The following is a 227699-nucleotide window of genomic DNA, read 5'->3' on the forward strand; positions in this document are numbered from 1 at the left end:
TCAGGTGCGGGCTCGAACGATCAAGGAGACAAGCGCTTGCAAGGCACTGTCGGTTCCCGCGCTTTCCAGAACGCGCGGCAGCACAAGAAGCTGAAGAAACAGGCCGAAGGGCTGTTGCCGACGGCTGTCGCGGCCTACCGACAGGGCAGGCATGCGGACGCCCAGGCGCTTTGTCGGCGCATTCTCCAGGACCTGCCCGACTATTTCGACGGCCTGCATCTGCTCGGGGTCTCCCAGCTCGATTGCGGGCGCTTCGAGGAGGCCGGGCAAGCGCTCGAGCGTGCCGTCGCCGTTGATCCCCGTTCGGCGGACGCGCATTCCAACCTTGGTTTCGCATTCTTCAAGCTGAGACGTTACGACGAGGCGCGCCGCGTCCAAGAGAAGGCGCTCGCGCTCAAGCCGAACTTTCCGACGGCGCAGACCAATCTCGGCAACACGCTGATGCAGCTCGGCCTGTGGGAGCAGGCGATCGCGGCGCATGAGCGCGCGATCCGGATGAAGCCCGACTATGCCGATGCTTACTGCAATCGCGGCATGGCCGAGCTGATGCTCAAGCGATACGAGCAAGCGGCGCAAAGCTTCGATCGGGCTCTTTCATTCCAGCCCCGTCACCTCGAGGCGATGGCCGGCAAGGGGCTCGCCTGTATCGAGCTGCAACATTTCGAACAGGCCGAGGCGCTGCTGAGTGCGGCGCTTGCGCTCAAGCCCGACCTGCCGGGGGTCCTGGCTTATCGCGGGCGCATCCATTTTCAGTTCGGACGCTACGCCGATTCGGTCGCCGATTTCGATGCCGCACTCGCGCTGTCTCCAGAACTGGAAGTGGCGTGGCGCTGGAAGGCCCAGGCCGCGATGCTCTCCGGCAACCAGGCCCAGGCGATGCTGGCCTGCAAACGGCTGCTCGATCAAAATCCGCATTCGGCGATCGGGCTCACGCTTCTTGGCGCCAGCCTGACGCAGCAGGGCGAGATCGCTGCGGCGATCGCGCATTTCGACAGTGCGATCGAGGTGCAGCCCGACCACGAGGATGCGATCACGAAGAAGATCTTCGCCCTGGATTTTCTGCCCGGGGTGGACTTCGCCCTGCAGCAGGCGGCCCGCAAATATTGGTGGGATGCGATCGGGGCCGGGCTGCAAACGCGCAAACCTGCGGCCCGGTCGCTTGATCCGGACCGGCGCGTCGTGGTCGGTTATGTCTCGTCGGATTTCCGCGGTCACTCGGTGGCATTCTGTGTGCTGCCCGTGCTGCGCCACCATGATCACACAAAGTTCGAGGTGGTCTGCTATTCCTGCTCGCTGCTGCAGGATGCCTTCACCGATGTGTTCCGGTCGCACGCCGATCGTTGGGTGGATGCCTCCAGGATGTCCGACGATGAGCTCGCCGATCGTATCGCGGCCGATGGCGTCGATATCCTCGTCGACCTCTCAGGCCACACCGCGGGCAACCGGCTCACCGTCTTCGCCAGGAAGCCGGCGCCCATCCAGGTGACGGCCTGGGGCAGCGGTAGCGGCACGGGCCTGCCGACCATCGATTATTTCTTTGCCGATCCCGTCATTATCCCCGAAGCAGCGCGGCCGCTGTTCGCGGAGAAGATCCATGATTTGCCGGCGGTGATCACCATGGAGCCGGTCACCGGGTTTCGCCCGGTCCCGCCGCCGATGCTTCGCAACGGCCATGTCACGTTCGGCGTGTTCAACCGGATCGACAAGATCTCAGATGATGCACTCAGACTCTGGTCCGCCTTGATGCGTCTCGTTCCCGGCTCGAAGATCATCGTCAAGAACAGCGCGCTTGACGATCGTCTGCTGCGCGACGCGCTCGCCGGCCGTTTCGTGGCGCACGGCATCGCCGATGGCGACTTCACCTTCATGGGTACGACCGCGCGCAACGAGCATCTGAGAGCTTTCGAGCAGGTCGACATCTCGCTCGATCCGTTTCCGCAGAACGGCGGCATCAGCACCTGGGAGTCGCTCCATATGGGCGTTCCGGTCGTCGCCAAGCTCGGACATGCCGCCTCGTCACGCGTCGCCGGCGCCTTGCTTGAGGCCATCGGCCTGCAGGACTGGGTCGCCGAAGACGATGACGCCTATCTCGCGATCGCACAGCGATTTGCCGCCCAGCCGTTGCATCTGGAAAAGCTGCGCGCCGAGCTGCCGGGCATGATTGCACGCTCGGCTGCCGGCGATGTCGAGGCCTATACCCACAGGGTGGAGCAAGGCTATCGGCAGTTCTGGCGGAATTATTGCGCGGCCGGCTCAGCTGCCTGACAGCCTCGCCGCACCGATGATGCGCCCGTCCGGCGCTTCAAGGAGGACGGCGACATCCTCACCTTCCGGGAATTTTTCCCGCAGGGTGAGTGGCGATCCCTGCCAGTCGCCGATGCCGCGGACCGAGCGCACGACATTCGCCTCTTCAAGCGTTCGTCCACCGTTTTCGCCGCGCCGGATCGCGGTGGTGTGGGCGTGATCGAAGCCAATCAACAACAGCCTGCCGCGGCCCTGGCCGGCGCCGACGTCGATGGAAAGTCCGTCCGTGTGCTTCGCCAGGCTCAACGTCGCGGCGGTCGTGCTCTTCTGCCGCGCCGCGTCGATGGCCGAACCGACGTCCTGGCGTTGCGAGCCGACATGGCTGGACGCGCCGTCGACCACGATCTCCGGCGTGTAGGAGCCGTCGCCGAAACGATGCCCATAACGGTCCTGCCGCGAGGTTGCCTCGGGCAGCGAGAACGGGTCCTTCCAGCCCAGCCGGTCCCAATAGGTGACATGGAAGGCGAGCGGCAGCACGTCGGTGCGGTCGCGCGCCAGCTCGTTGAGATAGGCGTTGGCGGGCGGGCAGGACGAGCAGCCCTGCGAGGTGAAGAGCTCGACCACCACGGGGCGCTCGGCCGCGCCGGCGGCGGAGACGGTGAGGCCCAGCAACGCCAATCCGGCGAGATGACGATAGAACATGATGCCCTCCAAGGCGTCCGGTTGATGTGAATTTTTCTCTGCCTCGGGTCTTCGCGTCCCCGGGCCCCTCGTTACGCCGGGGCGGGAACACAAGGCCGTGAGGGCCTGCGGGCGGGGCTCAGCGCCTCTGGCATGCCCGAACCGAAGGACAATTGGCAGGAGCGAACATTGCAGTACCTGCTGATCTCACCTAGAGTCGGGCCGCTTCTTACGGGGATATTAGGGACCTTTATGGCGGGACCGGCTGGTCCGGCGCCGTCGTCCGCATGGCGGCCTCGGCGGGGAAGCGGGGCGAAATCAGGACCAGTTCGTTGAGCGCCGATTCATGACCCAGGCCACGCCAACGGATTTTTCGTCCGATAACCGCGAACGAACAATTCTTACCACCGACATCGTGGGGTCCACCGCGCTGACGCGCCGCTATCCCAATGACATGATGGGGGCGATGGATCTGCACGACCAGATCCTGAATGCCGCGATCCGGCGCCACGCCGGCGATCCCTTCAGGAGCACGGGCGACGGTGTGCTCGCTTCATTCGACCGTCCGCTCGATGCGGTATTGGCTGCGATCGAGGCCCAGCGTGAGATGCGCCATGCCAAATGGGGTCCAACGGGCCGGCTTCAGGTCCGTTTCGGCATCCACACCGGCCTCACGCGCGCGCGCGGCGAGACCGATTTCTTCGGTCCAGCACTGCCGACCGCGACGCGGCTTCAGAGCGCCGCCAACGCCGACCAGATCCTGATTTCGGATACCACGGTGCGGCGCCTGGCGAGCGACCTGCTGCTGACCCCGTTCCAGCTGTCCGACCTTGGTGAACACCATTTCAAGGGCATCGAGCCAATCCGGGTCCACCAGGTCAGCGCGGCCGATCTGCCCAACACCTTTCCGCCGATCGGGGGGAAACGCGAGACCGCGAGCGGCAACCTGCCGGCCAATCTCTCGTCCTTCCTGGGGCGCGAGCGCGAGCTTGACGAGCTTGCCGCGCTGGCGCTGGAAGCGCGGCTGCTCACCCTGGTCGGCCCGGGGGGCATCGGCAAGACTAGGCTTGCGATCGAATTTGCCCGCTCGCTCGAGCCGTCCTTCTCGGGCGGCGCCTGGCTCGTCGATCTGACAGCGCTTGAGCGTGACGGCGATGTGTGGCCCGCGATTGCGGAAGCCCTGCTGCTTCCGCCGTCACCCGGCGTGCAGCCGCGCGTCCAGGTGCTGGAGCGCCTGCAAAGTGCGCGCGCGGTCCTGGTGATGGACAATTGTGAGCACGTCCTCGACCCGATCGCGGATGCGGTCACCGAGCTCGGCTCGGCCTGCGGCGAGGTGTTCCTGGTCAACACCAGTCGCGGCACGCTCGGGATCGAGGGCGAGGCGGTCTATGAGGTCACCTCGCTCGATTCGCGCGCGCAGGACCGCTTCGGGCAGTCGGCGCCGGTGCGGCTGTTCATCGAGCGTGGCAGGCTCGCCAACCATCGCTTCCAGCCGAGCCCCGATGACATCGCCCGGATCGTGCGCATCTGCGCCGGCGTCGATTGCATTCCGCTGGCGATCGAGATCGCGGCTGCGCAACTGCGCCAGCGCAATCTCGAGAGCATCGAAGGCGGCATCAACAAGCCGCTCGACCTCAGCGCCGGCGGCTTCCGCCGGCGCGTCGGCCGCCACCGCACGCTGCGCAACACGCTCGAATGGTCCTACGAGCTCTCAGATCCGAACAGCCGCCAGGTGCTGCAGCGCCTCTCGGTGCTGTCAGGCTCGTTCCACGAGGAGCAGGCGCTGGCGATCTGCGCCGGCGACATGGGAAGCGAGTTCGACGTGCTACGCGGCATCGACGAGTTGATCGAGACCTCGCTGCTCGGCCGTGACGCCGCCAACCTGCAGCGGCTGCGCATGTTGCAGACGGTGCAGGCATTCGGCCGCGAGAAGCTCGAGGAGACCGGGCTGCTGGAGACCGTGGAGATGCGGCATGCCGAGGTCTATGCCGCGCGCGCCAAGAAGCTCGGCATGCAGCTTGCGACCATGCATGAGAGCAAGGCGGCGAATGCGATCTATGACGACATGCCAAACTTGCGTGCCGGCTTCGATCGCGCGATCGCGCGCGACCTGAAGCTTGCCGCCGATCTCGCCGCGCCCCTGTTCCTGTTCAACTATTGGCACCGTGGCGCCGAGACCGGCAACTGGTATGAGCGCATCATGGCGCGGCCCGGCGCCGACAAGCTCGCGCAGGCGCCGGTCCTGCTCGCGGCCGCGGCCGGACATGCCTTTCATGACGAAGGCGACCAGGCCAAGGCCAATGCCTTCATCGCCCGGGGCCAGCAGGCCGAGGCCGCCGGCATGGACTCAAGCAAGGGATGGCTGTCCCATGTGCTGGGCCAGATGGCCCAATGGTCCGGCGATCCCAAGGCCTGCGGCAAGAACCTCGCCGCTGCGATCGAGCGGGCGCATGCGACCGCCAACGTCCCCTGCGAGGTGATGTCGCTCTGCATGATTGCCAACCTCAAGGCGCGAACCAGCGATCCGGAAGGTGCTGCGGAAGCTGTCCGCCGGGTCAGTGAAATGGGGCAGGGGCAGGCGGTGCTGCCGCCGACCCTGATGGGCTACATCCATTATGCCCGCGGCGGCATTGCCGAGGACCCCAAGATGGCCATCGATGAGTACGAGACCACGGCCGAATGGGCCAAGATGGCAGGCAACCATCTGGGCGCGCAGCGGGTCAAGCAGTTGATCGCCGACCTCAAGGCGGCCCATGCGCCGCCGGAGGAGGCCTTCGATATCCATATCCATTCCCTGATGGAGCTGCCGAGCCACGGCACCACCTTCTACACCTGGCTCACCATCCGCTCCCTGGTCCTGCCGCTGGCAGCGCTCGGCGCTTATGAGGAATTGGCCGTTCTGGCGGGCGCACTGAAGGCCTCGCCCCTGAAACTCGACCGCGCGGCGCGCGAGGCCGTCACAAAAGCACGAGACAACCTGGGAGAAGCTTTGTTTGAAACTGCAGCCGAACGTGGATCAACCTTTGACCCGACGGAAGCGCGCAGGTACACCATAGAAGCATGGCGGCGCATGACCGCCAACCGGGGGAAAGCGGACGCGGCGGACACGTGAGGTGCTCGTCCGTCCCGAGGAGGAGGTATGGACGACACACCTTCGCAAAACTGTGGGGCGCAAAGCCCTTCAGCAAAAAATACTGCATCTCCAGATCCTTCGCCGAGCCAGCTCGTCGACGCCATCATTGAAGACTTTCCCGACCATAGGCCGGGCACGCGGCCGATCCACACCATCGGGATCGGTGTTGGTGGCTATTTCGAAGCTTCAGACATCGCGCGAAACTATTGTCGCGCCGAGCATTTTGGCGGGCAGCGGGTCGATGTATCGGTGCGTTTTTCCAACGGCTCGGGCAGCCCCGTCCAGCACGACGGATGGAATGACGTCCGTGGCATGGCGACCCGCTTTCATCTGAAGAATGAGGCGGCGACCGACCTGATCGCCATGACGCTCAACGGTTTCTTTGTCCGAACGACAAGGGAGTTCATCGACTTCACCACGGCGGCGCGGCAGCAGCCGGTCAAGAAGGAGACGCCGTGGCAAAAGATCTGGGATATGCTTCAGCTGAAGCAGCCGCTGCGTGATCCCTATCCCGGGCAAAAGGAAAGCGGCGATGCCGGCACGCTGGAATATGCCAATGCGCATCCTTTCGCTCAACTCGCGGTGTTTCAGGCGGGATCGATCGGGGCCCCGGTCAGCTACGTCCGGGCCGCCTATCACGCCGTTCATACCTTTATCGTGACCGGGGAGGATGGGGTACGTCGTCCCGTCCGTTTTGCCTGGAAGCCGGTCGCGGGTGTGTGCAACACCGATCCCGATGCGCCGCCGGAGGACGACTATCTGCAGGGGGAGCTCCGCGAGCGCTTGGCGCGATGGCCGGCGCGGTTTCTGTTGATGATGACCATTGGCGAAAGCGGCGATGCACTTGACGACCCCACAGTGCCATGGCCGGCCAAGCGCGTGCGCGTTGTGATGGGTACGCTGATCCTGGACACCGTCCCGGCGGACCAGCAGGCGGCTGCCGAGCACATCAGCTTCAATCCATGGCGCCTGGTGGACGGCATCGAACCGTCCAATGACCCCATCCTGCTCGCCCGCCGTGACGCCTACGAGGACTCGCGCAAGCGGCGCGGCGGCACCGCATGTCCTTTCAACCGGAGCGGAACGTAATGGCCGGGCTTGCCGATCGGTTTGAGCAATTTGTGAAGAAGCTTCCGGAAACGAAAATCATGAAGTTCGTGGCGGGGAGGATTCTTGTGCCCATTTGGGCCTCGCGCACGCCGGTGAAGCCCCAGCCGGGCGGCCCGCATTATTCGGTGCAGTCGGGCGACAACGTCCAGCGCATGATGAATCTGATCATGCCGCTGAAGGACAAGTCGGCGGTCGGCCGCGCCGAAGCCGCGCTCGCGATCGCCCAGAACAAGGACGAGATCTATGCCGGTCTCGACAATGTCGGCACGGTCCACTTCGCGCGTTTTGTCATCGTCGGCGAAAACATCTGTATGTTCTCCGTCTATGACGGCGACTTCACCAACTACATCCGCGATTTCATCGCCACCATCGGCTGCGTGTTCGATGCGGTCGTCAAACTGGTCGAAGGCGGCGATGCCGTCATTCCCTCCGAGACCCATGTCGAGAAGTTCATCGACTGGGTGCACGCCCATGACCTCTACCAGGTCTCGGACCAGGCAACCGACCTGTTCCGCGACATCGAGGCGGTCAATGGTGAGACGGCTATCACCAGGGATTTGAGGCTGTTGCCGCGGGACTTGATCCTGCAGCTTCACGTCAACCCCAATGTTTCACTTGGCTCCGGCTACCGCGCCTATCCCGGCTATTCGGTAGCCGAGGTGCGCAAGCAATTTGGAATCGGATGGTGAGCGCCATGGTCGACGTCGCTGACGTGCAGGGAAATATCCTGCAGGGCTATCGCCATCCGCGCGTGCGGCACCTCATTCTCTCGGTCGGCGATGCCGCTGAGGCGCGCGCCTGGCTCGGCGCCACTGTGTCGGGTGCCGGTGGCGTGCCGCAGGTGACGTCGCAGGCGCCCTGGGACGAAAAGCCGTCCACCTGTTTCAACATCGGCCTGACCTTCGAGGGCCTGCGGGCGCTCGGTACGGCCAGCCAATCGCTTGCGAGCTTTCCGACCGAGTTCGTCGAGGGCATGACTGCGCGGGCGCTGAAGCTCGGTGACATCGGGGACAGTGCGCCGGAGCGATGGCCGGCGCCCTTCGACAAACCACGCGACATTCACGTGATCGTCTCGGTCCACGCCAAGGAGGTGGCTGACCTCGACCGCGTACAGCGCCAGGCACTGCAGAACGCACGTACCTTCCGCCTGCTCGGCGTGCGCGAGGGGTTCAACTTCCACGGCGACTATGTGCATTTCGGCTATCACGACAACATCTCGCAACCGCGATTTGCCGAAATCCATGATCCCGAGGATTACCCGGATCCGCAGGAGATGGCACCGCTCGGCACGGTGCTGCTGGGCTATCCAAACAATTTCGAGGGTCTGCTCTGGCACGTGCCCGACCCGGTCGAGCTCGGACACAACGGGACGTTCAACGCCTTCCGCATATTGGCGCAGGACGTGGTGGGCTTCGAAAACTATCTGACCGAGGCGGCGAAATATCTCCTCACGCAGGCAGGCGTCGACGAGCTGCTGCCGCCGGGCGCCGAGACGAAGATCGGTGCGGGGCTGTCGCGCGAGGCTGCGCTTCGCGAGATCGTCGCGGCGCAGATGTGCGGCCGCTGGCGCAACGGCGTGCCGCTCGCGGTATCGCCGGATACGCCGGACCCGGCGACGCCGATCCCCGAGAAGCAGCTCAACAACTTCGATTATGCAGCGAACTCCAGCTGTCCTTACAGCTCGCACATCCGCCGCACCAACCCGCGCGATGCCCAGATCGTGCAGCGGGTCGCCAACAATAGCCGACGCCTGGTCCGGCGCGGCATCCCCTATGGGCCGCCTTATGATCCCGCCAAGCCGGACGGGGTTGAAGCGCCCGAGCGCGGTCTGCTCGGCAATTTCATCGGTGCGAGCCTCGGCGCCCAGTTCGAGGCGATGTGCACCGATTGGGTCAATGTCGGGCTTCAGGATCCGCGTGTGACCGGCTCCAATGATCCGCTGATCGGCGCCAACGCGCCCGAGACCGGCTGGTTCGACGTCGTGCTCAAATCGGGCCGCACCTTCAGGCTGCGCAGCCTGCCGCGCTTCGTTCGCAGCAGGGGCGGGGCTTATACCTTCCTGCCGAGCGTCTCGGCGATCCGCTACCTCGGCTCGCTCGGCAAATAGGGCGTGATCCCGAAAAGTGTGACGCGGTTTTCCGAAATGATCATGCCCAATCAAAAGGCTAAAGCGTGATGAGCCCAAGCCCATCGTGCTTGAAAGGCGCACGCAAGGACGCGATCGGGAGGTAGCGGAATCGGGCAGAAACTGCCTTCCGCTTGCGCAACTCCAGCTCCTTTTGCCTAAATTCCGCGCCAATTCACGGACAACGCAGGCTGTTCGAATCGCAGGGGAATTTCCTGATTCGAGGCTGTAATCGTTTGAATCAAATCGTGTCCGGTTAACACCTTCAGCATTCGCCACATTTGTGACGACGTGCTAGGAAGCCATCGGGGTTGGTTCGGGCGACGTACCATTGGGGGTTGAACGTATGAGTTCCAGGGGGACCGCATCAGAGATGAAAATCGCAGCCAAGCGCGGGCTTCGTGTCGGCGTCGTTGGCGCCGGCGTGATGGGGACCAATCACGCCCGCGTACTCGCCGGCCTGCCGGACACCAGCCTGGTCGGCGTGGTCGATCCCTTGCCGGCACATCGTTCGCGCGCCACTGATCTCACCAATTGCCGAACCTTCGCCGGCCTTGACGAGCTGGTCGCCGAAGGCGTCGACGCCGTCACCATCGCGGCCCCGACCCATATGCATCACGAGATCGCGCTCGCCTGCATCAACAAGAAGATTCATGTCCTGGTGGAGAAACCGATTGCCTCGACCGTCGAGGAGGGCCGGGAGATCGTTGCCGCCGCGGAGGCCGCCGGCGTCACGCTGATGGTCGGCCATGTCGAGCGCTTTAACCCGGCGGTCGCCGCGATCAAGCAGGCGATCTCGGGCGAGGATATTCTCTCCATCGGCATCACCCGGGTCGGCCCGTTCCCGCCGCGCATGTCCAATGTCGGCGTGGTCATCGATCTGGCCGTGCACGACATCGACCTGATCCGCTGGTTCACCGAGTCGGATATCGTGGAGGTGCAGCCGCAGCTCTCAAGCGCCGTGGCCGAGCGCGAGGACATCGCGCTGCTGCAGTTCCGCACCGCTTCCGGCGTGCTTGCGCACATCAACACCAACTGGCTGACGCCGTTCAAGGCGCGCAACGTCACGGTCGCGACCCGCGGCAAATATGTGATGGGCGATCTGCTCACCCGCCAGGTCACCGAATGTTTCGGCTTCAAGCCCGACGGCAGCTACTCGATGCGTCATCTGCCGGTCGGCCATGACGAGCCGCTGCGCGCCGAGCTGATCGCCTTCCTGCAGGCGGTGCGCTCCGGCGGCACGCCCGCGGTCAGCGGCGACGAAGGCGTCGCCAGCCTCGAGATCGCCACGCGCTGCCTCGAAACGTCCGCCAAGCCCGCCGCCGCGGCGACCGCCCGCAAGGGGCCGCGCCGCGTCGCCGGTTAATTCACTCATGTGTCCACAATCGCTGCAAGGCTCCATGAACCAGCATCTGCGTCCGCAACCCATTCCCTTCATCGATGTCGGCGCCCAGCGTGCAAGGCTCGGCAAGTCGATCGACGAGGCGGTCTCCCGCGTGCTCACGCATTGCCAGTTCCTTGGAGGCCCCGAGGTGACCGAGCTCGAATCACAGCTCGCCGCCTTCTCCGGCGCCAAGCATGTGGTGAGCTGCTCGAGCGGCACGGATGCGCTTCTGATGGTGCTGATGGCCGGGAATATCGGCCCGGGCGATGCCGTGCTCTGCCCGTCCTTCACCTTCTGCGCCACCGGCGAGGCCGTGGCACTGACCGGCGCCACGCCGGTTCTCGTCGATGTCGACGAGGACAGCTTCAACATGGATGCGGTGTCGCTATCGCGCGGCATTGCGGTCGCAAAGCGGCGCGGGCTGAAGCCGAAGGTGGTGATCCCGGTCGATCTGTTCGGCCAAAGCGCCGACCACGATGCGATTGCCGAGGTTGCCGCAAGCGAGCGCCTGTTCGTGCTCGATGACGCCGCGCAGGGTTTTGGCGCGAGTTACAAGGGCCGCCGGCTCGGCTCGATCGGGCATGCGACCGCGACGAGCTTCTTCCCCGCCAAGCCGCTCGGCTGCTTCGGCGATGGCGGCGCCATTTTCACCGATGACGACGAGCTTGCCGTGGCGCTGCGCAGCGTCCGCGTGCACGGGCAGGGCAGCGACAAATACGACAATGTGCGGCTCGGCCTGACCGCGCGGCTTGACACCATGCAGGCGGCGATCCTGATCGAGAAGCTCAGGATATTCGAGGACGAGATCGCCTCCCGCAATGAGGTCGCCGAGCGTTATGCGCGCGGACTGGGCAACGTCGTCAAGGTGCCGCACTTGAAGCCCGGCTGCGGCTCGGTCTGGGCGCAATACACCATCCGCCTGCCCAAGGGTACCGATCGCGACGCGTTCGCGGCCGCGCTGAAGGCGCAGGGCGTGCCGACGGCGATCTATTATCCGAAGTCGATCCACCAGCAGACCGCCTACCGCCATTTCCCGGTAGCCGACGGCGGCCTGCCGGTCAGCGAGGCGCTGTCCGCCGACGTCATCAGCCTGCCGATGCATGCCTATCTGGACGAAGCGACCCAGGACCGCGTCATCGCCGCCGTGCGCGGCGCACTTTCGGCGTAATTCGGTCGCGCCACGGGTTCACCTCTCCCGACGGGTCTCCCCGGGGAGAGGTGAAGCGCGTTCTTCGCTTCAAACCGACGCTCACTTCCTTTAGAAGCGGCGCATGCTTGGGCGCATTTTCACGGTCGGTGGCTATACCCTGCTTTCGCGGCTGACGGGGTTCGCGCGCGATATCATGCTCGCGGCGATCCTCGGTGCGGGGCCGGTGGCGGACGCGTTTTTCGTCGCATTCCGCCTGCCCAATCACTTCCGCGCCATCTTTGCCGAGGGCGCTTTCAACGCCGCCTTCGTCCCGGCCTACGCCCATGTCCATGGCGGGCGGGGTGAGGCGTCGGCCAAGCTGTTTTCCGACCGCGTGTTCACGCTCTTGTTCCTGTCGCAGGTGATCCTGCTCGTGCTCGCCTGGGCTTTCATGCCGCAGGCCATGACGTTGCTCGCGCCGGGCTTCACCCATGATGAAGCGCAGCGCAACCTCGCGATCGAGCTCACGCGTATCACCTTCCCGTATCTGCTGCTGATCACGCTGGTGACGCTCTATGGCGGCATGCTCAATGTCATGCACCGCTATGCCAGCGCGGCCGGCGCCTCGATCTTGCTCAACATCTCGATGATGGCGACGCTCGCCATCGCGGCGTTCTTCCCCACCGTCGGCCACGCCGCCGCCTGGGGCGTTTTGATCTCGGGTTTCCTGCAATATTTCCTGCTGGCCGGCGATCTCGCCACCCATGGCGGCCTGCCGCGCTTTGCGCCGCTCAAGTTGGATGAGGACATCCGCGCCTTTTTCCGCGCGCTGGGTCCGGCCACGCTCGGCTCGATGGGCACGCAGGTCGCGATGTTCGCCGACACCATCATCGCGACCTTTCTGCCGGCCGGCGCGCTGTCGGCGCTCTATTATGCCGACCGGCTCAACCAGCTTCCGATCGGCGTGATCGGTATCGCCGTCGGCACTGTGCTGTTACCGGAAATGTCGCGACGGATCACGGCGAACGATCATGAAGGCGCCATGGCACAGCAACGCCGCGCCTTCGATTATACGTTGCTGTTTGCGGTGCCCTTCGTTGCCGCCTTCCTCGCGGTGCCTGATGTGATCACGCGCGCGATGTTTGCCCGCGGCGCCTTCACGAAGACAGACGCCGCCGCAGCCGGCGCCACGCTTGCGGCCTATGCGGTCGGTCTCATTCCCTTCGTACTGATCCGCAGCGCGGTCGCGACCTTCTACGCACGCAAGGACACCGCAACGCCGGTCAAGGCATCTCTCACCGGGATTGCCGCCAACGTGGCGCTCAAGCTCCTCCTGATGGGATCGCTCGCTCAGATCGGGCTCGCGCTCGCCACCGCCATCGGCGCCTGGATCAATCTGCTGCTGGTGCTCGGCTTCGCGGTACGGGCGGGCTATCTCGAGCTCAACCGTGCATTCATCGGGGCGCTGGCGAAGTTCGCGCTAAGCGGGGTCGTGCTTGCCGCCGTACTGTGGCTGACGGCCAAATTTGCTGCAGCGCATCTTGCCGGTCTCACGGCCTACCGTGATGAAATTGTGCTCGTGATCCTGGTGGTTGTCGGGGCCATGATCTACGCCGGATCGGTCCTGCTCTTGTTCGGCCCGAAATGGCTCAAGTCACTGGTGCGCTAGCCAGGGCTAAAGGCGTTTGCGCAATCCCGTAATCCGCTGCAATATGCCTCCAATTCACAAGAAGAGTTGGAGATAAGATGGCTGCTCCTATCAAGTTCGGCGTTGGTCAGAGTGTCCTGCGCAAGGAGGATGACGCGCTGATCCGCGGCAAGGGCCGCTATACCGATGATCACGCGCCGCAGGCCTCGCTGCACGCGCTGGTTTTGCGCTCGCCGCACGCGCATGCCAAATTCACCATCGATGCGAGCAAGGCCCTTGCGTTGCCCGGCGTGGCGCTGATCCTGACAGCTGAGGATGTAAAGGATCTCGGCGGCCTGCCGTGCCTGTTCAATTTCGAGGTCGATCCCTTCACCGGCCCGCCTTACCCGATCCTGGCCAAGGACGAGGTGCGTCACGTGGGCGATGCGGTTGCTTTCGTCGTCGCCGACTCCATCGATCACGCACGCGACGCGATCGAGGCCATCGAGGTCAACTGGACGCCGCTGCCCGCGGTGTCTGGCGTTGCCAATGCGGTCAAGCCCGGCGCGCCGCAGGTATGGCCGGACAAGCCCGGCAATATCCTGTTCGACGTGCCGATCGGCGACAAAAAGGCGACTGATGAGGCCTTTGCGAAAGCGCATGCGGTTGCGGAAATCTCCATCGTCAATCCGCGCGTGGTGGCAAGCTTCATGGAAACGCGCGCGGCGATCTGCGAATACGACGCCAAGCGCGACCATCTGACGCTGACTGCCGGCAGCCAGGGCAGCCATCGTCTGCGCGACATCCTGTGCCAGAATATCCTCGACATTCCCGTCGAGAAGATGCGGGTGATCTGTCCCGATGTCGGCGGCGGTTTCGGCACCAAGCTGTTTCCCTATCGCGAATATGCGCTGCTCGCGGTCGCTTCGCGAAAACTGAAGAAGACGGTGCGCTGGGCTGCCGACCGCTCCGAGCATTTCATGGGCGACGCGCAGGGCCGCGACAATGTCACGACCGCGAAGATGGCGCTTGCCGAGGACGGCAAATTCCTCGCCATGGACGTCGACCTGATGGGCGACATGGGCGCCTATCTCTCGACCTTTGCACCCTATATTCCGCATGGCGGCGCCGGCATGTTGCCGGGCCTCTATGACATCCAGACCTTCCACTGCCGGGTCCGCACCGTCTTCACCCATACCGTACCGGTCGATGCCTATCGCGGCGCCGGACGGCCGGAAGCTGCCTATGTCATCGAGCGCCTGGTCGATGCCTGCGCGCGCAAACTCGGCATGACGCCGGATGCGATCCGCAAGAAGAACTTCATCCAGCCGCGGCAGCTGCCTTATAAGACCGTCACCGGCAAGGTCTATGATTCAGGTGATTTCGCCGCGCACATGAAGCGGGCGATGGAAGTCGCGAACTGGAAGGAGTTTCCCAAGCGCGTGAAGGCCGCCAAGAAAGATGGTCTCGTGCGCGGCATTGGCATGTCGAGCTATGTCGAGATCTGTGGCACCATGGGCGACGAGACCGCCAATGTACGGCTTGATCCCAATGGCGACATCACGGTTCTGATCGGCACGCAGTCGAGTGGGCAGGGCCATCAGACCGCCTATGCCCAGATCGTCGCCGAGCAATTCGGTGTGCCGCCGGAGCGCGTGCACGTTCACCAGGGCGACACCGACGAGATCGCAACCGGGCTTGGCACCGGCGGCTCGGCCTCGATCCCGACCGGCGGCGTTTCGGTGCAGCGTGCCACGGCCGAACTCGGCAAGAAATTGAAGGAGCTTGCCGCGGAGGCGCTGGAGACCAGCGCGGCCGATCTCGAGATCACAGGCGGTGTCGTACGCATCGCCGGCACCGACCGCACCATCAGCTTTGCCGATCTTGCCAAGCGCCAGGGCACCGATCCCTCGAAGCTGAAGGGCGCCGCGACCTTCAACAGCGCCGACGGCACCTATCCCAACGGCACGCATATCGCGGAGGTCGAGATCGATCCCGCGACCGGCATCGTCAAGATCGTGAACTATGTGATCGTCGATGATTTCGGCGTGACCCTCAATCCGCTCTTGCTTGCAGGGCAAGTGCATGGCGGGGTGATGCAGGGCATCGGACAGGCCTTGATGGAGCGGGTGGTCTATAGCCCGACCGACGGCCAGCTGATCACCGGCACCTACATGGACTACGCGCTGCCGCGCGCCGCCGACGGCGTCTCCTTCCACTTCGAGACCCACAACGTCCCCTGCAAGACCAATCCGCTGGGGGTGAAGGGCGCGGGCGAGGCGGGCGCGATCGGCTCCTGTCCCGCCGTGGTGAACGCCATCGTCGAGGGGCTGTGGCGCGAGTACAAGATCGAGCATGTCGACATGCCGGCGACACCGGAGCGGATCTGGATCGCCATTCGCGAGCATCAGCGCCGGCACAGCCTGTGACATCCAAAATTTGCCGCGGGAATGATGTCTTGTCCACGGGGTTCCAAGAAGGGCCATCAGAACGGTCAAGTTTGAAATTCAGGGGAACAGGATGAAGCGAAGTATTGTGGTTGCTGGCGCGCTGGTGCTTGGTCTTGGTGCCGTCATGGCCGAGCCGGACCAGGTCAAGGACACCCAAACGATGATGAAGGGCAATGGCAAGAATGCCGGTGCGCTTGCTGCGATGGTCAAGGGCGAGAAGCCCTACGACCAGGCGACCGTGGATGCGGCGATCAAGCAGTTCGCCGACACCGCAGCCAAGCTGCCGACACTGTTCCCGGCGAGCATCAAGGGCAAGCCGTTCGACGGCGACTACAGCCCTTCGTCCAAGATCTGGGAAGACAAGGCAGGCTTCGATGAGCACATCGCAAGCTTTGCCAAGGTGATTGGTGACGCCAAGGGCAAGATCACCGATCTCGACACGCTGAAAGCGCAGCTTTCCGTCATCGGCAAGCAATGCGGGGGTTGCCACGAGACCTTCCGAATCAAGAAGACCTGATCTGCGCTATCTACGCATCTCGAGCAAAGGGCGGATGCCGATACATCCGCCCTTTTTGTTTGCTGATTGCAGAATATTCCGTTGGTCATACCCCGCGAATGCGGGGTGTCCAGTTTTCCAGAGGCGTTTGGGCTGAAGCTCTGCCGCCGCTGGAATACATCATCGTCCGCTTTTGCGGACGATGACAGTGGAGGGAAGGCGCAGCCGGATTGGCGTATGCTTACTTCGTCACTTGCCCGCGGATTTCGCCGCCCGGATTGGCCGCGGTGTGGACATTGACGTAATACTTGCCGGACTCGAGGTCGGCGGCCTGGGCATCGGTCAGCGTAGCGCTGCCCTCAGCGGGGCTCGCCGTGGCGTTGGGGATCGCAACCGCGACGCCCGCATTCTTGCCGCTCTCGGCAGGTCCGTGGAAATGCGCCGCCGTCGCGGGCCCGCTCAAGCCCGAATAGGTGAGCTTCCAGGAGAGCTTCTTGGTGCCGGGATCGTAATCGATGTCGGCTGTGCCCGATCCTGTGCTCGCATTCGGGGGCACCTCGTTCTTGCCGTCCAGCGTCGCCTTGAACTTCTCGGCGCTGGCAGGGCCAGCGAGCAGCGCCACCGCTCCGAACGCAAGCGCAGCAAACATCGTCTTGGACATGGCTTTCTCTCCCTGTTCATATCGCCACGATTCCACAACAATGGATTTTGCGGGTTATTCCCGAAAATCCGGCAGTCGCGTGTCAAAACTTGGCACAAATTGATGACTGGAGGAACGGCGGCCGCGGTCATAAGGTTGCGATTGGCCATGATGGAACGTTGAATGCCGCGTCGGATTTTGCCTGCCGCCCTTGTTGCCGCCGCAGCCGGGATCGGCCTCTACTGGTGGTTGACGGCCGCCGTGCCGCTGGCGGGGGCGGTCACGGCGCCGGCTTTCACGCCCGACATCGCAAACGGCGAGGTCATCTTCAATGCCGGCGGTTGCGCCTCCTGCCATGCCGTCCCCAACCAGCCCGACCGGTTGAAGCTCGGCGGCGGGCTTGCGATCCCGTCGCCCTTCGGCACCTTCTACGCGCCGAACATCTCACCCGATCCGACCGACGGCATCGGGCGATGGAGCGAGGCCGATTTTATCACCGCGGTGATGCGGGGTGTGTCTCCGGCGGGCTCGCATTTTTTTCCCGCGTTTCCCTACACCTCCTACGCGCATGCGCAGCCGAAAGACGTGCGCGATCTCTTTGCCTATCTGAAGACGCTCCCGCCGGTGCCTGGCAAGGTGCGCGATCATGATGTGCCGTTTCCCTTCAACATCCGCCGCAACGTCGGCATCTGGAAATTGCTGTTCTTCGACGACAAGCCTTTCGTTCCGGATCTCTCGCGCTCTGCGGCGTGGAATCGCGGTGCCTATCTCGTCAACAGCTTCGGGCATTGCGCCGAATGCCACAGCCCGCGCAATTTTCTCGGCGGCATCATCGCCGCACAGCGCTTTGCCGGCGGGCCGAATCCGGAAGGCGAGGGCTGGGTGCCCAACATCACCGAAAAGGGTCTCTCCGACTGGAGCGAGAAGGACATCGCCTATTTTCTCGAGACGGGGCAAACGCCCGACGGCGACAGTGCCGGCGGCGCGATGACGCGCGTGATCAAGAACACGTCGCAATTGCCCGAAGCCGACCGCACAGCGATCGCCACCTACATCAAGTCGCTGCCGCCGGTCGAAGGCCCGCCGCGACCGCCGAAGAAGAAAAAGGAAGGCGAGGGGTAAAGGTAGAGACGGGGCGCGGAGAGGGAGACCTAAAGCTTGTCGACTGCTTTAAAGCTGCCGTCGGGTTGGATCACGGTCAGGAACACGCCAGGCGGCTGGTCGTGCGCGCTGTTGCCGAAAGCAACGATGTCGCCGCCGATGTCGAACCGGCCGACCTCATTGATGATCCGCAGCATCTCCGCGCGGGTCGGATTTGGGCCGGCTCTCTCGAGCGCGGCGGCGGCGAGGCGCCCTGACAGATATCCTTCGAGCGACACGAAATCCGGTGTCAGGCTGGGATCGAGCGCCTTTTCCGCCGCCTGGTAGTCGGCGACCAGCTTCAAATGCGTATTCCAGGGAAACGGTACCACTTCGGAGACGACCACGCCGCTGCCGTCGGGCCCGAGCTCCCTGGCAAGCGCGGTGGCGCCGACAAAGGAGATGGCGACAAAGGTCGGGTTGAAGCGGCTGCGGCGCGCGAGCTTGATGAACTCGGCGCAGGGGCCATAGGTGCCGACCATGACTACAGCCTGCGGCTCGGCGCGCCGGATCGACTTGAAGGCCGCGCCGACCGCGCGCGTGTTGCGCTCGAACGTGCCTTCCGCCGCGAGCTCCAGACCGCGTCGCGCCAGCGCCGCCTTGACACCGGCAAGGCCGTCGCGGCCGAACGAGTCGTCCTGGTAGAAGATGGCGATGTCCTTCAGATGCAGGTCCTCGGTCAGGTGCTTGATCCAGGCCTCGGCCTCGGCACTGTAGCTCGCGCGGATATTGACCACGTTCTGGAATTCGGAGGCGCGCAGGAACTCGGCGCCTGTGAACGGACCGATGAACGGCACGTTCTTCTCCGCCGCGATCGGCACGGTCGCGATCGATGTCGGGGTGCCGACCGCGCCGATCAGCGCGAACACCTTGTCCTCCTCGATCAGCTTCACCGTTGCCATCACCGAGCGGTCCGGATCATAACCGTCGTCACGGCTGATCAGCTCGAGCCGGCGGCCGTGTACGCCGCCCTTGGCATTGATCTCGGCAAAGGCCGCCAGGATGCCCTGCCGCATGCCTTGGCCCAGCGCCGAGGATGGGCCGCCGAGCGCGGCCGCCTGGCCAAACAGGATGGTGTCGGCCGAAACGCCTACCTCGTCCGCGCTGGCGCGCGGTGGCGGGCTCGCGCCGAAGGCGAGCGCAAAGGCAGCAAGGATCGAGACTATCGATGACCGCATGGCAGGACTTGATGGCAGGACTTGATGGCAGGACTTGATGGCAGGACTTGCAGGATGAAATGCAACAGGCCTTCATGGTATCCGCAGCGGATGAAAACCTTGCTAATTCAAGCCGCTTTGTCGACCCGTACGATTGCGGACAAAGCAGGGCAGATTGTCGGCTCTACTACCGCAGATCGTTAACTACGCCGGTTGGCGCGCAGCGGTATTTGTTTGATTTTTGCGAGTTCTTAACCGCGCCCGGTTCCGATCGATGCTGGACGGATATGTAAGCCGTTTTGGGGACCTCATTTTGCGTGCGGGCGTACACAGCGGAGTTGGCGAGCAGGCGGGCATCGGGCGCGCAAGCGCCCTGGTCGAGCGTCGCCGCGCGCCGGTGTCGCGCCTGGAACTGTATCGTCCCGCGCTGATCGCCGCCTGCATTGGCACGCTGTTGTCGCTGGCCGGCGCCATTGCGGTCGGTCAGTGGGAGAACAGGCTCTCGCGTGCCGAGTTCGAGGGCCTTGCCGAGAACCAGGCCATCACCATCCAGAACGGCATCAACGAATATGTGGGACGGCTGATCACGCTGCGCACCCTGTTCGAATCCGCCAACGAGGACATCACTCGCAGCGAATACGAGACCTTCAGCCAGCGCCTGTTCCAGGGGCATCCGGGATTGTTGCGGGTCGCCTGGGTGCCACGGGTCACTCACAAGGAGCGCGCCGAATACGAGGCCGCGGCGATCGCGGATGGTCTCTCGGGCTATCAGATCAAGACCTTTGCCGACGGCGCGGCGGCGCCGCTCGCCGACGTCTATTTCCCCGTCTATTTCTCCACGGAGTCGAAGACCTCTGTCGTCTACGGGCTGGACTATTGGAGCTTCGCGGAACGCCGCGCCATGCTCGAGCGCGCGCGCGACGACAACAAGGTCGTGGTGTTGCGCACCAAGCTCTACGAATCTCGCAACGGCGCCATTCCATATGGGGTGATGGTCGCGGTGCCGGTCTATGCCAAGGGCACCTCGCGCACAAGCGTTGCGGATCGTCGGCGTAATCTGAACGGCTTTGTGGTCGGAATTTTCGACCTGCCGCCATTGGTGCAGGCGATCCGCGCCAACAGCCGGGTCCCTTCCGCCATCGCCATCGACGTCTATCCGCCGCGGCCCGCGGACGGATCCGGCGTCGAGCCGGACTTCTCGAGCGCGCCGCGAGCGACCATCGCCAGGCGGCAGGGCGCGCCCATTTGGTCGACCGCGCTGAAGATCGGCGACACCTCATGGTTGCTGCAGGCCTCGCCCGCATCCGGCGGCCTGCACATGGACCATCACTACCGCGCGCTGGCGCTGCTCGCCGCCGGCATCGTCACCACGCTCTTCCTTGCGATCTATCTCGGGCTCTCCAGCCAAAACTCGCTGCAGCTGTCGCTTGCCAACCGCCGCGTGCTGGAGCTTGCCCAGACCGATCTGCTGACCGGCTTGCCGAACCGCGGCTTCTTCCTGGAGCAGCTGCAGGAGATCAATGCAGGCGCCGGGAGCGCCGGCTATGCCGTGCTGCTGCTCGACCTCGACCGCTTCAAGAACGTCAACGATTCCCTGGGCCACGCGGCGGGTGATGCGCTGTTGCGCCTGGTGGCGCTGCGGCTGCGATCGACGCTGCGCGAAAGCGATGTGCTGGCGCGGCTGGGCGGCGACGAATTTGCAGTGATCCTGACCGGCGGCGCCGGCCAGCGCGTGCTGGCAAGCGATCTTGCGCGGCGGATTTCCAAGCTGATCGCCGAGCCCTTCCAGCTGCTCGGCCACCGGGTCGAGATCGGCACCAGCATCGGCATAGCGCTGGCGCCGGAGCACGGCTTCAACCAGGAGCAGCTTCTGAAGAAGGCGGACCTTGCGCTCTACCGGTCCAAGTCGGCGGGCCGCAACTGCTACACGGTCTATGACGAGGCGATGTCGGCGGAACTAGAGGCGCGCAACACGCTGGAGAGCGATCTGCGCAACGCCATCGCCAGCTGCCAGTTCGAAGTGCATTACCAGCCGTTCTACGATGCCGAGACCTGCCACCGCCGCGGCGTGGAAGCGCTGGTGCGCTGGCGCCATCCGGTCAAGGGCCTGATCCCACCCGACCAGTTCATTCCGCTTGCGGAATCCACCGGCCTTATCGTGCCGCTCGGGGAGTGGGTGATTGCGCGCGCCTGCGAGGACGCGACCGCCTGGCCCGACGACGTCAAGGTCGCCGTGAACCTGTCGCCGGTTCAGTTCAAGCAGGCCGAACTGTTCGACGTGATCCAGCAAAGCTTGAAGAAATCGGGGCTCAAGCCGCAGCGGCTCGAGATCGAGATCACGGAATCGGTGCTGCTCGAGCAGGCCGTCGAGAACCACAGCTTTATCGACAGGCTCAAGGGCATCGGCATTTCGCTCGCGCTCGATGATTTCGGCACCGGCTATTCGTCGCTGCGCTCGCTGACGGCGTTCCCGTTCGACAAGATCAAGATCGACAAGTCCTTTATCGCCAATCTGAGCAAGCGCCAGGATTCTTCCGCGATCATCTCCTCCGTAGTGACGCTGGCGCGCGGGCTCGACATGTCGATCACGGCCGAAGGCGTCGAGACCACCGAGCAGCTCGACCACCTGCGCTCGCTCGGGGTGAATTTCGCGCAAGGCTATCTGCTCGGACGGCCGATGCCCGCGAGCCAGCTCGAGGCGCATTTTGCGATCAGTTACGCGCGGCGGGATGCGGCCTGAATCGACATCTCGCCAGCGGGAGAGGTGAGCCGAAACAGCTCGGCTCGACTGGATCCGCCAGCGAGCTAACCCACCCCGAACGCCTTGAAGGTGATGATCGTGTGGGTGTCCTGGATGCCGGGGAGCGTCTGCACCCGTTCGTTCACGAAATGGCCGATGTCGGTGTCCTTGTCGACATAGAACTTGACCAGGAGGTCGTAATCGCCCGCTGTGGAATAGATCTCGGAGGCGATCTCGGCCTCGGCAAGCGCGTTGGCCACCGTGTAGGACTGGCCGAGCTTGCACTTGATCTGGACGAAGAACGGAACCATCGCGAGCATCTCCTTGACAAAGTTCGCCCCATTATAGCGCCTTGCGGAGGCATGAGGGCAGCCTTTCGCCCGCCAAAGGGCCAGATTTGGGCCCGTCTGGCAAGCAAACTTGCTGCAATCCGGCGGTCGCGCTATCACACATCATGGCCACGCCTGTCGCGCTTACCATCGCAGGCTCCGACTCAAGCGGTGGCGCAGGCATCCAGGCCGACCTCAAGACCTTTGCCGCGCTCTCCGTCTACGGCGCCTCCGCCATCACTGCGCTGACCGCGCAGAACACGCGCGGGGTGAGCGCGATCTACCCCGTGCCGCCCGACTTCGTCACCGCGCAGCTCGATGCGGTGTTCGCTGACCTCAGCGTCGGCGCGGTCAAGACCGGGCTGCTGGGCGGGCGCGCGACCATCGAGGCGATCGCCGCCGCCTTCGGGCGCTGGTCGCCGCTTTTTGTCGTGATCGATCCGGTGATGGTGGCGACCTCGGGTGATCGGCTGCTGCCCGCCGACGCGGTCGATGCGCTGCGCACGAAGCTCATTCCGCTCGCCTCGATCATCACCCCCAATTTGCCCGAGGCTGCCGTGCTGTTGAGCGAGCCGCTCGCCACAAGCGATGCGGCAATCGAAAGCCAGGGCCGGCGGCTGCTCTCGCTCGGTTGCCCCCATGTGCTGATCAAGGGCGGCCACGGGCACGGCAGCGAAAGTATCGATTATCTCATCAGCGCAAGCAGCACCCTGCCGCTCGCAAGCCCGCGCCTCGAAACCCGCAACACCCACGGCACCGGCTGCTCGTTGTCCGCGGCGGTCGTTGCGGGCCTTGCGAAGGGCGAGGACCTAGAGACCGCGGTCCGCAACGCCAAGCGCTTCATCAGCGAAGCCATCGCCTCTGCCGACCGCTTTGCAGTCGGGCATGGCCACGGGCCGGTGCATCACTTCCACCGATATTATTGAGAGTGGGACCTCTGACGAAAAAAACGCCGACAGCCCTCAACGAGCTGCCGGCGTGCGAAACTCTTAAAAATGGCGCGTACGCCGGTTATGTCGTCCCGCGCCGCAGCATCCTCCTAGCTCCGGCGGGCGCGGCGGCATAGTTCCCAAATGGGAAGTGGCGCCTTATGAACAAGGCCTTCACGCCAGCATGTCCCGCACCATCGGCGCCACTTTGGTCGCATAAAGCTCGATGCTGTGCATCAGCTTCTCGTGCGGCAGGGGACCTGCCGAGTATTTCAGGTGGAAGCGGGCGAGGCCGAGCGCCTTGGCGGTTGCGGCGATCTTGCGCGCCACCGTCTCGGGTGAGCCGACATAGAGCGAGCCGTGATCGGCCTCGCGCAAAAACTCCTCACGCCCCATCGGCGGCCAGCCGCGTTCCTTGCCGATGCGATCGCGCATGATCTTGTAATCGGGCCACAGCTCCTCGCGCGCCTGGTTGTCGCTGTCGGCGACATAGCCCGGTGAATGCACACCGATCGGCTTCACGCTGCGGCCGAATTCGCGGAGCGCGCGGTGATAGAGCTCGACATAGGGCGCGAACCGCTTCGGGTCGCCTCCGATGATCGCGAGCATCAAGGGCAGGTCATGATGCGCCGCGCGCACCACCGATTCCGGGCTGCCGCCGACGCCGATCCAGGTCTTCAGCGGAGGGTGCTCGACCGGCGGATAGACCAGCTGGTTCTTAAGCGGCGGGCGCAGCTTGCCCTGCCAGGTCACCGGCTCCTGCTTCAGGAGTGCTGCGAACAGATCGAGCTTCTCCTCGAACAGCTGCTCGTATTGCCGGAGGTCGAAGCCGAACAGCGGAAAGGATTCGGTGAACGAGCCGCGCCCGAGGATCACCTCCGCGCGGCCGTTCGATGCCGCATCAAGCGTAGAGAAGCGCTGGAATACGCGGATGGGATCGTCAGAGCTCAGCACCGTGACCGCGGAGCCGAGTCTGATGCTTTTGGTGCGAGCGGCGATGGCGGCAAGCGCCACCTCGGGCGCCGAGATCGCGAAGTCGGCGCGGTGATGCTCGCCAAGCCCGATGAAGTCGATGCCGAGTTCGTCGGCGAGCACGGCTTCCTCGATCACATTGCGGATCGCCTGCGCATGCGACACCGGCGCGCCATCCGCGCCACGCATGACGTCGCCGAAAGTATCCAAACCAAATTCGATGGGAGGCATTTCACTCGTCTCTCTGACCGATCCCGGGCGCGATTGCCGCGTCCTGCTCGGTTATGAACCAGAGTTACTTAACGACTATGCCTCGACGGGTAAGGGCGCTCGCGCGAAACGCTCAGTTTCCGTTTTTTGCCTTTCGCGAGAGAGACTGCACGTCGCCGTTGCGTCGCGCCGCCGGCTCAGCCGTGCACGGCCTGCAGCAGATCGGAGATGCGGTAGGGCTTGGCAAAGACGCAGACGTCGGACGGCAGGGTCGCGCGGCCGGCGCCGGAGACGACGATGATCCGCAAATGCGGGCAGCATTGCCGCGCGAAGGTCGCAAGATCGATGCCGTTGCCTTGGCCCGCAAGCTCGACGTCAGTCACCATCAGCGTGAGCTCGATACCGGCGCGCGCAATGACGAGCTCGGCCGCCTCAGCGCTCTCGCACTGAATCACGTCCAGGTTTTCCTGCTTCAATGCGTCGCTTAATACCTCGCGCTGAAGTGGATCATCCTCGACCACCAGCGCCAGCGACGGAACGTCCAGATGCATCGCGGCCTCCGCTATTCACCTGGGTTAATGCGGTGAGGCCTGCGTGGTTCGCGCGTGCCGACCTGGGGCGCGCTGTGTTCATGTGTATACAGAGCCCGTAGGCCCGCGCGAGCATGTCCGCTGAAGTTGATCAGAGTTCGCTGCTTTCACCCTCGGTCGCCTGGGCAGCGATCGCGGCTTCGACGTCGGCCGCCATGTCAAGCAGCCGCCGCGACAGCCGCGCGAACAGCTCGCGTTTGCCATAGTCCGTTGCAAGCTTGCTGATGAGGTCGCACTCGGCTGCATCGACGCGCAGCTTTTCCAATTTTGCTTTCATGTCTCTCATCATATCATTACTGCACGTGCCGCGCGGCGAGAGTGTTCAGAAGTGTACACTCGCTGCTTTGCACAGGCGATTTGGGTGTGTTGGCACCGCTCGTCTGTACCATCGAACGCGCGTGTGCGGGAACATTTGCCGTTGTCCCGCGTCATCTGGTTTCCAAGAGGAAACCATTCGGAGGAGGACATCATGGGTTTTGGAAGAGGTGCCTTGCTGTGGTTGCTGGGCGTGCCGCTGCCGATCATCCTGCTGCTGGCGCTGTTCTGGCATCACTAAAGCAAGCGAGTTCTGAGAGCGCCGCGAAAAGCGGCGCTTCTCTTGTGTGGGAACAATAGCCCTTGTCGGACATTCTTCCCGCACCACGGTTTGGAGGAGAGGAACAGATGCGGAAGTATTTATTTGCTGCAGCGATGATCGGCGCGCTTGCGACGCCCGCCCTTGCGGACGATGTTGGCGTGCATGTCGGTCCCGTCGGCGCGGGAGTCACAGTTGGCGAAGCCCCGCACGAGCGCGACCACACCACCGTGGTCAAGGAGCGCGAGCCGCGTGATGACCGGACCACGGTGATCAAGAAGCAGGACGAGTTCGGCAATCGCAGCAAGACCGTCATCCATCACGACAACGACTAGTCGCAAGGAGGCTCTGGTCGCGTTGTGCACCGGAGCCTTCTCTTTTTGATTTACGATATTTTGGAGCTCTTGAATGAATGCTCTGACAAATGAGAGGTCATCTGTATCGGCGGCCATTCGGCGCGCGATGGAGGCTTTCGAGCTGGTGCGGGATCGCAGCCCGGCAGAGGTCACGCGTGCGCGGGGGGCGTTGACGCGGCATATCGAGCAGCTGTTCGCGTCCGGCCAGACCGACGAAGAGCGTCTTGCCGTTGCCGGTCTCGTCTATCTCAGGTCGCTGCCGGCCGCGGAGCCTGTGTGAGCGGTGGCGCGTCGTCCGTCGCGGGCGGAGCAGGTCAGCCCGGCGTTCCGAAGGCCCCGCTCGCGGCGAACCGCTTGATGGCATCAGGGCCCAGCTTGAGCAGCGAAGCGAGAATGTCGTTGCCGTGCTGGCCAATCGCTGGCACCTCGCGTCGCATGGCGGTGAGGCCGCCGGACATCTGCCAGGGCGCGTTGACGCCGATGAACTCTCCGGCGCCGTCGGCGAGCGCGGCGAAGGCGCCTCGTTGCATGAGGTGCGGATCGGTCAGCGCCGCACCGGGATCGCGATAGTCAGCGGCCGGCACGCCCGCGCGCGCAAGCGCGGCTAGGCATTCCGCCGATGTATGGCGCTCCGTCCATTTCTCCACGATCTGCATCATGGCGTTCCAGTTGGCGCCGCGCGCGGGCACGCTGGCAAAGCGCGGATCCTGGGTCAGCTCGCTCTGTCCCGTCACCTCGCAGAGGGCTGAGAAATTGCGCGAGGTCACCGGTGCGATCAGGATGTCGCCGTCCTGGGTACGCACAGGACCGTAAGCTGGGCGCGGCGCTTCCACCGGACATTGCGCTTCCTGCAGCTCATAGACCAGGAGGTTGAGCATGCAGTCCATCAGAGCCACGTCGATGCGCTGGCCCTTGCCGTACTTGGCGCGCTGGACCAGCGCGGTCTGGATCGCCGCATAGCCGAAAATGCCGCCGAGCACGTCGGCGACGAACACCGCGCCCGCCGCGGGGCGGTCGCGATCGCCGGCATAGCGCATCAGCGCGCGGTCAAAGCCGCTTTCGGCATGCACGATCATGGCATAGGCCGCGCGCTCGGCGCTGGGGCCGGACTGGCCATAGCCGGAGATCGAGCAATAGACCAGCCGAGGATTGATCTCGCGCAGGGCGTCGTAGCCAAGGCCCAGGCGATCCATCACACCGGGGCGGAAATTCTCGACCACGATATCGGTCTGCTCGACCATCTGGTGGACGAGCTTGATTGCCTCGGTGCTTTTCAGATCGAGCGCCAGGCTCCGCTTGCCCGCATTGAGCTGGCCGAAATAGGTGCTGTGCCCCTCGCGGCAGGGGGCGCGGAGCCGCATGTCGTCGCCTTCGGGCGGCTCGATCTTGATGACGTCGGCACCGCCATCGGCGAGCAGCCGCGCGCAATAGGGTCCGGCCAGCATGATGGAGAAATCCAGCACCCGCAGGCCTTCGAGCGGCGCCGTTTTCGCTTCCGTTTCCGCCATCGCAGTAACTCCTATCTCGGTAAGCCAAGCCCGCGCTGCGCGATCAGGCTGCGCTGGATTTCATTGGTGCCGATGCTGATCACCCACATCAGGGAATGGCGCAGGTTCTGCTCGAACCGGCCATTGTCGATCGCGCCCGGCATCTGTTCGGAAAGGCAGGCGCGCATGCCGAGAATGTCGAGCGCGGTCTCGCCAAAACGCTCCATCAGCTCGCCGGAAAACACCTTGCTGATGGCGCCATATTCCGGCGGGGTGACGCCGTTGGCGGCGAGCTCGGCGCAATGCATCATCAATTGGCGGCCGACCTCGATCTCGGCTGCAAGCTGCGCCATCCGCTCGCGAACCAGCGGATCGTCGCAAAGCGGAGCGCGATCTTCCGCTTCCGCCATGACGTGCCGGCGCAATTGTTCGAAGGCGTGCGCGACCTTCAGCACGATGCCGCCGCCGACCAGGCCGCGCTCGAAGGCAAGCGCGCCCGTCAGCACCTTCCATCCGCCGTTGACCTCGCCGACCAGGTGATCGAGGGGAATGCGGACATTGTCGTAGAAGATGTTGGCAAACGTGCCGTCATACATCGTCACGGCCGGGCGGATGGTGATGCCGGGCGTCTCCATCGGCACGATGAACATGCTGATTCCAGCATGCGCCGGCTTGGCCGTGCTATCGGTGCGTGCGGCGAGAAACATGTATTTGCCCCACCAGGTCGTGGTCCAGATCTTCTGGCCGTTGATCACCCAATGGTTGCCATCCCTGACCGCGCGGGTCTTCAGCGCCGCGAGGTCGGAGCCCGCCTGCGGCTCGCTATAGCCCATGCCGTGCATGGCCTCGCCGCGCAGGATTTCCGGCAGATATCTGCGCTGCTGTTCGGCCGTCCCGAACATCAGCAGCGCATTGGCCTGGATGGCGGCGCCGATGCGCGGCGCTTCGGCACGCTCCATCGTCTCGATAAGGGCGATCTGTTCCAGCGGCGAGCGGGCCTGGCCATTGAATTCCCTCGGCCAGCCGAGGCCGATCCACCCCGTTTGGCCGATGTCGCGGGCGAATTCCGCATCGAACTCGCGCTTGGAAAAAGGCTTTGCGTCGAACGCCGCCTTGCGTTCGCCAGACCAGTTAGTGGCGAGCCAGGCCTCCACCTCCTGGCGCAGGGCATTCGCGGCTTCGCCCAGATCATATTGCGGCAGAGGTGCGCCGCCGCGATCGAACAGAAACGCAGCGATGCCACGTCGCGCCTGGGCCGCGCCGCCAAGCGCGACGGTGTCGAGATGGACGCGCTTGAAATGTGCGGGCGCCTCGTGCTCCTCGGCATAGCCGATCGCGCCAAACGTATGCTGGGTCTCCAGCACAACGCGCCGCAGCGCATCGCTCGCAAACGCGATGGCGCAATTTGCGAAATAGCGCCAGTTGGCATCGCTGCAGTCGTGCAGATGACCTGCGTGATCAATAGTCAGCCGCACGCCTTCGAGCGCGATCAGGCCATCGGCGAGCTTGTGCTGGATGGCCTGGAATCTGCCGATCTTCTGGCCGAACTGCTCGCGCTCTCGGGCGTAATCGACCGCGAGCTCGAAAGCTCGCCGGGCGGCACCATGCGCACGTGCAGCAAGCGCAAGCTTGGCCTTGAGCAGGAGGTCCAAGACCGAGACTTGCTTGAGCTGAACCACGACCGCTGGCACTGCATCGAGCCTGATCTCGTACAAACCCCAGGCGCCCATTGCCCGGGTCGGGACCGTTTCGACGCCGACTGCCTTCAACTCGATGACTGCAAGCTCGTGGTCCCCGATAGCCACGACCAGATGTGTGCAGCTCGCCGCAACCTCGACAAAGCGGAGCGTTCCGCTGGCGCGATCGTCGGCGATGCGCAGCGAGCCGGTGCCGCGATCGGGATCGCACGCACCGAAAGAGAAGCAGATCATGGCGGCGCCGGCATGCAGCCGTCCGAGCAGGTCGCGGGTGCCGTCCACCTCGCAATCTGCCAGGGCCAGATTGGCCAGCGCGGCCGACCACATCGGGCCAGGGCAGGCAGCGCGGCCGAGCTCGTCCATCACGATAAGGATTTCGCGCAGGGCGCCTTCGCTGAAATCATGGCCCAATGCCGCCACGCCCTGGCCGACGAGCCTGGTCCAGATCGCGGATACCTGCTCCGGCGCGGCGGTACGATTTGCCGCCTCATCGGCCCGCCAATGTTCGCCAAGGAAGCCGCGTAGGGAATCCCGGAGCATCTCCCTGACGTCGTCGCCGGGAAGCTCATCCATCGCGGTCACGCCTGCCCAAATTTCGGCCGACGCTTTTCCTTGAACGCAGTCGTCGCCTCCTTGTGATCGGCGGTCTCGAAGGTGACCTGCTCCAGCGCCATGGAGGCTTCGAGCAGCATGTTCACCCGGTCCTTGACGATCTGGTTGATGGACAGCTTGGTCCAGCGGATGGCCCAGGTCGGGCCGTGGGCGAGCTCGAGCGCGATCTCGCGCGCCTTCTTCAGCACCTCCGCGCGGGACACGACATGGTTGACGAGGCCGAGCCGTTCGGCCTCGCGGCCGTTCAGCAGTGTGCCGCGCATCAGGAATTCCTTGGCCTTGTTGATGCCGACCAGGAGGGGCCAGATCACAGTGCCGCCATCTCCAGCCACCAGGCCCACCCGGGAGACGTGGGTGTCGCCGATACGGGCATCCTCGGCCATCACCGAGATGTCGCTGAGCAGCGCATGCGTTGCCGCGAGCCCGATGGCATCGCCATTGATCGCGGCAATGATCGGCTTGTCGAGCTCGAGCTGGCGGGTGACGGCGCGGCGGCTGATCATGGGATCGTGCACCTCGCCCTCTTCGAGGACGTCGCCGCCCGGCCGCTCCGACATTGCCTTCACGTCGCCGCCGACGCTGAAATAGTCGCCGGCGCCGGTGAGCACGACGGCGTTGACGGCATGGTCGTCGCCGAGATCGTCCCAGATCGTCCGCAGCTCGCGGATCAGCTTCTGATTGATGGCGTTGCGCGCCTGCGGCCGGTTCAGGGTGACGGTCGCGACTTTGTCGGCGACTTCGACCGTCAGGCATTCGTATTTGGCGTATCGGGACATTGTTTCCTCCATATTGTTCGTTGGATTTATCGGGTTCTCAAGGGCTAACGGCGCATGCCGGGCCGCATTTCCGCGAGCGCCACATGCAGCGACATGGCGCCGGGATCCTGCTCCAGCATCCGCTGCACGGCTTCCAGATGCACGCGCATCGACCGTGTCGCGGCCGAGACGTTGCGCTCGCGCAAGGCGGCGACGAACTGCCGCCGCCGCTCGACCAGCCGCGCCATGGCGACGCCGCTGGAGGCGACCTTGGCATAGACGAAGCGCATATGGATCTCGGTGACGGAGTCCATGATCATGGCGATCACCTTGTTTCCGGTCGCCGCCGCCAGGTGCCTGTAGAAATCGCGCGAGCATTCGACGCGGTCGAGCAGGCGGCCCTCGCGGGTGGCAAGGTCGGTGCGTTCGATATTGTCGTCCAGCGCGTCGAAATGGGCCTGCCGCCCGTTGGCGCAGGCGAGCCGGACCGCAAGGTCCAGCACGTGGACGCGGGCCTCGGAGAGCTCGCGCACCGAGATGGTGCCGAGGCTCAGCATGTCCTGCATCACCACGTTCATGCGGCTGGTGTCGCCCTCGCGCACGAAGGCGCCCCCCTTGACGCCCTTCCGCAGCCGCAGCACGCCGGCCATCTCGAGACTCCGCAGTGCCTCGCGCAGCACGTTGCGGCTGACACCGAGCTGCTGCGCCAGATCGCGTTCGGCCGGCAGCTTGTCGCCGGGCTTGAGCACGCCGAGCGCGAGCTGCTCGCGGATGCGGTCGCAGATCTCCTCGAATGCACGGCGGGTGTGAATGGGACGGAAGGTCGGCGCGGCCGGCGTCCCGGCGGCGCGATGGTCGGTGGCTCGCTCGCGCCGGCCGGAGGATGTCTGCCGGGGGCGGCCTGGAGGGCGGGGGCTTGACTTGGTCGTCATGCAGGTGATTATTAAATGGATCACCCATTAAATGGAAGTCCTTTTTTGGGGTTGACCCAACGAACAAAGGGCCTTCGAGGCAAAAAGGGGAGTTGCGATGAGCTTCACCGAAGAGCAAGCGGCCTTTCGCGACAGCGTCAGGCGAATGGCGGCAAAGCACGTAGCGCCGATCGCAGCCGAGATCGACGAGACCGATCGCTTCCCGCTGGAGATCGTGAAGCTGTTCGGCGAGATGGGGCTGATGCAGCTCTGGGTGCCCGAGCGCTATGGCGGCCCGAACGGCAACCTCACCATGGCCTGCATCGCGCGCGAGGAGATATCGAAGGTCTCACCCGCCTGTGCCTCGATCGCGGCCCTCAACACCATGTTCATCATGCCGTTACTGCATTTCGGCTCCGAGGCGCAGCGCGAGAAATACCTGCCGATCGTTGCCAGGGGCGGCGTGGTGACTGCGATCGCGATTTCGGAGCCGCAGGCTGGATCAGACGTCAGCGCCATCAACACCCGTGCGAAGAAGGACGGCGACAGCTATGTGCTGAACGGCCGCAAGCAATGGTGCAGCTACGGCGTGGTCGCCGACTATATCGTGGTGATGGCGCGCACCAGCGACAGGCCAGGCGCTGACGGCATCAGCGCCTTCATCGTCGAGCCGAAGACAATGGAAGGCATCAGCTTCGGCCGCCACGAGCGCAAGATGGGCTTTCGCGGTGCGCCCAACACGCCGATCTTTCTCGACAATGTCCGCGTGCCCGCCGAGAACCTGGTGGGCGAGGAGGGCAAGGGCTTCCGCGCCTCGATGCGGGCGCTCGACCTCAACCGTCCCACCATCGGCGCCCAGTCGGTCGGGCTCGCGCAGGGCGCGCTGGATGCGTGCCTTGCCTATGCCAAGGAGCGCAGGCAGTTCAAGCAGTCGATCTCGGAATTCCAGGGCGTGCAGTTCATGCTCGCCGACATGGCGGTGCAGATCGAGGCGGCGCGCGCACTCGTTTATGAATGCGCCCGCGCCGGCGATGCCGGCGACTGGAAGCGGCTGAACCTGCTGGCGAGCATGGCGAAATGCTTCGGCAGTGACATGGCGATGAAGGTCACGACCGATGCTGTGCAAATCTTCGGCGGCTATGGCTACACCATGGACTATCCGGTCGAGCGCATGATGCGCGACGCCAAACTCACCCAGATTTTCGAAGGCACCAACCAGATCCAGCGCGTGGTGATCGCGCGCGAGCTGCTCAGATAAAACACAAAAACGAGAAAACGGAGGAAACATTGCGTAGTCGAATGATCACTTGCGCCTGTTTTGCATCGGCGCTTGCCGCTTTCCTTGGCGCCACATCCGCCCTTGCGCAAAAAGCCTACGATCCCGGCGCCGGCGACACCGAGATCAAGCTCGGCCAGTCGACGCCGCTGAGCGGCCCCGCGTCGGCTTTCGGTGCCGGCGCTGGCAGGGCCGTGGTCGGGTTCTTCGACATGGTGAACGAGCGGGGCGGCATCAATGGCCGCAAGATCGCCTTCACCCAGCTCGACAATGCCTACAGCGCACCGAAAGCGATCGAGCAGTCGCGCAAGCTGGTCGAGGATATCGGGGTGCTGGCCGAAGTCGGCACGATCGGGACGGTGCCGAATGTCGCGATCCAGAAATATCTCAATTCCAAGCAGGTGCCGCAGCTGTTCATCACCGCCGGCGGACGCCGCTTCAATGACCCCAAGACGTTCCCGTGGACGGTGCCGCTCTATCCCGACTTCGAGACCGAGGGCCGTGTCGTTGCGAAATATATCCTCATGAGCAAGCCGGAGGCGAAGATCGGCGTGCTCTACCAGAACGACGATTTCGGCAAGGATTATGTCAGGGGATTGCGCGCTGGCCTGGGCGAGCGGGCCGGGCAGATCATTGCCGAGACATCCTATGAGCTCACGCAGCCCACGATCGACTCGCAGATCGTGCAGCTCAAGGCGGCCGGGGTCGATACACTGATCGAGCAATCTTCCGCCAAGGCGACGGCGCAGGCGATCCGCAAGGTCCATGAGCTGAACTGGAGCCCGCTCCATATCATCGGCGGCTCCACGGCTTCAGTCGAGACCGTGCTGAAGCCAGCTGGGCTCGAGGCCTCCAAGGGCGTCGTGACGACGCTGTTCCTCAAGCAGCCCGGCGATCCCGCCTGGGCCGATGATTCCGAGGTCAAGGCCTACAAGAGCTTCCTCGCGAAATACGCTGCGTCGACCAACCCGGACGACTATTCCGTTCTGGTCGCCTACATGAACGTCAATGCACTCGCGCTGGTCCTGAAGAAGTGCGGCGACAAGCTCACGCGCGAAAATCTGGTTCACCAGGCCACGTCGCTGCATGGCGAGCGGCTGCCGCTGATGCTTCCGGGGTTGTCGATCGGCATGAAGCCTGACGACTACACACCGTTCCGGACGCTGCGCATCGCAACATTCAACGGCGAAAGCTGGACGCTGACCGGGGATCCCGTGACGGCGGAGTAGGGAAGCGCAGTGGCCCGAATGAGCGTGGCGATATCCGGGTTAAAGCAAAGCTCGGGCGAAATGCGCCGCGAGGATGAGAGCGTGTGCTCAAAACTCGCGACGTTGCGGATGAAAATTTCAGCAACGCGCTTGTGCTTATCGGCCCGCATTTCCACGGGAATGCCCCGCGTGTCGCCTGATTGTCGCATGGCCCTGCTATCGCCACTTGAAGACGTGGGACACCCGATTCGAAAAATGCGGCGAATGAGGCTGCGGGGTTGGGTCCACGAGTATTATTGCTCGTCATCGCATTGTCACGGGAATCTGTTAGGGGCGCGTCCATGGGAAGTGATGTCGCAAGTGAAGAGAGCGCAGAGCGGCGCTTTCGCACTTTGTTCATCTCCGATGTTCATCTCGGAGCCCGCGGCTCGCAGGCCGAAAAGCTGCTCGATTTTCTTCGTAGCCATGACGCCGACACCATCTATCTGGTGGGCGACATTGTTGACGGCTGGGCGCTGAAGTCGGGCTGGTACTGGCCGCAGTCGCATAACGACTTCGTGCAGAAGATGCTGCGCAAGGCGCGCAAGGGCGCCAAGGTCATCTACATCCCCGGCAACCACGACGAGTTCCTGCGCAAATATTACGGCACGCATTTCGGCGGCATCGACGTGGTCGAGAATGCGGTCCACACCGGCGCCGACGGTAAACGGTACCTCGTGATCCACGGCGATATCTTCGACCTCGTGGTGCAGAACGCGCGCTGGCTCGCGCATCTCGGCGACAAGGCCTATGACTTCGCGATCCAGATGAACCGCCTCGTCAACTTCTTCCGCCGTATGTTTGGCGTGCCCTATTGGTCGCTGTCGCAATGGGCGAAGCAGAAGGTCAAAAAGGCGGTGAACTATATCGGCGCGTTCGAGACCGCGCTCGTCGCCGAAGCGCGCCGCCACAGCGCCGAAGGCGTGATTTGCGGCCACATCCACTATGCGGTGATCCGCGACGAGCAGGGCATCCGCTACATGAATTGCGGCGACTGGGTGGAGAGCTGCACCGCGCTTGCCGAGCATGAGGACGGCCGGTTCGAAATCATCACCTGGACCGATCTGGCCAGCCACACAGCGCCGGTGCCGCGGATCGCGGCTCGCGCCGCGTAGGCGACAAGGAGAGCCATGCGCATCCTGGTCGCGACCGATGCATGGCACCCGCAAGTCAACGGGGTCGTGCGCACCCTGACCATGATGGCGGAAGCGGTCGAGGCGCTGGGCGCGCAGGTTTCATTCCTCACGCCGGAATCCTTCCGCACCGTGGGCCTGCCAAGCTACCGCGATCTTCGCGTGGCTTTGCCGCGTCCGGCGCGGATCGCCGAGCTTATCGAAGCGCAGGCGCCTGACACCATCCATATCGCCACCGAAGGGCCGATCGGCCTCTTGGTGCGGCGCTATTGCCGCAAACACGAGCTGCCGTTCACGACCAGCTTTCACACCCGCTTTCCGGATTACGTCTCGGCACGGGCGCCGGTACCGGAATCCTGGGTCTGGAGCACGCTGCGCTGGTTCCATGGTCCGAGCGAAGCCGTGATGGCGGCGACGCCGGCTTTGGCCAATGAGCTGCGCGAGCGCGGCTTCCGCAATGTCGTGCTGTGGCCTCGCGGGGTCGATACAAAACTGTTTCATCCTCGCGACGTCGATCTGTGCCAGCCACGACCGGTGTTCCTGTGCGTCGGACGCGTTGCCGTGGAGAAGAACCTCGAGGCGTTTCTGGATCTCGATCTGCCCGGCACGAAAGTCATCGTCGGCGATGGGCCGGCGCGGACAGCGCTGCAGCAGGACTATCCTGATGCCGTCTTTCTGGGCGCCCTGCAGGGAGAGCGGCTGGCCGAGGTCTATGCCTCGGCCGATGTATTCGTGTTTCCCTCCCGCACCGACACCTTCGGGCTGGTGCTTTTGGAGGCGCTGGCGAGCGGGCTGCCGATTGCGGCTTTTCCGGTCAGCGGTCCCGTGGACGTGATCGGCGACGCCCCGGTCGGGGTCTTGAGCGAGGATTTGCGCGCCGCCTGCCTGGCCGCTCTCAACATTCCGCGAGGGACATGCATCGAATTCGCCGCAAAATACACCTGGGAGGCCTCGGGCCGCGCGTTCCTCGACAATATGGCCCTGATTCGGAGGGTCGACAGGCCCGAGGAGGCGTTGGAACTGGCAACCGACCATCCGCGCTTTGTGGTTTGAGGCGGCGACTTGCGGGCGGGGTGCGCGTCGCAGTAAAATGTAGTGATGACCCATATGCCCTCGACCCTTCCGGTCAGCGCCGCCGATGTCGATGCGGCCGCTGCCGTCGTTGCGCCGTTTGCGGTGCGTACGCCACTCCTGTCCGCTCCCGTGCTCAACGAGCGGATCGGAACACGAGTTTTCCTGAAGCCGGAAATGCTGCAGCGGACCGGCTCGTTCAAGTTTCGCGGCGCCTTCAACAAGCTCTCGTCGATCCCGCAAGACAAGCGCGGCGGCGGCGTGGTTGCTTTTTCCTCCGGCAACCACGCGCAAGGTGTCGCAGCTGCGGCAAAGATACTGCACATGCAGGCGACCATCGTGATGCCGCAGGACGCCCCGGTCTCCAAGCGCGAGCGGACCAAGTCCTATGGTGCCGAGGTCGTGCTCTACGACCGCGACCGCGAGGATCGCGAGGCGATTGCGCGAGAGATCGCCGAGAAGCGCGGCGCGACGCTGGTCAAGCCCTATGACGATCCGTTCGTGATCGCTGGCCAAGGCACCGCCGGCCGCGAGATTGCCGAAGACATGGCGGCGCTTGGCCTCAAGCCCGACGTCGTGGTGGCGCCGGCCTCTGGCGGCGGGCTGATCGCGGGCGTTGCGACCGCGGTGAAGGCGCGCTTTCCCTCCACCGAGGTGATCGTTGCCGAACCCGAGGCCTTCGACGATCACTCGCTGTCGCTGCGCGCGGGCAAGCGCGAGCGGCATCACGGCTCGGGCCGCACCATCTGCGACGCGCTGATGGCGGCGATCCCGGGCGAGCTGACCTTTGCGATCAACAGCCAGCTGTTGTCGCGCGGCGTCGTCGCCTCCGATGCCGAGGTTGGTGCGGCGGTGGCGTTCGCGTTCAACGAACTGAAGCTGGTGGTCGAGCCGGGCGGCGCCGTGGGCCTGGCTGCGTTGCTCGCGGGCCGCATCGACACCAGGGACAAGACCATCGTGGTCGTGCTCTCCGGCGGCAATGTCGACGCCGATCTGTTCGCCAAGCTCGTCGCTTGAGCGAGGCACAATGAAAACGGGGCAGAGCCTGTACTCTGCCCTGATGCTATCCCACAACCGTTTGCGAGCGCGGCCGAGGCTTACGAGAAGAACGCGATTTTCTCGGCCTGGCTCATGCGGCGGATCGGCGCCAAGGGATCGGACGGCGCCTTGGGCCGCTGCAGGATGCCGCTGGCGATGAGGGTCGAGCCGAGCGAGGGCTCGGGCGCAACCGGCGGTGCCGGCTCCCGCAGGATTTGCGGTTGCAGGTAGGGGGACGCCAGCTCCCGCTGCGGAGGCGGCGGAGGTGCGACCTCAAGCCGCGGCGCTGGCGTCGGCTCGGGCACGCGGGCGGCGACTGGTTCGACAACCGGCGGCAGCGTGGTGTGAGGCTCTGCGACCTCCTCGGGGAGAAAATCGTCGATCGAATCGTCGGCCGCCGCCATCTCCATGGCGACCATCTCCAGCACTGCCTCGTCCTGGGCGAGCTCATCGGCAACGTCTTGAGCGAGGTCGCTTTGGCCAAGGTCCTGGGCTCCAGTGGCCTGTGCGCTCATCCTATCGGGCTCGATCGCCATCGCGGCAGCGAGTTCGGCCTCGGGCGCTACAGGCTCGGCCTCGGGCACCGCCGTCTCGACGGGCAACTCCGGCTCGACGAAAGCGGTCTCGACGGGCGCCTCATCGATAACGGGCGCTTTCGCCTCAGGCATCCGTATCTCGGCGGGCTGCGCCATCGGTGTTGCGGCTGGCGCGACCACGGTCTCTGCAGTGGCCGTTACGCTTGCCTCCGTATTCGCCGTTCCATTGACCCCGACCGCAGCCTCCTTGCCGTCGGCAAGCTCGTCGAGCTTGTGACGGAGCAGATCGAAAGCCGTGTCAAGCGCAGCACTGCCGTCAGTCTTGGCGATCTCCGTGCAGCTCGCCTCGATCGCGGTGAGTTGCGAATCGATCAGGTCGCAGATGCGGCCGTCGGCGCCGATCTCGCGCCAGCGCCAGGAGATCTCCTTGATGATGCGCGCGCCCTTGTGGATCGGCGCCAGCTTCTGGTCGAGTTCAAGGCCCGTGAAAGCGGCGGCGGCCTTCGTGGCCGCTTCTTCGATCGCGCTGCGGATGGCGGCAAGGGCCTCGAGCAGTCCGTCATCGCGGGGCTGCTCCTGCTTCTGAGCGGCCATCGCCTGCTCGATTCGCGCCACCGCATCGAGCACCATGCTGGTATCAGCATTGCGGTTGCGCTTGGCATATTCGCCGAGAAACCAGCGTCCGCGCGCGGTTTCCATGAAGGCTTCTCGGATCGCGTCGTAATCCTGCTCGCTCGGCAGAGCCGCGCGGGCGGAAATCGGCGAGAGGGCGAATACTTCATCGGCCATGACAAACTCGTTCGCGCAAATCAGCGCGCGTTGAGGTAACGATGACCATGATATCGACTGAATCGCAATTGAATTGATGCCGCCCGAATCACAAATCCCCATCGCTTCGAAGCTGGAGGCCCGGCGATTCGCCCTGCCGCTGGCGTTTTTCTACGGCACGCTGTTCGGATTATCAGGCACGCAGCTGCCGTTCTTCCCGGTCTGGCTGCGCGCCATCGGCATCGATCCGTCCTGGATCGGCATCATCAGCGCCGTTCCGGCGGTGACGCGCTTCACCACCTTGCCATTCGTCACCGGCTTTGCGGAGCGCCGTCAGGCGCTACGCGGCGCGCTGATCGTGACGACCGCTCTGAGCGCTCTCGGCTTTGCGCTGGTCGGCCTGCAGCACAAGGCGATCGCGCTGTTCCTCGCCTATATCGTGACCGCCTGCGTGTGGACGCCAACGGTGCCGCTGACCGACGCCTATGCGCTGCGCGGCGTCCTCCGGTACGGTATCAATTACGGCCCCGCCAGGCTGTGGGGATCGGCCGCATTCGTGCTGGGCGCGCTGGCTTGCGGGCTTCTGATCGACGTGATCGATCCTCGCCATCTGATCTGGATCATCGTCGGCGCGGCGGCGACTGGCGCGGCTGCAAGCTTCATGTTGAAGCCTCTGGAAGCGCTTACGCCCGCTGCTGTGACCGCTCGCCGCGACGATCGGCTGCTGCGCAACACGGCGTTTCTTCTCATCATCGCGGCTTCCGCGCTCGTGCAGGGCAGCCACGCCGCCTACTACACCTTCTCTGCCATCAATTGGCAGGCCCATGGGCTTGGCGGTCTCACCATCGCCGGGCTTTGGGCGCTTGGCGTGGTCGCCGAGATCATCGTGTTTGCGACCTCACCGCGCTTTACGCTCTGCCCTTCGACCCTGGTCGTGATCGGCGCGCTGAGTGCCGTGGCGCGCTGGAGCGTGACGGCCCAGGATCCGGATGTTGGGTTGCTTGCAGTGGTCCAGCTCGGCCACGGCCTGAGCTTCGGCCTGACCCAGGTCGGTACCATGGAACTGCTGGTGCGGCATGTCCCGGCGCACATGATGGCGCGGGGGCAGGGCTATTTCACCGCCTGCAGCGGCATCATCGGCTCATGCGCCGCTGTCGTGTGCGGTGCGATTTATGCTCGCTACGGGCAGGGCGTGTATAATCTGATGGCGGCGATGGCGGGCTCCGGCGCACTCCTGATGTGGCTCGCGCGGCACCAACTCGCGCATCAACCCCACAGCGCTGCGTCGGGAAGATAGACGCGCGCCTCGTCATAATGCAGGCCGTGGTCGCGATCGCGTGCCAGCAGGAGCGGGCCATCGAGATCGACAAAGCGCGCCTGCGGGGTCAGCAGCATGGCGGGCGCCATCGACAACGAGGTGGCGACCATGCAGCCGATCATGATGTCAAAGCCAAGCGCTTGCGCGGCGTCCGCAAGCACGAGCGCCTCCGTCAGTCCGCCTGTCTTGTCGAGCTTGATGTTGACGGCATCGTAGCGGTCACGCAGTGCGGCGAGCGATGCCAGGCCATGCACGCTCTCATCGGCGCAGACGCTGATCGGCCGGCGGACCTGCGCCAGCATCTCGTCTTCGCCCGCGGGCAGCGGCTGCTCGACCAGGGTAACCCCGGCCGCGGCGCAGGCGGCAAGATTTGGTGCGAGGTTGGACGGCGTCCACGCCTCGTTGGCATCGACGATCAGCTCGGTGTGCGGCGCGGCCTTCCTTACGGCTGCAATCCGTTCCGGGTCGCCTTCGCCGCCGAGCTTGATCTTGAGCAGTGGCCGGTGCGCGGCCTTGGCTGTGGCAGCCGCCATGGCTTCATGCGAACCCAGCGAGATGGTATAGGCCGTGGTGCAGGGCTTCGGCTCGCGCCTGCCAAGCACCTCCCAGGCGCGCAGCCCGGCCCGTTTGGCCTCAAGGTCAACCAGGGCGCAGTCCAGCGCGTTGCGGGCTGCGCCGGGCGGCATGGCGGCCTGCAGCGCCTGCCTGTCGAGCCCCTCCGCCACCGCATCCTGCATGGCCAAGATGGCGGCAAGCGTTGCTTCAGGTGTCTCGCCATAGCGGGGGTAGGGGACACATTCGCCACGGCCCAGGGAAATGCGATGGAACCCAGCGTGGCTTATTTCCGCCACAACCGTCAACGCCTCTGTCTTGGCGCCACGGCTGATGGTGAAGGACCCCGCGATTGGGAAGCGCTCGATGCGCGCGGCCAGCGTTTGAGATTCGGCGGAAGTCATTTGAATATATGATGATTTCTGAACCGGTCGGGTGTGTGTTGTGACCAAATATGGCTGGTCGGGGGCGTCCTCGACAAGGCGATCGCTAAAAATGTTGGCATTTTCGTTTACCGGTTCCATGCATAAAGGCGGCAGGAGCACGCCGATTTGAACGCCGACCCGACATTGGAGCGGATCACCCGCGGCAATGCGCTTGCGCTTTGCGCCGCCGGCTCCTGGACCGCGGGTTTCGCGCCGCGCCTGGAAAGGCTGGTGACAGATGCCGAAAAGCTCGCCGGCAGCGGGCCCAACATCTCAATCGATGTCTCGCAGGTCTCCAGGCTCGACACGTTCGGGGCCTGGCTGATCGAGCGGCTGCGCCGCAGCCTGGCCCAGGCCGGGATGGAAACCAAGATCGCGGGCCTGTCCGTGAACTATGCCAGCCTGGTCGAGGAGGTGCGGCGGGTGAAGGCTGCGCCCGACGCCGAGACGACGGCGGTGACGATCTCGGGCATGCTCGCCCAGATCGGGAAAACCGTGGCTGGCGTCAGCGGCACCATGATCGGGCTGATCGACATGCTGGGCGCGGTGCTCGTCGCCACCGGCCGCGTCCTCATCCATCCGCGCAGCTTCCGCCTGACCTCGACCGTGCATCATCTGGAACAGGTGTGCTGGCGCGCCGTGCCGATCATCGTGCTGATCACCTTCCTGATCGGCTGCATCATCTCGCAGCAGGGCATCTTTCATTTCCGCCGCTTCGGCGCCGACATCTTCGTCGTCGACATGCTCGGCGTGCTGGTGTTGCGCGAGATCGGCGTGCTGCTGGTCGCGATCATGGTCGCGGGCCGCTCCGGCAGCGCCTACGCCGCCGAGCTCGGATCGATGAAGATGCGCGAAGAAATCGACGCGCTGCGCACGATGGGCTTCGATCCGATCGAGGTGCTGATATTGCCGCGCATGCTGGCTCTGGTGATTGCGCTGCCGATCCTGGCGTTCCTTGGGGCCATGGCCGCACTCTATGGCGGCGGCCTCGTCGCCTGGCTCTATGGCGGCGTCGATCCCGAAGCATTCCTGCTGCGCCTGCGCGACGCGATCTCTATCGATCATTTCATCGTGGGCATCGTGAAGGCACCGGTCATGGCGGCGGTGATCGGCATCGTCGCCTGCGTCGAGGGGCTTGCCGTGCAGGGCTCGGCTGAATCGCTCGGACAGCACACCACGGCCTCGGTGGTGAAGGGGATCTTCTTCGTCATCGTCATGGATGGCGTGTTCGCGATCTTCTTCGCCTCGATCGGGATGTGACGATGACGCAGCCCGCTCCTTCGCCAACGCCTGCGCCTGCGCCCGTCGAGGCGATCATCCGCGTCCGCGACATCACGGTGCAGTTCGGCGCCACGCGTGTGCTCGACGGACTCAATCTCGACGTCAAGCGCGGCGAGATCCTCGGCTTCGTCGGCCCCTCCGGTGCGGGCAAATCGGTGCTGACCCGCACCATCATTGGCCTGGTGCCCAAGGTCAGCGGGCATATCGAAGTGTTCGGCGTCGACCTCGATGCGGCAAGCGCCTCGGCGCGACGGGCAGTCGAGCGCCGCTGGGGCATCCTGTTCCAGCAGGGCGCGCTGTTCTCCTCGCTCACGGTGCGGCAGAACATCCAGTTTCCGGTGCGCGAATATCTGAAGGTCTCGCAGCGGCTGCTCGACGAGATCATGGTCGCCAAGCTCGGCATGGTCGGGTTGCGACCCGAGGTCGCCGATCGCTTTCCCTCGGAACTGTCGGGCGGCATGATCAAGCGCGTGGCGCTCGCACGGGCGCTCGCTCTCGATCCGGAACTCGTGTTCTTGGACGAGCCGACCTCGGGATTGGATCCGATCGGCGCCGGCGATTTTGACGAGCTTGTCCGCACCCTGCAACGCACTTTGGGGCTGACCGTTTTCATGGTAACGCACGATCTGGACAGCCTTTACACGGCTTGTGACCGGATTGCCGTTCTAGGGAACGGTAAGATCATTGCAGCCGGATCGATGGCCGATATGCAGGCCTCGCAACATCCCTGGCTGCGGCAATATTTCCACGGCAAGCGTGCACGCGCTGTCATGGGATAGTCGGAAGCATACCGGAGTTGGTTTGATGGAGACGAGGGCGAATTACGTCCTGATCGGGGCGTTCACGCTGGCCGTAATCGCGGCAGCGTTCGGCTTCGTCCTGTGGTTTCAGAGCCTGCACACCACCAAGGCGCGAGGTCCCCTGCGCATCATTTTCGAGGGCCCCGCGGCAGGCCTGCGCAACGGCGGCAGTGTGAATTTCAACGGTATCCGAGTGGGCGAGGTGATCTCGGTCAAGCTCGACAATCCGCGCCGCGTGGTGGCGCTGGCCATGGTCGAGAACTCGGCTCCCCTTCGGAAAGACACCCTCGTCGGGCTCGAATTCCAGGGCTTGACTGGCGTCGCCGCCATCTCGCTCAAGGGTGGCGACGAGGCCGCGCCGCCGGTGCCTTTGGACGAGGACGGCGTGCCCACCCTGACCGCCGATCCGAACCGGCTGCAGGACGTGACGGAGGCGATCCGCGGCACCTTGCAGAACATCAACCGGGTGGTTGCCGACAATCAGGAGTCGGTGAAGAACTCGCTGCATAATCTCGAGACCTTCACGGCTTCGCTCGCGCGCAACTCCGAACGGCTCGACAATGTGATGTCGCGGGTCGACGGCGTCATGGGCAAGGCCGACAATCTGATGGTCGGCCTCAACACGCTTGCCGGCGGCAAGGATGGCGGGGAGCTCTTCCAAACGGTGAAGTCAATCCGGGAGCTTGCGGAAGATTTCGACAAGCGCTCGGGCAGCTTAATGACCGACGGCCGCAAGACGCTCTCCGACATCAGCCGCGCCGTGAACAATTTCGACCGCAACCCGACCCGCGTCCTGTTCGGCGCCAGCAACAGCTCGCAAGCCGCGCCACCTCCGCCCCCGCCGCCCGCCGCTCCGGCGGCGACCGAGAGGAAGCGACAGTAGCGGGCAAATATGAGGGGCGAATAGCGAAGCAGGGAAATTGCGAGTGCTGCTCGCTGCGCTTGCGATCACCAAAACAAAACGGAGGCCGAGCGGCCTCCGTTTCCATTCACTACGGGCTATTCGCTATTCGCCGGTCATCCCAGCCGTCCCGCCGCATGCGCGAGCAGGGTGTAGACCAGGCCCGTCTCCGAGACGAGGTGGCCGCGCAGCGCCTGCGGGTTGCGGTCCTCACGGGCGACGTCGTCAAGCAGCCGCTCGAACTCGGCGATATAGCGGTCGACCGTCTGCTTGAAGGCGCGGTCGGCGCGGTACTTGCGGGCAACCTCATCGAAGGCCTTCTGGCCGGCCGGTGTGTAGAGGCGCTTGGCGAAGGCCTTGTTCTCGCCGCGCTGGTAACGGTCCCACATCTCGCCGGCGAGGCTGCGGTCCATCAGGCGTCCGATGTCGAGCGACAGCGACTCCAGCGGGTTGCCGCCGCCGCCCTGGGCAGGCTGCTGTGGCGGCGCGGTGCGGCCGCGCGGCGTCTCCCGAGCCGGGCCGGCGGCGGCGCCGGCGTCGGCACGGTTCAACAGGTCGGAGAGCCAGCCGTCGCGGCCCTGGTCCGTGCTCGCCGGGCTGACCGGCGGGGCCTCGGTGCGGCGCGAGGAGGGCGTGCCGAGATCCGGCGGCGGCAGCGTCGAGGCACTGCCCACGTCGCGCATCCGCGTCTCGTTGCGACCGTTGACGGCCGCGGCCATCACCGGCTCGTCCTGGCGCTGCTGCGCGATCGCGCGGCCCTGGCCGACGACATCGAGACCGCGGCCGTGCTGGGCGACGATGCGGTTCAGCTCCGCCAGCGCCTCGATCTGGTCCACGATCACCTTGCGCATCTGCGCGGTGCTTTCGGCGGCCTCCTGCGGCATTTCGAGCACGCCGCGGCGCAGCTCGTTGCGGGTGGTCTCGAGCTCGTGGTGCATCTCGGCCGCCATCTGCTTCATGCTGGAAACGAGATTGGCGAACTTGTCAGCGGATTGCTTGAACATCGTATCCGCCTCTTCCGTCGTCGTCCGGTAGATGTCGTGCATGGCCTCGATGGTCTGCCGTTGCTCTTCCTCCGACGCTGTGCGCACCGCGTCGAACTGCCGCGTAATGGCAGCCGAGCCTGCGCCCGCGGTCTCCGCGACGACCCGCGCGATGTCGCGCGCCCGCTCTTCGGCGGCGGCGAGCGATTCATCGAGCAGGTTGGTGAAGCGCGACAGCCGCTGGTCGAGGTCGGTGGTGCGCAGGTCGATGGTGGTGACGAGCGATTCCAGCGTTGCCTTACGTTCGGCGACGGACGTGGTCGTGTTGCGGTTGGCCTGCTCGACCACGGCTGCTGCCTCCATCAGCGCCCGGCCATGGGCATCGAACTGGCCGGACAGCTCGCCGAGATTGTGCAGCGCCTTCGTCGTCTTGTCGTTGAAGACGTTGAGCTGGTCCTCGAGCGTCTGCGTCGCCGCGCCGTTGCGCGAGGTGACATCGTTCATGGCCGAGACGAAGTCGGCCACGCGCGTCACCAGTGCGCGTTCCAGCGAGTTGAGGTTGTCGTGGGCACCGGTGAGCACCTCCTGCAGCAGGATGTTGCCCTCGCGCAGCCGTTCGAACAGGGCCACCGTGTCGCTACGCAGGATCTTGCTGGTCTCCTGCATTTCGGTGACCGCCGCAACGGAGACCTGGCGCGACTGCTCGATCGCCGCCCGCGAGGCCTGCTCCAGGTCCTTCAGCGACTTGTTGATGGAGTTGGTCGCCATCTCGCCAGCCGCCGTGATGGTGCGCGCCACATCATTGCCGTTGCCCGTCATCGATTGCGAGAAGCTCTGGCCGCGGGTCTCGATCGACTTCAACGCATCCGTGGTGGCGCGGTCGATATCGAGCGTCAGCTGGTTGGTCTTGCCCGCCAGCGCATCGACCAGCACGCCGCGCTTGGCGTCGATCATCTGCGACAGGCGCTCGGCCTGTTGCTGGACGTAGCTCACGATCTCGTCGGTCTTGCCGGTCATCGCCGAGCCGAACGAGGAACTGGCGCCGAGCACGGAACGCTCGATGTCGGCGGCAGTCGACTTGATCCGAGCCGCAACTTCGTTGGAGACGCCGATCAGCGAGTTCTGGGCGCTGAACGTGCTGGTCTGGATGCTGTCGGTGCTGCTGGCGGTGGCGGCAACCAGCGAGCGCTCGATCTCCGATGAAATCGTTTTGATCTGGCTTGCCGCATCCGCCGAGGTCGCGGCGAGTGAGCCGTGCGCCTCGCGCGCGCTGTTGAGGATGGATGCCGCCGTATCGGCGCCGACCGCGGAGAGGGTGCGCTCCACGTCGGCGGCGAGCGACTTGACGTGATTGGCGGCTTCCGAAGAAGCCGTCACCAGCGTGGCCTGCGCCTCGCGCGCGCCGCCGGTGATGGTCTCGACGGTCATGCTTCCCGCAGCGCTCAGCGTGCGGTGCACGTCGGCGGCCAGCGATTTCACATGGCTCGCCGCCTCCGACGAGGTCGCGATGAGTGAGGCCTGTGCGTCGCGGGCACCGACGGTGATGGTTTCGACGGCCGTGCTTCCCGCTGCGGTCAGTGCGCGCTGCACGTCGGCCGCGAGCGACTTCACATGGCTTGCCGCCTCCGACGAGGCCGCGATGAGTGTGGCCTGTGCGTCGCGAGCGCCGCCAGTGATGGTCTCGGCCGTCGTGGTTCCGGCGATGGACAGCGAGCGCTGCACGTCGGCGGTCAGCGACTTGACGTGATTGGCGGATTCCGAGGAGGTCGCGACCAGCGTGGCCTGGGCTTCGCGGGCACCGGTGGTGATGGACTCGGCGGTGGTGGCGCCGGCCATGGTGAGCGCGCGCTGCATCTCGGCCGCCATCACCTTCATCTGGTTGGCGATTTCCGACGACGCGTTCATCAGCGTGCCATGCGCCTCGCGGGCGCCGGACGTGATCGATTCGGCCGTCGTGGTGCCGGCCAGCGACAGCGAACGCTGCACGTCGACGGCGAGCGACTTGACCTGGTTGGTCGAGTCTGCGGAAGCGTTGACCAGCGTGCTCTGGACTTCGCGCGCGCCGGCGAGAATGGAGGCGGCGGTCGCGGAACCCGCGGCCGACAGCGCCCGCTCCACGTCCATCGAAAGGGTCTTGATCTGGTTGGCCGCATCGCTCGATGCCGTCACCAGCGTCGACTGTGCCTCGCGGGCGCTGTTGAGGATCGCACTGGCTGAACCGGTGCCGACTGCGGTCAGGGCGCGCTCGACCTCAGAGGAGGTCAGCTTGAGCTGCGCGCCCACGTCCGAGGATACGGTGAGCAGCGACTGCTGGGCGGTGCGGGCACCGGTCTGGATGGTTTCGCTGGTGTTGACGACGAGGTTGGTCAGCGAGCGTTCGGCGTCCTCGACATGCGACTTGATGCTGGTCGACAGCAGCTCCGCGCGCGCCATCAGGTCTTCGCTGGCCTGGCGGCCGCTGCTTTCGATGCGGCCGGCCACGGCTTCCACGCGCGAGCCGAGCAGGTCCTCGAACTGCGCGACGCGCTGGTCTATATCGCTCGCGATACCGCCGACCCTGGTCTCGATGCTCTGGTGGATATCCTGGAAACGTGCGGTGACGGTGTCGGTGAGCGCTGCGCTACGGCCGTTGATGGTCTCGGAGACGCCGACGATGCGGCGGTCGATGGCGTCCATCGCCTGCGCCGTACCCTCGGTGAGCGAGGAGGTGAGGTTGGTGAGGCGCGAATCGATGGAGTGAATGATCTGCGCCGCGCCGTCGGACATCGACGAGGAGAGCAGGCCGATGCGGCTGTCGATGGTCTCTGTGACCGACTTGGCGCGCGTATCGAACGATTGCTCGAGCATCTGGAGCCGGCCGTCGACGGATTCGTCGAACGACTTCACCCGGCCGTCCAGCGCGGTGTCGAGGTTGGTGATGCGGCCGTCCAGCGCACTGTGCAGGGTCGCGATCTTGTTCTCAAGCGAGCTGTCGAGGGTCGAGATCTTGCTGTCGAGCGAGATGTCGAGATTGGCGACGCGCTCCTGCATGCCGGTTTCGAACTGGGCCAGCCGCTGATCCATCGCGCCCGTGATGCTGTCGCCGCTTGCGGTGACGCGGCTGTCGAAATTCTCGACATAGTTCTTCAGCGAGGTGGAGATGTCCTGGGTGCGCTCGCCCATCCGCTCGACGATCTCGCCGCCGAAGGTTTTGACGGTGCGGTCGAACTCCGAGATGTGGCGGGTGATCAGCGCGCCGAGTGTGCCCGAATCGCGGGCGAACTTCTCGACCAGCTCCGAGCCCTGGTTGCGCACCAGCTCGTCGAAGGCGTTGATCTGGAGCGACAGCGTGTCGTGCGTGCTCTCGGTCTGGGTCACCACCTTGGTGACCAGCGCGTTGACGGTCGCATCCAGCGCTTCGCTCGCCTTGTCGCCGCTGGTCAGCACCTGGTTGGCGAGCCGGTTGCCGGCCTCGTCGATCTTGGTGACGAGATCGTTGCTGCGCAGCTCGAGCTCGAGCAGCAGGGAGTCGCCGGAGTTTTTCAGGGAATCGTGCACCTGCTCGGTGCGCTCCGAAATACCTTCCACGACGGCCGATGAACGCTGCTCGAACTCGGCCGTGATGCGGTCGATGCGCTCGTTGAGCATGTCGTGGACGCGGTCGGCGAGGTCGACGAACTCGTCGTGCACGTGGCCGGTCTTGAAGTTGAGGCTCGTGGTTAGCCGCTCGCTCGCATCGAGCACGGCACGGGTGGTCTCCGCGCTTGCTTCCTCGAGACGGTCGAGCAGATCGCCGCCGCGCTCGCCGAGCGCGAGGATCATGTTGTCGCCGGCATTGCTGAGCGCAGCGGTGATATGGGCGCCGCGCTCTTCCAGCGCGCCGGTGATGCTCTTGGCGACCTCGTCGACGCGCGAGGCGATCGCGTCCGAGATCAGCGCGATGTCGTGGCGCAGATCGATCTGTACGCCGGAAATGGCGCTGCGCACCTGCTCGGCCTGGCCGACCAGGTTGTCGCGCTGATGGGCGATATCCTGCAGCAACGCCCGAATCCGCACCTCGTTGTCGGAATAGGCGCGCTCGATCGCGGCGACCTCGTTGGCGACGAGGGTTTCAAGCTCGCCGGCGCGCGCGACCGCGCGTTCGATGCCGTCTCCCATGGCGGCGACTTCGCGGCGGATTGCTTGGCCGACGGTAACCATGGAATCGCTTGCGGTGCCCTCGGGCTCCGAGAAGCGGATCGCGACCTGCGCCATCGATTGCGCGATCATGCGCAATTCCTGGCCGCGCCAGGCGAGGTTTGCGAGGAAATAGATCAAAAGCACTGGCGCGAAGAACACGGCGGCAAGGCCGGCGAGCGCCACGACGCCGCTGACGCCCTGGCCCATCGCCGCGTGCAACGAGGGCAGGAAGGCAAAGGTCAGAAGTCCACAGCCAACCACCCAGACGCCGGCGAAGATGCTTGCGATGGTGTAGGCGCTGCGGGCCGGCCGGCCTCTCTGAATTGCCTGCAGAGCCTGACCAATGGCTTCGCGGTCGTCGTTGGCGGGACGACGCGTCTGCCTGATCTCGTCGATCGACTCGAAGGCCGGGCCGTCATTGTTCGGGCGCACCTCGAAGCTCGGCTCATTGAACGATGTCGTCGGGTTCACCGGAAGCGGCGGCACATCATCGCGCGCCGCGCTGCGGGGACTTTCGGAAGCGGGATCGTTGATATTCAAAGCTTCCTGAATGGCAGAAAGCGCGACTTCTGTAGGGTCTTTGACCTTCTTGGGGTTGTTCGCCATGTTGAGTCTGAGCCCTCTTTGTACTCACGCAATCACCGAGCCTGCTGTGAGCGCCCCGCAGACTCGAGAGTCGGTATTATGCTTCGCGTGGCGTCAAAACGCGGCCAGCACCGGCTTGTCCACGACATTGCCAACATCCTATTGGTTGAACGGACCGAAAGGAATGGCTCCAATTAATACAATCTTAATCATCGTTAACAGCATTTCGCCGTAACGGCTTAGAAATCCACGAACTTCCAACAAGCCTTTTGTGAATTGGGCGACTCTTCGTCAAAATGAAGGCAGCACTGCGGCGAGTGCCGAAAGCCCCCGTTAAACACTCCCATGATTGGTTTGCCTCGAGCCTTGGTTCCCGGCCGCGCCTGGCAAGGCTGTAAGGTTTTGCCATGCCATCACCGCCGCTCCTCGACCGGATTTCGTCAACGCCGCTCGTTCCCGGCGAGGCGCCGATCGACGTCGAGCATCTTGCGCGCATGACGCTTGGCGATGGTGCGCTCCGGCGCGAGGTCCTGGCGATGTTCCTCAGGCAGACCGGTGACCTGCTGGGCCGGCTCGCCGCGCACCCGCGCGAGGGCGCGGCCCTGGCGCACACATTGAAAGGCTCGGCGCGCGCGGTCGGCGCATTCGGCATCGCGGCCTGTGCAGAGTCCCTGGAACGTTCCATCCGCCAGGGTGTGGACCCGTCAACGGCATTGGCCGAGCTTGCGGCCGCGGTCGCCGAGGCCCACGCCTCGATTGAGGTCATTTTAGCCCAGCCCTGAGCTAGCGCGGGGCGGAACGACCCGTTATAGGACAGCCCGGACCCTATCAATTCCGCATTCCGGCAGCACGAGCGATCATGGCCAAAATCCACTTTGTCGACCATCACGGCGAAACCCGCACTGTTGAAATCGAGAACGGCGCAACCGTCATGGAAGCGGCCATCCGCAACGCCATTCCGGGCATCGAGGCCGAATGCGGCGGGGCCTGCGCCTGCGCCACCTGCCATGTCTATGTCGACGAATCCTGGCGCGAGAAGGTCGGTCCGCCCTCGCCGATGGAGGAGGACATGCTGGATTTTGGCTTCGACGTGCGGCCGAATTCGCGCCTGTCCTGCCAGATCAAGGTCACCGACGAGCTCGACGGTCTGACGGTCTCGACACCCGAGCGGCAGGCGTAACCCCCGGAAACACCCGGACTTAAGCTTACCTCGCGAATCACTCACGCTGCCGGTCTCCCGGCGGGCGCCTGCGCTCCCCATATCGGGGGTAAGGGCATCCCTGCCTTGCGACGGAGGGTGTCATGAGCGACCGCGACCTCGAGGCCCGTTTCGGCGCCGGCAATTACGCGCCGCTTCCCGTCACCATCGTGCGCGGCGACGGCGTCCATTTGTGGGACGATCAGGGCCGGCGCTACATCGACATGATGGGCGCCTATTCTGCCGTCAGCTTCGGTCATTGCCATCCGCGCCTGATCGAGGCGCTCGCCGCGCAGGCACGACGGCTCGATACCATCTCCCGCGCTTACTTCAGTGATCGGCTCGGCCCGTTCCTGGCACGTGCCTGCGAGCTGACCGGCATGGACGCTGCGCTGCCCATGAACAGCGGGGCGGAGGCGGTCGAGACCGCGCTCAAGGCCGCGCGCAAATGGGCCTACAAGGTCAAGGGCGTTGCCGCCGACCGCGCGGAGATCATCGCCTGCGAGGGCAACTTCCATGGCCGCACCATCACCATCACCGGCTTCTCGTCGGTTGCGCAATACCGCGACGGCTTTGGGCCGTTCGCTCCAGGCTTCAGGCTCGTCCCCTTTGCCGATACCGCCGCGCTTGAGGCTGCGATCACGCCTGACACTGCGGCCTTCCTGGTCGAACCTGTGCAGGGCGAGGCCGGCATCATCGTCCCGCCGAAGGGCTATCTTGCCGAGGCGGCGCGGATCTGCCGTGAGCACAACGTGCTGCTGATCGCGGACGAAGTGCAGAGCGGCCTTGGCCGCACCGGAAAGCTGTTGGCCTGCGAGCATGAGGGCGTCATCCCGGACGGGCTGACGCTGGGCAAGGCGCTCGGCGGCGGGTTGCTGCCGGTCTCGATGTTCCTGGCGCGCCACGAGGTGATGGACGTGTTCAAGCCCGGCGATCACGGCAGCACCTTCGGTGGCAATCCGATCGCCGCAGCCGTCGGCCTTGCCGCGCTGGACACGCTGGTCGAGGAGAGGCTGAGCGAACGCGCGGCGCAGACTGGCACCCATCTGCTGCAGCGTCTGCGCGGCATCAACAATCCGCTCATTCGCGAGGTCCGGGGCATCGGCCTGTTCGCGGGTGTCGAGCTTGATCCGGCACGTGCAAACGCCGGCGCGGTGGTGCGTCGGCTGATCGATGTCGGCGTGCTCACCAAGGACACCCATCGCAACACCATTCGCTTCGCGCCGCCCTTGATCATCAGCGAAAGCGAGGTCGACTGGGCGATCGACCGTTTCGCCGAGGTGATTGATGCAACGATGTCGGCTTCGCCCGAGCCGATTACGGAATCGTCCAGCTAGGTTTCCTGCTCGTTCGCCATCGGTACTCATCGTCCCTCGTCCGGCAAGGCGAACACCGCGCAGGGCGAGGCGATGCCGCGCAAGGCATGCGCACCAAGCGGTATCAGGCCGGGATCGGCATGGGCGGCGACCACTCCCGAAATCAACACCGAGCGGTTCAACGGTTTGCACAAGCCTTCGAGCCGGCTGACAAGATTGACGGCAGGCCCGATTGCGGTGAAGTCCAGCCGATCGGCCGCGCCGATATTGCCCCAGAAGATGTCGCCGGCATGCAGCGCCGCACCGAAGCCGAGCGGCTGCAGTCCCTGTTGTTGCCGGATCGTGTTGAGATGCGCCATGCCGGCGCGAGCCGCTTTCACCGCATGCAGCGCGGCACGGCAGGCATCGCCCGGGCTGTCGTCGGTCACCGGGAAGATCGCGAGCATCCCGTCGCCGATGAACTTCAATACCTCTCCGCCGAAGGCATGGGTCGCCCCGGCGATGCGGTCGAACCAGGCGTTGAGAGTTGCGACCACCGTCGCTGCAGATGCCGCTTCCGACAGCTCGGTGAAGCCGCGGAGATCGGCAAACAACAGCGCCGCCTGGATGGTCTCGCCGAAATCGCGGCGCAGCGGCCCTGACAGGACCCGCGCGGCGCTGCGCTTGCCGAGATACGCATTGAGCGCAGCGCTCATCATGGCGCGTGCCGACAGCGCTGCGAGCGGTGCGGCAGCAAAGCGCGCGGCCTGTGCGAGCTGATCGATCTCGGCCCGAGAGAATGGCCGCGCACCGATCCAGCCAAACGCGGCCGCGCTCAGGCCGCTTCCGAATGCGTGCTCGTGGACCTGTCCGTTGCCGATCTCCGCAAGCCAGCTATGGCCGGCCGGATCCAGCCCATTCGCCCGTGGTTCTGTCGACGGCAGAAGGCCAAAGCCGAGCGCCTCGATCACGTCGGCGGACGCTGCCCGCCAGAGCCAGGTGCGGCGGGCGACGATCGGATCCGGCACGTCGATCGTCAGCGCGCCGCCGGCGAGGGGCAGGCCGTCCCCGACGAGGCGCCTGGCGAGCTCGGCCAGGAATCGATCGTGACTGGCGGTTGCGCTGGCCTCGTCGACAAGCCAGGAGAGAGTCGCTGGCAGTTGCATGGCGGCAATCATGGGTTCGCACGGTTCCGTTGTCTATCTGCGCGCGTTTTGCACGTTAACGCGCGCGCCGCGATATGCTTTGATGGTCGACGGCCGGCTGCCAAGCACCGGCTTGCCAATCGAGGAGAGCGGCGATGAATGAATCGCTCGTGGTCCGGCGCGAGACGCAAATTGCAGCGCCCCCCGCCACCGTTTTCGCGTTCCTGACCGATCCGGACAAGATCCTGCGCTGGATGGGGACTGAGGCGGCAACCGAACCGCATCCAGGCGGGCTTTACCTGATCAGGGGCGTCGGCGGCACGCATAACCGCACGGCGCGCGGAGCGTTTCGCGAAGTTGTTCCGGTTCATCGTCTGGCCTACACGTTCGGCTGGGACGGCGACGACATCGTGCCGCCAGGCTCCGGTCTGATCGAGATCGACTTGATCGATCGGGACGGTGGCACGCTCGTGCGCATGACCCATAGCGGCTTGCCCAATGCCGAGCAGCGCGCCGGGCATGCGCGCGGCTGGGCGCATTATTTCGACCGGCTGGCGACAGCCGCCTCGGGCGGCAATCCCGGCAAGGATTTGGGACCGCAGCGCCCCGTCTGACGTCGCTCGCGATTGGATCGGAGCCGGTCATCCGATATCGAACTTCACTCCTTGGGCGAGCGGCAGGTCACGGCCGTAGTTGATGGTGCTGGTGACGCGCCGCATATAGGCCTTCCAGGAATCCGAGCCGGCCTCGCGGCCACCGCCGGTCTCCTTCTCGCCGCCAAATGCCCCGCCGATCTCGGCGCCCGACGGGCCGATGTTGACATTGGCGATGCCGCAATCCGATCCGGCGGCGGAAGTGAATTTTTCCACCTCGCGCATGTCCATGGAGAAGATCGAGGACGACAGGCCCTGTCGCACGCCATTGTGGAGAGCGAGCGCCTCGTCGAACTCGGTGTATTTCATCACATAGAGGATCGGTGCGAAGGTTTCCTCCAGCACCGGCCCGGTCTGATCAGGCATTTCGACCAGGGCAGGGCGCACATAGAAGGCGGAGGCGTGGCCCGCGACCTCGACGCGCTCGCCGCCGCTGACCTTGCCGCCGTGTTTCTCCGCGTCCGCAAGCGTCGCCTGCATCCTGCGGAAGGCGGCCTCGTCGATCAGCGGGCCGACCAGGTTGCCCGCATCGTCGAGCGGATTGCCGACGCGCAAACTGGCATAGGCCTGCTTGAGCTGCTTGATCAGCGCATCATGCACGCTGGCATGCACGATCAGGCGCCGCAGCGAGGTGCAGCGCTGGCCCGCGGTGCCGGCAGCGGCGAAGGTGATGGCGCGCAGCGCGAGCGCGAGATCGGCGGAGGGGCAGACGATCGAAGCGTTGTTGCCGCCGAGCTCGAGAATGGCGCGCGCAAAACGCTGCGCGAGCTTGGGACCGACCACCCGGCCCATCGCGGTCGAACCGGTTGCCGACACCAGCGGCACGCGCACATCGTCGACCAGCTGCTCGCCGACCTCGCGCCCGCCGATCACCAGCGTCGACAGACTGGCCGGCGCCTCGCCAAATCGCTGCGCCACCCGTTCGACCAGCGCCTGGACGGCGAGCGCGGTGAGCGGGGTCTTTTCCGAGGGCTTCCAGATCACCGGATTGCCGCAGACGAGCGCAAGTGCTGCGTTCCAGGCCCACACCGCGACGGGGAAATTGAAGGCGGTGATGATGCCGACGGGTCCTAACGGATACCACTGCTCCATCATGCGATGATTGGCGCGTTCGCTGGCGATTGTCAGTCCATAGAGCTGGCGGGACAGGCCGACGGCGAAGTCGCAGATGTCGATCATCTCCTGCACTTCGCCGAGCCCTTCGCTGACGATCTTGCCGGCTTCGATGGTCACGAGCTCGCCTAGCGCGGATTTTGCCGCACGCAATTCCTCGCCAAGCAAGCGCACGAACTCTCCGCGGCGTGGGGCCGGAACGGCGCGCCATTGAGCGAACGCCTTATCGGCGCGGGCCACCGCATCCGTGATGGCAGCGCCGTCCATGTCCGCGACATGGGCGATGATCTCGCCGGTCAGCGGCGAGCGCACCGCGCGGGCGCCGCGCGTGAAGCGATCGCTGCCGACGCCAAGCGTTGCGAGAAGGGATGTGGTACGGGCGGCGAGCGTCATGGCGAGGTCCTCAGCTTGTTCGTGTCGGCAGCGTGACGCCGGGGAGCAGCCAGCGCTTGAAGTTCTGGATTATCTCACCCGTCAGCGGCGTCGGCTTGCGCGTCGCTTCGTCAAGCAGCACGCTTACGGAACGGGCGGACGCGACGCACTGGCCGGCCGAGAACACGACCTGGTCGAAGCTCACCGAAGTGCGGCCGAATTTCGAGACCCCGAGCCCGAGCTCGATCGTGCCCGGCCAGCGCAGCTCGGCACGGAAGTGGATGTCGAGGCGGACCATGATCCAGGCAAACCCCTCCGGCATCAGCCCGTAGGAACGGTCCTTCATCAGAGTGACGCGGCCGGTCTCGAAATAGGTCGCATAAACCGCGTTGTTGACATGGTGGTTGGGGTCGAGGTCGGCAAAGCGCACATTGTCGGTCAGCCGGTAGGGAAAATCCTCCAGGAGGGGTGTGGAATCGAGGCGGGCGGGTGCGTTCACCGTGTGATCTCCGTCGTTTTGCGTCCCTTACAGCCGAGTTATCGCAGCCTCGCAAGTGGGTTGCGGACAGGTGGGGGCGGCCTTTATGTTTGGCCAGACAAGCCCAGCCCCATCCTGCCGGCGACAGAGTTTCCCGGTCGGGTCCAACCGATAAAGAAGCGATATGAGCGACGCGATCAAAACTGACGTGCTGATCATTGGCGCAGGTCCCTGCGGACTGTTCGCCGTGTTCGAACTGGGCCTTTTGGACATGAAGGCGCACCTGATCGACATTCTCGACAAGGTCGGCGGCCAGTGCGCCGAACTCTATCCGGAGAAGCCGATCTACGACATTCCGGGCATTCCGACCGTCAGCGGGCAGGGGCTCACGGACGCGCTGATGGAGCAGATCAAGCCGTTCCATCCGACCTTCCATCTCGGCGAGATGGTCGAGAAGGTCGAGAGGATCGGCGACCCCGGCTTCCGCGTCACCACCGACGACGGCAAAGTGTTCGAGTGCAAGGTGGTGGTGATCGCCGCCGGCGGTGGTTCGTTCCAGCCCAAGCGCCCGCCGGTGCCGGGCATCGAGGCCTATGAAGGCAGCTCGGTGTTCTATTCCGTGCGCAAGATGGAGCAGTTCCGCGACAAGGAGCTGCTGATCGTCGGCGGCGGCGATTCCGCGCTCGACTGGACGCTCAACTTGCATCCGCTCGCCAAGCGCGTCACGCTGCTGCACCGTCGCGACGATTTCCGCGCCGCGCCCCACAGCGTGGAGCAGATGCGCGCGCTGGTCGCCTCTGGCAAGATGGACCTCAAGATCGGCCAGGTCACCGAGCTCGCGGGCGCGAGCGGCAAGCTTGCGGGCGCCACTATCAAGCACAATGACAACTCGGTCACCAAGATCGACTGCGACACCATGCTGCCGTTCTTCGGGCTGACCATGAAGCTCGGCCCGGTCGCCGAATGGGGCATTGAGCTTGAGAACAATCTGGTTCCGGTCGAGACCAGCGCGTTCGAGACTAGCGTGCCCGGCATTTTCGCCATCGGCGACATCAACACCTATCCCGGCAAGCTGAAGCTTATTCTCTGCGGCTTCCACGAGGGCGCGCTGATGGCGCAGAAGGCTCACCGCTACGTCTATCCGGAGAAGCGCCTCGTGTTCCAGTATACGACGTCGTCCTCCAGCCTGCAGAAGAAGCTCGGAGTGAGCTAATTCCCTGAGCAATGTGGCCCGCCGCTCGCCTCGTACATTACGTGATGGAAAGGTTCGGGCGAGGGCACTGGAACCATCCTCGAAATGGCCGTAGTCTGCGGTGATTGAGGGCAGCCATTCAATTTGACGTGGTCAAGGTGACGATGATGCGGAAATTCTCGTTCGAAGTTCGGCGATTGCTGCCGCTGATGGTGGGGCTCACCATCTGGGCAGCTGCCGCCTGGCCTGCAGCAGCCGAGCCCTCGGCAGCAGGCATGTGGCAGAAGATCGAGGACGGCGAGCCCGTGCTTTACATCCTTGTCGTCGATCACAACGGGACCTTCGAAGGCGTGATGGCGAAGCTGTTTCCCAAGCCAGATGAGACGGGCGTTCCGATCTGTGCGAAATGCACCGACGACCGCAAGAACATGCCCTGGCTCGGCATCTCGTTCATCCGCGACATGAAGCGCAACGGTCTGAAATACGAGAACGGCAATGTCCTCGATCCGCGCGACGGCAAGATCTACAGCGCCAAGATGACCTTGAGCCCGGATGGCCAAACGCTGACATTGCGCGGCTATATCGGCATCTCGCTGCTCGGCCGCGACGAGACCTGGAACCGGCTGCCGGACAGCGCCATCGCCCAGATCGATCCCGCCATCATCACCAAATACCTGCCCGCCCAGGCCGCCGCGATGAAGCCGCTCGCCCCGGCGGCGGTGCCCGCCATGCAGAAGAAGCCGGCACCGGCGCACTAGCTCCTCTATTCGGTTTTCAAACAGCCAGGCATTCCGCTGTCATCGCCCGCGAAGGCTGGCGATCCAGTATTCCAGAAGCGTCTCAACGGGAACTCTGACGTCTCTGGACGAGAGAGACATGATTCCGCATTCTCGCGACGTATCCGCCCGAGCTTTGCATCTCCATTACCCTCGAAAATTCAGAGGGCACAGGGAAGGCCGGGTGGCCGCTGCACCCGGGGCTCCCGCGCAAAAGGAATTTGCGCGAGCGCGAAAACCACAGGTACAGGCGGTGACAACCGGCCTTCCCTGCGCAATGGTTTACGGCTTATACGCGTTCTCCTCGGTGAACCTTTCCGTTTGCCACCGTCGCCCGCGTGATGCGCAAGCATCATCGCGAACTTGAGCGCCGGACTTTGGGGCGCCAGGACCACGCGACTTCGCCGTCCGCAATCAGCGCCGCTCGTCAGTCAGCACGATCACGTCCATCGCATTCCGCTCCACGTTCGTGACGACGCGTACGCCCCTGATCGGAGCGGAACGACGCAAGTAATCATTATTTTCTTAAAAAACGAAAGAGAAATATTTTTTATCTGAAGACTGGACAACCCAAATCGGCTTGAACGGCCTTGCGAAATCGGGTTTTGCGCGCAAGCGTTTTTGTAGGGCCAGAGGCGGTTCGGAGGGCTGGCAGGGAGCGAAACCGGCCGATCGCGCTCGACAGGCAAATCAAAAAAATTTGGGAGCACCGATGAGTTTCAGCGTTCGCGCCGGTCTTACGGATGAGTTCGGCATCTCAAACCAGCCGAAGACAGGAGGCCCAAATGCCGTCAGTGACAGGCAAGAACATGGTCGTAATCGGTGGCAGCCGCGGCGTCGGGCGGCGGATCGTGGAAGAGGGGCGCCGCAATGGCGCGGATGTGCTCGCGGTGGCGCGAGGTGAGGAGCGGCTCCGCCAGCTCGCCCGGGAAGTCGCGGGCACGCGAATTTTGGCGCTTGACGCAACCGATGAGGGCGCGCCTGCCCGCGTGTTCGATGTCCTCAGGCCCGACATCCTGGTTCTGTGCGGCGGGGCGTTTCCGCCGGCCGCGCCGCTCCATGAGCAGAGCTGGCAGCAGTTTGCCGTCAACTGGGACTGCGACGTCAAGATCGCCTTTCACTTCCTCAAGGCGGCGTTGTCGCAGCCGCTGCCGAAGGGCGCCTCTGTGATCCTGATCTCCAGCGGCGCGGCGCTTGCAGGCTCGCCGATTTCCGGCGGCTATGCCGGCGCCAAGCGCACGCAGCTTTTCATGGCAAACTACAGCCAGAAGGAATCCGATCGTCTTGGCCTTGGCCTGAACGTCATGGCGCTGGCGCCGCGCATGATGCCGGACACCGAGCTCGGAAGCCACGCGGTCGCAGGCTATTCCCGTTATCTCGGCGTATCCGCCTCCGACTTCGTCAAGGGCATGGCGTCGCCGCCGACCGCGACCGATGTCGCAAACGCGGTCCTCGAGCTTGCGACACAGCCGGACCAGTTCAAGGGCAAGGTCTTCATCGTCTCGGCAAAGGGCCTCGAGCCTGCGCCGCCGTAGTGACGCGGTTGAGGCGGATCGCAGGAGGAGCTAATGTCGAGTGTGATGAGCACGGCTGAAACCTCGCGCGAGGAGCGGGCTCGGGCGGTTGCAAGCCAGTCGTTTGCGAAGCTTGCGGAGCCGTTCCGCCACGAGATCAAACTGCATTGCTACCGCATGCTGGGATCGTTGCACGAGGCTGAGGACGCCGTGCAGGAGAGCTATTTGCGCGCCTGGCGCAGCTTCGACGGTTTCGAGGGTCGCGGCTCGTTCCGTGCGTGGCTGTACCAGATCGCCACCAATGCCTGCCTCAATGCACTTGCGAGCCGCAAGAACAGGCGGCGCTTTCTACCCGACCAGCGCGCGCCTGCAACCACCGACATGCCCGACGGCATGCCGGCACCCGACATCGCGTGGCTCGAACCTTACCCGGACTCGTATCTGGAAGGCATTGCCGACGACGCGCCAAACCCGGAGGCGCGCTATGCTTCGCGGGAGGCGGTGCAACTCGCCTTTGTCGCGGCGATCCAACAGCTGCCGCCGCGACAGCGCGCCGCACTGATCTTGTGCGACGTCCTCGGCTGGTCCGCCGTCGAAGCCGCGACGCTGCTCGGGGGATCGACGCCCTCCATCAACAGCGCGCTGCAGCGGGCGCGCGAAAGGCTCGCAAGAACCTATCCCGACGGCCGGCCGCCCGTCGCACCTTCACCTGACGCCGCGCAGCAAAGGCTGCTCGACCGTTATGTGCAGGCCTGGGAGCGCTTCGATCTTGATGGCTTCGTGGCCCTCCTCAAGGAGGACGCGACCTACACCATGCCGCCGCTGCAGCAATGGTATGCGGGGCGGCAGGCGATCAGACGCTTCTTCGGCTGGGCATGGAAAAGCTACCACGGCTGTCGCCTGGTCCCGACGGCGGCCAACGGACAGCCCGCCTATGCGGCCTATACCCGCACCGACGCGGACGGACCATGGGCCGCGCATTCCATCCACGTGCTCTCGCTGGAGCACGCGGCGATTTCGCGGCTGACGCTCTTTTTCAAACCGGACGGCCCGCGCCTGTTTCGGTCGTTCGGGCTTCCGCTCGTGCTGACAGACCCTGGAATCGCCGAGCCACGTCGGTGACGCTACGCAGCGAACGGGGAACGGACTGAACGGATCGGGAGCGCGTAGTCATAAATACGCGATGCCCGCTTTTTCTTGCTTATGATGGACGCGACTGCAAGTCTGGCGGATCTCCGCGAATGGGCGCTCAGGCGACCTTGCTTTTGGCAGTCTCGCACGTCTGCTCTCGGGGTCCCACAAGCGGACAAGTCGCGCGATGACACCGACGCCCTCTCTTGGTGCGCTCAGTTCGCTTCCCTAACCGGCGGCGGCGTCCAAGTGCCATCCATCGCTTCGCGCTTCGGCGAGTAGAGCCGCATGGCGAGGTTGAACTCGCTGGTCGGCGCCGGAAGCCAGTTGCTCTCCTTGTCCGCGCTGGGCGTTTCGTTCTGGATGTAGATGTCGAGCGACCCGTCGGCGTTGAACTTGAGCTTGTCACGGTCCCCGAGCGCAAAGCGATTGAGCGCGTTTGGTGCCTGAAACCCGTCCTTATCGTAGAGCGTGACCGACCAGAAGGCGTCAGCATGCGGCAGCTTGCCCTTGTCGAAGTGCAATATGTAGCGGTTGGCTCCGCTGTAAGGCTTGCCCTCGCCATCCACGAACGAGGCCGGATAGATTGCGTCTTCGGGTAAGTTTACGCCCAGCCCAATCAATGTCGCCATTCCCCGAAGCTTGTAAGCGGTCCCATAAGTGCCGACAGTGCTGGTCTGATAGAACCAGCCATTGACGTGGAGGCCGATACCGGCACCGCTCTTACCAGACTGCTCCAAATCAATAAGTGCATCCCTAGCAGCAGCGTTGATCGTCTGGACGAGCGCCGGATCAAGCTTCGAGGCATCGAAAGCCTTACCCGGCTCAAGGCCAATCTGCTTCATGCGGAATAGTATTGGATAGTCATTCGAGTGCGGTGGGTTTTTCATCGCCAGTTCAGCGAACCGGCTCAGCACCGTAACGCCATCCATGCGGTTCACTTGAACAAGCGGAGGTGTCTTGTTGTCGATAGTCGGGTTTGTCGGAGCACTTGTTGGCGAGGTATAGCTCTTTCCCCATCGGCTGAGCGGCGTAAGCTTGTAGCCGTCCTGCACCTTGTGAACATTCTCGTAGTCGGCAGGCCCGTTGGTCTGCGTCCGCCCAAGTATCCAAATCGTCTGTGTGGGAGCCACGATTTTGGTCATGCCATCGGGGAGCGACCCGCTCCAGCCCGGACCTACAAGAGCGAAATCGCCCGCCTTCGTTCCGGTCGTGCGCGAACCTACGACACTGAAAACATCGGTCCACATGTCGAGCATTGGAAGCAGATAGTAGCGCCCCGCTGTATCCGGCACTGATAACACAATGGGTTCGCGTCCAAGATCAAGCCAAGCCGGTGAGTAGAGCGTGTCGAAATTGTAGCGCACGACATCGCGGTCCTCGGCGCGAGGATAGTTGCGCGCGTGAGCGAATTGATTGATGGGCGCACGTAACGGGATGGTTTTGGCGTCTGGCACGTTCGTCGACTGACGCATGGACACTTCCATGGTAACAATCGGATACGCGTAGACGTACGCGTCGCGAGCTATTTCGTAGGCTTGCTCGTTTGACAGCGCCTGCGCACCCGCTGGAGCGGCGGTCATCAACCCGCAGGTCAGAAAGACGAGAACGGCTCTCTTCATGATTTTACTCCCGGTACTATGTCCTAGCAGGGTAGTCCCGCATGCTGACAGGTCAATGTCCGGGTTGGGTCGCCGATTAGATTTGCTCACGTTGAGTTCTCCGCATTTTGAGCCCAAGCGGTCGTTATGGGCGAGCGGATTGAGACATCGTGGTTGTCGCCTGTTGCTCGCTCAGGAGCGAGCTGCCGATTGCCGGCCGCTGTCCGGGTTTGATGCTGATCAGGTTCAGCAGCGTCGCGCTCACGATCATCGCTACGATGCCAGCGACACTCAACGCGATCTGCATCGCAAGCCCGTTCGAGATGTCGAGCAGGGCCGTGTGGCTGGCGAACGCCAGCAAGACGCCAAGGCAATAGATCGGCAGGGAGTTCTGGCCACAGCGGATCGCGCCGCGCATCACGGGCGTCTTCAGTGCTCGCCAGTTGCGAGGAAGCAACCATGCCGCCAGAACAGCTATGGCCAGAAAATGCAGCAGTCGCAACGGGTCGAGATTCGACTTGTCGAATGAGTGAAGCACCAGCGTTTGCGGGATCAGCGTCTCCAGCGGCTTGATGCGCCAGCTCAGTGCGGTGACCAGGGCAAACAGCAGATAGAGGAGGGCAAGGACAAGCGCGGTGCGTGACCTCACCCACGGCTGGACTCTGTTGCCCTCGATCATCCACCACGCGCCAAGCACAACCAGCAACTGCCAGGCCATCGGATTGAAGGCCCAGTGACTGTTCGGCCACGCCGGGACAGTCCAGCCGAAGACGTGCACCAGCACATAGAGCGTGAGCGAGGCGCCAAGTGTCAGGTTGGGCACCCGCAGCAGCAGCCACAGCAGCGGCGCGAATGACAGGTGAAGAAGCACGAAGATGGGTAGGACGTCGGTGTTGACCGGCCGGTATTGCAGGATCGCCGCGCGTGCGAGCGTGGCGCCCGGCTGATCCAGCAGAATGCGCGTATTGCTCGCGTCGGCGGAAGGACCGCTGCCTACGAGGTGAATCAAGATGGCGCTGGCGAGCGTCAGCAGCAGAAATGCGACATAAATATTCCAGCTTCGTCGCAGCGTGCGGCCAATTACGCCGGTCCAGCCCTCGCAGCGCCATGCCTTGCCATAGGCCAGCGCGCAGGTGACGCCTGAGACAAACATGAATATCTCTGCGGCATCGCTGAAACCGTAGTTCCGCAGTGTCAGCCAGCTGCCGATATTGTTGGGAATATGGTCAAGAAATATCCACCACAATGCGATGCCCCGGCAGGCATCTATTCGCAGGTCGCGGCCCCAGTCTTTCAGCTCGGGCAGCTCGTCGACGAATGGCTCGGGGGTAGAGCTTCGATCATGCATCGCTTACCCCAACCGGCTAGCCGGATCTGGTGCTTACGGCACCACCGATCATTGCAAATTCTTAGTTGAAGCAAAGGCTCGCGAACGTGAAGTGGTTCACCTTCCATGTGCGGCACAGCGCCGCTACGGGAATTCTGCCGTGGTAACCTGATCTTCCATGATAGGTTCGCGCCGCACCCGACCACCGCTTTCTTCGGTGCAGCTCAAAGTCAACTCGCCTGCCGAGGCAATGTGGACGAGTTCGCCAAGGGGGCGACCGTGACCATGAGCGTCAACGGCAGCGAGGTCGCCGAAGGCGAACTGCCAAAAACCATTCCGGTTCAGATTTCAATGGGCGAGAGGCTGGACATTGGCGAGGATATCGGTCCGCCGGTGGCCTTCACTGCAAGCCGCCATTCCCATTAACCGGCAATATCGAGAAAGTCAGGGTGGACCTGAGCGACAATTATGTCGACCGCATCCTGAAGGGCGAAAGGCCAGCGGACATGCCGGTCGAGCAGCCGACCGGTTTCCAGCTCTGCATCAATCTCGTAACCGCAAAGGCGCTCGGGCTTACCATTCCCCCCACGCTGGTCGCCAGTGCCGACGAAGTGATCGAGTGATTGCTCGGTGACGGCCGAAGACGGGACCCAAAGCGGTCCTCAACCACAGCGCCACGGTGCGCGCTTGTATCTCCTACCAGTACCGGAACCACGCCGGAAGCGTCACCTCTTGATTCCCATAGCGTATCACCGGCACCGGAGGCGGGCCGTATGGATCGATCCGGTCGTCCTCAGGTCGGTAACGATATCGTGGAACAATATAAGAATCCCAGTAAGGCCTTACCACGGGCACCGGCACGACAAGCCTCTCCCGTGGTGCACGAACGACTCTGGCCTCTTGCGCATGGGCTGCGCCACTAAACGTCCCCAAGTTGCCCAGCACCAGGGTCGTTCCGAGAGCGAACGCTACGGTCATTATCCTCATGCCTCGGCCTCCTTGCCGCAGACGTAGGTCAATGAGCACCTACTCATGATCGTTCCGGCCGCGGGGGACCATCGCATCAATGGACAGCTCGCTCGCCGCTAAACGACTCATAGCACGGCAAGCTATTCGTTTTCTACTTCCTTGAACGACCGCCCCCGTCCCATCCGCGAAGCCGCGACAGGGTCCTTTTGCGCTCGGCCGTGCTCTGGGCGAATTCGCAGAACCAACAACCCGTGACGACGCACTCGAACCGGAATAGCATCCGCGCATTGGAGGCGATCATGTTCAACCCAACTCAAATTGTCATCCAAGCGTTCGTCGAGCAACTTAAAGGCAAGTACGGCCAAATCTACGGAATCCTCGAGCCGGCCTATCCGGACATCATTAGTTTCGTCGGGCGCCTCGCGTTGGAGAATATCGCCAATAGCGATGCGGCCTACCACGACATGAACCACACCATCATGGTAACGTTGGTCGGTCAGGAGATTTTGCTGGGGAAACATACGAGCGAAGGCGGCGTTAGGCCGCGCGACTGGCTCCATTTCATGATTTCGCTTTTATGCCACGACATCGGCTATGTGCGAGGGGTGTGTCGGGGCGACGGAAATGGGCTTTATGTCTGTAATGAAAACGGTGATCTCGTGCAGATATCTGCTGGGGCCACGGACGCATCCTTGACCCCCTATCACGTCACGCGATCCAAGCTCTTTGTTCGTGAACGTTTCGGCAAGGTGAGCTTGACCCACATCGATACGGAAGAAATCGAGGCAAACATCGAGCACACCCGCTTCCCGGTACCGGCGGACGAGGAGTATACCAACACGACAGACTATCCCGGCTTGCTGCGCGCCGCGGATTTGATCGGTCAACTGGCCGACATTGACTATTTGCGCAAGACCTCGGCCTTGTTCACCGAATTTCGGGAGACCGGTGAGTGCGGGAGACTCGGATATCAAACCCCCGATGATCTACGCGCAGCATACCCTGCCTTCTTCTGGAAGGCCGTCTGCCCGTATGTCGGCGACGCACTTCGATATCTGCGGGTCACGCAGGAAGGCAAGCAATGGATCGCGAACCTCTATGCGCACGTGTTCTCGGAAGAACACCGTGGAGCCATTACCGGGGCATAGCCGGATGGCCCAGCTGGCGGGGGCGGTGGGTCTCCAGCGTCGAGATCCACACTTATATATTTATATTCTACGGTTCAGCGCTACACGCGCGGCAAAACCGACTAATTGATAGATTGCATCGGCGCTAACCGGCTTCGACCATCTGCATCCGAGATGTCCGACCAATGACGACGGCCGTTGCGCGCACGGGAGGATACGATGGAGCTCAGCGCAGATTTTTCGACGATGCTGGACCGCATTCTCAATACGGCGGCGGATAATCTCAGGATCGCAAAGATTCTAGTTCAAATGGGGCTCGATCCCAACAACATCACCTCCGACGCACTGTTCAATCGGCTGGGCGAAATCGGGCTGGCCAACATCACGCTCGCCAACATGTTCGCCTTGGTCGGCGCCATCTTCTTTGTTGCCACCTTTCTTATCCAGACAATGGTGCCACTGCGTATCGCGAACATGGTAGGCTGCACATTCTTCGCAACCTTTGGCGCCCTCTCAGGAAACGTCGCCACCTTTCTCCTTTATCTGCTGTTGCTGCCGATCAACGCCGTGCGACTCCGTCAAATGCTCAAGCTCGTTAAAAAGGCGCGTAACGCGACGCAGGGCGACATGTCGATGGAATGGCTCAAACCGTTCATGACCGAGCGCAGATATCGCCGGGGCGACAGATTGTTCAGGAAGGGCGATGCGGCTTCCGAAATGTTCCTCACCGTCACGGGAAAGTTTCTGGTCAAGGAAATCAACGTCGAGCTTCCGCCAGGACGTCTGATGGGAGAGCTCGGCTTTCTGACGCCGAATAACCAACGCACCGGGACGGTCGAGTGCATCGAGGACGGGCAAGTCCTGACCATAACTTATGAGAGGCTGCTTGAAATCTACTTTCAAGATCCGCAATTCGGCTACTACTTCCTCGTCCTGACCAGTCAGCGCCTCTTGGAAAACATCGCGCGACTCGAAGAAATCATCGCGCAACAAAAGGCCGGAGGGCAGACCGCAGCCTCAACTGGCATCGCTTGAACAGGGCCCAAAGCAGTCAACGATGTCGGGCACGACTGCGACTTGGCGGGGAGGGCAGGTTCTGCGCCCCAACCGGACGTGCCACCAGGCGGCTTTCACCCTGAGCGACCGCGCGGACCTGCGCGCGGCGTGCCGCGTCTCACCACCGCCAGCCCTGTTGCACCGGACGATAGTACTGACCGGCGGGCTGGCGCATATTGCCGGCTTGGGGGGCCGGATTGGGCTGGAAAAAGAAGCCAAAGCCGTTGTCGCCCCAGGAGTTGGCGCTCGCAACGGGGACTTCGACCGTAGGCCGGCGCGTAATAAAGCCGCCCTGGGGCTGGTTGCTCAGCACCGCAACGAACTCGGTGCGATAGTTGGTCTCGCTGCTCAGCGGCTCGTCCGAGACGATGATCGAGGATCGCGGCAAAACGGTCGGAGCGATGCGGTCGAGCACATCGTGCGGGATGGTGATGCGGTCGAGCGCGTCCTTTGCGTCGTCGCCGTTGTCGATCGTGACCGCAGTCCAGCGCAGGCTCGCGCCATCGGGCGCCATTGCCGTGAACACATGCGTGCCGATCGGCTTGTCGGGATCGCGGATTGTGACCGGAACCTCGATGGTTGCATCGAACACCTCGCCCCCGTCCGGCCACGGCTTGTGCGTGTCGCGCCGCACATAAAGTTTCTTCGTCGCGCGACTGATGTAGACCGAGACCGGCTCGAGCGCGAGTTTCGCAGCGCTCGCTGCCTTGGCGGTGTCGACCTTTCTGACCTGGGCCGCCTTGGCCGCATCCTTCGCGGCGGTGGCGGCGTCGAGTTTCGACTTCGCATCGGCCTTGGCGGTGTCGAGCTGGGCTCCCGCATCCGCGGCCTTGGGGGCGGCCTTCTGCTTAAGGTCCTCAGCCTTCGCCCTCGCCTGGTCCGTCTTCGCGGCGGCGAGCGCCTTGTCGGCGAACGCGAGCTCGGCGTCGGCGCGGCTCTTGAGCAATTCCAGCTTGCGCAGCGACGCCGTGAGCGATGTTGTCTCGCGCGTCGCTGTCGCGGCGGCCTTCTTCGCTTCGTCGGCCGTCCTGGCGGCGTCTTCGGCGTCGCGGGCGAGCGTCTCGGCGCGCGCCGGAGCAGCCGCGAGGGCCTCCGCGTTCGGCACGAACAGCGCCGGGTGGGAGAACTCGACCGGGGCCGCGTCGTTCGGTGCGATGATCACCCGCATCCCGATCCGTGTCTTGTCGAACAGGTCCTCCGCAAAGCCGTAGGGCATCCGTACGCAGCCGTGCGAGGCCGCATACCCGGGCAGCGGCCCGCCATGCAGCGCGATGCCGTTCCAGGTGAGGCGCTGCATGTTCGGCATCCAGGCATCGTCATAGAGGGTCGAGTGGTGATCCTTGTCCTTTTCGATGACGGCGAAGACGCCGGCTGGCGTCTCGCGTCCGGTGATCCCCGTCGACACCGGTGCGCGCAGGATCCAGCCGTCGGCGTCGTAGAACGTGACCTTCTGGGTCTTGATCGACACGATCGCCATGATCGGCTCGCCCGCTTCGCGCGGCGCTGTCGCCTCGATGGTGGCTGCGGGGCGCGCCTGCCGCGCCGCGGCACTGGTGGTCAGCGCCGTCAGCGCGGCCATCGCCGCGAGTGTCACGACGGCGGGCGACTGCAGCCTTTGCCGCATCGCCGCGGTGGGGTGCGCCATTGTCAATCGATTTGCCATGCCATGCCCTAGCTCAAATGCCTGTCCGCGCTTGCGTCGATCAAGTGCCAGATCGCAATTGACGGATTACTAACCGCCGCCGTCATCCGCGCTGCCAGATTCGATCCTGGGAACCATTATGCGCACATTTTGATGCAAATTTCTCATATACGACAGCCGGCGCAAGAGGAAGGTTATCGCGGCTGAAATTGGCCCGCAGCGCCGCCGCCCGGCGCGACAGCTCCCCTTGCAATGATCCAGAGCGAATCAGCCTTATTTTGCGGCTTTGCGCAGATGCGGCTAAATGCGTCACATGAATGAGTTTGCCCAGGCGCTCGATACGGCTGTCAGCCTTATTTGCCATCTTGACGCGGAACTGCGGGAGATCGTCTTTCTCTCGCTTGGCGTAAGCTTGACGGCAGCCCTCCTTGCCTTCGTGGTCGGGGCGCCTCTTGGTACTGCGCTGGCCATCTATCGCATCCGCGGCAAGAGTATGCTGATCGTAGTCGCGAACGCACTCCTTGGACTGCCACCCGTCGTGGTCGGGCTGGCCGTCTATTTGCTGCTATCCCGGTCGGGCCCGCTGGGATCGCTCGGAATTCTCTTCACGCCGACGGCTATGATCGTTGCGCAAGCCATTCTCGGTGTCCCAATCGTCGTTGCGCTCGTTCATCGAATTATGGTGGATGTATGGGCCAGCTACGGTGACGCGCTGCTGGTCGATGGAGCTTCGCGCCTGCGTGCGAGCTGGCCGCTCATGTGTATCGGGCGCGAGGGGTTGCTCACTGCGTTTCTGGCTGCGTTTGGCAGGGCAATCGCGGAGGTGGGTGCGATCATCGTCGTTGGCGGCAACATTCGCGGCTATACCCGCACCATGACCACCGCCATCGCGTTGGAGACAAGCAAGGGAGATTTGAGTTTCGCGCTTGCTCTGGGCATCATTCTCGTGATTCTCTCGATGACCGTGAGCGCGGTGAGCTTTCTCCTGGGGCGCGTCCTGACCGGTCGCTGAAACAGAGAATAATGCAAGGGAGGTCGCTCACATGAAGCGCTTGTTCAGTTCATTTTGCGTATTGGCAACGATTGCAGTTGCCTCGCTGAGCGCACAGGGCTGGGCGCAGAACCAGTCGCAGAACCAGTCGCAGAACCAGTCGATCGTCGTTGCTTCGACGACGTCAACGCAGGACAGCGGCCTATTCGGCTACCTGCTCCCGATCGTCAGGCAAAAGACGGGAATCGAGGTGAAGGTACTTGCTCAAGGTACCGGCCAGGCGCTCGACACGGCGCGTCGTGGCGATGCCGACGTGGTCTTCGTTCACGCCAAATCGGCCGAGGAAAAGTTTCTCGCGGAAGGCTTTGGCGTGAAGCGCTATCCCGTGATGTACAATGATTTCGTGGTTGTGGGGCCGAAGGAGGATCCGGCCGGAATCAAGGGCAAGGACGTCTTGACGGCCCTGCAAACGATAAAGACCAAGGCTGCGCCTTTCGTCTCACGCGGTGACCGTTCCGGTACCCACATTGCCGAGCTTAAGCTTTGGAATGAAGCTGGCATCGACATCGCGAAAGACCACGGCTCCTGGTACAAAGAGATCGGTCAAGGAATGGGGCCCGCATTGAATATGGCGTCGGCTTCGAATGCTTACGTGCTGACCGATCGCGGCACGTGGCTGGCGTTCCAAAACCGCGGCGACCTCGCCATTCTGGTTGAAGGCGACAAGCGCCTGTTCAATCAATACGGCGTGATGCTGGTGAATCCCGCCAAGCATCCGACAGTCAAGGCCGACGCTGGCCAGCGCTTCATTGACTGGCTGGTTTCGCCGGAGGGACAGAGCGTGATTGCCGGTTACAAGATCAATGGCCAACAGCTCTTCTACCCCAATGCGAACGATCCCAACGCCTGAAGACGCTCACGGTCTTCCGTGGCCCTGCAGGATTTTTTTCCCGGTCGTACTTGTGCTGATCGCGGCAGCCCCGCCGGTGATGACACAGGAGAGCTGGCTGAACAAGTGCGGGCGCGGATGCATGGCCGGGACGGGCCCGGCCATGCCGACGTGATGCCTGGCGTGCGTCTTACTGCGACAGCTTCACGAAATCCGGGAACTTCAGCTTCCCTTCCGCGATCGGCTGTGGCCAGACCGTGACCTGCTTCTCGTTCTGCCACTGGAACACGAGGCCGGTGACGAAGCCAGGGCCCGACTTGATGCCGTGGGTGAACTCGTCGTCCTTGCCGTAGAACTGGATGCGGCCGATGGTGCCTTCGAAATTGGTCTTCTCCATCTCCGCGACCATCTTGTCGGGATCGGTTGAGCCGGCGCGCTGGATGGCCTCGGCGATGATGTAGACGTCGTCATAGGAGGTGTATCCGGTATAGGCGGGCGGGGTGCCGAATTTCGCCTTGAAGGCGGCTGCGAAGGGTTTGGTCTTCGGGGTCACCGCGACGTCGGGCGTTGCGACCGCAAGCGACGGCACGCCGTCGGCGGCGCCATTGGTGTCCTTCCAGAAGGTCGGGCTCAAGGCCTGCGCGCTGATGCCGAACAGCGCGACCGGCACCTGCTGGTTCTTCCATTGCACCGTCGGCTGCACCCCGACATGGGAGATGCCGGTGACGATCACGTCCGGCTTCTTGGCTTCGATATTGTTGAAGATCGGCGTGAAGTCGGTGGTATCAGGCGAGAAGCGGACGTGGTCAAGCACCTTCAGGCCCGCTTTCGGCAGGCAGGCCTCGTAGCCGATATCGAGCGGCTTGGTCCAGGCGGCGTCCTCGCTCATGATCGCAACCGTCTTGAACTTGAGGCTATCGACGAGCAGATCCTTGGTCGCATCACACACGAGCTGCGCCTGCGCCGCCGAGGTCAGGTAGCCGTGGAAAGTATATTTGTTCTTCTCGTAGTCGTTGTGGATTGCCTTGGTGATCTCGTTTGACGCCGCGCCGGGCGTGATCAGCGGCATCTTCAGCCGCGCCGCCCACGGCTCGAGCGCCAGCACCACCTCGCTGATGTAGCTTGCGATGACGGCGGAGACCTTGTCCTCGCTCACCGCGCGCTGGAACGCGCGCACGGAGTCGGCGGACGAGCTCTTGTTGTCATAGGTGACGATCTCGATCTTGCGCCCCAGGATGCCGCCCTTGGCGTTGATCTCGTCGGCCGCGATCTGCGCGCCGCCGGGCGTCGCCTGGCCCGCGATCGACTGCACTTCCGCGATCACGCCGATCTTGATCGGATCGCCTGATTGGGCGTGGGCGGTGGTTGCGAGGAGGCCCGCGGTGATGGCGGCGAGGCCGGTGGCGGACCACCTCAACTGGCGATGATGGTTCATCTCTTTTTCTTCTCCCTGACGATTCTTGCTTGTTATGGTCACTTACTTGTTATGGTCGCACCGCCGGCAAGCGGCTGCGCTCGAGGCAGACTACGCAATGCGACCGTCGCTTGGGAAGCTGCACCTTTGTCGCTAGCGGGCCTTTCAGGTATGCGTGGGCCGGATGGGGGCTTCGGGAGAGGTAGGCGGGAACGGCCTGGTCCATCGCCTCGACGGCAACAGGCTTGATCGCGCTCCGTAAGTGAGTAAGACACCAGTCGATAGCAGTCGCGAGGCAGTCGGGCCGCTAGGCAGTGCTGCGCGCAGGGCAAAAGAAGGGACGTCGCCTCATGGCAAAAACGACGGCGGAGCTCGAGACGCTCCTGATGCAGCGTTCGCTCACGGATCCCGAGCTTGTGGCCGCTGTTGACGCGGCGCCGGACTTCCGGATCCTGCCTGAGGCAACTGTGATCAAGGTCGGCGGACAGAGCGTGATCGACCGCGGCCGCACCGCGGTCTATCCGCTGGTCGAGGAGATTGTCGCGGCCCGCAACGCCCACAAGCTTTTGATCGGGACGGGAGCTGGCACAAGAGCGCGGCATCTCTATTCGATCGCGGCCGGGCTTCGCCTGCCGGCCGGCGTGTTGTCGCAGCTCGGCGCCTCGGTTGCCGATCAAAACGCGGCGATGCTGGGACAACTGCTTGCCAAGCACGGCATCTCCGCGGTCAGCGGCGCCGGTCTCTCGGCCGTGCCGCTCTACCTTGCCGAGGTGAACGCGGTCATCTTCAGCGGCATGCCGCCCTATAGCCTCTGGATGCGTCCCGCGCCCGAGGGCGTGATCCCGCCCTACCGCACCGACGCCGGATGCTTCCTGGTTGCCGAGCAGTTCGGCTGCAAGGCAATGATCTATGTGAAGGACGAAAACGGCCTCTACAGCGCGAACCCGAAGACATCGAAGGGCGCCACCTTCATCCCGAAGATCTCGGTGGCGGAGATGAAGGCGAGGGGGCTGCAGGACTCCATCCTCGAATTCCCGGTGCTCGATCTGCTGGCGTCCGCCCGCTACGTCCGCGAGGTGCAGGTCATCAATGGTCTCGTCCCTGGCAACCTGACGCGTGCGCTCGCCGGCGAGCATGTCGGCACCATCATCACTGCGAGCTGAAGGGAGCAACCAATGGATGACATCAGCCAGATCAAGCATGTCGCTTCGCCGCTCGCACGCCAGACTCTGCTCGACGGTAATCTCACCCGCCCGGTCGCCGGCGGCCGCCCGATAGCACTGCTTCCCTGGGTGCAGGTGATCAAGATCGGCGGCCGCTCCATCATGGATCGCGGCCATGAGGCGATCCTGCCGCTTGTGGACGAATTGCGGACGCTCCTTCCGGAGCATCGCCTGCTCATCCTGACCGGCGCCGGCGTCCGCGCCCGCCATCTCTACAGCGTCGGTCTCGACCTCGGCCTGCCGGTCGGCTCGCTTGCGCCGCTTGCCGCAAGCGAGGCTGGCCAGAACGGCCATATCCTTGCGTATCTGCTTGCGCCCGAAGGCGTCTCTTATGTCGAGCACTCCACCATCGCGAGCCAACTCGCCATTCACCTGTCCGCGGCGCGTGCGGTCGTGGGCAGCGCCTTTCCGCCGTATCACCATCACGAATTCCCGACCTCGCGGCTGCCGCTGCACCGGGCCGATACCGGCGCGTTTCTGGTCGCCGACGCGCTGGGCGCTGCGGGATTGACGATCGTGGAGGACGTGGATGGCGTGTACACCGCCGATCCTAACGGGCCCGACGGGAAAAAGGCGCAGCTGCTTCGCGAGACGAGCGCGGCCGAGCTTGCCAAGCACAAGGGTACGCTGCCGTTCGATCCTGCGCTCCTCGAGGTCATGGCCAACGCGCAGCACATCGCGCGCGTGCAGGTCGTGAACGGGCTGGTCCGGGGCCGGCTTACGGCAGCGCTGCGCGGCCAGCATGTCGGCTCGATCATTCATACCGGCGCGCGTCCGGCCTGAGTGCTTCAAACAGCAATGGACCGCCTGCGGTAGCGGCGGCCGTTCGTCCTTCGAGACGGGGCCGGGCCACGCTTTCAGAAGTTCAATGCGGCCAAGATCGGAAGTTGCGCGCGCAGGGCCAGTTTCGCGCTTCAGTATTTGATCTTTGCTCCGGCGCCGTGCGGTGCACAATTTAGGTGCTCAGAGTGCCTCAAGGTCAAGACAGCCTCGATAGTAAGCTTGTGAAGCATCAGGTTGGGGTATTTCAAGCGCACTACCAGGAAGCAGTTGTCCGTGGCGATCAGCTTCTCAAAATCACAACTCAGCAAGAGCTCTGCATTTGCGGTCTTCTGATTTAGAAAGTAATCTCCAGTTGCATCACTATAGCTGTTGCCGCTGAAAACTCCTGACAAGAGCATGCAACCAGTTCTTAAAACAACTGAGTCTATCTCTGCGGCGTATCGGGTAGTTGATGATTTTTTGCCGAGCAATCTGGCTCAAGATCTTCGCAGTAGCGTAGATACACACTTCGCAGAGCCTTACAAACACCAGGCAGATACGCATCAAGTCTGGAATTATTGGTTTGTCCCCAATAGGTATACTTATTTGCGAACATCGCCTGAGAGAATATTGGGCCACGCCAACGTCCAACGTTTCCTCGAAACGCTCCGTAGTTGGTCGCTCGGCGCGCTCGGACTCGGGCAAATCTCCTGGCCCTTTCTCAGTCTCTACGTCCCTGGCTGCCACCAGGGCCTGCACAACGATGCTGGTAACGGCCGCTTTGCTTTTGTGTATTCGCTTACGCTTGATGCACGCCGTACTTTGGGAGGGAGTACGATTTTTCTTAAGGATGCCGACTTCATCCGCAGTCGCCTACGCGTGCCGTCGAGCAGCGAGCATCTGTGTCAATCGATTGAACCTCGGTTCAATAGATTGATCGTTTTTGACGATCGCCTGGTGCATGGGGTCGAGCGCGTCGAGGGCTCGATGGATCCGTCTCACGGGCGGCTTGTGCTGCATGGCCATATTAGAGAGAGCGGTCCGACTGCATCGGGCGGGCTGTCAATAGGTCTCCTGTCTCAAGGTATTCGAGACGCCGTAAGCGACTTTCTTGACGAGAACCTCGCCAGCGCCAGCGTATGCCATGGGCCCCTTGTCGTCCGCTTCGAGATATCGACGTCCGGCACTGTTACCGACTGTCGAACGGTGCTTGACCGTGTCATTTACGAGAACGAGGCAATAGCCGACCGGGCACCTCTCCAAGCTAGCCTCGTCAATCGTCTTGAGCGCCAAACATTTCCGCGGGCATCAAGCCCGACTATCGTCACTCTACCAGTAACGTTTGGCGGACCGCTTTCGACCTGATTGTGCCGCGCGAACGCTGCTCCGCTTGATCATCAGTAGGCGCCGTATACGTAGTAAGCTTCGTATATATTCCAAAAATCCGTCGACATCGTCTCGTGACAATCAGGTGAGCTCCAATTGTCAGCTTCAAAGGTGTCGAGATCCTTTTTGCCAATGGTGAGAGTACAGGTCACCGAAACGGGATTGATGCCATAAATGTCCGCTCCCATGGTGATCCTGACTTCAGGATTCTTTTGCACGGCCATTTTGAAATCGTCCCATTTTAGCTCCGTGCGTGTTTTTTTGCATTTTTCATCGTTGTTGGCGCATACGACCGCCCGCGGCAGAAATAATACTTCGTGGGTGACAGCGCTTCCCGCCATCAGTGCAAAAGGGCCGGCATCCCCTTTCTTTTCAGATTTGAATTTACCTCCTACCACCTGAGTATCGACGTAATCGTGTGCGGCATATTGGTATTCGTTGCCATCGATTACAAATCGCAACCATTCGTGACGAACGGCTGCATTGTAGCCGGTCGGCGCGCTGTTGACGTAACTCAAGACTGCACCAAACAGGACAAAGTTTTGGCCACGGAAGAACTGATTCCAAGTTGGCGTACTAGCGATGTCAACCTGTTCAGTCGCGAACAGCACGACACTGGGGCCGCGAAAATAGTCTCTGAGCTGCGCGAGTAATCCGATGGAAGAGAGAATAAACGCGACAAGCGCTAAAACGTCTGTAGTGCGTTTGACCTGAAGCGGCCCTAACCTCCAGGTCGGCTCAGATTGCGATGGTCCTTCAGGCACAGCAGGCAAGTTCACTTACTAAGGAGGTGGCCCAACCGGCGGACTTCGCGGTTCGTCCATCGCAACATGCTGTTTAACGACTGTTCCAGAAATTGCGTGTCCAGAAAAGTCACCAGGCACAAGTTCGCTCCCCAAGAGCGATTGCAATATCGCTAGCCTATGCGGTGCCGTTTCGTGCACTGGCTCAGTGGGAGTCGACGTGTTCTCGGATGCTCGGACCGAGGAACCAAAAAAACCCAACCCGGCTGGAATAAGCAGGACACGCATAAGAGCTCTTTTGATGCGTCTCGCGGCCATGTTGACCTCCAAGAGTTCGGTAAAACAAATGCAATGATGAAATACGTAACGACGCCAACTTGGCGTCGGCAGACAGCCTGTGGTTGCGGAGGATTGTCCTCAATAAAGAACCTGTCAAGCCGGAAAATCGCAGCTGCTTGACGTTGTACCGAGCGTTGAATTTTTCGGAGGCTATGGTCTGCCAGTTTTGCGTGCAACTTGGAGTGCTGCTTGCTATCGTGGTGTCTACGCCAACGTGGAAGAAGATAATGCGGCTAATTTGCTATCCTACAAAGGACGAGCAACCCAACATCGTGCCTGCTCCGAGAGAGCGAGATTGGATGGAGCGGACGCGTGATCGGTTTGCTTATCGATGTTTGCCGCTCAATGTCGCCAACGAGTATGGCTGGCTGCTGCTTAACACCCACCCGTTCGTAGCGGAGTGGAGCGGCGGCGATGAGATTGGCGCGGTATCCATCAGAAGTTTGGAGCCGCGAGCCCGGACGATTGCTGTCAGTCATTTTGGGCAAGGAGTTTTGACCTTTTCTGTGGATGCTTTATTCCAGACTGAGCCTGGTTATGACCTCGTCGCCACCGGGCCGTTGAACTCGCCCAAGGACGCGATACAGCCGCTGACCGGCGTTGTAGAATGCGATTGGTGCCCGTTTACGTTCACAATGAACTGGATTTTTACGCGAAAACGCGCGCCCATAACATTTGAACGCGACGAGCCCTTCTGCATGATCTTTCCGGTCCAAAGGGGATTTTTGGAAACAGTTGAGCCAGAGTTTCGCTCTTTGGAGAGAGACCCTGAACTCGCTAGGAACTACAAGGTTTATGCACAGAGCCGCCTTGAGTTTAATCGAACTCTGAATGTGCCGGGTTCGGATGCCCAAATAAAAAAATGGCAGAAATTTTATTTTCGCGGTTTGGCGCCGGGTAAAGCGGCTCCTCCTGACCATCGCGTGCGGGTCAGATTGAAAGAGTTCCTGACAAAGGCGGACTAGATCATGATCCGGAAAAGTGTGTAGCGGCTTTCCGGAAAGATCATGCTCAATCAAAGACCTAAAGCGCGATCACGATTCAACCAAATCTCATCACGCTTTAGGACTCTCCAAGCATCCTGTCACCTGAAAGTATGCGCGGAGCTCGGCAGGTCCTATCCAGTGGCCGCGTTCGACGCGCCGCCCGCACGTGTGGGCGCCGCTTCTCGTGCCACCGCCTACCTCCAGGGCAAGCGCGGGTGGGGCGTACTGGGGCTTTGGAGATGCGGCCGCTGCGGCGCACCGACGAACCGGAAGGCGCGTCAATCGGCTGGAGCGGGCGATGCATAGAGCCGCAGTAACGCCGCCGTTGCCGCCTCGGCCCGCCGTGTGATCTCGCGCGGGCTCGGACGGTCACTGACGCCGAGCAGCAGGTGCGTCATCAGGGTTCCCCACAACAGCCCCGCAAAATGCTCGGCCATCTCGATAGGCTCGCCGTCGAGCAGGGCCGTTGCACGGGCGTGGGTCATGAGCTCGCGCAAGGCGGTGCGGCTTGCCGCGATGCCGATATCGCTGAGCGCCCTGGCGACGTCAGGCGCGCGGACCGCTTCAGTGATTGCAAGCCGGAACACGGCGATGACGGTGGGATCGCTGATCTCCCGCAGGAGATTGCTTCCGAATGCAGTCAGCGCCAGCGCCAGCATCTCGCGGTCGCGCGGCTCCGGCACATCGCCCGGCAAGTGAAATCGTTTTGCCCGCTCGGCGATGCAGGCGGCCAGGATCTGCTGCTTGCTGCCGAAATGCGTATAGAGCTCGCGCTTGGATGCTTTGGCGCGCGTTGCGATCTCGAGCGTGGAGGTCTCGGCGAAGCCCTGCTCCATGAACGCGGAAAATGCCGCCTCCAGGATGCGCTGGCGCACCGGAACATCGCCGGCCTCATCGGCGCGCGACTTCACAACTTGTTTAACCGCCATCGGTCACCTTGACTTGGTACCAATAGGTACCACACATTGCCTCCAGTTTGGTACCACACGGTATCATCCAATCCCAGAGGTATAGCCATGACGAAACCCATCCTCGTCACATCCGCCGCCGGCGGCAGGCAAGGCAAGACCGGCAGGCATCTGTCCGAGATGCTGCTGGCGCGCGGCGTTCCCGTGCGTGCCTTTGTTCATACGATCGACGAACGGTCGGAGCGCCTGCATGCCCTTGGCGCCGAAATCGTGCAGGGCGATTTTCTCGACATCCGTTCGGTCCAGCGCGCCGTACAGGGGACCTCGGCCATCTATTTCGCCTATCCCGTGCAGGACGGTCTTCTCGACGCGACCGCAGCGATGGCGCTGGCTGGCCGCGAGGCCGGCGTATCGCGGCTGGTCAATCTGGTGATGCTGCAATCCTCGCCCGATGCACCGACGCCGCGGATGCGGCAGAACTATCTGTCCGAGCAGGTCTTCGAATGGGCTGGCATCGGTGCGGCCCATATTCGGGCGACGATCTTCTATGAAAATGTCGCCGCGCTGGTCCGTCAAAGCCTGCCGGCGCAAGGTGCGGTCCGGTTACCGTGGGGTGGAGAGAATACCGTGCTGCCACTGGTCGCCGGCGAAGATGTTGCCCGCGTTGCTGCAGGCCTTTTGGCCGGCGGCGAACTCAAGACCGGCACCGCCTATCCGCTGATCGGTGCGACACTGTCGCTGAAGGAGATCGTCGCCACGTTTGCGCTCGTGCTCGGCCGCGATGTGCGGTACGAGGAGATCTCCGACGACGAATGGCGCCAGGTCGCACGGGCGCGCGACTACAATCCCCACGCAATCGAGCACCTGTCATCGCTGTGGCGGGCGATCCGGAGCGCTGCGATCGACCCGAAAGATCCTCGTTATGCGGTCTCCAGCACCCTCGAAACGATCGGAGGCGCCGCACCGAAAACGTTCGAGGCCTTCGTACGCGAAAGGCGGGGCGAATTGGGTGCGCCTAAAGCATGATCCGGAAAAGTGTGTAGCGGTTTTCCGAAAAGATCATGCTCAATCGAAGACCTAAAGCGCTATGACGATTCAACCAAATCTCATCGCGCTTTAGCGCTTTATAGGCGCGAAGACGCGCCACCCAATGCGGCGGTCATCGCTGCTGCGGCGTCGGCGCGATCGGCGAGGCTGGCTCCGACATAACGTCCGGCACCGCGGCGTCCAACTGCAGCACGGCGGCGGCCGCCGGCAGCACGGCGTCGGCCATCGCAGCATGGCCCTCGGCGGAGGGATGGACGGCGCCGCCATAGACTGCCGACAGCACGCCCCAGGTGGCGTCATGGATGTCGGAGGGCTGCATTGAGGATGGCAATCCTTGCGGATAGGTCATGGCCGCGAAATAGCTGTCATTGGCGTCGCGGATCCAGCGCGCGCGCGGCAGATAGGGCCGGTATTCGGCCGCGCTGCGGCCGCACAGCATCGGCTGGCTCGCGGAGTTGACGATGTCTGGGTCGAAGCTCTTGCCCTCAGGCGAGAAGCACTGGCGGTCGAACTCCGGATCGTTGGCGCCGCGGGCGCAAAAGCCGTGATCGGCGAAAGCCGGCTGGTGCGCGTCGACGAAGCTCATGCGGTCCGAGGCCGGGTCGCGGCAGAGAATGCCGGACTGGCAGGTCGCGAGCGCCTTCAACTGCGGCAGGAATTCGCGATCGACATAGGCCGTGACATTGGCGAGGCGCTGCGGATCGGCGCTGAAGGAGGGATGGATGTCGAAGCCTGCGCGTCCTCCGGGGCAGGGCGCGCCGCCCTGGTAGAGCGCCGGATTGGCGTAGGCCGTGTAGACGACATGTGACAGATCACCGCCAAGCAGCGGCTTCAACGCGTCGCGCAGCTTGCGAAAGCCCTGCGGCAGGTCGCGCGTCAAGGCATCGCGCGATTCGTCGACGGTCGCCATCACACCGGAACGGCGGAATAGCGTGCGCTCGGTCACGGTGTCGACGATGACGTCGGCGACGAGGCCGGAGAAATAGATGTCGTTGGCGCCGATCGAAAGCAGCACAAGGTCGAGCTTGCGGTCGGGCTGGCGGCGCCTGGCCGCGGCGAGCGCGTCTTTCAATTCCGAAAGCTGGCCGTTGACGCCGACCTGGCAGGTCGTGGCCGATTTGTTTGGCGGACATTCTCGGGCGCGCTGGCTGCCGAACAGGCCGTCGGCGATGGTCGCGCCCGTACAGGCGAGCGGCAGATAGGTCACCGCGATATGAGGATAATCGACGGCGAGCGCGAGCGCCGTGCGGGTCTGGTAGCTGTAGAGCGAGCGATGGCAGGCCGCGTTGAGCCAGACTGCGGCGTAGCGCTGCCAGTTCTGCAGGCTGTCTGGCGCCTCGCAGGCGCGCCCGCCTTTGTAGCCGGCGCGGCTTGGCCGGTAATATTGCGCGGCCGCCGTGCCGAGATAATAGCGGAAGCAGAAGCCCTCATCGCTGAGCGCGATCGGGCGGTCCGGGTTGCCCTCGCCGGAGGCAATGCTGTCGCCGAGGCCTGCGATGAGAATGTCGCGCACCTGGATTTCTGTCGAAATCCGCTGCGGCGTGTCCGGGCCGCTGGTGACATCCACCGTCGCGACCGTCTGCTTGCCATAGCGGACGCGCAGGTTCACGGGCTCCGCGCAGTCGAAGGTCGATTGCTGCGGGCCGTCGCCATCGTCGAACGACCACGCGCAGGTGGCACCGACCGGGACAGCGCCGGTGAGCCGCACCGTGATCGCGTGGTCGATCGGCGTGAGGTAGCTTTCCTTGACATTGTCGCGGTTGCAGGGCTCGCTGACGCGTCCCTGATTGTCGATGCAGAGCCGATTGACCATGTTGCGCGCCCAGCCGCGGCCGTCGCTCTGTACCTCGAGTACGTCCTCGGCGGACAGGATGCTGCGGTTGCGCATCGCCTCGACATGCAGCTGGAAGTCGCGCTCCTCGCGGAACAGGCGGAAGCGGTTGCGCACCTCCCAGGAGATCTGCATCGGCGCATCGGCGGCAATGCCTTGCGCCGCCGCGCGCCTGGCTTGCGGAATGACAAGAGCACCTGCGATCAGCGCTCCCAGGAGGACGGCGCGGAGAGAAAAAGGAACCATGACGCGTTTGACGGCAGAGTTGGGGCAGAAATAAGAGAGCCGGCCCGAGAAGCTCTACATGACCGACAGCCCCGGATGAAGCTGCGGATTCTCCCAGCGCGCGGCTAGTCCCGCGATCACCCCCGGAACTTCATTCGAGTCACCCGCTGCGGAACGGGCGTGATCGTTGCGGCCGGCGGCGGCGGAACCGGCGTCGCAACCCGCGTCGAAGAGCCGCCGTTCAGCTTGCGCCGCTCTTGCCAGGGCTGCACCACGTTCATCCAGAGCTCGCGCGCTCCCATGATCGAAATCGCGGTGCCGAAGGGAATCACGAAATAGAGAACGCGGAATACCAGGAGCGTTGCCAGGAGCTGCTCCCGCCCGAACTGCGGCAGCGCCACCAGCATGGCGGCGTCGAACACGCCGATCGAGCCGGGCGCGTGGCTGGCGAAGCCGAGCAGTGTCGCCAGGATGAAGACCACCGCCAGCGACATGAAGTCGATATGGGGCTGCGCCGGCATCAGCAAATACATCGCGGTGGCGCAGAAGGAGAGGTCGACCACGCCGATCAGGATCTGCAGCAGCGTGAAGCGGGCCGAGGGCAGCACCACCTTCCAGCCGTTCTGCCCGAGCTCGCGCCGGTTCGCGCCGAGCGACAGCCATGCCAGATAGGCCAAGATGCCGGCGACGCCGCCGACGCCGATCAGGCGGTTGATCGCCTCCGGCAGCTGGTCCATGGCGGAGGCGGCGCCCGGGTGCAGGATCATGCCGATCCCGAGCACGAAGATATTCCCCAGCCAGAAGGTCAGGCCGGACAGGAAGCAGATCTTGGCGACGTCGATGGCATTGAGGCCATAATCCGAATAGATCCGGAAACGAATGGCACCACCGGTAAAGACCGTGGCGCCGATATTGTGGCCGATGGAATAGCTGGTGAAGGAGGACAGCGCTGCGATGCGATAGGGCACATGTTTCTTGGCAATCGTTCGCAGCGCAAAAAAGTCGTAGAAGGTCAGTGTGCAGAACGCGCCGACGACGCAGAGCGCGGCGAGCGCGATATGTCCGGTCGGGATCTCGGTCAGCGCGGTGAGGATCACCGCCGCGTCCACGCCCTTCAGCGTCCGGATCAGGGTCGTGACCGCAAAGGCAATGATAAAGAGGCTTGCCGCGATCCCGAGCCGTTTCCAGCCAATCCATTTCTTGAAGCCGTGCGAGAGCCCGGTCAGCAGTCCTTGCATTCATCCTCCCGGCAGGGCGGCACAGATTGGAAGCTTAAAGTCCAAAGCCCGTCCAAACCACCACTTGAAACCATCGTTGATCGAAGGGGATCAGTTCCCATAAGGCAAAAAGCGTCCGTTGTGCAGTCCTTGACAACGGCCCGCTGGCCCCCGAGGCCACTGGCACCAAGACTGGTAAATATGTCGGAAGGGCGGACTTTCGAGGCCCGCGTCGAGGCGTCACAGACCCCTATGCGCTGCTTGAATAGCAGGGTCCAGCGTTTCGTCATCCTTTCGCGGGGCCGGTTGCTTTTTCACGGTCCCAGGAACGACCGCAGCGGCCACCGGTTAGCCCGGCGTTGATGCCAGGGACATCGCGCGCACGGGGGAACACGGGTGTCCTCCAGACAGAAAAAGGATCCATGCAATGGGACTGTTCACCAAAGACATCAAGACCATGAACGACCTGTTCGTGCATCAATTGCAGGACATCTATTATGCCGAGCAGCAGCTCGTAAAGGCGCTGCCGAAGATGGCGGAAAAGGCCACGGAACCCCAACTGAAACAGGGCTTTCTCACCCATCTGGACGAAACCAGAACCCACGTGAAGCGGCTCGAGCAGGTGTTCCAGATGCATGGCGTCGCGGTGAAGGCGATCGACTGCCCGGCGATCGATGGCATTATCGAGGAAGCCAATGAAACGGTCGGCGAGGTCGCCGACAAGGCGGTTCTGGATGCCGCCCTGATCAACGCGGCGCAGGCCGCCGAGCATTATGAGATCGCGCGTTATGGCAGTCTGGTCGCCTGGGCCAGGCAGCTCGGACGCACCGATTGCGCGAGCGTGCTGCAGAAGACCCTCGATGAGGAGAAGGCGACCGACAAGAAGCTGACCGCGCTTGCCGAGAGCCGCGTCAATCTTCGCGCCGCAAGCTAACACCCGGAAAACCACGGGTTGAGACAAAACGTCGCGCATCATGCTTGCGCGACGTTTTCGTTTCAGCAACGCGCATGACGGGCCCGTCACATAGTCTGGTTGCGCATGTCGAACGCCAGTGCCACGAGCGCGAAGATGGCGATGGTGACGGCAAAGGCGAGGCTCGCGGTGACTGGGCCGGCGAGGGTCGAAACGACCCCAACCCCAATGACGGGCAGGGCGTTGCCGATAAAGGCGCAGATCAGGTAGCTCGAAACGAGTTCGGCTCGACGGTCCGGCGGCGCGATCTGATTGGCGACCTGCAAGCTGCCTCGATAGCCGAGACCGGAGGCGACCGCGCAGATGGCAGTGGCGATGATCAGAATCGCGAGCGACTTCTCGAGTTGAGCAGCGACCAGAGTGGCAACGCTTGGCAGCATCAGCGCCAGCGCCGCCAGCATCGCGGTTCGGCTCGCAATCCGTTGGGTGGCGATAATCGCGCCGGCGACGACGATGGCCAGCTCCAGGAACACCGCACCAGCGATGGCATGATTGGTGATATGGAGCTGATTGGCGAGCAGAGTCGGCGCAAGCGCGGCGTAGAAGCCGACCAGCGCCATCGAGCCGAAGCCGGTGACTGCCGGAGCGACAAATTTGGCCCGGATCTCCGGAGGCACCAAGACGCGTGGCCTGATCGAGATATCCTTCATCGACCAGTGCGGCCGCGCTACTGTCTCGGGCGCCAGCCACATCACCACCGTGACAGCGACAAGAGCAACGAGATACACAACGAAAGGTAACCGCAGCGGCCATTTCGCGTATTCAGCGAGCAGACCCGCACCCAGTGCGCCAATGCCGAGGCCGACGAAGTTCGACGCCGTCGCGATCACGGTTGCGCGCGCCTTGCTTTCTTCCCTGATCAGCTCTGCGAGCCACGCAGTTCCGGTTCCGGCACCGATTCCGATCGCAAGGCCGCTCATGATGCGCCCGCAATAAAGCCATGCGATGCCGCGCGCGAACAGGAACACCATCGCGCTGATGATCGCCAGCGCCATGCCGGTCATCGCCATCGGCCGCCGGCCGACCTGGTCGGAAAGGCGGCCAAACAGCAGAAGCGCGCAGAGATTCCCGATCACATAGGCCGCATAGATCAGCGTGAGGGAGATCTGTGAGAAGCCGAACGCCTGCTTGTACATGATGTAGAGCGGCGTCACGACCGTGCTGCCGGCAAACAGCGCGCCGATCATGGCGGCGACCGCGACGATCGCTCCAGCGCGCTGCAACTTCAGCCCTGCATAGGCCGGGTGGGAACGAGAGAGGCCGCTTGATGTCATGGCAAGGCTCCTCGACTGCAGAACTCCGCGGCGGTGTGGCGCGTTCCAGCGCAGAGGCCTGCAAGGTCCGAGCAGCCACAATCGCGCATCATGCCGGCGCTGTCTCGTGAATACGGAAACACTTCGACCGCAAGCGAATCATCACGGTGAACCGGAGCCTATAGGCGGGCGGCGTTCATCGTCGTGATCTGGCGCCGGACCGCGGCCCTGATGGGATTGCCGCCCGCATCTGCGATCAGTCGCATCCCGTCCCTGCCGTCAATCACTCGTTCACCACTGACGGAGCGACAGAGGGCCAATTAACCAGATCGTACCAACCACTGCCCTTGTTAGGATGAAACACGGGCGTGGGCATTCTTATGTACAAAGTATTAACCTGCCTTGGCTTCGAGCATGACTGGAAACTGGTCGTGCTTGCCGGCATCGTTTGCTTTCTTGCGAGCGCAGTTGCGCTCAGTCTGTTTCAGCGGGCCAGGGCTTCGCAGGGGCGTTCGCGCTTCACCTGGATGGCGCTGCAGGCGGCTGTCAGCGGCTGTGGCATCTGGGCGACCCATTTCATCGCCATACTGGCCTACGATCCCGGCATCGGAGCGGGCTATAGCATCCTCGTGACGGTGCTGTCGCTGGTGTTCGCGATCCTGATCACCGCTCTGGGCTTTGGTGTCGCGCTCTCGGCGCCGCAGCGCTCGCGTGCCGCGATCGGCGGCGCCGTCGTCGGCCTCGGTGTCGCCGCCATGCATTACACCGGCATGACGGCGCTGGAGCTGCCGGCCCGCATTGCGTGGGACCTCCCGACTGTCGTGGCGTCGGTCGTGATCGGCAGCGCTCTTGGTGCGCTTGCGCTTCTGGTCGCGCTTGGACGTGAAACCAATTGGCGCGGCCCGCTTGCCACGGTGCTGTTCACGCTGGCCATCGTCTCGCATCATTTCACCGCCATGGGCGCGGTCACGTTGATTCCTGACCCGACGCTGGCGAGCGACGGCCTTGATATTTCACCGACCACATTGTCGTTCCTGGTCGCCGGCGCGGCCTTCATCATCCTCGGCGTTGCGTTGATGGCGGCTTCGATGGACCGCCGCGCCAAGCGGGCGCTCGGCCGGCAGAAGGTGCTGCTGGATGCGGCGCTGGAAAACATGTCGCAGGGCCTGTGCATGTTCGACGCCTACGGCCGCATCCTGCTGTACAACGAGCACTATCTGCGGATGATGGGACGAAGCGACATCGAGCTGGAGGGGCGTCTGCTCCGTGATGTCCTGCACGAGCTCCGGGCGTCCGACCGCTGGGACGGCGATCCGGACGAGTTTGTCGCCAATATGATCGCCGAAGCGCGCGAGGGGCGCAGCACCACCAAAGTGGTTGAGCAGGCGGGGCGCTCGATCCGGATCGTGCATCAGCCGATGCAGGGCGGCGGCGGCTGGGTTGCCACCTTCGAGGACATCACCGAATGGCAGCGCGCGCAGGCGCAGATCACGCACATGGCCTGCCACGATGCGCTCACCAACCTGCCGAACCGGACGCTGTTCCGCGAGCAGCTCGAGCAGGCGCTGCGGCTTGCCAAGCGCGGCGACAAGCTCGCGGTGCTCTGCCTCGATCTCGATCATTTCAAGGACATCAATGACTCGCTCGGCCATCCGATCGGCGACGCGCTGCTGATGGAGGTCGGGCGCAGGCTCTCCGATTGCATCGGCGAGGACGACACCGTGGCGCGGCTCGGAGGCGACGAGTTCGCCATCGTGCAGCTCTGCGGCACCGAGGAGTCCAATCCGGCGGTGCGGCTTGCGAGCCGCATCGTCGAGGCGATCGCGGAGCCATATCACGTCGGCGGCCACCAGCTCGTGATCGGCGTCAGCGTCGGCATTTCGCTGGCGCCCGACGACGGCAGGAATCCGGATGAACTGCTCAAGAATGCCGACCTTGCGCTCTACCGCGCCAAGGCCGACGGCCGCGGCACCTACCGCTTCTTCGAGACCGGCATGGACGCCCGCGCCCAGGCGCGGCGCCTCCTGGAATTGGACATGCGCGCGGCGCTGCCGCGCGGCGAGTTCGAGGTGCACTACCAGCCGATCCGCGACGTTGCGGAGGAGAGGATCGTGGCCTGCGAAGCGCTGGTGCGCTGGCGTCATCCGTTACGCGGGCTCATTCCACCCGGAAACTTCATTCCGCTGGCGGAAGAAACCGGCCTGATCGTCGCGATCGGGGAGTGGGTGCTGCGCACCGCCTGCCACGATGCCGCGACCTGGCCTGAGGATATCGGGGTCGCGGTCAACCTGTCGCCGGTGCAATTCAAGAGCCCCAATCTGGTGGCGCAAGTCATGTGTGCGTTGGCGCAATCGGGCCTGCCGGCTGACCGGCTCGAGCTCGAGATCACCGAGTCGGTGCTGCTGCAGAACAGTGAGGCGACGCTTGCCATGCTGCACGCGCTGCGCGGCAACGGAGTGCGCATCTCACTGGATGATTTCGGCACGGGCTATTCGTCGCTCAGCTATCTGCGCAGCTTCCCCTTCGACAAGATCAAGATCGACCGCTCCTTTGTCGAGGACGTCACCTCGCGCGACGACTCGCTTGCCATCGTCCGGGCGGTCACCGGGCTTGGCCGCAGCCTCGGGATTGCGACCACGGCCGAAGGTGTCGAGACGCCGGCGCAGCTCGAGATGTTGCGCCGCGAGGGCTGCACCCAGGCGCAAGGCTATCTGTTCAGCCAGCCGCGCCCGGTAGCGGAAGTGAGGAAGCTGTTCACACAGCGCCAAAGCGCGGTGGCTTGACTCTTTGATTGAGCATGATCTTCTCGGAAAACCGCTACACACTTTTCCGGATCATGCCTTAAATCCGGCGCAGCGCGAAATGGGCGCCGCAAAACGCCATCACGGCGCCGAGGCACAGTGCGGCAAGGCCGGCCAGCACGCCGGACAGGGTCGGCACCGTGCTCGGTCCCGACGCGGCTTGTCCGGCCCCCGCCAGCACCAGCACGCCGATCGCGATCAGGAATTGCCGCATCCGCTGCGGGATCTGCCCGGAGACGGCACCGTGCATCAGGGTTGCGGTGAAATAGCCGCCGGAAAAGCCGACTGTCGCAATCAGCCACCAGGCGATCGCGGCACCGGCCGGCATGAATGTGCCGCTGCCCGATCGCCACAGACCGCCGAGGTCAAGCCCGTAGCGCGCGCCGAGCATGTGCACGGCCAGCGCCAGCAGCAGGCCGGTAACGATCGCGCCGGCCAGCACCAGGTGGCGGGGAAAAGTGGTCGCTTCGCTCATGCCCCGTTTGTAGGATGAAGCGCGCCTGCGCCGCAAGGCGACGCGACGGTTTCTCCAGAGAAGAAGGTCTCGCCATTTTGCAGGAAGGCGCAAGCGAAGCTGCGCACGACACGTCGCCGATCAGCTACGCCTACAGGGCGTCGCTGATCGGGGCCGCGCACCGGTTCGAGCTCACCGATGCCGGACTGGCCTGGCATCTGGCGCGCCGCTCGGCCGTGTGGGCCTATGCCGACATCGCCGCGATCCGGCTGTCGTTTCGCCCCGTTTCGATGCAGGCGCATCGCTTCCGGGCCGATATCCGCCATGTCGATGGCGGGCGCATCACCATCCTCTCGACGAGCTGGCAGACCGCGGCCCTGATGGCGCCGCAGGACAACAGTTTTCGCGTGTTCATCAGCTCGTTGCATGCGCGGATGAAGGAGGCCGGAAGCGGCGCCGTGCTGACCGGCGGCCTGTCGCGCCGGACGTATATCGCTGCGCTTGCTTTGGTGGCGCTGCTTGCGGTCGCGATGAGCGGACTTCTGATCCGTGCCCTCGCCACACAGCAATTCGCCGGAGCCGCCTTCATGCTGGGCTTTGCCGCGCTGTTTAGCTGGCAGGTCGGCGGCTTCATCCGCCGCAACCAGCCGCTCGCCTATACGTTCGAGAGCATTCCGACGAAGCTCTTGCCATGACATCGTGCAACGAGCACTACGCGTCGGCGGAACTAACGGTTCGATAGGAAGCCATGACTGAGGACGAAGTCCGCAACGAGCACCTAAAGCTGGTCGCAAACTGGTTGAATACACTTGCGACAGGCGTCATGACGGCAGGGGTATTCGTGCCGGCGGCCCAGGAAATATTCAATATTCTGCCCGCGGCCACGGATAACGGCCTGGTGGTCGGCATAGGCATGGTTTGCTTTGCGCTGGCCTTCGGCATACATATAGTTGCGCACTTGTTCCTTGGAGGTCTCCGATGACCACCAGCCAATTGATTGCTTTACTGTTCCCTGTGGCCGGCACTGCGACCGCGATCGGGGCGGGGCTGCTTGCCAAATGGATCTGGGTGGATCGGCCGAGGCGGCTGGAGGCTCAGCACGTCCTTGCCGAGGGCGATGCCAGGACTGTCAAGGTGGAACAATCGTTGATCAGAAAGCTGCGTGAGACGGATGTTCTGGTCAATGAGTATCGCGTCATCCTTCAACGGGCACCGGCGCGGAATGCGCGAGCAGACGCTACCGGCCCGACATCCGAATCGAGCCCAACCGGACCTGCAGCTCCGGCCGGGCCGAGGCGCAAGAGCCGCCACCGAAAAAGCTAGCAGCGCCCATAATCGAGACAGGCAAGACCTGACGAGCCAAAGGCCGGGGCCGCGCCTCGCGTGCGCGCCGAACGGCACTTGTGGCGGCGACCACTATTCCGTCGTGTCAAAATCCTCTTCGCGCGCATTGAGGATGCCTGACAGCATCTGCAGTCCCGTCTCCAACTGGTGCATGGTTGGCGCGCCGAGAGCGAGCCGCACCGCATTGGGCGCGTGCCCGGCGGCTACCGCAAAGGTCGTCGACGGCGTCAGCGCGATGTCGCGTCTGGCTGCGGCGCCGACGAAGGCCAGCGAGCGCCAGTGGGAGGGAAGCGTCAGCCACAGATGATAGGCCTTGCTGTTGGCCTGGAGTTCGAAGCCGTCGAGGTATTTTGCCGCAAGCTGCTGGCGTCGCGCGGCATCGAGCCGCTTGAGCTTTGACAATTCATGAGCTGTGCCGTCGGCCATCAGCCGCTGGCCGGCCGCCAGCGCATAGCCCGACGCGGTCCATCCTCCCGAGCGCACCGCGGCCATCACGCTTTCGCGCAGGCGCTGCGGCATCACGATGAAGCCGCATGCCAGTCCCGGCGCGATTTTCTTGGAGAGAGAATCCAGCACCACGCAGAGGTCGGGCGCTTCGGCCGCAAGCGGCGCCTCGTCCTCGAGAAAGCCGTAAACCGCATCCTCGACCACTGTCAGGCCGAGCCTTTCGACCACGCGCAACAGGTCGGCGCGGCGCGCCGGCGGCATGGTGATGCCGAGCGGGTTCTGCATCACGGGCTGAATGTAGAGCGCCGACAGCCGCCCCTCGCGATGGGCCTTCTGCACGGCGTCGGGTCGCACGCCGTGCTCGTCCATCGCAAGCGGCACCAGCGTTATGCCAAGCCGCGCGGCGATGCCCTTGACGAAGGGATAGGTCAATGCCTCCACGCCGCAGCGTCCGCCGGTCGGCACCACGGCCGCAAGCGCGGCTGCGATGCATTGCCGGCCATTGGCGGTGAAGACGATCTGCTCCGCGCCCGGCGTCCAGCCCTTGCGCGCAAGATACGCCGCCGAGGCCGCGCGCGCGGCCGAGGTCCCGATGCTGGCGACCGGCCGGAGCGCGGCCTCGAGCGCGTCGGGGAGAAAAAGGCCCTGCAGGCTTTTTGCGATCATCGCCGATTGCACTGGCAGCATCGGGTAGTTGAACTCGAGATCGATGCGGGCACCGTGCGGCTCGGCCGGCACCGTGACGCCGCGGCGCGCGTCGCCGGAGACGAAGGTGCCGCGCCCGACCTCGCCAATCGCGAGTCCGCGGCGCAACAGCTCGGTGTAGACCCGGCTCGCGGTCGACACCGCGATGTTGCGCTCATAGGCGAAGTCGCGCTGCGGGGGCAGGCGGTCGCCTGCCTTCAAGGCGCCGGAAGCGATATCGGCGGCGATAGCATCGGCAAGCTTCAGATAATCAGATCGCGACATCATTGCACCGAGAGCAATGTTTTACTTGAACCGATACATTTACGAGATAATTAGAACAGCATCAAGCCGCGTTTGCACTGAGCTGCGCCCATAAAGCGCTCCGAAGCAATCCAGGGGTCGCCAGCGCCGTTATCACGGCCGTTGGCGTCGACGGTTTCGCTCGGCCTCCCGCGGCTGAAACAGCTGGAGAAGAACGATGTCGATGATGTCCAGAGCCGCAACCGAACCGCAAACTGCGGGGGCCTTCGCCGGGGCGCTGCGCTGGATCGCCGGCCTGGGGCGCGCGCTGATCCAGCATTGGTATCGCCGCGCCGCGATCAAATTGCTGAGCGAGCTCGACGACCGCGCGCTGGGCGACATCGGCCTGCGGCGCTGCCACATCGAGGCGGCGGTGCGGGGCGAGGTGAGGCGGCCGCGAGTCTAAAGCGCGATGAGATCTGGTTGAATCGTGATCGCGCTTTAGGTCTTTGATTGAGCATGATCTTTCCGGAAAACCGCTACATACTTTGCCGGATCATGCTCCAGGACAACGATCTGCTTGCAGCGTGCTTTGGGGCGGTCGTTCGCATCACCCGATCACGCCCAGGCCAGGCTGCAGGCAATAGCGCATTCATCGTCATCCCTGGTGTGGCCGGATAAGCGCTTACGATCTCGTCCGCCGGTCTCGCGCCGGTGACGGAAGTCCAGTCGCGGCAGGCGTCCAAGCATGTATTTCGCAAGCTCGGTGGCGTGACCGATGGTTTGCTTCATGACGAAGATGATGGTTGCGGCGCGGCTCAACAGGCCGAGCAGGAGGATCACCGAGAAGATATCGATGTAGGCCAACACGTCGCCGATCAGCATCAGCTCGGGCGGGATCGGGATGCTGTGCGCGTAAGCCAGGACGAGGACGAGGACGGGGATGAAGGCGATGATCCGCCGCAGCGTCAGCCGGTCGAGCCAAGCGGCAAATTGCACGACCAGAACGTCCCACAGCGTGTCGGATAGCTGAAGCGGTATTTCATACGTCAACTTTCGCCACCAGCTTTTCACGCGCTTGCCTCTATCCTTGAAAAGCTCAATGGCGCACCACAAGCACCGAGCATTTGGCGTAGCGCACGACATGGCCGGCGTTGGAGCCCAGGAAGTAGGTCCGCATCGCAGGGCGGTGCGAGGTCATCACGATCAGGTCGGCGTGGATGTTGGCGGCTTCCTCGAGGATCTCGTGATAGATGCCGCCCTGCCGGACCACGCTCGAGATCCGCTGTGCCTCGATGCCGGATTCGCGCGCCACGATGACGAGCGCCTCTTCCGAGGTCTGGCGCTGCTGGGTGTCGAAATCCGCGGGCACATATTCGGCGAGCATCACCGGTGTCATCGGCAGCACGTTGAGCAGCCGCACGCTGCCCTGCCAGGTATTCGCCAGCGTCGCCGCGGTCGCAATCGCCGGCTTCGCCAGATCGGTGTCGGCGAGATCGATGGGCACGAGGATGGACTTGAACATCTGCGCCTCCCCTGAACGCAAGGGAGACTAGCACGAAATATGGCGCCAACGCGTTCAGCTTTGTCATGAGGGCGACTTGCGTCGCGCTCTAGTCGCTGGAGGCCTGCTTCAGCAATTTCGGGCTGACGAAAAGCAAGAGCTTGCCGCGGCGAAAGGCCACATCGTCCCAATCGTCGATTGCGAAGTCGAGCACGGCAAGGCCCGAGGTCGGCAGGTTGTCGGTGAGCGCCTTGCGCGCCGCCGCATCGCCACTGCCGGCGAGCGCCAGCGCGAGCTCGTGCATGCCGGGATTGTGCCCGACCAGCAATAGCCGCTTCGGATCGCTGACCGATGCCATGCGGATGGAGGTCAGGAGCTGGGCTGGATCGGCGCCGTAAAGTTCCTCCACCTGCTCGACCTGGGGCTTTGGCACGACACCCTTCATGGCGGCCCAGGCGAGGTCCCAGGTCTGCAATGTACGCGCCGCCGGCGACACCAGGACGCAATTGGGGAAGGGGGGATTGCGGCTGATCCAGCCGCCGATCTCGGCGGCATCCCGCAAGCCTCGCTCGTCCAGGCGGCGGTCCCGGTCCCGGCCCGAGGGCGCATCGGTCTCGGTCTTGGCGTGACGCAACAGCATCAGACGGCGCATGGGCAAAATCTCGATTCGCTTCGGCCGGTAATCTACCGCCCGTCAGTCCAAGCATGAAGTTGAAAATTGGACACTGGTTTTTGCGAAAAGATCATGCTCGATCAAGAGCCTAAAGCGCAATTGTGCAGTTGCGGTTCAACTTTGCCCAGGCGACCTTTAAGACAGGATGACAAGCCGGCCAAGGGCCCGTATGAAATCAAGGGTACTTCACAAGGTACTTCAGAAAACGACATGAGCGAGACCTCCACTCCATCAGCGGAAGAGCTCGAGGTGGCCGCTGTGCGCGCGCGCACGCGGCTCTCCTTCGACCTCGATGTCGACGTCTGCGTCATCGGCGCCGGCCTTGCCGGCCTGACGGTCGCGCTGGAATGCGCCCGGCTGGGAGCGAGCGTCGCGGTGCTCGAGGGACGTCAGATCGGCTGGAACGCCTCCGGCCATCAGCTCGGAACCGTCATGCCGGGATTTTCCTTGGGCCTCGATGATCTGATTGCCCGAGTTGGCCTTGAGAGCGCGCGCGAGCTGTGGGCCTTGTCCAGGGAGGGCGCCGAGTTCGTCCGCGGCAATGCCCGCGAAGAGCTGATGCCGGGCATCTCGTTGAGCGAGGGCGCGCTCGAGGTGTCCAACGTCGATGCCGGCGACCAGTTGATCAGGCGGTTGCAGATGCTGGCCGAGGATTTTGAGACGGAAGTTGAAGGCTGGCAGGTCGACCGGGTGCGTCAAACGCTCGTCACCGACCGTTACTTCCATGGCATCTATTATCCGAAAGCGTTTCAGCTCGACGGTCGCAAATATCTGTTCGGACTAGCCTCGGCTGCCAGGCGCGTCGGCGCGCGCATCTTCGAGGACACGCCGGTCGTCAGCGTCGATTCCTCCGGCATCCGCAAGCGCATCGTGACGCCCTCCGCGCGGCTCCGCGCCGCCCATGTCGTGCTGGCCGGCAATGTCCATCTGGGGGCGCCGGCACGGCGGCTGTGGGAAACGCTGCTGCCGGTCTGGCGCTATGCCGCCGTGACGGTGCCGCTCGGCAACCGCCTGGACGAGGTGATCGGCTTCAAGGGATCAGTGAGCGATAGTGACGGCATCGATCATTTCCGCATCGTCGAGGGCAACAGATTGATGTGGGCGAGTCCCGAAACCACCTGGGCGATGCGGCCGCAACTGTTCGCCGGCGCGATCCAGCGCCGGATCCGCACCATATTTCCCAAGCTCGGAACCGTTGAGATCACGGAGACCTGGGGCGGGGCGGTCGGCCAGACGGTGCATGGCATGCCGCAGATCGGCCAGCTTCGCAAAGGCCTTTGGGTTGCAAGCGGGTTCGGCCGGCAAGGCCTCAATACCTCCGCCATGGCCGGCCAGCTGATCGCGCGCGGGATCCTGTGGGGCGATGAGCGCTGGCGGCTGTTCTCACCCTTCGAGCTGGTTTATGCCGGCGGTGCAAGCGGTCGGGTCGCGGGCTTTTTCGTCGGGCTGTGGGGACGCGGCAGTTCCGCCGCCGCCGGCATGCTCGCCCGCCAGCGGGAACGCACCCGCGTCCAGGAAGGTCTGCGCGAGGCGCGGATCGCCGAAGCCAACCGCGTGGCCGCACTGCGCGCGCCGGTGCGCCGGCCACCGCCGCCTGGCGCGCCGCGTCCGGTCCGGCCGCAGCCGCCTCCCGCCCAGCCCGACCGGAAGGAGGGTGAGGGCGGCTAGCCTGCGGGCGCAGGGACAGCGCTCGCATGAATGTGAGAATTTTTGGTGCCTTGAGGTGTAACGTCTCGGGTTGAGGCCCGTATTTCACGGCGAACGATCGGCCACTTGCGCTTGAAGGAGACGATGATGACTGACCGCCGCCTTGTGCTTGCTTCCATCGCCGGCCTGTTCGGCCTTTCCGCGCTCCGCTGGCTCAAGGGATCGCCGGCACACGCCGCGGAGAAGTTCGAGATCGAGAAGACCGAGGCGGAGTGGCGCGCCCAGCTCACCCCGCAGCAGTATGAGATCCTGCGCAACCAGGGGACCGAGCGTCCCTGGACAAGCCCGCTGTTGAAGGAGCACCGCAAGGGAGTCTTCGCCTGCGCCGGCTGCGACCTGCCGCTGTTCTCCTCCGAGACCAAGTTCGAGAGCGGCACGGGCTGGCCGAGCTTCTACAAGCCGCTCGACAACGCCGTCGGCACCACCGAGGACCGCACCTTCGGCATGGCGCGGACGGAGGTGCATTGCCGCCGCTGCGGCGGCCATCTCGGCCACGTCTTCGACGACGGACCCAAGCCCACCGGCCTGCGCTACTGCATGGACGGCTTTGCGCTGAATTTTCATCCCGGCAATTCGTCTGCAAGCTGACCAAGAAATAGTCTGACGGAATTCCTCGCCTGGCCCGTTCAAGGGAGGCGAATGTCTGTTGGCCCGGTCCCGCCCGCCGAAGCGGGGCGGGCAACCCTTCGCTCGAAAAGATTGCCGGGTGCCCGGCAATTGTTGCCCCGCCCGGCAATTTAGTGCCGGTCTGCGGACGCCTGACTTTTGCCTAAGCCTCTGATGCGAGGTGATTTTTCCCTTTGGCACAACGCTTGCGATTGGCTCCACGAGCTGCAGCGTGGCGCGCGCCTCGCTGGCAGAAGCGAAAGTGGAGCAATGGTATGGGTATCTTCGACGCACTGAACACCGCGGTCGGCGGCCTGCAGGCGCAATCGTTTGCGCTGCAGAACATTTCCGGCAACATCGCGAACGCCTCGACCGTCGGCTACAAGGGCATCGGTACTTCCTTCGAAGATCTCGTTCCGGACTCCACCACGCCGAACAAGCAGGTGGCCGGCGGCGTCACCGCCTTCGCACAGCAGACGATTACGACCCAGGGCACGGTGTCGTCCTCAACCGTCGCCACCAACATGGCGATCAACGGCGACGGCTTCTTCTCGGTGCAGAAGCCGACCTCCATCACCGACAACCAGCCGGTGTTTTCCGGCACCACCGACTACACGCGGCGCGGCGACTTCCAGGTCAATTCCAACGGCAACCTGGTCAACGGCGCCGGCTATTACCTGATGGGCGTGACCGTCGACCCCACCACCGGTAACCCGACCGGCAACGTGCCGCAGGTGCTGCAGTTCCAGAACAACTTCATCCCGGCGCAGGCGACCACTGCCGTTCAATATGCGGCGAACCTGCCGACGCAGCCCAAGACCGCCGCAAGCACGTCGGCGGCGACCGGCACGATCACCGCGGCCGGCGGCCTCAACCCCGCGGACTTCAGCAGCAACCCACTTGCGATCGGAACGACGTCTTATCTCGACAACACCACGACTGGCACCCCCGTTAACAACAAGCTCGGCGCGGCGATCACGAGTGCGACGTTGTTGTCCGGCGCTGCCGGCACCGACTCGATCGGCACCGACTTCGCCGCGGGCGACACCATTACCGTCGATGGCCAGACCATCACCTTCATGGCGTCGGGCGCGAGCGGCAACAACCAGATCAACGTCACCGACAGCGTCGGTACGCTCCTGGGCAAGATCGGCGCGATCACCGGTGTGACCCCGACCATCAGCTCGACGGGCGCGATCACGCTGCACACAGGAACCTCGCAGAGTCTGAGCGCCAGCAGCAGCAATACGACTGCCTTCAGTGCGCTCGGGCTCACCTCTGGGCTGAGCCAGACGCGCACGCCCTCGTCAGGCAACGGCGCCGTCGTCGCCAACGACATGACCGCCTTCACCAATGAATCGATCTCGGGTGGTGCGGTGACGGCCTATAACGCGGCCGGCACGCCGATCAATCTGCAGCTGCGCTGGGTCAAGACCGACAGCGCCTCGCTTGGCGGCGCTCATCAGGACACCTGGAACCTCTTCTACCAGACCTCGACGACCGCCTCCGGCGGCCAGACCGCCTGGGTCAACGCCGGCACGAATTTCACCTTCGCCTCGGACGGGTCGCTATCCTCGCCGACCGGATCGGCGCTCACCATCCCGAACGTCAGCGTCGACAACCTGTCGCTCGGAAACCTGACCATCAACATCTCGAGTGGCGCGCTCACGCAATTTGCGAGCACCAGCGGCGCGGCGACCATCAACCAGATCCAGCAGAACGGCTTCGCCGCCGGCCAGCTGCAGTCGGTCGCGATCAACAACAGCGGCATCGTGGTCGGCACCTTCTCCAACGGCCAGAATATCGATCTCGCCCAGGTGACGCTGTCGCATTTCAACGGCACCAACTACCTCAAGGCGCTCGACGGCGGTGCCTATCAGGCAACCACGGAATCGGGCGCGGCGATCATCGGCGCCTCGGGCACGATCTCCGGCTCCTCGCTGGAAGGATCGAACACCGACATCGCCGACGAGTTCACCAAGCTGATCGTGACCCAGCAGGCCTACTCGGCGAACACCAAGGTGATCACGACAGCCAACAGCATGGTTCAGGACCTCCTGAACGTGCTGCGGTGATGAAGGACCGGCAACTCTCATGAGTGGCTCAAGGCAGGAAAATTGAAATGGGTTTGAGTTCGGCCCTTGCCACTGCGCTGGCTGGATTGCGCACCAATCAGGCGTCGTTGTCGATCATCTCTTCCAATATCGCCAACGCGCAGACGCCCGGCTATGTCACGCAGAGCCCGACCCAGGTCGAAGTCGCGAGTGGCGGCGACGGCTCGACCGTCCAGACAACAGGCGTCAACCGTCAGCTGGATCTGTTCATTCAGAACCAGCTGCGCACCGAGACCTCGGGCTCCGGTTATGCCAACCAGATGGCCAATATCCTGAGCCAGCTGCAGAGCGTCTATGGCACACCCGGCGGCGACGGCACGCTGGAAACGGCCCTGAGCAATTTCACCACCGCGCTGCAGTCGCTATCGAGCAACCCCGGCAACCAGTCGTCACAAAACGTGGCGTTGTCGGCGGCGCAATCGCTTGCCGCGCAGCTCAACTCGACGACGCAGGGCATCCAGGAGCTTCGCACCAATGTCGATCAGGACCTCGGCAATCTGTCGGCGCAGGCCAACACCGATCTTACCCAGATCGCCAATATCAATACCAAGCTGCAGGGGCTGAGCCCGACCGATCCGCAGGCCGCGACCTTGATGGACCAGCGCGATAGCGCCATCAATGATATCTCGAAGATGATGGATGTTCGTGTCGTTACGGACTCCTCGAACCAGGTCAACCTGTTCACCAATTCCGGCGTCCAGCTGGTCGGCGGCGGTCTTGCATCGACCTTCATCTACAATACGCAGGGCACGCTCAACGCCGATTCGCAGTACAACACCGATCCGACCAAGTCCGGGGTCGGCGGTCTCTACATCAAGCTGCCGAACGGCGCGCAGATCGATGCGGTCGCCAACAACGTCTTCAGCTCGGGCCAGATCGCCGCCGACCTCAAGCTGCGCGACCAGACGCTGGTGCAGGCGCAGACGCAGGTCGACCAGCTTGCGGCCTCGATGTCGAGCGCGCTGTCGGATGTGACGACTGCCGGGACCGCGGTGTCAGGTCCGCCGGCCGGTTTTTCCGTCGGCACCTCGAACGTCCTGCCGGGCAACACGATCAACCTGACCTACACTGACGGCAGCAACGTCCAGCACAACATCCAGATCGTTAACGTTACCGATCCGTCAGCGCTGCCGCTGCGGAACGCCGCCAATGCCAATCCACAACAGATCGGGATCAATTTCTCCTCGACCACGCCGTCCATCGTTACGCAGCTGAGCACGGCCCTTGCCGGCACGGGCCTCGCCTTCTCGAGCTCCGGCTCCACGCTGACCATCCAGGGATCGGGGAGCGCCACGGTCAATTCCGCCTCGACCACGACGACGACGCAGACGCTTGCCAGCGGCAATCCACAGCTGCCGCTGTTCACCGACGGCACCTCGCTCTACACCGGCGCGATTACCGGTACGGGTTCGGAGATGACGGGGCTTGCGGGGCGCATCACGGTCAATGCCGCGCTGATCGCCGACCCCTCCAAAATGAGCGCCTATTCAACGTCGACGGCGGCCGGCGACAACACGCGGTCGAGCTTCATGTTCTCGCAGCTCACCACCGCAACCTTCAGCTATTCGGCGTCGACCGGGCTCGGTTCGCCGGCGCAGCCGCTCAAGGGTACGATCTCGAGCTATCTGCAGCAATTCGTCAGCCTGCAGGGCAATGCCTCGACGCTCGCCACCCAATTGCAGCAGGGCCAGAGCGTCGTGGTCTCGACGCTGCAGGAGAAATTCGACTCCACCGCCGCGGTCAACATCGACACCGAAATGTCGAACCTGATCCAGGTGCAAAACACCTATGCCGCCAATGCTCACATCATGTCGGTCGTGCAAAGCATGATGCAGACCTTGCTGCAAGCCAACACGTAAGGGCGTAAAATATGTCGATCAGCAGTATCAATTACGGCTCGTCTGTGCTGGGCCAGTCAATCCAGAACATCAACCAGCAGCTCACCAACCTCTCGACCCAGCTGTCGACCGGCGTGAAGGCGACCAACTACGCCGGGATGGGGACGAACGAAGGCTTTGCGATCGCGGCGCGCTCGCAGCTTTCGAACATCACCGCCTACGGCGACACGATGACGAACGTCACCACCATCATCAACGCGGCGAACGCTGCGCTGCAGTCGCTGTCCGACACGGTCAGCGAAGTGCAGAGCGAGGCATCCGCATCGCCGCAGAACCTGACCAGCACGGGCCAGACCATCGGGCAGCAGAATGCCGCCTCGCAACTCTCCGCGATGGTCGGCATGCTCAACACCCAGGTCGGCGACCGCTACATTTTTTCCGGCAACGCGATCAGCACGCCGGCCGTGGCATCGGCCGACGATATTCTCAACGGCAGCGGCACCCAGGCCGGACTGAAGCAGGTGATTGCCGAGCGTCTGCAGGCCGATCTCGGCAGCGGTAGCCCGCCGACGGGGCGCCTCGTTCTGTCACAGCCGACGACAACCTCGGTGCAGGTTGCGGAGGACGTCGCGGGCTCGCCGTTCGGGCTCAAGCTCGCCTCGGTCTCCTCGTCCAATGCCTCGGGCGCCTCGCCGCCCGATATCGCCGTGGCGGGCCCTTCCGGCTCGCCGGCGGCGATCACGGTCGACTTGTCGGGTGGCAACCCGAGCCCCGGCGACCAGGTCACCTTCAAGTTCAGCCTGCCTGACGGCACCAGCCAGTCCGTGACTCTGACCGCAACCAACACCACGCCGCCGCCGTCTGGCAGCTTCGCCATCGACCCCGCGTCGTCAGCGAATACGGCATCCAACCTGAATACCGCGCTCAACACCGCGATCACGACGATTGCCAATACCTCGCTCGTCGCGGCCTCGGCGGTCGCGGCGGGAAACAATTTCTTCAACACGACGACCGTGGTCGGCAATGCCGTCAACAACCAGGCCGGAACGCCTGCGCCGATCACCGGCGCCACCGCGCTCTCCGGCACTGCCGGCACCGATTCGCTGGCGTCGGGCTTCTCGGCCGGCGACACCATCACCGTGAATGGCCAGACCATCACCTTCGTCGCGTCGGGGGCAAGCGGCAACAACCAGATCAACGTCACCGACAATGTACAGACATTGCTCACCAAGATCGACGCGCTCACCGGCACCTCGACGCCATCGACCGTCAACGGCGGCGTCGTTACTTTGAACGGCAACAGTGCTTCGCCGTCGCTGACGGTGACAAGCTCGAACACGGCCGCGTTCGCGGCGCTCGGCTTTTCTGGCGGCACCGCGACCGCAGGGCCGCTGCGGGTCTCGGGCTCGCCGCCTACCAGCCTCACCAGCGGCGCAGCGAATACGGTCTCCTGGTACACCGGCAATTCGGGACCCGGGACCGCGCGTTCGACCGCAACCGTGCGCGTCGATAACTCGCAGACCGTTCAGTTCGGCGCGCAGGCCAATGAGCTCGCGATCCGCAACGCGCTGCAGCAGATCGCGGTCTATGCCGCCGTCGTCGTCAACCCGCCCGGGAGCAGCAATGCGGGGGCACAGGCCTCGGCGCTGAGCCAGCGAGTTGCCGCCAACCTGACCCCGCAGCCGGGCCAGCAGGCCATCTCGGACATCCAGACCGAGTTCGCGACGGCGCAGAACACGATGAAGGACGTCCAGGCGCGCCAGACCCAGTCTCAGGCCGCGTTGCAGAACCTGATCTCCGGCACCGAGGGAATCTCGCAGGACCAGGTGGCGAGCGAGATACTGGCGCTGCAGACCAGCCTGCAGGCGTCCTACCAGACGACCGCGATGCTGTCGCAGCTCAGCCTGGTGAAGTTCCTGCCGGTGGCCTAAGGCGCTGCCGCGATTCAGGCTTTTGGCCACGCACGATCCGGCGCTTTCGGGAGCCGGATCGTGCTGCAAGTGTTAAGGGGGCAGGGGGCAGTTAGGTTTTCATTAACCACGTCTCTTTACTGTTCGGTCAGAAGTGCGGGCCAACCGCCGCTTCGGAGGCGCTGATGACCGATCAAATAAACCTCGTGGTTGCCACCCCCTGCTTCGGCGGCCAGGTCTCGAGCATCTACGCAAGCTCGATCTTCGCTCTGCAGCGCGCGCTGCGTGGCATGTCCAATGTTGGGCTTACAGTCCATATGCGCGACGGCGATGCCCTGATCACCCGCGCCCGCGCCAATTTGGTCACGCTGTTCCTCGACGATCCCGCCGCGACCCATCTTCTTTTCATCGACGCCGACATTGGCTTCACGCCCGAGCAGGTGTTCAGGCTGGTCGAATCCGGCGCCGATGTGGTCGCCGGCGTCTATCCGATCAAGAAGGTCAATTGGGACAAGGCGAAACGGGCGATGGAAGGGGAGCGGCCGAACCTCGCCGCCGCATCGCTCGACTATGTGCTCGAGATCGATGATCCTGATCACGTCAGGGTGGTCAATGGCTTCACCCGCATCCGCTATGCCGGCACCGGCTTCCTGATGATCCGGCGCCAGGTGCTGGAGACGATGTGCCGGCACTACGCATCGCTGCAATTCTTGCGCGAGCATTCGCATGATGCGCTCGCCGGCAGCCCGAACCGGTTCGCGCTGTTCGAATGCATGATCGATCCCGCCACCGGCACCTATCTCTCGGAGGACTTCGCATTCTGCAAGCGCTGGACCGATCTCGGCGGCGAGATCTGGGCCGACCTGCAGAGCCGGCTCGATCATGTCGGGCCCTCGGTGTTCCGCGGAGAAGTCGCCTCCCAATTCGCGGCGGCGCCGGTGGCGGCCGCGGCGGACGCAGCCTGAAGAGCGCGTCGATGACGCGGGCGGTGCTCAAGATGCCGACGGCCGAGGCGTTCGGGCTCGACCCCTTCCGGGACCATGTCGCACGCGGCATGCGCGATCTGTTCCGGCCGCTGGACGATCTCCTGGTCTCCGGCGGCGACCCGCGCCTCGCGCTCGATCCCGAAAGCCGGCTCAACGAATATGGCTGCGGCCCGCGGCCCGCGCCTGACGAATTCAGCTTCGCATCGAGCACGGCATCGGTGATCTCCGAACGGGCCTATGAGCGCGCCGGGCGGGCGCGCGATGAGATGATGCGCGCGGCGATCTCACTCGGGCTCGATGAGGCGTTCGAGGCGCGGTTCGAGGCCATGCGCGATGAGCTGAAGGAGCGGCTCACGCTTGCCCAGGATGTTGGCGTCGTCTTTGCGCCCTCGGGTACCGATGCTCAGCTTCAGGCGCTGTTCGTGGCGCAGGCACGACTGGGGGGCCGGCTCACCACAATTCTGGTCGGATCGGACCAGACCGGCAGCGGCGCGGCCTATACCGCGCGCGGCCGCCATTTCAACATGCTGACGGCCGCGGGCTGCGCGGTTCGCAAGGACCAGCCGGTCGCGGGCCTGGCCGGCGAGGCCATCGCGGTGCCGCTGATCGATCCGCATGGCGCGGTGAGGCGCCCGGAGAACGTCGATGCCGCTGTGCTCGACGCGCTCGCCGGCGCGACGGCGCGCGGGGCGGCCGTACTGCTCCAGGTGATGGATTCATCGAAGCTCGGCTGGCGCGCGCCTGGCGATGCCTGCCTTGCCGAAATCGCGCGGCGATGGCCCGATCAGGTGCAGATCGTCGTCGATGCCTGCCAGATGCGGCTTGGACGCGGCCGGCTCAGAGCCTATCTCGAGCGTGGCTACATGGTGCTGATCACCGGCTCGAAATATTTCGGCGGCCCGGCCTTTGCGGGCGCGCTGCTGTTGCCCGGTGCCGTGTCGCACCTCTTTCTCAAGAAAGGCGTGCAGCTTGCCCCGGGGCTTGCGGATTACACCAGCCGTAGCGATTGGCCGAAGGCGTACAAGGCCCTGCGCGGCCGGCTCGCGAGCCGCGCCAATCTCGGCCAGTGGCTGCGCTGGGAAGCCGCGCTCGAGGAGATGACCGCCTATTGCGCCGTGCCGGCTGCGTTCCGCAGTCACGCCGTCAGGGAGCTGGGCCGCGGCGTCGAAGATCTGATCAAGCTCTCGCCATCGCTTCAGGCGGTGCCGCGTCCCGTGCAGCCGCCGATAGCGGACGAGGAATTTTCGGACGCGACGATCTTTCCATTCACCTTGCACGGGCCGCGCGGCCCGATTGGCGCGGAAACGTGCAGGGCGCTTTACCACGCGTTGAACCGCGACGTGAGCAAGCTGATTGCGAGCAGCCCGGCCGATCGCGATGTTGCCGCGCGTCGCTGTCTGATCGGCCAGCCCGTGAAACTGGAGCGTGCGGGCGCGGAGCCTATCGCCGCGCTGCGGCTCTGCATCGGCGCACGCCTGATCACCGAAGCCTGGTCCTGCGACGCGGCCGCCGCCCAACACAACCTCGAACATACGATCGATCGCATCGCCGACGTCGTCGCCAAGATCGAGCTTCTGCTGGCTGCAGCCGGCGCGGAATTCGTGGAGTCCCGAGATGAAGTCCAGCCTGCTTGAAATCTCCGATGCTGCGCGTCACGGCTGCGCCGATCGCATTGGCATTGCCAAGCTTGCCAAGCTCGCTTTCGACGGCAAGGACATCCGCTCGATCTGGCGGGGGCTGATGGCAAAGTTGCTGGACGGTACCGGCGATGCAGGCGAGGGGATCGATCTGTCGCTGCTTGCGCAGCTGCTCGGCGACAAGCCGGCGGGGCTTGCGATCCAGCACGAGGTCCTGCTCAGGCATCAATTGTTCCGCGCGCCCTGCGCATCGAAATCGCCGCATCTGCGCGTGCTCGCGCTCGCGGGTGCGACCGACATGGGCAGCAACACGCCGATCGAGTTCCTGCTCGAGGACTCCGGCATCGAGCTGATGGTGCTCTATGTGATTCCGGAGGCCGAGCTGCCGGTGCCGCTGCCGGATCATGACATTGCAATCGTGATTGCATCCGACTCCGAGGATTGCCGCGAAGCATTGCGAAAGATCGATGCAGTCGCGGCACGCTGGCCGCGGCCGTTGCTCAACCCGCCGGAGCGCGTCGGCAATCTCGACCGCGACAAGCTGCACCGGCTGCTGACCGGGATCGAGGGCCTCGTCATTCCCGCAACCGTCGATGCGGACCGCGCGCAATTGCTGAACGCCGCGCAGTCGCCCGCCGCGCTTGGCAGCCTTGCGCCGGAGCTCGCCTTTCCCCTGATCATCAGGCCGCGCGGATCGCATGCCGGCGTCGGCCTTGCCAAGGTCGACGATGGCGCGGCGCTGAAGCTGTATCTCGAGGGCCGCGAGGAGCAGGCCTTCTTCATCTCCCGGTTCGTCGACTATGCGAGCGAGGACAAGCAGTTCCGCAAATACCGCGTCGTCTTCGTCGACGGGCATCCCTATGCCTGCCACATGGCGATCGCGGACCGCTGGGACATCTGGTATCTCAACGCGGGGATGTCGGCGAGCGTCGCCAAGCGCCTGGAGGAGGAGACCTTCATGCGCACCTTCGACATCGGCTTCGGCCGTCGCCATCAATCGGCGCTTTCGGACGTGGCCAAGCATGTCGGCCTCGACTACTTCATCATCGACTGCGCAGAGACCAGCGACGGATCGCTTCTGATCTTCGAGGCCGACAATACCGCTGTCGTGCACAACATGGATCCGCCCGCCGTCTTCCCCTACAAGCCGCAGCAGATGCGCAAGATCTTCGCGGCTTTTTCCGCGATGCTGGAGCGGCGGGTCGCAGTGGAACGGGAGCGCGCCGCATGACCAGGCTATTGAGGGAAACGCCGCTTCGCGCCGAGGCGAGCGAGACGCTCGACCCGCAGAACTGGGACGAGCTGCGCGCGCTAGGTCATCGCATGCTCGATGACATGATCGATTACATCGCCTCCGTCCGCGACCGCCCGGTGTGGCAGCCGATTCCGGACCGGGTGCGCGCGCGCTTTCGCGAGCAGCTGCCGCGCGAGGCGTCGGATCTCGGCGAGGTCTATCGCACTTTCGCCGATTTCGTCGCTCCTTACGCGACCGGAAATGTGCATCCGGGCTTCATGGGCTGGGTCCATGGCGGCGGCTCCGCCGTCGGCATGCTGGCGGAGATGCTGGCGGCCGGGCTCAACGCCAATCTCGGCGGCCGCGATCACGTTCCGATCGAGGTTGAGCGGCAGATCGTGCAATGGATGCGCGAGATGTTCGCTTTTCCCGATACTGCGAGCGGGATTTTTGTCACCGGCACATCGATGGCCAATCTCATGGCGGTGCTGGTGGCGCGGACCGCTGTGCTCGGCAAGCTGGCGCGGCAGCACGGCATTGGCAATGACGGCGCGCTGCTGACGGCCTACACGTCGAAGGCGGCGCATGGCTGCATCAGCAAGGCGATGGACATCGCCGGTTTCGGCAGCGACGCGCTGCGTTGCATCGGCGTCGATCAGGCGCATCGGATCGATGTGCGCGCTCTGCGCGACCAGATCGCCAGGGATCGCGAGATCGGCTTCAAGCCATTCCTGGTGGTCGGCTCCGCCGGCACCGTCGATATCGGGGCGATCGATGCGCTCGGGGAGCTTGCCGCGCTGTGCGCGGAGGAGAACATCTGGTTCCATGTCGACGGTGCCTTCGGCGCGCTCGGCATCCTTTCGCCGGCACTGGCGCCGCTGCTCGCCGGCATCGAGCGCGCCGATTCCATCGCGCTGGATTTTCACAAATGGGGGCAGGTGCCCTATGACGCCGGCTTTCTCATGGTCCGCGACGGCGAGCGTCATCGCGAGGCCTTTGCGGCACCCGCAGCCTATTTGCGGCGGGAGACCAGAGGGCTTGCGGCCGGATCGCCCTGGCCCTGCGACATGGGTCCGGATCTGTCGCGCGGCTTCCGTGCACTGAAGACCTGGTTCACGCTGAAGACTTACGGCACCGACAAGCTCGGGGCGATCATTACAAGGAGCTGTGCGCTCGCCGGATATCTGGAGGCGCGCATTCTGGCCGAGCCGCGGCTCGAACTGCTCGCGCCGGTCAATCTCAACATCGTCTGCTTTCGCTACGCTTGCGAGGACGCCGACAAGGTGAACGGCCAGATCGTCGTCGACATTCAGGAATCGGGCATCGCGGCGCCGTCGACCACGGTTATCGACGGCCGGCTGGCGATCCGTGCCGCCATTGTCAACCATCGTACCGACGTCTGCGACATCGACGCGATGATCGCGGCGGTGCTGGAATTTGGCGCGCAGCGCTCGAGTCGTCGCGACAGGCTGCCGGACATCGAGGCGCCGCCGCTGGCGCTCTGAGGACACCGCTCAGCTTCAAACGCGCAGGCGCGACCCGCGTGCACCGACGTTTGATCGGTCGCACGCGGGTCGTCGTCTTGCTGTCGAATGCAACGGGGTAGTTTAGGCGGCCGAGGAGACGCCCGGCTTGTTGGCGTTCATCGCCTGGATCTGGTCGAGCAGCTCCCGTTCGTAAGCGATGAGCTTCCTGGCCTGCTTCAGTGCCAGGTAAAGCTCCCCGCTCAGGATGTGGTTGTTGATGCCCTCGATGATCGGCCATGCGTTCGGCACTGCGGTGACGAAGTCGCGCAGCAGGTTGAAATAGGTGCCGTGATTGTTCTGCTCCGGCGAAATGTACATCAGCTGCACCGCCAGATAGATCAGCTTGGCCGGCGTATCGGCGATCTCCGGCGTCAGGATGTCCTTCTCGCGCAGGATCGGCACGTTGTCGCCGTCGATCAGGAACCGGGCACGCTGATCGGTGTTGGTGATGACGCAGGAGCCGATGATGATTCGCTCGTGCGGCTTGAGTTCGACCTTCAGAGCCATATTGTCCTCCGTTGCCGCTTCTAACGCCGGCGATCAACCACTGCGAAACAAGAGCGGTGACCCATAATGCGCCGGCGCGCGACGGTGCTCTGCCCCCGGGCGTTATCCTTTACGATCATGGTTAACGACCGGTAAACGTCGCGGGTCCTCGCACCGATTATCCTGCAATAGCAAAGGCATTTATGCGCGGTCCGGCCGCGTCGCTGCGTAGTCGGGGAGATAGCCGGGCCGTCTTCGGCGGCTGCAATCACCTCCGCTTCACCCTTTGTTAGCCAGTTCGATTCACCTTCCGCGGGTGCCCGATCAGGAAGATCGGGTCAGTATCGAGTTCACACCAGAAAGGTATGAAACAATGTCGTCTATCGTTCTTTCCGCCTCCGTCCGTCAGAACCTGCTCTCGCTGCAGTCGACCGCTACGCTGCTCGCCACCACCCAGAACGACCTCGCCACCGGCAACAAGGTCAACTCCGCTCTCGACAACCCGACCAACTACTTCACCGCACAGTCGCTGAACAACCGTTCCAGCGATATCAGCAACCTGCTCGACAGCATCGGCAACGGCGTTCAGGTGCTGCAGGCCGCCAACACCGGCATCACATCGCTGCAGAGCCTCGTCGACAGCGCCAAGTCGATCGCCAACCAGGTGCTGCAGAGCCCGGTCGGCTACTCCACCAAATCCAACGTCACCTCGGCCACGGTGACTGGCGCGACCTCGACCAACCTGTTGAACTTCGCGCAGGGCCAGCTCACCGGCGCCGCCGTCAAGAACGACAATACCGGCACTGCTGCGGCGATCACCGGTTCGACGCTGCTGTCGGGCACCGCGGGCACCGGCTCGAACGACCTCGCCACCGGGCTCACCACCGCCGACTCACTGGTCGTCAACGGCGTCACCTTCGGCTTCGTGGCCGGCACCTCCAGCTCCGGCACCTCGATCGGCATCGGCGATACCGTGGCGCATCTGTTGTCCACGGTCGATGCCGCGGCCGGCGTCACCTCCAGCATCTCCGGGGGGGCCATCACGTTCTCGGCTGCGGGCAGCACGAGCGGCGTGACCATCGGCGGCAGTGCGGCCGCTCTGACCGACCTCGGCTTTACGGCAACCGGCAACGGGCTCGAGGGCGAGACGCTCAGCATCGCTGCGACTGGCGGCGGTACCGCGACCGCGATCACCTTCGGCGTGCTGTCAGGGCAGGTCGCGACGCTGAACCAGCTCAACACGGCGCTGGCAGCGAACAACCTGCAAGCCACCGTCGATTCGAGCGGTCACATCAACATCTCGACCACGAACGATGCCGCGTCCTCCACCATCGGCGCGATCACCGGCACCGCGACCGCCGCTAGCCAGGCGTTCAACGGCCTGACCGCAGCGGCATCCGTTGCCGATCCGAACTCGCAGTCGCAGCGCGCAGGCCTGGTGGCGCAGTACAACAACGTGCTGTCGCAGATCAACTCGACCGCGCAGGATGCCTCCTTCAACGGCGTCAACCTGCTGAACGGCGACACGCTGAAGCTCGTGTTCGACGAGACCGGCAAGTCGACGCTGAGCATCACCGGCGTGACGTTCAACACCACAGGCCTTGGCCTGTCGACGCTGACCGCGGGCACCGACTTCCTCGACAACAGCTCAGCCAACAGCGTTCTGACCACGTTGAACACTGCCTCGACCACGCTGCGGTCGGAAGCTTCGACACTGGGTTCGAACCTCTCGATCGTGCAGATCCGTGAGGACTTCAACAAGAACCTGATCAACGTGCTGCAGACCGGTTCGTCGAACCTGACACTCGCCGACACCAACGAGCTCGCGGCCGACAGCCAGGCGCTGTCGACCCGCCAGTCCATCGCGGTCCAGGCGCTGTCGCTCGCCAACCAGTCGCAGGCAAGCGTGCTGCAGCTGCTGCGCTGATACGGAACGGAACGAAAGACGACGCGCGAACGGCGGGGGCAACCCCGCCGTTTTCGTTTTTGGCCACCTTTCTTGATGCTCAAGCGCGGTAGGGAGCCGTTAACCGAACAATTTAAACAGCCATTAACCATAATTTAAGCGTGTCTTCCTAGAAATAGGCCACCTAACTAGGAAGGCTAAACACAATGTCCGGTATCGTTCTTTCGGCATCGGTTCGTCAGAACCTGCTTGCGTTGCAATCGACGGCTTCGCTCCTTGCGAAGACCCAAAATGATTTGGCCACCGGCAACAAGGTCAATTCGGCGCTCGACAATCCAACCGAATATTTCACGGCGGCGTCGCTCAACAACCGAGCCGGCGACATCTCGAACCTGCTCGACGGTATCAGTAACGGCGTGCAGGTGCTGCAGGCGGCCAACACCGGCCTGACCTCGCTGCAGCAATTGGTTGACAACGCCAAGTCGATCGCCAACCAGGTGTTGCAGACGACGACGGGTTACGACACCAAGTCCAACGTCACCACGACCCCGCTGACCGGCGCGACCTCGACTAACCTGCTGGGCGCGGCGACGCTGCCAATCACGGGCAGCACGGTCAACACCGACAACGCGACCCCGGGCGCGATCACCGGTACGACCTTGCTCTCGGGCACGGGCAGCTCGACATCGAATGACCTCGCCAGCGGCATCACCACCGGCGACACCCTGGTGGTCAACGGCACGACCTTTACGTTCACGACCGGCACCTCCAGCTCCGGCACCTCGATCGGCATCGGCGATACCGTGTCGCACATGCTTGCTGCGATCGACAGCGTTTCCGGTGCTTCCGCCACCATCTCCAACGGCGCAATCACGCTCACGCCTTCGCCCGCAGGACTCACGCTATCAGGCACTGCCTTGGCCAAGCTTGGACTTCCTCTCGAAGGTGACGGTCTTGTCAACCAGACCCTGACGATCCAGCCGACGGGCGGCGGCACGACCACCAACCTGACCTTCGGCTTCGGCAACGGTCAGATCTCGACACTCAACCAGCTCAACGCAGCGCTGGCGCCCAACAATCTGCAAGCCAGCATCAGCCCGACCGGCGCGATCACCCTGCAAACCACCAACGCTTCGGCGTCCTCGACGATCGCCACGATCACCAGTTCGTCGGCAGCGTTCACCGGTCTGACGGCAGGTGCGCCAGTGGCTGATCCGGACGCGCAGGCGACCCGCGCCAGCCTGGTCAACCAGTACAACAACCTGCTTGCGCAGATTAACACCACCGCGCAGGATTCCTCGTTCAACGGCATCAATCTCCTGAACGGTGATACGCTGAACCTGGTGTTCAACGAGACCGGGCGCTCCACGCTGAGCATCCAGGGCGTCATCTTCAACGACGCCGGCATTGGGCTTTCGCAGCTGAGCGTCGGCACCGACTTCCTCGACAGCAATTCGGCCACCAAGGTGCTCAACACGCTCAATGCCGCGAGCGATACGCTGCGCGCGGAATCCTCGGCGCTGGGCTCGAATCTTTCGATCGTGCAGATCCGCCAGGACTTCAACAAGAATCTGGTCAACGTGCTGCAGACCGGCGCTTCGAACCTGATCCTTGCGGATACGAACGAGGAAGCCGCCAACAGCCAGGCGCTCTCGACTCGCCAATCGATCGCGGTCAACGCACTCGCGCTCGCCAACCAGTCGCAGGCCAGCGTGCTGCAGCTGCTGCGCTAAGCCAACGGCAAGCAAAACGGCAAAGCGGCGGAGCGAGAGCTCCGCCGCTTTTTTCGTTTGGCGTTATCATCGCTGCATCGCGCCGCGTCGATCGTTACAACGAGCATCGACTTGTTTTCAGTCCGGTGGGTACATCTACGGGAGAGCGCGCTAACCATATTTTAAAGGCAACCTCATACAAAAACGTGGCAATCCTCCACGTAGCGTCATTAGCGTAAGTACAGAGGTTCTGGATGTCGTCTCATGCTGCTCAAGCCTACGCACGCACCTCGCAAGCGACGGCTTCACCGAGAGAGATAGAAGCGCAGGCGCTCTTGAAGGCGGCAAGGCAGTTGCAGGAAGTACAGGCCAACTGGAAGGGCGCGGACAAGAACCTCTACAACGCCCTCTTGTTCAATCGTCGGTTGTGGTCGATCTTCATGACCGCGGCCGAGGACAACGGCAATCAGAACACGCTCGAGGTCCGTCAGAACATCGCCAATATCGGCCTGTTCGTGCTGAAGCAGACCATCGAGATCCAGATGGATCCGGATCCCAAGAAGCTCAAGTCGCTGATCGACATCAACTGCAACATCGCCGCCGGCCTGTCCGGTCGCGCCTGACGACGCCGGTCAGGCGTTGCGGTCGGTCGAAGTGGAGTGGGGCTGGTCGGCCTTGGCGAGATCGAGCGCGTGAAAATAGGCCCGGCGCCGCAGCGTGGCGTCGTCTGGGAATTGCTCCATGACCTGACCGGTCCAGCTCTTGACGACCTGGAACACCAGCGTCGCCGCGTCACGATCGAAATAGGCCTGGCGGCTCAGGTCGCTGCCGTTCAGGCTTGAGGGATCGTTGCGAACGGGCGCGCTCGCATCAGCCGGCGTTACGCTCTGGCTGGCCGGCAGGTCGGTCGCCACGCCGTTGCTTGCCGCCTGGGTCTGCGGTGCAATGGCGGGCGCTGGAGCCGGTACCCCGACCGGCCTGATGCTGAAATCCGTACTCATGGCAGCCTCCTGGTGCCGCGTACCCCTCTACGAAACCAAATTCCCATCCATTCCCAAGGGCAATATTGCTCTTGAGGTTTAAATGTCTTGTTAGGGAATATGGTGAACGCGCAGCTTGGCGGACCGCGAGGATTTAAGGTGAATTGTCGGTAAAGCCGCGCAGCCGCCCCCCGAGGGGCGGCCCCAAAGCCGATGCGCTACAGCGAGCGGCTGATCGACAGCGGCCGCAGATGGCGCGCGGTCGGCGTGGCGCGGCGTCCCTGGGCGGTATAGGTGCTCGGGATATTGCGGCGCTGCATCTCGGCATTGACCCCGCGCACGACGTTCTCCGACACCGCATGCGCGGTCGCCAGCACCGTGAGATTGACCTGCAGCATGGCGCGGAAGGTGTCGTGATGGCGGTGCAGCGCGGTGAGCAGCTCCGGCTCCGCGCGCGACAGGAATTTCTGGCTCGCTTTCAGGCTGCCGACCGTCTTGACATAGCGGCGGGACAATTCCGCCTTCTTCTGCTCGAAGCTCATCGCCTGGCGCAATTGCCCGGCGCGCACGAGCTCGGTCTCGCTCTCGACCACTGAGAGCAGCGTGCTCATCACCTCCATCAGCTCTTCGGCGAGCTTGCGCGCTTCCTCGGGGCTCGTCGCCGCGACATAAGGTGAGGGTGTGTCCTTGCGCACCTGTGCGTTCATCCCGTGTACTCCTTGGTTTACTGGCTTGTACTCTTGCTCGCATTGTTCGTCGTAGCTGCGCTCGCAGGATCTCCGCTTGCAGTCCTGGCCTGCTGCATGATCAACGTGCGGTAGACTTCGTTGGCGATGCCGACGCCGCCGGCTTTCGCAAAGGACCTGGAATATTGCTCGGTCAGCATCGAGCGCCACACGCCGGTGCCGACGGTGTCGCCGAACGGGCCTTCGCCCTTCAGCCCGCTGGTCATCTGCGAGAACATCGAGTTCAGGAACATGGCCTCGAAGTCGGTCGCCGTCGCTTTTGCCTTGGCCTGCGCCCGCGGCGGGACCTGCTGTAGCGCGGCCGCGAAATCGAGGTCGGGCCGGCCATTGATGGCGGTGGGGACGAAGTTACCGCTTTTGCCCGCGTAGGCAGAGGCGGCGGCCGATGAGGCGATGGTGCTGATCTGCATCACATCACCTCGATGTCGGCCTGGATCGCGCCTGCAGCCTTGATTGCCTGCAGGATGCCGATCAGATCGCGCGGCCCGATCCCGAGCCCGTTGAGCCCGTCGACCAGCTGCTGCAGCGACACGCCGTCCTTGACGACGGCGAATTTCTTGCCGTCCTCGGAGACGCCGACGCTGGTGCGCGGCGTCACCACGGTACGGCCGCGCGAGAACGAATTGGGCTGGCTGACCTGCGGTGACTCCGAGATCGTCACCGTGAGATTGCCTTGCGCGACCGCAACCGTGTTCACGCGGACGTCGCGGCCCATCACGATGATGCCGCTGCGCTCGTCGATGACGATCTTGGCGGCCTGATCCGGGTCGACCTGCAACTGCTCGATCTCGGTCAGGAAGGCAACCACGTTGCCCTTGAACTCCGGCGGGATTGTCAGCTGCACGGTGGAGGGATCGATCGGCTCGGCGCATTTGACGCCGAGGAAATCGTTCACGGCAGCTGCGATGCGCTTTGCCGTGGTGAAATCGGCGTTGCGCAGCGCGAGCCGTACATTGGGCAGGCGATTGAGCGCGAACTCGATCTCGCGCTCGATGATGGCGCCGTTGGCGATGCGCCCGACGGTCGGCACGCCCTGAGTGATCTTTGCGGCCTGGCCTTCCGCCTGGAAGCCGGTGATGGCGAGCGAGCCCTGCGCCACCGCATAGACGTTGCCGTCGGCGCCGAGCAGCGGCGTGACGAGGAGGGTGCCGCCTTGCAGGTTCTTCGCATCGCCCAGCGCCGAGACGGTGACGTCCATGCGCGTGCCTTGCGTGGCAAAGGGCGGCAGGTTGCCGGTCACCATGACGGCGGCGACGTTACCGGTGCGGATGGTGGCGCCGCGAATGTTGACGCCCATGCGCTCGAGCATCGCCTGCAGCGATTGCTTGGTGAAGGGGATATTGTTCAAGGTGTCGCCGGTGCCGTTGAGGCCGACGACGAGGCCGTAGCCGATCAACTGGTTCTGCCGCACACCCTCGATATTGGCGAGGTCCTTGATCCGCGAGGTCGCGGAGGCGGAGACGACGGATGTTAGCAACGCCAATGAGGCGGCGCAGGCCACCATCAGGAATCGTGACAGACGGACGCTTCGCATCCTCATGCTCCCCTGGAACGCGATTTCATGGACAGCTCCGCCACTCCCATGACTTTGCGGTCCGGCCTTATCCATGCGAGCGGCGTGCCACGCCTCTTTTCGATGGTTAAATAATTGTTTTTATTGATGCATTGTCGTGGTCGTCCGTGTCGGACGAGGCGCGCCATGTAGTGCGAAAGTGCCGCCCCGGCAGATTTTGCCGAGCCGTTTACGCCCCATTAACCATAACGGGCGAAGCTGCGCGCACACCTTGGCGGGGGCTGAACATGCGGATCTATGGACCGAACGGCACGACGCTGGGCACGCCCGCGTCGGCCGTGCGCAGGACTTCTGGTGGCGGCTTTGCGCTGCCGGAGGACGAACCCGCAACCACGCAGGAGACGCGCGGGGCGGTCGCGCCGCGCGCTGCGGCGAACATCGACGCGTTGCTCGCGCTGCAGGGCATCGAGGAAGACCCGGCCGAGCGGCGCAAGCGCTCGGTGCAGCGGGGCAAGGGCGCGCTCGACGTGCTCGACGATCTCAAGCTCCGCCTGCTCGCCGGCACCATCGACCAGCCCACCGTGAGCCGCCTGCGCGCTGCGGCCGCGAGCCTGAAATCCTTGTCCGGCGATCCCCACCTCGATGCCGTGCTGTCCGAGATCGAACTGCGTGTCGAGGTCGAACTGGCCAAGGCCGGGCAGCACTGAGCTCTCTCTGACGTCTGCATGACAGCGGAGTAGGGGCATGGCAGCCCAGCCGCAGCCCACATGAGCGAAGCGACATGCGGGAACTTCCCACGCGTCAGTTGCTCCGGATGTGGTTCCGCTCATCCGGGGCAGGCGCCCGGCGGCGGGGCGTGTCAGCGGAGTACCGGCGTCCCCCACGCCGCTTTTGCCGGTTGCCGGCGCTTCGTAGCGGCGTTGGGCGGCGAGCACGTCCTTCATATCCCACTCGGCAGTCGCGCAGGGGATTGTCGGTGGCGCCGGTTCGCTGGAGGTGGCGCCAGGGGTCAGGCTGGTGACGACGCCGAACTTCCCGGCGCAGGACAAGGCCGAGGCCGGGGGGCGTTCCTCGATCGCCTGAGGCAGGAGAGGGAGCTGAACTGGACCTTGCTGTCGCCCTCGGCGCTGATCGACTTCGGGAACCGGACCGGCTAGTTCCGCCTCGGAACGGACCGGCTGCCGGTCGATTCGGCCGGCAAGAGCTGGACCTCGTTTGCGGTCGCGATGGCCGACGAAATCGAGCGTCCCGCCCATATCCGCAGGCGCTTTACCGTCGGCTATTAACCGCTGAGTGCGATTCCCGCCCCGCAGGCGATAGATTTGTCTGTGCAAGGGCTTGGCTAACGGGTAGGGCTGGCCACTGGAATATTGTCTGTCACAGGACGCCGCTATATAAGGCCCCGCGCGAGCGGAACTTCCGCCTCGCGTGGCGCCGCAAGGGCGCGGCACCTTCAGGTGAAAGATGGGCTGGCCTTGGAAAAGCTGAAGAACTACAGACCTTCCGAAAAAGAGCCTTTTATGAACGAGCGGCAGCGCGACTATTTTCGTGCCAAGCTTTTGTCCTGGAAGGACGAGATCCTCAGGGAATCGAAGCTGACGTTGCAAGCCTTGCAAGAGGAAAACGTCAATCATCCCGATCTCGCCGACCGTGCGTCCTCCGAAACTGACCGTGCCATCGAACTGCGTGCCCGCGACCGCCAGCGCAAGCTGATCTCCAAGATCGACGCCGCGCTCCAGCGAATCGAGGACAACACGTACGGCTATTGCGAGGAGACCGGCGAGCCGATCTCGCTGAAGCGGCTGGAAGCCCGCCCGATCGCGACGCTGTCGGTGGAAGCGCAGGAGCGCCACGAGAAGCGCGAAAAGGTCTATCGGGACGAGTAGGGCGCTGGTGATTGCGTCTACCCGCGGCTCTCTCGAGGGAACCGCGGCCTTGCGAAGCGTGACGCGGCGTTTGCCCGTCACGTGAGCGCGCATGATTTTTTGCTTTGAAAACAATTCCTTTCCTCGCAGATTTGAATCTTTAAGGTCGGCTTGAAACTCCGCCTTAGCCGTTGCCCTGGCGCCACGGTTGAGCTGCGGATGAAAGGGGCTTCCCGTATGGACAGAATTCTCAAGGCCGCCCAGGCGATCGCGACCGCGCGCCGCACCAAGGAGCGGCTCGCTCCGCTCGCGCCCGAGGTCGCGCCTCGGGATGAAGCCGAGGGCTACCAGGTGCAGCGCGCGCTGCGGGACCTCTTGCTGCCGCAGTTTGGCGCGCTGGTCGGCTACAAGATCGGCTGCACCTCCAATGTGATGCAGCAATATCTGAACATCCCGCATCCATGCGGTGGCTCGGTGTTCGAGCGCGGCGTGCACCAGAGCGGGGTGAAGCTCGCAGCATCCGATTTCGTGCACGTCGGCGTCGAATGCGAGATCGCGGTAAGGCTGGCGCGGGATCTTTCGCCGGGCGAGGCGCCCTTTACGGCCGCCTGGGTGGGGGAGGCGATCGAGGCCTATCTGCCGGCGATCGAGATCGTCGACGACCGCTATGTGCAATGGGAAACCCTGGGCGCGCCGACGCTTGTGGCCGATGACTTCTTCGCGGCCGCTTGCGTGCTCGGTCCGGCGGTAGCTCGCCGCGAGGCGCCCGATGTGCGCGAGGTCGCCGGCCGCGCCCTGATCAACGGCGCCGAAGTGGGGGCCGGAACCGGCGCCGACGTGCTTGGCCATCCCCACAATGCGCTGGCCTGGCTCGCCAATCATCTGGCCTCCGAGGGCAAGGGTCTGCACAAGGGCCAGCTCGTGCTGACCGGGAGCCTCGTGAAGACGGTGTGGCTCAATCCCGGAGACAAGGTGACAATGGAACTCGCCGGACTGGGGACGGTGGAGGCTGAGTTTACGTGAGGTGAAGGGGAGCCTAAGGCGCGATGACGATTCAACCAAATCTCATCGTGCTTTAGGCCGGGGCCACATCGAGGCCGGGGCTATCATCGCGCGCATTCCCACCATCGAGCGTGTTCCCCATATTCGCATCCAACTCCGAACCATCACCAGGCACACCCCTCTCATTCCCGCGGCGCTACGCGCCCGGGTGATTCCGGAAGATGTGTCCCTCGACAGCATCGAGGGCGCAGGGAAGACCGGGTGCCCGCCAGGCACCCGCGGCTCCCGCGCAGAAAAAGGTTGCGCGAGCGCGCGGCAGCAACAGGTGTCGGCGGCATCACGCCGGCCTTCCCTGCGCAGTGGGTTACGGCTTATACGGGCTCTCCTCGGTGAACCAATGCTTGTTTGCCACCGTCGCCTCGCATGCGCCTTTGGAGCAAATACGAGACTTGACGCCAGCGTCGGGGCGCCAGGACCACACGACTTCGCCGTCCGCAATCCCTGCCGCTCGTCAGTCAGCACGATCACGTCCACCGCATTCCGCTCCACGTTCGTGACGACGCGTACGCCCCTGATCGGAGCGGAATGAAGGGATCATACAGCCGATGACGGTTTCGGAAAAGCGGAATATTTTTCGGAGCCCGGATTGACAGGGTTTTGCGATCGGCGCCCGACAGGCAAATCAGTTTGTCTCCAGCCGAACCGAAGTTACGGCGTGTACTCATAAATCAGGGTACAGCTGATGTCCGTTTAGTCCCCAACAGCGGCGCGAGAGCAGACACTCCGGGACCGCCGCTTTGGGCCCAAGAGGCGACATCCGTCTCACTCGATCACCTCGTCGGCGCTTGTCAGAAGCGAAGTCGGGATCGAAATGCCAATCATTTTTGCAGCCTTAAGGTTGATGGTGAGCTTGAAGCGGGATGGTTGCTCGACCGGAAGGTCGGCCGGCTTCGCGCCTTTGAGAATCTTGTCGACATAACCAACGGCGCGCCGAAAGTAGTCGGGAAAGTCGGGGCCATAGCTTAGCAAGGCACCAAACGGCACCATCTCGGCGACGCTAACAAAGGTCGGCAGCTTTTTCGCCAGCACGAACGCGCCGATGCGAGCCCTTTCGTTAAACATCAAGGGCCCCCCTCCCGTGATCAGGGCTTCACTGCCCGCGGCTGCGAGCCCGGCGAGCGCGCTGTCGATTGCCGCCGGCGAAGATGCTTCCGCAATGCGCAGCTCCAGACCCAATTCTTTTGCGGCCGCCAGCGACGACGAGATGACACGCGCCGCCGACAGATCTTTCGGATCGATCATCAACGTGACACGCGACACGCCCGGGACTGCCTCCTTCAGGAGGGCCAGTCGCTTTCCTGAAAGGTCCAGCCCCATCAGCGAGAGGCCGCTGACGTTGCCGCCGGGGTGCGCCAGACTGTCCGCAAGACCTGCCGTGACAGGATCAGTCGCAAGTACGACCACGATGGGAATGGTTCGACTTGCTCTTCGTAGCTCCTTCGCCCCCAATTCGGTCACCGAAACGATCACGTCGAGCCTGCTGTCGACAAGCTCCTGCGCCAGCGATCGAAACCGCTCCGCCTGCTCCGCGGGAAAACGGTGCTCCAGGATGATGGTCTTGCCCTCGACATAACCGAGATCGCTGAAGGCCTTTTTCACGACGCTGAGATAGACATCTTCCTCTTCGGCGCTGCCGGCATGCCAGAGCACACCGACGCGTGGAATTGTCGCCGTTCGCTGGGCCCAGGACACGACAGGCGATATCGCCGCGGTGCCGGCCACAAGAGCAAGGAAATCTCGCCGCCTCATTCTGCCCTCCGGGTGACGAAAGCGCATATTATCCTTGGAGGCGGGAAGTTCGAAGAGCTAAAAGAGCTGATGACGTCGCAACAGGGGTCATTCGCGCCAGTTTCGGTCGCTCGCCGCGTGTCTGCTTATGCTCCAACAGCGGCGGAATAGCAGACATCCCTCAACCGCCGCTTTGAGCCAACGACCGACATATGGACGCATCTCGGCAAAACCCGTTGGTCGTGCCGTCTGATCCGTTGTACAAGTATGCGGCCGCTAGGATTGCGAGCGATGGTGCAGGAGGGGCCAGTCCGGGTCGAGCGCAGGTTGGCGGCGATATTGGCCGCCGACGTGGCTGACTACTCGCGGCTCATGCACAATGACGAAGAGGCTACGCATGCCAAACTGACAGCGCTCCTCGCGGACCCTGTTGCCCCGGCAATCGCCGATCACGGCGGCCGCATCGTGAAGAACACCGGAGACGGGTTCTTGGCGGAGTTTCCGAGCGCGGTCGAGGCAGTTCGAGCTGCTATGCAGTTCCAGACTTGCATCGACGACCTTACAATCGGCGATGTCGAAGACAGGCGCATTGCTTTCCGCGTGGGCATCAATATCGGCGACGTAATTGTCGAGCCGCATGACATCTTTGGCGACGGCGTTAACATTGCTTCCCGGCTCGAGGGCATCGCCGAACCGGGCGGCGTCTGTATTTCGTCTGCGACCTACGATCAAGTCCGAGGCAAGGTCGGGATCGAGTTCGCTGATCTTGGCGAGCAGAACCTCAAGAACATCGACCGCCCGGTGCGGGCCTATGCCTTGGTCCGGGATGAACCCAGCCCGGCGACACACCCTGAGCGGGGCCGGCCAGGGGCGTCTTCAGCGCCTCCTCTTTCCATCGTTGTGCTGCCTTTCGCCAACCTCAGCGGTGATCCAGAGCAAGACTACTTCGTCGATGGTGTGACCGAGAGCCTAACCACCGACCTGTCGCGTATTTCCGGTTCATTCGTAATTGGCCGACACACTGCATTCACCTATAAGGGCAAGCCCGTCGACCCCAACAAGGTCGGGCGGGAGTTGAACATCCGCTACGTACTCGAGGGATCGGTCCAGCGTAGCGGCAACCGGCTTCGGGTGAACGCGCAACTTGTCGATGCCCAAAGCGGCCAACAGCTTTGGGCCGAGCGTTTCGAGAAGCCCGTCACCGATCTTTTCGAAATGCAGGACGAAATCGTATCGAGGCTCGCCCGCACACTAGGCGCCGAACTCATTATGGCTGAGGCACAACGGGCCGAACGTTCGCTTCATCCCGATGCGACGGATCTGAACTTTCAAGGTCTCGCCTGCGCATACAAGGGGGGGACCCCGGAGGACATGGCTCAAGCGCGCGGCTTTTTCGCACGTGCCCTAGCAATTGATCCCCGAAGCGTCGCAGCGCTAGTCGGCATGGCAATTGTTGATTTGACAATCGGGGCCTCCCTCCTAACTGACGACCGTGCCGCATCGCTTTTGGCAGCCGAAACAAATGCGATCAAAGCGCTTTCATTGGCCCCGGACCACGCGCCGGCCCACAGGGTCTTGGGTGGAGTCTACATATTTACAAACCGTGCCGCCCAAGGAATCGCGGAATGCGAGCGGGCATTAGCTCTGGATCGCAATTTGGCCGACGCTCATACCGCTATTGGTATCGCCAAATATTTTATGGGTCGCGCCGCCGAGACCGAAGGCCATGTCCTCGAGGCTCTCCGTCTCTCCCCCCGTGACGTCTTTGCCCACCGCTGGATGCAAATTGTAGGCATGGCCAAGCTACACCTCGGTGCTGATGCCGAAGCTGTCGCTTGGCTACGACGAGGCATTGAGACCAACCGCAACTTTCCTGCCACCCACCTTTGGCTCGCTGCCGCCTTTGCCTTGCTCGGCGAACTGGATGAGGCGCGAACCGCTGCAAAGGTGGGACTTGCGCTCGATCCAAGGTTTACCATCCGCCGCTTGCTTGTCTCCCAATCAAGCGACAACCCGACTCATCTCGCTGGACGAGAGCGCGTTTGCGCGGGCATGCGCCTAGCCGGAGTGCCGGAGGGATGACGTGCGCATTGGGTCAAAACGCGAAAAACTCAGCGTGAGCAAATCTGGTCGGCTATGCCCCACTAAGCAGACATCAAAGAGAGGTGTCGCCACTTCGCCAATGGGCCAATTGCTGGCTCTTGCAACGCACCAAAAGATTCGGTCTCTGCAATAAACGGATGCGGCTTTATGTCCCTGCATGGCGGCAATTGATCTGCATCAATACACTTCAAAGGCGTCAGCCTCTACTTGCTGCGCTCCAATTGAGGAGTAGTGACAGCGATTGCCTCTGAGCAATTTACAGCAAACCAGGATGTCAGCTGACGATACGCCTTTAGCCTCCAACAAAAAAACTTCCAGCGGTCATTTCTGTCCAGGCAGAGGGAATCGCTTTGGGTTTTCAGTGAGGAGGGTATCTCATGAAATTCAAGCGAACTGGTATCAGCATCCTTAGGGCCGCGTGCGTCGCCGTGGCCGCGATGGTCATCGCGCAGGTAGGCCAAGCTCAGGATGCCAAAGTGAAGAGTGCAATGGACCTTTTGGAATCAATGGCGTCCAAACTCGGTCCGCCAAAGATTGAAGGAACTGACGCGGTCGCTGGCAAGAACGTACCTGCAATATATTTTGGCTCAACCAAGATGAACAACAATTTCGATTTGGTTGATCAAGTCGTGAACCAAGCTCAGGGCACGGCGACAATCTTCGTAAAGAACGGCGACGAGTATGTGCGCGTAGCCACCAATGTGAAGAAGGCCGACGGCTCACGCGCAATCGGGACTATTCTGGACCCAATGGGCAAAGCCATCGCGTCCATTAGAAAGGACGAGCCGTTCTATGGAGAGGCGGACATTCTCGGCCAACCGTACATTACCGGCTACAAGCCGATACGGGATTCGTCGAAGAAAGTGATCGGAATTTACTACGTGGGCTATCTGAAGTAGTCCGCGAGACCGTACCTCAATAAAGAGCCTTCTTGGTCAAGGGAAGGGTCGTCAGTGCACCGCCCCGCCGATCCTTTCCTGTAAGACAATGCTGAACCCGTCGGATTTTCGTAGGCGTCTTCAAATGTGACCGCCGGTGCCAATATACGGCCCTGCTGCTCGGAACTACATCCCTTCCGTTGGAAGGTCCGGCGGGACCTTCACCCGAGGCGACGGATGCCAGCCAGCGCCTATTCGTCTGGACGCGCTGGTGTCAATTTCAATTTTTCGCTCTCGGCTCATCGGCGACACCTCATTGGAAGCCGCTCAGTGCCGCATAGCGAACCAGGTTTGCCCGGTGAGTTCTTCCGGTTTGGGACCCGATTGCGGACTAAAGGCTGACTTGAACGCAAGCGACCCGGCAGTATCATTTTGGTCGCATTATTCGTCGACCCTATTTGAAACGGAGGTCGTAATGGATACGAAGGCTGTCCTCTTCGGGCTCGCATTTGCGGTGTCAGTTACGGCTGCTTCGCCGGGATTTTCCCAGCAGGCTCCGCCACCCTCGGAAAGGGCAAAGCAGACTGAAGCGTTAGTCAACAGGGCCGCAGCACTGGTCGATAAGAATGGCAAAGCAGCATTTTCCGAGTTCAGAAAGAAAGACAGCGAGTGGTTTCATGACGACGCTTATTTGTTCTCATACGACATGAACGCGAACGTTTTGCTCAATCCCGCATTTCCGAAACGCGAAGGAACGAACGTTCACGGTCAAAGAGATGCCAAAGGAAAGCTATTCCACGACGAGATTATCAAGACGGCCGAAACGATGGGATCGGGATGGGTCGACTACATGTTTCCAAAACCCGGACAAGCAGAGCCGTCGCAGAAATGGACGTTCGTGAGGAAGGTTACCATTGATGGAACGCCGGGCCTCATAGGCTCGGGCTTTTATCCGGAATAGTCCGAGGCTGTCCGCGAAACATCAGGGCCGCCGCTTGTCGTAGCGGCCTCTCCTCTATTTCGTCCCGGCAGGTTCGGATTATGGTGTGACGGCTATTGCGTCCCTATTTCTCCGGCAATAACGGGTCCGAACAGTTCGCCGTGTTCGCCATTGAATCGTGACATTTGCATCTGCTCGACAGGAAAATAGTCGGTCGGGCTTGTGTTGATCTTGATGCCGGGCAACAGCAACCCAAGTTCGAAGTCCTCGAGGTTGGCGGCCTGTCTCATGACGTTCTCGCGGGTGAGTTCGTCGCCACATTGCTTGAGCACCTGAACCATGGTTTGTGCTGTCAAATAGCCATAGACACTGAACGTGCTTGTCTTATCTCCTTCAGGGAAATACTTGTCCATGAACGAAGCCCACTCCTTGATCGAGGGATCGTCCTTCCAGGTTGGATCAGTGGGGTCTTTGAGATAGTTGGTCGACAGGATACCCTTGGCGTTCTCAAGTCCCGCGGGCTTGAGCACGGAGCCCACCGAGTTCGAAATGCTGGCCAGGAACTGAACCGGCTTCCACCCGATCTCGGCCGCCTTCCTGATCGCCTGTGCGGCGAATTTCGGGGAGCTCTCGTTGAAAAAAATGTCGGCGCCCGTCGTTTTGAGCGTAACGATCTGCGAATCGACAGTCGGTTGCGACGGATCGTAGGGGATTTCTGCCACGATCATGCGCTTCGCGGCCTCGGCACCAAGGCCATCTTTGAGGCCTTTCACGTAGTCGCGACCCGAATCGTCGTTCTGGTAAAGAATGCCGATCTTGCCCTGCGGCAGGTTTTGCAGGATGTATTTTGCATAGATCCGCCCCTCGGTCTGATAGGTCGGCTGCCAGCCCATAGTCCACGGGAAATTCTTGCGATCGCCGAACTGGGTGGCGCCGGTGGCGACGAAGAGCTGGGGCACCTTCTTTTGATTCATGTATTGCCGAATGGCATTGTTGGTCGGTGTGCCAAGGCTTTGGAAGATGAGCAGCACTTCATCGTTCTCCACGAGTTTGCGTGCTTGCTCGACAGTCTTGGGTGGGCTGAAGGCGTCGTCGTAGGTAATAAAGTTGATCTTTCTTCCGTTGATCCCGCCCTCGGCGTTGACCTTGTTAAAAAAAGCGGCCTCCGTCCGACCTATCAGCGCATAGGCCGACAACGGCCCGCTGTAGGGCATGATGTTGCCGATCTTGATCTCGTAGTCGGTGGCGCCGGGGTCGTATTTCTTCTCTGCCGCCGCAGGGTTTGCGCCCACGCAAAGGGCGAACAGAGATGCCAGTAGAATGCCCCACGTCCGCGACATGTCGACCTCCCTGTGCCGTCGGCTTGCTGCCGATCGTACCGCAGTCTAGGGGGTAGGCGCCGAACTTGTCCAGCTGGCGATGTCGGCTCATGGCCCCTCGGACGAATTGCCTTCAGCGATCGCGAACGTCCGCGTCACCCTTATCCTCCCCGGTCGTCATAGGGATTGTAGCCACTGGCATTGTCGCTTGTTGCCGTCCGCGCCGCCTTGCCAAGATGATCCTTGAGCTTGGCGAGCGCGTCGGGGGACCATTGGTGGACATCGGTCACGGCGACCCATGCATCGATATAATGCTCCGGCGCGTAGACGTGGCCATAACCCATCGGCGTGCTGGTCGCGACCGCCATATCGAGGGCAAGCTGGAGCATGGTGACGACGGGATACCAGTGCAGCTCCGGTGAAACATCCGGACCGCGCGGCGCATTCATCCAGGGCGGGCGCCGGTAGGCATCGCGGTAGTCGAAGAGCACGATCGGGTCACTCGCATATTGCAGATAGACGACGCGCATGGCTCCCCATGGCGCACCAGCTGATACCGTCGGCCCGTTCTGGTTCATGAAACGCACGAAGCGGCCGTCGCGAAATTCGGGCAGCCACGCCGGAGAGCCTGCATTGCGGTTTGCGGTGATCGAGCGCCAGATGTGGCTCTCGAACGGCGGCCCGCTCCACAGTGCTCCGGCGATCGGATCACCGATCATCTCGAACAGCTCCGCGGATTGCTCCGAGTTCATGGCTCCGAGGCTCAGGCCGTGCACATAAAGCCTGGGGCGCCGGTCTTTCGGCAAGGTCGTCCAATAGCCGTAGATCTCCGCGAACAACGCTCGTGCGGCCGCCGCACCATATTCCGGCTGAAACAGCAGCGACAGCGGACTGTTGAGATAGGAATACTGCACCGCCACGCTGGCGACGTCGCCATCGAGGAGATATTCGACCGTGCCCATGGCCGCGGGGTCGATCCAGCCGGTGCCGGTCGGGGTGATCACGATGAGGGTGGAGCGCTCAAAGCCCCCCTGGCGCTTGAGTTCGTCCAGCGCCAGCTTTGCACGTCCGCGCGCCGTATCCGCACCGCGCAGACCCACATACACCCTGATAGGATCGCGTGCGGGGCGCCCTGTGAACGCGCCGATCTCCGCGGCGGACGGTCCCGACACCACGAATTCGCGACCGGCGCGGCCGAGTTCATCCCACCTCACCAGCGATGCCGTGCTTCCGGTTTTGCCGGGGGCGATCGGTTGTGGCCGCTCAGGCTCATGCAAGGCATCAAATTCGCGGAAGGAGGAATCGAGCGCGTTGAACGCCGTGCGGATCAGGAAATTATTGGCGATCGACCAGAACAGCAGTGCAGCCAGAAGCAGGCCGGCGGCATTCGCAACCTTTGGCGGAATGACGCGCCGGATCTGCGTGGCGAGGAAATGGCTTACAAGGCTGAACAGCCGACCCAATGCCAGCAGCGCGAAGAAGGTGAGCAACGCGATCGCACTGGTCTTGAGGGGGTGAGCCGTTTCCACCGGCTCCATCTTCATGGCAGCGCGGATTGAATTCTGCCATTCCGCCGCCCGCCACAGGAACACAATGACGACGACCAGGCAGCCGAGCGCGACCACCATGTTGGTGGCGAAACGAAGTCGTGGCGGCGGCTCGGGCAGCTCGAGATAGTGCCAAAGCCAACGCCAGAGCACGCCGGCGCCATAGCCGATGGCAAAGCAGGCGCCTGCGAGCGCGCCTTGCGTGAGATAGCTTCGCGGAACAAGCGTCGGCGTGAGCGCTGCCGCGAAAAATAGTGCTCCGAGAAACAATCCGACGCCGGACAGCGACTGCATCAGCCGCCCGATGATCCCAGCCGAATATCTCGCGACGACCACTGTCCGACTTTCCCAAAAAAAGCCAATCGACCAACAGAAAGCGCCCGGTCGCAGTCTCCAGTCAAGTGAGGTGACCCAACTATCGCTGCCCCACTTTCAAGTGCGAGAATAGCATCGCTGGTTCCGCATGAACATCGGCATTCTCCGCGCGTTCTGGCTGCCGCACGCGCGCGCATCGTTGCGCATGCAACCCGGGTGGCGCTATAAAGAGCCGATGTCCCGCGACTTTCACCTTCATCGTGTTCCCGTCGACGTTCTCGATTATGAGATTGCGCAGGAGCAGGCCAGTGCGCTTGGGCGGATGGGGCGCGCCCTGGAGACGGCGCTCGCCAAACTGCGGGAGTTCGATGCCGCCCATCCGCGTCCCGACGCGCTGGCGTCAACGCAGCAGGTGCGGCGCACCCTCGTGGCGGAGGCCGGCCAGGCGCTCTGGATGTTCGTGGTGCAGCGAGAGGCGTGTGGTCTGCGCGACAGCCGTACCATCATGCGCGAGTACCAGGTGCCGGGCGAGGTTCAGCTGTGCATGGGAGCAGTCGTCGCCACACCAACGCGGACCGCGACATGACTGGCTGAGTTTCACGACCCAATGATATCGATTTCACCTGGCACAAGGCAACCAGCCGCGCCGGGATTGAGAGTTGGCATCTCATCGATTGGCACATGCCGTGACGTGCTGACCACTCTGGGTCCTTGATCGGTGTTGATCTCGTGGCGAATCAGATGTTCGAGAAAGAGCAGGAATTTCTCGGCCAGCATCTGACTTAGCTCCTCGCTTGGATTCATCGTTGATGCTGCGCACGGTATTCTTCGGGGCTGCTTCTTCCAAGCCAAAAGCGATTTCGAAAGTAATGGCAGAGCACCAGCAAATTGCATCCGTAGCGGTTCCGATCGTTTCCGTCATCGTGGAGCAACGGACCAAAGCAAATGTCCAGCCAGCAAATGCACAGACGGCTCGCAACCGGGTCGGTCGAGCGCGTGAGCAAGAGCCGGTCGGCTGGCGACATGAAAAGGCCCGCTCGAAAGCGGGCCTCATCATCACGCCAGGCTGCAGCCTGTAGCGGCCTGTATGGAGCTATTCCGTCCAACTATGCGATATGCTGCAGTCTGGCGTGAGACATTGCATCCTGGTTCTCTGCCCATTTATGACCGTCGTCCGAATCGCCAGGCGGTTGGTTCCGGCGATCAGGCCGGCCCGGAATCCGTCCCGGAATCCGGCCCGAAATCCACGCCCGCGAATCGCCGCGCCATGAAACCGGCCGTCATTAAATCGAGCGGTGTGAGAACCGCCTCTGCCAAAGCCGCTGTGGAAACCACCACCAAAGCCGCTGTGGAAACCACCACCAAAGCCGCTACCCATGCCGCCGTGCATGCCCCCACCGCCACCGCCCCCACCGCGCGCCGACACAACGTCGGGTGCAAGCATTCCAAGCGCCGCAGTCGCCAACAACGCGATCGTGACTTTACGGAACATGACTAACTCCTCTGATAGCTAGACAGAGCCCAAGTTCGCGCTAACGGCCGAGGCCATGGATCAACGCCGCCACCTATGCGGCCTTGAGGGCCCGGAAGATCGACAGTGGGTAAACCTTCTTTCTTGGAAGGTTTACCTTGAACAGCTATCTCCCCCTCCTGATGATCTTGACGTTTTACCGGTTTCATTGACAAGGGGTTTAGCGAAATAGGATCAGCGGAGCCGCGAGATCATTGAGATATCGACGGCATACGACTTGGCGATCTCGGCCAGCGTCTCACCGGCGGCGCGGCGAACGGGCCGGGTGCCCTAAGCTTCCTTGCGATCGTGTTTACCGATTACGCAACGCCATCCCGCGAGACGCTCGGCCGGATGCTGCCCCATCCACGCGGCGAGCTGCGGTGCGCCAATCAGGCAGGACTGCATCGAGACGTCGGCGAAGTCCGAAGTGGTGACGATCTGCTCGTGGCAACTTGCCGGAGAGGAGAGGCTGCAGAGCAAGGCGACGATCTCGATCACGACAGGCCCCCTTCGCTGCGATGGGCATTGTCGCCGCTGATCGCATCAGTTCCCGTTGCCTTGTCCTGCTGCTCGCTCGCAGGATCAGCCGGCGGATAGATACTGTCATATAGCGCGAGGGCCTCACGAATGAGCCTCATACTCTCGCGCTCGGCCTTAGGGATAAATCGAATGACTTCACCCATGTTCGCTCCAATACCTGGCTCAAAGCAAGCCAACGCCTCACTGCTCGTGTTGATATCGGAGGATGGTTTTTCCATCCGTGATAGAAATCACGCGCCTTACAGTGGCAGCCACCGCATCTGGGGCCGTTTCAATTAGCCGGCGCCAATGGCGACAGCATGCGTGGGACTCCCTTGCGCGCGCCTTATGGGCGTGCTCGGGTGTCCCACATCTGGCAAACACATGGGCGCCATCGGCCGTTGCTACTCGTCATCTGTGAAAAGCCAAGAGGGACACCATGGCCGACCAACTTGAGGAACTGAAAAAGGCGCGCGAAGTCCTGATCAGGGAGCGTCGCACTAGGACTGCAACCATCGTAAGCACCAAGGGCTCGATCGGTGATCCGGCCTTGGATGCGTTCATCAAGGTTCAGGAGGCTATCGAGGCGGTCAATCGCGCGATCGATGAGCTGGATGAAGCTGAAGAGGAGTACGAAGAGGAGGACGTGGACGATTGAAAAAGCCGCTCGAAACTAGCGTTTTTTTGCCGCGTCAAAAAGGCCCGCTCGAAAGCGGGCCTCACCGTCGAAACGACTAGGCGGAGCGCCTCCCAAGTGCAAGGGATCGCCGGCCCATTTTCAACGATTTGCCGGGGTCTCCCGCCCGAAAAGCAGGCCCGGCGATGGCGTGAGCTCGGTCACAGATTGCCGTGGACCGCCGGCGTATGCCGATATCCACGTAGCGACAAAACAAAAGGGAGAGGATCATGGGCAAGCATGAAGAGAAGCTGCAGCAGAAATCCCCGGCGAAGCCTGTGGAGCTGAATGAAGAACAATTGAAAGAGGTTTCGGGCGGTTCAATCACCAGGAAGATCGACAAAGCGTCACCAGCCTTTTTCCAGATGGCGTGCTCGGGAACGTCATTCTGATTTGCGCACCGTCTCCATCGCGCATCCGGGCCTCCGTTTTCAATCGGCCATCCTTCATCTGTTCTTTTGCGCATGTTCGCGCATCGTTCACGCCAAACTTGCGGGAACTTGCAGGGTGGGAAATTGCAAAAGCCCTTATTTCATAGGCTTTTCTAGGTTTCTGCATCATACGATACGGCCTCCGGCAGGGGAGCTGCCGGAGGCCGCGTAGTACATCGCTGGCCGCGCCTAGGTTCGCGGGGTCGCGATGTGGGAGCTCGTTGAAGGTGAGGGGAGTTGTGGGGTTTCGGTTTCCTCGTCCTTCGTGAAATTCTTGTCTCGCTCGGGGCTGCCCCTCTCTGGCCCTCCCCCGCAAGGGGGAGTGAAACCTCGGGATAGACAGCTCGTTCGCCTCACGCATCCGGCGCCATCGGCTCACGCCTTGCCGCCGGCGCTCATACGTCCGCTAGAACGGTAGCAGGATATCCATGACCTGTTGCCCGTAGGGTGGTTGCTGAATGTCGGAGATCTGGCCTCTGCCTCCGTAGGAGATGCGGGCCTGGGCGATCTTCGAGGAGTCGATGGTGTTGTCGCTCTGGATGTCCTCAGGCCGTACGATACCGGCGACGATCAGTTCGCGTATCTCGTAATTGACCCGGATCTCCTGTTTGCCTTCGACCACGAGGTTGCCGTTCGGCAGGACCTGCGTGACCACGGCCGCGACGTTGGTCTGCAAAGTTTCCTGGCGTTGGATTGAGCCCTTGCCGTCGAATGTCGATGTGCCATCCGCCGTCAGAAGGCGTCCGGGCAGCACCTTCTGAGCCTGAGCGCCGAGCGTCTTGGAGCCGATGAAGTCGGTGACCCCGGAATCTACCGTATTGGTGCGATTTTGCTGGGTCTCGTTGTTGAAGTTCGCAGTGTCGGTGATGTTGACCGTCACCGTCAGGAGGTCGCCGACCTGATGGGCGCGCTGGTCCTTGAAGAAGGAGCGCGAGCCGTTGCGCCACAGCGAATTCGGATTGTACGACACGGCTTCCGGCTTGGGCATCGGCATCGACACCGGCTTGTAGCCCGGCTGCGCGGTCGGATTCTCGATCGCGTTCAGCTTCGGCGTCTCGCCAATCTGTGACAGACGGTCGATCGCCGAGCAACCGGTCACGGCCGAGAAGATCGAGAGCAGCGCAACCGTGCGCAGCAGGCGCGCGCGGCTCGACTTCAGGCGCGATTCCGACGGTGATACGGCGAGGGGATGGGCACCGGACTTGGACATGAACTTTACTCTGGCTTGACGGGGGCTTGCGGATTGTTGGAGCCGTCGGCGACGGATACGGGCGCGGAGGAGATGGATGACTGATCCTTTGGCGGGATCGCCGAGGTGTCGGAGACGTAGACCGGCGCCGGCGTCGCCACCTGGATGGTGACCTGGCCGCGGCCGGAGACGACGCCGGTGACGGTGCGCTTGGACTGGGCGTTGAGCACGCTCACCACGTCGCCCTCGGTGCCGGAGTCCAGCGCCTTGCCGCGGGTGGTCAGGTAGATGCCGTCGGTCTGGTAGATGACGGTCACGGTCTGGTCGCGCTGCACGAGGTCGGGGCGCACCAGATCGGCGACGCGCAACGGACGGCCGGCGCGCATGCCGTGGCGCATCTGCATGCCGACCGCCTGGTCGCGCACCGCGGCGTCGCTGCCGACTTCGGCCCGCGGCCGCCGCTCGATCATGATGTCGGAAGATTTCAGCAGCTCCGTACGCTCGACATCGCGGGTCAGGACGGCTGCCTGCACCGTCTCGATCGCGGTGCCGGTGTAACGCAGTTGCGTCGGCGTGCTTGAGCCGTTGGCGATCTCGAAGGTCACATCGAAGCGGCCAGAGCGCTGGTCGACACGGACCGAGGTCGGCTGCATGTCGCCGGTGTTGTTCGCCTCCAGATGCAGGTCCTGCAGGTCGCGGTCGAAGCCGAGCGCGAGATTGTCGGCGTCGCCGAGCCCGCTACGATGCTCCAGCGCCTTCGCGACCGCCGCCTGGATGTCCTTGGCCGCGATGTTGCGCGCAAGCCGCGTCACCGCGACCTCCTTGATGTCCTTGGCGTTGACGCCGATCACCTGGTGGGCGCGGAGCGTCGTGAGCACCTGGGCGGTCGGGATCGCGCCGGTGGTGCCAAGATCGGGCGCCCGGTACACCGCGATCTGCGCGGCCGAACCGGCATTGTCGATGAGGTCGCCGATCCGCACCACGTCGGAGGCGACTGTGACGGTCGCGTGCAGCACCGGCGTCCTGATGGTGTCGTCGAGCGGATCGGCATGCGCCGCCGCAAGGCTGCCGAACAGCGTGGTTGTGAGTAGGAGGGCGCGAAATCTCATGGCTCAATCTCCCCTTACCTGAACAGTGCCGAAGTCGATTGCATCATCTGGTCGGCCGCGCTCACCACCTTGGCATTCATCTCATAGGCGCGCTGCGCGGCGATCAGGTCGCTCATCTCGGAAACCACGTCGACATTGGCCTGCTCGAGGCTTCCTTGCGTGATGGTGCCGTAGCCTTCGGCGCTGGCGAGACCATCCTGCGGCGCGCCCGAGGAGGGCGTGTCGGTGAACTGGTTGTTGCCGACCGGCTGCAGGCCGGCCTTGTTGATGAAACGGGTCAGCGCAAGCTGGCCGATGATCTGCGAGGTGGTCGAGCCCGGCAGCGTCACCGAGACCTGTCCTTGCGTGTTGACGGTGATGCCGCTCGCATTGTTCGGGATCGTGATGCTCGGCTGCACAGGGTTGCCGGCCGCGGTGACGATGCGGCCCTGGTTGTCCATCTGGAAGGTGCCGTCGCGGGTGTACTGGAAGGTGCCGTCCGGCATCTGGACTTTGAAGAAGCCTTCGCCCGTGATCGCGAGGTCGAGGTCGTTGCCGGTCTGCGACAGCGTGCCCTGCGTCATCGAGCGCGGCGTGCCGACGGTCTTGACGCCGCCGCCGAGATCGATGCCGACCGGCAGGATGGTGCCCTGGTCGGAGGACTGCGCGCCGACGCGGCGGATGTGCTGGTAGATCAGGTCCTGGAACGCCGCCGTCTGCTTCTTGAAGCCGGTGGTGCGCAGGTTGGCGATGTTGTTGGAGATGACCTGGACGTTCAGCTCCTGTGCCGCCATCCCGGTCGCTGCGGTATGAAGTGCCTGCATGTTATTCGTCCTTCAAAAAACGATTAGGTCGGGATTTCGGCGAGCTGGTTGATGGCGTTCTTGTGCAGATCGCTCTGCTGCTGCAGCATGTTGGCGATCTGGCTGTAGGTGCGCGAGACCTCGATCATGCGGCTCATCTCGGCGACCGAATTGACGTTGGATTTCTCGACATAGCCCTGCCTGACGGTTGCCTTGAGGTCGGGCTGCGCCGCGGCGCCGTCGCCGGCGGTGTAGAGGTTGTTGCCCTGCTTCTGCAGCGATTGCCCATCGGTGAAGCTGACCAGCCGCAGCTTGCCGCGGATGCTATCGGTGTGCGCATTGCCCTCGACCACCGTGATGGTGCCGTCGGGGGAAATGTTGATGTCGTGATCCGTCGGCTGGAAGATGATCGGGCCGGCATTGCCGAGCACGACGTCGCCGCCGACCGTCGTCAGCTGGCCCTGGCCGTTGAGCTGAAGGTTGCCGTCGCGGGTGTAGCGCTCGCCGCCGGCGGCCTGCACCGCAAGGTAAGCGTCGCCGTCGATGGCGACGTCGAGCGGGTTGCCGGTCTGCTGCAGCGGGCCCTGGCTGAGGTCGCGATAGGTGCCGCGGTCCTGCACATAGGAGACCTTGCGGTCGCTGCCGACGAAATTGTCCTCATGCGCGCCCGAGGTCAGAAACTCCTCGAACAGCGACTGGTCAGCCTTGTAGCCCGTTGTGTTGACGTTCGCGATGTTGTTGGCGATCACCCCGAGCTGGCGCTCGAGCGTCGTCTGCCGCGAAAGTCCGATGAGAAGCGCGTTCTCCACCGGTGGTTCTCCCCTTCATGACCGATTCCGATGAGGGCAGCTCTCCCAAGCCGTGACCTTTTCGGATCCTGCGAGCCCATCGCCGTTCTCCCAAACCGCGGTGCGCTCGCCAGTCATTCAGCGAAAGCCGTGCCAACTCGGAAAATGCTGGTGTTTGAATGGCTTAGATATTTAGCGGGGCGCAAACCACGCGGCAGAAAGGTCTTGTTGACCATGTTTGCCCGGCAAGATTTTCCTACCTCTGGCGCAAAAGAAAGGAACCGTTAACCATTCTTACCTAGCGTCAACCTCGTGAAGAGAGCGCGTGGTTTTGCGCTGGGGGCATCTGGTACCGCGTAGTTGAAAGCCTGCCTGGCTCAAGATCGGGCTCGTCCCCGATTTTAAGTGGATGAAGTGGCGGCCATGGCAGAGAACGAACAGGCGGAAGGCGCGGGATCGACGGACGCGCCGCGCGGCAACAAGTTCAAGCTCATTGTCATCGCGGTCGGCGTGCTCGCAGTGCTGGGCGTCGGCGGCGCCGGCTATTTCCTCTTCTTCGGCCATCATGGCGGCGAGGAGAAGAAGGCGGAGGCCGCACCGCCAAAGCCGCCTGTCTTCGTCGAGGTGCCGGACATGCTGGTCAACCTGTCGGGCCAGCCCGGCGAACGCGTGCAGTATCTGCGCGTGAAGGTCGTGCTCGAGGTGAAGGAGGAGAAGCAGGCCGAGGCGATCAAGCCCTCGATGCCGCGCGTCACCGACATCTTCCAGACCTATATCCGCGAGTTGCGCTCTTCCGACCTCTCCGGCTCCGCCGGCCTGTTCCGGCTGAAGGAAGAGTTGACGCGCAGGGTCAACATGGCGACGGCACCGACCCCGGTGGCCGCCGTCCTGTTCAAGGAAATCGTGGTTCAATAAGGCAGCATCGGATCATACGACAATGGCGGGCAACGATCCGGTCGACCAGGATGCAATAGCAGCGCAGTGGGAAGCCTCGCTCGATTCCGAGGATCCCGCTGCCGCAGCCGAAGCCGCAAGTGCCAACGAGCTCACGGAGTCGATGGCGCTGCAATGGGCGGCGATGGTGGAGGACGGCAGCCGCGACTTCGGCGGCGGCAAGAGCGGCGGCGAGCGGGTCCTCTCCCAGGAGGAAATCGACAACCTGCTCGGCTTCACCGCCGGCGAGGTCAATCTCGACGACCACTCCGGCATCCGCGCCATCATCGATTCGGCGATGGTGTCCTACGAGCGTCTGCCGATGCTCGAGATCGTCTTCGACCGCCTGGTGCGGCTGATGACGACCTCGCTGCGCAATTTCACCAGTGACAACGTCGAAGTCTCGCTCGACCGCATCACCTCGGTACGCTTCGGCGACTACATGAACTCGATTCCTCTGCCGGCCGTGCTCTGCGTCTTCAAGGCGGAGGAGTGGGAGAATTTTGGACTTGCGACCGTCGACTCCAGCCTGATCTACTCCATCATTGACGTGCTGCTCGGCGGCCGGCGCGGCAACTCCGTGCTGCGCGTCGAGGGCCGGCCCTACACCACGATCGAGACCAACCTCGTCAAGCGCCTGATCGAGGTCGTGCTGGCGGATGCCGAACAGGCGTTCCGGCCGCTGTCGCCGGTCACCTTCTCGATCGACCGGCTCGAGACCAACCCGCGCTTTGCGGCGATCAGTCGTCCTGCCAATGCCGCGATCCTGGTGCGGCTGCGCATCGACATGGAAGACCGCGGCGGCAATGTCGAGCTGCTGCTGCCCTATGCGACCATCGAGCCGATCCGGCCGGTGCTGTTGCAGATGTTCATGGGCGAAAAATTCGGCCGCGATCCGATCTGGGAAGGGCATTTCGCCACCGAGATCGCGCAGGCCGAGATCGCGGTCGATGCCGTGCTCTATGAAGCCAATATTCCCCTGAAGCAGCTGATGGCGCTGAAGGTTGGCGACACGCTGCCGCTCGACATGCGCGCGGACGCAACGGTTGCCGTTCGCTGCGGCAACGTCATGCTGACCGAGGGCCGGATGGGCCGGGTGGGCGACCGTGTCGCCATCCGTGTCACCCGTCCTTTGCGCAAACCCTCTACCACGCTCGCGATGTTCGAGAAGGCGGACGAGGCGAACAAGTTGATGGAGGCCCAATGAACCCCTTGCTAGGATTTTTGATCGAGAGCCTGGTGGCGGTGCTGCTTCTGGTCACCATTGGCTACTGCATGCTGCTGAACAAGCGGCTGCAGCGGCTGAAGGCGGACGAGCATTCGCTGAAGGCCGTCATCGGCGAGCTCGTCACCGCGACCGAAATCGCCGAGCGCGCGATCGGCGGCCTCAAGCACACCGTGCGCGACGTCAACGAAAACCTCGGCTCCCAGCTCGGCGCCGCGCATGAAATCTCCGATCTCCTGAAGAAGCAGCTCGGCGAAGCCGATCACGTGGTGCGGCGGCTCTCCAAGATCGCGATCGCCGCGCGCTCGCCCGTCGACGAGCCCGTCGTCGCGCCGCCGCCGGTCATGGCACCGCCGGTCGCAGCCGCGCCGGTGGCGCCGCCGGCTCCGGTCGCGCCGGCGAAGATCTCCAGCGCCAAGGCGGTCGCCGCGGCGGCACAAGCCTTTAGTGAACGTAGAAGGTCTGGCGGTCTCGCGGCATGAAATCCTATCGTAACATCCGCGTCATTCCGGTCGTCGTGATCGCCGTCGCGTCGCTTGCGGTCCTGAAAGTGGCGGGCCTGCTGATCGATGGCGGCTATGTGTTCGACTATCAGTCGCAAGACACCAAGCCTGCCTCATGGGCGCAACAAAACCTCAACTTTCCCGGTGCGATCCCGAAGGACAGCGCCGCGAACAGGGACGCTGACATCACGGGGTCGGTGGAGAAGCCGAAAGAAGAGAAGAAGGCGGAGGCACCAAAGCCTGCTGCGCCGGAGACCAAGCCCGACGCCATCGTCTACCATCCGGAGGACGCGCAGCCGGCGGTCTCTGCTTCCGAGCGCGCCATTCTCGAGCGGCTGCAGGCACGCCGGCAGGAGCTCGATGCGCGCGCGCGCGAGATCGACATCCGCGAGAATCTCCTGAAGGCCGCGGAGAAGCGCATCGAATCCAGGATCGAGGAGATGAAGGCGACCGAATCGCGCATTTCGGCGGCCAACGAACAGAAAGCCGAGGCCGATTCTGCGCGCTTCAAGGGCATCGTCACCATGTATGAGAGCATGAAGCCGAAGGACGCGGCGAAAGTGTTCGACCGGCTGGAGATGCCTGTGCTGATCGAGATCGCCTCGCAGATCGCACCGCGCAAGATGTCGGACATTCTGGGCCTGATGCAGCCCGAGAGCGCCGAGCGGCTCACGGTCGAGCTCGCGCGCCGCGCCAGCGGCGACAAGGCTTCGGCCAGCGCCGAACTGCCCAAGATCGAGGGCAAGGTGCTGCCGCAAAGGACCAACTGAGGCGTCATGTTTAGCAAGGCCTTAATCGGCGGATTCTAGATTGAGAAGCCGGCGAGGGCGTATCCGCTTTTTGAGCGAACTTGAAAGACGAGCAAGTCATGGCGCGAACAGCCACCGACAAATTCTGGTCGCTCGTCCGCGCGTGCGCGCGGAGCCTGCGCCGTGACGTGACGCTGGCCTGCGTCGGCCTGCTGCTCGTCGCGCTGCCGGCGGCGGCGCAATCCGACCCGGTCAAGGGCGAGGCGACCTTCTCCGCCGCCGACGGCTATGCGCGACTTGTTTTCAAGTTCGCCGAGGATGTCGGCACCGAGGTGACGACCGCCGGCTCGATCGTGGTGGTCCGCTTCGAACGGCCCGTGGATGTCCCCGTCGAGAAGCTGGTCGATGCGATGCCCGATTATGTCTCCATGGTCCGGCGCGATCCCGACGGCACCGCGATCCGGCTGTCGCTTGCGCGCAAGGTCACCCTCAACACCATGACGGCGGGCGAGCGGGTGTTCGTCGACTTCCTGCCCGACAGCTGGACCGGGGCGCCGCCGAGCCTGCCGCTCGACGTGGTGCGCGAGCTCGCCGAGCGGGCGCGGGTGGCCGAAAAGGCGCTGCGCCAGCAGCGCGCCGAGGCGCTCGCCAAGAAGCGCCCGCCGATCCGCGTGCGCGCACTGGTGCAGCCGACCTTCACCCGCTTTGTGTTCGAGATGCCCGACGGCGTTGGCGCCTCCTCGGTGCTGAACGACCAGAAGCTGACGCTGTTCTTCACGACCCTGCTGAATTTCGATCTGGCCGACGCCAAGGTCGCGGCACCCCCGAACGTCGCCTCCATCAGCCAGAAAGTAGAGAACGACACGACCCAGGTCGAGATCACGCTGATCGGCGATGTCGACGTGCACTCCTTCCGCGAGGACAAGAACTACAACATCGACGTCGCCTTCCAGCAGCAGGACAAGCCCAAGGCGCAAGTGCAATTGTCGCCGGCCGGCCTGCGTACGCCGCCGGAGCTGCAGGCGCCCGCGGCCGCGTCGCCCGCTGCTGCCGAAGCCAAGCCGCCGCATGCAGGCGAGGCGGCACCTGCAAAGACCGAGCCGGCCGCAAAGACCGAAACCAGGAGCGAGGCGGCTCCCTCAAAGCCCGAGATGGGAAGCGGGCAGGCCGCAGCGCCGCCGAAGATGGAGGCCAAAGCCGACATCAAGTCCGAGCCGGCGGCCAAGCTGCAAGCGGCCACGGAGGCGAAGCAACCGCCTGCGGCAGAGGTGGCCAAGGTATCGACGCCTGCCGCGGCACCGCCGCCGGCCGTCGCCGTTGCCGAGAAACAGGTCGAGAAAGCCCAAGCCAAGGAGGGGCCGCCGGCCGGCAAGGAGGCCGCCAGGACCGCGCCGGTGGTCGCAAAGAATGTGGCCGATCCCTCGGCCATGCCCGCGCCTCAAGCCGCGACGGCGGAGGTCGCGAACAAGCCGGCTGACCCAGCGACGCAGGATAAAGCCCCGCCCGTCAAGCTCGAAGCCATCAGGGACTCCGAAGGCCTGCGCCTCACCTTCACCTTTGCCAAGGCCACGCCCGCGGCGTCGTTTCGGCGCGGCGACACGGTTTGGCTGGTGTTCGATTCCAAACAGACCATCGACGTCGAGCCGATCCGCGCCAAGGGCGGCGCCATTGTCGGCGACGTCAGCCGGATGCTGACCGACAACGGGCAGGCGATCCGTATCCGCATCAACCGGCCGCAGATGCATACGCTCTCGAGCGACGAATTCGCCGCCGGCAGCCGCTGGACGCTGAGCTTCGCCGACAAGGTGCTGGCGCCGGCGCAGCCGTTGATGGTGTTGCGCAACATCACCGACCCCGCGCACGCCAATATTGCCGTGAGCTTCGCGGGCGGCGGCGAGCTGCACCGCATCACCGATCCCGATGCCGGCGACACCCTGCTTGTGGTGACCGGCTTGACGCCGGTCCGGGGGCTGATCAAGCGCCAGGACTTCGTCGATTTCACCATGCTCGACACCGCGCATGGCGTCGTGGTCCGTCCGAATTCGGACAGCGTCGCGGTCGAGGTGGCGCCCGACAAGGTGATCGTCGGCAAACCTGGGGGGCTGACGATCTCTTCCGTCGACGCCTCGTCGGAACGGGCGCCGACCGCGGTGCGACCGGTGTTCGACATCGACGAGTGGAACAAGAACCAGGCCGGCGATTTCATCGAACGGCGGGACGCGCTGATCGCCGCTGCCGGCGCCGCCGAGCCCGAGAACCGCGCGCAAGCGCGTCTTGCACTGGCGCGCTTCTACGTGGCGCGTGGCCTTTATGCGGAGGCTGCCGGCGAGGCGGCTTACTCGCTCGCCGATCCCGCGCCCAAGACGGACGAACCCGTCGTCCGGATGGTCCATGCCATCGCCTCCATCCTGATCGGCCAGCCGGAGCGTGCGCTGAAGGATCTCGCAAGCCCCGCGGTCGGCAACAATTACGATTCGCAATTGTGGAAGGGACTCGCTTATGCACGGCAGGGCAAATGGGCTGACGCGCGCGAGAAGCTGAAAAATGTCGAGTTCGCAATCGCCTCGCTCCCGGTCGAGCTGCAGCGCCTGGTCACCATGGACTCCTTGCTCGCCTGCCTCGAAGTGCGCGACTTCGCAGGCGCTGCCAAGCGCCGCAGCGAGCTCGAAGTGGTCGGCGTGTCCGACGAGATGAAGCCGATGGCCTCGGTGCTGTACGGCCGGCTCGCCGAGGCTCTCGGCCAGGAGAAGGACGCGCTCGACGACTATCGCTTCGCGATCGACTCAGCCGACCGCGAGGCCGCGGCCGAAGGCACGCTGCGCCAGGTCGCGCTGCTGCAGAAGCGCAACGAGATCAACCCGCCTGAGGTGCTGAAGCAGCTGGAGACGCTGGCCATCACCTGGCGCGGTGACGCAACCGAGGTCCGGACGCTGGTGATGCTCGCCAAGATCTACAGCGACAACGCCCGCTACGGCGATTCGCTGGCGGCTGCGCGCATGGCGACCAGGCTCGAGCCGAACTCCGACCCCTCGCGCCAGGCGCAGGATGCGGCGCGGGCGCTGTTCTCCGACATCTTCCTCACCGCCAAGGGCGACGAGATGCCGCCGATCGACGCGCTGGGGCTGTTCTACGAGTTCCGCGAGCTGACCCCGATCGGCCGCCGTGGCGACGAGATGATCCGCCGCCTTGCCGACCGGCTGGTCGCGGTCGATCTGTTGGACCAGGCCGCGGAGCTTCTGCAATACCAGGTCGACAAGCGCCTCGAAGGCGCGGCGCGCGCGCAGGTCGCGGCCAAGCTCGCCATGGTGTATCTGACCAACCGCAAACCGGACAAGGCGATCATGGCGCTCAATTCGACCCGCATCGCCGATCTCAACGGCGAATTGCGGGCGCAGCGCCTGTTGCTGGAGGCGCGGGCGCAGAGCGACATCGGCCGTCACGACCTCGCGGTCGATATCATCAGCAATATCGGCGGGCGTGAATCGATCCGCCTGCGCTCGGACATCTACTGGGCGGCGCGGCGCTGGCGCGAAGCGTCCGAGCAGATCGAGCTCTATTACGGCGACCGCTACAAGGACTTCAAGCCGCTCAATCCGGTGGAGAAGGCGGACATCATCCGCGCCGTGGTCGGCTACGCGCTGGCCGAGGACGCCATTGGGTTGGCGCGCTTCCGCGAGAAATATTTGCCGCTGATGAGCGGGGAGCCCGACAAGATCGCGTTCGACACCGCAAGCAAGCCGGCCGCCTCCAACAGCGCCGAGTTCACCGAGATCGCCAAGATGGCGGCGAGCGTCGACACAATGGACGGCTTCCTCCGCGACATGAAGAGCCGCTTCCCCGACGCCACCGCCTGGACACCGCCCGGTCAGAAGGATCCGGCGGCGACCGGCTCGCTGCCGAAAATCGAGGGCGTGAAGCGGGTGAGCGCGAATTAGCGAGACGTGAGCTGCGTCAGGCGAGCTGGTCGAGCTGCGCCTTGGCGTCCCTCAGAACCGGCATGTCGAAGCCTTCGGTGAACTGACCATACACCGACACGAAGAGGTCGCGAGCTGCCCTGCACTTGCCTTGGTCGCGCCATAGGCGGGCGAGGCTGGTCGCAGCGCGCAGCCGAAACGTCTTCGCGCTCTGGCGCTCCGCCACAGCGAGTGCTCGATGATAATTCTGCTCCGCAGCCGCCTGATCGCCTCGCGCATTCATCATGTCGCCTCGCAGCCGATGCAGCTCGGCCTCACCGGACCGCTCCTGGGTCGTCTCGATGAGCTGCGCAGCCTCGGCGAGGCAATTCTGCCCCTCCTGCAGATTCCCGACCCTGGCATGAGCCTCGGCGAGAAAGCATAGCGCGCGCGGCGTGTGCACGACAGCTCCGGCACCACGAAGCACCGAGAGCCCCCTCGCGAGCAACGCGAGGCCGTCCTGCGCCTGTCCAAGTGCTGTCAATGAGCGACCATGTTGGAGGAGTCCGAGGCCCAACCAGAGCGGAAAACCGTGCTCGTTCGAGAGAGACACCAGTTCTTCCGCGTGCCGCCCTGCGTCATGCGGCAAGCCGGCGGCCGCCTCCACCGCACACACCTTGCTCAAGACAAAGGCCACAGTGAACGGATGGTCGAGCGAACGGGCTTCCGACAATGCCTCGTCTGCGTGCGTGCGGCCCTGATCGATGTGGCCTAGAAGCGCCAACGTCACCGCCAAGTGACCCTGGCTCGCCGCGCGCGGATCGGCCACCGCTATGGCGGCGCAAATCGCACGAGCGGCCGGATCTCTCAAGCCATCACATAGCTCGAGAAGGTCGCGCGCCGTCGCAAACTCCCCGCGATAGTGGCAACTGGCGCCGTGGATATAGTGACCCAGCAGCAGAGTGGCTTGATCTTTTCTTGTCTCGCCCAATTTCTCCATCTGCTCGGCAAGCGACACCGCCAGCTCGTGCTCGGCACGAACCGAATGGAAGCCCCATTGGGAATAGAGCAGCGGAGCGAGACGATCCGGTCGATCGAACCTCTCGGCGAGCGCCCGCGCCCTGACAAGGGTATCGGCCACCGCCGGCGCCGAATATCCCCTGGCTGCCATCAGGGCCCGCCCCAGGGCAATCTGCAGGTCGAGCTCATGCTGCACAGGCCGCGACTCCTCGGGCATGTTCGCCAGCAGTTCGAGACCCTTCTGCAACTGCGCTACCGCTTCCGTCATCGCCGACCGCGCGACCGCCTGCTGGCCGGCCTTGAGTCGGTAGTCGATCGCCTTCTCGTTGAAACCGGCCTCGGCACAATGATGAGCCATGAGTTGGGGCTGAGCAGCCACGATTTCAGGGAACTGGCTCTCAAGCGTCGTCGCAACGCGCGCATGGATCTGTTGGCGTCGACCGCGCAGCATGGTGCTGTACGCTGCGTCCTGTACCAGCGCGTGCTTGAAGGTGTACTCCGCATCAGGCGGGGTGCCCCGCTGGAAGACCAGTTCAGCGCTTACGAGCTGCGCCAGGGCCCCGTCCACCTGTTGCTGCGGCATGGCGGCGACCGCGCTGATCAGCTCATGCGAGAACGACCGCCCAAGGGCAGCTCCGATCTGCGCCATCTCGCGCACGGGCGCCAGGCGATCGAGCCGTGCGAGGAGCGAGGCATGGAGCGAGGTAGGGATGGCAAGCCGAGGCACGGGCCCCCTCGCATCAAAGCGGTCGCCAGCGTCGGCCAGCATGCCGCTCTCGATCACCGCTTTGGTCAATTCCTCGATGAACAGCGGTATGCCATCGGTCCGATCGATGATTCCTTCGGCGATCTCCTGCGGCAACGCCTTGCCGCCGGTCACCCGCATGATCATCTCGGCGCGCTGTCGATGGGGCAGCCGACTGAGACTGATCAATGTCACGTGCGAGCGCCCGATCCAGGTTGGCGTGAACTCTGGCCGGAAAGTGATGATCAGCAAGACCCCGAGGGTCGCAACGCGGTCGACGATGCGGTCCAACAGGTCGAGCGAGGTGGGGTCGATCCAGTGCACATCCTCGAACACCATCAGCACGGGCCGGCGCGCCGCCAGTCCCTCGAGCTGGGCCAGGAGGACCTGAAGCGTCTTCTCCTTGCGTTTCTGCGGTGTGAGGCTGAGAGGTGAATAGCCATTGCCGATCGGCACGGACAGCAGGTCCGCGATCAGAGGAACGGCCTCGGTGAGGTCAGCGTTTGCCTCAGCGAGCAACGCCTCGAGCTTGTTCAATCGTTGCCGGTCCGTATCGTCGCGCCGGAATCCCGCTGCCCGCTCGAGCTGAGAAATGGTCGGGAAAAGTGCGCTGTCCTGGTGATGCGGCGAGCAGAAGCGGCGCAAGCGGATGTGTGGATCATCGCTCAGCCGCTCCAGTGCGGTCTCGGCTAGGCGCGATTTGCCGATGCCGGGCTCACCCGATATCAGCACGACCAAGCCATGGCCGCGCTTTATCTGCTGCCAGCGGCGCATCAGCAGCTCGATCTCCTCATCACGGCCGAGCAGTGGCGTTCTGGCTACGCGCAAGGCCTCGAAGCGGCTATCGACTGCGTTCGCACCGATGACTCGCCAGACCGGCACCGGGTCGCTGAAGCCCGTGATGGACACGCTCCCGAGAGCGAGATACTCGAAGAGTCCACCGACGAGGCGGCGGGTGCTGCCATCGATGACCACCGTATCCGGCTCGGCCAGCGCCTGCAGCCGCGAGGCCAGATTGGGGGTCTCACCGACCACCCCATGTTCCTGCGATGCGCCATCCCCGATGAGATCGCCGACGATCACCAAGCCGGTGGCAATGCCAACTCGCACTCGTAGTCTTGCCTCCGGGCCGACATCGAGTCCTTCCACGGCCGCAACCAATGTCAGCCCGGCGCATACCGCACGCTCGGCATCATCTTCATCGGCCCGTGGATAGCCGAAATATGCGAGCACGCCGTCGCCCATGTATCTGGCAACGAACCCGCCAGATTTCTCGATTTGCTCGGCACAGCAGCGGTGGTACTTGCCAATGATTTCCCGCAAGTCCTCAGCATCGAGCCGTGTCGAGAGCGCCGTCGAGCCCACGAGATCGGCGAACATGACAGTGAGTTGACGTCTCTCGGCCGCGGTCCAAGGCGTACGCAGGGGTCTCGCTCCGGCCTCATCGAGTTCGGCGATCGCCCGCAACATCTTCTTGCGATGGCCGAGCGAGACGCCGATTTTTTCGAGATCGTAGTCGGTCAGATCGCGCAGAACGCTTGGATCAATATCGTTATCGGCAAAGCGCTGCGCGTATTGCCCCAGGCCAAGGGTGTTGAGCCAGTCCGCAATCTGCTGCATTGGCTCCCTCGACTGTCTGATTGACGGTCGGCCGAATTCTGGACTCGGACGAAGCAACGTTATCCGGATCTTTTCAGCATAGCATGCTTTGGTTCGCGGCATTCGGCCGCGGCCGGCCCTCGATCTTAACCAAAATGGTGCAACAGTACAGGCGCCGGCTACCAACCCGCGCAAGGCACGATGAGAACAACTCGATTGCTACCCTACCGGTTTGGGAGCGTTGCGGTAACGGGCCCGGTCGGCCGCGTCCAGCTTGGCTGTCGCCCGGTTTTGGCTCTGATCGAGTTCAGCAGCATCGCGGCGAGGATCATCAACAGGATTCCACCAAGACTGAGTGCAGTCTGCATCGCAAGCCCATCCGAGATGTCGAGCAGCGCTACTTGGCTGGCGAGCGCCAGCAGAACGCCGAGGCAATAAATTGGCAGCGAGTTCTCGCCACAGCGCATCGCGCCGCGCATGACTGGCGTCATCAGCCCTCGCCAATTGGGAGGCAAAAAACATATGGCTAAGATCGCAAGAGCAAAGAAATGCAGCAGTCGCAGCGGACCGAGATTCGATTTGTCCAACGGGAAAAGCAGGTGAGCCAGAGCCTGCGGGACCAGCGGTTCCAGCAGCTTGATGCGCCAACTCAGCGTGACGACCAGGCTGAAGACCAGATAGAGCACGGCAAGTAACAGCGCGGTACGCGAGGTCACCCACGGCCGGAATCTCTTGCCCTCGATTACCCACCAGGCGCCCAGCACAGTCAGAAGCTGCCAGGCCAGTGGATTGAAAAACCAGACATTGTTCGGCCAAGCCGGGACGGTCCAGCCAAAGACGTTCACGAGTGCATAAAGCAACAGCGAGGCACCAAGCGTCACGTTCGGCACGCGCAGCAGCAGCCATAGCAGCGGCGCGAACAAAACATGATAGATCACGAAAATCGGCAAGATATCGGTGTTGACGGGGCGGTATTGCAGGACCGCCGCGCGCGCGAGCGCCGCGCCCGGATCTTCCAGCAGAATGCGCGTATTGCTCTCATCGGCAAGATAGTCGCCGCCTGCGAGGTAAACCATGATGGTACAGGCGAGCGTGAGCACCAGAAATGCGGCATAAATGTCCCAGCCTCGCCATAGCGAGCGCCTGATCACGCTGCTCCAGCCCTCGCAGCGACGTGCCCTACCGTAGGCTAGCGCGCAGGTCACACCCGAGATGAACATGAACACTTCCGCGGCATCGCTGAAACCGTAGTTTCGCAGCGTCAGCCAGCTTCCGATGTTGTTGGGGATATGGTCGAGGAAGATCCACCATAGCGCGATGCCACGGCAGGCATCGATACGCAGGTCGCGGTCTGATCCGTTGAGCTGCGGTAGCTGCTCGCGGACCAGTGGCTTCGGGGGGGTAATTCGATCATGCATCTGGTTGCCTGTCGCGCGTGCGAGCGCGCCCTCGGTCGGATACTGGTCGGTGAGAAATTGGTTCGGAGCACCTCTTGTATTTCAAGTTGCCCACGATGCTCCGGGAGTGTGCTGGGTCGCGGATCGCCGATGCTGTCACGAGGCCCGGCTACCGAATGGCTGGGGCTGCTTCCGTCACGGTGCCTTCGCGCAAACTGCCATCCCAATCACGGGGTACGGCAGGATTGCCGGCATCCCAATTCGTTTCCAAAATTTCATCGCTAGCAACCGAGAGCCGAAGCTGTTTCCGCATTTCGGCGAGGCGGGCACGGCAATATTCGCGGTAAAGCAGGTCGAAAATGGTGGACATGATCGAACCCTCGCTTGAAATCACCCCTCAGCGTCTCATGTGATCGTTTTCTGCAATTTCGTCCGCGGCCGAAAATGAAAAGTGCCGGGGCAGTTTGCTTTGACCAAATTTATCTGACCAAATCTGATTGCTGTCTTGAACTCAAAGTACCGAACGGCGTCGGTTCGAAGGATCGGACATCGAAGCGCTGCAAATCAATCACGCCGCGCATAGTTGAGTGAAAACGACTTTAAATTATGTAGTAAGGCTGTACCTGCACTCGCGGCCACAGCGCTAAAACCGATGCATGTCAGCAACTAAAAATAGATTGATCATGGCTATCTCCTCTTTAGCGAGATATTTGCGCCATGACGTAACGAATTTCCCCTGATTTTCTCGCCGGCACGTGAGCCAATTCACATGTCTCATCGATAATCACGAGTGAGACTAGCAGGCGGACGGTATAGTTTCTTGGACTACTGCGCACCGCATAACGGAAGGTCCGTGCGCAAATTGCAAACGACAGATATCGGCGGTAGCCGTTCGGAGATTTTATCCGATTGCTTTAGGAAAGGCTGGGAGATTCCGCATGTCAGCGGGTGCAGCCGATTTCATATCTCTTCGATTTTCGACGCGCGAGCTCCCGGAGCGGATGCGCATCCCAATGTGGCGCGAGGAGTTTGGGCGAGGCATAGTCCACGCCGATATCGAGCCCTTATCGGACGTTCCGTTTCAGGCCGAAGCGACACTACACGCACTTGAAGGCTTGCGCACGCTCGCATTGAAGGGTTCGGCGATGTGCTTCAAGCGCTCGCAAACGAATATCGTTGATGGTGATGACTCGATCGGTCTCATCGTCAGCTGTTCCAGCAGGGCTCGGCTGTCGCAGTGCGGCCAGGAGATCGAGCTCAGCGCCGGCGATGCAATCGCGATTCTGCATTCAGAGCCCGTCACTGTCACCTATCTAGGAGGATTGCAATTTGGTCTGGCCGTGCCGCGCGACGCGCTTACGCCGCGCGTGTTGAATGTTGACAGCCACACCATGCGGCCGATTTCTCGCCGAACCGAGGCGCTCCGACTTCTCATGACTTATCTGAAGTCGGCACTGAAGGAGGGCGCTCTGGCTGCCCCCAACCTACGTGATGCGGTCGTCAGTCACATCCATGATCTCGCGGCGCTCGCAATCAGCGAGCGAGCTCCCTTGGGTGAGAGCAATGCGAGCGCTGTAGTGGCTGCGCGCCACGCCGCGGCCCTCGACCATATCGCGGTACACTTCCAGAACCCGGAGCTCAGCCTGGAGGTAGTAGCCGATAGCCAGGGTATCTCGCCTCGTTATCTGCAGCGGCTGATGGCGTCATCCGGAACGTCGTTCACGGGGTGCGTGAATGAGTTACGGTTGCAACGGGCCTTCACGTTGCTGATCGAGCCCCGCGGCGGCGCGCGCCGAATTTCCGACATCGCGCTGGAAGTCGGATTTTCGGATATTTCGCATTTCAACCGACTATTCCGGGCCCGCTTCGGCTACTCGCCGCGTCACGTGCGCAGCGCCGGAAACGGTAGCTGCGACGCGGACCCCAATCCGTAAGTGCCGCGAGCGGTACGCGAGAGCTTCAAACCTTGATTTAACCGGACAAGACGGGCCTCTTGGGCGATTCTGCGCCGCGGCTCGATGTCGAAAGCACCGCTTGCGCGTAAGAGCGGGAGTGCGAGAACAGGCGCCGTCCTCTCGACAGCGGCGCCCGTCCGCGGCAATTTGCCGGCATCAAGCCGGAAGGAAGCTGCCGCCATGACCAAGCCTGTGAAAACCGAAGCCGAACTCGTCGCCATGGCCGTGGCGGAATTGAAGGTTCACGCCGATTGCCCCGACGGGATGGCGATTAGCGTCATCAAGAGCGACGACTCCTGGGAGTTCCGCGCTTCGGCCGATGCGGCGACAGTGGCAAAGCCCGGCTATCCCGAATGCGTCGCCATGCTGGTGCAGATCGGGGATCACCTGAGCAAGCAATATGATTTGAAGCAGTAGCCTCTTCGTCATTGCGAGGAGCGAAGCGACGACGGGGTCCGCCGCGAAGTCTGGATCGCGTCGCTTCGCTCGCAATGACGAGTTGGCACATCGCGCGATAATTGCTGCGAAGATTCCTGTAGGGAGGCGAAAGCTCTTAAGCTATCATCCGCTGCGGGAACTGCCTTCCATCGATCGCGGCGCCGGGCAACGGCCGTCAACGGGAGGGTGATCAATGACGACTGCTCGCGATGGTGAGGAGCTCACGCGCGTCGGGGCGGGCACGGTGATGGGCGCCTTGATGCGCTGCTACTGGATGCCAGCCTTGATGTCGTCGGAGCTCAGGCCGGATGGTCCGCCGGTGCGGTTGATGCTGCTTGGCGAGAGGCTGATTGCGTTTCGCGACAGTGCGGGCAAGGTCGGCGTGATGGATCACCGCTGCCCCCACCGCTGCGCCTCGCTGTTTCTCGGGCGCAACGAGGAGGGGGGCTTACGCTGCATCTATCACGGCTGGAAGTTCGACGTCGAAGGCAACTGCATGGACATGCCGAGCGTGCCTCCGCCGGATTTCAAGCAGAAGGTCAAGGCAAAGGCCTATCGCACGATCGAGCGCGCCGGTGTTGTCTGGGTCTATATGGGCAGCGCCAGCGAGGCGCCGCCGCTGCCGGGCTTCGAAATTCTCGATTTGCCGGAGGACGAGATCCGCGTCAGCTTCATCCAGCGCGACTGCAATTATCTGCAGGCGCTGGAGGGTGAGATCGACACCTCGCATTTCGGCTTCCTGCACGCGGGCCATGTCGATGCCGATGAACTCGCCGCCGACGAGCCGCTGCGCTACACCGTCACCGACCGCGCGCCGCGCTATCATCTGCGCGAGGCGCCCTGGGGCACGCAGTATGCAGGCTACCGGCCCGCGAGCGCCGGGGGCACCTATTGGCGCTTTGCCAACTTCCTGTTTCCGTTCTGGACCCAGGCGCCGAACGGCGAGTTCGACAGCCATATGCATGCGCGCGCATGGGTGCCGCTCGACGACACTCACACCATGTATGTGTTCCTGTTCTGGAAGCGTGCGGTCTCGGCGATGTCGCTGCCGCAGCCGGCCTACAAGGACGGCACGCCGATCGGAGGCACGAGCCGTGGCAACCGCCTGCTGCCCAATTCGTCAGACTGGCTCGGCCGCTTCCGGATGGAGGCCAACGCAGGCAACGACTGGAACATTGATCGCGAAGCGCAGGCCAACGGCACCATCTACAGCGGCATCGACGGCATTCATTTGCAGGACCAGGCGATCACCGAGAGCATGGGCCCGATCGTCGATCACGAATGGGAGCATTTGGCGCCGTCCGACCAGATGATCACGCGCACCCGCCGCCGCCTCCTGCTCGCCGCCCGCGCCCTGCGCGACACCGGCGCGATGCCACCGGGCGCGGAAGATGCCAGCATGTACCGTGGCGCCCGCAGCGGCTATTTCGTCAGCGACGATGCCGGCGATTGGCAGACGGTCTATGCCAACAGGCTGGCGGAAGCGGTGCATGCGCCGGCCGCAATGCGGGCAGCCGAGTGAGCGCCGCGTAAGGTGGGTAGAGCGAAGCCCACCATTGTCATAGCGCGTGAGGCGATGGGTTTCGCGGGGGTTCGCCTCGCTCACCCGCCCCCGTAACTCTGCACAAGACTGCCTGCAACCAGTGACCAGCCGTCGACCAACACGAAGAAAATCAGCTTGAATGGCAGCGAGATCGTGGCCGGTGGCAGCATCATCATGCCCATCGACATCAGGATCGAGGCGACCACGAGGTCGATGATCAGGAAGGGCAGGAACAGCAAGAACCCGATCTCGAAGGCGCGCCTCAATTCGGAGATCATGAAGGCCGGCACCAGGATGCGCAGCGACATCTCGTCGGGCGTTGCCGGCGGCGGCTCGCCGGAGAGATCCATGAACAGCCGCAGGTCCTTCTCGCGCACGTTCTTCTGCATGAAGGCGCGCAAGGGTACGGAAGCGCGCTGCAGCGCCTCCTCAGCCGATATCTCGTTGTTGATGAGGGGGCGGATGCCGTCATCATAGGATTTCTGCAGCACGGGCCCCATCACGAAGGCGGTCAGAAACACCGCCAGCGCAATGATGACGGTGTTCGGCGGCGCGGTGGCCGTACCCATCGCGGTGCGCAAGAGCGACAGCACCACGACGATGCGGGTGAACGACGTCATCATGATCAGGATCGACGGTGCGATCGACAGCACCGTCAAAAGCGCGATCAGCTGGATCGCGCGCTCGGTGACCCCGCCATTGGCGGGGCCGAGATTGATGCTGATGTCCTGGGCGAACGCCGCCGTGGCCAGTGAGCCGGCGGCGATCAGGACAGCAATGAACAAAACTCTACGCGGAAGGCTGGCGGGTCTCACGAAGACGACGACTTCGGACGGCCCAGCAGTGACGCCATCTCGTCTTCGAGATTCTCAAAGTTGCTCTTCGGCGAGGCGGGGGCAGGCGACGGCACCGCAATCGGCGGCTCGCTGCGTGGCGTGGCCGCGCGCTCGCGGATCGGCGGCGGCTCGGGCGCAACTGGTGGTGCAGTGTCGGCGGGCGCGGGGCTAGCCGGACGGCGCAGGGCAGCTTCCAGCCGTTGGGCCATCTCGGCGAGGTTCTGGTCCGCGCTCTGCGCGGGCGTCGGCACCGGTGGGGCTGGCGGCGGCGGTGGAGGTGGCGGAGACGCGGCGCGTTCGCTCGGGCGCAACGGCGCCGGCTTCGCCGCCTCGGCGGCCGGGCGCGCGGGGCGCGGCGGCGGAGGTGGCATTATCGGTTCGCCGCGCGACGGCATGCGGGGAAGCACGGGCTCCGGCCGCTGCTCCAGTCTCGGCTCCGGCCTTGCTTCGGGTCTTGGTTCAGGCCTTGGCTCGGTCCTTGGCTCGGTCCTCTCCAGACGGGCGCCAAGCGACTCGGGCGCAAAGCCGGTCAGCGACTCGCTGCGGCGTTCACTGGGCTGCGGCACCGGCCGCCGCAACTCATCGGCGAATGACGGACGATTCGGACGCGGTGGCGGCTCCGGCATCAACGGCGGCGGCTCGTGATGGTCGAACGAATCGGCGCGGGCCGCCTCCGACTCATTCCAGGCGGTGTCGGGTAGTGGCGATGTTCGCGTCGGCTCGAGGGGAGCGACCGCCGGCGATATTCCGGGACGCTGCGGCAGCTGTTCACGCGCCGGGCTCGCACGCACGATGTTGGATTCGACCACGATGTCGCTCGGGCCGCCGATCATCAAAAGGTGCTCGATATTGTCACGCCGGACCAGGACCAGACGTCGCCTGCCGTCCACCGCGGCGGCATCGATCACGGCAAGGCGCGGCATCCGCCCGCGATTCGTGTTGGCACCCAGCCGATTGCTTGCGAATCGACGCACCAGCCAGGCGGCCAGCGCAATCAGCGCCAGCACGGCCAGAAATGCGAAGATAAACGTCACTACCATGGTCAGTCCCCGGCAAATCGCGCTTTCATCAAGCCTTTCGTAAGACCGCTTTGACCGAAGCAGCGAACGACGCCTGAGATCGAACCGTTAACCCTTTACGGCAAAAGCTGCCGCCCCGCATCCTTAATAACCCATGAATCGGTCGAACCAAAACGACTTCTTGGAGCGCGTAAGGGCGCGTGTGGAGGCGGTTAATGCAGCCTATGTGGCGAAATTGCGCTGCCCCGCATGCCCCGCATGCGCTGCGCTGCGAAAGTCCGTCCGATTACGGATAGCGATTTTAACCAGCTGTTAACCATACACGCGGCAAATTCTACCTACCTTTCGGAACCCTCCGGAGGCGCGAAACGGAGCGGCCTCGATGTCAATCAACGATCTTCCGGCCCTGTCGGTGTTGCGCACCAAGATGCGTTGGCACCAGGAGCGGCAGAGCGTTCTGTCGGAGAACGTCGCCAATTCGGATACGCCGAGCTTCAGGCCGCGCGACCTGGTCGCGCCCAAGTTCGACCAGAGTGGCGGTGTCACGGGCGCCATGGGGGCGCTGCCAATGTTGCGCACCAGCGCCGCCCATATCGCGCCCGCAGGCGGCAGCGGGGACAGCTTTGACCAGAACAAGAAGGCCGGCTTCGAGACGCGGCCCGCCGGCAATGCCGTGAACATCGAGGACGAGATGCTCAAGGTCTCGGCCAACCAGATGGATTACGCCGCAGTGACCCAGCTCTACTCGAAGAGCCTGCAGCTCATAAAGACCGCCATAGGCAAGAGTTGACGGCCGAAAGATTTAAGGAAAGGGACGGCGCAAAATGGCCAGTGACGGAAGTGACTTCGCCCGCTCGATGGGGATTGCGACCTCCGGGCTGCGGGCCCAGGCCGGCCGCATGCGGGTGATCTCGGAAAACATCGCCAACGCCGATTCCACTGCATCCAGCGCCGGCGGCGATCCCTATCGCCGCAAGGTGCCGACGTTTTCGTCCACGCTCGATCGTGCGCTTGACGCCAAGGTGGTGAGCCTCGGGCAGATCAAGCCGGACCAGTCGGATTTTCGCGTCAAGTACGAGCCCAGTAACCCGGCGGCGGATGCCTCCGGGAACGTCAAGTACCCCAATGTGAACCCGTTGGTTGAGATGACCGACCTGCGCGATGCGCAGCGGTCCTACGAAGCGAACCTGAACGTCATAACCGCCACACGCCGGATGATCCAGCGTACGCTGGACATCCTCAAGGCATAATAAGAAGGAAAAGTAACATGGCGTCACCCACTGTTGCTGCGAACGCCTACGCCAATCTCGCCCGCGTCCTTGAATCCGGCGGAGCCAGCAAGGGCAATGCGAACCTCGGCCGCATCATGGAAACCGGCGGTGCCAGCGCGGGCGCCGACGGCAACGGTCCCTCGTTCAGCACCGTGCTCAAGGATGCGATCGGCAGTGTCTTGGAAGCCGGCCGCAAGTCCGACGCCCAGACGGTCGCCATGGCCAACGGCAAGGCCAACGTGATGGACGTGGTCACCGCGGTGGCCGAAACCGACGTCGCGGTGTCGACGCTGGTCTCGGTGCGCGACAAGGTGATCCAGGCCTACGAAGACATCATGAAGATGACGATCTGATTCGTCGCGGGACGTCATTCCGGGCGGTGCGCAGCACCGAACCCGGAACCTCAGGATTCCGGGTTCGCGCGTCGCGCGCCCCGGAATGACGACAGGCGAGTATGGGGCAATCACGATGACCGGTGCTGAAACTCTCGACGTGGCGCGCGATGCGATCTGGACCATTGTGATTGTGTCGGCGCCGATGATGGTGGTCGGGCTCGTGGTCGGCGTGGTGGTGTCGCTGTTCCAGGCGTTGACCCAGATCCAGGAGCAGACGCTGGTGTTCGTGCCGAAGATCATCTCCATCTTCATCACGCTGCTGCTGGCGCTGCCGTTCATGGCGGACGCGCTGCACAGCCACATGATGCGGATCTCGTCGCGAATCATCGGCGGGTGAGGCAAAATGCGTAAATCATGCGCATCGACATCTCCTGGCTGCCGGCGCTCGCCGCCGCCTTCATGCTGGTCTTCGCCCGCGTCGCCGCCATGGTCATGCTGTTGCCTGCGCTGGGCGAGCAGAACATCCCGGTGCGCATCAAGCTTGCAGCCGCCGTGCTCCTGACCCTGATCATCCTGCCGCTGCACCAGCGCGATTTTCACATCGACATGCAATCGCTCTCCTCGCTGATCGTCTTGATGGTGCAGGAGATCCTGATCGGCATCGTGCTCGGCGCGACCGCGCGCGTCACGATGTCGGCGCTGCAGGTCGCAGGCAGCATCATCGCCCAGCAGATGGGGCTCGGCTTCGTCACCTCGGTCGATCCGACGCAGGGCGAGCAGGGGCTCCTGGTCGGCAACTTCCTGACCATGCTCGGCGTCACCCTGCTGTTCGCAACCGACAGCCATCACCTGCTGATCGCCGCCTTGAACGACAGCTACAAGATCTTCGCGCCGGGCGAGGCGATTGCGACCGGGGATATCGCCTCGCTCGCCACCCAGGCCTTTGCCGCCGCCTTCAGGCTCGGGCTGCAGCTCGCCGCGCCGTTTCTGGTGTTCGGCCTCGTCTTCAACATCGGCCTCGGGGTGCTGGCGCGGCTGATGCCGCAGATGCAGGTCTATTTCGTCGGCGTGCCGCTCTCGATTCTCGCGGGCTTCCTGATCTTCGCCCTGGTGCTGACGGCGCTGATGGGGACCTTCCTCGCCTATTTCGACGGCGTGGTGCACCAGATGCTGTCGCTGAAGTGAGGGGCGATCGATGGCCGAAGAGAGCGACACATCGGACAAAACAGAAGACCCGACGCAGAAACGGCTCGACCAGGCGGTCGAGCACGGCGACGTCGTCAAGAGCCAGGAGCTCAACACCTGGTTCGTGATCGCGGCCGCGACGCTCGTGATGTCGACCTTCTCGGAGTCGATCGGCAGCCACATCATGGCGCCGTTGCGCAACCTGATCGCCAAGTCCTGGACGATTCCTGTCGACGGCCCGGCGCTGCTGGGGCTTGTGAAGAGCCTTGAATTCATGCTGATCGGCGTCCTCGGCCTGCCGCTTGGGCTGCTTGCCTTCGCCGCCATCGGCGGCAACATGCTCCAGCACCGCCTGGTGTTCTCGGGCGAGCCGCTCAAGCCGAAACTGTCCAAAATCTCGCCGGCCTCCGGCTTCAAGCGCCTGTTCGGCAAGCAGGCGGCGGCCAATTTCGCCAAGGGCCTGTTCAAGCTGATCGCGCTCGGCGTCGTCATGGCCATGATTCTGTGGCCGGAACGGATGCGGCTGCAATCGATCGTTCACCTCGATCCCGAGCAGCTCCTGGACATGGTGCGCTCGATCACGATGCATCTGATGGGCGCAGTGGTGGCGATGCTCGCCATTGTCGGGATCGCCGACTACCTGTTCCAGTACCGGCAATGGTACGAGCGGCAGAAAATGTCGCTGCAGGAGATCAAGGAGGAGCACAAGCAGTCCGAAGGCGATCCCCATATCAAGGGCCGCATCCGGCAGCTGCGGGTCGCCCGCATGAAGAAGCGCATGATGACGGCGGTGCCCAAGGCCTCCGTGATCATCACCAATCCGACCCACTATTCGGTGGCGTTGCAATATAATCGCGGCATGTCGGCGCCGATCTGCGTCGCCAAGGGCGTCGATCACCTCGCCTTCAAGATCAGGGAAATCGCCAAGCAGCACGACATTCCGATTGTCGAGAACGTGCCCCTGGCCCGCGCGCTGTATGCCACCGTCGAGGTCGATGCGGAAATCCCGGTCGAGCACTATCAGGCGGTCGCTGAGATCATCGGCTATGTCATGGGCCTGCGGCGGACCTTGAGCGGCCGGCGCCCATGAGCCGGAAAATAGCGGGGAACTACTGGAAAACGGCCCAAAACCAGCCCTTTGCGGCTTGACGGGCTTGCGTTTAGCCTGCCGATTCAGGCACTTGAAGAATCGGGCGCAGGAGTAGCGCCGCGATTCCGTTAGGCCGCATCATTTGCCATGACCGCTGAATTCGAAAAAGGTGCGCCGGGCGAGGCCGTCAAGCTGCACGAGCCGGCGCGACGCAGCGGCAGCATCCTGCTGGTGCTGCTGGTCGCCGGACTGCTGGTGGCGATCGCGGTCGCGCTGATGACCCTGGGGCGCGTCCAGGCCCAGCCCTATATTCTCGGGCTGCTGGCGCTGCTCGCCATGCTCGGGCTATTCAGCCTGTTCGCTCTCGCAGCCGGCATCATCCGCTTCGCCGATCGCTCGGTCGACGACCCAGTGATGAGCCGGATTGCCGATCATGCTTTCGACGGGCTCGCGGTAACCGACGCGCGCGGGCATGTGGTCTATTTCAATGCCGCCTATCTGTCGCTGACGGGTGCCACCAGCGCGCAGGATGTACGCCCCGTGGAGCGCGTCTTCATCGGCAATCCCGACGTTTCGGAAGCGGTATTCCGCCTCCTGAAGGCCGCACGGGAAGGCAAGCGCCAGCAGGAGGAGGTCCGCATCGCCGGCACCGACGGCGGCCGTGGCCGGTGGCTGCGCATGCGGGTGCGTCCGCTCGGCTCGCGCAAGCGCGAGGCGCGCTATGCGGTGTGGTCGGTTTCCGACATCACCCGCGACCGCGAGCGGCAGGAGGACGTGTTCAAGGAGCTGCAGCATGCGATCGAGTATCTCGATCATGCCCCGTGCGGCTTCTTCTCGGTCAATGCGACCGGCGAACTCGCCTATGTCAACGCGACCCTTGCGAACTGGCTGGACTATGACCTTGCCGAGATCGGCTCCGGCGGGCTGCGGCTCACCGACATCGTCTCAGGCGACGGCGCGTCGCTTCTGACCTCGATCGTGGCGGTGCCCGGCGAGGTCAAAACCGAGGTGTTCGACATCGATCTCAAGAGTCGCGCCGGCAAGACCATGCCGGTGCGGCTCTATCACAAGCTCGCGTTCGGCGCCGACGGCACGGCGGGCTCGTCGCGCACGCTTGTCATCAGCCGCGCCCGCGACGAGCGCGCCGATCCCGAACGCGCCGCCGAAGTGCGCTTCATGCGCTTCTTCGACCACACGCCGATGGCGATCGCCACGGTCGACCGCGGCGGTCATGTGGTGCGGGCCAACGCGCGCTTTGCAAAGCTCGCGCAAGGCCTCGGCCTCGACGGCCTTGTCGGCAAGCTGATCTTCCGCGCCGTCAATGCCCGCGACCGCAACCTTCTGATCGCCGCGATCAACCAGGCCGCCGAAGGCCAGGGTGACATCGCGCCCGTCGAGGTGATGCTGGAGGGCGCCAAGGAGCGCTGGGGCCAGTTCTTCGTCACAGCGGTCGAGGAGGGCGAGCGCGAGACCGAGGCCGGCATCGTCTACATGCTCGAGACCACCGAGCGCCGCGCGCTGGAAAACCAGATCAACCAGTCGCAGAAGATGGACATGGTCGGCCAATTGGCCGGCGGCATCGCGCACGATTTCAACAACGTGCTCTCCGCCATCATGATGGCGAACGACTTCCTGCTGAACGCGCACAAGCCGACCGATCCGTCGTTCCAGGACATCATGCAGATCAAGCAGAATGCGACCCGCGCCGCAACGCTGGTGCGGCAGCTGCTCGCCTTCTCGCGCCGCCAGACGCTGCGGCCACAGGTGCTCCATCTCGGCGACGCGCTCTCCGACCTCACCATGCTGTTGCGCCGGCTGATCGGCGAGAAGGTGAAGCTCGATCTCATGCACGGACGCGACCTCTGGCCGGTCAAGGTCGACGTCTCGCAATTCGAGCAGGTGATCGTCAATCTCGCGGTCAACGCGCGTGATGCCATGCCCGACGGCGGCAAGCTCTCGGTGAAGACCGGCAATGTGACGGCGGAGGACGCCGCCCAACTCGCCTTCAAGGGCATGCCGGCCGCCGACTATGTGCGGATCGATGTCGGCGACTCCGGCACCGGCATCCCCGCCGATATCCGCGACAAGATCTTCGAGCCGTTCTTCTCGACCAAGGAGGTCGGAAAGGGCACGGGGCTCGGGCTCTCCACGGTCTACGGCATCGTCAAACAGACCGGCGGGTTCATCTATGTGGATTCGGAGGAGGGCAAGGGCACCACCTTCTCGATCTTCCTGCCGCGCCATCATGTCGAGAAGGAGGTGCAAGCCGAGACGCACGCGGAGGCAGCCGGCGCCAATGGCGCGGCCAGGGAACAGGCCTCAGAGCCCGCCAAGCCGCGCGCCGATCTCACCGGACACGGCACCATCCTCCTGGTCGAGGACGAGGAGGGCCTGCGCTCGCTCAATGCGCGCGGCTTGCGCTCGCGCGGCTACAGCGTGATCGAGGCCTCGAACGGCGTCGAGGCGATGGAGGTGATGGAAGAGAACAATGGCGACGTCGATCTCGTGGTCTCCGACGTGGTGATGCCGGAGATGGACGGGCCGACGCTTCTGAAAGTGATGCGCGAGCGCAATCCGGGCGTAAAGATCATCTTCGTGTCCGGCTACGCGGAGGATGCTTTCGAGAAGAGCCTGCCGGAGAACCAGCAATTCGCCTTCCTGCCCAAGCCGTTCACCCTGAGCCAGCTGGTCGCCGCGGTAAAGGAGACCATGGTGCCGCAGTAGGCTCTGTCATTCCGGGATGGTACGAAGCACCAGACCCGGAATCTCCAGGCTCCGGGCTCGGTGTTACCGCACCGCTTGGGATGACGGAGGACAGCCAGATCCATCCCCCGCGACCGAGCGCCGCAGCCCTTAACCATGGAACCCGCTTCACTTTTAGGCAAGTCCGCCCATCTTAGGGTCGCTGCCCCCTTCAGGGGTTTGGGAAACAACATGAATTTCGTCAAACCAATGCGTAAGGCGATGCAGGCGGTCGCGATTCTGCTGGCGCTGGCGATCCCGACGCTATCGGTGGTCACGCCGGCCGACGCCCGCATCGGCGGCGGCTTTTCGTCGGGCTCGCGCGGCTCGCGCTCCTTCTCCACGCCGCCGAGCACCTCGACCGCGCCAGGCACCGCCTCGCCGTTCAGCCGCAGCTTCACTCAACCCTCCAGCCCGTCTTATGGGCCGGGAACGAGCGGCGGCTTCTTCAACCGCTCCGGCGGAGGCCTGTTGCGCGGGCTGGCCGCAGGCTTCATCGGCGCCGGCCTGTTCGGCCTGTTGTTCGGTGGTGGCCTGTTCTCAGGCCTCGGCGGTTTCTCCTCGCTGCTTGGTCTGTTGCTGCAGATCGTGCTGATCGTGTTCCTCGCACGCTGGGCGATGTCCTGGTGGCAGCGTCGTAATATGGGTCAGCCGGCCTATGCGGGCGCTGGTCCCACGACGGCATCGAATTTGCGCACCGGTATGGGTGGCTTCGGCTTTGGAACTGGCACCGCCAGCACGCCGCTACAGATCCAGCCCGCAGATTACGAGGCATTCGAGCGGCTGCTTACCGAGACGCAAGCCGCGTGGTCGGACGAGGACATGGCGCGCCTTAGCCGGGTCGCGACGCCGGAGATGGTCGCCTTCTTCGAGCGCGACATGGCCGACAACCGTGCCCGCAACCAGATCAACAAGGTCTCCGGCACCAAGCTCCTGCAGGGCGACCTGTCGGAAGCCTGGCGCGAGGGCGACACCGACTACGCGAGCGTGGCGATGCGCTTCTCCATGATAGACCGCATGCTCGATCGCGCGACCGGCCGGCTGGTCGGCGGCAGCGAGCAGCCGCAGGAGGCGGTCGAGGTCTGGACCTTCGTCCGCCCGCACGGCGGCGAGTGGATACTCTCGGCGATTCAGCAGAGCAACTGATCCTCGCATAACAGAAAGTTCCGGGGCGCCGCGGCTGACACCGCGGCGCCTTTCGCTTGTTGCGGGCCCGCCTTGTTTTGCGGGCAACCCTTGCGCGTGCCCATGCTATTGCTCGAGGGCCGAACCCGATCCCATCGCGCGCGTTATCGGACGTTTGCTCTTTAGGGGGAGACATTGCATGCGCTACGAACTCTACTACTGGGGCGAGATTCAGGGCCGCGGCGAATATGTTCGGCTGGCGCTGGAAGACGCCGGCGCCGACTATGTCGACGTCGCGCGCAAGGCGAACGGCACGGGCGCGATGATGAAGCTGATGGAGCAGAAGCGCGGCACGCCGCCCTTTGCCCCGCCGTTCCTGAAAGCGGGAAAGCTTCTGATCGGTCAGACCGCCAACATCCTGCTTTATCTCGGCGCGCGCCATGGGCTTGCGCCGAAGACGGAAGGCGGCAGGCTCTGGCTGCACCAGCTGCAGCTGACCATCACTGACTTCGTGCTCGAAGTGCACGACACTCATCACCCGCTGGGGCCCTCGCTCTATTACGAGGATCAGCGCGCGCCCGCGAAGAAGCGCACTGAAGAGTTCTGGAACGAGCGGGTGCCGAAATATCTCGGCTATTTCGAGGACATCGTGACGGCGAACGGCGCTGCCTACGTCACCGGCCGCAGGGCGACCTATGTCGACCTTTCGCTGTTCCAGCTCGTCGAGGGCCTGCGCTATGGCTTTCCCAAGCGGATGAAGGCATTCGAGGCGGATATCCCGCGGCTGGTCGCGTTACGCGACCGCGTCGCGGAGCGGCCCAACATCAAGGCCTATCTCGCAAGCGACCGCCGCATCCCCTTCAACGAAAGCGGTATCTTCCGGCATTACAGGGAGCTTGATGGTTAGTTGGTGCTGTCATTCCGGGGCGCGCGTCAGCGCGAACCCGGAATCTCGCGCCGCATCCTCGAGATTCCGGGTTCGCCCGCTGGTTGCGGGCGCCCCGGAATGACGGCTACCTGTTCCTGCCATCAACGGGCGTCATCACGAGCTTTGACAGCTCGATGCCGTCGATGCAGCTGACATTGAGCGCGACGACCTCGGCGCCGTCGGGCCTCTTGCCGCGCGCGAACACGGCGACGCCGCAGTCGGCGCAGAGCTGGTGTTTGATGGCGCGCTGGTTGAACAGATACTCCTTCAGGACATCGCCGCCGGCGCGAAGCTGAAAGCTCGTCGGGGCCAGGAAGGTGAAGTGCAGCCCCTTCTTGGTGCAGATCGAGCAGTTGCACGCGGTGACCATGGCAAGGTCGGTGGTGCATTCGAACCGCACCTGGCCGCAATGGCAGCCGCCGGTGAACGTCCTGACATCGGGCATAGCCTGGCTCCATGAGTGCGAGCCATGGTCAGCCGTGTTTCCGGCAAGTTTGCGGCGCGAACGCACCGCAACGCTAAAGCATGATCCGGAAAAGTGTGCAGCGGTTTTCCGAAAAGATCATGCTCAATCAAAGACCTAAAGCGCGATGACGATTCAACCAAATCTCATCGCGCTTTAATGGAGAAGAACCTACGCCAGCTGATCGACGCGAACGCCCTGGCCCGGTGGCAGCGGAGGTGGCGGCGGAGGCGTGTAGGCGTTCGCGGCGTTGCTGCTGCTGGTCGTGTTGCTGTCGGACGATTTGGAATTGTCTATCGCCGTCTGGCTGACGGGGACCGAGGATGTGATGCTTGAAATATCCATGGGCGGATTTCCTGTGACTGCCACGGATGTTGCAGCTGCACAGCCGAACGGGCCATGAATCCAATCGTTAAAATGCGATTGATCGGGCGCATGGCTCGCTTGCATGGTGAACAGGGGGCTGAGGCCGATCGATCCCGCCGGCTGTCTCGGCGCTCTACTGGTCGAGGCCGCGGCGGACCACGATAGAGGCATCTAGCCTGGTCCGCGTGCATTGCATGTCCAGCCGCTTGTAGCGGATCGTCACCTTGTCGCCGTGCAGAAGCCCCATGCGCTTGAGGCAGCGCGAGGTGCCGGTCGCGGCGTCATCCTTGGGCAGCGTGAAGATCACGGCCGCGGCCGAGGCGACGAGGTCGAAGAAGGCGGGCCGGATCTTGCGGTCGGTCTTGGCATAGAGCTCGCTCGCATATTCGTTGCCAGCGCAGCCCAGCGACAATTCGGTCGCCGCCGGATGGGTCAGATAGATGATGTTGCCGGCCTTGAAGTTGACCTTGAGCCCGTCGATCGCGCTCGCGAGCTGGGCTGCGTTATCGTCGCAGTGGTCGGCGCGGGCGGGGGAGGCAGCAAGCGTGGCAAACAGCGCCAGCGCTGCGGCGAGCGGAATCGATCGGCGAAACGGTCGTCGGATTGTCATGATGAAATGCCCCGTGAGATCCGTCATTGAAGCGGCAGACGAGGCGTCGCGCAAGCGACGTCTCCAACAATTCTGGCGCTGGTGGATTTCTTATCCATCAAAAATCGGACGCCTGCCTAACCCCAGGGACGGCGCCGCCCCATCGGATTGCACTGCGCGCTTCGTCCAGAGGGCCAGAGGCCGCAAGCCTGACCCGACCTCTAATGCCTTCCTTTTCGGTCAAAAGTGCTTAGAACGGCTCTATCTGCCGGGCGTCCAGAACTGACCGCTTCGGCTCCTTTGAACCCACGAGCCACTCATGAACGCTCCCACCGCCTTTGCCGACCAGAGCAAGCCTGTTCCGCCCTACAAGCACACGCCGCTGTTTCCTCTGGGGCCGGACACCACGCCCTACAAAAAAGTGACGGCCGAGGGTGTGCGGGTCGAAAAGGTCTTGGGGAAAGAGATGCTGGTGGTCTCGCGCGAGGCGCTGCGGGCACTGTCGGAGGCGGCCTTTGGCGAAATCAACCACTATCTGCGGCCCGGGCATCTAAAGCAGCTCCGCAACATCCTGGACGACAAGGAGGCGAGCCCGAACGACAAGTTCGTGGCGCTCGACTTCCTGAAGAACGCCAACATCGCCGCCGGCGGCATCCTGCCGATGTGCCAGGATACCGGCACTGCAATTATCATGGGCAAGAAGGGCTGCAACGTCATCACCGACGGCGAGGACGAGGCCGCGTTGTCGGAAGGTGCGCGCGACGCCTATCTCCGTCGCAACCTGCGCTACTCGCAGGTCGCGCCGCTGTCGATGTATGAGGAGAAGAACACCGCCAACAACATGCCGGCGCAGTGCGAGATCTACGCCGAGGGCGACGACGCCTACAAGTTCATGTTCATGGCCAAGGGCGGCGGCAGCGCGAACAAGAGCTTCCTGTTCCAGGCGACGCCGTCCGTGCTGACCAAGGACCGCCTGCTGGCGTTCCTGAAGGAGAAGATCCTCACGCTGGGCACCGCGGCGTGCCCGCCATATCACCTTGCGATTGTGATCGGCGGCACTTCGGCCGAGCTCTGCATGAAGACGGTGAAGCTTGCGTCCGCCCGCTATCTCGATGCGCTGCCGACCCACGGTTCGGCCGATGGCAACGCGTTCCGCGACGTCGAGATGGAGCAGGAAATCCACAAGATGACGCAGTCGCTCGGCGTCGGCGCGCAGTTCGGCGGCAAGTATTTCTGTCACGACGTGCGCGTGATCCGCATGCCGCGCCATGGCGCGTCGCTGCCGATCGGGCTTGGCGTCTCGTGCTCGGCCGACCGCCAGGTGCTCGGCAAGATCACCAAGGATGGTGTTTACCTCGAGGAGCTCGAGCATAATCCCGCGCAATATCTGCCTGCGGTGGAGCAGGCGCTTGGCGGCGAAATGGTGAAGATCGACCTCGGCCAGCCGATGAAGGAGATCCTGGCGACGCTGTCGAAATATCCGGTCAAGACGCGGCTGTCGCTGACCGGCACCATGATCGTGGCGCGCGACTCCGCGCATGCCAAGCTGCGCGAGCGGCTTGAGAAGGGCGAGCCGCTGCCCGATTATTTCAAGAACCACCCGATCTATTATGCGGGTCCCGCCAAGACCCCCGAAGGCTACGCCTCCGGTGCGTTCGGCCCGACCACGGCGGGACGCATGGATTCCTTCGTCGACCAGTTCCAGGCGGCCGGCGGCTCGATGGTGATGCTGGCCAAAGGCAACCGCGCTGCCGTGGTGCGCGAGGCCTGCAAGAAATATGGCGGCTTCTATCTCGGCTCGATCGGCGGTGCTGCGGCAAACCTCGCCGAGCACTGCATCAAGAAGGTCGAGGTGGTGGAATATCCCGAGCTCGGGATGGAAGCGATCTGGCGCATCGAAGTCGTGGATTTCCCGGCCTTCATCATTATCGACGACAAGGGTAACGACTTCTTTAGGGAGCTCAACCTGGGTTGAGGCGTCGCTGAAAGCCTTGGGTGAGGGTATTAGGGCTCGACGGGTTTGCCCGAGGCTGGGTCGCCGTTCTCATCGACGGCGACCGCCGGACGCTGGGTTTTCATCCTGATATCTCCGACGCGCTGCGTCAGCCGTTCGATCTGGTCGGAATCGATATTCCCATCGGCATGCCCGATGATGGCACACGGGCTTGCGACTTGCTGGCCCGAGAAAGATTGCGGCCGCATGCCTCGCGGGTGTTCACCGGCGCGCGCCGTTGGCTTTGGCAGGCATTCGATGATCCCGACAAGGCGAACGCCGAGGCGACGCGGCGTGGCCAGAGCCGCATCTCGCGCCAGCTCTGGCATCTCGGCCGCAAGATCATGGAGGTGGATGCTCACGTGCGCGCCAACCCTTCTCTCGACATTCGCGAGGTCCATCCGGAGCTCGTGTTCCTGCGTCTCAACCGGGGGCGGCCGCTGCCGTCGAAGAAGTCCGCGGATGGACTGTCGTTGCGGCAAAGGCTGCTGCGACATGCCGGTTTCCCTGATATTGGCGAGTGGACAGGGCGCACGCGCCTGGGGACTGGCGCGAAGCCGGACGATGTGCTGGATGCCTGTGCGGTGGCGATTGCCGCACGCGAGCCGGCGGGGCGTCTGCCGGAAGGCGCGCCGCCAGTCGACGCCTGCGGCGTGAAAATGCAGATCTGGTTCTAAAGCGCGATGAGGTTTGGTTGAATCGTCATCGCGCTTCAGGTTTTTGTTGAGCATGATCTTTTCGGAAAACCGCTACACACTTTTTCGGATCATGCTTTGATTTGGGGGGAGTACGATGGTCGAGTGGTTCGACGACCTCAAGGTCGGCATGCGCTTTACGAGCGAGAAGACAACGGTCTCCAAGGACGACATCCTGCGCTTCGCTGCCGAGTTCGACCCGCAGCCGTTTCACATGGACGAGGTGGCAGCGGAGAACTCGATCCTCAACGGGCTGGCCGCCTCGGGCTGGCATACCGCGGCAATCGCCATGCGCCTTGCGATCACGGCGCGGCCGTTCGGGCCGCATCCCTTGTTCGGCGCCGGCGTCGACGAATTGCGCTGGATGAAGCCGGTGCGTCCCGGTGACACTCTGCAGCTGGAAGGGGAGGTCGTTGAACTGGTTCCGTCGCGAACGAAGCCGCAAGGCATCGTCCGCATCAGATGGACCGCCTATAACCAGAAGGGCGAGGCGGTCTATACCTTCAACCCGATCGCCATCGTGCCCACCCGACCCACGTAAGGCCGGGGCGCGCCGTTACGCGCGCTTGCCCGTGAACGGGAAGCTGCCCATCGGGCCGATGCCCATTTCGCCCGAGATATCGTCGCCCGAGACTTTGCCGCTGAAGTCGAGCGTCAGTGGCATCGGGTTGGTGATGGAGACTTTCCAGGCGACGTCGTCGCCAGTCACGGTGCCGTCGAAAATCTCGGCCGTGTTGCCCTCGGCGCCTTGCGTGCCCGTCAGCGTCGAGCCCGCGCTCTTCAGGCTCAGCGTGGCGCTGCGTTCGCCCATCGGCGTGCTCATGGTAAGATTCCAGTTTCCGTCGATGGCCATTGCAGTCTCCTCAAAGTCCTAGTTGATCGCGAGCCGGACACGGCTCTCGCGGCGCAGATGTGGAACTGCCTATAGCGCATCTTGCGTGCAGGCCCAATCCTCCTGTTTGTCGCGGATGTCAGGTGCCGGCGGCGGCACGGGCCGCGCGGATGCGGCTGGTGACGATCAGGCGGAAGACGACATATTGGATGGCGAAGGCCGAGACCTTGGCCGCGACCAGCACCACCGAGACATAGATGGTCCAGAGCTTGATGTTGCCGGTCATCGCGACCGCGATGGTGCCGAAGCCCAGCACGAACATCAGCGCTGCCCAGGCATAGCCGGCCGCGGTGACGTATTCGGGAATGGTCTCGGTGACCAGCGGCGGCATGTAGCGCAGCATCCAGCCGGGCTTGAGCATGATGAGCCCAATGGCAAAATGTGCGATCGAGGGTTTTGCCAGCACGAAGCGGGGATCGTTGGTCAGGATGGTGGCAGCGCCGAGCACGATCACGAGCCCCAGGCTTGCATAGGTCATGAAGCCCAGCACCTTGCCGGTGACGCGCGCATGAATCACCTGCGCGATTGCACCGGCGACCGCGACCGAGGTCGCCAGGATGATGTTGCCGGTCGCAAGATAGATCACCAGAAAGACGATGGTGGAGAGAAAGTCTGTCGCGAGCCTCAACAGCACGTCCTTCATCGTCACTCCCCCTGAAGAGCCTTAATTACTTCGTGTTCTCAATTCGTGCCCGGCAGCGCGGCTGCGAGCGGCGCGCCGTATTTCCGTTCGCGATAATGCGGGTACCATTTGGTAAAATACAGCGCGCTGTTGCGGGCGGCAAAGGCAATCAGGAGGCTGGTCCAGATCGGAAGGCCCGGCACATAGAGCACCGCGAGATTGGACAGCATCATCAGGAGCGACGCAGCCGCCCAGGCGCCGGTAATCATGTAGTTGGCGCGCAGGAACCCCGGCATCGCCGCGGTCTCGGCCGGCACGGCTTCCAGCGCATATTGCAGGGTGAAGGGAAAACGGACCAGCATCGAACCGGCCGCGACGATCAATATCCCGGTGTCGACGGCGAGCCGGACCTTGGATGCGGCAAGCGAGGGATCGACCAGGACGAGATAAAAGCCGATGGCGGCGAATACGAGCGCGCCACCCACGCCGAAGATCTTCAGCGAACGGCCGCGGACCGCGTCCAGCGTGATCACGGCAAGCGCGATAAGGGAGCCTGCGAATACGCTCACCACGGCTGGGGCCACAAGCATCAGAAAGGTGAAGGCGCCATAGGGGGCGAGGATGAGGAAAATTGTCATGCTAGCCTCTTGGGCTAATCTTTACACTGACAAGATTTTTAGGCTGGAGATGTGACGGTGTCAAGATAAATCTTTACAGTGTAAAAATAACGTGAGGTAGCCAAGAGTCCTTGGTGCTCAAATGGTTAAGTGCCATGGGCTTCCACATTGACCCCCGTCATTCCGGGGCGATGCGGAGCATCGAACTACGGTGCGCAATTGCGCACCTGAGAATCTCGAGATTCCGGGTCTGGTCCTTCGGACCATCCCGGAATGACGGCGCCACGAACATGCACCGCGGGCCATGACCGAGGCTGCGGTGCCTGGGTTCACCTCGTCCCCACCCAATTGCCGTGAAATCCGTCGGGCACGCGGTGGCCGAGATGCACCAGCGAGACCGGACCGCTCGCGACATCGGTGGCGTTGAAAACTGCGAGGTCGCTGACATTGTCGCGGGCACGCCAGACCACTGCAAGCAGCCATCCGCCGCCTTCGGCCGCGTTGTCGTCGCGGGCGACGAAGACGGGCTCGGAAATGGTGTCCCCGGGCGGGAGGAGGTAGCGGCCGCGGCGTGTGCCTTCGCCGTCGACATGGACGATGCCGGACAGCGCGCCAAAAAGCGGTCCGTCCGGATTGGCGCAGGCGTACCAGCCGTGGGTACTCTTCAGGCCAGCGCGGCGGTCGTCGACGCGCGGGAATTCGCCGGTCATGTCGTCGAGATAGGATTGCGTGAAGCGGTCGGTATTGTCCGAGAGATCGAAGGTCCAGCGGCACAGGCGGGCGCGCGATTTTTCAGGATTGGTCGGCGAGCCGTCGGGATGCGGGAACAGCGGCGCTTCCTCGAACTGCATCACATCGGCAATGATGCGGCTCCCATCCTCCCAGGCGTTCATGACATGGAAGACGTAGCAGGCCTCGCCGCGGAACCAGGCGATGTCCTTGGCTGTGCCATTCCGCTTCATCACGCCGACATGGGCGCCCTTGTCAGGCTCCCAGGCGTAGGCCGGCTTGCCGCTCATGGCGCGCGCGAGATCGCCTGTGATCGGCAGCACCGGAAACAGCAAATGATTTTCGGTGACGATGAAATCATGCACCATGCTGGCATAGGGCACCTCGAAGCGATCGAAGCGCGTGACCGTGCCTTTGGCGTCGATCGAGCCGAAGGACAGGGTGGGAGTGAAGGGGCCGGAGGCGTTGTAGCCGAAGAACACCATCTCGCCGGTCAACGGATCGATCTTGGGATGCGCAGTGAAAGGGCCGGCGATGCCGCCGCCATAATTGCAGTAGCCGCGGGTCGCAAGCGTGCCGGGCTCGATTTCGGTCGGCAGATGCGCCTCTTCCAGCGCGAGCAGGCGACCGGCATGAAACAGGACGTTGGTGTTGGCGACGCCGCCGTCGGTCAGGTTCGCCGGCGCGTCCGCGAGCTTGCGGCCGAAGCCGCCGAACAGTGCGCGGCCGGCGTCATGCTCGGCGAGCCATTTCGGGGTGCGGACCCAGCGGTTGCGATAGGAGGCGCGGCCGTTTTCCAGATGGAAGGCGTGCAGCATGCCGTCGCCGACGAACCAGTGCGCGCCGGGGGCCTCGAATTGCGGATTGGGGCCGTTGCGGTAGAGCGTGCCGTTGAGTTCGCGCGGCAATTCGCCTGAGATCTTCAGTCCGGGCGCATCGGCCTCGAAGGGAATCGGCGCGATATTGGTTCTCTGCGGTCGGCTGATGGCATCCTGCTTCATAGCGGCCTCCTGATTTTATCTTTACATCGTAAAGATGAGGGTGCCGTTGGTCAAGCAAAATCTTTACAGTGTAAAAATCGTGTCGTATAAGGTGCTTGCCATGAGAAAGTCCGAACAAGCCCACCCCAAGACCCAATCCCGCACCCGCAAATCGTCCGGCCGCACGCCGCCGCCGCCGCGCACGGGGCGGGGACGCCGTCCCTCGCGCGCCGAAGCCGCGCCCTATCACCATGGCGCGCTGCGCGACGCGCTGCTGGAAGCGGCGGAGCGGGTGCTGGAGCGCGACGGCCTTGCCGGCCTCACGCTGCGGGCGGTGGCGCGCGAGGCGGGCGTCTCGCATGCTGCGCCGACCCATCATTTCGGCGATCTGACCGGGCTTGTCAGCGAGCTTGCGGCGATCGGCTTTCGCCAGTTCAACACCGCGATGGCGCAGGCCTGCGGCCCCGGCAATCTGTCGATCGACCAGCGCGCGATGGCGCGGGCCAAAGCCTATGTCGCCTATGCCCAGGCGCATCCCGGCATGTACGGGCTGATGTTCCGCACCGAGCGGCTGGACTATTCGCGGCCTTCGTTGCACGAGGCGGCGGAGGCCTCGTTCGCGGGCCTTGCCGGCGCGATCGCCGCCAAGCGCCAGGAAATCATCTCCGAGGATGCGCTGACGCTCGATCAGGCGGCCGCGATCGCCCGTGCCTGGTCACTGGTGCACGGTTTCACCATGCTGCTGCTCGACGGGCGTCTCGAGGATATCGTCGATCGTCTGCCCGAAGGCAGCAGTGCCGAGCAGTTGCTCGATGCCATGCTCAAGACGACGGTGACGAAGGATTAGCGGTCCACCGCCAGCGCGGCCGACTGCGCCCACCACCTTCACCGCTTCCCGCCGCAGTGCTGAACCAGCGCGGCAGGTTCCTTCTTGGCCGTGCTCGCATGGCATCTTTTTACTGTCTCAGACATGTGCAATCTGGGGAAGGTTCATCGGCAGGCTTGAGAAAGCCTGACTTTTTGCCGGAATCGTTCTAGAACAGCCCGTCTTTTTGCCTCTCGGCGCGCACTCAAAACCATCGTCATGCCTTCGATCTCATCGAACAAACCCTATCGTGTCGGCCGTTCCCGTACCGGGCTTGGCCTTTTCGCCACCCAACCGATCAAGAAGGGGACCCGGATCATCCGCTATTTCGGGCCGCTGCTGGATTCGAAGAAGAAGGACGAAGACGCGATCGAGAACAAATATCTGTTCGAACTGACCAACCGCTGGACCATCGACGGCTCGATCCGCGAGAACGTCGCCCGCTACATCAATCATGCCTGCCGGCCGAACGCGGAGTCCGACGTCAAACCGCGCAAGCGCAAGGTGTTCATCCGGGCCATCAAGAACATCGAGCCGGGCGAGGAGATCAATTACGACTATGGCACCGACTACTTCAAAGCCTATCTGAAGCCGATCGGCTGCAAGTGCGACGCCTGCGAGAAGAAACGCAAGAAGAAGCGCGCGGAAGCCCGCGCCGAACGCGCACGATTGAAGGCGAAGGAAGAAAAGAAGGCACAGCGCAAGGCTGAGAAGCGCGCCGAGAAAAAGGCGAAGGCGAGGGAAGAGGTGCGCGCCAAGGGTACGACCGCTAGCAAGGCAAAGAAGGCGAACGGCAAGGCCAAGCGCCTCAATGGTCATCGCCTGGTAGTCTGAAGGCTCACCGGCCCTCCGGTACGGCCGCTGGCTTGGCAGGCATGGCCATGCCGCTTTCATCCCGCAGCACTTCGCCGCGGCTGGCCCGGATAGGCGCAGTCCGAAAGCGTCGTCTTGTCGAGCTCGCGCATGAACGCCTCGCGCGCGGCCGCCAACCGTACCTTCAGGCGGCAGCGGGGCGTTAGCGCACAGGCGCCGCCATCCTCGCGAAAGCATTCGACCAGCGCGCTTCCTCCCTCAAGTGCGCGCACGACCTCGCCAAGCGTGATCGACTGCGGCGGCCGCGCCAGGCTGAAGCCGCCTCCGGCACCGCGTTGGGTCAAGATGAAGCCATTGTCGGCGAGATCGCGCACGACCTTGGCGAGGTGATTGCGGGAGATGCCGAACTCGGACGCGATCTCGGTGGTCGCAAAAGTCCGCGCCGGCTCGCCCGCCAGCCGCATCAATGCGCGCAGGGCAAAATCGGTGAACGACGTCAGACGCATGGCATCCTCGCGAAATAGGCCTTTGCAAAATCCGTCTTACTCCTCTAAATAGGTATTTGAAATACCTATTTAGGAAAAGGCCATGACCGGAGCGGAACGGCGGGAACAGATTACGGCGGACATTGTCGCCAGGACCGGCATTACCGAAGCGATGATCGAACAACTGGTTCACCGCTTTTACGAAAAAGTCCGCAATGACGAGATGCTGGGCCCCATCTTCGCTGCGCGAATCACCAATTGGGAGCCGCATCTGGCACAGATGTGCGCCTTCTGGTCGTCGGTCGCCCTGATGAGCGGCCGCTATCACGGCGCGCCCATGCCCAAACATCTGCCGTTGCCCGTCGATGCCATCCATTTCGACCGTTGGCTGGCACTGTTCGAGGCCACGGCAAAAGAGGTCTGTCCGCCTGCGGCGCAGGAGCATTTCCTGGAGCGCGCCAGACGAATCGCGGCGAGCCTCGAGCTTGGCGTAGCCGGCGCGAGCGGCGTTCTGCTCGGGATCGGCGAGAGGTTCCGACGCAACGAGAGGGAAGTCACCTCATGAAGTTCCGGAGATATATGGTAACCGGTGAGACCTCGGCCAACCCGTATTCCGGCAGCAGCCTGGTGCCGATGCTGGTGGCCGGTCTGGTGCTGACGTTCGCTGGCATGGTCGCGGCCGTGCTCTTGAGTTGACGTCACCGGGACGGCCGGCACAGCGCAATCAACCGGCGATCCGCTTCCTGCACGCTTGCGTAGACGAAGGCGGCGATCGCGTGCAGCAGCGGTGCGGGCATATGCAGCGCGCGGGCGGCGAGCCTGACCGCGAGATCGATCAGCCACGGTGCGAGGCCGGGCAGGGGTGAGGAACTTTGCGAATGTCTGCGCATGATCGTCTCCATGCGGGCGAAGATGATCTTCGCGCTTGCGCAAATCGATTACTTCGGAGGTAATGGAAGGAGTGAAAGGCGCATGCTAGGTTTTGCGCCATGATGAACGTCCACACCTCCTCCGCCCGCAACGAACGCAGCCACCCCTTGCATGTCGGCGAGCTCTTGCGTGAATGGCGGCAGCGTCGCCATCTGAGCCAGCTCGATCTGTCCGTCGACGCCGAGATCTCGGCGCGGCACTTGAGCTTTATGGAAACGGGCCGCGCCGCGCCCTCGCGCGAGATGGTGCTGAAGCTTGCCGAACGGCTCGACGTCCCCTTGCGCGAGCGCAATGTGCTGCTCGTCGCTGCCGGCTTCGCGCCGGCCTTTCCGCAACGCTCGCTGGATGATCCCATGCTCAAATCCGCGCGCCAGGCGATCGATCTCGTGCTGAAGGCTCATGAGCCCAATCCGGCGCTGGCCTATGACCGTCACTGGAATCTCGTTACCGCCAACCGCATGGTGGCGCCGCTGCTCGACGGCATTCCCGAGCGGCTGCTTGGGCAGCCCTTCAACATTCTAAGACTTGCCTTCCATCCGGAGGCGCTGGCGCCGCGTACGGTCAATCTCGCCGAATGGTGCGGGCATCTGCTGGAGCGGCTGCACCGCCAATGCGAGGCGACCGCCGACCCCGAGTTGCTCAAGCTCTACAACGATCTCAAGGCCTATCCCATCCCGGCCCGCAGCGCTCCGCTGCCGCCTGACAACAATGTCGCGATCCCCCTGAAGCTCAGGCACAATGGCGAGGTCCTGAGCTTCATCTCCACCACCATGGTGTTCGGCACGCCTGTCGACGTGACGCTGTCCGAGCTCGCGCTGGAGACCTTCTTTCCGGCGGACGATCTGACGGCTGCGCGGATGCGCCAGATGGCGGCGGCGCTAGGATAGAGCTAACGCCGGACGCATGGCGAGGCATTATGGTGTCCAAGGCAGCGGAATGGCGGAGGCGAAGACATTGTCGGGATCGTAGCGTCGTTTGATCTCGATCAGCCTTGCTGCATTCTGGCCATAGCTCTGTCTTGCACGCTCCAGATCGTTGGGGCCGAGGAAGTTCGGATATCCGCCAGGCAGCGCCATGGTAAAAGTCTGCCGCGTGCGGCGGGCCCAGCTGCGATGCAATACCTCGTCCATCCCGTCCGCGTGAGCCGGACAAGTTGCCAGCATTTCAAGCATGACATGATCGCGGCGAAGGCCGAACGCCGTTTCGGAGTCCGACACACGGGATGCCGCGCCCCGGAATTCATGGGTGATGATGGCGCATCCTGGCGACACCGCGGTTTCCATCCCATGGATGATCATGTCGATTGTATCGAGATCGAGCGACGGCACCGAGCACGTTTCCACCACGACCCGCAATCCGTTGACAACGAAGGGATCGAACACGCTGAGCAGCGCGCCATAGGATGTCCGTTCGACTTTTCCAGCAAGGAGGGTGCCAAGCCTCTGGAACGGTTCAAGGGCCCTTTCGGCTTGTTCCGGCAGGCCACTCCAGATTGGGATTACCATCGCCACAAGCGTACCGGAGGGATCGGCGATGGCCACGATCTGAACGGACAACTCATCCGGCGCTGTCGCCGTCAGGGAATTGCATGCTTCGAGCACTGTGCGCGCCTCGCTGAAGGGATAGACGAACACGCCGGAATAAACGGCGGGCAGGTCATGCGCATGGTGACGCATCGCGACCACCGCGCCGAAATTGCCGCCCCCGCCACGCAATGCCCAAAACAAGTCGGCGTTGCTTTCGTTGTCTGCGGAGACAATGCGTCCGTCGGCAAGCACGACCTGTGCCGCAACCATGTTGTCAAGCGCCAGTCCGAAGCGTCCGTTCAAGGGGCCATAGCCTCCGCCAAGTGTGAGCCCCGCCATTCCGACACAGGAGCACGAGCCGGTAACGACGGCACGCCCGAGCGGATCGGTGATCGCGGTGACGTCTGCGGCGCGAGCGCCACCTCCAATCGTCGCTGTGCGCTGGTCGGCATCGAGGACGACGTGCCGCATGCCGGTCATGTCGGCCACGATCCCGTCGCAGAGCGCGCGACCGGCCCAGTCGTGGCCGCCGCCACGGATCGAGAGTGGCAGGTCGTGCTCGCGCGCGGCCCGAATGGCGGTCTGAAGGTCCTCGGCGGTCCTGCAATGGAAGACTGCTCGCGGCATGACGCCGCTCGTCTTGGCCCAAATGTTGATGGCAGTCGCGTAGCGATCCTCGCCCGGTACTGACACAAGTTCAGGCAATTGGCGCTTCAGGCGCGTCGGCGCGGTTTCGAGCGAAGCAAACATGCAGTCGTCCTCCGGTTCGGCGGCGCGAGCAGCAGGCTTCGCGCGGTCACAACCGTTACGGCAAGGACGGACTGGTCCTCGTGAAGATTCCTGCTGTTTTGCGCAGGCGACGTCGGACGTCAGGCGACTTGGGACGGTGCCACGCCGTGGACACGGCGGACCCATCGCGACAAATGGCTTTGATCTGCAAAGCCGGTGTCGGCGGCAATTTCCGCCAGTCCCATCCGTCCCTCGCGTATGCGCCTGATGGCTTGTTGCAGGCGAAGATGAACAACATAGCGGTAGGGAGTCATGCCGATGGAGCGGGCGAATATGCGCGAGAAATGAAAAGGGCTGCGACCGGCCAGCGCTGCAAGTTCATCGACCTCGATCGGGTCGGCCAGATGCGCAAGGACATATTCCCTGATTTTCAGCAATGTAGCCCGCCCGAGGCTGGCTCGACAGGCCCGCGGGCGGCTGGACGTGTGATCGGACAAGAGCGCGCCGACGAAGTCGCTGGCTGCGTCGTTCCAGAACAGCGGGCCGTTCGGGTACCCATTGTCGCTCTCCCGCCACAGCGACTGCGCAAGGTGGAGAAGCCGTTGATCGTAGCCAGACAGACGCTCCTTTAGCTCGACATCGAGTTCGCACTCCTCGGCAGCCGCCACAGCGAGCTGAGTGGGTTTGATCGCCACAAGCAGCGCGTCGAGCGTCGTCTCGGTCTCGACGGAGTTGTCGATTCCGGCCGGGCAAATTGCAATTGAGCCTTTTGTCGTTTCGTGCTGCAGCCTCTGGTCAGCCATGCGGCAATCGAGCCGCTGAAGAGGCGAATTCTGAAAGAACACCAGATGGTTCTGCGTGTTGGTGTCGAATTGGACGTAGCCTGCAAATTGCGCGCGTATGATACCGACACCGCTTTCCCCGGGGGGACTCTCCGCGTCGAGCGCGTGGGGGGAAACGCTGTCACCGCAAGTCCAGCGAACCTGCCCAGATTTTGTCACATGCGCCTCGCCAATAAATTCGATGATAAGAGCGCTCGCTAAGTTGTTCGTTGCTTCGGGCGTGGAAAAGAGGAACGCAGAGTTCACTGACGCAGATGTGAAGGGCCGTGACACCAGCCATGACACCAGCCATGGCTCGAAACAAAGAGCGTGCGGTCTGAAAAGGGGGCATGGCCGGGGCGGTTGCCACCCCTGAGAATTGCGATCAATGCCGCACTAGCGGCAGAAAGTGCTGTCCACCGCGCTTGTTTGTTGGTCCAATCGGGCTATCTTGGGCGGGCAATCCTCCTCCCAAGGGACCATGCCCATGAGCACCTTGAAGCCTTTGACCATCGATATCGTTTCCGACGTGGTCTGCCCCTGGTGCTATATCGGCAAGCGACGGATCGAAAACGCGCTGAAGCTGGTGCCTGATGTGCCGGTGGAGGTGAATTTCCGTCCCTTCTTCCTCAATCCCTGGGTGCCGCGCGAGGGCATCAGCCGCGACGACTATCTCACCACCAAGTTCGGCTCGGTGGACGCCTATAAGGGCATCGCACAGCGCGTGGTCGCGGCCGCCGGCGAGGAGGGGTTGGTTTACCATCCGGAAAATGTGAAGCGCCAGCCCAACACGATCGACTGTCACCGCCTGATCCATTGGGCGGAGGCCATCGGCAAGGCGCCCGAGATGAAGCAGCGTCTGATGGAATTGTATTTCCGCGATGGCGGCGATCTCACCGATACGAACGTGCTGGTGCAGGCCGCGGCAGATGTGGGCCTCGATGCCGACGACGTGCGCAAGCGCCTCGCAACGGATGAGGATGTCACGCTGATTTCGACGCTTGCTCAGGACGCAGCGGATAAGGGCATCCAGGGCGTGCCGACCTACGTATTTGCGCAGAAATATGCCGTCTCCGGCGCACAGGACCCCGCGATGCTCGCGCGCGCCATCCGGCAGGTGTCGGAAGAGGTGAATGCGCAGGCAGCGGAGTAGGCCGCGCTCTTGCTTAAGCCGGCGTTGGTTTCGTCCGAGGCGGTGCGGGCCGGCGTCTAGCGACGTCCGCGCAACAAGTGGACACCCCGTCGCGCCAGGTCGCGCAGCGATTGCCGCGCCATGAGCGCACCATGAATCATCTCCACCACCGGATCGTTCCGTCGCAGCGGGATCAACACATCGCCGACGGCAAGGCGGCCGCGCCAGATCGGATTGATCATGGGATGATCGGGGCTTGCGGTGGAATCCGCACTGTTGGTGTCTGGATTCGCACAGAGATGGCGAGTCAACTCCAGTGTCAGTTGCACGCCGGGAGAGAATTTCGCAAAGCTTTCGTCGACGCCGAGCTTGAAGAAAAAAGCGCGATTGTTCTGGCGCAGCACGATGCCCGCGGCGACCGGAGTCGCGCCTGAACTCAAAGTGACGATTTCGCATTCGCCGTTCCCGGCGAGTGCGACCGTGGCGCGGCGGACGAAGGCGGCATCGCCGGCGACCTGCAGCAGCGCCGTGCCGCGCCTGCCCTTCCAGCCGCTGGCTTCGAGCTTGAGGAAAACCTCGACGGCGCCTGCAACCTCCTGCGGCGTCCGCGCGACCGCGAAGGAGACCGCGCCGTGCTCCGCTAAGCGATGCCGCCGCCGCCGCAGGTCCTTGAGCTTCTTGCTGCCGAGTGCATCGCGCAGCAGCGCCTCGGCATCGTGCGTCGCATCGAGCACCGCCCGCCGATGCGATTGCAGGACGCGCGGCCGCAGGCCTTCACGCAACGCGACGTCAGTGAGCACCCGCATCGCCTCGCCCTCGAGCGAGGTCTCGCGCAGCACCAGCGCCCGCGCGCCGGCGTCTCGCGCGGCCTGCAGCAGGCTGGCGGCTGCAGCTTCCGGCTGCTTGTGATCTAGGAGCGGCGTGCACAGCGTGCCATAGGGATGGGCGGAAGTGAGTGCCGGCAGGGGAATGTTGAAAGCCCGCCGGAGCGGGACGACCGGCATCAGGCCGAGCAGCCGATGGGGCGAAGCGCTGTCCCACACTGCGAGCGCGGATGCGCCGGTGCGTCCGGGCGCCGTGGCGTTCACCGCAAGCATCCAGTCGGCTAGATAATAAGCGTTGGGCTCGATGGCCCGGGCACTCAGTCCTTGCCACCGCTCGGCATCGATCGTGGCGAGCGGCGCAAGAGTGGCTGCCGGTGAAGACGCGCCGTCGGCCCGCATGCGCGCGGCCGTGGCATCTTCAATCGATGCGCGACGGAGCATCACTGTGTCGGTCATCTCGGCCACATCCCGTTTCCACGTCTTTGGGCCATCCCCCGAACGGCCGGGGCAATCTAGCGGAAAGGTTGGAAGATACTGTTGGCGCGCGTGTTCAATTTGAGCGGTAATATTAACGGATGATTCACCCTTCGACCCGTTCCGACCGCGGTTTGGCCGGGCAAAATCGGACGACCAATATCGGATTTCAACAAACGGAGGATCCATGAACCATACGCTCACCTCCTTCACGCCGCTCGCCGCGCTTGTAGGTGGCGCGCTGATCGGCCTTGCCGCGGTTATGCTGATGGCGCTGACCGGGCGCATCGCCGGCGTCAGCGGCATAGCGGCGCGGTTGTTGCCGCCCTATGAGGACAACGAATTCGGCGGACGGCTCGCCTTTGTTGCAGGTCTGGTTGCGGCTCCGGTGCTCGTGCTGATCGTACGCGGACATCTGCCGGAGCAGAGCATCGAGGCGGGCACGCCAGTGCTCCTGGCCGCGGGGCTCCTGGTCGGCTTTGGCTCGGTGTGGGGAAGCGGCTGCACGTCCGGTCATGGCGTGTGCGGGATTGCCCGGCTATCGGTACGTTCGCTGGTCGCTACCGCAGCTTTCATGGCTACGGGCATCGTGACCGTCTTCCTCATGCGTCACGGGAGCTGAATCTCATGGCCAATCTGCTGCAGTTCCTGATCGGTCTCATCTTCGGGCTCGGCCTTCTTGTGTCCGGCATGTCCAATCCGGCCAAGGTGCTCAATTTTCTCGATTTCGGTGCGGTTACCGCCGGCGGATGGGATCCGAGTCTGGCCTTCGTCATGGCCGGCGCCGTCGCGGTGACGTTTGTCGGCTTCCGCATCGTCCTTGCGCGATCGAAGCCGGTGTTCGCAGAGCGCTTCCAGCTGCCGACAAAGCGCGAGCTCGATCCGCGCATCCTTGCAGGTCCGGCGATTTTCGGCATTGGCTGGGGACTCGCAGGCTTCTGCCCCGGTCCGGCCTTCACGGCACTTGGCTTCGGCAGCCGCGCCTCTCTTATCTTCGTAGCCGCGATGCTGTTCGGCATGTGGCTCGCGCGCTATCTCGGCCAGCTTCCGCAGCCGTCGGGGCTCGTGGCGCCCGCCGATCCGCTCGAGGGCTAGATCGGCTCGTAGTTCTCGCTCAGGCAATTGTCGTCGGCATCGACGCGCCGGCGATCGACGATCTCGCTTTCGCTGATGAAGATGCGATAGGTCTGCGTGCCGATCGGCTGGCCGTTGGCGGAATTGACCTCGGCCTTGACGCAGGCCGTCCAGCCGGGGCCGCGCGGATCATGCAGCGGCCGCGACACCCGCACGTCGTGCGGATTGGAGGTCGAGACGAACACCGAATCCATCTTGTCGTGGACCAGCTGCTTGACATTCGGCGGCGGCTCGGGCGGCGGCGGGTCGGCGTCCTTCAGGCGCATGAAACCGGGCACCGGCGCGCGGCTGTCGGCAAAACCACATGCCGAAAGCGCCAGCGCAGCGCCTCCAGCCAGACATAAGCGAACGACCTGATGCCACCCCATGGGCCTTGCCATATGACCGAAAAAAATGGCGATGCAACTTCGAGAGCCCGCAATCCACGATCAACAATTGCTGAATGAGTCAGGTGTTTTATTGCTGAATGTTGCTGGGGTCGCCGAAACGGGCGGGACCGGGATGCGAGCCTGCCCTTCGCAAGGGGCCACAGGCAACGGGCCGTCGATTAAATAATGGAAAGCCCGTGTACAGGTGCTTTGCCGCTGATCTGTTGCGGGATAGCTTTGCGTTCGCGACGGTACGGAGGACCATACCAATGCGCTCTGTGGTGATTGGGGCAGTTGTTCTGGCAATTGCGGCGCTGGGGGGCATACCCGCACAGGCGCAGATGGGCGGTGGCGGCGGCCGGCACCATCAAGGCGGTGACGCGAAGTCCGATCAGAAGAAGCCGCAGGTCGACGAGAAGGCCTACAAGGCCGCGCTTGATCGTATCCCTGAGCCGAAGGAAAAATACGATCCGTGGGGCGGAGCGCGACCTGCCACTCCCGACAGCAAGAAGCCCAAGTGAGAACAAGGCCCGATCAGCGGCGCATGCGAGCTCGCTGATGGGAGCTGTTGCCGTGTACCTCGCCGTCCGATAGCGCTATCACGCCATCAGTCCCTGCGGGCGGCGCTTCGTCACGCGGGCGCAGCCATTCGCCCCGCCGCCGCTGGACTGAGATGCAGGCGGTGAATTGAATAACGGACTCAATCGCGGGGTATCGAGCGGCGAGTTCCAGGACATGATCAATCCATATCGTGTTTTCAGGCGAGGAGAGCCGGCGAGGCGGCGCCGTCACATCGGGGATGGCGGGAGCCTGGCAGCAGCGGGCCTGTTGATCGCGTGCCTGGCGGCGCAGCCTGCACTTGCCTGGGACTATTGGGGCGGCGATGCCGGCGGAACACGCTTTTCGAGCATCGCGCAGATCACGCCCGCGAATGTGAACAATCTGGTGCGCGCCTGGGAGTTTCACACCGGGGATCTCACGACGCGCCCGGAACCGGCCATGGCGCGCAGCAAGTTCGAGGCGACGCCGCTCCTGGTCGAGGACAGCCTGATCTTCTGCACGCCGTTCAACGAGGTGGTCGCGCTCGATCCCGGCACGGGCTCGCAGAAATGGCGATTCGATCCAAAAATTTCGACCGCGCAGCGTCCGGCCAACCGCTTCAACTGCCGCGGTGTCGCCTATTGGGTCGATTCCCAAGCGGCCGACGGCCTAGCCTGCCGCAGCCGCATTTTCACCGCCACCAACGACGCGCGCATCATCGCGCTCGACGCCAGGGACGGCAGACCTTGCGCAGGTTTTGGCGACAATGGCGAGGTGAGGATCGACGTCGGCATCAAGCTGCTTTGGCCGGGTGAGTTCCAGTTCACCTCGGCACCGGTGGTGAGCCGCGGCGTGATCGTGGTGGGCTCGTCGATCGCCGACAATGCGCGCGTCGAGGCGCCGCTCGGTACGGTGCGGGCGTTCGATGCGCGCACCGGAGCGCCGCGCTGGAGCTTTGATCCACTCGAGCATCGCGGCATCGATGCGGGGCACGCGAACGTCTGGGCGCCGATCTCGGCGGACGAGGAGCGCGGCCTGGTGTTTCTGCCGACGGGCTCGCCGAGTCCCGATTTCTGGGGCGGCAAGCGACCCGGCAATGATGAGCATGCCAATTCGGTGGTGGCGCTCAAGGTCGAGACCGGCGAACTCGCCTGGGCGTTCCAGGCCGTGCATCACGATGTCTGGGATTACGACATGCCGGCGCAGCCGACGCTTGCGCGGATCGACACCGGCCAGGGCCTGCGCGATGTGGTGATCCAGCCGACCAAGCAGGGCTTTGTGTTCGTGCTCGACCGCGACAGCGGGCAGCCGGTCTGGCCGGTCGAGGAGCGCGCGGTGCCACAAGGCGGCGCCGAGGCCGAGGTGCTCTCGCCGACCCAGCCGTTCCCGACTCACGTGCCGGCCCTGACGCCGCAGCACTTCTCGGCCAACGATATACTGGACTTTCCGCCGATCATCGGCAGTCCGTCTTGTAAGGCAGATCTCGCCAACTTGCGCAACGACGGGCTTTACACCCCGCCCTCGACGCAAGGTACGCTGGAATTTCCGATGACCGGCGGCGGTGTCAATTGGGGCGGGGTGGCCTTCGATCCCCTCAATCAGATCCTCTATGCCAACACGACCAATGCCGTGCACATCATCAAGCTGATGCCGCGTGCGGACGCCGACGGCTTCAAGCCGTCCGCGGGCATCGATTTTGGGCGGCAGTTGGGGGCGCCCTTTGCGATGACGCGGGTGGTGGCGATGTCGGGGCTCGGGCTGCTTTGTAACAGGCCGCCTTGGGGCACGCTGGTTGCGACCGATCTCAAGGCAGGCAAGATCCTGTGGCGGTCGAGCGTCGGTACCACGGAGGATCGTGCGCCGCTTGGGCTTGCCTTCCACTGGGGGACACCACTCGTCAATGGCGTCGCGGTCACTGCGGGCGGCCTCGTTTTCACTGGCGCGATGGATGCGTATTTGCGCGCCTTCGACGCCAAATCGGGCGAGGAGCTGTGGCAGGGCCGGCTGCCGGTGCCAGGGGTCGCCAATCCCATGACCTATCTCTGGAAGGGCGAGCAATACGTCGCGATCGCCGCCGGCGGCCATTCCGAAGCCGGGACGTCGATCGGCGACGCGCTGGTGGCCTTTCGTCTGGCACGCGAGGGCGAGTCGCCGTCGCTCTGGTCGCGCACCATCGATCGGCCCGGTGGACGCTTCCTGGCCGGCGCGATCACGGCGCTGCTCGCACTTGTGCTGCTTGCGCTCCTGCTGTGGCGCTGGAGGCGGGCCTAGTCAAACGCGACGCCGATATGGGTGTTGTGGGTCCAGACCGGATGGCAACGCCGCCTTAAATGATCGGTGTCGATGAACAGGGTGAGTTGTGCCGGGAGCGCGATCGGGCTCGTCACATCCACGCGCGCGCCGCCCGGCGAGATGTTGCGCACGGTGCATTCGACGCTGCCGCCGCCGTTGAACGCCAGCCTGCCGCCCTTGAAGACGCGGTGTCTGGCATGGATTCGTTTCTCGACAAAATCTTCACTCATGACTTTCGCTCGCTAGCCTGGCTTTGCTGATCGACTGGCGTGGCCGATAGCTTTCCAGTTCCTCAAGCTCACGAGCCTAGTTTGAACGAATTGCAGACGACTAAAGATTGACCGGTCCGGGAGGGGGTATCGATTCAGAATCGATTTACCAAGACGGGGAACCCCTTCCCAAATGTGAAGGTGCCCTCTGCTTGTGATTTGGTTCATGACCGGCGCGGTCGCGCCGGCACCAACTGCCGACCCTGTTCCCCTCACGCGCCCCTTACCAACGCGGCGCCGAGGAAATCCGCGGCAAGTAATCCGCCGGTCCCGGCATTCGGCCCGCCTCGCCGTCAGGGTCGGTGCTGGCCTTGCTGTTGCTCACAGCATCGCAAAGGCGCTCGAGACCATCGCCACCGGCTTGTTGTCGGTGGCGGAGAGCAGCGTGACGCGGCCGAAGCTCATGGTGCGGCCGAGCCGCACCACGCGGGCATCCGCCAGCACGTCGGCGGAGGCGACCGCGCGCATGAAATGTGTGGTCTGGTCGACGGTCGTCATCGGGCGGTAGCCGCGGTTGGCGGCAAGGATCGCGATCACCATGGCGGTGTCGGCAAGCGCCATCAGCGCCTGGCCGCAGACCACGCCTCCATGCCGGCACAGCCGCTCGGAAAAGGCCATGCGCAGCAGCGCGCCGGGCTGCCAGTCGGCGACAGGGGCGGGCGGCTCATGGTCGATCGCCTCGACGGAAAGCCCGAGATCCTGCACCCAGGGCGCGAACACCTCACCCAACACCCGTCGCGCCTCGTCGATGCCGAACGCGTGTGTCTCCTGTTGTTGCTGCATGAACGAAGCTCCTCCCAAGCCGCCAGTTTCATTGCGTGACTTTAAGATTTGGCGCGCCCAAGGGAACCCCGCTTCGGCTTGAAAATGCCGGACTTGGGCGACTATCCTGTGTGGGCGGGATGACCGCTTGGGGAGTGGGTACGAGGATGGCGCGGCGGTGGATCGTGGTGTTCGGCATGATCGCGCTCGCCGAAGTCCTGCCGGTCGGATCACATCTGAGGGCCGGCCTGCGGAACGCTTGGCTGCGCCGCCATTGCGGTGGTATACGGCAGCAAAAAGGGGAGCCTTCAATGAAATCTGTTCGCGTCTCCGCCGCTGCGCTTGCGCTGCTCGCGATCCCGACCACCGGCACATTCCTGGCGCGTCCGGCTCATGCGCAGGGGCAGATGCCCAATATCAACCTCATTCCGGAACTCCAGTCCAAGAGCCCGGAAGAGAAGGAAGCGGATGAGGCGCGGGACAAGGCCTATAAGGAATCGCTCAGGAAGATCCCCGACGCCAAGGCCTCCAGCGATCCCTGGGGCACCGTGCGCGCCGATACGCCCAAGAGCGTGCCAAACAGCGCGACGGCGCCGAGCTCAAAATCGACCGCCGCAACCAAGAAAACCAAAACCGGCAGCAGCGCCAACTGACGGCGCCGGACTCCAACTCCGCACCCGGCAGGCCTATATTGAGCGGGTGGTATCTGCTCACGGAGTTGCGGCATGGCCTCGTCGCCGCGCGATCTTGCCAGCCGAATGGCCGGACGGCGAAAGCCGGACGACGGCTATGTGCGCGAGACCTTCACGCTGCCGCGCGAGAAGGCGCGCCTGACCGCGCGCGACTTCCTCTCCCGATATCCCAAGGCTGGCTATATGACCGCGGTCGAAAGCTGGCGTGAACTGCCGGGCGACGAGATCGAATTCACCATGCGTCGCCTGCGCAGCGCCGACTGATCAGTCGACGAACGGCGCATGATTTTTGCAGCCGTCGCCTGACGCATCGGAAGGGCTTGGCGTTTCAAAGGGGCTCGCGCATCAAATCCGCTACTCGGGATGCTCCTGGTCGCCCAGCAGCCTGCCGGTCCTGCGGTTGATGAAATGCAGCCGCGTGCAAGCCTTGCAGACCACCGTTTCGTAGCTGCATTGCGCATCGTCCGGTCCGACCTCGTCGGCCAGCCAGTGCTGCACGTTCAATGCCGTCCGGGGGCAGCGAAAAAGGACGTTACCCATCGTGCCCTGCTGTCTGGCAGTTCTTGTGAAGGACATGTTGATCTCGATCAACGCGCCCAAACCAAGCCGCTCCCGATTTCCCGAAATGTGGGGGATTGTTTGGGCTACAAACCGATCCGATCGCGCTTCGAGTCTAGTCGAGCGTCTCGGCCACGATGCGAATGCGGAACACCGGCTGCTTCTGCTCGTCCAGCATTTCCATGTGCCATTCGGAGTTTTCGCGAAGCTTGCGAGAAATGCCGCCGGCAATATCGGCGCAGACATTGGTCAATTCTTTCCAGGCCTCGGCACGGTCGGCACATTCGCTGCCGATGTCGGAGGCGCCGGAGTAGCGGCCGTTGCGGATACGAAAGAAATAAAGGGACATGACGAGAAACCGTCGCGCAACCACAAGACAAAATATCGCTTACCTGAAGTATCAATGGTGGCTCAAACAGCGAACGGTGCAAATTCCGGGAGACTACGGCTCCATGCTGCACGAGGTAATCCGATCCCTCTTGCGCGATGCACTGAGCGCGTTGCTCCCTTGCATTTTCATTCGCTCTCGGTGATCCGAACGAGCCCGTCGCCGGTGACGATCGGACCCTGATCCGTGAGCGTCAGACAGCCGAGCGTCAACAGCTTGTTGAGATGATCGGCGGGAATGTTCGCCTCCGGCCCGCTCACCGCGACCTCGAGCAGGGAGGCGAATTCTTCAGGCGTCAGAAGTTTCGGCGCATGGACGATCATTTACGCAACTCGCGGTTGGGGCAGAAAACTATCGCCAGGTTCTGGATGTGAGTGATTTGCGATGTGGAAGCAGCATGCGCCGCCGACGCGGAGAGGTCGAGAGGGAAGCGGGATGTCGTTGCGGAAGGATTACAGAAGCACTGCATGCAAGCTGCGCGATGGTCGTCGCAGCGCGGGTCGGAGCTGGCAATGCTTACGTCCACCTCGGTGGTCGTCGCCCGAACTGCGATCCCGTTGTCAGCCCGCGTAGTCAGTGGGTGCGGCCATTTTCTTCAACTCGCGGTCGATGCGTGACTGTACCCGACGCACAGCGAGCAGGTCGATCTTGGTTTCGGTTTTGCCGGTCTTGATCTCGTCACCAATCCTGAACTGCCACTTCCAGACTCCGGGGACTGTGGTCATGGTGAGGGTATATTCTACGCCCCTGTAGTTCATGGCAGATCTCCGCCGCGATTTCGCCAACGCCAACATGGCTCAATAGTCGAGATTAACTCCTCCGGACGGCGAATATACCATCATCCCCTTGAAAGTAAGCCGCTTTTGCGGGCAGTGCTGGAACCGCGGGGATCGATGCGAGAAGGGGCGGTGCGACTGGCGCCGGTTCGCGCTTTAGTCGAACAATTTTTCCGGAGCAACGGTAAGTCGATAGATAATGTCCGTCGAGCCGTCGGAGGTTTCGAGCAGACGATCGCAGAGCGGGCAACGGAACTCGCCTGCATGACCCTTGCGGGAGCTCAGCTCAATCCGGCGGATGCCGGCCTTGCACTCGGGGCAGATGATGTCGCCTTTTCGCATGGAGCAATTATGCGTGGCCTCGTTGACCGTTCCACGACAGAGGAGCTCGCTCGCGTCTTGTTGACTGAAGTCCGTCAACGAGCCGGCTGCCTTCGTTCGCTAACGGAACTTTGTTCTCGGTGGGAGAACTACGGAGCAAAAAGCGCGAAAGAGCAGTGGAAAATCAACCATCTCGCGCAACCCTAGCGGCCAGTATTGCGTTGGTAGCGCTGCAGGCACGATGCACGAAGAGCTGTAAGGCGCAGCGGCTTCCCGGCTGCATCGGCCTATAGGATGAGAGATGAAGCTGACCGATCTGTTTTGGCGTGACAGAAAGCGCGCCGACCGTCCCGACCACATCCCGGCGCCGGCGCGTCGCGGCAATGACGGGGCTGATCGCTCCAGCATGGCCGAGCTGGTCCGGCTTCTCAGGGAAGCCGACGACGCGCAAAAGAACGGTGGCCACCGGCCCGCGTGATCAGGCTTGGTCTCATTTGGGCGCGGCCAGAAACGTCTCGTCGGGCTCGCATCGGCTGCAGGCAAAGGTGAGTTTCTTCAGCCTTCGCTTGTGAGGCGCAAGAAGAGCAGGCTGCATCTCGACGCCGCGATGTGAACAGGGATGGTTGCAGCCCTGGTCCGGGCACAGTTCGGTGTCGGGCGATAAATTTGCATCGGATTCTTCCTCAGCAAAGAAGACACGACGCAGAACGCCACTTGGCTCGTCGGAGTTTCCCGCGCGGATTCGAATTGTGATTCGCGCGCGACAAACGCTAGGCGTTTGCGCGGAGATCATGCTCAATCAGAAACCTGAAGCGCGATGACGGTTCGACCTGATCTCATCGCGCTTCAGGTCGTGTCGTCGTTCTCGACGTCGGGAGGATATGGGCTGGGATCAGGCCGGGACGAAGCGCGTTCGTCGGCCTGCGACTTCAGCTGGGAGGCCCGCTCAACCAGCGCCGCGGCAAGCCGCGGATTCGAGGTCGAGTTGGCAAATCTGAGCAGCGCCGCGGCTTGGCGGGTGAGATATAATATTCCGGGCACGATGGAACGGTTCCCCAGAGTCGAGATGTCCGGGTGCGGTGCACCTTGAGAACATCACGCGTGAAGCACGATTTCGTTCCAATGCTCCTTGTTCACAAAATGCAAAAGACAGACGGTTCCCGAGGGGTCACTCAGTTTGCGGCGAGGAAGGCAATTGTCAGTGCCATCAGCCACGCGACAATCACCAGCGAAGCCACGGCGCCTGCCGTGATCTGAGCCTTTTCCTTGAGCGTGGTGGGGTGATCCATGTCAGATGATGCCGGCCGGCCGGGCCTCGACCGTCGCCCGGAGCCTAGCAGGGCTCAGAGCCGCACAGCATCAAAACCCGGGGAGGAGGGCGAGCGCGGCAGGCGGGGTCGCCAAGGATTAAGCCGGCCCGGCACACCTTTTGCCGGGTATGAAGGTGCGCCGGAGCCGGCCTTGCTGCACCAGTGCTTCCGTGATGCGAGCACCAGTCTAGAAAGCAAGAGCCGTGCCTGTTTGGCTGAGTGGGGCAGCAACGCCTCGGACCGGTCCTTGCCGGAGGTCCCATCCGAAACCAAGGCACGGGCCGATAAATTGAGGTCAGGCGTCGCTGGGCCTCACGCGCAGTGGGACAGCGATGAGGCGACGAATGTCGCCGCGGGTCATGTCGACGAGCGCGTGCAGCGCGCCGGCGGCTTCGAGCGCCTGATTAAGAACAACGCCGCCGAGCGGAATATAATCGCTTGGCGACGTTGGGTATCCACTGGGCCTCAAATCCCCAGCCATCTCCTTGCATACAATGCAGCACAAAAAGCTCAAGTCCTGGACATATCGGTTTTTCGGCAGGAGATGTCAGCAACCGGCCGATGGTTAATGCGGCCTTACTTCCGCTTTTGGGTCACCGTGCGAATCGGGCCGGGGAGCAGGGTACTCGGCGTGCGTCGCGCGCTTCGTGGCGCCGCACATAATTCGATGACGGCACGTCAAGAGGTGGAAGCGGCGGCCCGCATCCTTAGTGAAGCAGGGCTGCGTCATCGCTGGTGGGGTTCTCATTATCAGAAGTCCTGCGACGAGCACGCTGCGACCGATCCCGTCGGCAAAGAAGAATTTGATACGATCGTTGAATCCATGTTGATCGCAGCCAGCGCGCGTCATTTCCGGTGCCGTCCCAATTCAGACACCCGCGCGCATAATTTCGGACAAACATATCCGGGACATTGTCTGCGCTCGGCGATGCCATGGGGAAACGAGGCTCGCCGACTCGGGGTGGTAGTATGGACAAGATCGAGCGATCATTCGTCGCTGCGGCGGCGGTGAGCTTTGCTGTGCTGGTTATTGGTAGCGTACTTCTGGTGGTGATGTAGCGCGAGCCCCGGAAGACCGGGACGCAAGGATCAGACCGGGACATCCGAAATCAGCTGGGGGCAATCTGGGGCGGTTGGTGGCTCCCCAGGAGATCTCGGGCATTAGGAGATCTCGGCCATTCGCCGGGCTCCGGCGCCGTCTCGACTGGGGGATATCGCGAGGACTCCGGTATTGTCCTAAAGAGGTCGCCAACTGCGGCGGCCTTATTGCTCGCCAATAATCTTTTTCCGGGGTTTTGGCTTCGCGGGCTCAGGCGGATTGGCTGCCTCCCGGGCGTGCCGTTCGGCACGAAGCCGGAGCATGTTTGCGCGAGTAGCTTCTTGTTCGGCTCTGTATGAAGCGTAGCTCTCTGAAGCTTCCGCCTGCTTTTGAGCGAGTGACTTCTTGAACGGGCTATCTGCCATGCAAGGCATATAGGCATTCGGCGGCGTATTACACCAGGCGAATTTGGATACTTTCAAAAGAACATATTGCGAACAAGGAACAAATGGTGTACGTTGTTTTCAACTGCCGGCCGCCCTCGTCAATCGTTTGTCGCCCACGCGAATCCCCTTCATAAGGAGTTAAAATAGGATGTCCGTCCCAGCCCTGCGTATCGTTGAAGGTTCCTCCATGGATAAGTCCAAAGCGCTGTCCGCCGCGCTGTCCCAGATCGAGCGCCAGTTCGGCAAGGGCTCGGTGATGAAGCTTGGCAAGAACGACCGCTCGATGGATGTCGAGACGGTGTCGTCAGGCTCGCTCGGGCTCGACATAGCGCTCGGCGTCGGCGGCCTCCCGAAGGGGCGGATCGTGGAGATCTACGGACCGGAATCCTCGGGCAAGACGACGCTGGCGCTGCACACGGTGGCGGAAGCGCAGAAGAAGGGCGGCATCTGCGCCTTCATCGACGCCGAGCATGCGCTGGATCCGGTCTACGCCCGCAAGCTCGGTGTCAATATCGACGAGCTCCTGATCTCGCAGCCTGACACCGGCGAGCAGGCGCTGGAAATCTGCGACACCCTGGTGCGCTCCGGCGCGGTTGATGTGATGGTGGTCGATTCGGTCGCAGCGCTGGTGCCGCGCGCCGAACTCGAGGGAGAGATGGGCGATTCGCTCCCCGGTCTGCAGGCGCGACTGATGAGCCAGGCGCTGCGCAAGCTCACCGCCTCCATCAACAAGTCCAACACCATGGTGATCTTCATCAACCAGATCCGGATGAAGATCGGCGTGATGTACGGCTCGCCCGAGACCACCACCGGCGGCAATGCGTTGAAATTCTATGCCTCCGTCCGCCTCGACATCCGCCGGATCGGCTCGATCAAGGATCGCGACGAAGTGGTCGGCAACTCCACGCGCGTCAAGGTCGTGAAGAACAAACTGGCGCCGCCCTTCAAGCAGGTCGAGTTCGACATCATGTATGGCGAGGGTGTCTCCAAGATGGGCGAGATTCTCGACCTCGGCGTAAAGGCCGGCGTTGTCGAGAAGTCCGGCGCCTGGTTCTCCTATGACAGCCAGCGCCTCGGCCAGGGCCGCGAGAATTCCAAGGCGTTCCTGAGGGCCAATCCTGATATCACGGCCAAGATTGAGGCTGCGATCCGCCAGAACTCTGGCCTGATCGCCGATCAGATCCTCGCCAGCGATTCTGAACGCGACTCCGAAGGCGAAGAGCCCGCGGAAGAGTAAAGCCCGATACCTTCGCGACACCCGCCGCCTGAAGCGAAGGTTGCGTCATGCCCGGCCACTCCCCGTGCCGGGCATGTACGTTTTTGGGTGCTCGTCGCGTGGATGGCCGGGACAAGCCCGGCCATGATGTAAGTGTAACGCGTCGTTTTCGATTACTCCGCCGCCTCGGCGTAATCGCTCACCGGCGGACACGAGCACACCAGGTTGCGGTCGCCATAGACATTGTCGACGCGCCCGACCGGTGACCAGTATTTGTCCGTGCGCGAGACGCCGGCGGGGAAGCAGCCTTCCGCGCGCGTGTAGGCGCGCTTCCAATCGTCATCGGCGATGTCGTGCACGGTGTGCGGGGCATGGCGCAGCGGTGACGCCTCGATCTTGAAGCGGCCGTTCTCCACTTGCGCGATCTCTTGCCGGATCGCGATCATGGCGTCGCAGAAGCGGTCGAGTTCGGCCTTCGATTCCGATTCGGTCGGCTCGATCATCAAGGTGCCCGGCACCGGGAAGCTCATGGTCGGGGCGTGGAAGCCGTAATCGATCAGGCGTTTGGCGATGTCGTCGACGGAAACGCCGCTCGTTGCCTTCAGCGGCCGCGGATCGATGATGCATTCATGTGCCACGCGGCCTTTCTCGTTCCGGTAGAGCACCGGGAAATGGGCGTTCAGGCGCGCCGCGACATAGTTGGCGTTGAGGATCGCGACTTCCGTCGCCTGCGTCAGTCCATCGCCGCCCATCAACAGAATGTAGATGTAGGAGATGGTAAGGATCGACGCAGAGCCGAATGGCGCGGCCGAGACCGGTCCGACCGGATGGGGCGTGGCGCCATCCGTCGCGGGATGACCAGGCAGGAAGGGCTTAAGATGCGCCTTCACGCCGATCGGGCCCATGCCAGGGCCGCCGCCGCCATGCGGGATACAGAAGGTCTTGTGCAGGTTGAGATGGCTGACATCGGCGCCGTAATCGCCGGGCCGCGACAGCCCGACCTGCGCATTCATGTTCGCGCCATCAAGATACACCTGGCCGCCATGACCGTGCACGATGTCGCAGATCTCCCTGATATGTTCCTCGAACACGCCGTGGGTCGAGGGATAGGTGATCATGATCGCGGCGAGAGTCTTGCCATGCACCTCCGCCTTCTTGCGCAGATCCTCGACATCGACATCGCCGCGTGCGTCGCAGGTGACCACGACGACGTCCATGCCGGCCATGGCGGCAGACGCCGGATTGGTGCCATGCGCGGAGGAGGGGATCAGGCAGACCTTGCGATGCGCCTCGCCGCGCGCGGCGTGATAGCTGCGGATCGCGAGCAGTCCGGCATATTCGCCTTGTGCGCCAGAGTTCGGCTGCAGCGAGATCGCGTCATAGCCGGTGATGTCGCACAGCCACTTTTCCAGCCGCGCGAACAACATATGATAGCCCTTTGCCTGACCGGCCGGGGCAAAGGGATGCAGCGTGGCAAATTCCGGCCAGGTCAGTGGCACCATCTCGGTGGTCCCGTTCAGCTTCATGGTGCAGGAGCCCAGCGGAATCATGGCCCGGTCGAGCGCGAGGTCGCGATCGCTGAGCTTGCGCATGTAGCGCAGCATCTCGGTTTCCGAGCGATGCGCATGGAACACGGGATGGGTGAGGAAAGCCGTGGCCCGCTTTAGCGCAAGCGGCAGTGCCTCGCGGCTGCCTGCCTCGATATCGGCGTAAGACAGGCTGCCCCCGAAGGCGCGCCACACCGCCTCGACGATCTGCGGCGTCGTACCTTCATCGAGCGCGATACGCAGCGTGGTGGCGCCGATGCCGAGATTGATCTTCTCTGCAAGCGCGCGGGCGACGATCTCGTCGCGCCGCGCGCCGACCTCGACCGTCACCGTGTCGAAGAAGGCCTCGCTCTTCAGCGCAACGCCCATTTTGCGCAAGCCCGCCGCCAGCACGGCGGCGCGGCGGTGCACATTGCGCGCGATCGCCGTAAGCCCCTCGGGGCCGTGATAGACCGCATACATCGAGGCGATCACGGCCAGCAGCACCTGCGCGGTGCAAATGTTGGAGGTCGCCTTCTCGCGGCGGATATGCTGCTCGCGGGTCTGCAGCGCCAGCCGATAGGCCGGCGCACCGCGCCAATCCACTGATAGCCCCACAATGCGGCCGGGCAGCGAGCGCTTCAACGCATCGCGCACCGCCATGTAAGCCGCATGCGGCCCGCCATAGCCCATCGGCACGCCAAAGCGCTGGGCCGACCCGACCGCGATATCGGCGCCGAGCTCGCCAGGCGAGGCGATCAGCGTCAGCGCCAGCAGATCCGCGGCCAGAATAGCGAGCGCGCCTTTTGCGCGCAGGACCGCAATCGCGGGCCGCAAATCGCGCAACGCGCCGGAACTCGCCGGATATTGCAGAAGGCCACCGAAGACATCGGCGCGGTCAAGGTCGGTCGCGGGATCGCCGACGACGAGCCGCCAGCCCAACGGCTCGGCGCGGGTGCGCAACACCGCAAGCGTCTGCGGATGCACCTCGTGGTCGACGAAGAAGGCTTTTGTCTTCACCTGCGAGGCGCGCTCGGCGAGCGCCATGGCTTCGGCGGCGGCCGTACCTTCATCCAGCAGCGACGCGTTGGCGACATCAAGCCCGGTGAGGTCGGAGATCATGGTCTGGAAGTTGAACAGCGCCTCCAGCCGGCCCTGGCTGATTTCGGGCTGATAGGGCGTGTAGGCCGTGTACCAGGCCGGGTTCTCCAGGATGTTGCGCTGGATCACCGCCGGCAGGATGGTGCCGGAATAGCCCTGGCCGATCAGCGAGGTGAAAACCTGGTTCTGCGCGGCGAGGTCGCGCATATGCGAAAGCGCCCGGGTCTCACTGAGCGCCACACCGAGATCGAGCGGCGTCTTCTGCCGGATCGATGACGGCAGCGTTTCGGCCATCAGCGCTGACAAGCTGCCTGCGCCGACCGTCTCCAGCATCGCTGCGATATCGCGCGGCGATGGCCCGATATGGCGGCGGGCGAAGTCGGTGGCGGCCTCGGCGGCGGGTTTGAAGGGCGCGTTCATGTGTGCCTCGCTATGCAAATTCGGTGTCAGGCGGTGTGCGCCTTGTAGGCGGCTTCATCCATCAATCCGCCGAGCTCGCTCTTGTCCGCGATCTTGATCTTGAAGAACCAGGCCTTGCCGCTGGCGTCGGAATTCACCAGAGCCGGCTCGGCGGCGAGCTCCTCGTTCACCTCAAGCACTTCGCCTGAGATCGGCGCGTAAACGTCGGAGGCAGCCTTGACGGATTCGACCACGGCTGCGGCCTCGGCCTTCTTCAGCGTGCGTCCGACCTTCGGCAACTCGACGAACACGACGTCGCCGAGCTGGGACTGCGCATAGTCGGTGATCCCGATGGTTGCCACATCGCCCTCGATGCGAAGCCATTCATGGTCGGTGGTGAAGAGCGTGGTCATGGCAATCCTTCAGCGCTTGTAGGTGTTGGGAACGAAAGGCGTGGCGGCGACGCGCAGGGGCAGGCGCTGTCCGCGCACTTCCGCAAAAAGCCGGGTGCCGTTGATTGCGAGAGCGGTCGGCACATAGCCCATCGCAACCGGCGCATTGAGGCTCGGGCCGAAGCCGCCTGACGTGACAGCGCCGATTGGCTCCGACGAGGTCTGGTCCGCAAACAGCGGCGCGCCCTCGCGCACCGGCGCGCGTCCCTCGGGCTTCAGGCCCACCCGGCGGCGTGCCGCGCCGCTCGCAAGCTGGCTCAGAACAGTCTCCGCACCCGGATAGCCGCCGGCGCGGGCGCCACCGGAGTGCCGGCTCTTCTGCATCGACCATTCCAGCGCGCCCTCGACCGGTGTGGTCGTGGTGTCGATGTCATGGCCATAGAGGCAAAGCCCGGCTTCCAGCCTGAGGCTGTCGCGGGCGCCAAGCCCGATCGGCAGCACGTCGGGGTCCGACAGCAGCGCGGTCGCCAGCTGTTCGGCTTGCGCCGCCGGCACCGAAATCTCGAACCCGTCCTCGCCGGTATAGCCGGAGCGCGACACGAAACAGCCGAGGCCAGCGACCTCGTGAGGTCCCGCATCCATGAAACGCATCGCCGGTGCCTCTGCACAGAATTGCGCCAGCACGGCTTCGGCCCTGGGGCCCTGCAGCGCTAGCAGCGCGCGGTCGGCGAGCGAATCGACCTGGCACGAGTCGGAGAGATGCGCGCGCAAATGTGCCTCATCGGCCTCCTTGCAGGCGGCGTTCACCACCGCGAAGAGGTGGTCGCCGAAATTCGCGACCATCAGATCGTCGAGGATGCAACCCGCCGCGTTGGTGAACTGCGCATAGCGCTGCCGGAAGGGGGCGAGCGCCAGCATGTCCTGCGGCACCAGCCGCTCGAGCGCCAGCGCCGCGTCCTCGACCTGGCCGGATTTGGGGCGCAGCGCCACCTGGCCCATATGGGAGACGTCGAACAGGCCGGCCTTTTGGCGGGTATGAAGGTGCTCCTTCAAAACCCCGGCCGGATACTGCACGGGCATGTCATAGCCCGCGAACGGCACCATCTTGGCGCCAAGCGACACATGAAGGGCGTGGAGGGGAGTACGTTTGAGCGGGGTGTCGCTGGTCGCAAGCATCAGGGGCCCTCGGCGGTTCCCGAGGGACATTCCTCGGGTGACCAGACGAAGCCCCATCTGTCGCTGTGCCTGAGAGTATTATCCCGTCGGCGGACGCCCACTGGCCTTGAGAAGCCGGCTGCGCCTCTTTCCAGATGCTGTCAAAGCCACACGGTCCTTTTGCCTGAGAGTTTCCGGGGCGGTTGCTCCTTCGGCGCCGGCATCAAAGCCGGTCTCTCCCGACGTGGCTGTCTTGAACAGATAGGAGGGAAACACGACCTATGCCAGACTGTCAACGCAAGCGCAGCGTCTATCAACTAGCTTTGCGTCCGACTTTACGCTCCCGCAGCAAGCCTATGATCCGCCTGCACAGTTTCTGGACACTGTGGCTGGCCTTGTCTAAAAGCGTTCGGCCTCAAAAATCGCTATTTGCAGGGCCCCGGCCAGCTTTCCGATTGGATGAATATGAGCAGCGTCAACGACATCAGGTCGACCTTCCTGAACTTCTTCGCCAAGAACGGCCACGAGATCGTGCCGTCCTCGCCGCTCGTGCCGCGCAACGACCCGACCTTGATGTTCACCAATGCCGGCATGGTGCAGTTCAAGAACGTCTTCACCGGCGTCGAGAAGCGGCCCTATCAGCGCGCCACCACCTCGCAGAAATGCGTGCGCGCCGGCGGCAAGCACAACGACCTCGACAATGTCGGCTACACCGCCCGCCATCACACCTTTTTCGAGATGCTCGGCAACTTCTCGTTCGGCGATTACTTCAAGGATCGCGCGATCGAGCTTGCCTGGAAGCTGGTGACGAGCGAGTTCGGCCTGCCCAAGGATAAGCTCTGGGCTACCGTCTATATCGACGACGATGAGGCCTTTGATCTCTGGAAGAAGATTTCCGGCCTGCCGGAGTCGCGCATCATCCGTATCGCAGGCTCCGACAATTTCTGGCAGATGGGCGATACCGGCCCCTGCGGCCCATGCTCGGAAATCTTCTATGATCATGGCGACAAGGTCTGGGGTGGCCCGCCCGGTTCGCCGGAGGCAGATGGCGACCGCTATATCGAGATCTGGAACCTCGTGTTCATGCAGTTCGAACAGTTCGAGGGCGGCACGCGCGCGGCGCTGCCGAAGCCTTCGATCGACACCGGGGCGGGGCTGGAGCGCGTCGCCGCCGTGCTGCAGGGTAAGCACGACAATTACGACATCGATCTCTTCGTCGCGCTGATCCGCGCCATCTCCGAGCTCACCGGCACCAATCCGCATGGCGAGCAGAAGGCCTCGCTGCGCGTGATCGCCGATCATCTGCGCGCGTCCTCCTTCCTGATCGCCGACGGCGTGCTGCCTTCGAACGAGGGCCGCGGCTATGTGCTGCGCCGGATCATGCGTCGCGCCATGCGCCATGCGCAGTTGCTCGGCGCCAAGGAGCCGCTGATGCACCGCCTGGTGTGGGCGCTGGTGCGTGAGATGGGGCAAGCCTATCCGGAGCTCGTGCGGGCGGAGAACCTGATCGAGGAGACGCTGCGGCTGGAAGAGACCCGTTTCCGCAAGACCTTGGCGCGCGGCCTTGCCATTCTCGATGAGAAGAGCGCCGGCCTGAAAAAGGGCGACATGTTCGACGGCGAGACGGCCTTCACGCTCTACGACACCTACGGCTTCCCGCTGGATCTCACGCAGGATGCGCTGAAGTCGCGTGGCGTCGGCGTCGATCTTGCATCCTTCACGGACGCGATGGACCGCCAGCGCGACAAGGCGCGTGCGGCCTGGGCGGGTTCGGGCGAGGCTGCGACCGAGACCATCTGGTTCCCGCTGCGCGAGAAGCTCGGGGCGACTGAGTTTCTGGGCTATGAGACCGAGACCGCGGAAGGCGCCGTTGCGGCGCTGGTTAAGGACGGCCAGGAGGTCGAGAGCCTCAAGGCAGGCGAGAGCGGCGCGATCGTGCTGAACCAGACCCCGTTCTATGGCGAGTCCGGCGGCCAGGTCGGCGACATCGGCCTCTTGCTAGGGGAGGGCGTCAAGTTCCGCGTCACCGAAACCCAGAAGAAGGCCGGCGATCTCTTCGTCCATTTGGGCACGGTGGAGCAGGGCACGCTAAAGGTCGGCACTGCGCTGCAGCTCGAGGTGGATCATATCAGGCGCAGCGGCATACGCCGTAACCACTCGGCGACGCATCTGCTGCACGAGGCGCTGCGCCAGGTGCTCGGCGACCACATCGCCCAGCGCGGCTCGCTGGTCGCGCCGGATCGCCTGCGCTTCGACTTCGTGCATCCGAAGCCGATCACGGCGGAAGAGCTGGCCCGCGTCGAGGACATCGCCAACGAGGTGGTGCTGGAGAACGACGAGGTGACGACGCGCCTGATGGCGGTGGACGATGCCCGCGAGGCCGGTGCTCGCGCGCTGTTCGGCGAGAAATATGGCGACGAGGTCCGCGTGGTCTCGATGGGCAAGGGGGCGCGCGAGCACGGGCAGAACGCGCTCGGCTGGTCGGTCGAGCTGTGCGGCGGCACGCATGTCCGCCGTACCGGCGATATCGGCCTGATCACGGTCACCAGCGAGAGCGCGGTCGCCTCAGGCGTGCGCCGGATCGAGGCGCTGACGGGATCGCAGGCGCGCAAGCACGCCAACGACGTCATGGGTCTCGCCAAGACCGCGGCGAATGAGCTGCGCACCACGGTCGAGGACGTGCCGGCACGCATCGCCACGCTGCTCGACGAGCGCAAGAGGCTCGAACGCGAGCTGTCGGATGCCCGCAAGAAGCTCGCGATGGGCGGCGCCCCGTCCAGCAATGGCTCGGCATCGGGCGTGCGCGAAGTCGGCAATGTCAAGCTGATGGCGCGTGCGGTCGAAGGCATCGAGATGAAGGATCTCAAGAGCCTTGCGGATGACGGCAAGAAGCAGCTCGGCTCAGGCGTGGTCGCCATTGTCGGCGTCACCGGCGACGGCAAGGCCGGCGTCGTTGTCGGCGTCACCCCCGACCTGACCGCACGCTACAATGCGGTCAATCTGGTCCGCGTGGCCTCAGAGGCGCTCGGCGGCAAGGGCGGCGGCGGCCGGCCCGACATGGCGCAGGCCGGTGGCCCGGACGGCGCGAAGGCGAGCGCCGCTCTGGAAGCAATCGAGAAGGCGATGGCGGGCGCCTAAGCTACCGATCTACTGGCATCGGCCCAAATGCTGCAGCGGGGCCGTCGCCCTTAATCCTCCACCACGCGAACCGCGCCGCGGGCGGCGCTGGTGGTGAGCGCGGCATAGGCCTTCAGTGCAGTAGACACCTTGCGGGCGCGCTTGGCGGGCTTCCAGGCTTGAGCGCCTTTGGCCTGCATCGCCTCGCGGCGGCGCTTCAGCTCGGCTTCGTCGATCGCGAGATTGATCGAGCGTGCCGGGATGTCGATCTCGATCGTGTCGCCGTCCTGCACGAGGCCGATCAGGCCGCCTTCAGCGGCCTCCGGCGAGACGTGGCCGATCGACAGGCCCGAGCTGCCGCCCGAGAAGCGGCCGTCGGTGACCAGCGCGCAGGCCTTTCCGAGACCCTTCGATTTCAGGTAGCTGGTCGGATACAGCATCTCCTGCATGCCGGGGCCGCCGCGTGGTCCCTCATAGATGATCACGACCACATCGCCAGCCTTGATCTTGTTGCCGAGGATCGCTTCCACCGCGGCATCCTGGCTCTCCAGCACGCGGGCGGGGCCAGCGAATTTCAGGATGCTGCCGTCGACACCGGCCGTCTTCACAATGCAGCCGTCGAGGGCGAGGTTGCCATGGAGCACGGCGAGGCCACCGTCGCGGGAATAGGCATGCTCAGCACTACGGATGCAACCCGTGGTGCGATCGAGATCGAGCTCCTCGAACCGGCGATCCTGGCTGAAAGCTGTCTGCGTCGGCACGTTGCCGGGAGCGGCCATGTAGAAGTTGCGGACACTCTCGCTTTTGGTGCGGGTGATGTCCCAGCGCTCAAGGGCGGCCGCGAGCGACTTCGAGTGCACGCTCGGTAGCTCCGAATGAATGAGGCCGGCGCGGTCGAGCTCGCCCATGATCGCCATCACGCCGCCGGCGCGGTGCACATCTTCCAGGTGCACGTCGGCGACCGATGGCGCGACCTTGCACAGCACCGGCACCTTGCGCGAGAGCCGGTCGATGTCCTTCATGGTGAAGGGCACTTCGCCCTCGTAAGCCGCGGCGAGCAGATGCAGCACTGTGTTGGTCGAGCCGCCCATGGCGATATCGAGGCTCATGGCATTCTCGAACGCCTTGAAGTTCGCGATATTGCGCGGCAGCACGCTCTCGTCGTTCTGCTCGTAATAGCGCCTCGCGAGATCCACGATCAGGTGGCCGGCCTCGACGAACAGGCCCTTGCGGTCGGCATGTGTTGCCAGCACCGAGCCGTTGCCGGGCAGCGACAGGCCCAGCGCCTCGGTGAGGCAGTTCATGGAATTGGCGGTGAACATGCCGGAGCAGGAGCCGCAGGTCGGGCATGCCGAGCGTTCGATCACCTCGACCTCGCTGTCGCTGACCTTGTCGTCGGCGGCAGCAACCATGGCATCGATGAGGTCGACCGACCTGATCTTGCCCTTCATGTTGATCTTGCCCGACTCCATCGGCCCGCCGGAGACGAACACGACGGGGATGTTCAGCCGCAGCGCCGCCATCAGCATGCCCGGCGTGATCTTGTCGCAATTGGAGATGCAGACCAGCGCATCGGCGCAATGGGCGTTGACCATGTATTCGACGCTGTCGGCGATCAACTCGCGCGAGGGCAGGCTGTAGAGCATGCCGTCATGGCCCATGGCGATGCCGTCATCAACCGCGATGGTGTTGAATTCCTTCGCGACGCCGCCGGCGTTCTCGATCTCGCGCGCGACCAGCTGCCCGAGGTCCTTCAGGTGCACATGCCCGGGCACGAACTGGGTGAAGGAATTGGCGACCGCGATGATGGGCTTGCCGAAATCCTCGTTCTTCATCCCCGTCGCGCGCCACAGGCCGCGGGCGCCGGCCATGTTGCGGCCATGGGTGGTGGTGCGGGAACGATAGGCGGGCATAAGGGATTCCTCCGGTAGTCTTTTTCCGGGTCTAAACAGCCGGGCTGCAATCGCGATTGGTCAGGCGTGGCTTACAGGGAAGCCGTGCGGGATTCGACCCGTAATTTCGCGATCCAGCGATGCCGGCGCAAGTCTTGAGGTATCGAACGACCGCTGCGGCCGTCTCAGCCTTTGCGCAGGAAGACGTAATCGGCGGTGTAGGGCATGGCCCGGCTATCGCCCGCGCGGTCGCAAGGCCCGCCCATCTGGCCGCCGACCGTGTTGAGCCGCTGCACCATGCTGACGTCGGCCAGCGTGCCGCCGCTGCCGCGATGGGTGGTGACCTCGAGCTTCAGCCAGGCGATGTCGTTGGCGGTCTTGCCGGGCGCGCTGGCCACGGCCTTGCCGACCACGGCGCTGCCGTCATTGAGCTCCCAGGTCGGGCCGGCATAGTGCTTGCCGGCGATCTTGCCATCGGCAATCAGCGTCGCCTTGGGCTCGCGGAAGGTCCAGACGAGCTTGCCGTCAGAGCCCGCCTTGCATTCGTAGATCTGCTCGCCTTCCGCATGCGCCGTGAGCACCGGCACGGTGCCGGGCGCAGCGAGGGCGTCGGGAATGGAATCGGCGGCCAAGGCGGGGCCGGCAAGGAGCGGCAGGAGAACGGGAAACGTCGCGATCTTCGTCAGCCGCATGGGTGGTCCTTGGTTTGACTCCGTCATGCCGAGGCGCACGGTAGCGCGAACACCTGTATCTCGAGGTTCCGGGATCGATGCTTTGCATCACCCCGGAACAACCGTTTGTCGGATTAGAGCGACGATGGCGCCCTTACGCCATCGCTTTTTCGAGATTGCCGGCGACCTTGTCGAGGAAGCCGGTGGTCGAGAGCCAGCGCTGGTCGGCGCCGACCAGGAGCGCGAGGTCCTTGGTCATGTAGCCGTCCTCGACCGTGCCGACGCAGACCTTCTCCAGGGTGTCGGCGAACTTCGCCAATTCCGGATTGTTGTCGAGCTTGGCACGATGGGCGAGGCCACGGGTCCAGGCGAAGATCGAGGCGATCGAGTTGGTCGAGGTCTCCTTGCCCTTCTGGTGCTCGCGGTAGTGCCGGGTGACGGTACCGTGGGCGGCCTCGGCTTCCACGGTCTTGCCATCGGGGGTGAGCAGCACCGAGGTCATCAGGCCGAGCGAGCCGTAGCCCTGCGCCACCGTGTCCGACTGCACGTCGCCGTCGTAGTTCTTGCAGGCCCAGACATAGCCGCCCGACCATTTCAGCGCCGAAGCCACCATGTCATCGATCAGGCGGTGCTCGTAGGTCAGGCCCTTGGCGTCGAATTCCTTCTTGAACTCGCGGTCGAAGATGTCCTGGAAGATGTCCTTGAAGCGGCCGTCATAGACTTTCAGGATGGTGTTCTTGGTCGAGAGATAGACCGGGTAGCCGCGCATCAGGCCGTAGTTCAACGAGGCGCGGGCGAAATCGATGATGGAATCGTCGAGATTGTACATTTCCATCGCGACACCGGCGCCTGGCGTCTTGAACACTTCGCGCTCGATCACCGTGCCGTCCTCGCCGACGAACTTCAGCGTCAACACGCCCTTGCCGGGGAACTTGATGTCGGTGGCGCGGTACTGGTCGCCATAGGCATGGCGGCCGATGATGATCGGCTTGGTCCAGCCGGGCACGAGCCGCGGAACGTTCTTGCAGATGATCGGTTCGCGGAAGATCACGCCGCCGAGGATATTGCGGATGGTGCCGTTCGGCGACTTCCACATTTCCTTGAGGTTGAACTCCTTCACCCGGGCCTCGTCAGGGGTGATGGTGGCGCACTTAACGCCGACGCCGACCTTCTTGATGGCATTGGCGGCATCGATGGTGACCTGGTCGTTGGTCTGGTCCCGGTATTCGATCCCGAGGTCGAAATACTGCAGATCGACGTCAAGGAACGGGTGGATCAGCTTGTCCTTGATGTACTTCCAGATGATCCGGGTCATCTCGTCGCCATCGAGTTCGACGACGGGGTTGGTCACCTTGATTTTTGCCATGATCGATGGGGCCTTTCGGGATCAATGCGCTTGAATAGCAGCTTTGCGGGAATTATCCGCGGGGCGTCATAGCACTGCCAAACGGCGTGCGGAAGGTGAGGGGTTATGCAGTTTCCGCCCATCTTTTGGCTGAGCAGGTCCATCTTCGCTGGTTGGTCCGGCGAGAGGGGACTTCGGGTTTACCGGGCTTGACGGAGGCTCGTTCCTCGATTCAAAAGGCGAATCTAACCTCATATTTTGCTTGAGTCAGTGCCGTTTGGCAGGCAATCGAGGGAGATCCTCGCCACTTGAATTAGCGTGTGCAAGGCCCGACTCAACACCTTGAAATCTGACCGGAAAGCGATCCAGCGCCGTGAGCGGCACCGACAAGACCAAGTCTGGCCTTGACCTGAAAGGCCCTGTGATCATCCTGGTCGAGCCGCAGCTTGGCGAGAATATCGGCATGACCGCTCGCGCCATGGGCAATTTCGCGCTATCCGAGCTGCGCCTGGTCAACCCGCGTGACGGCTGGCCGAACGTCGCCGCCCAGCGTGCCGCCGCCGGTGCCGACCACATCATCGACAATGTCGAGCTGTTTGCCACGGTCGAGGAGGCGGTCGCCGACCTCGACCTCTTGCTCGCCACCACCGCCCGCGCCCACGACCAGGCCAAGCCGGTGCTGGGGCCGGAGGCGGCCGCGAGCGAGATCGTCTCCCATATCGGCGGCGGCGGCAGAGCCGGCATCCTGTTCGGACGCGAGCGCTGGGGGCTGATGAACGACGAGGTGGCGCGCGCCAACCGCATCGTCACCTTTCCGGTCAATCCAGGCTTCGCCTCGCTCAACCTTGCGCAGGCTGTGCTGCTGATGGGTTATGAATGGTTCAAGCTGTCGACCACAAACGCTCTGCCTTTCGAGAAGCCCGAGCGCTCGCCGCCGGCCTCGCAGCACCAGATCGATGCTTTCTTCGCGAACCTGGTGCGGGAGCTCGACAAGGTCGAGTTCCTGCGTCCGGCGGAGAAGCGCGACACCATGCTGGTGAACCTGCGCAACATCTTCACCCGCATGGAGCCGAGCAAGCAGGACATGCACACGCTGCACGGCGTGGTGATGGCGATCGCGGAAGGGCGGAAAGGGCCGGCCAAGGGCGGCGTGCTCGACGGCGAGCAGGCGACCCGCCTAAGGGCGCTGCTCGCCGAGCACGGCCGCGGCATGCCCGCCCATGAAAGCGGCACGGTGCGTGGGCTCGCCCGCCTGCTCCGCCGCAACCCGACCGATGCCGAGCGGATGCTCTGGCAGGCCCTGACCCGCGATCGCCGCTTCGCTGGCAGCTTCAAGCGCCAGACCCCGATTGGCCGGCACATCCCCGATTTCGTTTCCTTCGTGCACCGGCTCGCGATCGAGCTGGTCAACGAGGGCGAGACGGAGACCATCGCCCAGGACCGCGCCACGCGCCGCGCGTGGTTGGAAGACCGCGACTACCGCGTCATCGAGATGAAGGTCGGCGATGTCGAGCGCGATCTGGAGCAGGAACTCGCGCGACTGCAGGCGAGCCTTTTGCAGCCGAAATAATCGCACTTTGCCGCAGGGGTCATTTCACTGTTATCGCCGCCCGCTTCGATGTGTTCGCAAGAGTTTCCTTCCAAGATTTCCTTGCGGCGGATCATGATTGAATGCTGGTGGTTGCCGGCGGATTAATCCGTGGCCGCGGGGGTTCAATCCTTTGCGCGAAACGAAACAACCTTAGGGAGGAAATGATGCGCCGTGCCAGTCTCGGGTTATTCGCCTTTGTATCCTTGTCCATCGTCACGCCCGCCTGTGCACAGGCGCCGCTTAGCGAAAAGAACGTCTCGATGGGGCTGTCGCTGGCCATCATCCAGGGCGCGCTCGATCAGTGCGCCAAGGACGGCTACAAGGTCTCCGTCGTCATCGTCGACAAGGGCGGCAATGTCGCGGCCTCCGTGCGCGGCGACGGCACCGGTCCGCATACGCTGGAATTTGCGCGCATGAAGGCCTACACCGCACGCACCCGCAACCAGCCCTCGCTCGCGACCCAGAAGCAGATGGAGGACCCGGCCTTCGCGTTCCTGCGCCAGATTCCGAATGTGGTCGGCGTGGGCGGCGGCGTGCCTATCCACGCCGGCAACGAGGTGATCGGCGGTGTCGGCGTCTCAGGCGCGCCGGGCGGCGAGAAGGATGAGGTCTGCGCCAATGCCGGGCTCGCGAAGGTCGCGGATGCGTTGAAGTAGGGGGCTCTCTCAGTCGTCCTGCGCAAGTGCAGCGCGACCGCGACGGCAGGATCTAAACCGCCACTAACTCCGCTGCCGCGTTCGCGCGGCGCTTCTTCTTCGCCGGCTCGAACAGCGAGCCGGCGGCGAGGCCGGCGGTGTCGGCGACGTCAGGATTGCGCGAGACCATGGCGGCGACGATGGCGCCGTCGATCAGAAGCGCGAGTTGATGCGCGAGCATCTCCGGCTCGGCGGCGCCCATTTCGCTTGCGAGCTTTTCGATGTGCGCCAGCACGACCTTCTTGTGGCGCATCGCGATGTTGCGGAACTGCTTCTGGTCCTTGTCATGCTCGCCGACGGCATTGATGAAGGGACAGCCGTAGAAACGCTCCTCGCCGAACCAGCTCTTCAGCGCCGGGAATATCCGCGTCAATTTGGTCTGGGCATCGCCGCCGCCGGCCTCGATCGCGCCGATGAACCATTCGCGCCACTGCTTGCCCTCGTTCTCCAGCACTGCGTGCACGAGGTTGGTCTTGGAGCCGAACAATTTGTAGAGCGTGGTTTTCGCGGTTCCGGCTTCCCCGATGATCGCATCGATCCCGGTGGCGTTGATGCCGTTCTTGCAGAACAGATGCGTCGCCGCGCTGAGCAGGCGGCCGCGCGCCGACTCTTCATCGCCGGTAACGGCACCCGCTTTCTTCTTTGACAGTGATTTGCCCGTCTTGACCATGCGCCCAGTAAATCGAACCACAGGGAAATCATCAAGCCCGCATCTTTCTGCGCTCAAAATAATCGCGGCGAGACAGCAATTGCATCGGCATTGAGCAAGCGGCCCCTGATCAATTCCAAGGCAGCCCTCCCTAACCATCGATAACGCTTTGCCTTTTGTTTTCGGTGCCCTCTGGCACGCTTCGTGCAGGAAACAGACCGTTCGGTATCCTGCCTCTAGGGAGAAAACCTGATGACCGCGGTCGCTCAGAAAACTGCACTCACCGGCTGCCTTGCCCCGATCGACAAGAACGGGCTCGAGCAGCTGATCGCCAACGGCAAGGCCAATCCCAAGGTCATCAAGACCTTGAAATGCAAGACGGTCGCCGAAGGCAAGTTCCGTCACGCCAACTATATCCGCAACCTGCCGCCCTACATTGTCGACGAGCCGCCGGGACTTCTGGGCGACGACACCGCGCCCAATCCATCGGAAGCCTCGCTCGCCGCGCTGGGCTCGTGCCTGGCGGTCGGGCTGCATGCGAACGCTGTTCACCGTGGCTGGACCGTCAACAAGCTCGAGCTGGAGCTCGAGGGCGATCTCAACATCACCGCGGTGTGGGGCACCGGCGACGTCAGCGAGAAGCCGGTCGGCTTCACCGACGTCCGCGTCAAGGTCGACATGGAGTGCGAGGGCATTCCGGAGGCCGATGTCGCCGCGCTCGTCCAGCACGTGAAGAAGTGGTCGCCGGTTGCGAACACGTTCACGCGGCCGGTCAATCTCGAAGTCGGCCTCTAAAAACCACGCCCCAGCGAAGCGGAGGGTCCCCATGGGTGGATTGGTGGGCGCATTGGGTTCATCGGCTGCAACGGCTCTTGCCATTCACGAGGATGGCGGGACCTCCGCGACATCGCTTGCGGACGTCGTGGGGTCGATCGCGCGCAAGCAGCTTGCGCCCCTGGCCGGCGCGATCGACGAGGGAACGGTCTATCCGGAGGAGGTGCTTCGCCGCCTCGGCGAAGCCGGTGCCTGGGGCAGTCATGTCCCGCAGGACGGCCCCGCCGACCTGCGTTGCGCGATCGAGGCGATGGCGGCGATCGGCGAGGTCTGCGGCGCCACCGCCTTCATGGCGTGGTGCCAGAACACGCTGGTCTGGTACGTCGCCAATTCGACCAACCTGAAGCTCGCAAGGCGCTTCGGCGACAGTTTTGCCGCCGGCAGGCTGCTCGGCGGAACCGGGCTGTCGAACCCGATGAAGAGCTTCTTCGGCATCGAGAAATTGAAACTCAAGGGCCGCAAGGTCGACGGCGGCTATGTCGTGCGCGGTGCGCTGCCCTGGGTCTCCAATCTTGGCCCCGACCATTTCTTCGGCACCATCTTCGAGCGCGAGGATGCGCCGGGCGAGACGGTGATGTTCCTTGCCGACTGTGCCGACCCTGCCATCACACTGCAGCCCTGCAAGCCGTTTCTGGCGATGGACGGCACCGGCACCTATGGCGTGCAGTTCCGCGACGTCTTCGTGCCCGATGAACTGATCTTGGCCGAGCAGGCAGCGCCGTTCGTGAAGAAGATCCGCGCGGGCTTCATCCTGCTGCAGGCCGGCATGGCGCTTGGCCTGATCAAGGATTGCATCGACGTCATGGACCAGGTCGGCTCGCCGCTCGGCCATATCAACCGATACCTTCCGCAGCAGCCGGTGCAGTTCAAGGAGCTGTTTTCGGAGCTCGAGCGCGAGACCATGGCGCTGGCGCGCGATCCGCTCAATCCGGATGAGACCTACTGGCGCCGGGTGATCGCGCTTCGGCTGCGCGCAGGTGACGCCTCGGTCGCAGCCGCGCATGCAGCGATGCTCCATTGCGGCGCGCGCGGTTACCTGAAGAGCCATCGCGCCCAGCGTCGCCTGCGCGAAGCCTATTTCGTCGCCATCGTCACGCCGGCCACCAAGCAGCTTCGCAAGATGCTTGCCGACGCCTGACCTCAAACGAAGTTCGATTTCTACCCCTGCTGAAACCACAACTAAGGAGAGGCCTGCCATGACGGACGTCTTGATCTCTGCCAGCGAACTCGCCGATCTCTTGACCAAGGAGCCGTGTGTCATCATCGACACCCGTAATCCCGATGCCTATGGTGCGGGGCACCTGCCTTTCGCCGTCAATGTGCACGAAATCTTCACTTACCTCGCGACCTCGACGCCAGAAGGCATGAGCGAGCTGAAGACCAAGTTCGCCGATGCCTTCGGTGCGGCGGGACTGTCGGGCAAGGAAACCGCCGTCATCTACGAACAGTCGATGAACTCCGGCTTCGGCCAGTCCTGTCGCGGCTATTATCTGCTGACCATGCTCGGTTATCCCAAGGTGAAGGTGCTGCATGGTGGCTACGATGCCTGGATCGCCGCGGGCTTACCGACCACCAAGGATGTGCCGTCGCCGGCGGCGGCCGGCTTTGCGATCGTGCCTGAGGCAGGCGACATCCTGATCGACGCCAGGGCGATGCTGGCCGCCGTTGGAAAGCCCGGCATTGCCATTCTTGACGTACGCGATGTCGATGAGTGGATCGGCGATAGCTCGTCGCCGTACGGCAAGGATTTCTGTCCTCGCAAGGGCCGCATCCCCGGTGCGGTGTGGCTTGAATGGTACCGCATGATGAAGCCGACCGGCGAAGGTCCGCGCTTCAAATCCAAGGATGAGATCCTCGCGGAATGCGCCACCGTCGGCATCGGCCAGAGCACGCCGGTCTACCTCTACTGCTTCAAGGGCGCGCGTGCCTCCAACACCTTCCTGGCGCTGAAGAACGCCGGCGTGAAGGACGTGCGGATGTATTTCGGCTCCTGGAACGAATGGTCGCGCGATCCCGCGCTGCCGATCGAGGAGGGGCTGCCGATTGCTGCCGCCGTGACGAGCAAGGCGGCATAGAACCTGCATGTTTTTCGTCACCCGGCCGCACAAATCTGCGGCCGGGCGGTGAAAGGACGGCCGACTGGCCGAGGGAAGGGCATGGCGATTTTTGACGATCCTTTTGATGCCGAGCGCGATATCGCGCCAGCTTGTGTCTGCGGGCAGCATCGATCCGCGGCCGAGCACGAGCAGGCGACGCTTCAACTGCGCTGCGAGCCGGCTGAGAGCGAGGAGAAGCGCTATGAGAGCGTGGTGGCGTCGGCCGTCATGCGCGCGGTGTTCCCGCAGGATGCGGCGCGGCGTGCGTTCCTGAAATCGGTAGGGGCTTCGACCGCGCTTGCGGTGCTCTCGCAATTCTTCCCGTTGAAGATGGCTGCCGAAGCGTTCGCCGATGCGGGCACGCCGGAAAAGAAGGATCTCAAGGTCGGCTTCATTCCGATCACCTGCGCGACCCCGATCATCATGGGCGCACCGCTCGGCTTCTATGCCAGGCACGGGCTCAATGTCGACGTGGTGAAGACCGCGGGCTGGGCGGTCATTCGCGACAAGACCATCAACAAGGAATACGACGCCTCCCACATGCTGGCGCCGATGCCGATCGCGATTTCCCTCGGCCTTGGCGCGCAGCCGATTCCGTTCGCGGTGCCGGCGATCGAGAACATCAACGGGCAAGGGATCACGCTTGCGATCAAGCACAAGGACAAACGCGATCCCCGGAACTGGAAGGGCATGAAGTTTGCCATCCCCTTCGACTATTCCATGCACAACTACCTGTTGCGCTATTATCTCGCCGAGCACGGGCTCGACCCCGATACCGACGTGCAGCTGCGCGCGGTGCCGCCACCGGAGATGGTCGCCAATCTCCGTGCCGACAACATCGACGGCTTTCTCGCGCCCGACAATATCTGCCAGCGCGCGATCTATGACGGCGTCGGATTCCTGCACGTCCTGTCCAAGGAGATCTGGGACGGCCATCCCTGCTGCAGCTTTGCCGCCAGCCGCGAGTTCATCGCGACGGCGCCGAACAGCTTTGCGGCGCTGACCCGCGCCATTGTCGATGCCACCGCCTATGCCTCGAACGCGGAGAACCGCAGGCAGATCGCGGAGGCGATCGCACCCGCCAATTACATCAATGCGCCGGTGACGGTGCTGGAGCAGGTGCTCACCGGCGCCTATGCCGACGGGCTCGGTGGCATCAAGACCGATCCCAAGCGGGTCGATTTCGATCCCTTCCCCTGGCAGTCCTTCGCGGTCTGGATGCTGACCCAGATGAAGCGCTGGGGCCAGATCAAGGGCGACGTCGATTACAAGACGGTGGCCGAGCAGGTATATCTCGCGACCGACACCAGGAAGCTGATGCATGAGATGGGGCTTAGTCCGCCCGCGACCGTCTACAAATCCTTCTCGGTAATGGGCAGGACGTTCGATCCCGACAAGCCGGACGATTATCTCGCCGGCTTCAAGATCAGGAAGGCGTCGTGAGGAGGACTGCCGCCGCTGTGTCCTTACCTCGCCCTGCGCAAGCGGGGAGAAGGAGATGAGCGCCTCTCTTCGTCTCCGCGCAGCGGTCGTCTCGATCGCACTGTTTTTGGCCTTTCTCGCCGTCTGGCATCTCGCCACGCGCAGTGCCGGGCCGGCGGCGAACATGAGTCCCGAATACGCCAAGCTGATGGGCGCGACCGCGACACAAGGCAAGTCGGCGATGCCCGGGCCGCTCGATGTCGGCGAAAAACTCTGGGAGCATCTGCGGCGGCCGTTCTATGACAACGGGCCGAACGACAAGGGACTCGGCATCCAGCTCGGCTATTCCATCGCACGGGTCGGCCTCGGCTATCTGCTCGCCGTCGTCATCGCCATTCCGCTCGGCTTCCTGATCGGCATGTCGCCGCTGATCAGCCGCGCGCTCGATCCGTTCATTCAGATCCTCAAGCCCATCTCGCCGCTCGCCTGGATGCCGCTTGCGCTCTACACGATCAAGGATTCCGGCCTGTCGGCGATCTTCGTGATCTTCATCTGCTCGGTGTGGCCGATGCTGATCAACACGGCCTTCGGTGTGGCCGGCGTCCGCAAGGAATGGATCAATGTCGCGCGCACGCTCGAAGTCGGCACGATCAGGCGTGCCTTCACCGTGATCCTGCCGGCCGCGGCGCCGACCATTCTCACGGGCATGCGCATTTCCATCGGCATCGCGTGGCTCGTGATCGTTGCCGCTGAAATGCTGGTCGGCGGCACCGGCATCGGCTACTTCGTCTGGAATGAGTGGAACAACCTCTCGATCGTCAATGTCATCATCGCGATCTTCCTGATCGGCCTGGTCGGGATGCTGCTCGACCAGGTTCTCGCTCGCGTCACGCGGCTCGTCACATTCCCGGAGTGAGTCCGCGCCATGACCGATAAATTCATCTCCATCGAAGGCATCGCCAAGCGCTATCCGGGCGCAGATGGCACGCCCGCCGTGTTCGAAAATCTCTGGCTGTCGATGGCGCGCGGCGAATTCGGCTGCGTCATCGGCCATTCCGGCTGCGGCAAGACCACCGTGCTGAACATCCTCGCCGGCCTCGATGCGCCGAGCGAGGGTGTGGTGATCGTGGACGGCCAGGAGATCGAAGGGCCAAGCCTTGACCGCGCGGTGATCTTCCAGAGCCACGCGCTTCTGCCCTGGCGCACCGTGGTCGGCAACGTCGCCTATGCGGTGAGTTCGAAATGGCGGAGCTGGGATCGCACCAGGGTGAAGGCCCATGCGCAACGCTTCATCGATCTGGTCGGCCTGAACGGTGCCGAGCACAAGCATCCGTCCGAACTGTCAGGCGGCATGAAGCAGCGCGTCGGCATTGCGCGCGCGCTCTCGATCATGCCCAAGATCATGCTGATGGACGAGCCGTTCTCGGCGCTGGATGCGCTGACCCGCGGCACGCTGCAGGACGAGGTCCGCCGCATCTGCCTTACGACCGGGCAGACCGTGTTCATGATCACCCATGATGTGGATGAGGCGATTTACCTTGCGGACAAGATTTTTTTGATGACCAATGGTCCCGGCGCGGTGCTGGCGGAGATCGTCGAAAATCCGCTGCCGAAGGATCGCACACGCGACGGCCTGCACCGCCATCCGCTGTATTACGCGCTGCGCAACCACATCATCGATTTCCTGGTGAGCCGCAGCAAGGGCTTTGCGTCCAGGACGCCCGATCATGATTCGCGCAAGGTGCCGGTGGTGCGGATCGGCAAGCCGGAGCCGACTATCGTGTCCGCGCTGGAGGTGATTGAGTCCACCTCGACGCAGGCGATCGCCCGTTAACGTGAAGAAGGGAGACAAGGAAATGAAACGAGCCGACCTCACCGAAAAGCTGCTCGACATCAAGCGCGAGAAGGGCTGGAGCTGGCAATATATCTGCGAGAAGATCGGCGGCTATTCCGAGGTGCTGATCGTCGGTGCGATCCTGGGCCAGATGAAGCTGACCAAACCGCAGGCCGCCAATGCCGGCGAACTGTTCGGGCTGTCGAAGACCGAAACGGCGATGTTGAACGAGACGCCGATGCGCGGGGAAGGCATATCGATGCCGCCGACCGATCCCCTGATCTACCGCTTCTACGAACTTGTGATGATCAACGGGCCGGCCTGGAAGGCGCTGATCGAGGAGCAGTTCGGCGACGGCATCATGTCGGCGATCGATTTCGACATGGTGATGGAACGCCTGCCCAACCCGAAAGGCGACCGCGTCAAGATCACGATGTCGGGAAAATTCCTGCCGTATAAATATTACGGCGCAAGCGGCAACGTACCGGAGTATGGCTTCAAGGAGGGGTGACGTTGGCATCGTCATCCCGGGGCGATACTAAGCATCGAACCAGGGTGCGCAATTGCGCACCTGAGAATCTCGAGATTCCGGGTTCGCGCCGAAGCGCGCCCCCGGAATGACCGCGAGAGAGCTGCCGCCTCTAAACCCCCGCCTTGATCTGCGCGACCGCGGCGGCCAGGAGCTCATTCATCCGGCTGCGAAGCTCGTCCTCGCTGATGGCGATGCCCTTCGCGGCGAGGTCGGACATGATCTTGCGGACGACGCCTTCGTCGCTGGCGGCATCGATTTCGGCGGTGACCACGGCCTTGGAATAGTCGGCTGCGGCATCGCCCCTCATTCCGAGCTTTTCCGCCGCCCACAGGCCGAGCAGCTTGTTGCGCCGCGCCCCGGCCTTGAACTTCAATGCCTCGTCATGGACGAACTGAGTCTCGAAGGCTTCTTCCCGTTTGTCGAAGGTGGTCATGGGACAGGTTCCCGGCCTTGGCCCTAAACATGATCCCGGCGCGTCATTGCGCGGGGACCGTTGCGAAACTAAATATCCGGAATGTCTAGCTGAAACAACGGTCACAGGGTCGCAAGCGGAGTGTCAGCGGAAGGGGGTAAAACTCACCCCGAAAGGACCGGATCGATTGTGCTTGATAGGCCAATCGGATAGGTTGCCTTGAGGCTCGGTTCTTGTTCTGTTTCCTAGGGTTCCAGGCCACCACGGCAGCTCCGTCGTGGGTTGTAATCCCAGTCACCCGGAGCACACCAGATTCATGGACTTCAACAACACACGGTACATCCCCATGAGCCGTCGACGTCGTATTTATGAAGGCAAGGCCAAGGTTCTCTACGAAGGGCCGGAGCCCGGTACCCTGATCCAGCACTTCAAGGACGATGCGACTGCGTTCAATGCCAAGAAGCACCAGGTGATCGAGGGCAAGGGCGTCCTCAACAACCGGATTTCGGAGTACCTGTTCCAGCACCTCAACGACATCGGGGTGCCGACTCACTTCATTCGCCGCCTCAACATGCGCGAGCAGCTGATTCGTGAGGTCGAGATCGTGCCGCTCGAGGTGGTGGTGCGGAATGTCGCGGCCGGCTCTCTGTCGCAGCGGCTCGGCATCGAGGAAGGCACCCAGCTGCCGCGCTCGATCATCGAATTTTATTACAAGAACGACCAGCTCAACGACCCCATGGTGTCGGAAGAGCACATCACCGCCTTCGGCTGGGCCACGCCGCAGGAGATCGACGACATCATGGCGCTCGCCATCCGCGTCAACGATTTCTTAACCGGCCTTTTCCTCGGCATCGGCATCCGCCTGGTCGATTTCAAGATGGAATGCGGCCGGCTGTTCGAGAACGAGATGATGCGAATCATCGTCGCCGACGAGATCTCGCCCGATTCGTGCCGGCTGTGGGATATCAAGTCCAACGAGAAGCTCGACAAGGACCGGTTCCGCCGCGATCTCGGCGGGCTGCTGGAGGCCTATACCGAGGTTGCCAAGCGGCTCGGCATCCTCATGGAAAACGAGCGCCCCGCGGGCTCAGGCCCCGTCCTGGTGAAGAGCTGAGGAGACGAGCGACGTGAAGGCACGTGTCACCGTTACGCTGAAAACGGGCATTCTCGATCCGCAGGGCAAGGCCATCGAAGGCGCGCTGAAATCGCTCGGCGTCGATGGCGTTGCCAGCGTCCGCCAGGGCAAGGTGTTCGACATCGAGCTTGCGGGCGCCGACCGCGACAAGGCCGAAGCCGCGCTGAAGGAAGCCGCCGACAGGCTGCTCGCCAACACCGTGATCGAGAATTATCGGGTCGAATTGCTCTGATGAAGGCCGCCATCCTCGTCTTCCCCGGCATCAATCGCGAGCGCGACATGGCGCGTGCGCTCAAGCTCATCTCGGGACATGAGCCCGCGATGGTCTGGCACGCCGAGACGTCGCTGCCAGCGGGCACCGATCTCGTCGTGGTGCCGGGCGGCTTCTCCTATGGCGACTATTTGCGCTGTGGAGCGATTGCCGCGCGCGCGCCGATCATGGACGCGGTGCGTGGCTACGCGGCCAAGGGTGGCCTTGTGCTCGGGGTCTGCAACGGCTTCCAGATCCTCTGCGAATCCGGGCTGCTGCCCGGCGTGCTGATGCGCAATGCCGGGCTTAGATTCATCTGCCATGACGTGCACCTGCGGGTCGAGCGGTCCGATACGCCGTTCACGCGCGGCTACAACGCGGGCCAGGTGATCCGCGTGCCGGTTGCCCATGGCGAGGGCAATTACGAGGCGGATGAAGAGACGCTGAAGCGCCTCGAAGGCGAGGGGCGCGTGCTCTACCGCTACTGCTCGCCGCAAGGCGAGGTGGACGAAGCCGCCAACATCAACGGCGCTGCGCATTCGATTGCCGGCATCGTCAATGATGCAGGTAACGTTCTCGGCATGATGCCGCACCCGGAAAACCATGTCGAAGACATCATGGGGTGCACCGACGGCCGCGGCCTGTTCGCCGGCCTCGTCGCCCATCTGGATCGTGCGGCGTAAATAAGCAGCAGCGCTGTCGATCCTGGCGCACTACAGGTGACGGCCTAGCGCGCCGCTGGCTGGCCTGAAACTTGCTCCCGAGTCTCTGTTTGCCACGGGCGACAGGGTTACACGGGAGACTTCACATGCTCATTCGGAAGGCAATCGGCGCGCTTGCGCTCACCGCCGCGTTACTTGGCGGCCAGGCCGCAAATGCCGAGACCACGCTGCGCATCGCCATGACAGCCGCCGACATTCCGACCGCAACCGGCATGCCCAACAACGGTTTCGAGGGCATGCGCTTCATGGGTTATCCGATCTTTGAGGGGCTCGTGCTATGGGATCTGACCCGCACCGACCAGCTCGCGACGCTACGTCCGGGCCTCGCAGAGAAGTGGGAGCAGTCCGAGGACGGCAAGACCTGGATCTTCCATCTGCGCCATGGCGTGAAATTCCATGACGGTACCGAATTCAACGCCGATGCGGTGATCTTCAATCTGGACCGCTATTTCAATGCAAGCAGCCCGCAATATGAGCCGGCTACCTCGGGAATCACCAAGGCGCGCGTGCCCTTGATGGCGAGCTACAAGAAGGTCGACGACTACACGGTCGCGATCACGACCACGCGGCCGGCGTCCTACTTCCCCTATATGGCGGTCTATATTCTCTTCACCTCGCCTGCCTCGTTCGAGAAGGCCGGTCACGATTGGGCCAAGGTCGCGACCTTGCCCGCCGCCGGCACCGGGCCTTTCAAGATCACGCGCATTGTGCCGCGGCAGGAGGCGGATCTGGCGCGCTGGGACCAATATTGGGACAAGAGCAAGCTCGCCAAGGTCGACAGCGTCGTGCTGATGCCGATCCCGGAGGCCAATTCGCGGCTCGCGGCCTTGCGCTCCGGCCAGGTCGACTGGATCGAGGTGCCGCCGGCCGATGCGATCGAATCGCTGAAATCCGCAGGCTATGTCATCACCACGGGGTCATATCCGCACGACTGGCCCTGGCTGTTCAACATCGGCGCGACGAATAGTCCTTTCAAGGATGTGCGTGTGCGCCAGGCGCTGAACTATTGCATCGACCGCAAGGGCCTGGTGGAACTGCTCAACGGCACTGCCGAGCCCTCCGTGGGCTGGCTCAAGACGAGCGATCCCGATTTCGGCAATCCAGAGAACCGCTACAAGTTCGATCCCGCCAAGGGCAAGGCGCTGCTTGCGGAGGCCGGCTACACACAGGCCAAACCGCTGTCGTTCAAGGTGATGATCTCGAACTCCGGATCGGGGCAGATGCTGCCGCTGCCGATGAACGAGTACCTGCAGCAGAACCTGAAGGAAGCCTGCGGCGTCGATGTGGATTACGACGTCGTCGAGTGGCAGGTGCTGCTGACGGCAGGACGTGCAACGCCCGACAGCCCGAGCCTGCAGGGCGCGATGGCGCTCAACATTTCATCGCCGTCGTCAGATCCTGGCGTGATGGCACGCTATTTCTCGTCCGCCAATTTCGCGCCGAATGGCTTCAATTTCGAACAATGGAAGGACGATCTGTTCGACCAGTCGCTGAAGTCGATCGAGGTCGAGACCGATCCGAAGGTGATCACAGCGGCCTATCGCGAGGCGCATGAGCGGCTGGTCGATGACCCGCCCTGGCTCTTTATCGTCCACGACCTCAACCCGCGTGCGATGAGCCCGAAGGTCAAGGGATTCGTGTCGCCGCAGTCCTGGTTCGTGGACCTGACCCTGGTCAGCAAGCAGTAGCGATCACACGGAGAGACGGGGCCTGTCAGGCCTTCGCCGGCTCTCTGCGTTTCACCCGCTTGATGGTGCCGGAGAAGGTGAACAGCCGCCGCTCGCCGGATCTGAGCTCGCCACGAACGAAGATCAGTGAGCCGCCGGCGCGGGTGACCTCGCCGGCGCATTCGATCAATTCGCCCTCGCGTGCGGCATCGAGAAATTCGCTGGCAAAGGATACGGTCACGGCCGGCCCGTTCAGCTCGTGGCTTGCAAGCGCAAACAGGCAATAGTCCGCGAACGTCATGAAGCAACCGCCATGGACGTTGCCGGCGCCGTTGAGGTGCTTCTTTTCGACCCGGAATGCGCAGCGCACGCGCCCGTCGGCTTCCGTCCGGTGCCAAAACGGGCCGGTGTGAGACTCGTAGCTGTCGCGGGTCCAGGTGCGCCAGCCCTTGAATTCGCCCTCGGTCGCAACATGCAGGTCGGGGCGCTGGACGGGGGCAGGTTTAGTGATGTCGTGCAAGGGAAAGGGCCTTCAAATTCGGGTTCCGGCTCCTTAAATCCGATCCGACAGCATTCCGCAAACCCCTTGTCCCGGCAAAGCTCTGGACAGCAGGAAAATGGGCCCTAAAAGGCCTTTTCCGGCCGCTTCGATCTTTCTAATACGGCTGTCGGACGGACGGAATTTCGAGCCCCGCCGGCGGGGTTCGCAAGTGACCTCCTTTGGCGTCTGGTTGGGCGTTAAGGGGAGAAACCGAGACATCGTTCCCGCGGGACCACTTAAGCTCATGCGAACCAACGAACCGCAGATCACCCCCGAAGTCGTGGCCTCCCACGGGCTGAAGCCGGACGAGTATGAGCGGATCCTGAAGCTGATCGGACGGGTGCCAACCTTCACCGAGCTCGGCATCTTCTCGGCGATGTGGAACGAGCATTGCTCGTACAAATCCTCGCGCATCCATTTGCGCGGGCTCCCGACCAAGGCGCCCTGGGTGATCCAGGGCCCCGGCGAGAATGCCGGTGTGATCGACATCGGTGACGGCCAGGCCGTCGTGTTCAAGATGGAGAGCCACAACCACCCGAGCTATATCGAGCCCTACCAGGGTGCGACCACCGGTGTCGGCGGCATCTTGCGCGACGTCTTCACCATGGGCGCGCGGCCCATCGCCTGCCTCAACGCGTTGAGCTTTGGCGCGCCCGAGCATCCCAAGACCCGGCACCTCGTCTCCGGCGTGGTCGCCGGCGTCGGCGGCTACGGTAATTCGTTCGGCGTGCCGACGGTGGGCGGGCAGGTGCGTTTCCACAGCCGCTATGACGGCAACATCCTGGTCAATGCGATGGCGGTCGGCCTCGCCGATGCCGACAAGATCTTCTATGCCGCCGCGTCCGGCGTGAACATGCCGATCGTCTACCTCGGCTCCAAGACCGGGCGTGACGGCATCCACGGCGCTTCCATGGCCTCGGCCGAGTTCGACGACGATTCCGCTGAAAAGCGCCCGACCGTGCAGGTCGGCGATCCCTTTGCCGAAAAGCTTCTGCTCGAGGCATGTCTGGAGATCATGGCCAAAGGCTGCGTGATCGCGATCCAGGACATGGGCGCGGCCGGCTTGACCTGTTCGGCGGTCGAGATGGGCGCCAAGGGCGATCTCGGCGTCGATCTCGATCTCGACGCCGTGCCGACGCGCGAAACTGGCATGAGCGCCTACGAGATGATGCTCTCGGAAAGCCAGGAGCGCATGCTCATGGTGCTCAAGCCCGAGAAGGAGAAGGAGGCCGAGGCGATCTTCAAGAAGTGGGGCCTCGATTTCGCAGTCGTCGGTTACACCACGCCGAGCAAGCGTTTCCGCGTCAAGCATGGCGGCGACGTCATGGCCGACCTGCCGATCAAGGAACTCGGCGACGAGGCGCCGGTCTACGACCGTCCGCATGTTGCATCTCCCGTCCTGCCAATCGTTCACGCGCGCGACGTCGCGCCGCCGATCGGCATCACAGCCGCGCTGGACAAGCTGATCGGAACGCCAGAGCTCGGCTCCAAGCGCTGGGTGTGGGAGCAATATGATCACGTGATCCTCGGCAACACCGTACAGCGTCCCGGCGGCGATGCGGCGGTGGTGCGCGTGGAAGACGGGCCGAAGGGGCTTGCGCTGACCGTCGATGTCACACCGCGCTATTGCGAGGCTGACCCGTTCGAGGGCGGCAAGCAGGCCGTCGCCGAAGCGTGGCGCAACATCACCGCGGTCGGCGGAAAGCCGCTTGCGATCACCGACAACCTCAATTTCGGCAATCCGGAGCGGCCCGAGATCATGGGCCAGTTCGTCGGCTGCCTGAAGGGCATTTCCGAAGCCTGCCGCGCGCTGGATTTCCCGGTCGTGTCCGGCAACGTCTCGCTCTACAACGAGACCAATGGCCGCGCCATTCTGCCGACACCCTCAATCGGCGGCGTCGGCGTGCTCGATGACTTCACCAAATCGGCGAGCCTTGCCTTCAAGGCCGAAGGTGAGGCGATCTTGTTGATCGGGGACACCCAGGGCTGGCTGGGCCAATCCGTCTATCTGCGCGACATCTGCGGCCGTGAGGAGGGCGCACCGCCGCCGGTGGATCTCTTGGCCGAGAAGCGCAATGGCGATGTGGTGCGCGGCATGATCCGCTCGGGGACTGCGACATCGGCGCATGATCTCTCCGATGGCGGTCTCTTGATCGCGCTTGCCGAGATGGCGATTGCCAGCGGTATTGGCGCGCGCCTGCTGGCTGCGCCGGCTGCAATCGTGTCGCATGCCTATTGGTTCGGAGAGGACCAGGCGCGCTATCTCGTCACAGTGCCGGAGACAGAGGCGGGCCTAGTGTTGGCGAAGATGCGCGGTGCGGGCGTGCCCTGCACGCGGGTCGGCACCACTGGCGGTGACGCGATCGTGATCGCGGGCGAGGAGCCGGTTGAAGTCTCTTCGCTCAAGACGGCGTTCGAAGCCTGGCTTCCGACCTATATGAGCGCCGGCAGCCAAGCTTAAGCTTGGCTCATGGCAGATCCGCAACCGCGACAAGCATGGTGAGGCTGAGAGCGGTGGCGATCAAAATGGCGGCTATTCCCATTGCTGTGTCCTTGTTCGTGGAGTCCTTGGGACGCCTCCCTGCACGCGCGAATGCAGGTTTGATGCCAAGTCACGAGTCGCAGGACACAAGCCGCAGGTGCAGCGGCGCTACAGCACGTGATGCGCGCCCGGGATCTTCCGGAGCAGGATTGTTGCCCCCCAGCTGAGGAAGACCGTGAGCACGAAGACGATCAGTGCCTTGGCAATCGCGGGCAGATTGTAGTCGAACAGCCAATATTGCAGCCAGAGCGCGATCGGGTAGTGCACCAGGAACATGCCGAAGGCATCCGGCTGCATCGGATCTAGAATGCTCCGGCCCGCTCGCTCGAATCTCAGGAAAAAGGCCAGAATCCCGAACATGATGGCGATGCTGAACCACGCAAAGAAGAAGCCGTAGATTCCCTCATACCAATGGGGCAGCTCCACCGGATTTCCCAGGATTTCGCGCTTGATGTAGATCAGCCCCCACATGCCGCAGTATGGAATGAGCACAATGGGAATCCAGATCCAGTTGCCCTTTGCCAGCTTTCCGTCCGGGGAGAGAAGCCCGCCGTTCAGGTTCGCAAGGCCTATCCCCGCGCCGAAAAAGAAATAGGACGTATAAAGCAGCACGCGGCCGTGCTGCACCGAGAACGGCCCGAATTCGAACCAGCTTCCAGGTCCGAAGTGGATGCGGCCGGGAATATAGAACGCAGCAGTGACGGCAAACATCACCAGGAAGAATTTAGCGGGCTCGTCACGGCCCTGCAGCGACAGCCGATTGATCGGATCAAGCGCCTTCGGCGAGATCAGGTAGAGTAAGCTTGCAACCACATCGAAGCTGAGCAGGACCCAGAGAAACCAGACCGGTCCGCTCGGCCACGGCCCAACCGTAATGGTCTTCCACCAGTATTCGGCAAAGCTCACCTCCGGGTTCTGGCGCAGCGAAATCGCATAGTAGGCGATGGGAATGATCGTGAACGCGCAGATCACGAAAGGCAGTCCAAGCCGCAACAGGCGATCTTGCAAATACTGCAGCGGTCCCTTGCGCGAGAGCCCCGGCCACGCGAACAGCCCCGACAGCAGGAAGAACATCGCCATGAAGAAGCTGTCGGTAGCGAGCACGATCATATCGAAGCCGATAAAGAACTTCGGATCGGTATGACCGAAATAGGTGTAGGGGATCACGGAGTGGTGAATGAGCACCACCAGCGTGAGGAAGGTGCGCGCGCGGTCGAGCGCGGCATTGCGCGTTTTGACCTTCGGCGTCGCTTGAATTTCGGCAGGCGTCGCTGAGTGCGAAATGGTTGTCACGACACGCCCCTACAGCTGCTGCTTTATCTGCATGTTGCGGCCGCGAACCTGATTCAGCAAGGGCAAATCTCTGCTGCCATGCCGCAACCAAAGGCCGCAGACGGGTAAAGATTTAGCTGATTTGCCGACGAAAATCGACGACTTCCCGGACAAACGAACGCGGAAGACTTCGGCCGCCGCGCAAAATTAGTCCGGCTACGTCGCCAAGACTGTGGCGGATGCCGGAGGACTGGATTTAGTCCTGTCTCAACCCACTTCCTCGATCTTCACCTTGTCCGGATAGAAGGCGAGATGGCCGGATATCTCCGCCATCGCCGGGAAGGGAGTCTCATAGGTCCAGATCGAATTCTCGATCACCTTGCCGTCGGCGCGGATGCTGAAATAGCTCGCGTCCCCCTTATAGGGGCAGTGCGTTACCCGGTCGGTCCGCTGCAATAGTTCCATTTTGGCGTCCTCGCGCGGCACATATTGCACGGCGGGATATTTCGCCTCCTTCAGCGTCAGCGCATGTGTCGTATCCGCAATGACGGTGTCGCCCGCGCTGACTCGCACCCGCCTGGGGTTGGCCGTGATGGTGATGGGATGATCGGGACCCGGAAGTTTCATGGTTTTCAAGCCCTTCTACGCAGCGATTTACCTGGCCCGATTTTATGCCGTCAGTCGTGACCGCAGGTCGCAGCTGGCTCGCCGCTTTGTAATGATCGAATCTGAAATATAGTGGCACTATAGGTGACCTAGAAGGCCTTTCACGCTAAATTAGCTGCGTGGCGCAGACCGAGGTTGCCGGGCCGATCTGAAACGCCGATAATTTAAAGCGCCTAAAATGGAGCCAGACCGGAATGCCAATGGACGCCCGCGATATCGAATCGATGATCAAGGCAGCGATCCCCGATGCCGAGGTGACGATCCGCGATCTTGCCGGTGATGGTGACCATTACGCCGCGACCGTGATCTCCGAATCGTTCCGCGGCAAGTCACGCGTCCAGCAACATCAGATCGTCTATCAGTCGCTGCGTGGCCAGATGGGCGGCGTGCTGCACGCGCTGGCCCTGCAGACCGGGGTGCCGGAAGGCTAGGCCTTTTCGCGGCCGACCTGAGGCTGACGATGGCGAGCGATCCTCCGCGCGGCGCACTGTTTCGTACGATCGAGCCAAACCAGCAGAGCCGCGTCACCAACGCCGAGCTGCTGTTCGACCTGGTATTCGTGTTCGCGGTCACCCAGGTCTCGCATTTTCTGCTCTCCCGCTTCACCGCAATGGGGGCGGTCGAAACCGCCTTGCTGTTTCTCGCGGTCTGGTGGGTTTGGGTCTTTACCGCCTGGATCACCAACTGGCTCAATCCCGAGCTGACGCCGGTTCGCATTCTCCTTTTTCTCCTGATGCTCGCAGGCCTCGTGCTGTCGACCTCGATCCCGCAAGCGTTCGAGGCGCGAGGCCTGTGGTTTGCGGCGGCCTATGCGGCAATGCAGGTTGGTCGCACCGGCTTCTTCGTCCTGGCCGCGCCGTCATCGCAACAGGCAGTGCGCCGCAACGGCATCCGTATCCTTGCCTGGCTGTCCACATCCGCCGTGTTCTGGATTCTCGGCGGAATTGTCGAAGGCGACCGTCGACTCTGGCTATGGGGTGTGGCGCTTGCAATCGAATATGCGTCGCCGCTGGCGCGGTTCTGGACCCCGGGCTATGGCGCTTCCTCGATCGAAGACTGGTATGTCGAGGGCAGCCACATGGCCGAGCGCTGCGCGGGGTTCATCCTGATCGCGCTCGGCGAATCCATCGTGGTGACGGGGGCGACCTTTGCCGAGCTGAGCTGGATACCAACGACGATCACCGCCTTCGTTTCGGCCTTCGCCGCCAGCATCGCGATGTGGTGGATCTATTTCCACCGGGGTGCCGAAGCCGGTTCCAAACTGATCTCGAAAGCGGCCGACTCCGGGCGGCTGGCGCGCTCCGCCTACACCTATCTGCACATGCCCATTGTCGCCGGCATCATCCTGTCCGCGGTTGCAGACGATCTCGTGCTGGCGCATCCCGACGGCCATTCGGATCCGAAGACAGTGGCCTGCGCCATCGGCGGTCCGCTGCTGTTTCTGGTCGGCACCATCCTGTTCAAGCACAATATCCGCGGCTTCCTGCAGCTCTCGCACGGGGTCGGCATCGTCGCGCTTGGCGCGCTGGCTTTCTTTGCCGGCGGCTTGTCGCCGCTGGTTTTGTCGGTCCTAACGACAGCGCTTCTGGTTGTGGTCGCGGTTTGGGAGTCGCTGTCGCTGGGGTCGAAAGCTGCCGGATAGGGTGCCACGGTGCAGGGTCGGGCTGACGCGCAGGCCGAAGCCGGCTCCGCGCAGATGGCCGACCGCGCGCGCCTATGCTCATTTTTTGCAGGTCTGTTTTGATGCCGCGTCGAACCTGGCGACGGGCCGATCCATCTGCCATAGCTCGACACCGTGCGTATCGACGAGATGGCTGGCGGATTTGATGGCGGAGTCATCGTCAACACAGTCCATTCGAACCACTTTAATGGAGCGGCTGTGTAGCCCGACGATATGTGCATGATAGACGGTCATCTTGGCCTCCGGCGCCCGAGAATGTCTCGAATGCTGCCGAAGGTGGATGGGAAGGCATATAAATTCGAGGGGGGCCGCCTTGGTCCGATCTAAGAGCGGCATGAACGTTCCGACGCCGGCGATCCTATGCGGCTCATATGCGCGGTGGTTGCCGAGCTCTCAACATTGTATTTGGTGCTGAAGATATTCACTACAGCTCGAAAGCGCGCTCGCGCGGCCGCTTGCTCGAAAGCCGCGGTGCAATGACGCGGCGTTCCACGCCGGCGCCGAACGAACCGTCCTGGGATGGTTGTGTCAGTCGGCCCGACGGCCGTCAGCCTTCGGCCATCAGCGCGTGCACCGAAAACATCCTTGATTTGTCTGTCCAGGACTCGCAGACCTTCCAGCCGGAGGCGCGGGCGAGAGCTGCAAAGCGCTCGATGCTGTATTTGTAGCTGTTCTCGGTGTGAATGCTTTCGCCGGGGCGGAACGCGAAGCTGGTGCCGAGGAAGCGCACATGCTGCGACTTCTTGCTGATCAGATGCATCTCGATGCGGTGCCGCTCGCGATTATAGATCGCGCGATGGGTGAAGGCGGAGAGATCGAAATTGCCGCCGAGCTCGCGGTTGATGCGCACCAGCACATTGAGGTTGAAGCGCGCGGTGACGCCGGACGCGTCGTTATAGGCGTCGTGGAGCACGCGCTCCTCCTTCTCGAGATCGACGCCGAGGATCATCCGTGCGCCGGCCCCCAGGATCTGCGCGGCGCTGCGCAGGAGGCTGGAGGCTTCGTGCGGTTCGAAATTGCCGATGGTCGAGCCTGGGAAGAAGCCGACCTTGGAGAGACCGGCGATTGCCGCGGGCAATTCGAACGCGGTGGTGAAATCCGCGGCGACCGGATGCACGGCGAGCGTGGGAAAGTCACGGCGCAACGCATCGGCCTGGTCTTTGACGAACTCGCCGGAAATATCGACGGGCACATAGGCGGCAAACGCGCAACGCTCGAGCAAGAGGCGCACCTTGGTGGTCGCACCGGCGCCGAATTCGACCAGCGCCGCACCTTCCGGCACGAAAGAGGCGATCTCGCCGGCACGATCCCTCAGGATCGAGAGCTCCGTGCGGGTCGGGTAATATTCCGGCAGTCGCGTGATCGCCTCAAACAGCTCCGAGCCGGTCGCGTCATAGAAATATTTCGGCGACAGGCGTTTGGGCTGTTGCGAGAGGTCCTGGACCGCATCGCGCGCGAACGCAGAGGTCTGTTTGTCGGGTAGATGCGCGTCGGCCAAAGCGGCGGCATGCACATTCATGATACTCTCCAGAACGCGCTTTCCGGCGCGGTTGACCTTGATTCAAACGGCAACATTCAGACGGAGTAGTCGGCGAGGCGAAGTCCCGTGAATTGCCAGCGGTGGTGCGGATAGAAGAAGTTGCGGTAGGTCACACGGCTGTGGCCCTCTGGAGTTGCAAGCGATGAGCCGCGCAGCACCAGCTGGTTGACCATGAACTTGCCGTTGTATTCGCCGAGCGCCCCTTCTATTGCCCGATAGCCGGGGTAGGGCGAATAGGCACTGCGGGTCCATTGCCAGACGATGCCGAAGGCGTCGTTGAGTTGGTCGGCCCGTGCGGCGACCTCCCATTCCATCTCGGTCGGCAGATGCTTGCCGCTCCAGCGTGCGAACGCGTCCGCCTCATAATAGCTGACATGACAGACCGCTGCTGCCGGGTCGACCGGCTTCAGCCCGGCAAGCGTCATGATATGCCATTGCCCGTCGATCTCGCGCCAATAGAACGGCGCCTGCCACTGCTCTTTGCTCGCGGCGGCAAAGCCATCCATCAACCACAGCGTCGCGTTGGAGTAGCCGCCGTCCTGCATGAAAGCGAGCCATTCGGCATTGGTGACCAGGTTGCGCGCAAGCTTGACCGGTCCGACCAGCGCGCGGTGCGCGGGCTTCTCATTGTCGAAATGGAAGCTCTCCTCGGCGTGCCCGATGGCGTAGATGCCTTCGTTCAGCGTCAGCCAATCCTCGCCCTTGCGAGTTGAAGCGGGGAATTGCCAGGCCGGATCATAGGCGGGCGGGATCGGGTTCTGTGCGAAGGCGTGGAGAATATCGGTGAACATCAGCTCCTGATGCTGCTGCTCATGATTGAGGCCCACCTCGACCAGCGGGGTGATGCGCATAAGTGTGTCGTGTTCCGCCGACCGGAAGAACTTGACCACGGCAGCATCGACATGGCGGCGATAGGCGGTGATATCCGCTGCAGCCGGGCGGGTCAGGTCGCCGCGCCGATGACGTGCATGGCGGGGGCCTGCGCTGACATAATAGGAGTTGAACAGGAAGGCGTAGTCCGGGTGAAACGGCTGGTAGCCCGCACAATGCTCGCCAAGCAGGAACTGTTCGAAGAACCATGTGGTGTGCGCGCGGTGCCATTTCGCCGGGCTTGCGTCCGGCATGGACTGGATCAGCTGGTCCTCCGCGCTCAAGGGCGCCGCGCGCCGCTCGGTCTCGCTGCGGACCGCAAGATAGGCTTCCACGAGATCCTGGGCGAGGGAGCCGGACTCGGAGAAACGTGACGGGGCGGGGGGCGGAAATTTGGCCGCGGCGGATGCTGTTTGCGTCACATTGATCTCCGGTCAGAAAGGAAACGTCGGTCTTAAAGACAGGTTCCAAACGGACAGTTCGTCCTAGATAGGGGTTCCGTTACGGGAAAAAAACCTCCCCGAACAATGATATTGATGTCATCAGGCAATGGCGGGCGCCGTGGCGCCCCAAAATGGGGCTTGTTGTCCCCCGCGGCGCACACCAAATCTTCCTCAATTTACTTTGGCAGGCCAACGGTTTGCGCTACATATAGAGCAGCGTCGGGTGAGACGGCCCTTAAGGAAGGCAGAAATGAGCATCGAGCAATTCATCGACAACGAAGTGAAGGCCAATGACGTCGTGCTGTTCATGAAGGGGACGCCGCAGTTCCCGCAGTGCGGCTTTTCTGGCCAAGTCGTGCAGATCCTGGATCACATCGGGGTCGGCTATAAGGGCCTGAACGTGCTGGAATCGGCCGAGCTGCGCAACGGCATCAAGGTCTATTCCAACTGGCCGACCATTCCCCAGCTCTACGTCAAGGGCGAGTTCGTCGGCGGTTGCGATATCATCCGCGAGATGTTCCAGGCCGGCGAACTGCAGCAGCTGTTTGCCGACAAGGGCATCTCGGTCGGCGCACCGGCCGCCTGATTATGCTGACGCGCCGGATTGCCGGCGCGCGGCTGGACGTTGTTGTTGCGGACATCACGACGCTAAGCGTCGACGCCATCGTCAACGCCGCCAATGCCTCGCTTTTGGGCGGGGGCGGCGTTGATGGGGCAATTCATCGCGCCGCCGGGCCTGGGTTGCTGGCCGCATGCCAAGCGATTGGCGGCTGCCCGACCGGCGATGCCAAGATCACCCAAGGTTTCCGTTTGCCCGCCCGGTATGTGATTCATGCGGTCGGGCCGGTCTGGCATGGCGGAGTGCGCGGCGAGGATGGAGCCTTGGCCTCGTGCTATCGCCGCGCGATCGAATTGTGCGCGGCGGGCGGCTTGGCCTCGGTGGCTTTTCCCGCGATTTCGACCGGTGTCTACCGTTTCCCGGCCGATCGAGCCGCGAAAATCGCGGTCCGGACCGCTGCGGAATCGCTGCCAATGGCCTCGTCGCTCGAGCAGATCATCTTCTGCTGCTTCTCCGAGGCAAGCGCGCGGCTCCACGAGGAGGCCCTGGCAAGGCTTTCCGGCACTTGTGCCGATTAATTCGGCAGTTAAACTCTGTGTCTTCGCAAGGAGGGGGAGAAATGAACTTGCGTCATGTGTTGCGGTTGCTTGCGAGCGCCGCGCTGCTGAGCATTGCCGCGTCATCGGTTCACGCCGAGGGCACCTTCGATATTCCGGCCGGCGCGCACTTCAACAAGGAGAAGCTCGCACGTGTCGAAGACTATTTGCGCGACCAGGTGGCACAGGGAAAGATTCCGGGTGCCGCTCTGCTGATCGAGCAACACGGCGTGCCGGTCTATCGTGGGCTCATCGGCGTGCGCGACGCCGTGACCAAGGAGCCGGTGACCGACGATACCATCTTCCGATTGTTCTCGCTGACCAAGCCCATCACGAGCGTGGTCGCGATGCAATTGATCGACGAGGGCAAGTTCGCGCTCAGCGATCCTGTCGCCAAGTACATTCCCTCCTTCGCGGACGTGAAGGTCGGCGTCGAGAAGAAGAGCGAGGACGGCAGCAGGTCGCTCGAACTAGTGCCGCCGAAGCGGCCGGTCACTATCATGGACCTGATGACCCAGACTTCCGGCATCGCCTATGGCTTCTATGGCGACAGTCTGGTGCACAAGGCCTATGCCGCCGCTGATATCTATCGCGGAGACCCCGATAACGCGGAGTTCGCCGAGCGCATTGCCAAGCTGCCGCTGCAGAACCAGCCCGGCGCGCTCTGGCAATATGGCCATTCCACCGACATTCTCGGGCGGATCATGGAGATCGTCAGCGGCAAATCGCTGCTTTCGATCGAGCGCGAGAAGCTGCTCGATCCGCTCGGCATGAAAGACACTACCTTCTACGTCACCGATCCCAAGAAGGTGCCGCTGATCGCAAAGCCCATGCCGAACGACAGTGATTTCCGCGTCGGATTTGTGGGCTATGCCGACAAGCCGATGAGGTGGGAATCCGGCGGCGGCGGCATGGTCACGACCATGCACGATATGGCGCGCTTCGCGCAGATGGTGCTCGGCGGCGGCAAGTTCGACGGCAAGCAATATCTGAGCCCGGAGGCCTTTAAGGAGATGACCACGGATCATGTCGGCCCGGGCTCGGGCGTCGAGCGCGATTATCTCTACTTCCCGGGCGACGGCTTCGGCTTCGGGCTCGGCTTCGGCGTGCGCACCGATCCCGGTAACGCCAAGCCGCCGCCACCCGGCTCGCTCGGCGAGTTGAAATGGGACGGCGCCAGCGGCTGCTACATGGTGGTCGACCGCAAGCAGGACCTGTTCTTCGTGCTGTTGGAAGAGACGCCGTCGCAGCGCCAGATCATCCAGCCGGCGGTGAAGAAGCTGATCTATGAGGCGATGGAGAACTGAGGTCAGGCCGTCCGCACGATCTCCCTGACGTGACCGATCATCTCCTCGATCATCGCCGTCGTGACATCGAGATGGGTGCAAGCGCGGATGCGGCCGTCCATCACGGCAATCAGCACGCCGCGTTTGTGCAATTCGGCGACCATCTTGTCGGCCGGGATGCCGGCGCCATCGGGGGTGAAGAACACGAGATTGGTCTCGGGCTCCTGCACCGTGATGCCATTGATCTGCGACAGCCCGCGCGCCAGGGCGCGTGCATTGGCGTGATCGTCGGCAAGGCGGTCGACGTGATGGTCGAGCGCATGGATGCAGGCGGCGGCACAGATGCCGGCCTGCCGCATCGATCCGCCCAGCCGCTGCTTCCAGCGCCAGACCTCGTCGATGAAGGCTGCGCTGCCGGCCAGCACGCCGCCGATCGGCGCGCCCAGGCCCTTGGAGAAATCGATCCAGGCGGAATCCCAGCCCTGCGTCATGTCGTGCGCGGCGATGCCGGTGGCGACCGTGGCGTTCAGCAGTCGCGCGCCGTCCATGTGCGTCGCAAGGCCTGCAGCCTTCGCGATCTGCGCGACCTCGTCTAGCGCGGCCTTCTTCCAGATCGTGCCGCCGCCGATATTGGCGGTCTGCTCGACGCTGACAAGCGTTTGCGGCGGCTGATACCGGGTGCGCGGATGCAACGCCTTGCGCAGCGTTTCGGCCGCGAACTGGCCGTCGGCGCCGGCAAGCGGCGTAATCTGGAAGCCGCCAAGGGCTGCGTGCGCGCCACCTTCGCGGGCGATCAGATGGGCGGTCTCATGCGCCAGGATCTCGTCGCCGGACCGACAGTGCACCAGCGTGGCCGCGACATTGCACATCGTGCCTGACGGCATGAACACCGCGGCTTCCTTGCCGAGCAGGTCGGCGACGCGCTCGCACAAAAGGTTGACGGTCGGATCGTCGCCGATCTGCTCGTCGCCGACCTCGGCACGGGCCATCGCTTCGCGCATGGCGGGCGTCGGCCGCGTCTGCGTGTCCGACAAAAGGTTGATCCGGACCGGCGCGGCCTTGGGATCGCGGGGGGGAGGTGTGTAGGCCATGAAGAAAGCTCCGTTTTCTGGCCACCTTAACCAAAAGGCCCCGGAAAAACCGGGGCCTTTGAACTTCAAATTTCGTAACCGATCAGCGCGAATAGAATTCGACGATCAGATGCGGCTCCATCTGCACCGGGAACGGCACATCCGAAAGTCCGGGGATGCGGCCGAATTTCGCGGTCATCTTGGAATGATCGACCTCGAGATAATCGGGCACGTCGCGCTCGGCGAGCTGGCTCGCCTCGAGCACCAGCGGGAGCTGCTTGGAGGCTTCCTTGACCTCGATGAGGTCGCCGACCTTGAGCTGGTAGCTGCCGATGTTGACGCGGCGGCCGTTCACCTTGATGTGGCCGTGGTTGATGAACTGGCGCGCGGCGAAAATCGTCGGCACGAACTTGGCGCGATAGACCACGCTGTCGAGGCGGCGCTCGAGCAGGCCGATCAGGTTCTCGCCGGTATCACCCTTGAGGCGGCTCGCCTCGACATAGATGCCGTGGAACTGCCGCTCGCTGATATTGGCGTAGTAGCCCTTCAGCTTCTGCTTGGCGCGCAGCTGCACGCCAAAGTCGGAGAGCTTCCCCTTGCGGCGCTGGCCGTGTTGGCCGGGGCCGTATTCGCGGCGGTTGACGGGGCTCTTCGGGCGGCCCCAGATGTTCTGGCCCATGCGGCGATCGATCTTGTACTTCGCCTCACTGCGCTTAGTCATCGCGTCCTCTTTGCATGACGCCGTAGCGTCGTTCGCTCCGGCGGTTTTGGTGGTTCAGGTTTGAGGAGACGCGCCCTCCTGTGCACCGGGATACCCCGGGGCCGACAGATCCGTCCCTTAAGCCTAAGGGCAGGACCACGGGTCGCGAAACGCTTCGCGGGCCGAAACCGGCCCGCGAGCAGGCGGCTTTTGGGCCAATTGGCCGGGTTTGTCAATCACTTCACGACCGCCCGGACCGGTTTGGCCTCGATCTGGCGGCTCGACCGCAATTCCGCGGCAATTTCGCCGTTCAGGACCTGTTCCAGCCGGGTCAGGGCCCGGGCGATGGGGGCGGCATCGGTAACCCGGTGATCCCAGCGCAGCACCACGTCGATGGTGCCGGTAGCCGAGGCGAGCCCATAACTCAGCACATAAGGACCGGGCCCGATGGCATGGAGCTCACCGCCGCCATGGGCCGCCGCCGAGGTTACGCCGTAGCTGCCGAAATTGGTTGAGTGCCAGCGTGCGGTGCGCCCGGCCAGCCAATAGCCCAGCCGGCGCAGCGGCAGCGGCAGGCGGGTGATGCTCATGATCCGCCGGAACGACGGAATCTCGTCGATTGGGGCCTCCTTGGCGCGGCGCAGCTGTGCGTCGATCGCCGAAAGCGCGATCTCATCGGCGCCCGTCACCCGCTCCATCAGGATGCACTCCTCGCCGTCCTCGATGCGCGCGATTGCCACCATGCCCGCGCAGCGCGGCAGCTCGTAGAGATGCGGCCAGGGTAAGGTCCCATAGAGCGTGCGCAGGATCGGCTCGTCCCGGGCGACGACCGCAAACGCCTTGACGAAAACCGCAGCCCAGCCGGGCGGCTGCGACAGGTTTCCGCGTGCGGCGGCGAGCTGGCGGATGTCGAGCTGGCGGGACAACGACACGAACGGCACGCCCATCGAGGCGTGCATCAGATCGACCACAAAGCGGCGCGGCAGCGAGATTTTGCGAAAAGTTCCGCGCATTCCGTCAGCCCAGGCTCCAGCCGGTTGTTCGTGAGACGTGGCGGTCCGGTCCCCGCAATGCCGTGGTCTAGCACGATCCGTGCCGGATGACGTCCAGTTTGTGGCAAGGGCAGGGCGCTGGGGAAACTTTTCCGGAGCGCCCAAATCGCAAGCAA

At 63.4% G+C, this 227699-nt stretch carries 217 protein-coding genes, 1 pseudogene and 1 riboswitch; of the genes and pseudogenes, 130 read left to right on the forward strand and 88 right to left on the reverse strand.

Translation table 11 applies throughout. The features are described 5' to 3' along the window. The first annotated feature begins 36 nt into the window (after positions 1–36). On the forward strand, positions 37–2265 hold the full coding sequence (locus tag A3AI_RS0123060; protein ID WP_024517850.1) for an O-linked N-acetylglucosamine transferase family protein: 2229 nt from the start codon (positions 37–39) through the stop codon (positions 2263–2265). Here A3AI_RS0123060 and A3AI_RS0123065 read toward each other — a convergent pair. Then, the gene (locus A3AI_RS0123065) at positions 2254–2946 is read right to left on the reverse strand and encodes a DUF1223 domain-containing protein (protein WP_024517851.1); all 693 of its coding nucleotides are present in this window, start codon (positions 2944–2946) and stop codon (positions 2254–2256) included. The genes A3AI_RS0123060 and A3AI_RS0123065 overlap by 12 nt on opposite strands. Positions 2947–3271: 325 nt before the next feature. Here A3AI_RS0123065 and A3AI_RS0123070 point away from each other — a divergent pair, with 325 nt between their 5' ends. The 9 genes from A3AI_RS0123070 to A3AI_RS0123110 all read left to right on the forward strand — a co-directional run bounded on the left by A3AI_RS0123070 (position 3272) and on the right by A3AI_RS0123110 (position 16400). Next, a complete protein-coding gene (locus A3AI_RS0123070) occupies positions 3272–6037 on the forward strand; it encodes an ATP-binding protein (protein ID WP_024517852.1) in 2766 nt (921 codons plus the stop codon). Positions 6038–6064: 27 nt separating this feature from the next. Then, on the forward strand, positions 6065–7147 hold the full coding sequence (locus tag A3AI_RS0123075; RefSeq protein ID WP_024517853.1) for a catalase: 1083 nt from the start codon (positions 6065–6067) through the stop codon (positions 7145–7147). A gap of 86 nt (positions 7148–7233) precedes the next feature. Continuing rightward, positions 7234–7857 (forward strand): hypothetical protein, encoded by a 624-nt coding sequence (locus A3AI_RS0123080; protein WP_156927897.1) that lies wholly within the window; start codon positions 7234–7236, stop codon positions 7855–7857. A gap of 5 nt (positions 7858–7862) precedes the next feature. After that, entirely contained in the window at positions 7863–9275 is a 1413-nt protein-coding gene (locus A3AI_RS0123085; protein WP_156927898.1) for a Dyp-type peroxidase, read from the forward strand. 364 nt (positions 9276–9639) lie between these two features. After that, a complete protein-coding gene (locus A3AI_RS0123090; protein ID WP_024517856.1) occupies positions 9640–10659 on the forward strand; it encodes a Gfo/Idh/MocA family protein in 1020 nt (339 codons plus the stop codon). Between the two features lie 34 nt (positions 10660–10693). Then, positions 10694–11845, forward strand: coding sequence for a DegT/DnrJ/EryC1/StrS family aminotransferase (locus A3AI_RS0123095; protein WP_024517857.1), 1152 nt, complete (start codon positions 10694–10696; stop codon positions 11843–11845). Positions 11846–11948: 103 nt separating this feature from the next. Next, positions 11949–13475: a murein biosynthesis integral membrane protein MurJ gene (murJ, locus tag A3AI_RS0123100; protein WP_024517858.1), complete on the forward strand. Its 1527-nt coding sequence runs from the start codon at positions 11949–11951 to the stop codon at positions 13473–13475. A 77-nt stretch (positions 13476–13552) separates the two neighbouring features. Next, complete coding sequence (locus A3AI_RS0123105; protein ID WP_024517859.1) at positions 13553–15862, forward strand: xanthine dehydrogenase family protein molybdopterin-binding subunit; 2310 nt, start codon at positions 13553–13555, stop codon at positions 15860–15862. Positions 15863–15953: 91 nt separating this feature from the next. Further along, positions 15954–16400, forward strand: coding sequence for a c-type cytochrome (locus tag A3AI_RS0123110; protein ID WP_024517860.1), 447 nt, complete (start codon positions 15954–15956; stop codon positions 16398–16400). A 220-nt stretch (positions 16401–16620) separates the two neighbouring features. Here A3AI_RS0123110 and A3AI_RS0123115 read toward each other — a convergent pair whose 3' ends face one another. Further along, positions 16621–17040 (reverse strand): CHRD domain-containing protein, encoded by a 420-nt coding sequence (locus A3AI_RS0123115; RefSeq protein WP_024517861.1) that lies wholly within the window; start codon positions 17038–17040, stop codon positions 16621–16623. 162 nt (positions 17041–17202) lie between these two features. Here A3AI_RS0123115 and A3AI_RS0123120 point away from each other — a divergent pair, with 162 nt between their 5' ends. Continuing rightward, on the forward strand, positions 17203–18141 hold the full coding sequence (locus tag A3AI_RS0123120; RefSeq protein WP_024517862.1) for a c-type cytochrome: 939 nt from the start codon (positions 17203–17205) through the stop codon (positions 18139–18141). A gap of 29 nt (positions 18142–18170) precedes the next feature. Here A3AI_RS0123120 and A3AI_RS0123125 read toward each other — a convergent pair whose 3' ends face one another. Next, positions 18171–19337, reverse strand: coding sequence for an ABC transporter substrate-binding protein (locus A3AI_RS0123125; protein WP_024517863.1), 1167 nt, complete (start codon positions 19335–19337; stop codon positions 18171–18173). A gap of 253 nt (positions 19338–19590) precedes the next feature. Here A3AI_RS0123125 and A3AI_RS0123130 point away from each other — a divergent pair, with 253 nt between their 5' ends. Further along, positions 19591–22056 (forward strand): putative bifunctional diguanylate cyclase/phosphodiesterase, encoded by a 2466-nt coding sequence (locus A3AI_RS0123130; RefSeq protein ID WP_024517864.1) that lies wholly within the window; start codon positions 19591–19593, stop codon positions 22054–22056. Positions 22057–22121: 65 nt separating this feature from the next. On the opposite strand, the gene A3AI_RS0123135 is transcribed toward A3AI_RS0123130, so the two are convergent. After that, positions 22122–22367, reverse strand: coding sequence for an Lrp/AsnC ligand binding domain-containing protein (locus tag A3AI_RS0123135; RefSeq protein WP_024517865.1), 246 nt, complete (start codon positions 22365–22367; stop codon positions 22122–22124). A gap of 143 nt (positions 22368–22510) precedes the next feature. Between A3AI_RS0123135 and thiD the strand changes: the two genes are divergently transcribed. Further along, a complete protein-coding gene (gene thiD, locus A3AI_RS0123140) occupies positions 22511–23311 on the forward strand; it encodes a bifunctional hydroxymethylpyrimidine kinase/phosphomethylpyrimidine kinase (protein ID WP_024517866.1) in 801 nt (266 codons plus the stop codon). 177 nt (positions 23312–23488) lie between these two features. Here the strand turns inward: thiD and A3AI_RS0123145 are convergent, their stop codons facing one another. The 3 genes from A3AI_RS0123145 to A3AI_RS0123155 form a co-directional block, all read right to left on the reverse strand. Further along, a complete protein-coding gene (locus tag A3AI_RS0123145; RefSeq protein WP_024517867.1) occupies positions 23489–24517 on the reverse strand; it encodes an LLM class flavin-dependent oxidoreductase in 1029 nt (342 codons plus the stop codon). A 176-nt stretch (positions 24518–24693) separates the two neighbouring features. Further along, positions 24694–25047 (reverse strand): response regulator, encoded by a 354-nt coding sequence (locus tag A3AI_RS0123150; protein WP_024517868.1) that lies wholly within the window; start codon positions 25045–25047, stop codon positions 24694–24696. Between the two features lie 130 nt (positions 25048–25177). Continuing rightward, entirely contained in the window at positions 25178–25363 is a 186-nt protein-coding gene (locus tag A3AI_RS0123155; RefSeq protein WP_502685760.1) for a hypothetical protein, read from the reverse strand. A 141-nt stretch (positions 25364–25504) separates the two neighbouring features. On the opposite strand from A3AI_RS0123155, the gene A3AI_RS47825 reads away from it, so the two are divergent. The 3 genes from A3AI_RS47825 (at position 25505) to A3AI_RS47830 (ending at position 26296) form a co-directional block, all read left to right on the forward strand. Further along, the gene (locus tag A3AI_RS47825; protein WP_156927900.1) at positions 25505–25642 is read left to right on the forward strand and encodes a hypothetical protein; all 138 of its coding nucleotides are present in this window, start codon (positions 25505–25507) and stop codon (positions 25640–25642) included. A 107-nt stretch (positions 25643–25749) separates the two neighbouring features. Continuing rightward, the gene (locus tag A3AI_RS0123165) at positions 25750–25995 is read left to right on the forward strand and encodes a hypothetical protein (protein ID WP_024517870.1); all 246 of its coding nucleotides are present in this window, start codon (positions 25750–25752) and stop codon (positions 25993–25995) included. Between the two features lie 73 nt (positions 25996–26068). Then, the gene (locus A3AI_RS47830; protein ID WP_024517871.1) at positions 26069–26296 is read left to right on the forward strand and encodes a hypothetical protein; all 228 of its coding nucleotides are present in this window, start codon (positions 26069–26071) and stop codon (positions 26294–26296) included. 34 nt (positions 26297–26330) lie between these two features. Here A3AI_RS47830 and A3AI_RS0123175 read toward each other — a convergent pair whose 3' ends face one another. The 4 genes from A3AI_RS0123175 to A3AI_RS43315 are packed head-to-tail and all read right to left on the reverse strand — an operon-like array spanning position 26331 to position 31499. Beyond that, positions 26331–27524 (reverse strand): CaiB/BaiF CoA transferase family protein, encoded by a 1194-nt coding sequence (locus A3AI_RS0123175; protein ID WP_024517872.1) that lies wholly within the window; start codon positions 27522–27524, stop codon positions 26331–26333. A gap of 11 nt (positions 27525–27535) precedes the next feature. Beyond that, positions 27536–29773 carry an acyl-CoA dehydrogenase family protein gene (locus A3AI_RS0123180; RefSeq protein ID WP_024517873.1) on the reverse strand — a complete coding sequence of 746 codons (2238 nt, stop codon included), beginning with the start codon at positions 29771–29773 and terminating at the stop codon, positions 27536–27538. A gap of 5 nt (positions 29774–29778) precedes the next feature. Further along, positions 29779–30588 (reverse strand): enoyl-CoA hydratase/isomerase family protein, encoded by an 810-nt coding sequence (locus tag A3AI_RS0123185; protein WP_245286937.1) that lies wholly within the window; start codon positions 30586–30588, stop codon positions 29779–29781. Positions 30589–30632: 44 nt separating this feature from the next. After that, the gene (locus A3AI_RS43315) at positions 30633–31499 is read right to left on the reverse strand and encodes a FadR/GntR family transcriptional regulator (protein ID WP_024517875.1); all 867 of its coding nucleotides are present in this window, start codon (positions 31497–31499) and stop codon (positions 30633–30635) included. A gap of 97 nt (positions 31500–31596) precedes the next feature. Here A3AI_RS43315 and A3AI_RS0123195 point away from each other — a divergent pair, with 97 nt between their 5' ends. From A3AI_RS0123195 to A3AI_RS0123215, 5 genes are all read left to right on the forward strand, one after another. Next, positions 31597–32736: an acyl-CoA dehydrogenase family protein gene (locus A3AI_RS0123195; protein ID WP_024517876.1), complete on the forward strand. Its 1140-nt coding sequence runs from the start codon at positions 31597–31599 to the stop codon at positions 32734–32736. Positions 32737–32777: 41 nt separating this feature from the next. Then, positions 32778–33983: an ABC transporter substrate-binding protein gene (locus tag A3AI_RS0123200; protein WP_036049263.1), complete on the forward strand. Its 1206-nt coding sequence runs from the start codon at positions 32778–32780 to the stop codon at positions 33981–33983. A gap of 320 nt (positions 33984–34303) precedes the next feature. Next, positions 34304–35116, forward strand: coding sequence for a UDP-2,3-diacylglucosamine diphosphatase (locus A3AI_RS0123205; RefSeq protein ID WP_024517878.1), 813 nt, complete (start codon positions 34304–34306; stop codon positions 35114–35116). 15 nt (positions 35117–35131) lie between these two features. Next, positions 35132–36187: a glycosyltransferase family 4 protein gene (locus tag A3AI_RS0123210; RefSeq protein ID WP_024517879.1), complete on the forward strand. Its 1056-nt coding sequence runs from the start codon at positions 35132–35134 to the stop codon at positions 36185–36187. Between the two features lie 45 nt (positions 36188–36232). After that, positions 36233–37222, forward strand: a complete 990-nt coding sequence (locus A3AI_RS0123215; RefSeq protein WP_024517880.1) for a threonine/serine dehydratase family protein — start codon at positions 36233–36235, stop codon at positions 37220–37222. 80 nt (positions 37223–37302) lie between these two features. On the opposite strand, the gene A3AI_RS0123220 is transcribed toward A3AI_RS0123215, so the two are convergent. After that, a complete protein-coding gene (locus A3AI_RS0123220; protein WP_024517881.1) occupies positions 37303–38568 on the reverse strand; it encodes a hypothetical protein in 1266 nt (421 codons plus the stop codon). Between the two features lie 76 nt (positions 38569–38644). On the opposite strand from A3AI_RS0123220, the gene A3AI_RS0123225 reads away from it, so the two are divergent. Continuing rightward, the gene (locus tag A3AI_RS0123225; protein WP_024517882.1) at positions 38645–39844 is read left to right on the forward strand and encodes an MFS transporter; all 1200 of its coding nucleotides are present in this window, start codon (positions 38645–38647) and stop codon (positions 39842–39844) included. Here the strand turns inward: A3AI_RS0123225 and dgcA are convergent. Beyond that, positions 39814–40821, reverse strand: coding sequence for an N-acetyl-D-Glu racemase DgcA (dgcA, locus tag A3AI_RS0123230; protein ID WP_024517883.1), 1008 nt, complete (start codon positions 40819–40821; stop codon positions 39814–39816). The two genes, A3AI_RS0123225 and dgcA, sit on opposite strands and share 31 nt — an antisense overlap. Positions 40822–40968: 147 nt before the next feature. On the opposite strand from dgcA, the gene A3AI_RS0123235 reads away from it, so the two are divergent. Genes A3AI_RS0123235 through A3AI_RS0123245 form a run of 3 tightly spaced genes read left to right on the forward strand, consistent with a single transcriptional unit; the run spans position 40969 to position 43806 of the window. Beyond that, complete coding sequence (locus tag A3AI_RS0123235) at positions 40969–42102, forward strand: MlaE family ABC transporter permease (protein ID WP_024517884.1); 1134 nt, start codon at positions 40969–40971, stop codon at positions 42100–42102. A gap of 2 nt (positions 42103–42104) precedes the next feature. Next, on the forward strand, positions 42105–42902 hold the full coding sequence (locus A3AI_RS0123240; RefSeq protein ID WP_024517885.1) for an ABC transporter ATP-binding protein: 798 nt from the start codon (positions 42105–42107) through the stop codon (positions 42900–42902). A gap of 25 nt (positions 42903–42927) precedes the next feature. Continuing rightward, entirely contained in the window at positions 42928–43806 is an 879-nt protein-coding gene (locus A3AI_RS0123245; RefSeq protein ID WP_024517886.1) for an MlaD family protein, read from the forward strand. A gap of 134 nt (positions 43807–43940) precedes the next feature. Here the strand turns inward: A3AI_RS0123245 and A3AI_RS0123250 are convergent, their stop codons facing one another. Next, positions 43941–49571, reverse strand: a complete 5631-nt coding sequence (locus tag A3AI_RS0123250) for an apolipoprotein A-IV repeat region-like domain-containing protein (RefSeq protein WP_024517887.1) — start codon at positions 49569–49571, stop codon at positions 43941–43943. A 386-nt stretch (positions 49572–49957) separates the two neighbouring features. Between A3AI_RS0123250 and A3AI_RS0123255 the strand changes: the two genes are divergently transcribed. From A3AI_RS0123255 to rocD, 3 genes are all read left to right on the forward strand, one after another. After that, the gene (locus A3AI_RS0123255; RefSeq protein ID WP_024517888.1) at positions 49958–50332 is read left to right on the forward strand and encodes an Hpt domain-containing protein; all 375 of its coding nucleotides are present in this window, start codon (positions 49958–49960) and stop codon (positions 50330–50332) included. Between the two features lie 77 nt (positions 50333–50409). Then, positions 50410–50730 carry a 2Fe-2S iron-sulfur cluster-binding protein gene (locus A3AI_RS0123260; protein WP_024517889.1) on the forward strand — a complete coding sequence of 107 codons (321 nt, stop codon included), beginning with the start codon at positions 50410–50412 and terminating at the stop codon, positions 50728–50730. A 122-nt stretch (positions 50731–50852) separates the two neighbouring features. Beyond that, positions 50853–52085 carry an ornithine--oxo-acid transaminase gene (gene rocD, locus A3AI_RS0123265; RefSeq protein WP_024517890.1) on the forward strand — a complete coding sequence of 411 codons (1233 nt, stop codon included), beginning with the start codon at positions 50853–50855 and terminating at the stop codon, positions 52083–52085. Between the two features lie 26 nt (positions 52086–52111). Here rocD and A3AI_RS0123270 read toward each other — a convergent pair whose 3' ends face one another. Continuing rightward, positions 52112–53209: an adenylate/guanylate cyclase domain-containing protein gene (locus A3AI_RS0123270; protein ID WP_024517891.1), complete on the reverse strand. Its 1098-nt coding sequence runs from the start codon at positions 53207–53209 to the stop codon at positions 52112–52114. A gap of 134 nt (positions 53210–53343) precedes the next feature. Here A3AI_RS0123270 and A3AI_RS0123280 point away from each other — a divergent pair, with 134 nt between their 5' ends. Further along, positions 53344–53802: an SRPBCC family protein gene (locus A3AI_RS0123280; protein ID WP_024517892.1), complete on the forward strand. Its 459-nt coding sequence runs from the start codon at positions 53344–53346 to the stop codon at positions 53800–53802. A 27-nt stretch (positions 53803–53829) separates the two neighbouring features. Here the strand turns inward: A3AI_RS0123280 and amaB are convergent, their stop codons facing one another. After that, positions 53830–55347, reverse strand: a complete 1518-nt coding sequence (amaB, locus tag A3AI_RS0123285) for an L-piperidine-6-carboxylate dehydrogenase (protein ID WP_024517893.1) — start codon at positions 55345–55347, stop codon at positions 53830–53832. A gap of 10 nt (positions 55348–55357) precedes the next feature. After that, the gene (locus A3AI_RS0123290; protein WP_024517894.1) at positions 55358–55825 is read right to left on the reverse strand and encodes an acyl-CoA thioesterase; all 468 of its coding nucleotides are present in this window, start codon (positions 55823–55825) and stop codon (positions 55358–55360) included. Positions 55826–55988: 163 nt separating this feature from the next. Here A3AI_RS0123290 and A3AI_RS0123295 point away from each other — a divergent pair, with 163 nt between their 5' ends. From A3AI_RS0123295 to A3AI_RS0123310, 4 genes are all read left to right on the forward strand, one after another. After that, complete coding sequence (locus tag A3AI_RS0123295) at positions 55989–57017, forward strand: NAD(P)/FAD-dependent oxidoreductase (protein ID WP_024517895.1); 1029 nt, start codon at positions 55989–55991, stop codon at positions 57015–57017. A 143-nt stretch (positions 57018–57160) separates the two neighbouring features. Then, a complete protein-coding gene (locus A3AI_RS0123300; protein ID WP_198030188.1) occupies positions 57161–57754 on the forward strand; it encodes a DUF2147 domain-containing protein in 594 nt (197 codons plus the stop codon). 803 nt (positions 57755–58557) lie between these two features. Next, on the forward strand, positions 58558–59307 hold the full coding sequence (locus tag A3AI_RS0123305) for an SDR family oxidoreductase (protein WP_024517897.1): 750 nt from the start codon (positions 58558–58560) through the stop codon (positions 59305–59307). 33 nt (positions 59308–59340) lie between these two features. Further along, complete coding sequence (locus tag A3AI_RS0123310; RefSeq protein ID WP_198030190.1) at positions 59341–60408, forward strand: sigma-70 family RNA polymerase sigma factor; 1068 nt, start codon at positions 59341–59343, stop codon at positions 60406–60408. A 224-nt stretch (positions 60409–60632) separates the two neighbouring features. Here the strand turns inward: A3AI_RS0123310 and A3AI_RS0123315 are convergent, their stop codons facing one another. Together A3AI_RS0123315 and A3AI_RS0123320 are read right to left on the reverse strand one after the other, a co-directional pair. Further along, a complete protein-coding gene (locus A3AI_RS0123315) occupies positions 60633–62039 on the reverse strand; it encodes a DUF1254 domain-containing protein (protein WP_036049267.1) in 1407 nt (468 codons plus the stop codon). Between the two features lie 124 nt (positions 62040–62163). Continuing rightward, on the reverse strand, positions 62164–63366 hold the full coding sequence (locus A3AI_RS0123320) for an OpgC domain-containing protein (RefSeq protein ID WP_024517900.1): 1203 nt from the start codon (positions 63364–63366) through the stop codon (positions 62164–62166). 231 nt (positions 63367–63597) lie between these two features. Here A3AI_RS0123320 and A3AI_RS47835 point away from each other — a divergent pair, with 231 nt between their 5' ends. The 4 genes from A3AI_RS47835 (at position 63598) to A3AI_RS0123340 (ending at position 66476) form a co-directional block, all read left to right on the forward strand. Then, positions 63598–63771, forward strand: coding sequence for a hypothetical protein (locus tag A3AI_RS47835; RefSeq protein ID WP_156927901.1), 174 nt, complete (start codon positions 63598–63600; stop codon positions 63769–63771). A gap of 23 nt (positions 63772–63794) precedes the next feature. Beyond that, positions 63795–63968, forward strand: coding sequence for an ABC transporter substrate binding protein (locus tag A3AI_RS47840; protein ID WP_245286938.1), 174 nt, complete (start codon positions 63795–63797; stop codon positions 63966–63968). A 645-nt stretch (positions 63969–64613) separates the two neighbouring features. Next, complete coding sequence (locus tag A3AI_RS0123335) at positions 64614–65462, forward strand: Npun_R2479 family HD domain-containing metalloprotein (protein WP_024517902.1); 849 nt, start codon at positions 64614–64616, stop codon at positions 65460–65462. A gap of 198 nt (positions 65463–65660) precedes the next feature. Beyond that, positions 65661–66476 (forward strand): Crp/Fnr family transcriptional regulator, encoded by an 816-nt coding sequence (locus A3AI_RS0123340; RefSeq protein ID WP_024517903.1) that lies wholly within the window; start codon positions 65661–65663, stop codon positions 66474–66476. A gap of 139 nt (positions 66477–66615) precedes the next feature. Here A3AI_RS0123340 and A3AI_RS0123345 read toward each other — a convergent pair whose 3' ends face one another. Further along, positions 66616–68160, reverse strand: coding sequence for a L,D-transpeptidase (locus A3AI_RS0123345; RefSeq protein ID WP_024517904.1), 1545 nt, complete (start codon positions 68158–68160; stop codon positions 66616–66618). A 292-nt stretch (positions 68161–68452) separates the two neighbouring features. On the opposite strand from A3AI_RS0123345, the gene A3AI_RS0123350 reads away from it, so the two are divergent. Both A3AI_RS0123350 and A3AI_RS0123355 read left to right on the forward strand, forming a co-directional pair. Next, entirely contained in the window at positions 68453–69151 is a 699-nt protein-coding gene (locus A3AI_RS0123350; RefSeq protein WP_024517905.1) for an ABC transporter permease, read from the forward strand. A 31-nt stretch (positions 69152–69182) separates the two neighbouring features. Continuing rightward, positions 69183–70040, forward strand: coding sequence for an ABC transporter substrate-binding protein (locus A3AI_RS0123355; protein ID WP_024517906.1), 858 nt, complete (start codon positions 69183–69185; stop codon positions 70038–70040). A 169-nt stretch (positions 70041–70209) separates the two neighbouring features. Here A3AI_RS0123355 and A3AI_RS0123360 read toward each other — a convergent pair whose 3' ends face one another. After that, a complete protein-coding gene (locus A3AI_RS0123360) occupies positions 70210–71454 on the reverse strand; it encodes an ABC transporter substrate-binding protein (protein ID WP_024517907.1) in 1245 nt (414 codons plus the stop codon). A gap of 329 nt (positions 71455–71783) precedes the next feature. Between A3AI_RS0123360 and A3AI_RS0123365 the strand changes: the two genes are divergently transcribed. The 3 genes from A3AI_RS0123365 (at position 71784) to A3AI_RS46380 (ending at position 74783) form a co-directional block, all read left to right on the forward strand. Next, on the forward strand, positions 71784–72596 hold the full coding sequence (locus A3AI_RS0123365) for an amino acid kinase family protein (RefSeq protein ID WP_024517908.1): 813 nt from the start codon (positions 71784–71786) through the stop codon (positions 72594–72596). A gap of 12 nt (positions 72597–72608) precedes the next feature. Then, the gene (locus tag A3AI_RS0123370; RefSeq protein WP_024517909.1) at positions 72609–73439 is read left to right on the forward strand and encodes an amino acid kinase family protein; all 831 of its coding nucleotides are present in this window, start codon (positions 72609–72611) and stop codon (positions 73437–73439) included. A gap of 369 nt (positions 73440–73808) precedes the next feature. Next, positions 73809–74783 carry a 2OG-Fe(II) oxygenase gene (locus tag A3AI_RS46380; protein WP_156927902.1) on the forward strand — a complete coding sequence of 325 codons (975 nt, stop codon included), beginning with the start codon at positions 73809–73811 and terminating at the stop codon, positions 74781–74783. Between the two features lie 32 nt (positions 74784–74815). Here A3AI_RS46380 and A3AI_RS47845 read toward each other — a convergent pair whose 3' ends face one another. Beyond that, a complete protein-coding gene (locus A3AI_RS47845) occupies positions 74816–75577 on the reverse strand; it encodes a hypothetical protein (RefSeq protein WP_198030192.1) in 762 nt (253 codons plus the stop codon). Positions 75578–76113: 536 nt separating this feature from the next. Here A3AI_RS47845 and A3AI_RS0123390 point away from each other — a divergent pair. Then, positions 76114–76851 carry a DUF6065 family protein gene (locus A3AI_RS0123390; RefSeq protein WP_024517913.1) on the forward strand — a complete coding sequence of 246 codons (738 nt, stop codon included), beginning with the start codon at positions 76114–76116 and terminating at the stop codon, positions 76849–76851. A gap of 299 nt (positions 76852–77150) precedes the next feature. Here A3AI_RS0123390 and A3AI_RS0123395 read toward each other — a convergent pair whose 3' ends face one another. Further along, positions 77151–77801: a TetR/AcrR family transcriptional regulator gene (locus tag A3AI_RS0123395; RefSeq protein ID WP_024517914.1), complete on the reverse strand. Its 651-nt coding sequence runs from the start codon at positions 77799–77801 to the stop codon at positions 77151–77153. Positions 77802–77888: 87 nt separating this feature from the next. Between A3AI_RS0123395 and A3AI_RS43330 the strand changes: the two genes are divergently transcribed. Beyond that, entirely contained in the window at positions 77889–78806 is a 918-nt protein-coding gene (locus A3AI_RS43330; RefSeq protein ID WP_024517915.1) for an NmrA family NAD(P)-binding protein, read from the forward strand. A gap of 133 nt (positions 78807–78939) precedes the next feature. Here the strand turns inward: A3AI_RS43330 and A3AI_RS0123405 are convergent, their stop codons facing one another. Continuing rightward, positions 78940–80904: an SGNH/GDSL hydrolase family protein gene (locus A3AI_RS0123405; RefSeq protein ID WP_024517916.1), complete on the reverse strand. Its 1965-nt coding sequence runs from the start codon at positions 80902–80904 to the stop codon at positions 78940–78942. Positions 80905–81020: 116 nt separating this feature from the next. Continuing rightward, complete coding sequence (locus A3AI_RS0123410; RefSeq protein ID WP_024517917.1) at positions 81021–82121, reverse strand: lysylphosphatidylglycerol synthase transmembrane domain-containing protein; 1101 nt, start codon at positions 82119–82121, stop codon at positions 81021–81023. Positions 82122–82527: 406 nt separating this feature from the next. Here A3AI_RS0123410 and A3AI_RS0123415 point away from each other — a divergent pair, with 406 nt between their 5' ends. Beyond that, positions 82528–83034, forward strand: a complete 507-nt coding sequence (locus A3AI_RS0123415; protein WP_024517918.1) for a YciE/YciF ferroxidase family protein — start codon at positions 82528–82530, stop codon at positions 83032–83034. A gap of 86 nt (positions 83035–83120) precedes the next feature. On the opposite strand, the gene A3AI_RS0123420 is transcribed toward A3AI_RS0123415, so the two are convergent. Beyond that, positions 83121–84347, reverse strand: a complete 1227-nt coding sequence (locus tag A3AI_RS0123420) for an MFS transporter (protein ID WP_024517919.1) — start codon at positions 84345–84347, stop codon at positions 83121–83123. A gap of 359 nt (positions 84348–84706) precedes the next feature. On the opposite strand from A3AI_RS0123420, the gene A3AI_RS0123430 reads away from it, so the two are divergent. Next, complete coding sequence (locus tag A3AI_RS0123430; protein ID WP_024517920.1) at positions 84707–87109, forward strand: bifunctional diguanylate cyclase/phosphodiesterase; 2403 nt, start codon at positions 84707–84709, stop codon at positions 87107–87109. Positions 87110–87167: 58 nt separating this feature from the next. Here the strand turns inward: A3AI_RS0123430 and A3AI_RS0123435 are convergent, their stop codons facing one another. Continuing rightward, positions 87168–87602 (reverse strand): hypothetical protein, encoded by a 435-nt coding sequence (locus A3AI_RS0123435; RefSeq protein ID WP_024517921.1) that lies wholly within the window; start codon positions 87600–87602, stop codon positions 87168–87170. Positions 87603–87679: 77 nt separating this feature from the next. On the opposite strand from A3AI_RS0123435, the gene A3AI_RS0123440 reads away from it, so the two are divergent. The 3 genes from A3AI_RS0123440 to A3AI_RS0123450 are packed head-to-tail and all read left to right on the forward strand — an operon-like array spanning position 87680 to position 88904. Then, on the forward strand, positions 87680–88276 hold the full coding sequence (locus A3AI_RS0123440; RefSeq protein ID WP_024517922.1) for a hypothetical protein: 597 nt from the start codon (positions 87680–87682) through the stop codon (positions 88274–88276). 53 nt (positions 88277–88329) lie between these two features. Next, complete coding sequence (locus tag A3AI_RS0123445) at positions 88330–88563, forward strand: hypothetical protein (RefSeq protein ID WP_024517923.1); 234 nt, start codon at positions 88330–88332, stop codon at positions 88561–88563. Continuing rightward, positions 88560–88904: a hypothetical protein gene (locus A3AI_RS0123450; protein ID WP_024517924.1), complete on the forward strand. Its 345-nt coding sequence runs from the start codon at positions 88560–88562 to the stop codon at positions 88902–88904. Before A3AI_RS0123445 ends, A3AI_RS0123450 begins: the two co-directional genes overlap by 4 nt. Positions 88905–88997: 93 nt before the next feature. On the opposite strand, the gene A3AI_RS0123455 is transcribed toward A3AI_RS0123450, so the two are convergent. Further along, entirely contained in the window at positions 88998–90341 is a 1344-nt protein-coding gene (locus tag A3AI_RS0123455) for an aminotransferase-like domain-containing protein (protein WP_024517925.1), read from the reverse strand. A gap of 196 nt (positions 90342–90537) precedes the next feature. Between A3AI_RS0123455 and A3AI_RS0123460 the strand changes: the two genes are divergently transcribed. Then, positions 90538–90765 carry a YjiS-like domain-containing protein gene (locus tag A3AI_RS0123460; RefSeq protein ID WP_024517926.1) on the forward strand — a complete coding sequence of 76 codons (228 nt, stop codon included), beginning with the start codon at positions 90538–90540 and terminating at the stop codon, positions 90763–90765. Positions 90766–90917: 152 nt separating this feature from the next. Here the strand turns inward: A3AI_RS0123460 and A3AI_RS0123465 are convergent, their stop codons facing one another. The 3 genes from A3AI_RS0123465 to A3AI_RS0123475 all read right to left on the reverse strand — a co-directional run bounded on the left by A3AI_RS0123465 (position 90918) and on the right by A3AI_RS0123475 (position 92455). After that, positions 90918–91352 carry a hypothetical protein gene (locus A3AI_RS0123465; protein ID WP_245286940.1) on the reverse strand — a complete coding sequence of 145 codons (435 nt, stop codon included), beginning with the start codon at positions 91350–91352 and terminating at the stop codon, positions 90918–90920. A gap of 46 nt (positions 91353–91398) precedes the next feature. Continuing rightward, on the reverse strand, positions 91399–91824 hold the full coding sequence (locus A3AI_RS0123470; protein ID WP_024517928.1) for a universal stress protein: 426 nt from the start codon (positions 91822–91824) through the stop codon (positions 91399–91401). Between the two features lie 88 nt (positions 91825–91912). Continuing rightward, on the reverse strand, positions 91913–92455 hold the full coding sequence (locus tag A3AI_RS0123475; RefSeq protein WP_024517929.1) for a SixA phosphatase family protein: 543 nt from the start codon (positions 92453–92455) through the stop codon (positions 91913–91915). A 231-nt stretch (positions 92456–92686) separates the two neighbouring features. Between A3AI_RS0123475 and A3AI_RS0123480 the strand changes: the two genes are divergently transcribed. The 9 genes from A3AI_RS0123480 to A3AI_RS0123520 all read left to right on the forward strand — a co-directional run bounded on the left by A3AI_RS0123480 (position 92687) and on the right by A3AI_RS0123520 (position 106013). Further along, a complete protein-coding gene (locus tag A3AI_RS0123480; RefSeq protein WP_024517930.1) occupies positions 92687–94144 on the forward strand; it encodes an NAD(P)/FAD-dependent oxidoreductase in 1458 nt (485 codons plus the stop codon). Positions 94145–94270: 126 nt separating this feature from the next. Further along, the gene (gene msrB / locus A3AI_RS0123485) at positions 94271–94771 is read left to right on the forward strand and encodes a peptide-methionine (R)-S-oxide reductase MsrB (protein WP_024517931.1); all 501 of its coding nucleotides are present in this window, start codon (positions 94271–94273) and stop codon (positions 94769–94771) included. Between the two features lie 293 nt (positions 94772–95064). Beyond that, positions 95065–96864, forward strand: a complete 1800-nt coding sequence (locus tag A3AI_RS0123490; protein ID WP_024517932.1) for a flagellar hook-basal body complex protein — start codon at positions 95065–95067, stop codon at positions 96862–96864. A gap of 47 nt (positions 96865–96911) precedes the next feature. Next, on the forward strand, positions 96912–98762 hold the full coding sequence (flgK, locus tag A3AI_RS0123495) for a flagellar hook-associated protein FlgK (protein WP_024517933.1): 1851 nt from the start codon (positions 96912–96914) through the stop codon (positions 98760–98762). Between the two features lie 11 nt (positions 98763–98773). Next, positions 98774–100672 carry a flagellar protein gene (locus A3AI_RS0123500; protein ID WP_024517934.1) on the forward strand — a complete coding sequence of 633 codons (1899 nt, stop codon included), beginning with the start codon at positions 98774–98776 and terminating at the stop codon, positions 100670–100672. A 164-nt stretch (positions 100673–100836) separates the two neighbouring features. Next, a complete protein-coding gene (locus tag A3AI_RS0123505; RefSeq protein WP_024517935.1) occupies positions 100837–101616 on the forward strand; it encodes a hypothetical protein in 780 nt (259 codons plus the stop codon). An 11-nt stretch (positions 101617–101627) separates the two neighbouring features. Next, on the forward strand, positions 101628–103271 hold the full coding sequence (locus tag A3AI_RS0123510; RefSeq protein WP_024517936.1) for a hypothetical protein: 1644 nt from the start codon (positions 101628–101630) through the stop codon (positions 103269–103271). Positions 103272–103314: 43 nt separating this feature from the next. Further along, complete coding sequence (locus tag A3AI_RS0123515) at positions 103315–104505, forward strand: ATP-grasp domain-containing protein (protein WP_024517937.1); 1191 nt, start codon at positions 103315–103317, stop codon at positions 104503–104505. Beyond that, positions 104502–106013: a pyridoxal phosphate-dependent decarboxylase family protein gene (locus A3AI_RS0123520; protein ID WP_024517938.1), complete on the forward strand. Its 1512-nt coding sequence runs from the start codon at positions 104502–104504 to the stop codon at positions 106011–106013. The genes A3AI_RS0123515 and A3AI_RS0123520 overlap by 4 nt, the downstream gene beginning before the upstream one ends. Before the next feature lie 102 nt (positions 106014–106115). Here A3AI_RS0123520 and flbT read toward each other — a convergent pair whose 3' ends face one another. Then, positions 106116–106541: a flagellar biosynthesis repressor FlbT gene (flbT, locus tag A3AI_RS0123525; RefSeq protein WP_024517939.1), complete on the reverse strand. Its 426-nt coding sequence runs from the start codon at positions 106539–106541 to the stop codon at positions 106116–106118. Between the two features lie 352 nt (positions 106542–106893). On the opposite strand from flbT, the gene A3AI_RS0123530 reads away from it, so the two are divergent. From A3AI_RS0123530 to flaF, 3 genes are all read left to right on the forward strand, one after another. Further along, entirely contained in the window at positions 106894–108447 is a 1554-nt protein-coding gene (locus A3AI_RS0123530; protein ID WP_024517940.1) for a flagellin N-terminal helical domain-containing protein, read from the forward strand. A gap of 185 nt (positions 108448–108632) precedes the next feature. Continuing rightward, the gene (locus tag A3AI_RS0123535; protein ID WP_024517941.1) at positions 108633–110159 is read left to right on the forward strand and encodes a flagellin N-terminal helical domain-containing protein; all 1527 of its coding nucleotides are present in this window, start codon (positions 108633–108635) and stop codon (positions 110157–110159) included. Between the two features lie 233 nt (positions 110160–110392). Continuing rightward, entirely contained in the window at positions 110393–110761 is a 369-nt protein-coding gene (flaF, locus tag A3AI_RS0123540) for a flagellar biosynthesis regulator FlaF (protein WP_024517942.1), read from the forward strand. Positions 110762–110770: 9 nt separating this feature from the next. On the opposite strand, the gene A3AI_RS0123545 is transcribed toward flaF, so the two are convergent. From A3AI_RS0123545 to A3AI_RS0123560, 4 genes are all read right to left on the reverse strand, one after another. Next, complete coding sequence (locus tag A3AI_RS0123545; protein WP_024517943.1) at positions 110771–111139, reverse strand: hypothetical protein; 369 nt, start codon at positions 111137–111139, stop codon at positions 110771–110773. A gap of 197 nt (positions 111140–111336) precedes the next feature. Then, positions 111337–111825 (reverse strand): hypothetical protein, encoded by a 489-nt coding sequence (locus tag A3AI_RS0123550; RefSeq protein ID WP_024517944.1) that lies wholly within the window; start codon positions 111823–111825, stop codon positions 111337–111339. A 17-nt stretch (positions 111826–111842) separates the two neighbouring features. After that, complete coding sequence (flgJ, locus tag A3AI_RS0123555) at positions 111843–112274, reverse strand: flagellar assembly peptidoglycan hydrolase FlgJ (protein ID WP_024517945.1); 432 nt, start codon at positions 112272–112274, stop codon at positions 111843–111845. Next, on the reverse strand, positions 112274–113398 hold the full coding sequence (locus A3AI_RS0123560) for a flagellar basal body P-ring protein FlgI (protein ID WP_024517946.1): 1125 nt from the start codon (positions 113396–113398) through the stop codon (positions 112274–112276). The genes flgJ and A3AI_RS0123560 overlap by 1 nt, the downstream gene beginning before the upstream one ends. A gap of 266 nt (positions 113399–113664) precedes the next feature. Between A3AI_RS0123560 and A3AI_RS0123565 the strand changes: the two genes are divergently transcribed. The 4 genes and pseudogenes from A3AI_RS0123565 to A3AI_RS0123575 all read left to right on the forward strand — a co-directional run bounded on the left by A3AI_RS0123565 (position 113665) and on the right by A3AI_RS0123575 (position 116265). Next, positions 113665–114084, forward strand: coding sequence for a flagellar assembly protein FliX (locus A3AI_RS0123565; RefSeq protein ID WP_024517947.1), 420 nt, complete (start codon positions 113665–113667; stop codon positions 114082–114084). Positions 114085–114346: 262 nt separating this feature from the next. Then, positions 114347–114663: pseudogene (locus tag A3AI_RS49380) on the forward strand (NAD(P)-dependent oxidoreductase); the annotation flags it as partial. A 189-nt stretch (positions 114664–114852) separates the two neighbouring features. After that, a complete protein-coding gene (gene dksA / locus A3AI_RS0123570) occupies positions 114853–115263 on the forward strand; it encodes an RNA polymerase-binding protein DksA (RefSeq protein ID WP_024517948.1) in 411 nt (136 codons plus the stop codon). A gap of 216 nt (positions 115264–115479) precedes the next feature. Further along, positions 115480–116265: a 2-keto-4-pentenoate hydratase gene (locus tag A3AI_RS0123575; RefSeq protein WP_024517949.1), complete on the forward strand. Its 786-nt coding sequence runs from the start codon at positions 115480–115482 to the stop codon at positions 116263–116265. Between the two features lie 801 nt (positions 116266–117066). On the opposite strand, the gene A3AI_RS0123580 is transcribed toward A3AI_RS0123575, so the two are convergent. Next, the gene (locus A3AI_RS0123580; protein WP_036049277.1) at positions 117067–118053 is read right to left on the reverse strand and encodes an ABC transporter substrate-binding protein; all 987 of its coding nucleotides are present in this window, start codon (positions 118051–118053) and stop codon (positions 117067–117069) included. A gap of 270 nt (positions 118054–118323) precedes the next feature. Here A3AI_RS0123580 and A3AI_RS0123585 point away from each other — a divergent pair, with 270 nt between their 5' ends. The 3 genes from A3AI_RS0123585 to A3AI_RS0123595 all read left to right on the forward strand — a co-directional run bounded on the left by A3AI_RS0123585 (position 118324) and on the right by A3AI_RS0123595 (position 121974). Further along, positions 118324–120114, forward strand: coding sequence for an adenylate/guanylate cyclase domain-containing protein (locus A3AI_RS0123585; RefSeq protein ID WP_024517951.1), 1791 nt, complete (start codon positions 118324–118326; stop codon positions 120112–120114). Positions 120115–120512: 398 nt separating this feature from the next. Next, the gene (locus tag A3AI_RS0123590) at positions 120513–121034 is read left to right on the forward strand and encodes a Cache 3/Cache 2 fusion domain-containing protein (RefSeq protein ID WP_024517952.1); all 522 of its coding nucleotides are present in this window, start codon (positions 120513–120515) and stop codon (positions 121032–121034) included. Between the two features lie 454 nt (positions 121035–121488). Next, complete coding sequence (locus A3AI_RS0123595) at positions 121489–121974, forward strand: cache domain-containing protein (protein ID WP_024517953.1); 486 nt, start codon at positions 121489–121491, stop codon at positions 121972–121974. A gap of 92 nt (positions 121975–122066) precedes the next feature. Here the strand turns inward: A3AI_RS0123595 and A3AI_RS0123600 are convergent, their stop codons facing one another. Both A3AI_RS0123600 and A3AI_RS0123605 read right to left on the reverse strand, forming a co-directional pair. Further along, positions 122067–123293, reverse strand: coding sequence for an ABC transporter substrate-binding protein (locus tag A3AI_RS0123600; protein WP_024517954.1), 1227 nt, complete (start codon positions 123291–123293; stop codon positions 122067–122069). A 140-nt stretch (positions 123294–123433) separates the two neighbouring features. Further along, positions 123434–125113: an alpha/beta hydrolase gene (locus tag A3AI_RS0123605; RefSeq protein WP_036049375.1), complete on the reverse strand. Its 1680-nt coding sequence runs from the start codon at positions 125111–125113 to the stop codon at positions 123434–123436. A 256-nt stretch (positions 125114–125369) separates the two neighbouring features. Between A3AI_RS0123605 and A3AI_RS0123610 the strand changes: the two genes are divergently transcribed. Next, positions 125370–125720 (forward strand): DUF6665 family protein, encoded by a 351-nt coding sequence (locus A3AI_RS0123610; RefSeq protein ID WP_024517956.1) that lies wholly within the window; start codon positions 125370–125372, stop codon positions 125718–125720. A gap of 11 nt (positions 125721–125731) precedes the next feature. On the opposite strand, the gene A3AI_RS0123615 is transcribed toward A3AI_RS0123610, so the two are convergent. Continuing rightward, the gene (locus tag A3AI_RS0123615) at positions 125732–125911 is read right to left on the reverse strand and encodes a hypothetical protein (RefSeq protein WP_156927905.1); all 180 of its coding nucleotides are present in this window, start codon (positions 125909–125911) and stop codon (positions 125732–125734) included. 29 nt (positions 125912–125940) lie between these two features. On the opposite strand from A3AI_RS0123615, the gene A3AI_RS0123620 reads away from it, so the two are divergent. Together A3AI_RS0123620 and A3AI_RS47850 are read left to right on the forward strand one after the other, a co-directional pair. Beyond that, complete coding sequence (locus tag A3AI_RS0123620; RefSeq protein WP_198030194.1) at positions 125941–126213, forward strand: hypothetical protein; 273 nt, start codon at positions 125941–125943, stop codon at positions 126211–126213. A 59-nt stretch (positions 126214–126272) separates the two neighbouring features. Beyond that, positions 126273–126632: a hypothetical protein gene (locus tag A3AI_RS47850; protein ID WP_198030196.1), complete on the forward strand. Its 360-nt coding sequence runs from the start codon at positions 126273–126275 to the stop codon at positions 126630–126632. A 303-nt stretch (positions 126633–126935) separates the two neighbouring features. Here the strand turns inward: A3AI_RS47850 and A3AI_RS0123630 are convergent, their stop codons facing one another. Further along, a complete protein-coding gene (locus A3AI_RS0123630) occupies positions 126936–127145 on the reverse strand; it encodes a hypothetical protein (RefSeq protein ID WP_024517959.1) in 210 nt (69 codons plus the stop codon). Continuing rightward, a complete protein-coding gene (locus A3AI_RS0123635; protein ID WP_024517960.1) occupies positions 127142–127330 on the reverse strand; it encodes a hypothetical protein in 189 nt (62 codons plus the stop codon). The genes A3AI_RS0123630 and A3AI_RS0123635 overlap by 4 nt, the downstream gene beginning before the upstream one ends. Positions 127331–127605: 275 nt before the next feature. Between A3AI_RS0123635 and A3AI_RS0123640 the strand changes: the two genes are divergently transcribed. Together A3AI_RS0123640 and A3AI_RS47855 are read left to right on the forward strand one after the other, a co-directional pair. Continuing rightward, the gene (locus A3AI_RS0123640; protein WP_024517961.1) at positions 127606–127824 is read left to right on the forward strand and encodes a hypothetical protein; all 219 of its coding nucleotides are present in this window, start codon (positions 127606–127608) and stop codon (positions 127822–127824) included. Positions 127825–128072: 248 nt separating this feature from the next. Further along, the gene (locus A3AI_RS47855) at positions 128073–128234 is read left to right on the forward strand and encodes a hypothetical protein (protein ID WP_156927908.1); all 162 of its coding nucleotides are present in this window, start codon (positions 128073–128075) and stop codon (positions 128232–128234) included. Positions 128235–128679: 445 nt separating this feature from the next. Here the strand turns inward: A3AI_RS47855 and flgH are convergent, their stop codons facing one another. From flgH to flgF, 4 genes are read right to left on the reverse strand one after another with little or no spacing between them, the layout of a single operon-like run. Then, positions 128680–129483, reverse strand: coding sequence for a flagellar basal body L-ring protein FlgH (flgH, locus tag A3AI_RS0123650; protein ID WP_024517962.1), 804 nt, complete (start codon positions 129481–129483; stop codon positions 128680–128682). A 5-nt stretch (positions 129484–129488) separates the two neighbouring features. Further along, on the reverse strand, positions 129489–130571 hold the full coding sequence (flgA, locus tag A3AI_RS0123655) for a flagellar basal body P-ring formation chaperone FlgA (RefSeq protein ID WP_024517963.1): 1083 nt from the start codon (positions 130569–130571) through the stop codon (positions 129489–129491). Between the two features lie 14 nt (positions 130572–130585). Beyond that, positions 130586–131374 (reverse strand): flagellar basal-body rod protein FlgG, encoded by a 789-nt coding sequence (gene flgG / locus A3AI_RS0123660; protein ID WP_024517964.1) that lies wholly within the window; start codon positions 131372–131374, stop codon positions 130586–130588. A gap of 23 nt (positions 131375–131397) precedes the next feature. Next, entirely contained in the window at positions 131398–132162 is a 765-nt protein-coding gene (flgF, locus tag A3AI_RS0123665; protein ID WP_024517965.1) for a flagellar basal-body rod protein FlgF, read from the reverse strand. A gap of 402 nt (positions 132163–132564) precedes the next feature. On the opposite strand from flgF, the gene fliL reads away from it, so the two are divergent. The 5 genes from fliL to A3AI_RS0123690 all read left to right on the forward strand — a co-directional run bounded on the left by fliL (position 132565) and on the right by A3AI_RS0123690 (position 139486). Further along, the gene (gene fliL / locus A3AI_RS0123670) at positions 132565–133056 is read left to right on the forward strand and encodes a flagellar basal body-associated protein FliL (protein WP_024517966.1); all 492 of its coding nucleotides are present in this window, start codon (positions 132565–132567) and stop codon (positions 133054–133056) included. Between the two features lie 22 nt (positions 133057–133078). Then, a complete protein-coding gene (fliM, locus tag A3AI_RS0123675) occupies positions 133079–134281 on the forward strand; it encodes a flagellar motor switch protein FliM (protein ID WP_024517967.1) in 1203 nt (400 codons plus the stop codon). Then, positions 134278–134781, forward strand: coding sequence for a DUF6468 domain-containing protein (locus A3AI_RS0123680; protein WP_024517968.1), 504 nt, complete (start codon positions 134278–134280; stop codon positions 134779–134781). Before fliM ends, A3AI_RS0123680 begins: the two co-directional genes overlap by 4 nt. Beyond that, complete coding sequence (locus tag A3AI_RS0123685; protein WP_024517969.1) at positions 134778–135572, forward strand: MotE family protein; 795 nt, start codon at positions 134778–134780, stop codon at positions 135570–135572. The genes A3AI_RS0123680 and A3AI_RS0123685 overlap by 4 nt, the downstream gene beginning before the upstream one ends. Positions 135573–135670: 98 nt before the next feature. After that, the gene (locus A3AI_RS0123690) at positions 135671–139486 is read left to right on the forward strand and encodes a cell envelope integrity TolA family protein (protein ID WP_024517970.1); all 3816 of its coding nucleotides are present in this window, start codon (positions 135671–135673) and stop codon (positions 139484–139486) included. A 16-nt stretch (positions 139487–139502) separates the two neighbouring features. Here A3AI_RS0123690 and A3AI_RS0123695 read toward each other — a convergent pair whose 3' ends face one another. From A3AI_RS0123695 to A3AI_RS0123705, 3 genes are all read right to left on the reverse strand, one after another. Then, on the reverse strand, positions 139503–142994 hold the full coding sequence (locus A3AI_RS0123695; protein ID WP_245286941.1) for an adenylate/guanylate cyclase domain-containing protein: 3492 nt from the start codon (positions 142992–142994) through the stop codon (positions 139503–139505). A gap of 38 nt (positions 142995–143032) precedes the next feature. After that, positions 143033–144226, reverse strand: coding sequence for an OpgC domain-containing protein (locus tag A3AI_RS0123700; protein ID WP_024517972.1), 1194 nt, complete (start codon positions 144224–144226; stop codon positions 143033–143035). Between the two features lie 148 nt (positions 144227–144374). Then, entirely contained in the window at positions 144375–144575 is a 201-nt protein-coding gene (locus tag A3AI_RS0123705; protein WP_156927909.1) for a hypothetical protein, read from the reverse strand. Between the two features lie 568 nt (positions 144576–145143). Between A3AI_RS0123705 and A3AI_RS0123710 the strand changes: the two genes are divergently transcribed. From A3AI_RS0123710 to A3AI_RS0123720, 3 genes are all read left to right on the forward strand, one after another. Further along, positions 145144–146139, forward strand: a complete 996-nt coding sequence (locus A3AI_RS0123710; protein ID WP_024517974.1) for a helix-turn-helix transcriptional regulator — start codon at positions 145144–145146, stop codon at positions 146137–146139. 201 nt (positions 146140–146340) lie between these two features. Continuing rightward, a complete protein-coding gene (locus A3AI_RS0123715; RefSeq protein ID WP_024517975.1) occupies positions 146341–146577 on the forward strand; it encodes a hypothetical protein in 237 nt (78 codons plus the stop codon). A 214-nt stretch (positions 146578–146791) separates the two neighbouring features. Beyond that, positions 146792–148120, forward strand: coding sequence for a Rieske 2Fe-2S domain-containing protein (locus A3AI_RS0123720; RefSeq protein WP_024517976.1), 1329 nt, complete (start codon positions 146792–146794; stop codon positions 148118–148120). 80 nt (positions 148121–148200) lie between these two features. Here the strand turns inward: A3AI_RS0123720 and fliP are convergent, their stop codons facing one another. Beyond that, positions 148201–148956, reverse strand: a complete 756-nt coding sequence (gene fliP / locus A3AI_RS0123725; RefSeq protein ID WP_024517977.1) for a flagellar type III secretion system pore protein FliP — start codon at positions 148954–148956, stop codon at positions 148201–148203. After that, positions 148953–150017, reverse strand: a complete 1065-nt coding sequence (locus A3AI_RS43335) for a flagellar biosynthetic protein FliO (RefSeq protein WP_036049278.1) — start codon at positions 150015–150017, stop codon at positions 148953–148955. Before A3AI_RS43335 ends, fliP begins: the two co-directional genes overlap by 4 nt. A 361-nt stretch (positions 150018–150378) precedes the next feature. On the opposite strand from A3AI_RS43335, the gene flgB reads away from it, so the two are divergent. The 9 genes from flgB to A3AI_RS0123780 all read left to right on the forward strand — a co-directional run bounded on the left by flgB (position 150379) and on the right by A3AI_RS0123780 (position 158651). Further along, positions 150379–150786: a flagellar basal body rod protein FlgB gene (gene flgB / locus A3AI_RS0123740; RefSeq protein ID WP_024517980.1), complete on the forward strand. Its 408-nt coding sequence runs from the start codon at positions 150379–150381 to the stop codon at positions 150784–150786. 34 nt (positions 150787–150820) lie between these two features. After that, positions 150821–151246, forward strand: coding sequence for a flagellar basal body rod protein FlgC (flgC, locus tag A3AI_RS0123745; RefSeq protein WP_024517981.1), 426 nt, complete (start codon positions 150821–150823; stop codon positions 151244–151246). Between the two features lie 17 nt (positions 151247–151263). Beyond that, positions 151264–151620, forward strand: coding sequence for a flagellar hook-basal body complex protein FliE (gene fliE, locus A3AI_RS0123750; RefSeq protein WP_024517982.1), 357 nt, complete (start codon positions 151264–151266; stop codon positions 151618–151620). Between the two features lie 115 nt (positions 151621–151735). Then, a complete protein-coding gene (gene fliQ, locus A3AI_RS0123755) occupies positions 151736–151999 on the forward strand; it encodes a flagellar biosynthesis protein FliQ (RefSeq protein ID WP_024517983.1) in 264 nt (87 codons plus the stop codon). A gap of 17 nt (positions 152000–152016) precedes the next feature. Beyond that, the gene (fliR, locus tag A3AI_RS0123760; protein WP_024517984.1) at positions 152017–152787 is read left to right on the forward strand and encodes a flagellar biosynthetic protein FliR; all 771 of its coding nucleotides are present in this window, start codon (positions 152017–152019) and stop codon (positions 152785–152787) included. A gap of 10 nt (positions 152788–152797) precedes the next feature. Next, entirely contained in the window at positions 152798–153877 is a 1080-nt protein-coding gene (gene flhB / locus A3AI_RS0123765; protein ID WP_024517985.1) for a flagellar biosynthesis protein FlhB, read from the forward strand. Positions 153878–154024: 147 nt separating this feature from the next. Beyond that, the gene (cckA, locus tag A3AI_RS0123770; protein WP_024517986.1) at positions 154025–156601 is read left to right on the forward strand and encodes a cell cycle histidine kinase CckA; all 2577 of its coding nucleotides are present in this window, start codon (positions 154025–154027) and stop codon (positions 156599–156601) included. A 210-nt stretch (positions 156602–156811) separates the two neighbouring features. Next, a complete protein-coding gene (locus A3AI_RS0123775; RefSeq protein WP_024517987.1) occupies positions 156812–157765 on the forward strand; it encodes a Tim44 domain-containing protein in 954 nt (317 codons plus the stop codon). A 178-nt stretch (positions 157766–157943) separates the two neighbouring features. After that, positions 157944–158651, forward strand: a complete 708-nt coding sequence (locus tag A3AI_RS0123780) for a glutathione S-transferase (protein WP_024517988.1) — start codon at positions 157944–157946, stop codon at positions 158649–158651. A gap of 106 nt (positions 158652–158757) precedes the next feature. Here A3AI_RS0123780 and A3AI_RS0123785 read toward each other — a convergent pair whose 3' ends face one another. After that, on the reverse strand, positions 158758–159117 hold the full coding sequence (locus A3AI_RS0123785; protein ID WP_024517989.1) for a GFA family protein: 360 nt from the start codon (positions 159115–159117) through the stop codon (positions 158758–158760). Between the two features lie 268 nt (positions 159118–159385). Here A3AI_RS0123785 and A3AI_RS48835 point away from each other — a divergent pair, with 268 nt between their 5' ends. Beyond that, complete coding sequence (locus tag A3AI_RS48835; RefSeq protein ID WP_198030198.1) at positions 159386–159538, forward strand: hypothetical protein; 153 nt, start codon at positions 159386–159388, stop codon at positions 159536–159538. A 96-nt stretch (positions 159539–159634) separates the two neighbouring features. On the opposite strand, the gene A3AI_RS0123795 is transcribed toward A3AI_RS48835, so the two are convergent. Then, a complete protein-coding gene (locus A3AI_RS0123795; RefSeq protein WP_024517991.1) occupies positions 159635–160111 on the reverse strand; it encodes a hypothetical protein in 477 nt (158 codons plus the stop codon). Between the two features lie 298 nt (positions 160112–160409). Here A3AI_RS0123795 and A3AI_RS0123800 point away from each other — a divergent pair, with 298 nt between their 5' ends. From A3AI_RS0123800 to A3AI_RS0123810, 3 genes are all read left to right on the forward strand, one after another. Next, positions 160410–162065, forward strand: a complete 1656-nt coding sequence (locus A3AI_RS0123800) for a fumarate hydratase (protein WP_024517992.1) — start codon at positions 160410–160412, stop codon at positions 162063–162065. Between the two features lie 20 nt (positions 162066–162085). Continuing rightward, a complete protein-coding gene (locus tag A3AI_RS0123805; protein WP_084801008.1) occupies positions 162086–162760 on the forward strand; it encodes a DUF429 domain-containing protein in 675 nt (224 codons plus the stop codon). Between the two features lie 115 nt (positions 162761–162875). After that, positions 162876–163319, forward strand: a complete 444-nt coding sequence (locus A3AI_RS0123810) for a MaoC family dehydratase (RefSeq protein ID WP_024517994.1) — start codon at positions 162876–162878, stop codon at positions 163317–163319. 15 nt (positions 163320–163334) lie between these two features. Here the strand turns inward: A3AI_RS0123810 and A3AI_RS0123815 are convergent, their stop codons facing one another. The 4 genes from A3AI_RS0123815 to A3AI_RS0123830 all read right to left on the reverse strand — a co-directional run bounded on the left by A3AI_RS0123815 (position 163335) and on the right by A3AI_RS0123830 (position 166639). After that, positions 163335–163631 (reverse strand): hypothetical protein, encoded by a 297-nt coding sequence (locus tag A3AI_RS0123815; RefSeq protein ID WP_024517995.1) that lies wholly within the window; start codon positions 163629–163631, stop codon positions 163335–163337. 118 nt (positions 163632–163749) lie between these two features. After that, the gene (locus A3AI_RS0123820) at positions 163750–164313 is read right to left on the reverse strand and encodes an inner membrane-spanning protein YciB (RefSeq protein WP_024517996.1); all 564 of its coding nucleotides are present in this window, start codon (positions 164311–164313) and stop codon (positions 163750–163752) included. 38 nt (positions 164314–164351) lie between these two features. Beyond that, entirely contained in the window at positions 164352–164930 is a 579-nt protein-coding gene (locus tag A3AI_RS0123825) for a hypothetical protein (RefSeq protein WP_024517997.1), read from the reverse strand. Positions 164931–165238: 308 nt separating this feature from the next. Beyond that, positions 165239–166639 carry a carotenoid oxygenase family protein gene (locus tag A3AI_RS0123830; RefSeq protein ID WP_024517998.1) on the reverse strand — a complete coding sequence of 467 codons (1401 nt, stop codon included), beginning with the start codon at positions 166637–166639 and terminating at the stop codon, positions 165239–165241. Between the two features lie 100 nt (positions 166640–166739). Between A3AI_RS0123830 and A3AI_RS0123835 the strand changes: the two genes are divergently transcribed. Both A3AI_RS0123835 and A3AI_RS0123840 read left to right on the forward strand, forming a co-directional pair. Beyond that, a complete protein-coding gene (locus tag A3AI_RS0123835) occupies positions 166740–167465 on the forward strand; it encodes a TetR/AcrR family transcriptional regulator (protein ID WP_024517999.1) in 726 nt (241 codons plus the stop codon). Positions 167466–167702: 237 nt separating this feature from the next. After that, the gene (locus tag A3AI_RS0123840; RefSeq protein ID WP_024518000.1) at positions 167703–168317 is read left to right on the forward strand and encodes an SET domain-containing protein; all 615 of its coding nucleotides are present in this window, start codon (positions 167703–167705) and stop codon (positions 168315–168317) included. 56 nt (positions 168318–168373) lie between these two features. Here the strand turns inward: A3AI_RS0123840 and A3AI_RS0123845 are convergent, their stop codons facing one another. Further along, positions 168374–168802, reverse strand: coding sequence for an RrF2 family transcriptional regulator (locus A3AI_RS0123845; protein ID WP_024518001.1), 429 nt, complete (start codon positions 168800–168802; stop codon positions 168374–168376). An 82-nt stretch (positions 168803–168884) separates the two neighbouring features. Here A3AI_RS0123845 and A3AI_RS43340 point away from each other — a divergent pair, with 82 nt between their 5' ends. Together A3AI_RS43340 and A3AI_RS50000 are read left to right on the forward strand one after the other, a co-directional pair. Continuing rightward, the gene (locus A3AI_RS43340) at positions 168885–169346 is read left to right on the forward strand and encodes a group III truncated hemoglobin (protein ID WP_036049281.1); all 462 of its coding nucleotides are present in this window, start codon (positions 168885–168887) and stop codon (positions 169344–169346) included. Further along, entirely contained in the window at positions 169343–169477 is a 135-nt protein-coding gene (locus A3AI_RS50000) for a hypothetical protein (protein WP_283807260.1), read from the forward strand. Before A3AI_RS43340 ends, A3AI_RS50000 begins: the two co-directional genes overlap by 4 nt. A 2-nt stretch (positions 169478–169479) precedes the next feature. On the opposite strand, the gene A3AI_RS43345 is transcribed toward A3AI_RS50000, so the two are convergent. Beyond that, on the reverse strand, positions 169480–169671 hold the full coding sequence (locus A3AI_RS43345; RefSeq protein ID WP_036049282.1) for a hypothetical protein: 192 nt from the start codon (positions 169669–169671) through the stop codon (positions 169480–169482). A gap of 102 nt (positions 169672–169773) precedes the next feature. On the opposite strand from A3AI_RS43345, the gene A3AI_RS0123860 reads away from it, so the two are divergent. Continuing rightward, a complete protein-coding gene (locus A3AI_RS0123860) occupies positions 169774–170598 on the forward strand; it encodes a helix-turn-helix domain-containing protein (protein ID WP_024518002.1) in 825 nt (274 codons plus the stop codon). A 27-nt stretch (positions 170599–170625) separates the two neighbouring features. Here A3AI_RS0123860 and A3AI_RS0123865 read toward each other — a convergent pair whose 3' ends face one another. Then, complete coding sequence (locus tag A3AI_RS0123865; RefSeq protein ID WP_024518003.1) at positions 170626–171987, reverse strand: FAD-binding oxidoreductase; 1362 nt, start codon at positions 171985–171987, stop codon at positions 170626–170628. A gap of 119 nt (positions 171988–172106) precedes the next feature. Then, positions 172107–173093 carry a helix-turn-helix domain-containing protein gene (locus A3AI_RS43350; protein ID WP_198030199.1) on the reverse strand — a complete coding sequence of 329 codons (987 nt, stop codon included), beginning with the start codon at positions 173091–173093 and terminating at the stop codon, positions 172107–172109. 181 nt (positions 173094–173274) lie between these two features. On the opposite strand from A3AI_RS43350, the gene A3AI_RS0123875 reads away from it, so the two are divergent. Continuing rightward, positions 173275–173940, forward strand: coding sequence for a DsbA family oxidoreductase (locus A3AI_RS0123875; RefSeq protein ID WP_024518005.1), 666 nt, complete (start codon positions 173275–173277; stop codon positions 173938–173940). A 56-nt stretch (positions 173941–173996) separates the two neighbouring features. On the opposite strand, the gene A3AI_RS0123880 is transcribed toward A3AI_RS0123875, so the two are convergent. Further along, positions 173997–175199 carry a GNAT family N-acetyltransferase gene (locus A3AI_RS0123880; RefSeq protein WP_084801014.1) on the reverse strand — a complete coding sequence of 401 codons (1203 nt, stop codon included), beginning with the start codon at positions 175197–175199 and terminating at the stop codon, positions 173997–173999. A gap of 205 nt (positions 175200–175404) precedes the next feature. Between A3AI_RS0123880 and A3AI_RS0123885 the strand changes: the two genes are divergently transcribed. Together A3AI_RS0123885 and A3AI_RS0123890 are read left to right on the forward strand one after the other, a co-directional pair. Beyond that, positions 175405–175839: a YeeE/YedE family protein gene (locus tag A3AI_RS0123885; protein ID WP_024518007.1), complete on the forward strand. Its 435-nt coding sequence runs from the start codon at positions 175405–175407 to the stop codon at positions 175837–175839. A 5-nt stretch (positions 175840–175844) separates the two neighbouring features. Then, entirely contained in the window at positions 175845–176312 is a 468-nt protein-coding gene (locus A3AI_RS0123890) for a DUF6691 family protein (RefSeq protein WP_024518008.1), read from the forward strand. Here the strand turns inward: A3AI_RS0123890 and A3AI_RS0123895 are convergent. Continuing rightward, the gene (locus A3AI_RS0123895; protein ID WP_024518009.1) at positions 176309–176719 is read right to left on the reverse strand and encodes a hypothetical protein; all 411 of its coding nucleotides are present in this window, start codon (positions 176717–176719) and stop codon (positions 176309–176311) included. The two genes, A3AI_RS0123890 and A3AI_RS0123895, sit on opposite strands and share 4 nt — an antisense overlap. Before the next feature lie 269 nt (positions 176720–176988). Here A3AI_RS0123895 and A3AI_RS0123900 point away from each other — a divergent pair, with 269 nt between their 5' ends. Beyond that, complete coding sequence (locus A3AI_RS0123900) at positions 176989–177240, forward strand: hypothetical protein (RefSeq protein ID WP_024518010.1); 252 nt, start codon at positions 176989–176991, stop codon at positions 177238–177240. Positions 177241–177454: 214 nt separating this feature from the next. Continuing rightward, positions 177455–179530, forward strand: coding sequence for a pyrroloquinoline quinone-dependent dehydrogenase (locus A3AI_RS0123905; RefSeq protein ID WP_024518011.1), 2076 nt, complete (start codon positions 177455–177457; stop codon positions 179528–179530). On the opposite strand, the gene A3AI_RS0123910 is transcribed toward A3AI_RS0123905, so the two are convergent. Both A3AI_RS0123910 and A3AI_RS0123915 read right to left on the reverse strand, forming a co-directional pair. Beyond that, positions 179527–179781: a PilZ domain-containing protein gene (locus tag A3AI_RS0123910; RefSeq protein WP_024518012.1), complete on the reverse strand. Its 255-nt coding sequence runs from the start codon at positions 179779–179781 to the stop codon at positions 179527–179529. The two genes, A3AI_RS0123905 and A3AI_RS0123910, sit on opposite strands and share 4 nt — an antisense overlap. A gap of 360 nt (positions 179782–180141) precedes the next feature. Next, complete coding sequence (locus A3AI_RS0123915; protein ID WP_024518013.1) at positions 180142–180603, reverse strand: PaaI family thioesterase; 462 nt, start codon at positions 180601–180603, stop codon at positions 180142–180144. Positions 180604–180893: 290 nt separating this feature from the next. Between A3AI_RS0123915 and A3AI_RS0123920 the strand changes: the two genes are divergently transcribed. Both A3AI_RS0123920 and A3AI_RS0123925 read left to right on the forward strand, forming a co-directional pair. Further along, complete coding sequence (locus A3AI_RS0123920) at positions 180894–181235, forward strand: hypothetical protein (RefSeq protein ID WP_024518014.1); 342 nt, start codon at positions 180894–180896, stop codon at positions 181233–181235. Positions 181236–181307: 72 nt separating this feature from the next. Next, positions 181308–181538 carry a hypothetical protein gene (locus A3AI_RS0123925; RefSeq protein WP_024518015.1) on the forward strand — a complete coding sequence of 77 codons (231 nt, stop codon included), beginning with the start codon at positions 181308–181310 and terminating at the stop codon, positions 181536–181538. 90 nt (positions 181539–181628) lie between these two features. On the opposite strand, the gene A3AI_RS0123930 is transcribed toward A3AI_RS0123925, so the two are convergent. From A3AI_RS0123930 to A3AI_RS0123950, 5 genes are all read right to left on the reverse strand, one after another. Continuing rightward, positions 181629–181850 carry a hypothetical protein gene (locus A3AI_RS0123930; RefSeq protein WP_349509693.1) on the reverse strand — a complete coding sequence of 74 codons (222 nt, stop codon included), beginning with the start codon at positions 181848–181850 and terminating at the stop codon, positions 181629–181631. Between the two features lie 97 nt (positions 181851–181947). Beyond that, positions 181948–182181, reverse strand: a complete 234-nt coding sequence (locus A3AI_RS0123935; RefSeq protein ID WP_024518017.1) for a DUF6894 family protein — start codon at positions 182179–182181, stop codon at positions 181948–181950. Between the two features lie 167 nt (positions 182182–182348). Continuing rightward, the gene (locus A3AI_RS0123940) at positions 182349–182543 is read right to left on the reverse strand and encodes a hypothetical protein (RefSeq protein ID WP_024518018.1); all 195 of its coding nucleotides are present in this window, start codon (positions 182541–182543) and stop codon (positions 182349–182351) included. Between the two features lie 237 nt (positions 182544–182780). Continuing rightward, the gene (locus A3AI_RS0123945) at positions 182781–182978 is read right to left on the reverse strand and encodes a hypothetical protein (protein WP_024518019.1); all 198 of its coding nucleotides are present in this window, start codon (positions 182976–182978) and stop codon (positions 182781–182783) included. A gap of 174 nt (positions 182979–183152) precedes the next feature. Beyond that, positions 183153–183338, reverse strand: a complete 186-nt coding sequence (locus tag A3AI_RS0123950) for a hypothetical protein (RefSeq protein ID WP_024518020.1) — start codon at positions 183336–183338, stop codon at positions 183153–183155. 280 nt (positions 183339–183618) lie between these two features. Here A3AI_RS0123950 and A3AI_RS47870 point away from each other — a divergent pair, with 280 nt between their 5' ends. Next, positions 183619–183795 (forward strand): hypothetical protein, encoded by a 177-nt coding sequence (locus tag A3AI_RS47870; protein WP_156927911.1) that lies wholly within the window; start codon positions 183619–183621, stop codon positions 183793–183795. Between the two features lie 368 nt (positions 183796–184163). Here the strand turns inward: A3AI_RS47870 and A3AI_RS0123960 are convergent, their stop codons facing one another. Further along, positions 184164–184358, reverse strand: a complete 195-nt coding sequence (locus tag A3AI_RS0123960; RefSeq protein ID WP_024518021.1) for a hypothetical protein — start codon at positions 184356–184358, stop codon at positions 184164–184166. A 420-nt stretch (positions 184359–184778) separates the two neighbouring features. On the opposite strand from A3AI_RS0123960, the gene A3AI_RS47875 reads away from it, so the two are divergent. After that, the gene (locus A3AI_RS47875) at positions 184779–185639 is read left to right on the forward strand and encodes a hypothetical protein (protein ID WP_156927912.1); all 861 of its coding nucleotides are present in this window, start codon (positions 184779–184781) and stop codon (positions 185637–185639) included. A 621-nt stretch (positions 185640–186260) separates the two neighbouring features. Further along, complete coding sequence (recA, locus tag A3AI_RS0123975; protein ID WP_024518023.1) at positions 186261–187349, forward strand: recombinase RecA; 1089 nt, start codon at positions 186261–186263, stop codon at positions 187347–187349. A gap of 152 nt (positions 187350–187501) precedes the next feature. Here recA and gcvP read toward each other — a convergent pair whose 3' ends face one another. Genes gcvP through gcvT form a run of 3 tightly spaced genes read right to left on the reverse strand, consistent with a single transcriptional unit; the run spans position 187502 to position 191922 of the window. Then, the gene (gene gcvP / locus A3AI_RS0123980; protein WP_024518024.1) at positions 187502–190375 is read right to left on the reverse strand and encodes an aminomethyl-transferring glycine dehydrogenase; all 2874 of its coding nucleotides are present in this window, start codon (positions 190373–190375) and stop codon (positions 187502–187504) included. Positions 190376–190401: 26 nt separating this feature from the next. After that, positions 190402–190767, reverse strand: coding sequence for a glycine cleavage system protein GcvH (gene gcvH / locus A3AI_RS0123985; RefSeq protein WP_024518025.1), 366 nt, complete (start codon positions 190765–190767; stop codon positions 190402–190404). Between the two features lie 9 nt (positions 190768–190776). Continuing rightward, entirely contained in the window at positions 190777–191922 is a 1146-nt protein-coding gene (gene gcvT / locus A3AI_RS0123990) for a glycine cleavage system aminomethyltransferase GcvT (protein WP_024518026.1), read from the reverse strand. 142 nt (positions 191923–192064) lie between these two features. Then, positions 192065–192153, reverse strand: a riboswitch (glycine riboswitch). A 213-nt stretch (positions 192154–192366) separates the two neighbouring features. On the opposite strand from gcvT, the gene alaS reads away from it, so the two are divergent. Further along, entirely contained in the window at positions 192367–195039 is a 2673-nt protein-coding gene (gene alaS, locus A3AI_RS0123995; protein WP_024518027.1) for an alanine--tRNA ligase, read from the forward strand. 50 nt (positions 195040–195089) lie between these two features. On the opposite strand, the gene ilvD is transcribed toward alaS, so the two are convergent. The 3 genes from ilvD to A3AI_RS0124010 all read right to left on the reverse strand — a co-directional run bounded on the left by ilvD (position 195090) and on the right by A3AI_RS0124010 (position 198947). Next, positions 195090–196931 (reverse strand): dihydroxy-acid dehydratase, encoded by a 1842-nt coding sequence (gene ilvD / locus A3AI_RS0124000; RefSeq protein ID WP_024518028.1) that lies wholly within the window; start codon positions 196929–196931, stop codon positions 195090–195092. Positions 196932–197095: 164 nt separating this feature from the next. Then, positions 197096–197602: a DUF3455 domain-containing protein gene (locus tag A3AI_RS0124005; RefSeq protein ID WP_024518029.1), complete on the reverse strand. Its 507-nt coding sequence runs from the start codon at positions 197600–197602 to the stop codon at positions 197096–197098. A 133-nt stretch (positions 197603–197735) separates the two neighbouring features. Beyond that, complete coding sequence (locus tag A3AI_RS0124010) at positions 197736–198947, reverse strand: NADP-dependent isocitrate dehydrogenase (protein ID WP_024518030.1); 1212 nt, start codon at positions 198945–198947, stop codon at positions 197736–197738. A 352-nt stretch (positions 198948–199299) separates the two neighbouring features. Between A3AI_RS0124010 and A3AI_RS0124015 the strand changes: the two genes are divergently transcribed. Together A3AI_RS0124015 and A3AI_RS0124020 are read left to right on the forward strand one after the other, a co-directional pair. After that, positions 199300–200496, forward strand: coding sequence for a TrmJ/YjtD family RNA methyltransferase (locus A3AI_RS0124015; RefSeq protein ID WP_024518031.1), 1197 nt, complete (start codon positions 199300–199302; stop codon positions 200494–200496). A gap of 182 nt (positions 200497–200678) precedes the next feature. Then, complete coding sequence (locus A3AI_RS0124020; protein ID WP_245286943.1) at positions 200679–201173, forward strand: GlcG/HbpS family heme-binding protein; 495 nt, start codon at positions 200679–200681, stop codon at positions 201171–201173. A gap of 52 nt (positions 201174–201225) precedes the next feature. Here the strand turns inward: A3AI_RS0124020 and A3AI_RS0124025 are convergent, their stop codons facing one another. Further along, positions 201226–201882 carry a TetR/AcrR family transcriptional regulator gene (locus A3AI_RS0124025; protein WP_024518033.1) on the reverse strand — a complete coding sequence of 219 codons (657 nt, stop codon included), beginning with the start codon at positions 201880–201882 and terminating at the stop codon, positions 201226–201228. Between the two features lie 231 nt (positions 201883–202113). On the opposite strand from A3AI_RS0124025, the gene A3AI_RS0124030 reads away from it, so the two are divergent. The 7 genes from A3AI_RS0124030 (at position 202114) to cynS (ending at position 208558) form a co-directional block, all read left to right on the forward strand. Further along, positions 202114–202656, forward strand: coding sequence for an OsmC family protein (locus A3AI_RS0124030; protein WP_024518034.1), 543 nt, complete (start codon positions 202114–202116; stop codon positions 202654–202656). A 43-nt stretch (positions 202657–202699) separates the two neighbouring features. Then, positions 202700–203833, forward strand: a complete 1134-nt coding sequence (locus A3AI_RS0124035; protein ID WP_502685761.1) for an acyl-CoA dehydrogenase family protein — start codon at positions 202700–202702, stop codon at positions 203831–203833. Positions 203834–203891: 58 nt separating this feature from the next. After that, positions 203892–204770 (forward strand): sulfurtransferase, encoded by an 879-nt coding sequence (locus A3AI_RS0124040; protein ID WP_024518036.1) that lies wholly within the window; start codon positions 203892–203894, stop codon positions 204768–204770. 81 nt (positions 204771–204851) lie between these two features. Beyond that, positions 204852–206234: a CmpA/NrtA family ABC transporter substrate-binding protein gene (locus tag A3AI_RS0124045; RefSeq protein ID WP_024518037.1), complete on the forward strand. Its 1383-nt coding sequence runs from the start codon at positions 204852–204854 to the stop codon at positions 206232–206234. Between the two features lie 55 nt (positions 206235–206289). Beyond that, on the forward strand, positions 206290–207129 hold the full coding sequence (ntrB, locus tag A3AI_RS0124050) for a nitrate ABC transporter permease (RefSeq protein ID WP_024518038.1): 840 nt from the start codon (positions 206290–206292) through the stop codon (positions 207127–207129). Positions 207130–207138: 9 nt separating this feature from the next. Further along, positions 207139–208047: an ABC transporter ATP-binding protein gene (locus tag A3AI_RS0124055; protein ID WP_024518039.1), complete on the forward strand. Its 909-nt coding sequence runs from the start codon at positions 207139–207141 to the stop codon at positions 208045–208047. A 22-nt stretch (positions 208048–208069) separates the two neighbouring features. Then, complete coding sequence (cynS, locus tag A3AI_RS0124060) at positions 208070–208558, forward strand: cyanase (RefSeq protein ID WP_024518040.1); 489 nt, start codon at positions 208070–208072, stop codon at positions 208556–208558. A 130-nt stretch (positions 208559–208688) separates the two neighbouring features. Here cynS and A3AI_RS0124065 read toward each other — a convergent pair whose 3' ends face one another. After that, the gene (locus tag A3AI_RS0124065; RefSeq protein ID WP_024518041.1) at positions 208689–209012 is read right to left on the reverse strand and encodes a DUF1476 domain-containing protein; all 324 of its coding nucleotides are present in this window, start codon (positions 209010–209012) and stop codon (positions 208689–208691) included. A gap of 325 nt (positions 209013–209337) precedes the next feature. Here A3AI_RS0124065 and purC point away from each other — a divergent pair, with 325 nt between their 5' ends. The 4 genes from purC (at position 209338) to A3AI_RS0124085 (ending at position 212786) form a co-directional block, all read left to right on the forward strand. Beyond that, positions 209338–210105 (forward strand): phosphoribosylaminoimidazolesuccinocarboxamide synthase, encoded by a 768-nt coding sequence (gene purC / locus A3AI_RS0124070; RefSeq protein ID WP_008974302.1) that lies wholly within the window; start codon positions 209338–209340, stop codon positions 210103–210105. Positions 210106–210118: 13 nt separating this feature from the next. After that, on the forward strand, positions 210119–210358 hold the full coding sequence (gene purS, locus A3AI_RS0124075) for a phosphoribosylformylglycinamidine synthase subunit PurS (protein WP_024518042.1): 240 nt from the start codon (positions 210119–210121) through the stop codon (positions 210356–210358). After that, positions 210358–211059, forward strand: coding sequence for a phosphoribosylformylglycinamidine synthase subunit PurQ (gene purQ / locus A3AI_RS0124080; RefSeq protein ID WP_024518043.1), 702 nt, complete (start codon positions 210358–210360; stop codon positions 211057–211059). Before purS ends, purQ begins: the two co-directional genes overlap by 1 nt. A 125-nt stretch (positions 211060–211184) precedes the next feature. Next, positions 211185–212786 carry an ABC transporter substrate-binding protein gene (locus A3AI_RS0124085; RefSeq protein ID WP_024518044.1) on the forward strand — a complete coding sequence of 534 codons (1602 nt, stop codon included), beginning with the start codon at positions 211185–211187 and terminating at the stop codon, positions 212784–212786. A 25-nt stretch (positions 212787–212811) separates the two neighbouring features. Here A3AI_RS0124085 and A3AI_RS0124090 read toward each other — a convergent pair whose 3' ends face one another. Then, positions 212812–213285, reverse strand: coding sequence for a PaaI family thioesterase (locus A3AI_RS0124090; RefSeq protein WP_024518045.1), 474 nt, complete (start codon positions 213283–213285; stop codon positions 212812–212814). 265 nt (positions 213286–213550) lie between these two features. Between A3AI_RS0124090 and purL the strand changes: the two genes are divergently transcribed. Further along, complete coding sequence (purL, locus tag A3AI_RS0124095) at positions 213551–215767, forward strand: phosphoribosylformylglycinamidine synthase subunit PurL (protein ID WP_024518046.1); 2217 nt, start codon at positions 213551–213553, stop codon at positions 215765–215767. 189 nt (positions 215768–215956) lie between these two features. Here the strand turns inward: purL and A3AI_RS0124100 are convergent, their stop codons facing one another. Both A3AI_RS0124100 and A3AI_RS0124105 read right to left on the reverse strand, forming a co-directional pair. After that, entirely contained in the window at positions 215957–217141 is a 1185-nt protein-coding gene (locus A3AI_RS0124100) for an acyltransferase family protein (protein WP_024518047.1), read from the reverse strand. A gap of 246 nt (positions 217142–217387) precedes the next feature. Next, complete coding sequence (locus A3AI_RS0124105; protein ID WP_024518048.1) at positions 217388–217747, reverse strand: DUF427 domain-containing protein; 360 nt, start codon at positions 217745–217747, stop codon at positions 217388–217390. Between the two features lie 233 nt (positions 217748–217980). Here A3AI_RS0124105 and A3AI_RS0124110 point away from each other — a divergent pair, with 233 nt between their 5' ends. Both A3AI_RS0124110 and A3AI_RS43360 read left to right on the forward strand, forming a co-directional pair. Next, positions 217981–218217: a BolA family protein gene (locus tag A3AI_RS0124110; protein ID WP_024518049.1), complete on the forward strand. Its 237-nt coding sequence runs from the start codon at positions 217981–217983 to the stop codon at positions 218215–218217. A gap of 29 nt (positions 218218–218246) precedes the next feature. After that, positions 218247–219428: a low temperature requirement protein A gene (locus A3AI_RS43360; protein WP_036049292.1), complete on the forward strand. Its 1182-nt coding sequence runs from the start codon at positions 218247–218249 to the stop codon at positions 219426–219428. Positions 219429–219506: 78 nt separating this feature from the next. On the opposite strand, the gene A3AI_RS0124120 is transcribed toward A3AI_RS43360, so the two are convergent. From A3AI_RS0124120 to egtB, 3 genes are all read right to left on the reverse strand, one after another. After that, positions 219507–219701, reverse strand: a complete 195-nt coding sequence (locus A3AI_RS0124120; RefSeq protein ID WP_156927914.1) for a hypothetical protein — start codon at positions 219699–219701, stop codon at positions 219507–219509. A 313-nt stretch (positions 219702–220014) separates the two neighbouring features. After that, on the reverse strand, positions 220015–220986 hold the full coding sequence (gene egtD, locus A3AI_RS0124125) for an L-histidine N(alpha)-methyltransferase (RefSeq protein WP_024518051.1): 972 nt from the start codon (positions 220984–220986) through the stop codon (positions 220015–220017). A 56-nt stretch (positions 220987–221042) separates the two neighbouring features. Then, positions 221043–222299, reverse strand: a complete 1257-nt coding sequence (gene egtB, locus A3AI_RS0124130; protein ID WP_024518052.1) for an ergothioneine biosynthesis protein EgtB — start codon at positions 222297–222299, stop codon at positions 221043–221045. Between the two features lie 271 nt (positions 222300–222570). On the opposite strand from egtB, the gene grxD reads away from it, so the two are divergent. Genes grxD through A3AI_RS0124145 form a run of 3 tightly spaced genes read left to right on the forward strand, consistent with a single transcriptional unit; the run spans position 222571 to position 224782 of the window. Continuing rightward, complete coding sequence (gene grxD, locus A3AI_RS0124135) at positions 222571–222906, forward strand: Grx4 family monothiol glutaredoxin (RefSeq protein ID WP_024518053.1); 336 nt, start codon at positions 222571–222573, stop codon at positions 222904–222906. Next, on the forward strand, positions 222903–223457 hold the full coding sequence (locus tag A3AI_RS0124140) for an O-acetyl-ADP-ribose deacetylase (protein WP_024518054.1): 555 nt from the start codon (positions 222903–222905) through the stop codon (positions 223455–223457). The genes grxD and A3AI_RS0124140 overlap by 4 nt, the downstream gene beginning before the upstream one ends. A gap of 41 nt (positions 223458–223498) precedes the next feature. Then, entirely contained in the window at positions 223499–224782 is a 1284-nt protein-coding gene (locus tag A3AI_RS0124145; protein ID WP_024518055.1) for a serine hydrolase domain-containing protein, read from the forward strand. Between the two features lie 2 nt (positions 224783–224784). On the opposite strand, the gene A3AI_RS0124150 is transcribed toward A3AI_RS0124145, so the two are convergent. The 3 genes from A3AI_RS0124150 to A3AI_RS0124160 all read right to left on the reverse strand — a co-directional run bounded on the left by A3AI_RS0124150 (position 224785) and on the right by A3AI_RS0124160 (position 227544). Beyond that, positions 224785–225852 carry a threonine aldolase family protein gene (locus A3AI_RS0124150; protein WP_024518056.1) on the reverse strand — a complete coding sequence of 356 codons (1068 nt, stop codon included), beginning with the start codon at positions 225850–225852 and terminating at the stop codon, positions 224785–224787. 82 nt (positions 225853–225934) lie between these two features. Further along, positions 225935–226552 carry a 30S ribosomal protein S4 gene (gene rpsD, locus A3AI_RS0124155; protein WP_024518057.1) on the reverse strand — a complete coding sequence of 206 codons (618 nt, stop codon included), beginning with the start codon at positions 226550–226552 and terminating at the stop codon, positions 225935–225937. Between the two features lie 215 nt (positions 226553–226767). Continuing rightward, positions 226768–227544: a hypothetical protein gene (locus tag A3AI_RS0124160; protein ID WP_024518058.1), complete on the reverse strand. Its 777-nt coding sequence runs from the start codon at positions 227542–227544 to the stop codon at positions 226768–226770. Positions 227545–227699 lie beyond the last annotated feature (155 nt).

Origin of the sequence: Bradyrhizobium sp. Tv2a-2, from assembly GCF_000472425.1 — a bacterium.
Classification (GTDB): domain Bacteria; phylum Pseudomonadota; class Alphaproteobacteria; order Rhizobiales; family Xanthobacteraceae; genus Bradyrhizobium.

Coding starts and splice junctions, on each gene's coding strand:
- A3AI_RS0123390 (WP_024517913.1), top strand. CDS start 76,114: ATGCGGCTAATTTGCTATCCTACAAAGGACGAGCAACCCAACATCGTG.
- A3AI_RS0123930 (WP_349509693.1), bottom strand. CDS start 181,850: ATGTCCTTCACAAGAACTGCCAGACAGCAGGGCACGATGGGTAACGTC.
- A3AI_RS0124145 (WP_024518055.1), top strand. CDS start 223,499: ATGAACTTGCGTCATGTGTTGCGGTTGCTTGCGAGCGCCGCGCTGCTG.
- A3AI_RS0123345 (WP_024517904.1), bottom strand. CDS start 68,160: ATGGCAAATCGATTGACAATGGCGCACCCCACCGCGGCGATGCGGCAA.
- A3AI_RS0123795 (WP_024517991.1), bottom strand. CDS start 160,111: ATGACAATCCGACGACCGTTTCGCCGATCGATTCCGCTCGCCGCAGCG.
- A3AI_RS0123865 (WP_024518003.1), bottom strand. CDS start 171,987: ATGTTTGCTTCGCTCGAAACCGCGCCGACGCGCCTGAAGCGCCAATTG.
- A3AI_RS0123920 (WP_024518014.1), top strand. CDS start 180,894: ATGAAATCTGTTCGCGTCTCCGCCGCTGCGCTTGCGCTGCTCGCGATC.
- A3AI_RS0123280 (WP_024517892.1), top strand. CDS start 53,344: ATGAATGAATCGCTCGTGGTCCGGCGCGAGACGCAAATTGCAGCGCCC.
- flgG (WP_024517964.1), bottom strand. CDS start 131,374: ATGCAGGCACTTCATACCGCAGCGACCGGGATGGCGGCACAGGAGCTG.
- A3AI_RS0123460 (WP_024517926.1), top strand. CDS start 90,538: ATGTCGATGATGTCCAGAGCCGCAACCGAACCGCAAACTGCGGGGGCC.
- A3AI_RS0123810 (WP_024517994.1), top strand. CDS start 162,876: ATGGTCGAGTGGTTCGACGACCTCAAGGTCGGCATGCGCTTTACGAGC.
- A3AI_RS0123435 (WP_024517921.1), bottom strand. CDS start 87,602: ATGAGCGAAGCGACCACTTTTCCCCGCCACCTGGTGCTGGCCGGCGCG.
- A3AI_RS0123490 (WP_024517932.1), top strand. CDS start 95,065: ATGGGTATCTTCGACGCACTGAACACCGCGGTCGGCGGCCTGCAGGCG.
- A3AI_RS0123785 (WP_024517989.1), bottom strand. CDS start 159,117: ATGCCCGATGTCAGGACGTTCACCGGCGGCTGCCATTGCGGCCAGGTG.
- A3AI_RS0123840 (WP_024518000.1), top strand. CDS start 167,703: ATGCCTTCGATCTCATCGAACAAACCCTATCGTGTCGGCCGTTCCCGT.
- A3AI_RS0123845 (WP_024518001.1), bottom strand. CDS start 168,802: ATGCGTCTGACGTCGTTCACCGATTTTGCCCTGCGCGCATTGATGCGG.
- A3AI_RS0123900 (WP_024518010.1), top strand. CDS start 176,989: ATGCGCTCTGTGGTGATTGGGGCAGTTGTTCTGGCAATTGCGGCGCTG.
- fliR (WP_024517984.1), top strand. CDS start 152,017: ATGCGCATCGACATCTCCTGGCTGCCGGCGCTCGCCGCCGCCTTCATG.
- purL (WP_024518046.1), top strand. CDS start 213,551: ATGCGAACCAACGAACCGCAGATCACCCCCGAAGTCGTGGCCTCCCAC.
- A3AI_RS43345 (WP_036049282.1), bottom strand. CDS start 169,671: ATGCGCAGACATTCGCAAAGTTCCTCACCCCTGCCCGGCCTCGCACCG.
- A3AI_RS0123530 (WP_024517940.1), top strand. CDS start 106,894: ATGTCGTCTATCGTTCTTTCCGCCTCCGTCCGTCAGAACCTGCTCTCG.
- A3AI_RS0123165 (WP_024517870.1), top strand. CDS start 25,750: ATGCGGAAGTATTTATTTGCTGCAGCGATGATCGGCGCGCTTGCGACG.
- A3AI_RS0123210 (WP_024517879.1), top strand. CDS start 35,132: ATGCGCATCCTGGTCGCGACCGATGCATGGCACCCGCAAGTCAACGGG.
- A3AI_RS0123605 (WP_036049375.1), bottom strand. CDS start 125,113: ATGCAGTCGCTGTCCGGCGTCGGATTGTTTCTCGGAGCACTATTTTTC.
- A3AI_RS0123950 (WP_024518020.1), bottom strand. CDS start 183,338: ATGCGAAAAGGCGACATCATCTGCCCCGAGTGCAAGGCCGGCATCCGC.
- A3AI_RS0123300 (WP_198030188.1), top strand. CDS start 57,161: ATGATGCGGAAATTCTCGTTCGAAGTTCGGCGATTGCTGCCGCTGATG.
- A3AI_RS0123315 (WP_036049267.1), bottom strand. CDS start 62,039: ATGAAGAGAGCCGTTCTCGTCTTTCTGACCTGCGGGTTGATGACCGCC.
- A3AI_RS0123405 (WP_024517916.1), bottom strand. CDS start 80,904: ATGGTTCCTTTTTCTCTCCGCGCCGTCCTCCTGGGAGCGCTGATCGCA.
- A3AI_RS0123070 (WP_024517852.1), top strand. CDS start 3,272: ATGACCCAGGCCACGCCAACGGATTTTTCGTCCGATAACCGCGAACGA.
- A3AI_RS0124020 (WP_245286943.1), top strand. CDS start 200,679: ATGATGCGCCGTGCCAGTCTCGGGTTATTCGCCTTTGTATCCTTGTCC.
- A3AI_RS47855 (WP_156927908.1), top strand. CDS start 128,073: ATGGGCAAGCATGAAGAGAAGCTGCAGCAGAAATCCCCGGCGAAGCCT.
- ntrB (WP_024518038.1), top strand. CDS start 206,290: ATGAGCGCCTCTCTTCGTCTCCGCGCAGCGGTCGTCTCGATCGCACTG.
- A3AI_RS0123185 (WP_245286937.1), bottom strand. CDS start 30,588: ATGTCCCGATACGCCAAATACGAATGCCTGACGGTCGAAGTCGCCGAC.
- A3AI_RS0123195 (WP_024517876.1), top strand. CDS start 31,597: ATGAGCTTCACCGAAGAGCAAGCGGCCTTTCGCGACAGCGTCAGGCGA.
- A3AI_RS0124065 (WP_024518041.1), bottom strand. CDS start 209,012: ATGACCACCTTCGACAAACGGGAAGAAGCCTTCGAGACTCAGTTCGTC.
- A3AI_RS0123180 (WP_024517873.1), bottom strand. CDS start 29,773: ATGGATGAGCTTCCCGGCGACGACGTCAGGGAGATGCTCCGGGATTCC.
- A3AI_RS0123565 (WP_024517947.1), top strand. CDS start 113,665: ATGCGGATCTATGGACCGAACGGCACGACGCTGGGCACGCCCGCGTCG.
- amaB (WP_024517893.1), bottom strand. CDS start 55,347: ATGACGCTCGCCGCCCGTACCACATCCCTTCTCGCAACGCTTGGCGTC.
- A3AI_RS0123685 (WP_024517969.1), top strand. CDS start 134,778: ATGAAATCCTATCGTAACATCCGCGTCATTCCGGTCGTCGTGATCGCC.
- A3AI_RS43360 (WP_036049292.1), top strand. CDS start 218,247: ATGGCGAGCGATCCTCCGCGCGGCGCACTGTTTCGTACGATCGAGCCA.
- A3AI_RS0123155 (WP_502685760.1), bottom strand. CDS start 25,363: ATGAAAGCAAAATTGGAAAAGCTGCGCGTCGATGCAGCCGAGTGCGAC.
- A3AI_RS0123200 (WP_036049263.1), top strand. CDS start 32,778: ATGATCACTTGCGCCTGTTTTGCATCGGCGCTTGCCGCTTTCCTTGGC.
- A3AI_RS0123415 (WP_024517918.1), top strand. CDS start 82,528: ATGGGACTGTTCACCAAAGACATCAAGACCATGAACGACCTGTTCGTG.
- A3AI_RS0124110 (WP_024518049.1), top strand. CDS start 217,981: ATGCCAATGGACGCCCGCGATATCGAATCGATGATCAAGGCAGCGATC.
- A3AI_RS0123635 (WP_024517960.1), bottom strand. CDS start 127,330: ATGGGTGAAGTCATTCGATTTATCCCTAAGGCCGAGCGCGAGAGTATG.
- A3AI_RS0123135 (WP_024517865.1), bottom strand. CDS start 22,367: ATGGTTCCGTTCTTCGTCCAGATCAAGTGCAAGCTCGGCCAGTCCTAC.
- A3AI_RS0123800 (WP_024517992.1), top strand. CDS start 160,410: ATGAACGCTCCCACCGCCTTTGCCGACCAGAGCAAGCCTGTTCCGCCC.
- cckA (WP_024517986.1), top strand. CDS start 154,025: ATGACCGCTGAATTCGAAAAAGGTGCGCCGGGCGAGGCCGTCAAGCTG.
- A3AI_RS0124040 (WP_024518036.1), top strand. CDS start 203,892: ATGACGGACGTCTTGATCTCTGCCAGCGAACTCGCCGATCTCTTGACC.
- A3AI_RS43335 (WP_036049278.1), bottom strand. CDS start 150,017: ATGGTAGTGACGTTTATCTTCGCATTTCTGGCCGTGCTGGCGCTGATT.
- A3AI_RS0123640 (WP_024517961.1), top strand. CDS start 127,606: ATGGCCGACCAACTTGAGGAACTGAAAAAGGCGCGCGAAGTCCTGATC.
- A3AI_RS0124160 (WP_024518058.1), bottom strand. CDS start 227,544: ATGCGCGGAACTTTTCGCAAAATCTCGCTGCCGCGCCGCTTTGTGGTC.
- cynS (WP_024518040.1), top strand. CDS start 208,070: ATGAAACGAGCCGACCTCACCGAAAAGCTGCTCGACATCAAGCGCGAG.
- A3AI_RS0123475 (WP_024517929.1), bottom strand. CDS start 92,455: ATGCGCCGTCTGATGCTGTTGCGTCACGCCAAGACCGAGACCGATGCG.
- A3AI_RS0123175 (WP_024517872.1), bottom strand. CDS start 27,524: ATGGCGGAAACGGAAGCGAAAACGGCGCCGCTCGAAGGCCTGCGGGTG.
- fliL (WP_024517966.1), top strand. CDS start 132,565: ATGGCAGAGAACGAACAGGCGGAAGGCGCGGGATCGACGGACGCGCCG.
- A3AI_RS0124030 (WP_024518034.1), top strand. CDS start 202,114: ATGACCGCGGTCGCTCAGAAAACTGCACTCACCGGCTGCCTTGCCCCG.
- A3AI_RS0124010 (WP_024518030.1), bottom strand. CDS start 198,947: ATGGCAAAAATCAAGGTGACCAACCCCGTCGTCGAACTCGATGGCGAC.
- flgK (WP_024517933.1), top strand. CDS start 96,912: ATGGGTTTGAGTTCGGCCCTTGCCACTGCGCTGGCTGGATTGCGCACC.
- A3AI_RS0123715 (WP_024517975.1), top strand. CDS start 146,341: ATGACCAAGCCTGTGAAAACCGAAGCCGAACTCGTCGCCATGGCCGTG.
- A3AI_RS0123535 (WP_024517941.1), top strand. CDS start 108,633: ATGTCCGGTATCGTTCTTTCGGCATCGGTTCGTCAGAACCTGCTTGCG.
- A3AI_RS0123115 (WP_024517861.1), bottom strand. CDS start 17,040: ATGTCCAAGACGATGTTTGCTGCGCTTGCGTTCGGAGCGGTGGCGCTG.
- A3AI_RS0123075 (WP_024517853.1), top strand. CDS start 6,065: ATGGACGACACACCTTCGCAAAACTGTGGGGCGCAAAGCCCTTCAGCA.
- A3AI_RS0123125 (WP_024517863.1), bottom strand. CDS start 19,337: ATGCGGTCATCGATAGTCTCGATCCTTGCTGCCTTTGCGCTCGCCTTC.
- A3AI_RS0123225 (WP_024517882.1), top strand. CDS start 38,645: ATGCCGCCCGAATCACAAATCCCCATCGCTTCGAAGCTGGAGGCCCGG.
- A3AI_RS0123560 (WP_024517946.1), bottom strand. CDS start 113,398: ATGCGAAGCGTCCGTCTGTCACGATTCCTGATGGTGGCCTGCGCCGCC.
- A3AI_RS0123340 (WP_024517903.1), top strand. CDS start 65,661: ATGGAGCTCAGCGCAGATTTTTCGACGATGCTGGACCGCATTCTCAAT.
- flgA (WP_024517963.1), bottom strand. CDS start 130,571: ATGAGATTTCGCGCCCTCCTACTCACAACCACGCTGTTCGGCAGCCTT.
- flbT (WP_024517939.1), bottom strand. CDS start 106,541: ATGGCTCTGAAGGTCGAACTCAAGCCGCACGAGCGAATCATCATCGGC.
- A3AI_RS0123520 (WP_024517938.1), top strand. CDS start 104,502: ATGACCAGGCTATTGAGGGAAACGCCGCTTCGCGCCGAGGCGAGCGAG.
- A3AI_RS0123905 (WP_024518011.1), top strand. CDS start 177,455: ATGATCAATCCATATCGTGTTTTCAGGCGAGGAGAGCCGGCGAGGCGG.
- A3AI_RS0123455 (WP_024517925.1), bottom strand. CDS start 90,341: ATGTCGCGATCTGATTATCTGAAGCTTGCCGATGCTATCGCCGCCGAT.
- A3AI_RS0123820 (WP_024517996.1), bottom strand. CDS start 164,313: ATGAAGGACGTGCTGTTGAGGCTCGCGACAGACTTTCTCTCCACCATC.
- A3AI_RS0123505 (WP_024517935.1), top strand. CDS start 100,837: ATGACCGATCAAATAAACCTCGTGGTTGCCACCCCCTGCTTCGGCGGC.
- dgcA (WP_024517883.1), bottom strand. CDS start 40,821: ATGACTTCCGCCGAATCTCAAACGCTGGCCGCGCGCATCGAGCGCTTC.
- A3AI_RS0123575 (WP_024517949.1), top strand. CDS start 115,480: ATGGACAGAATTCTCAAGGCCGCCCAGGCGATCGCGACCGCGCGCCGC.
- A3AI_RS0123085 (WP_156927898.1), top strand. CDS start 7,863: ATGGTCGACGTCGCTGACGTGCAGGGAAATATCCTGCAGGGCTATCGC.
- A3AI_RS0123370 (WP_024517909.1), top strand. CDS start 72,609: ATGGATGACATCAGCCAGATCAAGCATGTCGCTTCGCCGCTCGCACGC.
- flaF (WP_024517942.1), top strand. CDS start 110,393: ATGTCGTCTCATGCTGCTCAAGCCTACGCACGCACCTCGCAAGCGACG.
- A3AI_RS0123410 (WP_024517917.1), bottom strand. CDS start 82,121: ATGCAAGGACTGCTGACCGGGCTCTCGCACGGCTTCAAGAAATGGATT.
- A3AI_RS0123480 (WP_024517930.1), top strand. CDS start 92,687: ATGAGCGAGACCTCCACTCCATCAGCGGAAGAGCTCGAGGTGGCCGCT.
- A3AI_RS0123580 (WP_036049277.1), bottom strand. CDS start 118,053: ATGAGGCGGCGAGATTTCCTTGCTCTTGTGGCCGGCACCGCGGCGATA.
- A3AI_RS0123255 (WP_024517888.1), top strand. CDS start 49,958: ATGCCATCACCGCCGCTCCTCGACCGGATTTCGTCAACGCCGCTCGTT.
- A3AI_RS0123305 (WP_024517897.1), top strand. CDS start 58,558: ATGCCGTCAGTGACAGGCAAGAACATGGTCGTAATCGGTGGCAGCCGC.
- A3AI_RS0123595 (WP_024517953.1), top strand. CDS start 121,489: ATGGATACGAAGGCTGTCCTCTTCGGGCTCGCATTTGCGGTGTCAGTT.
- gcvT (WP_024518026.1), bottom strand. CDS start 191,922: ATGCTTGCGACCAGCGACACCCCGCTCAAACGTACTCCCCTCCACGCC.
- A3AI_RS47830 (WP_024517871.1), top strand. CDS start 26,069: ATGAATGCTCTGACAAATGAGAGGTCATCTGTATCGGCGGCCATTCGG.
- A3AI_RS0123090 (WP_024517856.1), top strand. CDS start 9,640: ATGAGTTCCAGGGGGACCGCATCAGAGATGAAAATCGCAGCCAAGCGC.
- A3AI_RS0123690 (WP_024517970.1), top strand. CDS start 135,671: ATGGCGCGAACAGCCACCGACAAATTCTGGTCGCTCGTCCGCGCGTGC.
- A3AI_RS0123935 (WP_024518017.1), bottom strand. CDS start 182,181: ATGTCCCTTTATTTCTTTCGTATCCGCAACGGCCGCTACTCCGGCGCC.
- A3AI_RS0123830 (WP_024517998.1), bottom strand. CDS start 166,639: ATGAAGCAGGATGCCATCAGCCGACCGCAGAGAACCAATATCGCGCCG.
- A3AI_RS0123825 (WP_024517997.1), bottom strand. CDS start 164,930: ATGACAATTTTCCTCATCCTCGCCCCCTATGGCGCCTTCACCTTTCTG.
- gcvP (WP_024518024.1), bottom strand. CDS start 190,375: ATGAACGCGCCCTTCAAACCCGCCGCCGAGGCCGCCACCGACTTCGCC.
- A3AI_RS0123835 (WP_024517999.1), top strand. CDS start 166,740: ATGAGAAAGTCCGAACAAGCCCACCCCAAGACCCAATCCCGCACCCGC.
- A3AI_RS0123925 (WP_024518015.1), top strand. CDS start 181,308: ATGGCCTCGTCGCCGCGCGATCTTGCCAGCCGAATGGCCGGACGGCGA.
- A3AI_RS0123335 (WP_024517902.1), top strand. CDS start 64,614: ATGTTCAACCCAACTCAAATTGTCATCCAAGCGTTCGTCGAGCAACTT.
- A3AI_RS0123205 (WP_024517878.1), top strand. CDS start 34,304: ATGGGAAGTGATGTCGCAAGTGAAGAGAGCGCAGAGCGGCGCTTTCGC.
- thiD (WP_024517866.1), top strand. CDS start 22,511: ATGGCCACGCCTGTCGCGCTTACCATCGCAGGCTCCGACTCAAGCGGT.
- A3AI_RS0123095 (WP_024517857.1), top strand. CDS start 10,694: ATGAACCAGCATCTGCGTCCGCAACCCATTCCCTTCATCGATGTCGGC.
- A3AI_RS0123945 (WP_024518019.1), bottom strand. CDS start 182,978: ATGAACTACAGGGGCGTAGAATATACCCTCACCATGACCACAGTCCCC.
- A3AI_RS0123430 (WP_024517920.1), top strand. CDS start 84,707: ATGTACAAAGTATTAACCTGCCTTGGCTTCGAGCATGACTGGAAACTG.
- A3AI_RS0123450 (WP_024517924.1), top strand. CDS start 88,560: ATGACCACCAGCCAATTGATTGCTTTACTGTTCCCTGTGGCCGGCACT.
- A3AI_RS0123940 (WP_024518018.1), bottom strand. CDS start 182,543: ATGATCGTCCATGCGCCGAAACTTCTGACGCCTGAAGAATTCGCCTCC.
- A3AI_RS50000 (WP_283807260.1), top strand. CDS start 169,343: ATGAAGTTCCGGAGATATATGGTAACCGGTGAGACCTCGGCCAACCCG.
- purC (WP_008974302.1), top strand. CDS start 209,338: ATGAGCCGTCGACGTCGTATTTATGAAGGCAAGGCCAAGGTTCTCTAC.
- purQ (WP_024518043.1), top strand. CDS start 210,358: ATGAAGGCCGCCATCCTCGTCTTCCCCGGCATCAATCGCGAGCGCGAC.
- A3AI_RS0123240 (WP_024517885.1), top strand. CDS start 42,105: ATGACGCAGCCCGCTCCTTCGCCAACGCCTGCGCCTGCGCCCGTCGAG.
- recA (WP_024518023.1), top strand. CDS start 186,261: ATGTCCGTCCCAGCCCTGCGTATCGTTGAAGGTTCCTCCATGGATAAG.
- fliQ (WP_024517983.1), top strand. CDS start 151,736: ATGACCGGTGCTGAAACTCTCGACGTGGCGCGCGATGCGATCTGGACC.
- A3AI_RS0123220 (WP_024517881.1), bottom strand. CDS start 38,568: ATGGCCGATGAAGTATTCGCCCTCTCGCCGATTTCCGCCCGCGCGGCT.
- A3AI_RS0123445 (WP_024517923.1), top strand. CDS start 88,330: ATGACTGAGGACGAAGTCCGCAACGAGCACCTAAAGCTGGTCGCAAAC.
- A3AI_RS0123355 (WP_024517906.1), top strand. CDS start 69,183: ATGAAGCGCTTGTTCAGTTCATTTTGCGTATTGGCAACGATTGCAGTT.
- A3AI_RS0123700 (WP_024517972.1), bottom strand. CDS start 144,226: ATGCATGATCGAATTACCCCCCCGAAGCCACTGGTCCGCGAGCAGCTA.
- gcvH (WP_024518025.1), bottom strand. CDS start 190,767: ATGACCACGCTCTTCACCACCGACCATGAATGGCTTCGCATCGAGGGC.
- flgJ (WP_024517945.1), bottom strand. CDS start 112,274: ATGCAGATCAGCACCATCGCCTCATCGGCCGCCGCCTCTGCCTACGCG.
- A3AI_RS0123110 (WP_024517860.1), top strand. CDS start 15,954: ATGAAGCGAAGTATTGTGGTTGCTGGCGCGCTGGTGCTTGGTCTTGGT.
- A3AI_RS0123860 (WP_024518002.1), top strand. CDS start 169,774: ATGAACGTCCACACCTCCTCCGCCCGCAACGAACGCAGCCACCCCTTG.
- fliM (WP_024517967.1), top strand. CDS start 133,079: ATGGCGGGCAACGATCCGGTCGACCAGGATGCAATAGCAGCGCAGTGG.
- A3AI_RS0123590 (WP_024517952.1), top strand. CDS start 120,513: ATGAAATTCAAGCGAACTGGTATCAGCATCCTTAGGGCCGCGTGCGTC.
- A3AI_RS0123245 (WP_024517886.1), top strand. CDS start 42,928: ATGGAGACGAGGGCGAATTACGTCCTGATCGGGGCGTTCACGCTGGCC.
- grxD (WP_024518053.1), top strand. CDS start 222,571: ATGAGCATCGAGCAATTCATCGACAACGAAGTGAAGGCCAATGACGTC.
- A3AI_RS0123470 (WP_024517928.1), bottom strand. CDS start 91,824: ATGTTCAAGTCCATCCTCGTGCCCATCGATCTCGCCGACACCGATCTG.
- A3AI_RS0123295 (WP_024517895.1), top strand. CDS start 55,989: ATGAGCGACGCGATCAAAACTGACGTGCTGATCATTGGCGCAGGTCCC.
- A3AI_RS43315 (WP_024517875.1), bottom strand. CDS start 31,499: ATGACGACCAAGTCAAGCCCCCGCCCTCCAGGCCGCCCCCGGCAGACA.
- A3AI_RS0123145 (WP_024517867.1), bottom strand. CDS start 24,517: ATGCCTCCCATCGAATTTGGTTTGGATACTTTCGGCGACGTCATGCGT.
- A3AI_RS0124055 (WP_024518039.1), top strand. CDS start 207,139: ATGACCGATAAATTCATCTCCATCGAAGGCATCGCCAAGCGCTATCCG.
- msrB (WP_024517931.1), top strand. CDS start 94,271: ATGACTGACCGCCGCCTTGTGCTTGCTTCCATCGCCGGCCTGTTCGGC.
- A3AI_RS0123890 (WP_024518008.1), top strand. CDS start 175,845: ATGGCCAATCTGCTGCAGTTCCTGATCGGTCTCATCTTCGGGCTCGGC.
- A3AI_RS43330 (WP_024517915.1), top strand. CDS start 77,889: ATGACGAAACCCATCCTCGTCACATCCGCCGCCGGCGGCAGGCAAGGC.
- A3AI_RS0123585 (WP_024517951.1), top strand. CDS start 118,324: ATGGTGCAGGAGGGGCCAGTCCGGGTCGAGCGCAGGTTGGCGGCGATA.
- rocD (WP_024517890.1), top strand. CDS start 50,853: ATGAGCGACCGCGACCTCGAGGCCCGTTTCGGCGCCGGCAATTACGCG.
- rpsD (WP_024518057.1), bottom strand. CDS start 226,552: ATGACTAAGCGCAGTGAGGCGAAGTACAAGATCGATCGCCGCATGGGC.
- A3AI_RS0123915 (WP_024518013.1), bottom strand. CDS start 180,603: ATGCAGCAACAACAGGAGACACACGCGTTCGGCATCGACGAGGCGCGA.
- flgB (WP_024517980.1), top strand. CDS start 150,379: ATGTCAATCAACGATCTTCCGGCCCTGTCGGTGTTGCGCACCAAGATG.
- A3AI_RS0123150 (WP_024517868.1), bottom strand. CDS start 25,047: ATGCATCTGGACGTTCCGTCGCTGGCGCTGGTGGTCGAGGATGATCCA.
- A3AI_RS0123350 (WP_024517905.1), top strand. CDS start 68,453: ATGAATGAGTTTGCCCAGGCGCTCGATACGGCTGTCAGCCTTATTTGC.
- ilvD (WP_024518028.1), bottom strand. CDS start 196,931: ATGCCCGCCTATCGTTCCCGCACCACCACCCATGGCCGCAACATGGCC.
- A3AI_RS0123130 (WP_024517864.1), top strand. CDS start 19,591: ATGCTGGACGGATATGTAAGCCGTTTTGGGGACCTCATTTTGCGTGCG.
- murJ (WP_024517858.1), top strand. CDS start 11,949: ATGCTTGGGCGCATTTTCACGGTCGGTGGCTATACCCTGCTTTCGCGG.
- A3AI_RS0124085 (WP_024518044.1), top strand. CDS start 211,185: ATGCTCATTCGGAAGGCAATCGGCGCGCTTGCGCTCACCGCCGCGTTA.
- A3AI_RS0123360 (WP_024517907.1), bottom strand. CDS start 71,454: ATGAACCATCATCGCCAGTTGAGGTGGTCCGCCACCGGCCTCGCCGCC.
- A3AI_RS0123705 (WP_156927909.1), bottom strand. CDS start 144,575: ATGTCCACCATTTTCGACCTGCTTTACCGCGAATATTGCCGTGCCCGC.
- A3AI_RS0123875 (WP_024518005.1), top strand. CDS start 173,275: ATGAGCACCTTGAAGCCTTTGACCATCGATATCGTTTCCGACGTGGTC.
- flhB (WP_024517985.1), top strand. CDS start 152,798: ATGGCCGAAGAGAGCGACACATCGGACAAAACAGAAGACCCGACGCAG.
- A3AI_RS0124025 (WP_024518033.1), bottom strand. CDS start 201,882: ATGGTCAAGACGGGCAAATCACTGTCAAAGAAGAAAGCGGGTGCCGTT.
- egtD (WP_024518051.1), bottom strand. CDS start 220,986: ATGAATGTGCATGCCGCCGCTTTGGCCGACGCGCATCTACCCGACAAA.
- A3AI_RS0123215 (WP_024517880.1), top strand. CDS start 36,233: ATGACCCATATGCCCTCGACCCTTCCGGTCAGCGCCGCCGATGTCGAT.
- A3AI_RS0124150 (WP_024518056.1), bottom strand. CDS start 225,852: ATGGCCTACACACCTCCCCCCCGCGATCCCAAGGCCGCGCCGGTCCGG.
- A3AI_RS0123550 (WP_024517944.1), bottom strand. CDS start 111,825: ATGAACGCACAGGTGCGCAAGGACACACCCTCACCTTATGTCGCGGCG.
- A3AI_RS0123610 (WP_024517956.1), top strand. CDS start 125,370: ATGTCCCGCGACTTTCACCTTCATCGTGTTCCCGTCGACGTTCTCGAT.
- A3AI_RS0123895 (WP_024518009.1), bottom strand. CDS start 176,719: ATGGGGTGGCATCAGGTCGTTCGCTTATGTCTGGCTGGAGGCGCTGCG.
- A3AI_RS0123545 (WP_024517943.1), bottom strand. CDS start 111,139: ATGAGTACGGATTTCAGCATCAGGCCGGTCGGGGTACCGGCTCCAGCG.
- A3AI_RS0124005 (WP_024518029.1), bottom strand. CDS start 197,602: ATGCGGCTGACGAAGATCGCGACGTTTCCCGTTCTCCTGCCGCTCCTT.
- A3AI_RS0123775 (WP_024517987.1), top strand. CDS start 156,812: ATGAATTTCGTCAAACCAATGCGTAAGGCGATGCAGGCGGTCGCGATT.
- alaS (WP_024518027.1), top strand. CDS start 192,367: ATGAGCAGCGTCAACGACATCAGGTCGACCTTCCTGAACTTCTTCGCC.
- A3AI_RS0123320 (WP_024517900.1), bottom strand. CDS start 63,366: ATGCATGATCGAAGCTCTACCCCCGAGCCATTCGTCGACGAGCTGCCC.
- A3AI_RS0123780 (WP_024517988.1), top strand. CDS start 157,944: ATGCGCTACGAACTCTACTACTGGGGCGAGATTCAGGGCCGCGGCGAA.
- A3AI_RS0123270 (WP_024517891.1), bottom strand. CDS start 53,209: ATGCAACTGCCAGCGACTCTCTCCTGGCTTGTCGACGAGGCCAGCGCA.
- A3AI_RS0123815 (WP_024517995.1), bottom strand. CDS start 163,631: ATGGCCATCGACGGAAACTGGAATCTTACCATGAGCACGCCGATGGGC.
- A3AI_RS0123500 (WP_024517934.1), top strand. CDS start 98,774: ATGTCGATCAGCAGTATCAATTACGGCTCGTCTGTGCTGGGCCAGTCA.
- A3AI_RS0123600 (WP_024517954.1), bottom strand. CDS start 123,293: ATGTCGCGGACGTGGGGCATTCTACTGGCATCTCTGTTCGCCCTTTGC.
- A3AI_RS0123910 (WP_024518012.1), bottom strand. CDS start 179,781: ATGAGTGAAGATTTTGTCGAGAAACGAATCCATGCCAGACACCGCGTC.
- flgC (WP_024517981.1), top strand. CDS start 150,821: ATGGCCAGTGACGGAAGTGACTTCGCCCGCTCGATGGGGATTGCGACC.
- A3AI_RS0123510 (WP_024517936.1), top strand. CDS start 101,628: ATGACGCGGGCGGTGCTCAAGATGCCGACGGCCGAGGCGTTCGGGCTC.
- A3AI_RS0123065 (WP_024517851.1), bottom strand. CDS start 2,946: ATGTTCTATCGTCATCTCGCCGGATTGGCGTTGCTGGGCCTCACCGTC.
- A3AI_RS0123260 (WP_024517889.1), top strand. CDS start 50,410: ATGGCCAAAATCCACTTTGTCGACCATCACGGCGAAACCCGCACTGTT.
- A3AI_RS0123120 (WP_024517862.1), top strand. CDS start 17,203: ATGCCGCGTCGGATTTTGCCTGCCGCCCTTGTTGCCGCCGCAGCCGGG.
- A3AI_RS0123395 (WP_024517914.1), bottom strand. CDS start 77,801: ATGGCGGTTAAACAAGTTGTGAAGTCGCGCGCCGATGAGGCCGGCGAT.
- A3AI_RS0123880 (WP_084801014.1), bottom strand. CDS start 175,199: ATGACCGACACAGTGATGCTCCGTCGCGCATCGATTGAAGATGCCACG.
- A3AI_RS0124120 (WP_156927914.1), bottom strand. CDS start 219,701: ATGACCGTCTATCATGCACATATCGTCGGGCTACACAGCCGCTCCATT.
- A3AI_RS0123365 (WP_024517908.1), top strand. CDS start 71,784: ATGGCAAAAACGACGGCGGAGCTCGAGACGCTCCTGATGCAGCGTTCG.
- A3AI_RS0123310 (WP_198030190.1), top strand. CDS start 59,341: ATGTCGAGTGTGATGAGCACGGCTGAAACCTCGCGCGAGGAGCGGGCT.
- A3AI_RS0123680 (WP_024517968.1), top strand. CDS start 134,278: ATGAACCCCTTGCTAGGATTTTTGATCGAGAGCCTGGTGGCGGTGCTG.
- A3AI_RS0123615 (WP_156927905.1), bottom strand. CDS start 125,911: ATGCTGGCCGAGAAATTCCTGCTCTTTCTCGAACATCTGATTCGCCAC.
- A3AI_RS0124045 (WP_024518037.1), top strand. CDS start 204,852: ATGGCGATTTTTGACGATCCTTTTGATGCCGAGCGCGATATCGCGCCA.
- A3AI_RS0123720 (WP_024517976.1), top strand. CDS start 146,792: ATGACGACTGCTCGCGATGGTGAGGAGCTCACGCGCGTCGGGGCGGGC.
- A3AI_RS0123710 (WP_024517974.1), top strand. CDS start 145,144: ATGTCAGCGGGTGCAGCCGATTTCATATCTCTTCGATTTTCGACGCGC.
- flgH (WP_024517962.1), bottom strand. CDS start 129,483: ATGTCCAAGTCCGGTGCCCATCCCCTCGCCGTATCACCGTCGGAATCG.
- A3AI_RS0123420 (WP_024517919.1), bottom strand. CDS start 84,347: ATGACATCAAGCGGCCTCTCTCGTTCCCACCCGGCCTATGCAGGGCTG.
- A3AI_RS47870 (WP_156927911.1), top strand. CDS start 183,619: ATGAAGCTGACCGATCTGTTTTGGCGTGACAGAAAGCGCGCCGACCGT.
- A3AI_RS0123105 (WP_024517859.1), top strand. CDS start 13,553: ATGGCTGCTCCTATCAAGTTCGGCGTTGGTCAGAGTGTCCTGCGCAAG.
- A3AI_RS0123885 (WP_024518007.1), top strand. CDS start 175,405: ATGAACCATACGCTCACCTCCTTCACGCCGCTCGCCGCGCTTGTAGGT.
- A3AI_RS43340 (WP_036049281.1), top strand. CDS start 168,885: ATGACCGGAGCGGAACGGCGGGAACAGATTACGGCGGACATTGTCGCC.
- fliE (WP_024517982.1), top strand. CDS start 151,264: ATGGCGTCACCCACTGTTGCTGCGAACGCCTACGCCAATCTCGCCCGC.
- A3AI_RS0124105 (WP_024518048.1), bottom strand. CDS start 217,747: ATGAAACTTCCGGGTCCCGATCATCCCATCACCATCACGGCCAACCCC.
- A3AI_RS0123250 (WP_024517887.1), bottom strand. CDS start 49,571: ATGGCGAACAACCCCAAGAAGGTCAAAGACCCTACAGAAGTCGCGCTT.